Annotated in this window: 219 protein-coding genes, 2 tRNA genes and 4 pseudogenes; 121 read left to right on the plus strand and 104 right to left on the minus strand. The window is 66.8% G+C overall.

The window, feature by feature from the left end; all coding sequences use genetic code 11:
- Positions 1–221: 221 nt before the first annotated feature.
- Entirely contained in the window at positions 222–962 is a 741-nt protein-coding gene (locus AVE30378_RS11835; RefSeq protein WP_129241063.1) for an aldolase, read from the minus strand.
- Positions 963–1,006: 44 nt separating this feature from the next.
- On the minus strand, positions 1,007–1,723 hold the full coding sequence (locus AVE30378_RS11840; RefSeq protein WP_129241064.1) for a haloacid dehalogenase type II: 717 nt from the start codon (positions 1,721–1,723) through the stop codon (positions 1,007–1,009).
- A gap of 108 nt (positions 1,724–1,831) precedes the next feature.
- On the opposite strand from AVE30378_RS11840, the gene AVE30378_RS11845 reads away from it, so the two are divergent.
- Positions 1,832–2,704: a LysR substrate-binding domain-containing protein gene (locus AVE30378_RS11845; RefSeq protein WP_129241065.1), complete on the plus strand. Its 873-nt coding sequence runs from the start codon at positions 1,832–1,834 to the stop codon at positions 2,702–2,704.
- 10 nt (positions 2,705–2,714) lie between these two features.
- Here the strand turns inward: AVE30378_RS11845 and AVE30378_RS32745 are convergent, their stop codons facing one another.
- The 4 genes from AVE30378_RS32745 to AVE30378_RS11865 all read right to left on the minus strand — a co-directional run bounded on the left by AVE30378_RS32745 (position 2,715) and on the right by AVE30378_RS11865 (position 5,936).
- Positions 2,715–3,119 carry a YchJ family protein gene (locus AVE30378_RS32745; RefSeq protein ID WP_129241066.1) on the minus strand — a complete coding sequence of 135 codons (405 nt, stop codon included), beginning with the start codon at positions 3,117–3,119 and terminating at the stop codon, positions 2,715–2,717.
- A 19-nt stretch (positions 3,120–3,138) separates the two neighbouring features.
- Positions 3,139–3,411 (minus strand): GNAT family N-acetyltransferase, encoded by a 273-nt coding sequence (locus AVE30378_RS11855; protein WP_129241067.1) that lies wholly within the window; start codon positions 3,409–3,411, stop codon positions 3,139–3,141.
- Between the two features lie 80 nt (positions 3,412–3,491).
- Positions 3,492–4,439: a 3-hydroxyacyl-CoA dehydrogenase NAD-binding domain-containing protein gene (locus AVE30378_RS11860; protein ID WP_129241068.1), complete on the minus strand. Its 948-nt coding sequence runs from the start codon at positions 4,437–4,439 to the stop codon at positions 3,492–3,494.
- A gap of 99 nt (positions 4,440–4,538) precedes the next feature.
- A complete protein-coding gene (locus AVE30378_RS11865; protein WP_129241069.1) occupies positions 4,539–5,936 on the minus strand; it encodes an MFS transporter in 1,398 nt (465 codons plus the stop codon).
- A 109-nt stretch (positions 5,937–6,045) separates the two neighbouring features.
- Here AVE30378_RS11865 and AVE30378_RS11870 point away from each other — a divergent pair, with 109 nt between their 5' ends.
- Together AVE30378_RS11870 and AVE30378_RS11875 are read left to right on the plus strand one after the other, a co-directional pair.
- The gene (locus AVE30378_RS11870) at positions 6,046–6,915 is read left to right on the plus strand and encodes a LysR family transcriptional regulator (protein WP_129241070.1); all 870 of its coding nucleotides are present in this window, start codon (positions 6,046–6,048) and stop codon (positions 6,913–6,915) included.
- 107 nt (positions 6,916–7,022) lie between these two features.
- Positions 7,023–8,438 carry an amidase family protein gene (locus AVE30378_RS11875; RefSeq protein WP_129241071.1) on the plus strand — a complete coding sequence of 472 codons (1,416 nt, stop codon included), beginning with the start codon at positions 7,023–7,025 and terminating at the stop codon, positions 8,436–8,438.
- On the opposite strand, the gene AVE30378_RS11880 is transcribed toward AVE30378_RS11875, so the two are convergent.
- The 9 genes from AVE30378_RS11880 to AVE30378_RS11920 all read right to left on the minus strand — a co-directional run bounded on the left by AVE30378_RS11880 (position 8,435) and on the right by AVE30378_RS11920 (position 18,062).
- Positions 8,435–9,223: a 2-keto-4-pentenoate hydratase gene (locus AVE30378_RS11880; RefSeq protein ID WP_129241072.1), complete on the minus strand. Its 789-nt coding sequence runs from the start codon at positions 9,221–9,223 to the stop codon at positions 8,435–8,437. The genes AVE30378_RS11875 and AVE30378_RS11880 overlap by 4 nt on opposite strands.
- 4 nt (positions 9,224–9,227) lie before the next feature.
- Complete coding sequence (locus AVE30378_RS11885) at positions 9,228–9,608, minus strand: hypothetical protein (RefSeq protein ID WP_165360158.1); 381 nt, start codon at positions 9,606–9,608, stop codon at positions 9,228–9,230.
- A 127-nt stretch (positions 9,609–9,735) separates the two neighbouring features.
- Positions 9,736–11,016, minus strand: coding sequence for a glutamate-5-semialdehyde dehydrogenase (locus AVE30378_RS11890; RefSeq protein ID WP_129241073.1), 1,281 nt, complete (start codon positions 11,014–11,016; stop codon positions 9,736–9,738).
- A 117-nt stretch (positions 11,017–11,133) separates the two neighbouring features.
- The gene (gene holA, locus AVE30378_RS11895; RefSeq protein ID WP_129241074.1) at positions 11,134–12,189 is read right to left on the minus strand and encodes a DNA polymerase III subunit delta; all 1,056 of its coding nucleotides are present in this window, start codon (positions 12,187–12,189) and stop codon (positions 11,134–11,136) included.
- Positions 12,190–12,852, minus strand: coding sequence for an LPS-assembly lipoprotein LptE (locus tag AVE30378_RS11900; protein ID WP_129241075.1), 663 nt, complete (start codon positions 12,850–12,852; stop codon positions 12,190–12,192).
- Between the two features lie 11 nt (positions 12,853–12,863).
- On the minus strand, positions 12,864–15,521 hold the full coding sequence (gene leuS, locus AVE30378_RS11905; protein WP_129241076.1) for a leucine--tRNA ligase: 2,658 nt from the start codon (positions 15,519–15,521) through the stop codon (positions 12,864–12,866).
- 101 nt (positions 15,522–15,622) lie between these two features.
- On the minus strand, positions 15,623–16,843 hold the full coding sequence (locus AVE30378_RS11910; protein ID WP_129241077.1) for an MFS transporter: 1,221 nt from the start codon (positions 16,841–16,843) through the stop codon (positions 15,623–15,625).
- 74 nt (positions 16,844–16,917) lie between these two features.
- Positions 16,918–17,439 (minus strand): MarR family winged helix-turn-helix transcriptional regulator, encoded by a 522-nt coding sequence (locus AVE30378_RS11915; RefSeq protein ID WP_129241078.1) that lies wholly within the window; start codon positions 17,437–17,439, stop codon positions 16,918–16,920.
- A gap of 140 nt (positions 17,440–17,579) precedes the next feature.
- Positions 17,580–18,062, minus strand: coding sequence for an HU family DNA-binding protein (locus AVE30378_RS11920; RefSeq protein WP_129241265.1), 483 nt, complete (start codon positions 18,060–18,062; stop codon positions 17,580–17,582).
- A 349-nt stretch (positions 18,063–18,411) separates the two neighbouring features.
- Between AVE30378_RS11920 and AVE30378_RS11925 the strand changes: the two genes are divergently transcribed.
- From AVE30378_RS11925 to AVE30378_RS11940, 4 genes are all read left to right on the plus strand, one after another.
- Entirely contained in the window at positions 18,412–19,572 is a 1,161-nt protein-coding gene (locus tag AVE30378_RS11925) for a D-alanyl-D-alanine carboxypeptidase family protein (protein WP_129241079.1), read from the plus strand.
- A 12-nt stretch (positions 19,573–19,584) separates the two neighbouring features.
- Positions 19,585–20,133, plus strand: a complete 549-nt coding sequence (locus AVE30378_RS11930; protein WP_129241080.1) for a hemerythrin domain-containing protein — start codon at positions 19,585–19,587, stop codon at positions 20,131–20,133.
- Positions 20,134–20,197: 64 nt separating this feature from the next.
- The gene (locus AVE30378_RS11935; RefSeq protein WP_129241081.1) at positions 20,198–21,070 is read left to right on the plus strand and encodes a phosphonopyruvate hydrolase; all 873 of its coding nucleotides are present in this window, start codon (positions 20,198–20,200) and stop codon (positions 21,068–21,070) included.
- Positions 21,071–21,197: 127 nt separating this feature from the next.
- Complete coding sequence (locus AVE30378_RS11940) at positions 21,198–22,958, plus strand: SulP family inorganic anion transporter (protein WP_129241082.1); 1,761 nt, start codon at positions 21,198–21,200, stop codon at positions 22,956–22,958.
- A gap of 12 nt (positions 22,959–22,970) precedes the next feature.
- On the opposite strand, the gene AVE30378_RS11945 is transcribed toward AVE30378_RS11940, so the two are convergent.
- From AVE30378_RS11945 to AVE30378_RS11960, 4 genes are all read right to left on the minus strand, one after another.
- Positions 22,971–23,798 carry an ABC transporter ATP-binding protein gene (locus AVE30378_RS11945; RefSeq protein ID WP_425265781.1) on the minus strand — a complete coding sequence of 276 codons (828 nt, stop codon included), beginning with the start codon at positions 23,796–23,798 and terminating at the stop codon, positions 22,971–22,973.
- Positions 23,795–25,672, minus strand: a complete 1,878-nt coding sequence (locus AVE30378_RS11950; protein WP_129241083.1) for an ABC transporter permease — start codon at positions 25,670–25,672, stop codon at positions 23,795–23,797. The genes AVE30378_RS11945 and AVE30378_RS11950 overlap by 4 nt, the downstream gene beginning before the upstream one ends.
- Positions 25,672–26,895, minus strand: a complete 1,224-nt coding sequence (locus AVE30378_RS11955) for an ABC transporter substrate-binding protein (protein ID WP_129241084.1) — start codon at positions 26,893–26,895, stop codon at positions 25,672–25,674. The genes AVE30378_RS11950 and AVE30378_RS11955 overlap by 1 nt, the downstream gene beginning before the upstream one ends.
- Positions 26,896–27,049: 154 nt before the next feature.
- Positions 27,050–27,448, minus strand: coding sequence for a helix-turn-helix domain-containing protein (locus tag AVE30378_RS11960; protein WP_129241085.1), 399 nt, complete (start codon positions 27,446–27,448; stop codon positions 27,050–27,052).
- A 67-nt stretch (positions 27,449–27,515) separates the two neighbouring features.
- Here AVE30378_RS11960 and AVE30378_RS11965 point away from each other — a divergent pair, with 67 nt between their 5' ends.
- A complete protein-coding gene (locus AVE30378_RS11965; protein ID WP_165360160.1) occupies positions 27,516–28,925 on the plus strand; it encodes an MFS transporter in 1,410 nt (469 codons plus the stop codon).
- 81 nt (positions 28,926–29,006) lie between these two features.
- Here the strand turns inward: AVE30378_RS11965 and rpmG are convergent, their stop codons facing one another.
- From rpmG to AVE30378_RS11980, 3 genes are all read right to left on the minus strand, one after another.
- Positions 29,007–29,174: a 50S ribosomal protein L33 gene (rpmG, locus tag AVE30378_RS11970; protein ID WP_003810296.1), complete on the minus strand. Its 168-nt coding sequence runs from the start codon at positions 29,172–29,174 to the stop codon at positions 29,007–29,009.
- 37 nt (positions 29,175–29,211) lie between these two features.
- Positions 29,212–29,448 carry a 50S ribosomal protein L28 gene (rpmB, locus tag AVE30378_RS11975; RefSeq protein ID WP_006223506.1) on the minus strand — a complete coding sequence of 79 codons (237 nt, stop codon included), beginning with the start codon at positions 29,446–29,448 and terminating at the stop codon, positions 29,212–29,214.
- Positions 29,449–29,796: 348 nt separating this feature from the next.
- Positions 29,797–30,945, minus strand: coding sequence for a Bcr/CflA family multidrug efflux MFS transporter (locus tag AVE30378_RS11980; protein ID WP_129241268.1), 1,149 nt, complete (start codon positions 30,943–30,945; stop codon positions 29,797–29,799).
- 204 nt (positions 30,946–31,149) lie between these two features.
- On the opposite strand from AVE30378_RS11980, the gene AVE30378_RS11985 reads away from it, so the two are divergent.
- From AVE30378_RS11985 to AVE30378_RS12005, 5 genes are all read left to right on the plus strand, one after another.
- Complete coding sequence (locus AVE30378_RS11985) at positions 31,150–32,412, plus strand: class I SAM-dependent methyltransferase (protein WP_129241086.1); 1,263 nt, start codon at positions 31,150–31,152, stop codon at positions 32,410–32,412.
- 459 nt (positions 32,413–32,871) lie between these two features.
- On the plus strand, positions 32,872–33,873 hold the full coding sequence (locus AVE30378_RS11990; RefSeq protein ID WP_129241087.1) for an ABC transporter substrate-binding protein: 1,002 nt from the start codon (positions 32,872–32,874) through the stop codon (positions 33,871–33,873).
- A gap of 232 nt (positions 33,874–34,105) precedes the next feature.
- Complete coding sequence (locus AVE30378_RS11995) at positions 34,106–34,963, plus strand: ABC transporter permease (protein WP_129241088.1); 858 nt, start codon at positions 34,106–34,108, stop codon at positions 34,961–34,963.
- Complete coding sequence (locus AVE30378_RS12000; RefSeq protein WP_129241089.1) at positions 34,960–36,216, plus strand: quaternary amine ABC transporter ATP-binding protein; 1,257 nt, start codon at positions 34,960–34,962, stop codon at positions 36,214–36,216. Before AVE30378_RS11995 ends, AVE30378_RS12000 begins: the two co-directional genes overlap by 4 nt.
- 109 nt (positions 36,217–36,325) lie before the next feature.
- Positions 36,326–36,700, plus strand: coding sequence for a tautomerase family protein (locus AVE30378_RS12005; protein ID WP_129241090.1), 375 nt, complete (start codon positions 36,326–36,328; stop codon positions 36,698–36,700).
- Positions 36,701–37,150: 450 nt separating this feature from the next.
- On the opposite strand, the gene AVE30378_RS12010 is transcribed toward AVE30378_RS12005, so the two are convergent.
- The 3 genes from AVE30378_RS12010 to AVE30378_RS12020 form a co-directional block, all read right to left on the minus strand.
- On the minus strand, positions 37,151–38,116 hold the full coding sequence (locus AVE30378_RS12010; protein WP_129241091.1) for a Bug family tripartite tricarboxylate transporter substrate binding protein: 966 nt from the start codon (positions 38,114–38,116) through the stop codon (positions 37,151–37,153).
- 82 nt (positions 38,117–38,198) lie between these two features.
- Positions 38,199–38,678: a MaoC family dehydratase gene (locus tag AVE30378_RS12015; protein WP_129241092.1), complete on the minus strand. Its 480-nt coding sequence runs from the start codon at positions 38,676–38,678 to the stop codon at positions 38,199–38,201.
- Positions 38,675–39,922, minus strand: a complete 1,248-nt coding sequence (locus AVE30378_RS12020) for a CaiB/BaiF CoA transferase family protein (RefSeq protein WP_129241093.1) — start codon at positions 39,920–39,922, stop codon at positions 38,675–38,677. Before AVE30378_RS12020 ends, AVE30378_RS12015 begins: the two co-directional genes overlap by 4 nt.
- 71 nt (positions 39,923–39,993) lie before the next feature.
- Between AVE30378_RS12020 and AVE30378_RS12025 the strand changes: the two genes are divergently transcribed.
- On the plus strand, positions 39,994–40,890 hold the full coding sequence (locus AVE30378_RS12025) for a LysR family transcriptional regulator (RefSeq protein ID WP_244235024.1): 897 nt from the start codon (positions 39,994–39,996) through the stop codon (positions 40,888–40,890).
- 31 nt (positions 40,891–40,921) lie between these two features.
- On the opposite strand, the gene AVE30378_RS12030 is transcribed toward AVE30378_RS12025, so the two are convergent.
- From AVE30378_RS12030 to AVE30378_RS12110, 17 genes are all read right to left on the minus strand, one after another.
- A complete protein-coding gene (locus tag AVE30378_RS12030) occupies positions 40,922–41,857 on the minus strand; it encodes a dihydrodipicolinate synthase family protein (RefSeq protein WP_129241095.1) in 936 nt (311 codons plus the stop codon).
- A 47-nt stretch (positions 41,858–41,904) separates the two neighbouring features.
- Entirely contained in the window at positions 41,905–42,288 is a 384-nt protein-coding gene (locus tag AVE30378_RS12035; protein WP_129241096.1) for a RidA family protein, read from the minus strand.
- A 15-nt stretch (positions 42,289–42,303) separates the two neighbouring features.
- A complete protein-coding gene (locus AVE30378_RS12040) occupies positions 42,304–43,527 on the minus strand; it encodes a pyridoxal phosphate-dependent aminotransferase (protein WP_129241097.1) in 1,224 nt (407 codons plus the stop codon).
- A gap of 39 nt (positions 43,528–43,566) precedes the next feature.
- Positions 43,567–44,925 carry an acetyl-CoA carboxylase biotin carboxylase subunit gene (gene accC / locus AVE30378_RS12045; RefSeq protein WP_129241098.1) on the minus strand — a complete coding sequence of 453 codons (1,359 nt, stop codon included), beginning with the start codon at positions 44,923–44,925 and terminating at the stop codon, positions 43,567–43,569.
- Complete coding sequence (locus AVE30378_RS12050; RefSeq protein ID WP_129241099.1) at positions 44,915–45,376, minus strand: acetyl-CoA carboxylase biotin carboxyl carrier protein; 462 nt, start codon at positions 45,374–45,376, stop codon at positions 44,915–44,917. Before AVE30378_RS12050 ends, accC begins: the two co-directional genes overlap by 11 nt.
- A gap of 1 nt (position 45,377) precedes the next feature.
- Positions 45,378–45,779, minus strand: coding sequence for an acetyl-CoA carboxylase biotin carboxyl carrier protein subunit (locus AVE30378_RS12055; protein ID WP_165360161.1), 402 nt, complete (start codon positions 45,777–45,779; stop codon positions 45,378–45,380).
- A 13-nt stretch (positions 45,780–45,792) separates the two neighbouring features.
- Positions 45,793–46,596 (minus strand): N-formylglutamate deformylase, encoded by an 804-nt coding sequence (gene hutG, locus AVE30378_RS12060; protein WP_129241101.1) that lies wholly within the window; start codon positions 46,594–46,596, stop codon positions 45,793–45,795.
- Complete coding sequence (locus AVE30378_RS12065; protein WP_129241102.1) at positions 46,593–47,597, minus strand: hydroxyacid dehydrogenase; 1,005 nt, start codon at positions 47,595–47,597, stop codon at positions 46,593–46,595. The genes hutG and AVE30378_RS12065 overlap by 4 nt, the downstream gene beginning before the upstream one ends.
- 12 nt (positions 47,598–47,609) lie before the next feature.
- Positions 47,610–48,896 (minus strand): Zn-dependent hydrolase, encoded by a 1,287-nt coding sequence (locus AVE30378_RS12070; protein WP_129241103.1) that lies wholly within the window; start codon positions 48,894–48,896, stop codon positions 47,610–47,612.
- Entirely contained in the window at positions 48,893–50,587 is a 1,695-nt protein-coding gene (locus tag AVE30378_RS12075; RefSeq protein ID WP_129241104.1) for an ABC transporter ATP-binding protein, read from the minus strand. The genes AVE30378_RS12070 and AVE30378_RS12075 overlap by 4 nt, the downstream gene beginning before the upstream one ends.
- A 4-nt stretch (positions 50,588–50,591) precedes the next feature.
- Complete coding sequence (locus AVE30378_RS12080; protein ID WP_129241105.1) at positions 50,592–51,431, minus strand: ABC transporter permease; 840 nt, start codon at positions 51,429–51,431, stop codon at positions 50,592–50,594.
- 11 nt (positions 51,432–51,442) lie between these two features.
- Positions 51,443–52,429 carry an ABC transporter permease gene (locus AVE30378_RS12085; protein ID WP_129241106.1) on the minus strand — a complete coding sequence of 329 codons (987 nt, stop codon included), beginning with the start codon at positions 52,427–52,429 and terminating at the stop codon, positions 51,443–51,445.
- Between the two features lie 77 nt (positions 52,430–52,506).
- Positions 52,507–54,111: an ABC transporter substrate-binding protein gene (locus AVE30378_RS12090; RefSeq protein WP_129241107.1), complete on the minus strand. Its 1,605-nt coding sequence runs from the start codon at positions 54,109–54,111 to the stop codon at positions 52,507–52,509.
- 73 nt (positions 54,112–54,184) lie between these two features.
- Positions 54,185–54,937: a LamB/YcsF family protein gene (locus AVE30378_RS12095; RefSeq protein ID WP_129241108.1), complete on the minus strand. Its 753-nt coding sequence runs from the start codon at positions 54,935–54,937 to the stop codon at positions 54,185–54,187.
- A 43-nt stretch (positions 54,938–54,980) separates the two neighbouring features.
- Positions 54,981–55,982: a 5-oxoprolinase subunit C family protein gene (locus AVE30378_RS12100; RefSeq protein ID WP_129241109.1), complete on the minus strand. Its 1,002-nt coding sequence runs from the start codon at positions 55,980–55,982 to the stop codon at positions 54,981–54,983.
- Complete coding sequence (gene pxpB / locus AVE30378_RS12105) at positions 55,979–56,701, minus strand: 5-oxoprolinase subunit PxpB (protein WP_129241110.1); 723 nt, start codon at positions 56,699–56,701, stop codon at positions 55,979–55,981. Before pxpB ends, AVE30378_RS12100 begins: the two co-directional genes overlap by 4 nt.
- A gap of 29 nt (positions 56,702–56,730) precedes the next feature.
- Positions 56,731–57,957: a pyridoxal phosphate-dependent aminotransferase gene (locus AVE30378_RS12110; RefSeq protein ID WP_129241111.1), complete on the minus strand. Its 1,227-nt coding sequence runs from the start codon at positions 57,955–57,957 to the stop codon at positions 56,731–56,733.
- Positions 57,958–58,229: 272 nt separating this feature from the next.
- Between AVE30378_RS12110 and AVE30378_RS12115 the strand changes: the two genes are divergently transcribed.
- Positions 58,230–58,910 carry a GntR family transcriptional regulator gene (locus AVE30378_RS12115; RefSeq protein WP_129241112.1) on the plus strand — a complete coding sequence of 227 codons (681 nt, stop codon included), beginning with the start codon at positions 58,230–58,232 and terminating at the stop codon, positions 58,908–58,910.
- A gap of 20 nt (positions 58,911–58,930) precedes the next feature.
- On the opposite strand, the gene AVE30378_RS12120 is transcribed toward AVE30378_RS12115, so the two are convergent.
- On the minus strand, positions 58,931–59,698 hold the full coding sequence (locus tag AVE30378_RS12120; protein WP_129241113.1) for a slipin family protein: 768 nt from the start codon (positions 59,696–59,698) through the stop codon (positions 58,931–58,933).
- A 51-nt stretch (positions 59,699–59,749) separates the two neighbouring features.
- Positions 59,750–61,150: an NfeD family protein gene (locus AVE30378_RS12125; RefSeq protein WP_129241269.1), complete on the minus strand. Its 1,401-nt coding sequence runs from the start codon at positions 61,148–61,150 to the stop codon at positions 59,750–59,752.
- Positions 61,151–61,396: 246 nt separating this feature from the next.
- Here AVE30378_RS12125 and AVE30378_RS12130 point away from each other — a divergent pair, with 246 nt between their 5' ends.
- The 6 genes from AVE30378_RS12130 to AVE30378_RS12155 all read left to right on the plus strand — a co-directional run bounded on the left by AVE30378_RS12130 (position 61,397) and on the right by AVE30378_RS12155 (position 68,099).
- On the plus strand, positions 61,397–62,062 hold the full coding sequence (locus AVE30378_RS12130; RefSeq protein ID WP_129241114.1) for a pyridoxamine 5'-phosphate oxidase family protein: 666 nt from the start codon (positions 61,397–61,399) through the stop codon (positions 62,060–62,062).
- Positions 62,063–62,143: 81 nt separating this feature from the next.
- On the plus strand, positions 62,144–62,659 hold the full coding sequence (locus AVE30378_RS12135) for a sigma-70 family RNA polymerase sigma factor (protein WP_129241115.1): 516 nt from the start codon (positions 62,144–62,146) through the stop codon (positions 62,657–62,659).
- Positions 62,656–63,612: a FecR domain-containing protein gene (locus tag AVE30378_RS12140; RefSeq protein ID WP_129241116.1), complete on the plus strand. Its 957-nt coding sequence runs from the start codon at positions 62,656–62,658 to the stop codon at positions 63,610–63,612. Before AVE30378_RS12135 ends, AVE30378_RS12140 begins: the two co-directional genes overlap by 4 nt.
- Before the next feature lie 217 nt (positions 63,613–63,829).
- Positions 63,830–66,328 carry a TonB-dependent siderophore receptor gene (locus tag AVE30378_RS12145; protein WP_129241117.1) on the plus strand — a complete coding sequence of 833 codons (2,499 nt, stop codon included), beginning with the start codon at positions 63,830–63,832 and terminating at the stop codon, positions 66,326–66,328.
- Entirely contained in the window at positions 66,322–66,597 is a 276-nt protein-coding gene (locus AVE30378_RS12150; protein ID WP_129241118.1) for a hypothetical protein, read from the plus strand. The genes AVE30378_RS12145 and AVE30378_RS12150 overlap by 7 nt, the downstream gene beginning before the upstream one ends.
- A complete protein-coding gene (locus tag AVE30378_RS12155) occupies positions 66,594–68,099 on the plus strand; it encodes a PepSY-associated TM helix domain-containing protein (protein WP_129241119.1) in 1,506 nt (501 codons plus the stop codon). The genes AVE30378_RS12150 and AVE30378_RS12155 overlap by 4 nt, the downstream gene beginning before the upstream one ends.
- Here the strand turns inward: AVE30378_RS12155 and AVE30378_RS12160 are convergent.
- The 6 genes from AVE30378_RS12160 to AVE30378_RS12185 are packed head-to-tail and all read right to left on the minus strand — an operon-like array spanning position 68,089 to position 73,631.
- On the minus strand, positions 68,089–68,733 hold the full coding sequence (locus tag AVE30378_RS12160) for a GntR family transcriptional regulator (protein WP_129241120.1): 645 nt from the start codon (positions 68,731–68,733) through the stop codon (positions 68,089–68,091). The two genes, AVE30378_RS12155 and AVE30378_RS12160, sit on opposite strands and share 11 nt — an antisense overlap.
- Complete coding sequence (locus AVE30378_RS12165; protein WP_129241121.1) at positions 68,730–70,076, minus strand: LLM class flavin-dependent oxidoreductase; 1,347 nt, start codon at positions 70,074–70,076, stop codon at positions 68,730–68,732. Before AVE30378_RS12165 ends, AVE30378_RS12160 begins: the two co-directional genes overlap by 4 nt.
- Positions 70,077–70,104: 28 nt before the next feature.
- Positions 70,105–71,178, minus strand: coding sequence for an LLM class flavin-dependent oxidoreductase (locus AVE30378_RS12170; protein ID WP_165360162.1), 1,074 nt, complete (start codon positions 71,176–71,178; stop codon positions 70,105–70,107).
- A gap of 10 nt (positions 71,179–71,188) precedes the next feature.
- Positions 71,189–71,992: an ABC transporter permease gene (locus tag AVE30378_RS12175; RefSeq protein ID WP_129241123.1), complete on the minus strand. Its 804-nt coding sequence runs from the start codon at positions 71,990–71,992 to the stop codon at positions 71,189–71,191.
- A gap of 29 nt (positions 71,993–72,021) precedes the next feature.
- On the minus strand, positions 72,022–72,855 hold the full coding sequence (locus AVE30378_RS12180; RefSeq protein ID WP_129241124.1) for an ABC transporter ATP-binding protein: 834 nt from the start codon (positions 72,853–72,855) through the stop codon (positions 72,022–72,024).
- The gene (locus AVE30378_RS12185) at positions 72,852–73,631 is read right to left on the minus strand and encodes a class II aldolase/adducin family protein (RefSeq protein WP_129241125.1); all 780 of its coding nucleotides are present in this window, start codon (positions 73,629–73,631) and stop codon (positions 72,852–72,854) included. The genes AVE30378_RS12180 and AVE30378_RS12185 overlap by 4 nt, the downstream gene beginning before the upstream one ends.
- A gap of 257 nt (positions 73,632–73,888) precedes the next feature.
- Between AVE30378_RS12185 and AVE30378_RS12190 the strand changes: the two genes are divergently transcribed.
- Positions 73,889–74,902 (plus strand): ABC transporter substrate-binding protein, encoded by a 1,014-nt coding sequence (locus AVE30378_RS12190; RefSeq protein WP_129241126.1) that lies wholly within the window; start codon positions 73,889–73,891, stop codon positions 74,900–74,902.
- Here AVE30378_RS12190 and AVE30378_RS12195 read toward each other — a convergent pair.
- Both AVE30378_RS12195 and AVE30378_RS12205 read right to left on the minus strand, forming a co-directional pair.
- Positions 74,868–75,310 (minus strand): annotated as a pseudogene (locus AVE30378_RS12195) (fumarylacetoacetate hydrolase family protein). The gene AVE30378_RS12190 and the pseudogene AVE30378_RS12195 sit on opposite strands and share 35 nt — an antisense overlap.
- A gap of 142 nt (positions 75,311–75,452) precedes the next feature.
- Entirely contained in the window at positions 75,453–76,169 is a 717-nt protein-coding gene (locus AVE30378_RS12205; RefSeq protein WP_129241128.1) for a GntR family transcriptional regulator, read from the minus strand.
- 345 nt (positions 76,170–76,514) lie between these two features.
- On the opposite strand from AVE30378_RS12205, the gene AVE30378_RS12210 reads away from it, so the two are divergent.
- The 6 genes from AVE30378_RS12210 to AVE30378_RS12235 all read left to right on the plus strand — a co-directional run bounded on the left by AVE30378_RS12210 (position 76,515) and on the right by AVE30378_RS12235 (position 82,968).
- Entirely contained in the window at positions 76,515–76,925 is a 411-nt protein-coding gene (locus AVE30378_RS12210) for a RidA family protein (protein ID WP_129241129.1), read from the plus strand.
- Between the two features lie 83 nt (positions 76,926–77,008).
- Positions 77,009–77,830: an alpha/beta fold hydrolase gene (locus AVE30378_RS12215; RefSeq protein WP_129241130.1), complete on the plus strand. Its 822-nt coding sequence runs from the start codon at positions 77,009–77,011 to the stop codon at positions 77,828–77,830.
- Between the two features lie 16 nt (positions 77,831–77,846).
- Positions 77,847–79,208 (plus strand): metal-dependent hydrolase family protein, encoded by a 1,362-nt coding sequence (locus AVE30378_RS12220; RefSeq protein WP_129241131.1) that lies wholly within the window; start codon positions 77,847–77,849, stop codon positions 79,206–79,208.
- A gap of 31 nt (positions 79,209–79,239) precedes the next feature.
- On the plus strand, positions 79,240–80,316 hold the full coding sequence (locus AVE30378_RS12225) for a substrate-binding domain-containing protein (protein ID WP_129241132.1): 1,077 nt from the start codon (positions 79,240–79,242) through the stop codon (positions 80,314–80,316).
- Between the two features lie 42 nt (positions 80,317–80,358).
- The gene (locus AVE30378_RS12230; protein ID WP_129241133.1) at positions 80,359–81,918 is read left to right on the plus strand and encodes a sugar ABC transporter ATP-binding protein; all 1,560 of its coding nucleotides are present in this window, start codon (positions 80,359–80,361) and stop codon (positions 81,916–81,918) included.
- A 144-nt stretch (positions 81,919–82,062) separates the two neighbouring features.
- Positions 82,063–82,968 (plus strand): ABC transporter permease, encoded by a 906-nt coding sequence (locus AVE30378_RS12235; RefSeq protein WP_244235025.1) that lies wholly within the window; start codon positions 82,063–82,065, stop codon positions 82,966–82,968.
- A 6-nt stretch (positions 82,969–82,974) separates the two neighbouring features.
- Here the strand turns inward: AVE30378_RS12235 and AVE30378_RS12240 are convergent, their stop codons facing one another.
- From AVE30378_RS12240 to AVE30378_RS12260, 5 genes are all read right to left on the minus strand, one after another.
- Positions 82,975–83,559, minus strand: a complete 585-nt coding sequence (locus tag AVE30378_RS12240; protein ID WP_129241134.1) for a lipid-binding SYLF domain-containing protein — start codon at positions 83,557–83,559, stop codon at positions 82,975–82,977.
- A 212-nt stretch (positions 83,560–83,771) separates the two neighbouring features.
- Positions 83,772–84,752 (minus strand): helix-turn-helix transcriptional regulator, encoded by a 981-nt coding sequence (locus AVE30378_RS12245; protein ID WP_129241135.1) that lies wholly within the window; start codon positions 84,750–84,752, stop codon positions 83,772–83,774.
- Positions 84,753–84,811: 59 nt separating this feature from the next.
- The gene (locus AVE30378_RS12250) at positions 84,812–85,591 is read right to left on the minus strand and encodes a hypothetical protein (protein ID WP_129241136.1); all 780 of its coding nucleotides are present in this window, start codon (positions 85,589–85,591) and stop codon (positions 84,812–84,814) included.
- Between the two features lie 80 nt (positions 85,592–85,671).
- Complete coding sequence (locus tag AVE30378_RS12255) at positions 85,672–86,499, minus strand: acid phosphatase (protein WP_129241137.1); 828 nt, start codon at positions 86,497–86,499, stop codon at positions 85,672–85,674.
- A gap of 120 nt (positions 86,500–86,619) precedes the next feature.
- Complete coding sequence (locus AVE30378_RS12260) at positions 86,620–87,897, minus strand: putative bifunctional diguanylate cyclase/phosphodiesterase (protein WP_129241138.1); 1,278 nt, start codon at positions 87,895–87,897, stop codon at positions 86,620–86,622.
- Between the two features lie 305 nt (positions 87,898–88,202).
- On the opposite strand from AVE30378_RS12260, the gene AVE30378_RS12265 reads away from it, so the two are divergent.
- The 6 genes from AVE30378_RS12265 to pdxY all read left to right on the plus strand — a co-directional run bounded on the left by AVE30378_RS12265 (position 88,203) and on the right by pdxY (position 92,568).
- Positions 88,203–89,153: a Bug family tripartite tricarboxylate transporter substrate binding protein gene (locus AVE30378_RS12265; protein WP_425265783.1), complete on the plus strand. Its 951-nt coding sequence runs from the start codon at positions 88,203–88,205 to the stop codon at positions 89,151–89,153.
- Between the two features lie 2 nt (positions 89,154–89,155).
- Complete coding sequence (locus tag AVE30378_RS12270) at positions 89,156–89,797, plus strand: glutathione S-transferase family protein (RefSeq protein ID WP_129241140.1); 642 nt, start codon at positions 89,156–89,158, stop codon at positions 89,795–89,797.
- A 24-nt stretch (positions 89,798–89,821) separates the two neighbouring features.
- A complete protein-coding gene (locus AVE30378_RS12275; protein ID WP_129241272.1) occupies positions 89,822–90,604 on the plus strand; it encodes an aldolase in 783 nt (260 codons plus the stop codon).
- Between the two features lie 83 nt (positions 90,605–90,687).
- Positions 90,688–91,242 carry a helix-turn-helix domain-containing protein gene (locus tag AVE30378_RS12280; RefSeq protein WP_129241141.1) on the plus strand — a complete coding sequence of 185 codons (555 nt, stop codon included), beginning with the start codon at positions 90,688–90,690 and terminating at the stop codon, positions 91,240–91,242.
- 53 nt (positions 91,243–91,295) lie between these two features.
- Entirely contained in the window at positions 91,296–91,661 is a 366-nt protein-coding gene (locus AVE30378_RS12285; protein WP_129241142.1) for a cupin domain-containing protein, read from the plus strand.
- Between the two features lie 43 nt (positions 91,662–91,704).
- Positions 91,705–92,568, plus strand: a complete 864-nt coding sequence (pdxY, locus tag AVE30378_RS12290) for a pyridoxal kinase (RefSeq protein WP_129241143.1) — start codon at positions 91,705–91,707, stop codon at positions 92,566–92,568.
- Positions 92,569–92,573: 5 nt separating this feature from the next.
- Here pdxY and AVE30378_RS12295 read toward each other — a convergent pair whose 3' ends face one another.
- Both AVE30378_RS12295 and amaB read right to left on the minus strand, forming a co-directional pair.
- Positions 92,574–93,866, minus strand: a complete 1,293-nt coding sequence (locus AVE30378_RS12295) for a phospholipase A (RefSeq protein ID WP_129241144.1) — start codon at positions 93,864–93,866, stop codon at positions 92,574–92,576.
- A gap of 145 nt (positions 93,867–94,011) precedes the next feature.
- The gene (gene amaB / locus AVE30378_RS12300) at positions 94,012–95,514 is read right to left on the minus strand and encodes an L-piperidine-6-carboxylate dehydrogenase (protein WP_129241145.1); all 1,503 of its coding nucleotides are present in this window, start codon (positions 95,512–95,514) and stop codon (positions 94,012–94,014) included.
- Positions 95,515–95,696: 182 nt separating this feature from the next.
- Here amaB and AVE30378_RS12305 point away from each other — a divergent pair, with 182 nt between their 5' ends.
- The 8 genes from AVE30378_RS12305 to AVE30378_RS12340 all read left to right on the plus strand — a co-directional run bounded on the left by AVE30378_RS12305 (position 95,697) and on the right by AVE30378_RS12340 (position 104,559).
- Entirely contained in the window at positions 95,697–96,446 is a 750-nt protein-coding gene (locus tag AVE30378_RS12305) for an amino acid ABC transporter ATP-binding protein (protein ID WP_129241146.1), read from the plus strand.
- A gap of 148 nt (positions 96,447–96,594) precedes the next feature.
- Positions 96,595–97,386 carry an ABC transporter substrate-binding protein gene (locus AVE30378_RS12310; RefSeq protein WP_129241147.1) on the plus strand — a complete coding sequence of 264 codons (792 nt, stop codon included), beginning with the start codon at positions 96,595–96,597 and terminating at the stop codon, positions 97,384–97,386.
- A 4-nt stretch (positions 97,387–97,390) separates the two neighbouring features.
- Positions 97,391–98,083, plus strand: a complete 693-nt coding sequence (locus AVE30378_RS12315) for an amino acid ABC transporter permease (protein ID WP_129241148.1) — start codon at positions 97,391–97,393, stop codon at positions 98,081–98,083.
- Positions 98,084–98,085: 2 nt separating this feature from the next.
- Positions 98,086–98,775 (plus strand): amino acid ABC transporter permease, encoded by a 690-nt coding sequence (locus tag AVE30378_RS12320; protein WP_129241149.1) that lies wholly within the window; start codon positions 98,086–98,088, stop codon positions 98,773–98,775.
- An 11-nt stretch (positions 98,776–98,786) separates the two neighbouring features.
- Positions 98,787–100,079: an NAD(P)/FAD-dependent oxidoreductase gene (locus AVE30378_RS12325; RefSeq protein ID WP_129241150.1), complete on the plus strand. Its 1,293-nt coding sequence runs from the start codon at positions 98,787–98,789 to the stop codon at positions 100,077–100,079.
- Between the two features lie 12 nt (positions 100,080–100,091).
- Positions 100,092–100,676: a helix-turn-helix domain-containing protein gene (locus AVE30378_RS12330; RefSeq protein ID WP_129241151.1), complete on the plus strand. Its 585-nt coding sequence runs from the start codon at positions 100,092–100,094 to the stop codon at positions 100,674–100,676.
- A gap of 87 nt (positions 100,677–100,763) precedes the next feature.
- Positions 100,764–100,840: transfer RNA gene (locus tag AVE30378_RS12335), tRNA-Arg, on the plus strand.
- Between the two features lie 725 nt (positions 100,841–101,565).
- Positions 101,566–104,559 carry an autotransporter outer membrane beta-barrel domain-containing protein gene (locus tag AVE30378_RS12340; RefSeq protein WP_129241152.1) on the plus strand — a complete coding sequence of 998 codons (2,994 nt, stop codon included), beginning with the start codon at positions 101,566–101,568 and terminating at the stop codon, positions 104,557–104,559.
- A 464-nt stretch (positions 104,560–105,023) separates the two neighbouring features.
- On the opposite strand, the gene AVE30378_RS33050 is transcribed toward AVE30378_RS12340, so the two are convergent.
- On the minus strand, positions 105,024–105,248 hold the full coding sequence (locus tag AVE30378_RS33050; protein WP_129241153.1) for a CrpP-related protein: 225 nt from the start codon (positions 105,246–105,248) through the stop codon (positions 105,024–105,026).
- 702 nt (positions 105,249–105,950) lie between these two features.
- On the opposite strand from AVE30378_RS33050, the gene AVE30378_RS32585 reads away from it, so the two are divergent.
- Positions 105,951–106,106: a hypothetical protein gene (locus AVE30378_RS32585; RefSeq protein WP_165360163.1), complete on the plus strand. Its 156-nt coding sequence runs from the start codon at positions 105,951–105,953 to the stop codon at positions 106,104–106,106.
- Between the two features lie 78 nt (positions 106,107–106,184).
- Here the strand turns inward: AVE30378_RS32585 and AVE30378_RS12350 are convergent, their stop codons facing one another.
- Positions 106,185–106,535: a hypothetical protein gene (locus AVE30378_RS12350; RefSeq protein WP_129241154.1), complete on the minus strand. Its 351-nt coding sequence runs from the start codon at positions 106,533–106,535 to the stop codon at positions 106,185–106,187.
- 230 nt (positions 106,536–106,765) lie between these two features.
- Between AVE30378_RS12350 and AVE30378_RS12355 the strand changes: the two genes are divergently transcribed.
- The 14 genes from AVE30378_RS12355 to AVE30378_RS12420 all read left to right on the plus strand — a co-directional run bounded on the left by AVE30378_RS12355 (position 106,766) and on the right by AVE30378_RS12420 (position 122,066).
- Positions 106,766–107,548 carry a PIG-L family deacetylase gene (locus tag AVE30378_RS12355; protein ID WP_244235026.1) on the plus strand — a complete coding sequence of 261 codons (783 nt, stop codon included), beginning with the start codon at positions 106,766–106,768 and terminating at the stop codon, positions 107,546–107,548.
- The gene (locus AVE30378_RS12360; RefSeq protein WP_129241155.1) at positions 107,545–108,429 is read left to right on the plus strand and encodes a glycosyltransferase family 2 protein; all 885 of its coding nucleotides are present in this window, start codon (positions 107,545–107,547) and stop codon (positions 108,427–108,429) included. The genes AVE30378_RS12355 and AVE30378_RS12360 overlap by 4 nt, the downstream gene beginning before the upstream one ends.
- Before the next feature lie 70 nt (positions 108,430–108,499).
- Positions 108,500–108,970 carry a hypothetical protein gene (locus AVE30378_RS12365; RefSeq protein ID WP_129241156.1) on the plus strand — a complete coding sequence of 157 codons (471 nt, stop codon included), beginning with the start codon at positions 108,500–108,502 and terminating at the stop codon, positions 108,968–108,970.
- A gap of 102 nt (positions 108,971–109,072) precedes the next feature.
- The gene (locus AVE30378_RS12370; protein WP_129241157.1) at positions 109,073–111,805 is read left to right on the plus strand and encodes an ATP-binding cassette domain-containing protein; all 2,733 of its coding nucleotides are present in this window, start codon (positions 109,073–109,075) and stop codon (positions 111,803–111,805) included.
- A gap of 152 nt (positions 111,806–111,957) precedes the next feature.
- A complete protein-coding gene (locus AVE30378_RS12375) occupies positions 111,958–112,614 on the plus strand; it encodes a BON domain-containing protein (protein WP_129241158.1) in 657 nt (218 codons plus the stop codon).
- Complete coding sequence (locus AVE30378_RS12380; protein ID WP_129241159.1) at positions 112,611–113,882, plus strand: glycosyltransferase family 4 protein; 1,272 nt, start codon at positions 112,611–112,613, stop codon at positions 113,880–113,882. Before AVE30378_RS12375 ends, AVE30378_RS12380 begins: the two co-directional genes overlap by 4 nt.
- An 11-nt stretch (positions 113,883–113,893) precedes the next feature.
- Entirely contained in the window at positions 113,894–114,622 is a 729-nt protein-coding gene (locus AVE30378_RS12385) for an SDR family oxidoreductase (RefSeq protein ID WP_129241160.1), read from the plus strand.
- Positions 114,613–115,203, plus strand: a complete 591-nt coding sequence (locus AVE30378_RS12390; protein WP_129241161.1) for a D-glycero-alpha-D-manno-heptose-1,7-bisphosphate 7-phosphatase — start codon at positions 114,613–114,615, stop codon at positions 115,201–115,203. Before AVE30378_RS12385 ends, AVE30378_RS12390 begins: the two co-directional genes overlap by 10 nt.
- 1 nt (position 115,204) lies before the next feature.
- A complete protein-coding gene (locus AVE30378_RS12395) occupies positions 115,205–116,323 on the plus strand; it encodes a glycosyltransferase family 9 protein (RefSeq protein WP_129241162.1) in 1,119 nt (372 codons plus the stop codon).
- Positions 116,311–118,047, plus strand: a complete 1,737-nt coding sequence (locus tag AVE30378_RS12400; protein ID WP_129241163.1) for a carbamoyltransferase family protein — start codon at positions 116,311–116,313, stop codon at positions 118,045–118,047. Before AVE30378_RS12395 ends, AVE30378_RS12400 begins: the two co-directional genes overlap by 13 nt.
- Positions 118,044–119,033: a glycosyltransferase family 2 protein gene (locus AVE30378_RS12405; RefSeq protein ID WP_129241164.1), complete on the plus strand. Its 990-nt coding sequence runs from the start codon at positions 118,044–118,046 to the stop codon at positions 119,031–119,033. Before AVE30378_RS12400 ends, AVE30378_RS12405 begins: the two co-directional genes overlap by 4 nt.
- Positions 119,030–120,091, plus strand: a complete 1,062-nt coding sequence (locus tag AVE30378_RS12410) for a glycosyltransferase family 9 protein (RefSeq protein WP_129241165.1) — start codon at positions 119,030–119,032, stop codon at positions 120,089–120,091. The genes AVE30378_RS12405 and AVE30378_RS12410 overlap by 4 nt, the downstream gene beginning before the upstream one ends.
- On the plus strand, positions 120,088–121,062 hold the full coding sequence (locus AVE30378_RS12415) for a glycosyltransferase (RefSeq protein ID WP_129241166.1): 975 nt from the start codon (positions 120,088–120,090) through the stop codon (positions 121,060–121,062). Before AVE30378_RS12410 ends, AVE30378_RS12415 begins: the two co-directional genes overlap by 4 nt.
- Complete coding sequence (locus AVE30378_RS12420; protein ID WP_129241274.1) at positions 121,062–122,066, plus strand: UDP-glucuronic acid decarboxylase family protein; 1,005 nt, start codon at positions 121,062–121,064, stop codon at positions 122,064–122,066. The genes AVE30378_RS12415 and AVE30378_RS12420 overlap by 1 nt, the downstream gene beginning before the upstream one ends.
- A gap of 61 nt (positions 122,067–122,127) precedes the next feature.
- Here AVE30378_RS12420 and AVE30378_RS12425 read toward each other — a convergent pair whose 3' ends face one another.
- Entirely contained in the window at positions 122,128–122,661 is a 534-nt protein-coding gene (locus AVE30378_RS12425) for a DUF421 domain-containing protein (protein WP_129241167.1), read from the minus strand.
- A 107-nt stretch (positions 122,662–122,768) separates the two neighbouring features.
- Here AVE30378_RS12425 and AVE30378_RS12430 point away from each other — a divergent pair, with 107 nt between their 5' ends.
- Both AVE30378_RS12430 and AVE30378_RS12435 read left to right on the plus strand, forming a co-directional pair.
- On the plus strand, positions 122,769–122,948 hold the full coding sequence (locus tag AVE30378_RS12430) for a hypothetical protein (RefSeq protein ID WP_129241168.1): 180 nt from the start codon (positions 122,769–122,771) through the stop codon (positions 122,946–122,948).
- A 35-nt stretch (positions 122,949–122,983) separates the two neighbouring features.
- Entirely contained in the window at positions 122,984–123,832 is an 849-nt protein-coding gene (locus AVE30378_RS12435) for a symmetrical bis(5'-nucleosyl)-tetraphosphatase (RefSeq protein ID WP_244235028.1), read from the plus strand.
- Here the strand turns inward: AVE30378_RS12435 and AVE30378_RS12440 are convergent.
- Together AVE30378_RS12440 and AVE30378_RS12445 are read right to left on the minus strand one after the other, a co-directional pair.
- Positions 123,821–124,672 carry a c-type cytochrome gene (locus AVE30378_RS12440; RefSeq protein WP_129241169.1) on the minus strand — a complete coding sequence of 284 codons (852 nt, stop codon included), beginning with the start codon at positions 124,670–124,672 and terminating at the stop codon, positions 123,821–123,823. The genes AVE30378_RS12435 and AVE30378_RS12440 overlap by 12 nt on opposite strands.
- A 17-nt stretch (positions 124,673–124,689) precedes the next feature.
- A complete protein-coding gene (locus tag AVE30378_RS12445) occupies positions 124,690–125,100 on the minus strand; it encodes a c-type cytochrome (RefSeq protein ID WP_129241170.1) in 411 nt (136 codons plus the stop codon).
- A gap of 164 nt (positions 125,101–125,264) precedes the next feature.
- Between AVE30378_RS12445 and AVE30378_RS12450 the strand changes: the two genes are divergently transcribed.
- The 5 genes from AVE30378_RS12450 to AVE30378_RS12470 all read left to right on the plus strand — a co-directional run bounded on the left by AVE30378_RS12450 (position 125,265) and on the right by AVE30378_RS12470 (position 131,575).
- Positions 125,265–126,242, plus strand: a complete 978-nt coding sequence (locus tag AVE30378_RS12450) for a cytochrome c oxidase subunit II (protein WP_129241171.1) — start codon at positions 125,265–125,267, stop codon at positions 126,240–126,242.
- An 11-nt stretch (positions 126,243–126,253) separates the two neighbouring features.
- Positions 126,254–128,785, plus strand: a complete 2,532-nt coding sequence (locus AVE30378_RS12455; protein ID WP_129241172.1) for a cbb3-type cytochrome c oxidase subunit I — start codon at positions 126,254–126,256, stop codon at positions 128,783–128,785.
- A 4-nt stretch (positions 128,786–128,789) separates the two neighbouring features.
- Entirely contained in the window at positions 128,790–129,131 is a 342-nt protein-coding gene (locus AVE30378_RS12460; protein WP_129241173.1) for a hypothetical protein, read from the plus strand.
- Positions 129,132–129,229: 98 nt separating this feature from the next.
- Positions 129,230–129,628 (plus strand): PRC-barrel domain-containing protein, encoded by a 399-nt coding sequence (locus tag AVE30378_RS12465; RefSeq protein WP_129241174.1) that lies wholly within the window; start codon positions 129,230–129,232, stop codon positions 129,626–129,628.
- Positions 129,629–129,772: 144 nt separating this feature from the next.
- Positions 129,773–131,575, plus strand: a complete 1,803-nt coding sequence (locus tag AVE30378_RS12470; RefSeq protein WP_165360164.1) for a hypothetical protein — start codon at positions 129,773–129,775, stop codon at positions 131,573–131,575.
- On the opposite strand, the gene galU is transcribed toward AVE30378_RS12470, so the two are convergent.
- Both galU and AVE30378_RS12480 read right to left on the minus strand, forming a co-directional pair.
- Positions 131,572–132,417 carry a UTP--glucose-1-phosphate uridylyltransferase GalU gene (galU, locus tag AVE30378_RS12475; protein WP_129241176.1) on the minus strand — a complete coding sequence of 282 codons (846 nt, stop codon included), beginning with the start codon at positions 132,415–132,417 and terminating at the stop codon, positions 131,572–131,574. The two genes, AVE30378_RS12470 and galU, sit on opposite strands and share 4 nt — an antisense overlap.
- Positions 132,418–132,479: 62 nt before the next feature.
- Positions 132,480–133,559 (minus strand): mechanosensitive ion channel family protein, encoded by a 1,080-nt coding sequence (locus AVE30378_RS12480; RefSeq protein WP_129241177.1) that lies wholly within the window; start codon positions 133,557–133,559, stop codon positions 132,480–132,482.
- 140 nt (positions 133,560–133,699) lie between these two features.
- On the opposite strand from AVE30378_RS12480, the gene AVE30378_RS12485 reads away from it, so the two are divergent.
- The gene (locus AVE30378_RS12485; RefSeq protein ID WP_129241178.1) at positions 133,700–133,891 is read left to right on the plus strand and encodes a hypothetical protein; all 192 of its coding nucleotides are present in this window, start codon (positions 133,700–133,702) and stop codon (positions 133,889–133,891) included.
- A gap of 4 nt (positions 133,892–133,895) precedes the next feature.
- On the opposite strand, the gene AVE30378_RS12490 is transcribed toward AVE30378_RS12485, so the two are convergent.
- The 8 genes from AVE30378_RS12490 to AVE30378_RS12525 all read right to left on the minus strand — a co-directional run bounded on the left by AVE30378_RS12490 (position 133,896) and on the right by AVE30378_RS12525 (position 139,969).
- Entirely contained in the window at positions 133,896–134,102 is a 207-nt protein-coding gene (locus AVE30378_RS12490; protein WP_338879387.1) for a DNA-3-methyladenine glycosylase, read from the minus strand.
- Between the two features lie 119 nt (positions 134,103–134,221).
- Positions 134,222–134,782: a DUF4142 domain-containing protein gene (locus tag AVE30378_RS12495; RefSeq protein WP_129241180.1), complete on the minus strand. Its 561-nt coding sequence runs from the start codon at positions 134,780–134,782 to the stop codon at positions 134,222–134,224.
- An 86-nt stretch (positions 134,783–134,868) separates the two neighbouring features.
- On the minus strand, positions 134,869–135,378 hold the full coding sequence (locus tag AVE30378_RS12500; RefSeq protein ID WP_129241181.1) for a CinA family protein: 510 nt from the start codon (positions 135,376–135,378) through the stop codon (positions 134,869–134,871).
- A gap of 33 nt (positions 135,379–135,411) precedes the next feature.
- A complete protein-coding gene (locus AVE30378_RS12505) occupies positions 135,412–135,687 on the minus strand; it encodes a hypothetical protein (protein WP_129241182.1) in 276 nt (91 codons plus the stop codon).
- 73 nt (positions 135,688–135,760) lie between these two features.
- Positions 135,761–136,453, minus strand: coding sequence for a 2OG-Fe(II) oxygenase (locus AVE30378_RS12510; protein WP_129241276.1), 693 nt, complete (start codon positions 136,451–136,453; stop codon positions 135,761–135,763).
- Between the two features lie 64 nt (positions 136,454–136,517).
- Complete coding sequence (locus AVE30378_RS12515; protein ID WP_129241183.1) at positions 136,518–137,240, minus strand: 2OG-Fe(II) oxygenase; 723 nt, start codon at positions 137,238–137,240, stop codon at positions 136,518–136,520.
- A gap of 134 nt (positions 137,241–137,374) precedes the next feature.
- A complete protein-coding gene (locus AVE30378_RS12520) occupies positions 137,375–138,970 on the minus strand; it encodes a gamma-glutamyltransferase family protein (protein WP_129241184.1) in 1,596 nt (531 codons plus the stop codon).
- 24 nt (positions 138,971–138,994) lie between these two features.
- Positions 138,995–139,969 (minus strand): Bug family tripartite tricarboxylate transporter substrate binding protein, encoded by a 975-nt coding sequence (locus AVE30378_RS12525; protein WP_129241185.1) that lies wholly within the window; start codon positions 139,967–139,969, stop codon positions 138,995–138,997.
- A gap of 157 nt (positions 139,970–140,126) precedes the next feature.
- Between AVE30378_RS12525 and AVE30378_RS12530 the strand changes: the two genes are divergently transcribed.
- The gene (locus AVE30378_RS12530; RefSeq protein ID WP_129241186.1) at positions 140,127–140,783 is read left to right on the plus strand and encodes a GntR family transcriptional regulator; all 657 of its coding nucleotides are present in this window, start codon (positions 140,127–140,129) and stop codon (positions 140,781–140,783) included.
- Positions 140,784–140,835: 52 nt separating this feature from the next.
- Entirely contained in the window at positions 140,836–141,327 is a 492-nt protein-coding gene (locus tag AVE30378_RS12535; protein ID WP_129241187.1) for a cupin domain-containing protein, read from the plus strand.
- Here AVE30378_RS12535 and AVE30378_RS12540 read toward each other — a convergent pair.
- Entirely contained in the window at positions 141,324–142,220 is an 897-nt protein-coding gene (locus tag AVE30378_RS12540) for a DMT family transporter (RefSeq protein WP_129241277.1), read from the minus strand. The two genes, AVE30378_RS12535 and AVE30378_RS12540, sit on opposite strands and share 4 nt — an antisense overlap.
- 293 nt (positions 142,221–142,513) lie before the next feature.
- On the opposite strand from AVE30378_RS12540, the gene AVE30378_RS12545 reads away from it, so the two are divergent.
- Positions 142,514–143,785 (plus strand): MFS transporter, encoded by a 1,272-nt coding sequence (locus AVE30378_RS12545; RefSeq protein ID WP_129241188.1) that lies wholly within the window; start codon positions 142,514–142,516, stop codon positions 143,783–143,785.
- A 5-nt stretch (positions 143,786–143,790) separates the two neighbouring features.
- Here the strand turns inward: AVE30378_RS12545 and AVE30378_RS12550 are convergent, their stop codons facing one another.
- Positions 143,791–144,663 carry an NAD(P)-dependent oxidoreductase gene (locus AVE30378_RS12550; protein ID WP_129241189.1) on the minus strand — a complete coding sequence of 291 codons (873 nt, stop codon included), beginning with the start codon at positions 144,661–144,663 and terminating at the stop codon, positions 143,791–143,793.
- Positions 144,664–144,873: 210 nt separating this feature from the next.
- Between AVE30378_RS12550 and AVE30378_RS12555 the strand changes: the two genes are divergently transcribed.
- From AVE30378_RS12555 to AVE30378_RS12585, 8 genes and pseudogenes are all read left to right on the plus strand, one after another.
- The gene (locus AVE30378_RS12555) at positions 144,874–145,266 is read left to right on the plus strand and encodes a Zn-ribbon domain-containing OB-fold protein (protein ID WP_129241190.1); all 393 of its coding nucleotides are present in this window, start codon (positions 144,874–144,876) and stop codon (positions 145,264–145,266) included.
- Entirely contained in the window at positions 145,263–146,423 is a 1,161-nt protein-coding gene (locus AVE30378_RS12560; protein ID WP_129241191.1) for a thiolase, read from the plus strand. The genes AVE30378_RS12555 and AVE30378_RS12560 overlap by 4 nt, the downstream gene beginning before the upstream one ends.
- Before the next feature lie 8 nt (positions 146,424–146,431).
- A complete protein-coding gene (locus AVE30378_RS12565) occupies positions 146,432–147,121 on the plus strand; it encodes a 3-oxoacid CoA-transferase subunit A (protein ID WP_129241192.1) in 690 nt (229 codons plus the stop codon).
- Positions 147,118–147,780: a 3-oxoacid CoA-transferase subunit B gene (locus AVE30378_RS12570; RefSeq protein WP_129241193.1), complete on the plus strand. Its 663-nt coding sequence runs from the start codon at positions 147,118–147,120 to the stop codon at positions 147,778–147,780. Before AVE30378_RS12565 ends, AVE30378_RS12570 begins: the two co-directional genes overlap by 4 nt.
- A pseudogene (locus tag AVE30378_RS32830) lies at positions 147,770–148,957 on the plus strand (acyl-CoA dehydrogenase family protein); the annotation flags it as partial. The gene AVE30378_RS12570 and the pseudogene AVE30378_RS32830, both read left to right, overlap by 11 nt.
- A gap of 27 nt (positions 148,958–148,984) precedes the next feature.
- Positions 148,985–150,067, plus strand: a pseudogene (locus tag AVE30378_RS32835) (acyl-CoA dehydrogenase family protein); the annotation flags it as partial.
- A 25-nt stretch (positions 150,068–150,092) separates the two neighbouring features.
- A complete protein-coding gene (locus tag AVE30378_RS12580; RefSeq protein WP_129241195.1) occupies positions 150,093–152,195 on the plus strand; it encodes a 3-hydroxyacyl-CoA dehydrogenase NAD-binding domain-containing protein in 2,103 nt (700 codons plus the stop codon).
- A gap of 92 nt (positions 152,196–152,287) precedes the next feature.
- Positions 152,288–152,716 carry a PaaI family thioesterase gene (locus tag AVE30378_RS12585; protein WP_129241196.1) on the plus strand — a complete coding sequence of 143 codons (429 nt, stop codon included), beginning with the start codon at positions 152,288–152,290 and terminating at the stop codon, positions 152,714–152,716.
- Positions 152,717–152,754: 38 nt separating this feature from the next.
- On the opposite strand, the gene AVE30378_RS12590 is transcribed toward AVE30378_RS12585, so the two are convergent.
- Positions 152,755–153,729, minus strand: a complete 975-nt coding sequence (locus tag AVE30378_RS12590) for a Bug family tripartite tricarboxylate transporter substrate binding protein (protein ID WP_129241197.1) — start codon at positions 153,727–153,729, stop codon at positions 152,755–152,757.
- Positions 153,730–153,986: 257 nt separating this feature from the next.
- On the opposite strand from AVE30378_RS12590, the gene AVE30378_RS12595 reads away from it, so the two are divergent.
- The 6 genes from AVE30378_RS12595 (at position 153,987) to AVE30378_RS12620 (ending at position 159,989) form a co-directional block, all read left to right on the plus strand.
- The gene (locus AVE30378_RS12595; protein WP_129241198.1) at positions 153,987–155,168 is read left to right on the plus strand and encodes a CaiB/BaiF CoA transferase family protein; all 1,182 of its coding nucleotides are present in this window, start codon (positions 153,987–153,989) and stop codon (positions 155,166–155,168) included.
- Between the two features lie 19 nt (positions 155,169–155,187).
- Positions 155,188–156,159 carry a Bug family tripartite tricarboxylate transporter substrate binding protein gene (locus AVE30378_RS12600; protein WP_129241199.1) on the plus strand — a complete coding sequence of 324 codons (972 nt, stop codon included), beginning with the start codon at positions 155,188–155,190 and terminating at the stop codon, positions 156,157–156,159.
- Positions 156,160–156,171: 12 nt separating this feature from the next.
- Positions 156,172–156,957, plus strand: coding sequence for an enoyl-CoA hydratase (locus AVE30378_RS12605; RefSeq protein WP_129241200.1), 786 nt, complete (start codon positions 156,172–156,174; stop codon positions 156,955–156,957).
- Between the two features lie 138 nt (positions 156,958–157,095).
- Entirely contained in the window at positions 157,096–159,057 is a 1,962-nt protein-coding gene (locus AVE30378_RS12610; RefSeq protein ID WP_129241201.1) for a hypothetical protein, read from the plus strand.
- Positions 159,058–159,100: 43 nt separating this feature from the next.
- Complete coding sequence (locus AVE30378_RS12615) at positions 159,101–159,571, plus strand: type III secretion system chaperone (protein WP_129241202.1); 471 nt, start codon at positions 159,101–159,103, stop codon at positions 159,569–159,571.
- A gap of 31 nt (positions 159,572–159,602) precedes the next feature.
- On the plus strand, positions 159,603–159,989 hold the full coding sequence (locus AVE30378_RS12620) for a type III secretion system chaperone (RefSeq protein ID WP_165360165.1): 387 nt from the start codon (positions 159,603–159,605) through the stop codon (positions 159,987–159,989).
- Between the two features lie 25 nt (positions 159,990–160,014).
- On the opposite strand, the gene AVE30378_RS12625 is transcribed toward AVE30378_RS12620, so the two are convergent.
- Both AVE30378_RS12625 and cls read right to left on the minus strand, forming a co-directional pair.
- Positions 160,015–160,929 carry a LysR family transcriptional regulator gene (locus AVE30378_RS12625; protein ID WP_129241204.1) on the minus strand — a complete coding sequence of 305 codons (915 nt, stop codon included), beginning with the start codon at positions 160,927–160,929 and terminating at the stop codon, positions 160,015–160,017.
- Between the two features lie 32 nt (positions 160,930–160,961).
- Positions 160,962–162,419, minus strand: a complete 1,458-nt coding sequence (gene cls / locus AVE30378_RS12630) for a cardiolipin synthase (protein ID WP_129241205.1) — start codon at positions 162,417–162,419, stop codon at positions 160,962–160,964.
- A gap of 185 nt (positions 162,420–162,604) precedes the next feature.
- Between cls and AVE30378_RS12635 the strand changes: the two genes are divergently transcribed.
- A tRNA-His gene (locus AVE30378_RS12635) sits at positions 162,605–162,680 on the plus strand.
- Between the two features lie 93 nt (positions 162,681–162,773).
- Here the strand turns inward: AVE30378_RS12635 and AVE30378_RS12640 are convergent.
- The 23 genes and pseudogenes from AVE30378_RS12640 to AVE30378_RS12745 all read right to left on the minus strand — a co-directional run bounded on the left by AVE30378_RS12640 (position 162,774) and on the right by AVE30378_RS12745 (position 175,583).
- Positions 162,774–163,961: a site-specific integrase gene (locus AVE30378_RS12640; protein WP_165360166.1), complete on the minus strand. Its 1,188-nt coding sequence runs from the start codon at positions 163,959–163,961 to the stop codon at positions 162,774–162,776.
- Entirely contained in the window at positions 163,849–164,193 is a 345-nt protein-coding gene (locus AVE30378_RS33105) for a DUF4224 domain-containing protein (RefSeq protein ID WP_129241207.1), read from the minus strand. Before AVE30378_RS33105 ends, AVE30378_RS12640 begins: the two co-directional genes overlap by 113 nt.
- On the minus strand, positions 164,130–164,834 hold the full coding sequence (locus tag AVE30378_RS12650; RefSeq protein WP_129241208.1) for an ASCH domain-containing protein: 705 nt from the start codon (positions 164,832–164,834) through the stop codon (positions 164,130–164,132). Before AVE30378_RS12650 ends, AVE30378_RS33105 begins: the two co-directional genes overlap by 64 nt.
- Positions 164,831–165,124, minus strand: a complete 294-nt coding sequence (locus tag AVE30378_RS12655) for a hypothetical protein (protein ID WP_129241209.1) — start codon at positions 165,122–165,124, stop codon at positions 164,831–164,833. Before AVE30378_RS12655 ends, AVE30378_RS12650 begins: the two co-directional genes overlap by 4 nt.
- Entirely contained in the window at positions 165,117–165,503 is a 387-nt protein-coding gene (locus AVE30378_RS12660; protein WP_129241210.1) for a hypothetical protein, read from the minus strand. The genes AVE30378_RS12655 and AVE30378_RS12660 overlap by 8 nt, the downstream gene beginning before the upstream one ends.
- A complete protein-coding gene (locus AVE30378_RS12665; protein WP_129241211.1) occupies positions 165,493–166,362 on the minus strand; it encodes a hypothetical protein in 870 nt (289 codons plus the stop codon). Before AVE30378_RS12665 ends, AVE30378_RS12660 begins: the two co-directional genes overlap by 11 nt.
- The gene (locus AVE30378_RS12670; RefSeq protein ID WP_129241212.1) at positions 166,359–166,724 is read right to left on the minus strand and encodes a hypothetical protein; all 366 of its coding nucleotides are present in this window, start codon (positions 166,722–166,724) and stop codon (positions 166,359–166,361) included. Before AVE30378_RS12670 ends, AVE30378_RS12665 begins: the two co-directional genes overlap by 4 nt.
- A complete protein-coding gene (locus AVE30378_RS12675) occupies positions 166,721–168,502 on the minus strand; it encodes an AAA family ATPase (protein ID WP_129241213.1) in 1,782 nt (593 codons plus the stop codon). Before AVE30378_RS12675 ends, AVE30378_RS12670 begins: the two co-directional genes overlap by 4 nt.
- A 9-nt stretch (positions 168,503–168,511) precedes the next feature.
- Entirely contained in the window at positions 168,512–168,739 is a 228-nt protein-coding gene (locus AVE30378_RS32840; RefSeq protein WP_279636196.1) for a DNA translocase FtsK, read from the minus strand.
- A gap of 30 nt (positions 168,740–168,769) precedes the next feature.
- Positions 168,770–169,678 (minus strand): annotated as a pseudogene (locus tag AVE30378_RS12680) (recombination-associated protein RdgC); the annotation flags it as partial.
- 9 nt (positions 169,679–169,687) lie between these two features.
- A complete protein-coding gene (locus AVE30378_RS12685; RefSeq protein WP_129241215.1) occupies positions 169,688–170,932 on the minus strand; it encodes a hypothetical protein in 1,245 nt (414 codons plus the stop codon).
- A gap of 2 nt (positions 170,933–170,934) precedes the next feature.
- Entirely contained in the window at positions 170,935–171,153 is a 219-nt protein-coding gene (locus AVE30378_RS12690) for a hypothetical protein (RefSeq protein ID WP_129241216.1), read from the minus strand.
- Between the two features lie 3 nt (positions 171,154–171,156).
- The gene (locus AVE30378_RS12695) at positions 171,157–171,957 is read right to left on the minus strand and encodes a RecB family exonuclease (protein ID WP_129241217.1); all 801 of its coding nucleotides are present in this window, start codon (positions 171,955–171,957) and stop codon (positions 171,157–171,159) included.
- A 16-nt stretch (positions 171,958–171,973) separates the two neighbouring features.
- Positions 171,974–172,186 carry a hypothetical protein gene (locus AVE30378_RS12700; protein ID WP_129241218.1) on the minus strand — a complete coding sequence of 71 codons (213 nt, stop codon included), beginning with the start codon at positions 172,184–172,186 and terminating at the stop codon, positions 171,974–171,976.
- A complete protein-coding gene (locus tag AVE30378_RS12705; RefSeq protein WP_129241219.1) occupies positions 172,183–172,392 on the minus strand; it encodes a hypothetical protein in 210 nt (69 codons plus the stop codon). Before AVE30378_RS12705 ends, AVE30378_RS12700 begins: the two co-directional genes overlap by 4 nt.
- Positions 172,389–172,646 carry a hypothetical protein gene (locus tag AVE30378_RS12710; RefSeq protein WP_129241220.1) on the minus strand — a complete coding sequence of 86 codons (258 nt, stop codon included), beginning with the start codon at positions 172,644–172,646 and terminating at the stop codon, positions 172,389–172,391. The genes AVE30378_RS12705 and AVE30378_RS12710 overlap by 4 nt, the downstream gene beginning before the upstream one ends.
- Complete coding sequence (locus AVE30378_RS12715; RefSeq protein WP_129241221.1) at positions 172,643–172,927, minus strand: DUF3846 domain-containing protein; 285 nt, start codon at positions 172,925–172,927, stop codon at positions 172,643–172,645. Before AVE30378_RS12715 ends, AVE30378_RS12710 begins: the two co-directional genes overlap by 4 nt.
- A complete protein-coding gene (locus AVE30378_RS12720) occupies positions 172,924–173,283 on the minus strand; it encodes a hypothetical protein (RefSeq protein ID WP_129241222.1) in 360 nt (119 codons plus the stop codon). The genes AVE30378_RS12715 and AVE30378_RS12720 overlap by 4 nt, the downstream gene beginning before the upstream one ends.
- Positions 173,280–173,492, minus strand: coding sequence for a hypothetical protein (locus AVE30378_RS12725; RefSeq protein WP_129241223.1), 213 nt, complete (start codon positions 173,490–173,492; stop codon positions 173,280–173,282). Before AVE30378_RS12725 ends, AVE30378_RS12720 begins: the two co-directional genes overlap by 4 nt.
- The gene (locus tag AVE30378_RS12730; RefSeq protein ID WP_129241224.1) at positions 173,489–173,989 is read right to left on the minus strand and encodes a zinc-finger-containing protein; all 501 of its coding nucleotides are present in this window, start codon (positions 173,987–173,989) and stop codon (positions 173,489–173,491) included. Before AVE30378_RS12730 ends, AVE30378_RS12725 begins: the two co-directional genes overlap by 4 nt.
- 103 nt (positions 173,990–174,092) lie before the next feature.
- Entirely contained in the window at positions 174,093–174,473 is a 381-nt protein-coding gene (locus AVE30378_RS12735) for a hypothetical protein (RefSeq protein ID WP_129241225.1), read from the minus strand.
- Between the two features lie 172 nt (positions 174,474–174,645).
- The gene (locus tag AVE30378_RS12740) at positions 174,646–175,032 is read right to left on the minus strand and encodes a hypothetical protein (protein WP_129241226.1); all 387 of its coding nucleotides are present in this window, start codon (positions 175,030–175,032) and stop codon (positions 174,646–174,648) included.
- 104 nt (positions 175,033–175,136) lie between these two features.
- A complete protein-coding gene (locus AVE30378_RS12745) occupies positions 175,137–175,583 on the minus strand; it encodes a helix-turn-helix domain-containing protein (protein WP_129241227.1) in 447 nt (148 codons plus the stop codon).
- Positions 175,584–175,681: 98 nt separating this feature from the next.
- Here AVE30378_RS12745 and AVE30378_RS12750 point away from each other — a divergent pair, with 98 nt between their 5' ends.
- Positions 175,682–175,912 (plus strand): hypothetical protein, encoded by a 231-nt coding sequence (locus tag AVE30378_RS12750; RefSeq protein ID WP_129241228.1) that lies wholly within the window; start codon positions 175,682–175,684, stop codon positions 175,910–175,912.
- A gap of 408 nt (positions 175,913–176,320) precedes the next feature.
- Here the strand turns inward: AVE30378_RS12750 and AVE30378_RS12755 are convergent, their stop codons facing one another.
- Positions 176,321–176,476 (minus strand): hypothetical protein, encoded by a 156-nt coding sequence (locus AVE30378_RS12755; protein ID WP_244235029.1) that lies wholly within the window; start codon positions 176,474–176,476, stop codon positions 176,321–176,323.
- 99 nt (positions 176,477–176,575) lie between these two features.
- Here AVE30378_RS12755 and AVE30378_RS12760 point away from each other — a divergent pair, with 99 nt between their 5' ends.
- The 11 genes from AVE30378_RS12760 to AVE30378_RS12805 are packed head-to-tail and all read left to right on the plus strand — an operon-like array spanning position 176,576 to position 183,838.
- On the plus strand, positions 176,576–177,175 hold the full coding sequence (locus tag AVE30378_RS12760; protein ID WP_129241230.1) for a hypothetical protein: 600 nt from the start codon (positions 176,576–176,578) through the stop codon (positions 177,173–177,175).
- Positions 177,172–179,109: a DNA cytosine methyltransferase gene (locus AVE30378_RS12765; protein ID WP_165360168.1), complete on the plus strand. Its 1,938-nt coding sequence runs from the start codon at positions 177,172–177,174 to the stop codon at positions 179,107–179,109. Before AVE30378_RS12760 ends, AVE30378_RS12765 begins: the two co-directional genes overlap by 4 nt.
- Before the next feature lies 1 nt (position 179,110).
- Positions 179,111–179,461: a hypothetical protein gene (locus tag AVE30378_RS12770; RefSeq protein ID WP_129241231.1), complete on the plus strand. Its 351-nt coding sequence runs from the start codon at positions 179,111–179,113 to the stop codon at positions 179,459–179,461.
- Positions 179,458–179,871, plus strand: a complete 414-nt coding sequence (locus AVE30378_RS12775) for a hypothetical protein (RefSeq protein ID WP_129241232.1) — start codon at positions 179,458–179,460, stop codon at positions 179,869–179,871. The genes AVE30378_RS12770 and AVE30378_RS12775 overlap by 4 nt, the downstream gene beginning before the upstream one ends.
- Positions 179,868–180,470: a hypothetical protein gene (locus tag AVE30378_RS12780; RefSeq protein ID WP_129241233.1), complete on the plus strand. Its 603-nt coding sequence runs from the start codon at positions 179,868–179,870 to the stop codon at positions 180,468–180,470. The genes AVE30378_RS12775 and AVE30378_RS12780 overlap by 4 nt, the downstream gene beginning before the upstream one ends.
- Entirely contained in the window at positions 180,467–181,291 is an 825-nt protein-coding gene (locus AVE30378_RS12785; RefSeq protein WP_129241234.1) for a DNA adenine methylase, read from the plus strand. The genes AVE30378_RS12780 and AVE30378_RS12785 overlap by 4 nt, the downstream gene beginning before the upstream one ends.
- Positions 181,288–181,425: a hypothetical protein gene (locus tag AVE30378_RS32590; protein ID WP_165360169.1), complete on the plus strand. Its 138-nt coding sequence runs from the start codon at positions 181,288–181,290 to the stop codon at positions 181,423–181,425. Before AVE30378_RS12785 ends, AVE30378_RS32590 begins: the two co-directional genes overlap by 4 nt.
- Positions 181,422–182,504, plus strand: coding sequence for a DUF1376 domain-containing protein (locus tag AVE30378_RS12790; RefSeq protein WP_129241235.1), 1,083 nt, complete (start codon positions 181,422–181,424; stop codon positions 182,502–182,504). Before AVE30378_RS32590 ends, AVE30378_RS12790 begins: the two co-directional genes overlap by 4 nt.
- Entirely contained in the window at positions 182,501–182,725 is a 225-nt protein-coding gene (locus tag AVE30378_RS12795) for a hypothetical protein (RefSeq protein WP_129241236.1), read from the plus strand. The genes AVE30378_RS12790 and AVE30378_RS12795 overlap by 4 nt, the downstream gene beginning before the upstream one ends.
- On the plus strand, positions 182,725–183,219 hold the full coding sequence (locus AVE30378_RS12800) for a RusA family crossover junction endodeoxyribonuclease (protein ID WP_129241237.1): 495 nt from the start codon (positions 182,725–182,727) through the stop codon (positions 183,217–183,219). Before AVE30378_RS12795 ends, AVE30378_RS12800 begins: the two co-directional genes overlap by 1 nt.
- A complete protein-coding gene (locus tag AVE30378_RS12805) occupies positions 183,209–183,838 on the plus strand; it encodes a hypothetical protein (protein ID WP_129241238.1) in 630 nt (209 codons plus the stop codon). Before AVE30378_RS12800 ends, AVE30378_RS12805 begins: the two co-directional genes overlap by 11 nt.
- A 60-nt stretch (positions 183,839–183,898) precedes the next feature.
- On the opposite strand, the gene AVE30378_RS12810 is transcribed toward AVE30378_RS12805, so the two are convergent.
- Positions 183,899–184,258, minus strand: a complete 360-nt coding sequence (locus AVE30378_RS12810; RefSeq protein WP_129241239.1) for a hypothetical protein — start codon at positions 184,256–184,258, stop codon at positions 183,899–183,901.
- Positions 184,259–184,443: 185 nt separating this feature from the next.
- Here AVE30378_RS12810 and AVE30378_RS12815 point away from each other — a divergent pair, with 185 nt between their 5' ends.
- The 26 genes from AVE30378_RS12815 to AVE30378_RS12940 all read left to right on the plus strand — a co-directional run.
- Complete coding sequence (locus AVE30378_RS12815; protein WP_129241240.1) at positions 184,444–184,995, plus strand: putative metallopeptidase; 552 nt, start codon at positions 184,444–184,446, stop codon at positions 184,993–184,995.
- Positions 184,996–185,015: 20 nt separating this feature from the next.
- Positions 185,016–185,489, plus strand: a complete 474-nt coding sequence (locus tag AVE30378_RS12820) for a DUF2280 domain-containing protein (RefSeq protein ID WP_129241241.1) — start codon at positions 185,016–185,018, stop codon at positions 185,487–185,489.
- Entirely contained in the window at positions 185,440–187,023 is a 1,584-nt protein-coding gene (terL, locus tag AVE30378_RS12825) for a phage terminase large subunit (RefSeq protein ID WP_208742384.1), read from the plus strand. Before AVE30378_RS12820 ends, terL begins: the two co-directional genes overlap by 50 nt.
- The gene (locus AVE30378_RS12830; RefSeq protein WP_244235030.1) at positions 187,020–188,303 is read left to right on the plus strand and encodes a phage portal protein; all 1,284 of its coding nucleotides are present in this window, start codon (positions 187,020–187,022) and stop codon (positions 188,301–188,303) included. The genes terL and AVE30378_RS12830 overlap by 4 nt, the downstream gene beginning before the upstream one ends.
- Positions 188,245–189,084, plus strand: coding sequence for a phage head morphogenesis protein (locus tag AVE30378_RS12835; RefSeq protein ID WP_165360171.1), 840 nt, complete (start codon positions 188,245–188,247; stop codon positions 189,082–189,084). Before AVE30378_RS12830 ends, AVE30378_RS12835 begins: the two co-directional genes overlap by 59 nt.
- A gap of 2 nt (positions 189,085–189,086) precedes the next feature.
- Positions 189,087–189,581 (plus strand): HNH endonuclease signature motif containing protein, encoded by a 495-nt coding sequence (locus tag AVE30378_RS12840; protein ID WP_129241243.1) that lies wholly within the window; start codon positions 189,087–189,089, stop codon positions 189,579–189,581.
- A gap of 11 nt (positions 189,582–189,592) precedes the next feature.
- The gene (locus AVE30378_RS12845) at positions 189,593–190,678 is read left to right on the plus strand and encodes a DUF2213 domain-containing protein (protein ID WP_129241244.1); all 1,086 of its coding nucleotides are present in this window, start codon (positions 189,593–189,595) and stop codon (positions 190,676–190,678) included.
- Positions 190,678–191,142, plus strand: a complete 465-nt coding sequence (locus AVE30378_RS12850; protein ID WP_129241245.1) for a structural cement protein Gp24 — start codon at positions 190,678–190,680, stop codon at positions 191,140–191,142. Before AVE30378_RS12845 ends, AVE30378_RS12850 begins: the two co-directional genes overlap by 1 nt.
- Before the next feature lie 63 nt (positions 191,143–191,205).
- Positions 191,206–192,165 carry a DUF2184 domain-containing protein gene (locus tag AVE30378_RS12855; RefSeq protein ID WP_129241246.1) on the plus strand — a complete coding sequence of 320 codons (960 nt, stop codon included), beginning with the start codon at positions 191,206–191,208 and terminating at the stop codon, positions 192,163–192,165.
- Positions 192,165–192,548 carry a hypothetical protein gene (locus tag AVE30378_RS12860; protein WP_129241247.1) on the plus strand — a complete coding sequence of 128 codons (384 nt, stop codon included), beginning with the start codon at positions 192,165–192,167 and terminating at the stop codon, positions 192,546–192,548. The genes AVE30378_RS12855 and AVE30378_RS12860 overlap by 1 nt, the downstream gene beginning before the upstream one ends.
- Positions 192,549–192,550: 2 nt before the next feature.
- On the plus strand, positions 192,551–192,934 hold the full coding sequence (locus AVE30378_RS12865; protein WP_129241248.1) for a DUF4054 domain-containing protein: 384 nt from the start codon (positions 192,551–192,553) through the stop codon (positions 192,932–192,934).
- Positions 192,915–193,367 carry a hypothetical protein gene (locus AVE30378_RS12870; RefSeq protein ID WP_129241249.1) on the plus strand — a complete coding sequence of 151 codons (453 nt, stop codon included), beginning with the start codon at positions 192,915–192,917 and terminating at the stop codon, positions 193,365–193,367. Before AVE30378_RS12865 ends, AVE30378_RS12870 begins: the two co-directional genes overlap by 20 nt.
- A 3-nt stretch (positions 193,368–193,370) precedes the next feature.
- The gene (locus tag AVE30378_RS12875) at positions 193,371–193,736 is read left to right on the plus strand and encodes a hypothetical protein (RefSeq protein ID WP_129241250.1); all 366 of its coding nucleotides are present in this window, start codon (positions 193,371–193,373) and stop codon (positions 193,734–193,736) included.
- Between the two features lie 168 nt (positions 193,737–193,904).
- Complete coding sequence (locus AVE30378_RS12880) at positions 193,905–194,429, plus strand: phage neck terminator protein (RefSeq protein WP_129241251.1); 525 nt, start codon at positions 193,905–193,907, stop codon at positions 194,427–194,429.
- 57 nt (positions 194,430–194,486) lie between these two features.
- Positions 194,487–195,845: a DUF3383 family protein gene (locus tag AVE30378_RS12885; protein ID WP_129241252.1), complete on the plus strand. Its 1,359-nt coding sequence runs from the start codon at positions 194,487–194,489 to the stop codon at positions 195,843–195,845.
- Positions 195,846–195,855: 10 nt separating this feature from the next.
- A complete protein-coding gene (locus AVE30378_RS12890; RefSeq protein ID WP_129241253.1) occupies positions 195,856–196,284 on the plus strand; it encodes a phage structural protein in 429 nt (142 codons plus the stop codon).
- Entirely contained in the window at positions 196,284–196,769 is a 486-nt protein-coding gene (locus AVE30378_RS12895; protein ID WP_129241254.1) for a phage tail assembly chaperone, read from the plus strand. Before AVE30378_RS12890 ends, AVE30378_RS12895 begins: the two co-directional genes overlap by 1 nt.
- Positions 196,770–196,911: 142 nt before the next feature.
- Positions 196,912–199,053: a tape measure protein gene (locus AVE30378_RS12900; RefSeq protein ID WP_129241255.1), complete on the plus strand. Its 2,142-nt coding sequence runs from the start codon at positions 196,912–196,914 to the stop codon at positions 199,051–199,053.
- Positions 199,054–199,064: 11 nt separating this feature from the next.
- The gene (locus tag AVE30378_RS12905; protein ID WP_129241256.1) at positions 199,065–199,676 is read left to right on the plus strand and encodes a phage baseplate protein; all 612 of its coding nucleotides are present in this window, start codon (positions 199,065–199,067) and stop codon (positions 199,674–199,676) included.
- Positions 199,677–199,680: 4 nt separating this feature from the next.
- On the plus strand, positions 199,681–200,013 hold the full coding sequence (locus AVE30378_RS12910; protein WP_129241257.1) for a phage baseplate plug family protein: 333 nt from the start codon (positions 199,681–199,683) through the stop codon (positions 200,011–200,013).
- Positions 200,000–200,917 carry a phage protein gene (locus tag AVE30378_RS12915; protein WP_129241258.1) on the plus strand — a complete coding sequence of 306 codons (918 nt, stop codon included), beginning with the start codon at positions 200,000–200,002 and terminating at the stop codon, positions 200,915–200,917. Before AVE30378_RS12910 ends, AVE30378_RS12915 begins: the two co-directional genes overlap by 14 nt.
- A complete protein-coding gene (locus tag AVE30378_RS12920; RefSeq protein ID WP_129241259.1) occupies positions 200,914–201,612 on the plus strand; it encodes a Gp138 family membrane-puncturing spike protein in 699 nt (232 codons plus the stop codon). The genes AVE30378_RS12915 and AVE30378_RS12920 overlap by 4 nt, the downstream gene beginning before the upstream one ends.
- Entirely contained in the window at positions 201,612–201,971 is a 360-nt protein-coding gene (locus AVE30378_RS12925) for a contractile injection system sheath initiator (RefSeq protein WP_129241260.1), read from the plus strand. The genes AVE30378_RS12920 and AVE30378_RS12925 overlap by 1 nt, the downstream gene beginning before the upstream one ends.
- A 34-nt stretch (positions 201,972–202,005) precedes the next feature.
- Positions 202,006–203,457: a hypothetical protein gene (locus AVE30378_RS12930; RefSeq protein WP_129241261.1), complete on the plus strand. Its 1,452-nt coding sequence runs from the start codon at positions 202,006–202,008 to the stop codon at positions 203,455–203,457.
- A complete protein-coding gene (locus AVE30378_RS12935) occupies positions 203,457–204,119 on the plus strand; it encodes a baseplate wedge 1 family protein (protein ID WP_129241262.1) in 663 nt (220 codons plus the stop codon). Before AVE30378_RS12930 ends, AVE30378_RS12935 begins: the two co-directional genes overlap by 1 nt.
- A 3-nt stretch (positions 204,120–204,122) precedes the next feature.
- On the plus strand, positions 204,123–204,987 hold an 865-nt coding region (locus tag AVE30378_RS12940; protein ID WP_129241263.1), incomplete at its 3' end, for a hypothetical protein.

Here is a 204,987-nt window from a genome sequence, read left to right on the forward strand (position 1 = left end):
ACAGGACAGTGAAACGACTTTGCGCCGATGATAGTGGACGGACGTCTGTGAAAGTAGGTCATCGTCAGGCTTTTATTGCTCAAAACCCCCCAGGTTATACCTGTGGGGTTTTGTCTTTGGGGCGCCGCAATGCTTGCCGCGCCCGCCCGGACGCACAAACAAAAACCCCTCGCGGCCATAGCGCCGCGAGGGGTTTTGCCTTGGCAGGCTGGAAAGGGATCCTAACGTAGCTGCCGGCGCAGCGCGGCGAAGAACAGTTCGGATTGAAGGCGCTCGCCCTGGATCTGGGCGGCCACTTTGGCGGCAATTCCGGCATCGGCCGGAGCCAGGGGCCGTCCGGTGGACTGCGCCAACACCTGGGCCGTACAGGCGCGTTCCAGGAAGAAGAGATCGTCGTAGGCGTAATCCAGCCGGTCGCCGCAGACGACGACGCCATGATTCCCCAGGAAGACGATGTCCGCGCCCTGCATGGCGCGGGCGATGCGTTCGCCTTCGCTGACGTCCAGCGCCAGGCCGTTGTAGTGTTCGTCGATGGCCAGGCGCCCGTGAAAACGCATGGCGTTCTGGGAAAGCGTGGTGTCCAGCGCCCGATCGGAAATGAGCGTCAGCGCGGTGGCGTAGGGCATATGCGTGTGCAGGACACAGGCCTTGCCGGCGATGCGGTGGATGGCGGCGTGGATGAACATCGCCGTGGGCTCGACTTCATGGCGGCCGGCGAGCTTGTTGCCTTGGGCGTCGATCAGGACGATGTCGTCGGCCTGTACTTCCTGCCACATCAATCCGCGCGGATTGAGCAGGAAATGATCCGGGTCGCCAGGCAGGGCCACGCTGAAATGGTTGCAGACGCCTTCCCCCAATCCATGGGCCGCCGCCGCCCGCAGCGCGAGCGCCAGATCGGCGCGCAGCGCGGCGATGGGTTCGGCGTGAAAGAGCGCATCGGCGAAATGGGGTTCTTGGTTCATGGCTGCCTTTCGGAAGTGGAGATTTGAGGGAAGGCGCGCGCCCGTCATAGCCAGCCGGCGTCGCGGAACAGGTCGGGCACGCGGTCCAAAGTTGCTACGGTAGCGTCCGGCCGGTAGTCGGGCAAGGGTTTGCGGCCAGTGCCGCGGTCGATCCAGACGCAGCGAAAGCCGATATCGCGAGCGGCCGCAAGGTCCAGATGGGGGCTGGCGCAAATGTGCACGACCTCGTCGGGCGTGACGCCGAGGCCGTCGTGGGCGTGAGCGAATATCTGGCGCGACGGCTTGTAGGCGCCGGCTTGTTCGGCCGTGACGACGCGGTCGATGTGGCCGCCCAATTGCGCAACGTTGCCGGCGATGATGCCGTCGTCGGTGTTGGAGATGATGCACAGCCGGAAGCCGGCCTGCTTCAGTACCGCCAGCGTCTCCACCACTTCCGGGAAGGGAGGCATGGCGGATATGCCGCCGACCAGCATCTCCGCGTGCTCGGGCCGGTATTCGAGGCCCAGTTCCTGCATGGTCAGCCGCAGCGATTCGCGGCTGATGTCGGCGAAGCTGCGGTGCGGCCGCGCGTGCTCCAGCCGGTGTTCGTGGCCATCGTAGACGTGCAGGAACTGCGCGGGACTGGGCGCATGCCGCCCCGTATCGCTGTCGGTTGCCAGGATGCGGGCAACGGCGGCCTGCAGGCCTTCGTCCCACTGGATGAGGGTGCCGTAGCAATCGAAGGTGAGCCATTGGGGACGAGGCAATTGGGCCAGGGGCATGTCGGTTCCTTGAACGGATGGGGATGCTCCCAGCGTAGGGACGCGCAGATAAGTTGTAAAATTAATTATTGAACTCACCTCAGTTGATTATCAAATATCATCCCCGCCATGCTCGATCTGGAATTGCTCAGGACCTTGGTGTGCGTCGTGGACGAAGGCAGTTTCACGCGCGCGGCCAACCGGGTGCATCGCACGCAATCGACCGTCAGCCAGCAGGTGCGCAAGCTGGAGCAGAGCGTCGGCAAGACGCTGCTGTTGAGGGACCGCGCGGGCGGCAATGTGTCGGCGACGGAGGACGGCGAACTCATGGTGGCGTATGCGCGCCGCTTGCTGGCCATCGCCGGCGAGGCCGAGCACGTGCTGTCGGCGCCTCGCGCGGCCCGCGTGCTGCGGCTGGGCATACCGGAGGATTTCGACGTGTCCCGGCTGACCGTGCTGCTGGTCGGGTTTGCCGCGAGCCATGCCGACGTGCGCCTTGAAACCAGCAGCGGCATGAGCACGGACCTGCGCGGCGGGCTGGCCTCGGGCGAGCTGGACCTGGCGCTGGTCAAGCGCGAGCCGGGCGACGGGCCCTGCCTGGCGGCATGGCCGGAACGCCTGGTCTGGGTGGGCGGCAGGCAGCGGGTTCCCGATGGCGCCGCGGTGCCACTGGTCGTTTTCCCGCAAGGCTGCATTTATCGCAAGCGCGCGATCTACGCCTTGGAAAGCGCGGGCAGGCCGTGGCACATCGCCTACCACAGCCACAGTCTGGCCGGGGTGCAGGCTGCCGTCGCGGCCGGATTGGGCGTGAGCCTGTTGCCGGCGTTCGCGCGCCTGGACACGCATGAGGTGCTGGGCGAGGACGCGGGTTTTGCGCCGACGCCGCCGACGGAACTGGCGATCGTCGGGAATCAGCGCGCGCTGAACGCGGCCGAACAGCATCTGGTGATGGCGCTGAAACAGGCCATCGGACACGACAGCCTGGCCGTGCCCGCCGCCTGAAGCACCGGATTCAGCTCAGGTCGCCATCCACGTAATACCACCGCCCGCCTTCCCGGACGAAGCGGCTGACCTCGTGCAGGCGATGGCCCCGGCCGGCCTGGCGGCTGCGGGCGACGAATTCCACGGTGGCGTGGTCGGCATCCTGGACGAGCGCTTTCTTGACCGCCAGCCCCAGCCATTTCAGGTCGGCGGGATTGGGCTCCAGCGAGGCGGGGCGGGTGCTGGGATGCCAGGTGGCCAGCAGATACGGCAGCTTGTCCAGCACGAAGGCGCTGTAGCGCGAGCGCATGAGCGCTTCGGCGCTGGGCGCCTGCATGGCGAGCGGGCCTTCATGCCAGCGGCCGCAGCACTCGGGGTAGGCGCCGGGGCCGCCGCAGGGGCAGGCCGCGGCCGCGTTCTGTGAGGGTTTGGCCACGATGAGCGCGCCGTTGCCGTCAGGCGAGCAGATCGTTGTATTCAGGATGGCGGCGCATGTAGACCTCGGCGTACGAGCACAGGGGCCGCACCTTCCAGCCGTTGGCGCGCGCGGCATCCAGGGCGTGGCGCGTGAGCGCGGCGGCTATGCCGCGCCCGCCCACCTGGCTGGGCACGCCGGTGTGGGTGATCGTCAGGATGTTGTCCTGCAACTGGTAGTCGAGCACGCACAGCACGCCGTCGACGGTGGCGGTGTAGCGGGAACGTTCTGTGTCTTGCGTCACGGAAATCATGCGGAAGGATTCCTCGGGTTCGAGTGCGCCGGCGGCGCGCCGCCGGCGGGATTTGCGGATGGCGCGGCCTGCGCGCCGGGTCAGCGTTGCAGGGTTTTGAGCAGGGCGGTGAGTTGGGCGTCCCGGGCCTGGACCAGGTCCGCGATGCTGCGCTTGCCCGCTTCGGCGTCGACGCCTTCGATGAGGCGCTGCTGCAATTCGGGCGTAACGTCCGGGGCGCCCAGGTCGTCCCACCAGGTCTGCACCGGGCCGAGCAGGTGGTCCATGAAATGCGCCAGGCCGCCCGCGCCGCCGCCCAGGTTGAACGTCATGTGCGGGCCGAACAGCGCCCAGCGCAGGCCGGGCCCCTGCGAGACCGCGGCGTCGATATCGGCGACGCTGGCCACGTTTTCGGCCGCCAGGTGGATGGCTTCGCGCCAGAGCGCGGCCTGGAGGCGGTTGGCGATGTGGCCGGGCACTTCCTTGTTCAGCCGGATCGGGTATTTCCCCATGCTGCGGTAGAAGGCGATGCAGCGGTCGATCGTGTCCGCCGAGGTCTGGTCGCCGCCCACGACCTCGACCAGCGGGATCAGGTGCGGCGGATTGAACGGATGCCCGATGACGAAGCGGGACGCGTGCACGCAGCGCGACTGCAGGCGGCTCATGATGAGGCCGGACGAGCTCGAGGCGACGATGACGTGCGCGGGCAGGACCGCGTCGATGCGCGCGAACAGGCCGGTCTTGAAGTCTTCGCGTTCCGGCGCGTTTTCCTGCACGAAATCCGCGCCGGCCAGCGCGGCCTCCAGGTCGGGTTCGAACCGCAGGGCGTCGGGCGAGGCGCCGGGCGCAACGCGGCCCAGTTCGGCCAGCACCGGCCAGGCTTCCTGTACGCGGGTGCGCGTCTGGGATTCGGCGTCGGCGGCCGGGTCGCTGACGACCACTTCCAGGCCGCGGGCGAGGAACAGCGCGGCCCAACTGGCGCCGATGGTGCCGGCGCCTACGATGGCGACCCTGCGGATGGCGGGAAGGGGCGTGGCGGAACTGGACATGCAAGGCTCCTGGTCGGGTGAATAGGAGCATTGTGAAGCAAACGCCGGCCCCTTGCCATGCGCGCGGGCGCTGCCGCCGGCCGCGCCGCCCGCGGGCGTTCAGGCATTGCGGGCGCGGCGCAGATGCCGCCATCCCAGCGCGGAGGCCAGCAGGTAGCTTGCGGCGATGATGGCGTAGACGGCGGGCAGGGCATCGCGCCAATCGGACAGCAGATGCAGGATGGTCCCCATCAGGGCGACGCCGACCAGCGCGCCCGACTGGCGGTTGGCGTTCAGCGCCGCCGCGGCGCTGTTCGCGTGGCGCTTGCCCGATACCTGCATGACCACGCTGGTCATCGCGGGCACGGCGATGCCCACGCCCAGGTTGGCCAGCGCGATGATGATGGCGAAAGGCCAGTAGGCGGTCGCGGGGGTGACCGCGAAGATGGCGACCGCGCTCATGGCCGCGGCGAGCGATACGCCGCCGATCAGCGAGGCCGATACGTTCCAGCGCGCGGACATGCGGCCGGAGATCAGGTTGCCGATGGAAAACACCGCCAGCATCGGCACCAACTGGATGCCCGTCTGCAGGGCGTCCGCCCCGCGCGCCTGCTGCAGGAACAGGCTGAGCAGAAAGAGCTGGCCGTAGGCGGCCAGATTGATCAGAAAGCCGATGCCGTTGGCCGCCGCGAACTGCGCGGTCGCGAAGAGGTCGCGGGGAATGATGGGTTCGGCGTGGCCGCGTTCGCGGCGGACCAGCAGCGCCGCCGCGCCCAGGAACAGGGCGGCCGCGAACGCGATCGGGCTGGAGGACCAGCCGTAGGCGTTGCCCTGGATCAGCGCGAAGCACAGCGAAGACAGCGCGATGACTCCCAGCAGGTGGCTCAGCGGATTGAGCGCGCGCGGCCGGCGGGGCGCCGCCTGGATGCGGCGGCGGGCCAGCCACAGGCCCGCGATCCCCAGCGGGATATTGATGAGGAAGATGCCGCGCCAGCCGAATTGGTGGATCAGCATGCCGCCCATCAGCGGACCTGCCGCGCCGGAGACCGCCACGATCGCCGACCAGGCCGCCAGCATGCGGTTGCGCACCTGCTCGTCGTCGTAGGCGTGGGTGAGCAGGCTCAGCGAACTGGGCATGAACAGGGCCGCGCCCAGGCCTTGCAGCATGCGGGCCAGGATGAGGATGTCCGCGTCCGGCGCCAGCCCGCAAAGCAGGGACGCGAAGGTGAAGACGCCCAGGCCCGCCAGATAGATGGTCTTGGCGCCGTAGCGGTCGGCCAGCGCGCCGGCCACCAGCAGCAGGGCCGCGAACGTGAGCGTATAGCCGTCGACGATCCAGACCAGGTCCGTCAGCGGAACCGTGAATTGCAGCGCAATGCTGGGGAGGGCCACGTTGACGACGGTGACGTCCAGCATGGCCATGACGAAGCCGATCGCCAGCGTGACGAGCGGCAGCCATCCGGTGACGGCGGCGGGTTTGGCATCCAGGGCGGAAGCATGGGGGCAGGCGGAATTCATGGTGAGGGCTCAGCGGCTTTCGAGGGATGAAGCTTAGGAGTTCTGCGTGATGCAAAAAAGCCGAAGAACTGCTTTATAGTGATGCAAAAGTGCATCTATGGGATTCCGCATGGATTGGGACAACGCCAGGATTTTCCTGGCCATTTACCGGGTGGGCACGCTGCGCGGCGCGGCGGCCCTGCTACAGATCGACCAGGCCACGGCCGGCCGAAGGCTGGCGGCGCTGGAGTCGTCCCTGGATGCGCGGCTGTTCCTGCGCACTCCGGGCGGCTACGTGCCCACGGCCGCGGGCGAGCTGGCCTTCGCCGCGGCGGAGCGCATGGAGCAGGCGGCCGACCAGTTGCAGCGCCAGATGCAGGGGCTGGACCACCGGCTGTCCGGCGCGGTGCGGGTGGCGACGTCGGAAACCGTGGCCAAATACTTCATCATGGAGGCCATCCGGCGCGTGCACGCCCAGCATCCCGACATCCGCGTGACGCTGTCCACGGCGATCCAGATGAGCAACCTGACGCGCCGCGAGGCGGACCTGGCGATACGCAACCTCAGGCCGGACAACCCCGACCTGATCTGCCGGCACCTGGCGCGCAAGGAAGTGGGGCTGTATGCGTCCCGGGCATACCTGGCCGCGCACGGCGAGCCGCGTCCGGGAACGGCGTTCGCGGGGCACACGCTGGTGACCTACCAGCAATCGGTGCTGCCGGGCTGGTCCGACGCGTTCTGCGGAGAGCCCACGGGCAACGGCCGCCTCGGCGTGGAACTGAATTCGGGCCTGATGATCATCGAGGCCGTGGTGGCGGGCCTGGGCATCGGCGAGCTGCCCACGCACATGGCGCCCGACTACCCGGATCTGGTCCGTATCTGGCCGGCCCGCAGCGAATCCTACGACCTCTGGCTGGTGATGCACGGAGACCTGAACCGCACGGCCCGCGTGCGCGCCGTGGCGGACGCGATCGTCGAGGTGTTCGAAGAGGACAAGTAGCGGCGCGGCCGGGGCGGCTTGTGGGTGGCTTGTGGGTGGCTTGTGGGCGGCGGCGGCTGGCGCTAAGGTGGGCGAACCCTGCAAAAAACCTGACTCAGGAGTCGCGCGTGTCCGATCTTTGGCGTTTGTCCGCAGTTGAGCTTGCCGCCCGTATCCGCAAGCGTGAAGTCTCCGCCCGCGAAGCCGCGCAAAGCGCGCTGGAGCGCCTCGACGCCGTCAATCCCGCCATCAACGCGGTGGTGGACCATCGGCCCGAAACGGTGCTCGCGCAGGCGGCCGAGGTGGATGCGGCCCTGGCGCGAGGCGAAGAGGCCGGCCCGCTGGCGGGCGTGCCCGTCACGGTCAAGGTCAACGTGGACCAGGCCGGTTTCGCCACCACCAACGGCGTGGGCCTGCAGAAGGACCTGATCGCCGCCGAGAACAGCCCGGTCGTCGACAACCTGCGGCGGGCGGGCGCGGTCATCCTGGGCCGCACCAACACGCCGGCGTTTTCGCTGCGCTGGTTCACCGGCAACCTGCTGCACGGCGACACGCTGAATCCGCGCAACCCGGCGCTCACGCCGGGCGGCTCGTCGGGCGGCGCGGCCTCCGCGGTCGCGGCCGGCATCGGACACCTGGCGCACGGCACCGATATCGCCGGGTCCATCCGCTATCCGGCCTATGCCTGCGGCGTCCACGGGCTGCGTCCCTCGCTGGGGCGCGTGGCGGCCTACAACGCGGCGCTGCCTGAACGCGCCATCGGCGCGCAACTGACCGCGGTATCGGGGCCCCTGGGGCGCAGCATCGCCGATCTGCGGCTGGGCCTGGCGGCGCTGGCGGCGCCGGACCCGCGCGATCCCTGGTGGGTTCCGGCTCCGTTGACGGGGCCCGATGCGCCGCGCCGGGCCGCGCTATGCCTGAATCCCGACGGCATGGAAACCGAGCCCGCCGTGGTCAAGGCCTTGCAGGAGGCGGCGCGCCGGCTCAGCGAGGCCGGCTGGACGGTGGATACCCTGGATGCCGTGCCTCCGATGCAAGAGGCGGCGGACCTGCAGATCCGCATGTGGCTGGCGGACGGTTATGACGCCCTGGTCGCGGCCGCTGAAAAAGAAGGCGACCGCGGCGCGCTGGTCGCGTTGGCCGGCCAGCGCGGCAATGCGGCCGCTATCGACCTCGCCGGCTTTTCGGCGGTGCTGACGCGCCGCGCCACGCTCACGCGCCTGTGGGAGCGGTTCTTCGCGGAGTATCCGGTGTTGCTGTTGCCGGTGTCCGCGGAGCTGCCCTTTCCGGACAAGCTCGATCTGCAGGGCGACGAGGCCTATGCCCGGGTCTGGCGCGCGCAGATGACGCAGATCGGCGTGCCGTTCATGGGATTGCCGGGCTTGTCGGTCGCGATGGGTTCCGCCATGAGCGGCGCGGGCCCGAGTCCGGTCGGCGTGCAGGTGGTGGCGGGACGCTACCGCGAGGACCTGTGCCTGGCGGTCGGCGAAATCATCGAGGCGGCCGGCGAAGCCGTCGGCATCGCCGAACCCGCGGCCCGCTAGGGCTTGCTGAACCGCAGGCGCAGGACGCCGATGTCGCCGTAGGCAAGCTCCACGTCGCGATTGGCCGGCACGTCCAGGAAGCCGGCGTACGAGCCGGTGATGACATGCTGGCCGGCGCGCAGCCCCAGGCCTTGTCCGCGCAGGAAGTTGGCCAGCCAGTACAGCCCGGCCTTGGGGCGGTCGTTCGGGTGGATGCCCGCGTGCTGTTCGATCTCGGCGCCGTCCACGGACAGCGTGATGCTCATGCTGCCGGGCGCGGCATGGGGCGATGCGATGCGCGGGCCCAGCACCAGCCCCAGGTTGAACATGTGGTCGGCCAGAAGCTCGGGCAGGCTGGCGTGTTCCGGCGAGGCGTAGCGGCAGCCCAGGACTTCCAGCGCCAGGCGCGCGCCGCCGATCGCGGCGTCGATTTCGGCCTCGGTGTAAGGCTGGGCGCGGGCGGGCAGGTCCTGGGCGATCTCGAACGCGATCTCGGGTTCGATGCGCAGCACGTCGGTCCGCGCGGCGATCGGGCCGGCTTCGGCATAGGCGACGGTGGACGCATAGATGGGAGCGACGACGGTCTTCTCGGGCGAAGGCAGCGCGCTTTTCCAGGCGGCGATGCCGTCCTGGCGGTCTTCCAGCAGCAACTGCGCGGTGCGTTGCTGCACGGCGAAGGCCTGGCCCAGCGATTGCGGGCGGCAGCCGGCGGGCAGGCGGGGGCCGGCGACGCCGGATTCGCGCGCGGCGATCAGGTAGCGGGCGGCTTCCAGGCAGCCGGGATAGTCTTCGATTCTGATCTGCATGCGATCAAACTCCCAGATACAGCATGATCCAGAGGGCGATCATGGCGATCAAACCCAGCCAGCAAGACCCCCAGAAGCCGACGATCGGCCATTTCAGGGCCAGCGGCGTCTTCTTCGGATCGACGTGGCCCAGCAGGTCGTTGGCGTTGCCGATCAGCCAGAAGCGGGTGTCCGGGAACATCAGCCGGAAGAAATAATCCAGCATGATCGCCGCCTGGATCGACAGCGGATACTGGTTGAACGGACGATGCTGAAGGTAGGGGTGCTTCAGCGTCGCGTTGATCTGCTTGCTCTTGAGGAAGAACAGGACGATGCCGCTGATTGAGCAAGTGATGAAGCACAGCACGAAAAGGCTGAAGGCCATGGAAATGGCGGCTGAATGCATGGGGGGTCTCGGAGTTGCGCGGTAGGCCGCGTTCGGATGACAAGAAGCCGGCGGATTGCCTGGCCGTATTGTAGAAGGCTGGCCGCGGCCCCGTGTTCAGGGCCGCGTCAGTCTCAGCGCGGAGGACTCAGCCTCGCACCTGGCCTTCGCCGCTCAGCACCCACTTCAGCGTGGTCAGGCCTTCCAGGCCGACCGGGCCGCGCGCGTGCAGGCGGTTCGTGGAGATGCCGATTTCGGCGCCGAGGCCGTATTCGAAGCCGTCGGCGAAGCAGGTCGGCAGGTTGACGTAGACCGAGCTTGAGTCGACCTCGCGCTGGAAGCGCTGCGCGGCGGACAGGTCCTCGGTGACGATCGCGTCGGTGTGGCCGGAACCCCAGCGCGCGATGTGTTCGATGGCGTCGTCCAGCGAGTCGACGATGCGCACCGCCAGGATGGGCCCCAGGTATTCCGTCGCCCAGTCTTCCTCGGTGGCCGGCTTGGCATGCGGCAGCAGGGCCAGGGTGCGGGGGCATCCGCGCAGTTCGACGCCGTGCTCGGCGAAATCCGCGGCCAGGCCGGGAAGAAGCGAGACGGCGGCCACCGCGTCGACCAGCAGGGTCTCCATGGCGCCGCAGATGCCGTAGCGGTAGGTCTTGGCGTTGAAGGCGATGGCGTGCGCCTTGTCGGGATCCGCCGCCGCGTCGATATAGACGTGGCAATTGCCGTCCAGATGCTTGATCAGCGGCACGCGGGCTTCCTGGGACAGGCGGGCGATCAGGCCTTTGCCGCCGCGGGGCACGATGACGTCGATGTGCTCGGTCATGGTGATGAGCTTGCCGACCGCGGCTCGGTCCGCGGTGGCCACGACCTGCACCGCGTCTTGCGGCAGGCCGGCGGCGGCCAGGCCTTTCTGCACGATGCGGCCCAGCGCGATGTTGGAGTGCAGCGCTTCGCTGCCGCCGCGCAGGATGGCGGCGTTGCCGGACTTCAGGCACAGCGCGGCGGCGTCGATCGTCACGTTGGGGCGGGATTCGTAAATGATGCCGATCACGCCCAGCGGGACGCGCATCTGGGCGACGCGCATGCCGTTGGGCCGCACCGTGGTGGCGGTAATGCTGCCGATCGGGTCCGGCAGGGCGGCGATCTGGCGCAGGCCTTCGGCCATGTGCGCGAGCGTCTTGTCGGACAGGGTCAGGCGGTCCAGCAGCGCGGGCTCCAGCCCGTTGGCGCGGGCGGCGGCGACGTCTTTCTCGTTGGCCGCCTTGAGTTCGTCGTGGCTGGCGGCCAGGGCGTCGGCCATGGCCAGCAGCGCCTGGTTCTTGGCGGCGCCGGTGGCGCGCATCATGGCGCGCGAGGCGCGGCGGGCGTTTTCGCCCAGGGTGAGCATGGCTTGTTCGATGGAGGACGAGGACATGGCGGCGTCGATCATGAATGTGGGGCGGCATGGAAGCCGCCTGGAGAATCAGTGTATATCCGGCCGGACGGCCGGGCGAACCTCCGGTCGGGCGGCCGGAGGGGCGAGGCGGAGGCGGCGGCTATGCCGCCTTCACGGTCGTCCGCCAGCGGCGGCGACGCGCAGCGCGAGCCGGGTCATTTCTTCCCAGGGGTCGGACAGGCGGCCCGGCACGGACAGGCCTTTTATCAGGCGGTCGACTTCGTGCGCGTGCTGCACGGCGGCCGGCCAGACGCCCGGCTGGACCCGGCCCAGGGCCTGCAAGGCAAGGCGTTCGTGCGCGCCGAAAATGCGCAGGCGGCGCATCAGGCCGTTGACGTCCTGCCCCAGGGCGCGGGCCTCCGCGACGCGGGCCAGCAGGCGGATTTCTTCGCCCACCGCCCACAGCACCAGCGGCAGCGCCTCGCCTTCGGCGCGCAAGCCGTCGATCATGCGGATGGTGCGGCCCGTGTCGCCGGCGAGCATGGCGTCGCGCAGGCCGAAGACGTCATAGCGCGCCACGTTCAGCACCGCGCGTTCCACGTCTTCCGCCGCAAGTTGGCCTTCGGGATAGAGCAGGCCCAGTTTCTGGATTTCCTGGTGGGCGGCCAGCAGGTTGCCTTCCACTTTGTCGGCCATCCATTGGAGGGTGGCGTTGTCGGCGCGCTGGTTCTGGCGCGCGAGACGCATGCCGATCCACGCGGGCAGGCGGCCCCGCTCGATGCCGGCGATATCGACCATTATGCCGCCGCGGCTCAGCGCCTGCGCCCAGCGGCTATCGCGGGTGGCCTTGTCCAGGCGGGGCAGCGAAATCAGGATGAGCGTGTCCGGGTCGGTCTGCTTCTCGGCCTGTTCGGCCAGCCGGGCCAGGGTATCGGCGCCGGCCTTGCCGGGCTTGCCGGTGGGGATCTTGATTTCGAGGATGCGGCGGTCGCCGAACAGCGACACGCTTTGGGTGGCGGCGGTGACCGAGCTCCAGTCGCTGCGCGCATCCATCACCATGGACAGGCGGTCGGTATAGCCGGCGTTGCGGGCCGAGGCGCGCAGCACGTCGACGGCCTCGGTCACCAGCAGCGGTTCGTCGCCGGACACCGTGTACAGCGGCGCCAGCCGGTTGCCCGGCCTTTGCAGGTGCTCGGCCAGGCGGTCCGCGTCCAGGAGCTGTGCCATTTAGCGCAGGATGGCCGGGTCGGTGGTGGACGGCGTCTGCCAGGGCGCCGGCGTGCTTTGCGGTTCGGGCGCGTTCGGATCGTACAGCGGGATTTCGCCTTCTTCGCCGCGCCGCTCGGCGTTCTCGAAGGCGCTGCTCACGTCCGGAGCGGTCAGGCGGCGCAGCAGGCGGGACACCAGGTCGCGCTGCATGGCGCGGTACAGCGTCTCGATCTGGCCCTGCTTGGCCTGCACGACCTGGTCGTCGTAGGGCATTTCGCGGTAGATCGACAGCGTCGTGTCCGGAATCACGGCCCGGCCCTTGGCGTCGATGAGACGGAACGTGTAGTTGATCCCCAGTTCGTATTCCTCGACGCGGCCCTGCGCGTTCAGCGAGACCTCGCGCAAGGTCCGCGAATCGGAGACCTGCTGGAGGATGGCCTGGGCCTCTTTGGTGTCTTCGACCAGCCTGGTGTTCGGCGACGCCGCGCGCACCGAGCGGCGCACGTCGGCGCCGAACTGGGTGTTGTCGGGGATGCCGATGTACAGCGTTTCGAACGGCAGGGGAGTGACTCCCCGCAAGGCGAAGCCGCAGGCGGAGAGCAGCATGAACAGCGCCAGGCAGGCGCCGCGCAGCAGCCAGGGTTGGCGGGAGGAGTGCGTTTGTTGCCCGGCGAAGTGCATGCTTGACCTCATCAGCCTACGACGTTGACCAGTTTGCCCGGGACGACGATGACGCGCTTGGGCGGACGGCCTTCCAGGAAGCGGGCGACCTCTTCCTGCGCGGCCGCCAGCTTCTCGATGTCTTCCTTGGCTGCCTTGGCGGCCACGCGGATCGAGCCGCGCAGCTTGCCGTTGACCTGGAGCATCAGCTCGATTTCGTCGGCGACCAGCGCCGCTTCGTCCACGTGCGGCCACGGCGCGTCCAGCAGGTCGCCCAGTTCCTTGGCGTAACCGAGGTCTTGCCACAGGTGCCAGGTGATGTGCGGGACGACCGGGTACAGCACGCGCAGCAGCACGCCAAGGGTCTCGGCGCAGGCGGCGTCGGACGCGGCGTCTTCGGACAGCTTGGCGTCGTCGATGGCGTTCAGCATTTTCATGCAGGCGGACACGACGGTGTTGTACTGGATGCGCTGGTAATCGTAGTCGGCCTGCTTGAGCAGCGTGTAGACCTCGCGGCGCAGGTCCTTGACGGCGGCCTGGGCTTGCGACCAGTCGGCGCCATGGGCCAGGCCGCGCGCGATGGCGTCGCGGCGGGCGTAGCTGATCGACCAGAGGCGGCGCAGGAAGCGGTTCGAGCCTTCGACGCCGGAGTCGGACCATTCGAGGGTTTGCTCGGGCGGGCTGGCGAACATGACGAACAGGCGGGCCGTGTCGGCGCCCAGGGTGTCGATCAGCGATTGCGGATCGACGCCGTTGTTCTTGGACTTGGACATCGTGCCCACGCCGCCGTAGGTGATGGCCGAGCCGTCCGACTTCAGCTTGGCGCCGACGATGGCGCCGCGGTCGTCATAGACGTTTTCGACGTCTTCGGGCCAGAAGTACTCGATGCCGCCCTGGGGCGTCTTGCGCGAATAGATGTGGTTCAGCACCATGCCCTGGCACAGCAGCTTGGTGAAGGGCTCGTCGAAGTTGAGCAGGCCCATGTCGCGCATGACCTTGGTCCAGAAGCGGGCGTACAGCAGGTGCAGCACGGCGTGCTCGATGCCGCCGATGTACTGGTCCATCGGCATCCAGTAGTCATTGCGCGCGTCGACCATGGCGCGGTCGTTGCCCGGCGAGGTGTAGCGCATGAAGTACCAGGACGAATCCACGAACGTGTCCATCGTGTCCGTTTCGCGGCGCGCGGGCTTGCCGCAGTTGGGGCAGGCGCAGGACAGGAAGGCTTCGTTCTTGGCCAGCGGGTTGCCGCTGCCGTCGGGGATCAGGTCGTCGGGCAGGACGACGGGCAGGTCCTTTTCGGGGACCGGGACGGGGCCGCAATCCGCGCAATGGATGATGGGGATCGGGGTGCCCCAGTAGCGCTGGCGCGAAATGCCCCAGTCGCGCAGGCGCCAGGTGGTCTGCTTTTCGCCCAGGCCCAGCGCGCCCAGGTCGGCGGCGATGGCGTCGACCGCTTCCTTGTGCGAGAGGCCGTCGTACTTGCCGGAATTGATGGTGCGGCCGGCTTGCTTGTCGCCGTACCATTCCTGCCAGGCGTCGGTGGAGTAGGCCTTGCCGGCCACGTCCACGACCTGGACGATGGGCAGATCGTATTTCTTCGCGAAGGCGAAATCGCGTTCGTCATGCGCCGGCACGCCCATGACGGCGCCGTCGCCGTAGGTCATGAGCACATAGTTGCCGACCCAGACTTCGACCTCGGCGCCCGTGACGGGGTGCGTGACGAACAGGCCGGTGGGCATGCCTTCCTTTTCGCGCGTGGCCATTTCGGCCTCGGTCGTGCCGCCCAGCTTGCATTGCTCGATGAACGCCGCCAGTTGCGGGTTGGAGCGGGCCGCCTGCGTGGCCAGGGGGTGCTCCGGCGCCACCGCGCAGAAGGTCACGCCCATGATGGTGTCGGCGCGAGTCGTGAAGACGTACAGCTTGCCGTCCTGGATCGGCTGGCCGTCCGGGCCGGCGATCTTGTGCGGGAAGGCGAAGCGCAGGCCTTCGGACTTGCCGATCCAGTTTTCCTGCATCAGGCGCACGCGCTCGGGCCAGCCGGGCAGGTCGTTCTGGACGGCGCCCAGCAGTTCGTCGGCGTAATCGGTGATGCGAAGGTAGTAGCCCGGGATCTCGCGCTTTTCGACGAGCGCGCCCGAACGCCAGCCGCGGCCGTCGATGACCTGTTCGTTGGCCAGCACGGTCTGGTCCACCGGATCCCAGTTGACGACCTGGGTCTTGCGGTAGGCCACGCCCTTTTCCAGCATCTTGAGGAACAGCCACTGGTTCCACTTGTAGTACTGGGGATCGCAGGCGCACATTTCGCGCGACCAGTCGATCGCCAGCCCCATCGCCTTCATCTGCTTCTTCATGTAGGCGATGTTGTCGTAGGTCCACTTCGCCGGCGGCACCTTGGACTTGATGGCGGCGTTCTCCGCCGGCATGCCGAAGGCGTCCCAGCCCATGGGCATCAGCACGTTGTAGCCGCGCATGCGCAACTGGCGCGCCATCATGTCGTTGATGGTGTAGTTGCGCACGTGGCCCATGTGCAGCTTGCCGCTGGGGTAGGGCAGCATCGAGCAGGCGTAGAACTTCGGCTTTTCGGAGCCGTCGGCGTTCGTCGCGTGTTCGTGGACCAGGTAGACGTCGCGGGCCTGCCAGTCTTGGTGGGCGGCTGCTTCGACGAGATTGGGGAGGTAACGTTCCTGCATGGGCTCGTGCACGGTGGCAAAAAAGGGTGAGCCGCCCGGCCGCGCCGGGCGCGCGGGCGGCCGGATGCGGGAGCGGTCAAAACCCCTGATTATAGGAGGTGCTAGGCGCGGGCAGGGGGCGGGGCCGTTTCGGGGATGCGCGCGCTTGGCGCCAGGGTGCCGTACGCCAGCGTAATCCCTCCGAGAATGGCGCCCGCCGTGACCACGCCGGGCCAGCCAAAATGGGCGTACAGCCAGGACGATACCAGCGAACCGGATGCGCCGCCGATGAAGTAGCTGGTCATGTAGCCGGCCGTCAGGCGGCTGCGCGCCTCGGGGCGCATCCGGTAGAGGGCGCTGCTGTTGGTGACGTGCACGCCCTGGATCGCCAGGTCCTGCACCAGGATGCCCAGCAGCAGGGCGATCACGGATACCTGGCCGAACGCCATCAGCCCCCAGGAACCCAGCAGCAGGAGCAGCCCGACGCGGGTGGCCAGGTTGCCCAGGCCGCGGTCGGCCAGGCGCCCGAAGCGGTTGGCGGCGTAGGCGCCCGCGGCGCCGGCCAGCCCGAACAGGCCGATCGTCGTATTGCTGTATTGATAGGGAGGGCTGGCCAGCAGGAAGGTCAGGGGCGTCCACAGCATGCTGAAGGCGGCGAACAGCAGCCCGCCCAGGAGCGAGCGGGCGCGGAACAGCGGTTCTTCGACGAACATCCGGAGGATGGAGGCCAGCAAGCGGGGGTAGCTCAGGCCCGCGGGGCTCTGGTAGCGGGGCAGCACGCGCCACAGGGCGGCGGACATGATCAGCATCAGGATGGCCGCCACCCAGTACACCGTGCGCCAGCTTCCCACGTCGGCCAGCGCGCCCGCGACGGTGCGGGCCAGCAATATGCCCAGCAGCAGCCCGCTCATGACCGTGCCCACGGCCTTGCCGCGTTCGTGGGGGGCGGCCAGCGTGGCGGCGAAGGGCACCAGGATCTGCGCCACCACGGACAGCATGCCCGTCAGGGCGGTGCCCACGATCAGGACGGAGATATTGGGAGCGAAGGCGGAAATGAGCAGGCTGCCCGAGGACAGCAGGCTCATCAGTACGATCAGGCCGCGGCGCTCGAACATGTCGCCCAGCGGCACCAGCAGCATCAGGCCGACCGCGTAACTTAGCTGCGCGGTGGTGACGATGGCGCCGGCGGCGGCGGTGGACAGCGAGAATTGCTCGCCGATGGTGTGCAGCAGCGGCTGCGCATAGTAGTTGCTGGCGACGGCGAGGCCGGTGGCGACGGACATCAGCAGAATGATCGGCGCGGTCAGCGCTGGCGCCTGGGGGGAGCGGGAAGCGGAATTCATGGGTCTCGGGCGGGGAAAAACGGCGTTGCGCCCAGGGCGCGGGCGGCGGCGGGATGCATTCGGGGGCGGCGGGCTCAGGCCTCGATGCCGCCGGGCGTTTCCTGGTCCAGTCTGATCAGCATCTTCTTCAGCAGGCCGGCCAATTGCCTGCGCTCACTGGCCGACAGCGGCTCCAGCAATTCGTTCAGGTCCTTCATATAGTCCTTCAGCACCGCCTTGATGAGGCGCAGGCCTTCGGCGGTGAGCGAGACGATGACGCCGCGCCGGTCGTCCGGATTGGGGCTGCGGACAAGCAGGCCGGCCTGTTCCAGGCGGTCCAGCCGGTTGGTCATCGCGCCCGAGGTCAGGAGCAGGGCTTCGACCAGTTTCTGCGGATTGAGGGCATAGGGCGCGCCGCTGCGGTACAGCGTGGCCAGCACGTCGAATTCGCCCTGGTGCAGGGTGTGGCGCCGAAAGCCGCGGTTCACGTTGCGCGTGGCCAGCGCATTCAGGCGGAATACGCGGGTGACGACGGACATGGGCGAGAAGTCCTGACCGGGACATTCCTCGGTCCATTGCGAGATCACCAGATCGACGAGGTCGTTCGCGGGCGCCATTTATTTCCATATAAAGTATCTTTACGTGAAGATAAATTCTACCAGCGGCATGCCGGAACGCGCAATGCGCGCGATTAAAAAAGAAGGGCCCGCCTCTTGCGAGGCGGGCCCTTCCGGCTTGACCGGATACTCGCGCGGAATTACTGCGCGGCGTCCTTCAGCTTCTTGAGCGGGCGAACCTTCACCTTGACCGAAGCCGGCTTGGCGGGGAACCAGCGCTCTGCGCCCGTGAACGGATCCTTGCCGAAGCGCTTGGCCTTGGCGGGAACCTTCTGCACGGAGACCTTGAACAGGCCGGGCAGCGTGAATTCGCCGGCGCCCTTCTTGTCCACGGAACCCAGCACCGAGGTTTCCAGGCTGGCCAGGACGGCCTTGACGGCCTTGGCTTCGACGCCGGATTGCTCAACCAGGTAGGCGATGAGCTGGGTCTTGTTCAGAGCAGCCTTGATGGCCTTGGGGGCAGCGGCGACCTTCTTGGCGGCGACGACCTTCTTCGCTGCCGGCTTCACAGCGGGCTTTGCAGCAGGCTTCACAGCGGGTTTGGCGGCAGTTGCCTTCTTCGCGGGCGCCTTGGCGGCGGGCTTGGTGACTTTCTTGGCAGGAGCTTTTGCTTTCGTGGCCATGGTCAAAATCCGTATGTTGAGGACATGGAGCAGCGCGTGCCGGTTATCGGCATTTGACGCTACGCGCCCGATGATAGCGGAAGAGTGGCGGTAAATGCGGGTTTCCAGCGGCTTTTCAGTCGCTGTTTGTTGTTTTCGGCGCAGAAAGTGCTTTCTGCAAGGGTTCCTGCAAGATGTCGTGACATCCATCGCCCATTCTTTCACGCGCTGCCGCCAGTGAACCAACCGCGCCGCGCATGTTCCAATTGCGGGCGGCGCGGGAGCGCGCCAGGCGGCCGGAGGCTTGCCTGAAGGCGTTTGCGCCGGTTCCCGCGCGAGAGAAAACCATGCATGGAAGTGAAGCAGCTATATGTCGATGAAGAAGTTGGCGGCGAGCCTGATCGTCGCGGCCGCGTGTGTTTCGGGCGCCATGGCGCAGCCCATGCCCGCGCCGGCGTTGTCGGCGAAGGCCTGGCTTTTGCTGGACGAGACCAGCGGGCAGGTCATCGCCTCGCATGCCGCGGCGGCGCGGATCGAGCCCGCGTCCTTGACCAAGATCATGACCGCGTACGTCGTGTTCGAGGCCCTGAGCAAGAAGGAATTGTCGGCCGCCCAGATGGTCACCGTTTCGACGCGGGCCTGGAAAGTGCCGGCGGGCAGTTCGAAGATGTTCCTCGAGCCCGGCTCGAAGGTGTCGGTGGACGACCTCCTGCGCGGGCTGATGATCCAGTCGGGCAACGACGCGGCCATCGCCCTGGCCGAGGCGGTGTCGGGCAGCGTCGAGGCCTTCGTGGTCCGGATGAACGACACCGCCGCGAAACTGGGCCTGCACGCCACGCGCTTCGCCAGCCCGCACGGGCTGCCGGACCCGGGCACCTATTCCACCGCGAGCGACCTGTCGGTCCTGGCCGCGCGCTTCATCCGCGACTATCCCCGGCTTTACAAGACCTACGATTCCGCCAGGCAATTCACCTACAACAAGATCACGCAGCCGAACCGCAACAGGCTCCTGTGGCTGGATCCCAGCGTGGACGGCCTGAAAACGGGGCATACCGAATCGGCGGGCTATTGCATCGTGGCCAGCGCGAAACGGCCCAACGGCGCAGGCGAGCGCAGGTTGATCACGGTGGTCGTCGGAACGGCGTCCGACAAGCTGCGCACCCAGGAAAGCCGCGAGTTGCTGGAGTGGGGCTTTCAGGGGTTCAATACCATCAAGCTCTACGCCCGCGGCGAAGCGGTGGCGACGCCCGAGGTCTGGAAGGGCGAGGCCGACAGCCTGAAGGCCGGGTTCGTGCGCGACGCCTACGTGACGGTGCCCGCCGGCGCCAAGGTGGAGCCGGTCTGGACGCCGCAGGAGCCGCTGGTCGCGCCGATCGCGGCGCAGGCCACGGTGGGCGCCGTGCGCGTGCTGGTCGACGGCAAGCCCGCCATGCAGTTCCCGGTGGTGGCGCTGGAGCCGGTGGCCGAGGCGGGATTCGCGGGGCGCGCGTGGGATTCCATCCGCTTGTGGTGGCGCGGCCACGCGGGATAACGGAGGTGTGCGATGGCGGTGAGTTTTCCTGGAGGTCCGGCGCCGGCGCCGGGAGCGGACGATCCGCTGGCCCTGCTGTCGGCCTGTCACGGGCGCATCGCCCGCCAATGCGCCACGCTCGGGCGGCTGGCCGCGCACCTGCCCGCGCACGGCAGCGACGCGGCGGCCCGCACGGCCGCGGCCAGCGTCCTGCGCTACTTCGATACCGCGGCCGCGCACCATCACGAGGACGAGGAAGAGGACCTGTTCCCGGCCCTGATCGATTCCATGGCCGGCTCCGACGCGGTCTGCCTGCATGCGCTCGTGGACGGGCTGGTCGCCGAGCACCGGCAACTGGCGCGGCGCTGGGAGCCGCTGCGCCGGGCGCTTTCCGAGATCGCCGACGGGCGGCGCGCCGATCTGCCCGCGCATGAAATCAAGGATTTCACCGATGCCTACGCCGCGCATATCCGGCGCGAGGAAGACGAACTGCTGCCCATGGCGGCGCGGCTGATATCGGACGATGCGCTGGCCGCCATCGGCCAGGCCATGAAATCGCGGCGCGGGGGCGAGGCGGGCTGAGGCGGCGGCGCAAGCCTGATTGGCGCTACGATGCGGGGTGTTCCATCCCGCAGATACGCCCGCCATGAATCGCAACGCCCGCTTCCGCCAGAAATTGCAGGATTCCGTCCTGACGCACGCCATGTCGGCGCACAATCCCCTGTCCGCCAGGCTGGCGGCCGAGGCCGGGTTCGACGCCATATGGGGCAGCGGCTTCGAACTCTCGGCCAGCTACGCGGTGCCCGACGCCAACATCCTTTCGCACTCGCAGCACCTGGACATGATGCGGGCGATCGCGGCCGCGGTGGACGTTCCCGTCATCGCCGACATCGACACCGGCTTCGGCAACGCGGTCAACGTGTCCTATATCGTGCCGCAGTACGAAGCGGCCGGCTGTTCGGCCGTGGTGATGGAGGACAAGACCTTTCCCAAGGACACCAGCCTGCGCGCCGCCGGCAGGCAGGAACTGGTGCGGATCGAGGAATTCCAGGGCAAGGTCGAAGCCGCCTGCGGCGCGCGCCGCGACGCGGATTTCTGCGTGATCGCCCGGACGGAGGCGCTGATCGCGGGGGCGGGCGAACAGGAGGCGCTGGCCCGGGCGTCGGCGTACGAGGCCGCGGGCGCGGATGCGATCCTGATCCATTCCAGGCAGAGCGAGCCCGGCGAGATCCTGTCCTTCGTGGCGGCATGGCGGGGGCGGGTGCCGCTGGTGCTGGTGCCCACCGCCTATCCGCAATTGCGCGAGTCCGACATCCAGGCGCTGGGCAAGGTCGGGCTGGTGATCTACGGCAACCACGCCATCCGGGCCGCGGTGGGCGCGATGCGCGACGTCTTCGCCCGCATCCGGCGCGACGGCGGCATCCACGAGGTCGACGCCGGCCTGCCTTCGGTCAAGGAAATCATCGGGCTGCAAGGCGATGCGGGCATGCGGGAACTGGAGCGCCGCTATCTGAAGTAGGCGGGCGCGTTGCGCGCGCCGGGGCTAGCGATTACGCTAGACGGCCCTGCCTCCCGCCCGACCGGCCGGAGGCGGGGCCGATTCAAGAGCAGACGCCTGGGGACGAGAAGGAATGATGCAGGGGGGGATGAACGTTGCGCGCCGGTTGTTCGGCCCGTGGGTCGACGAGGTCAACGCGCCGACCTTGCGCGCCGATCTGGCCGCGGGCCTGCTGGGCGCATTGCTGGTGCTGCCGCAGGGCGTCGCATTCGCCATGCTGGCGGGCCTTCCGCCCGAGTACGGCCTGTATTCCGCCATCGTTCCCTGTATCGTCGCCGCGCTGTTCGGATCCAGCCGGCACGTCATGTCCGGCCCCACCAATGCCAATTCGCTGGCGCTCTATGCGGTGCTGACGCCCCTGGCGGCCGCCGGCAGCCCCGAGTACATCCAGTTGGCCCTGGCCGTGACGGTGCTGGTCGGGGCGATGCAGTGGCTGGTGGGCACCCTGAGGCTGGGATCGCTGGCGCATTTCATTTCGCCTTCGGCCCTGTTCGGCTTTACCAGCGGCGCGGCCCTGTTGATCGCCGTGCACGCCTTGAAGGATGCGCTGGGGCTGCCGGCGCCCGGCTCGCACGGCGCGGGCGCCTTGCTGGCGAGCCTGGGCGCGAACATCGGGCAGGCGCACTGGGGCGCGGTACTGGTGACGCTGGCGACGCTGGCGGTGGCCCTGCTGGTGCGCCGGCTGGACAAGCGCAAGCCGTACATGCTGGCGGGGCTGGCGGCGGGCGTGCTGGCGGCCGCGGCGTTCAATGCGCTGGCCGACGGCGAGCCGGTGTCGGTGCTGGGCGCCATCGCCCAGCCCTGGCCTCCCTTCCATGTGCCCAGCGTCGACTGGCGCGCCTTGCCCGACCTGCTGAGCCTGGCCTTCGCGCTGACCATCGTGGCCCTGGCGCAATCGATTTCGATCGCCAAGGCCGTGGCCACGCGCTCGGGCCAGCGCATCGACGCGAACCGCGAGTTCGTGGGGCAGGGGCTTTCCAATATCGTGGGCGGGTTCTTTTCCTGCTACCTGTCCTGCGGGTCGCTGAACCGGTCGGTTCCCAATTACGAGGCGGGCGCGAAGACGCCGCTTGCCTCCGTGTTTTCGGCGCTGCTGCTGATGGTGCTGGTGGCCCTGTCGGCGCCCCTGCTGGCCAGGATTCCCCATGCCGCCATCTCCGGGCTGCTGTTGCTGGTCGCCTGGACCTTGCTGGACATTCCCCGCTGGCGGCAACTGATCCGCACCCAGCCGAGCGAATGCGTCATCGCCGGCGCGACCCTGGCCGCCACCATCACCATCCGCATGGAGGTGGCGATCCTGCTGGGCACGGTGCTGTCGCTGATGGTCTACCTGCACCGCACTTCGCGCCCCGCGATGCGCACGATGGGATTCGATTCGCGCGGGCTGGAGCGGCGCTTCGTCGTGCTGGAGCACCAGCGGGACGCGTTGCCGGAATGTCCCCAGTTGAAGTTGCTGCGCATGGAAGGCTCCGTCTATTTCGGCGCCGCGGCGCACGTGGCGCAGCGCCTGCACGAACTGCGCGCCGCGCCGGGCGCGCCTCGCCATCTGCTGGTGATGGCCAAGAGCATGAATTTCATCGACCTGGCCGGCGCGCAGGTCTGGGAAGACGAACTGGCCGCGAGAAGGGCCATGGGCGGCGACCTGTATTTCCATCGGCCGCGGCCCGAGGTGCTGGAGATGTGGCGCCGCACGGGATTCCTGGGCCGCCTGGGCGAGGACCACGTGTTCCCCGACAAGGCGACGGCGCTGCATGCCATCTACGCCAGGCTGGACCGCGGCATCTGCGCGGGCTGCCAGGCCAGGATCTTCTGGGAATGCCAGCCGGACAGTCCGCAAAGCGGCGGCTGAGGCGGCCGGCGCTCAGGCCGGCTGCGGCGCGTCCGTGCCCAGGTAGGCGGCCTTGACCCGCTCATCGGCCGCGATCGCCGCGGGATCGCCCTCCGCCAGCAGGCTGCCGCGCACCAGCACGGCGATGCGGTCGGCATGCTTGAACACCACGTCCAGGCTGTGTTCCGTGAACAGCACCGCGATGCGCTGCGTGTCGGCCAACTGGCGGGTCAGCCGCATCAGCGCGTGGCGCTCGTTGGTGGCCATGCCCGCGGTGGGTTCGTCCATCAGCAGCAGGCGCGGCTGGTGCGCGAGCGCCATCGCCAGCTCGACCCGCTTGACGTCGCCGTAGGCCAGCGTGCCGCAAGGCTCGGCGGCCTTGTCCGCCATCCGCACCTGGGACAGCAGGGCCATCGCTTCGTCGACCGCGTGCCGGCCGGCCCGGCGCCAGGGGTTGAAGAGCAGCCGGTCGCGGGACAGCAGCGCCGTCTGCACGTTTTCCCGCACCGTCATGGAACGGAAGGTGGCGGCGGTCTGGAAGGTCCGGCCCACGCCCAGCCGGCAGATCCTGCCGGCGGACAGGCCCACCAGTTCGCGGCCGTCCATCCGGACCGAGCCGGCGTCGGGGCGCAATTGGCCCCCCAGCACGTTGAAGCAGGTGGATTTGCCGGCGCCGTTCGGCCCGATCAGCGCCAGCATCCGGCCGGCCTCCAGCGTGAACGACACGCCGGCCAGCGCGTCGATGCCGCCGAACGATTTCCGCAGGCCGCGGACTTGCAGCAAGGGATCGGCGGCGGTCACTGGGCTGCCTTCATGCCGCGCATTCCGGTATTCGCCCTCGGGGCGGCCCGGCGGGCTCATGCCGGCCTCCCGCGCAAGCGCGCGGCGGCGCCCGCCAGGCCTTCGGGAAAGGCCATGACCAGGGCCAGGATGGCCAGCCCCAGCACGGCGTGCCAGTACTCGGTGCTGCGCGCGGCGGCGTCCTGCAGCCAGGTGTAGGACGCCGCGCCCACGAGCGGGCCGGCCAGGGTCTGCAAGCCGCCCAGCAGCACCATGACCAGGCCGTCGACCGACCGGCTCACGGCCAGCACGTCGGGCGCGATGCTGCCCTTGGAGAACGCGTAGAGCGAGCCCGCCAGGCCCGCGGCGAAGGATGCCGCCACGAAGCCCGCCCACTGCACGCGCCGGGTGTCCATCCCCAGCGCCTCGGCGCGCAGGGAAGAATCGCGCACGCCGCGCAGCGCGTAGCCCAGCGGCGAGAACACCAGGCGGCGCAGCCACCAGATGCCGGCGGCGCACAGCGCCAGCGTGACGTAGTAGAACCACGGCCCGTGCGCGAGCCAGGCCGACGGCCACAGGCCGATCAGCCCGTTGCTGCCGCCCGTCACGTCGTCCCATTGATAGGCCAGCGCCCACAGGATCTGGGCCACGGCCAGGGTCAGCATCGCCAGGTACACGCCCGACAGGCGCACGCAGAACCAGCCGAACAGCAGGGCGCCCAGCGCCGCGGCGAAGGGGCCGAGCAACAGCGCCGCTTCCATCGGCACGGCCGCCAGTTTCAGCAGCAGCGCGGCGCCATAGGCGCCCAGGCCGAACCAGGCGGCGTGGCCGAACGACGTCATGCCGGCCAGTCCCGTCAGGAAGTGCAGGCTGGCGGCAAACAGCGCCGCGATCAGGATTTCGGTCAGCAGGATGCCCAGATAGGGCCATTGGATGGACGCCACCGGCGCGAGCGCCAGCAGGGCCAGCAGCAGGCCATAGGCCAGCCGCAGGCGCCGGCCCGCGGGCGCGATGGGGCGCTCGGGCGCGGCGGCGTGGGACGACGGCGCGGGCGGCTTGCCCAGCAGGCCCCAGGGCCGCGCCACCAGCACCACCGCCATGACGGCGAATTCCGCCAGCAGCGTGAGCTTGGACAGGTTGAAGACCCACGGGCCGAGCTGCACCTGTCCCAGGAATACGAACACGGCCTTGACCGAGCAGATGAGCAGGGCGGCCAGGAAGGCGCCGGGAATGGACCCCAGGCCGCCCACGACGACGACCACGAAGGCGCTGGCGATGATTTCCAGGTCCAGTCCGAGCGTGGCGGGCACGCGCGGCGCGGCCAGCGCGCCGCCCAGGCCGGCGAGGAAGGCGCCCAGCGTAAAGGCGGAGGTGAACAGCCAGGCCTGGTTGACGCCCAGCGCGGCCAGCATTGCGCGGTTTTCCGCGGCGGCGCGCAGCAGCCGGCCCCAGCGGGTGCGCATCAGCAACAGCCAGAGCAGGCCCAGCACCACCGGGCCGGCCGCGATCAGCAGCAGGTCGTACTGCGGATAGCGGCGGCCGAGGATCTGCACGGCGCCGGACAGCCCCGGCGCGCGGGCCGCGAAAAGGTCCTCGGGGCCCCAGACCGCCAGCGCGGCGTCGCCGATGATGAGCACCAGCGCGAACGTGGCCAGCAGTTGGAAGAGTTCGGGAGCCTGGTACAGGCGCTTGAGCACCAGCCATTCGGCGGCCGCGCCGATGGCGCCGGTCGTCAGCGCGGCCAGCAGCAGGCCCGCCCAGTAGCCCGCGCCGTCGCCGAACCAGCCGGTGAAGGTCCAGGCCAGGTAGATCCCCAGCATGTAGAACGAGCCATGCGCGAAGTTCACCACGCGGGTTACGCCGAAGATCAGCGACAGGCCGGCGGCCACCAGGAACAGCGCGCTGGCGTCCGCCAGGCCGTTGAGTAGCTGCAGCAGCAGTCCGGAAAAGCTCATCAGCGCGCCGGACGCATCTTGCGGACCTGTTCGTCGGGCGGTTGCAGGCGGGCGCCGTCGATATAGGCGAAGTCCTTCATGACGCCTTTGCCGTCCTCGAGCGCGGTCACGCCCACGTAGACGCCCATGGTCGATTGGTGGTCGATCTTGCGGTACTGGATCTGGCCGTAGGGCGTCTCCACCTTCAGGCCGGCGAACGCGTCGACGAGCTTTTCGGTGTCCACGGCGCCGGCCGCTTTCAGGCCTTCGGCGATGGACATGAGCGACGCATAGCCGACCACCGATCCTACCTTGGGCGTTTCGTTGTAGCGTTTTTTGTAGGCCTCGACGAAGGCGGTGTTGGCCGGCGTGTCGATGGCGTACCAGGGGTATCCGGTGACGATCCAGCCCGTGGGCGTGTCGGCGCCCAGGGGCTCGAGGTATTCGGGTTCGCCGGACAGCACCGAGACGACCGCCCGGTTTTCGAACAGGCCGCGCGTATTGCCTTCGCGCACGAAGCGCGTCAGGTCGGCGGCGAACAGCACGTTGAAGATCGCGTCGGGCTTGGCGTCGGCCAGGGCCTGCACGACAGCGCCGGCGTCCACCTTGCCCAGCGGCACGGCCTGCTCGGCCACGAATTCCACGTCGGACTGGAAGGCCGTCATCATGGCCTTGAACGTGGCCACGGCCGACTGCCCGTATTCATAGTTGGGATAGACGATGGCCCAGCGCTTCTTGCGCAGGGCCAGCGCCTTGGGGGCCAGGGCCGCCACGTGCATCCAGGTGGACGGGCGCAGCCGGTACGTATAGCGGTTGCCTTCCTGCCAGGTGATCTTGTCGGTGAGCGGTTCGGCCGCCAGGAAGAAGACCTGCTGCTGCTTGGCGAAATCCGTCAGCGCCAGCCCGGTGTTGGAAAGAAAGCCCCCGAACAGCAGGTCGACTTTCTCGCGGGCCAGCAATTCCTGGGCCGCGCGCACCGAATCGCCGGGATTGCCGTTGTCGTCGCGCGAGATGACTTCCAGTTTCCGGCCCAGCACGCCGCCTCCGGCGTTGACCTGTTCCTGCGCGAGCTGCCAGCCTTTCTTGTAGGGGCCCAGGAAGGCGGGGATCGCCTTGTAGCTGTTGATCTCGCCGATGCGGATCGGCGGCTCCTTGTCTTTGGCGGAGACGGCCGGAGTCAGCGCCAGGGCCAGGAGAGCCGGCGCGAGGGCGCGGCGCAGCAGGGTAAGGCAGGGACGGAGCATGGCAGGTATTCGCTTGGAGAGGGAATCGGGCGCCTCGGGGCGAGGGCGGCGGCCCAATTGAAGCATGTGTCTCTGCCGTGCCGCAATAACGCGCTGTCCGTTTTCAATATTCCCCACAACGGCGGCGCGGGAAAAACCCTGACAGCACAATAGCTTAGTCCAGCTCTCTTTGCGAGATGCGCAAGAGCTTCTGAAAATGCGGGCACTGCATGTGGCTGGGCGCCGGGCAATCGGCCACGTGCCGAAGCGTGTCCTTGAGGGCGGCCAATCGGCGGATCTGGCGCTCCAGCGCGTCCGCCCGCGCGTGCAGGACGGGACGAGGCAGGTTGGGGGCGCCGTCCTTGTCGAACATTTCCCCGATCTCTTGCAGGGAAAAGCCCGCTGTTTTCCCCAGGAAGATCAACATCAGTTGGGTCAGCGTTTCCTCTCCGTACTGACGCCTGAGGCCGCGCCTGGCGCGCGATTGGATCAGCCCGACTTCTTCGTAGTAGCGCAGCGTGGAGGCGGGCACGCCGCTGCGCCTGGACAGCACGCCGATATCGAGAAGACCCATGCTTGACCTCAAGTTGACTTGAAGTTGCATAGTAGTTGCCATCCCCTATCCCTGCAAGGAAACCCCTATGGCAACGCTATTTCACAGGAAGAAGACACCGCCCGCGCTGGCGGCGCTCGCGGGCGCGATGCTGCTCGCATCGCTGGGGGTCAGCATCGTCACCGTGGCGCTGCCGACCTTGGCGCAGGCATTCTCCGCATCGGTCTCGTCCGTGCAGTGGGTGGTGCTTGCCTATCTTATTTCGATCACCGTCATGATCGTGCTGGCCGGAAAACTGGGCGACCTCTACGGACACGGCCGCGTGCTGATGGCCGGCTTGATGGTGTTCGCGGCCGCCTCGCTGCTGTGCGCGGCAGCCCCGACCCTGGGCGCGCTGATCGCGGGCCGGGCGATCCAGGGCATCAGCGGCGCGATCCTCATGGCCTTGCCGCTCTCGATGGCGCGGGAAGTGGTCGCCAAGGAACGGATCGGCTCGGCGATGGGCCTGTTCGGCACGATGTCGGCCATAGGCACCGCGTTGGGGCCCTCCCTGGGCGGCGTGCTGATTACCGGTCTGGGGTGGCGGGCGGCGTTCATCCTGTTGGCCTGCCTGGGCGTCTGCGTCGGGATGCTTGCCGCGTGGGCGATCCCGGCCTCGGCCTCGCGCAAGCTTGCCCCGGCCCGATCCCTGGATTGGCCGGGCGCGGTCTTGCTGGTCATGGCGCTGGTGTTCTATGCGCTCGCCACCGTCGGAGGCAAGACCGGCGTAGCGCTGAACCCCGGCCTGCTGGCGGCGCTGGGTATCGCGGCGCTTGGGCTCTTCATTTTCGTCGAATCGCGGTCGGCTTTGCCCTTGGTGCCCATCGCGCACCTGCGCGACCGGATGACGGCTGCGTCGCTGGCGATGAATCTGCTGATGTCCACGGTCATGATGGCCGTGCTGGTCGTCGGGCCGTTCTTCCTGGCATTCGGTCTCGGTTTGAACGAAGTCCTGACCGGCCTCGTCATGGCGGTGGGGCCGCTGGTTGCCGCCGTCTCGGGGATTCCCGCGGGACGCATGACCGATCGCTTCGGCGCGCCCCGCACGCTGCTGCTCGGCCTGCTGCAGACCATCGTCGGCCTGGTTTGCCTGGCCTTTCTTCCCAGATTCCTGGGCGTCGCGGGCTATGCCGTGGCCCTGATGCTGCTTACGCCCGGATTCCAGCTTTTCCTCGCCGCAAACAATACGGCCGTCATGCTGGGCGCGGCCGACGCGCAGCGCGGCATGCTGTCGGGGTTGCTGGGGCTGTCGCGCAACCTGGGCTTCATGGCCGGCGCCTCCCTCATGCCCGGCGTGTTTGCCGCCGTCCTGGGGCCGCAGGGCATAGCGGGGGCGACGGCGGAGGGAGTCGCCAGGGCGTTCACCGCCACATTCCTGGCCGGCGCCGGACTGATTGTGTTTGCCGTCGTCGTGTCCATCGGCGGACGTTTCGGGCAAAGAGGCCATCAACCCCTGTGACGGAGCGGCCGCGCGCGACGATGAAAAAAAAAGGCCCTGCGATGCAGGGCCTTTTCCGGACTTTCCGGGATACCGGCTGAATTACTTCAGCTTGGTTTCCTTGTAGTCGACGTGCTTGCGAGCGACGGGATCGAACTTCTTGATCAGCATCTTCTCGGGCATGTTGCGCTTGTTCTTGGTGGTCGTGTAGAAATGACCCGTGCCGGCGGTCGACTCGAGCTTGATCTTTTCGCGGATACCTTTGGCCATGTCGTGCTCCTAGTATGTAGATTGGCGGGAGGGCCGATTAGGCGATTTCGCCGCGGGCACGCATGTCGGCCAGGACGGCGTCGATGCCATTCTTGTCGATCGTGCGGATGGCCTTGGCCGAAACACGCAGGCGGACCCAGCGGTTTTCGCTTTCAACCCAGAACCGGCGCGATTGCAGGTTGGGCAGGAAGCGACGCTTGGTCTTGTTGTTCGCGTGCGAAACATTGTTGCCCACCATCGGGCCTTTGCCGGTCACTTGGCATACGCGTGCCATGGATGCACCTCTTTGTGTCGTTCTTTACGCGCATCGCTTGGGGGGAGTAGACGGGGGTTCAGCCGCCGGGCTGTGGGCACCGCGAACCTGTCGCGATGCTGCTTTGCCGGCCACCCAGTCTTAGTGGATGGGGAAGACCATTCAGGCCCGCCCTGTGCTTATACCCGCTGCCTGCCACCCGCAAAAATTCCTGGATTCCCAAATTTCTCAAAATGGGCTGGAATTTCTTGACGCCTACGCGGTTGGGGTCAGAGTGCCGAACTACAAAGCATAGTAGTCCTGCACGGGAAACTTCATGTGAAGACGTAGATTCTAATACGAAAAACGTAAATAAATCAAGCGGCCCGGCTAGTGGCTGTGCAATTGCGCCACGCGGCCGGAGAACCAGGACAGGCAGGCGCAGACCGCGAGCGTGGTGGTCAGGGGCAGGGCGCTGTCCGCCTGCCAGGCGCTGACCGCGAAGCCGGCGAGCGCGCCGCAGGACAATTGAAGCGTCCCCAACAGCGCGGACGCCGCGCCCAGCCGCTTGCCCTGGTCCGCCAGCGCGAGCGCCGCGGAATTGGGATTCACGAAGCCCTGGCTGCCCATGTAGCCGACCAGGCACAGCATCAGCAGCGGCAGCGTCATCCAGCCGGCCAGCGTCAGCGCCACCGCCGCCAGGCTGGCGCAGGCCAGCGAGGTCAGCGCGCGGCGCTGCAACTGCCGCGGCGTGTGGCTGCGCAGCAGCCGGGCGCTGATCTGCGAGCACACGATGAGCGACAGCGCATTGGTGCCGAACAGCAGGCCGTAGTACTGGGGCGGCACGCCGTAGAGTTCGATGAAGACGCGCGGCGAACCGATGATGTAGGCGAACATGCCGGCCTGGCCGAAGCCGCCGGCCAGGCTGTGCGCCATGAAGCCGCGGTGCGCGAACAGATCGCGGTAGTTCCGCAGGATGGTGTTCCAGCGCAGCGGCACCGCGCGTTCGGGCGCCAGCGATTCCTTCATGATTTTCAGGACCGCCACCATCAGCATCGCCCCGCCCGCCAGCATGACCCAGAACAGGCTGCGCCAACTGGCGATGGCCAGCAACTGTCCGCCGATCAGCGGCGCGAGGATGGGGGCCAGGCCCATGATGAGCATCAGCAGCGACAGGGCGCGGGCGGCTTCATGGGTTTCATAGTGGTCGCGGATGACCGCGCGCGGGATGACGATGCCGGCGGCGCCGCCCATGGCCTGCACGACGCGCCAGCCGGTCAGCGTTTCGACCGATCCGGACAGCGCGCAACCCAGGGACGCCACCATGAACAGCGCCAGGCCCACCAGCAGCGGCGGCTTGCGCCCGTAGCGGTCGGCCATGGGGCCGTAGAAGACCTGCGCCATCGCCAGCCCGATCAGATAGGCCGCCAGGGTGCGCTCGACGTCGCCGCGGGACACGCCCAGGTTCGCCGCGATCGTGGGGAACGCGGGCAGGTACATGTCGATGGCGAACGGGCCGATGGCCGTCAGCGCGCCCATGAGAATGAGCCAGCCGGGCAGACCGCTGCGGAAAGAATGTGATGGGGGCATGTGGATCGCGGTAAAGCGCAGGACAGGGCGCCGATGCGGTTTGTTGCATGTTTTGGGCCAAGTCAGCGACTGTATCACGCATAACCTGACGTGCAGGTTTCGGCCGTTTTCCGATAAAGTCGTTGGCGTCCGTAAGCATCCAGGGGAGTAGCCGTGAATCCTTTGTTGTCTGTGGTGGAACGCAAGCTGCAGGCTTTGCCCGTGACCACCCAATTGGTGCTGCCCGACGGCACCGTGCTGGGGCCGCCCGATCCCCGCGTCCGTTTCGTGGCGCATGACAAGGCCGCGCTGGCGCACCTGGCCGAAGGCGCCGTCGGCGTCCTGGGGCAGGACTACGTCGAAGGCCGCGTCGATATCGAAGGCAATATGCGCGACGTCATGGCCGCGGCCTCGGCGCTGCTGCCGGGGTCGCCGGTGGACGCGGCCCGGGGCGGCTGGCTGACCGAGCTGGTCCGCAAGGTCATGTCGGTCTGGCGGCATTCGGTGGAGCGCGACGCGAAGCAGATCGAATTCCACTACGACCTGTCCGACGATTTCTACGGGCTCTGGCTGGACCCGCGCCGGGTTTATTCCTGCGCCTACTACCGCCGGCCCGACATGACGCTGGCGCAGGCCCAGGAGGCCAAGCTCGACCACATCTGCCGCAAGCTGCGGCTGCGCGAAGGAGAACGCTTCCTGGACGTGGGCGCGGGCTGGGGCGGGCTGCTGCTCTGGGCCGCCGAGAACTACGGCGTCGACGCCACGGGCATCACGCTGTCGCGCAACCAGCACGCGCACGTCAGCCGGCTGATCGAGGAAAAGGGCCTTGCCGGGCGCGTCCGCGTCGAACTGCTCGATTACCGGAAGCTGGACGAATCCGTTCCCTACGACAAGATCGCGTCGGTCGGCATGTTCGAGCACGTGGGGCGGGCGCAACTGGAGGGATATTTCGCCAAGCTGCGCCGCCTGCTCAAGCCGGGCGGGCTGATCATGAACCATGGCATCACCGCGGCCGGCGTCTACAACGCCGAGCTGGGCAACGGCATGGGCGAATTCATCGAAAAGTACATCTTTCCTGGCGGCGAGCTGACCCACATCAGCGTCGTGATGGAAGCCATGACCAACGGCGGCCTGGAAGAGGTGGACGTGGAAAACCTGCGGCCGCATTACGCGCGCACCTTGTGGGCATGGAGCGATGCGCTGGAGGCCCGCTTGCCCGAAGCCGCGCGGATCCTCGGCGGCGAGCAGGGGGAGCGCTCGCTGCGGGCGTACCGGCTCTATCTTGCCGGATGCGCCATGGGGTTCGAGCATGGCTGGATCGCGCTGCACCAGATACTGGCCCAGCCGCCGGCGACCGGGCGCCCCGACGAACTCGACAATCCGCCGGACCTGGCCTATCCGTGGCGGCGGGACTACATGTACGAAGCGGGCCGCTAGGGCGCGCTACGTCCATGCAAACCGCCGGAACGGGCATTTCCGGCGGTTTTGAAACCACCAGAATGTATTAATAAGAATATATTATTAACTAAATGTATCTTTAATTCCGAGTTGAAGTTCCGTAGGGGAAAACGTCGATTTCCCCGTGGTCGATCGGGGTTATCCCGGGTGTTTTTCCCCCGGAATGTATCCGTTTTGTTCAGGGCAGGGGTTGGGGTGAGCATCAATTTCGTTTAAGATGCTGGCTTCTTCGTTCAGTTTGTTCACTTTCTGTGGGTTTTCAAAAACCGCGTTTTTGAAACTCCTGTCTTGCAAGATCCCGCATCCTCGCGGACGGTCTTGTTGCTAGTGTCGGTTTGTATTGGCGGTTCTGCCCGTCTTCCGCACACCCCCCTTAGCTCCACGGCACCCTCGGGCCAAGCCCAGCGTGTGTCCCTGAACCTATGGAGGCAAAAGCCAATGCGTTTTACCCCTGTCAAGACCCTGGCCGCCGCGGCCGTGTTCCTTGCATTCGCCGGTTCGGCCCAGGCCGCCGACGCCGTCCAGTGCGAGCTCAAGCGGCCAGTCAATTTCGGCGCCATGAACTGGGAATCCAACCTGGTCCTGGTCGACGTCGAACGTTTCATCATGGAAAAGGGCTACGGTTGCAAAACCGAGACCCTGCCTACCGAAACCCTGCCCGCCCTGGCCGCTCTTGAGCGCGGCGACCTGGACATCAATACCGAGATCTGGCTGAACAGCGTCGCCGATCCCTGGGAGCGCGCCGAGAAGACTGGCAAGGTCAAGCGCATCGGCGATCTCTACATGGGCGCCGAAGGCTGGTACATCCCCCGCTACACGGCCGAGCGCCTGCCGGAACTGAAGTCCGCGGCCGACCTGCCGAAGTTCAAGGACAAGTTCAAGGATCCGGAAGAGCCCGGCAAGGGCCGCTTCTACGGCTGCCCGGCAGGCTGGGGCTGCGAAGTGACCAGCAACAACCTGTTCCATGCCCTGAAGCTGGACGACTCCTACACGCTGTATTCGCCCGGCACGGGCGCGGCGCAGAAGGCGGCCCTGATGTCGGCCTACAAGCGCAAGCAGAACGTCGTTTTCTACTACTGGTCGCCCACGCCGCTGGTCGGCTCGATGGACCTGGTCAAGCTGGACATGCCGCCCTACGACGCGGAAAAGCACAAGTGCCTGACCTCGGCCAAGTGCGCCAACCCCGAGCCCAGCGCCTATCCCGACAATCCCGTCTTCACCGCGGTAAACACCAAGTTCTCGGAGGAAGCTCCCAAGCTCACCGAATTCCTGTCCAAGGTGTCGGTGCCGCTGCCGGTGATCAACGAAACCCTGGCCCACATGGAAGAATCCGGCGACGAGGCCGGCGCCGTGGCCAAGTGGTTCCTGAAGAACAAGCCCGACGTCTGGACCAAGTGGGTCCCCGCCGACGTCGCCGGGCGCGTCCAGAGCGCGCTGTAATCGGCCATGTGCCTGGCTGCGCGCCGCAGCGGCGCGTACCGGCCCTCCCTCGGGCCGGACTGCTTTGCCGGGATGGCCGCCGGCCGGGCGCAAGCGCCCGGTCCGATGCGCCTGTGCCGCCGGCTGGGCGGGCCGCTTCCGCCCGGAAGCCCTTTGGTTTCATTGCCCTGCGCAATGCCGCGTCCCGCGGCGGCGGCACGGGCGGTGAGCGCGCCAGAATGGAGTAGAACGAATGTTTCCTGAAATTATTCCCGCCCGGCAGGTCCGGGGGGCGATCGACGGTTTCGTCGATCATTTGGTCACCAACTACGCGGACACGCTGGAAACCCTGTCCCAGCCCGTCCTGCATGCGCTGGTGTGGCTGGAGCAGTTGCTGCGCAACTCGCCGTGGTGGGCGGTGGTCGCGGCCACGATCGCGATCGCCTGGGGCGTGAGCCGCCGCATCGGCCTGAGCCTGGCGATGGGCGCGCTGCTGTGCGTGATCGGCGTGCTGGGCCTGTGGGACGCCGGCATGCAGACGCTGGCGCTGATGATCATGGCCGCCGGCTTGTCCGTGCTGATCGGCATCCCGCTGGGCGTGCTGATGGCGCGGATCAACTGGCTGCGTTCCGGCATGCTGCCCGTGCTGGACGTGATGCAGACCATGCCCAGCTTCGTGTACCTGATTCCTGTCGTCATGCTGTTCGGCCTGGGCAAGATCCCCGCGATCATCGCCACGGTCATCTACGCCGTGCCGCCGCTGATCCGCCTGACGGACCTGGGCATCCGCCTGGTCGACCGCGAAGTGCTGGAAGCGTCGCGCGCCTTCGGCGCCAATCCGCGGCAGCAGCTCTTCGGGGTGCAGTTGCCCCTGGCGCTGCCCAACATCATGGCCGGCATCAACCAGACCACCATGATGGCGCTGTCGATGGTGGTGATCGCGTCGATGATCGGCGCGCGCGGCCTGGGCTATGAAGTGCTGCTCGGGATCAATCGCCTGGAGGTGGGCCGCGGCTTGCTGGCCGGGCTGGGTATCGTGGTGTTGGCCGTGCTGTTCGACCGGATCACGCAATCGTATGGACAGCGCATGCGCATGGGAGGCCAGCGATGAGCAAGATCGAGGTCAAGAACATCTACAAGATCTTCGGGGCGCATCCGAAGAAATGGCTGCAAGCCGCCCAGGGCGGCATGAGCAAGGAACAACTGCTGGCCGAAAGCGGCCACACGCTGGGCCTGCGCGACATCAGCCTGTCGATAGAAGAAGGCAGCATCTACGTCATCATGGGCCTGTCGGGTTCCGGCAAGTCCACGCTGATCCGCCACTTCAACCGACTGATCGAACCCAGCGCCGGCCACATCCTGGTCGACGGCGTCGATGTGGTCAGCCTGAACAAGCGCGAACTGGAAATATTCCGCCAGAAGAAGATGAGCATGGTGTTCCAGCGCTTCGGGCTGTTCCCGCACCGCACCGTGCTGGACAACGCCGCCTACGGCCTGACCGTGCAGGGCGTGGGCCGGGCCGAGCGCGAGCGCCGCGCCCGCGACTGGCTGGAGCAGGTGGGCCTGTCGGGCTTCGAGAACCAGTATCCGCACCAGTTGTCCGGCGGCATGCAGCAGCGCGTGGGCCTGGCGCGGGCCCTGGCCACCGACGCCGAGATCCTGCTGATGGACGAAGCGTTCTCGGCGCTGGACCCGCTGATCCGCCGCGAAATGCAGGACCAGTTGCTGCAACTGCAGGCCAAGCTGAACAAGACCATCGTGTTCATCACGCATGACCTGGACGAGGCCCTGCGCCTGGGCAACCGAATTGCCATCCTCAAGGACGGCGAACTGGTGCAGGAAGGCACGCCGGAAGACATCCTGCTGAACCCGGCCAACGATTACGTGCAGTCGTTCCTGCAGGACGTGAACCGCACCAAGGTGCTCAACGCCACGCATGCCGTGAACCCGGCGCGCCTGACCTTGACCATGCGCTCGCGTCCCGCGCACGCCATGGACCGCATGCGCGCGCTGGACTACGAATATGCGCCCGTGCTGGACGGCAAGCGCCTGGCCGGCGTGCTGACCGCCAAGGCGGCCGAACAGGCCATCCAGGATGGAGTGCGCGACGTCTCCCGCTACGTCGAGGACCTGGCGTCCGTGCCGGCCACGGCGGGCCTGGGCGAAGTGCTGGCCCAATTGGTGCACAGCGACCAGCCCGTCGCCGTGACCGGCGAGGACGACGAGTTCATCGGCATGCTGTCGCGCAAGAAGGTGGTGGAGCTGGTCACGCCGGCCCTGGCCGACACGCCGGCGCCGGTGGACGAGACGCCTGCCGCGCAGGAATCCGAGCCGGAACTGGAGCACCACGACAAGGCGGCTTGACAGGGAAGACCCGTATCCGGACTGTGCCTGTGCATGGGCAAAGTCCGGATATGATGGTCGGCCGGCCGCCATGGCCGGTTCGTCCTTATTCGGAATATCGGAAGCCGTCATGCCCATTTTGAATGTCCAGATCATGCAAGGCCACTCGGCCGCCCAGAAAACGACCTTGCTGAACGCGGCGTCCAACGCCGTCGTCGAGAGCATCGCCGCGCCGCTGCCCAGCGTGCGCATCGTGCTGCAGGAAGTGCCCGCCGAGCACGTGATCGTGGGCGGCGAGATCGGCAAGCGCATGGCGCGCGTGGACGTGGCGCTGATCGAAGGCCGCGACGAAGCCAAGAAGGCGGCGCTGATCGCCGCGCTGAACCAGGCGGTCTGCGCCAGCATCGATATTGCGGGCGAAGACGTGCGCGTGCTGATCCGCGACGTGCCCAAGGTCGACATGGGCGTGGCCAACGGCATCAGCGCCAAGGCCGCCGGCCGCTGAAAAAAGAAGGCTTATGCAGGTGTCAGACACCCGTACGAGACACTCGTACGGGCCAAGGCCAGCGCTGCCGGGTGTCTGACACCCCGGCGCGGCTCAGCTAATGCAGGTGTCAGACACCCGTACGAGACGCCCGTACGGGCCGAGGCCAGCGCTGCCGGGTGTCTGACACCCCGGCGCGGCCCAGCTAATGCAGGTGTCAGACACCCATACGAGACACTCGTGCGGGCTGAGGCCAGCGCTGCCGGGTGTCTGACACCCAGCACGGCTCAGCTAATGCACAGGTGTCAGACACCCGTACGAGACGCCCGTGCGGGCCGAGGCCAGCGCTGCCGGGTGTCTGACACCCCGGCGCGGCTCAGCTAATGCAGGTGTCAGACACCCATACGAGATGCCCGTGCGGGCCGAGGCCAGCGCTGCCGGGTGTCTGACACCCCGGCGCGGCGAACGACCTCAATCCAGCTTCACATCCGCGGCCTTCACCACTTCGCCCCAGCGCTGGATCTCGCTCTTGATATAAGCCGCATACTCCTGCGGCGTCGATCCCAGCGCCTGGGCGCCTTGCGCCTTGAGCTGCTTCTGCATTTCCGGCGATTGCAGGGCGCGGCGGATTTCGGCGTTCAGCTTATCGACCACGGGCGCGGGCGTTCCGGCCGGCGCCACCACGCCCTGCCATGCGCCCATCCCGAACCCGGGAGCCACCGTTTCCGCCACCGTCGGCACATCGGGAAGCTGATCGCTGCGCTCGGGGCTGGTGACTGCCAGCGCGCGCAGCTTGCCTTCGCGGATGAAGCCCAGCGAGTCATTCAAGGTGTTGGTCATCAACTGCACCTGTCCGCCAACCAGATCCGTCATGGCGGGCGCGCTGCCGCGATACGGCACGTGCACCGCGTCGATCTGCAGCGAACGCAGCAGGAGCAGCGCGCCCAGGTGCGTGACGTTGCCGGCGCCCGCCGAGCCATACGACAGCTTGCCCGGATGCTGGCGCGCGTATTCGACGAACGCCTGCGCGTTTTGCGCCGGCACCGACGGATGGACCAGCAGCACCAGCGGGATGACCGCCGTGGTCGAGACCGGCGCGAAGTCCTTGACCGGGTCGAACGCCAGCGACCGGTAGAGGTTCGGGCTCAGCGCGATGGAAGACGTGTTGTACAGCACCGTATAGCCGTCGGGCTTGGCGGCCGCCGCGTACTGCATGCCGATGTTGCCGTTGGCGCCGCCCTTGTTTTCCACGACCACGGTCTGGCCCAGTTGATCGGTCAACTGCTTGGCCAGCACGCGCGCCACCAAGTCCGTCGGCCCCCCAGGCGGGAAGGGCACCACCATCGTGATGGGGCGCTCGGGCCAGGCCGCCTGGGCGCCTGCGGCGCTTCCCAGCGCCAGGACGGCCAGGCTGGCCGTCAGCAATGCTTTCTTCATGGTTTGTCTCCTTGTGTTTTTCGAGTAACGCGGATCGCGTCCAGGCGGCAGCGCCCTCTGCGAGGGGCGCTTTGCCGCAAGCTCAGGCCCCGGGCCTGCCCGCCAGCATGCGCGTGGCCGTGTAGGACATCACCGGCTTGCCATGCTGGTTGCGGACTTCGATGGCGGACGTGACGACCGCCCGGTTGTGCTGCGAGGTCGGGCGCACGCCCGTCACTTCGATCTCGGCCCAGATGGTGTCGCCCGCGACCACGGGCGCCAGCATTTTCTTGTGGACTTCCAGCAGCGCCAGCCCGGTGCCCTGCACCATGCCCTGCATGATCAGGCCTTCGATCAGGCCATAGGTCAGCGCGCCGGGGGCGGGGCGTCCCTGGATGGCGCCGTGCGCATAGGTGGCGTCGATGAAAATCGTCTCCAGCATGCCGGTGACGCTGATGAAATTCACGATGTCGGTCTCGGTGACCGTGCGTCGGAACGTGTGGAAGCGCTGGCCCACGGCCAGGTCCTGCCAGTAATAACCCTGGCCGAGCTGTGCGATGGCGGGGTTGCGGTCTGCGGTCATGCGGGGTCCTTGTCGTTGGCTATGGGGGCGGAATGCGCGGCGCGGGCGGCGCCCGTTTCCAGCAGCGTGGAGATGCGGGCCTCGTCCAGGCCCGCCTGGCGCAGCACCTCGAGCGTGTGCTCGCCCAGGCGCGGCGGCATCGTGGCCTGCACCTGCGAATGTTGCAGGCGCACGGGGTTGCGGGGAAAGCGGTAGCGGCTGCCCGACGCGCTTTCCAGCGGCACGAAGAAATCCACGCTTTGCAGGTGCGGATCGGTTTCCAGGTCCTGGATCCGGTTGATGGGCGCGGCGGGAATCTCCAGCCGTTCGCACAGGTCCAGCCAATAGGCGGTGTCGTGCGCGGCGACGATTTCGGCCTGCAGTTCGTAGAGCGCCTCGATGTGCCGCGTACGCGCGGAAATATCGGAGAAGCGCGCGTCCTCCGCCAGATCCGGGCGATCCGCCGCGATGAAGAAATCGCGCCAATGCGTGTCGGTATAGGGCATCAGGCAGACGTGGCCGTCGGCCGTCCGGCACGGCCGGCGCCAGGGCGTGAGCACGCGCGGATAACCGGCCTCGCCCGGTTCGTCGGACAGGTGCCTGCCGTAGTAATGCTCGACCAGCGCATACGAGGCCATGCTCTCGAACATGGGGACTTCCAGCCGCTGCCCGGCGCCGGTCCGCTCGCGCTGGAACAGCGCGGCCAGGATGGCGTGCGCGGCGATCAGGCCGCAGGTCTTGTCGGCGGCCACCGTGGGCAGGTAGCGCGGCGTGCCGGTCTGGCGGTCCACGAGATCGGCAAAGCCGGACAGCCCCTGGATGATGTCGTCGTACGCGGGCCGGCCGTCGTAGGCGCCGCCCGCGCCGAAGCCGTACAGACCGGCATACACCAGCCGCGGGTTGCGCGCGCACAGGGTGTCCGGATCCAGCCCGAGCGCGGCCATCTTGGCGGGACGCATGCTGTGCATCAGCACGTCGGCCTGGTCCACCATCGTCAACAGCGCCTGCCGCGCCGCGGCCTGCTTCAGGTCCAGCACGATGCTGCGCTTGTTGCGGTTCAGGCCCAGGAAGATGGCGGCCAGCCCCGGTTCCTGCGCAGGGCCGGTGCGGCGCGTGGAGTCGCCGGACGGCGCTTCGACCTTGACGACGTCGGCGCCGTAGTCGGCGAGTATCTGCGACGCATAGGGACCGAACACCACGGATGTCAGGTCCAGGATGCGCACGCCGCCCAGCGCGCCGGCTTGGGAGAGGGAAGAGGCTGTCATGGCGGAAATGCTATCGGCCTCACGCATACGCGTCTAATATGGCTTAGGTATTGGGTGATATGGAATTTGTTATGGCTATCGATTTACGGCAGCTTCGGCAGTTCGTGACCATTGCGGAACAGGGCAGCTACCGGCGCGCGGCCGACCTGCTGCACATCGCGCAGCCCGCGCTATCGGTCTCGATCCAGAAGCTGGAGCATGCGGTGGGCGTGCCGCTGCTGGTGCGCGGCGCCAAGGGCGTGACCCCGACGCCCGCGGGACAGGCGCTGATGGCCGATGCCCGCCGCGCGCTGTTTCATTCCGACCAGGCGCGCCAGGCGGCCCGTCGCGTGGCGCTGGGTGAATGGGGAACGCTGCGGCTGGGTTTTGTCGGGTCGGCCACGTACATGCTGCTGCCGCGCTGCCTGCCGGCATTCCGGGCCCAGTATCCGGATTTGCAGCTCGATCTGCGCGAGGACAGCACGGTCGGGCTGGTGGCGATGCTGCGCGCCAACGATATCGACGCCGGCCTGGTGCGGGGCCCTCTGGCGGAAGACGCGGCGCTGGATTCCTGGGTGGTGGAGCGCGACGACCTGATCCTGGCGGTCCCGGCGGGGCATCCCCTGGCCTCGGGCGGCCCGGTCCGCCTGGAACGGGCGCGCGCCGAGAACTTCGTGCTCTATTCGCCTCTCAAGGTGCCGGGCCTGTATGGCGTGGCGCTGGCGCTGTGCCGCCGGGCGGGCTTTTCCCCGCGCATCAGCCAGGAGGCGATCCAGGTGCAGACGCTGGTCAGCCTGGTGGCCAGCGGCATGGGCCTGGCGCTGGTGCCGGGCGTGACGCGCGCCTATTCCACGCCCCATGTGGCGTTCGTGCCCCTGGCCGACGCCGATGCGCGGGGCGCGCTGTCGCTGTCGCTGGTGACGCACCGCGATACCTCGTGCGCGTCGGTGCTGCGGCTGCGCGACAGCATGCTGTCGCGCGCCGCCTGACGACGCCTGGCGCGGCGTCAGCCCCGGCCCTTCAGGCCAGCGCGGCCTCCAGCCTGCCGATCAGGCGGCCCAATTCGGCATGGTCCGTGGCGTCCAGCACCGGACCGGGACGGCGGACATAGGCGGAACGGATCGCGCCGCGCCGGCGCAGCGTTTCCTTGCGCAGGGCCAGTCCGATGCCGTACTGGAACTCATGGCGCAGCAAGGGCAGATAGATGTTGAACAGATCCTCCGCCTGCTCCGGCTCGCCGGCATGGAACAGCCGGCAGACCTGCACCAGCATTTCCGGATACGCGAATCCGGTCATGGCGCCATCGGCGCCGCGCAGCATTTCCTGAGGCAGGAACAGGCCGCCGTTGCCCACCAGGATGCTGATACGCCGCCTGCCGGCGGCCGCGCTTTGTTCGCGGACCTGGCTCAGCTTGCGCATGCCGGGAAAATCCTCGTGCTTGAGCATGACGATCTGCGGGAAAGCATCGACCAGGCGATGTATCACCGACACGGAAGTGTGCACGCCCGTGGACTGGGGAAAATCCTGCAGGCAGATCGGAATATCCCTACCTAGCTGCGTGGCGACGTTGGCGTAGTACGCGTAGACCTGGTCGTCCGTCTTCAGGTTCGGCACCGGCGCGACCATGACGCCGGCAGCGCCCAGCGACATCGCCTCACGCGACAGGCGCTCGACGTTGCGGTCCGACGCGTCGCTGACGCCCACGACCACCGGCACGCCGCCGCCGACGCGCTTCAGCACGCGTTGCATCACCGTGGTGGTTTCGGCCTCGGTCAGTTTGGGCGCCTCGCCCATCATGCCCAGTATCGTGAGGCCGGTTACGCCTTTCTCCAGATAGAAGTCGGTCAGGCTGTCGACGCTTTCCAGGTCCAGTTCGCCGTTGTCGGCGAACGGAGTGGCGGCGATGACGTAGACGCCTTTGGTTGTCTCGTTGATGAGCCCGCTGGGTGCGCTCATGATTGGAAATTCCTCCTGGATTGGAATGTTCTGCCCGCGCCGTCCGGCTACGCCTGGCGGGCGAGCAGCACCGCGTCCACTTCGATGTCGAATCCCGCGAAATTGGACTGGGTCAGCGTCCGCGCGGGGGGCGGATCGCCGACGTAGCCGGCGTAGATCGCGTCGAATTCCTTGGCATCCGCCGGGTTCTTCAGGAATACGTTCACCTTGACCGCGTCGCGCAGCGACAGGCCCGCCGCTTCCGCCGCGGCCTGGAGGTTGTCCAGGGCCATCCGCGCCTGTTCTGCGAACGGTTTGTCGCCGTGGCGGACATTGTGGATGTCGCGCGGGGTCTGCCCCGAGAGGAAAACCAGGCCCTGGGCCTGGATGGCGACGCTATAGGTGCCGGCGGGCGGCGGAGTGCGGTCGCTGGAAAAAGCCTGGCGTGTCATGGAAGTCTCCTGGATTCAAGCGCGGTAGCGGCGGACGAGTTCGGCCGTCCGCTCGATGGCGTGCAGCGCGGCGGCCCGGTTCTGCGAAAAGTTGAGGCGGATGCTGTCGCCGGCGTCCGGGCTGAACTCCGTGCCCGGGGTCACTGTCACGCCGGCCTGGCGGCGCAGGATGCGCACGAAATCCTGGGGGGCCACGGTCAGCCTGGGCAGCCTCGGAAACAGGTAGCTTCCCGCTTCGGGCGTGCGCGCCGCCACGCCGTCGACGGCGCGCAGCACTTGCAGCAGGTCGTCGCGGATGGCCTGGTGCTGCCCGATCCGTTCCTGCATATAGCCTTCGGGCTCCTCGAACCAGGTGCGCAGCACGGCCTGGCAGTAGCCGGGCGCCCGCAGCGAGACGATGGCCTGCAGCTTTTCCATGCGGTCGAGCAGTTTCGGGGCGCCGAAAGCCACGCCCAGCCGGTAGCCGCTCAGCGATTCGGTCTTGGACGGCCCCATGATGGTGATTACGTTGCCGGGGTCGATGCCGGCTGCGCGCAGGTGCGTATATTCGACGCCCGGATAGCGCAGGCGCGAGTACAACTGGTCGACGATGACGGTCGCGCCGTAGCGGTTGGCCAGCGCGGCGATCTGCCCGATCTCGTCCTTCGAATAGACCACGCCGGCCGGATTGTTCGGATTGGAGAACAGGAAGGTCTTCACCCCTGCCTTGAAGGCCGCCTCGAGCTGGTCCAGGTCCAGGCCCGCCCGGTCGGCATGGTTCAGGTAGTCCATCTCGATGGGAACGATTTCGCCGCCGATGAACTCGACCAGCTTGCGGTTGGCGAAGTAGTCGGGCCGCACGATGGCCACCTTGTCGCCGGGCGCGACGGTCGAGGCGATCGACAGGAACAGGGCGCCCTGCGTGCCCGGGGTGATGATGAGTTCATCCGCGCCCGAGACCGGACTGCCCGTGAACCGGGCCAGGTGCTCCGCCACCTGCATGCGCAGATCGGCGCGTCCGCGATATTCCGTATAGGCCTGTTCGCCGCCGCTCTCCACGCCGGCGACGAAGGCTTCCAGGGAACCCGGCGTGGGCGCGAACGCGTTTTCGTTCACATCGCCGTGTGAAAAGTCCACCGGCGTGCCGGGCAGGACGTCGCCTTTCAGCAGGGCATCCAGCCCGTCTCCGCGCTGGCGGACTTCCTGGCCGGGCGCGTTGTCGGTGGCCAGTCGGGCGAATTTCTGTTCGATCAAGCTCATGGGATTTCCTTTCAGTAGAGTGGAAATGGCGTGCGGTGACTAATGCCGGGCGGCTTGCCGTGATGCTATCCAGGATTCCAGGTGATGGATACCCGCGCCGCCCAGGCAAAATACAGGATCCGCGAACAAGTCGCGGTGCAGCGGGAGATTGGTGTCGATGCCGTCCACGACAGTCTCGCGCAATGCGACGCGCATGCGGGCCAGGGCTTGCTCGCGCGTGTCGCCGAACGCGATGAACTTGCCGATCATCGAATCGTAGTGCGGCGGCACCGCATAGCCGGCGTAGGCATGGGAATCGACCCGCAAGCCGGGCCCGCCCGGCGGCCGCCAATGGGTGATGCGGCCCGGGCTGGGCAGGAACGAGGCAGGGTTTTCGGCATTGATCCGGCATTCGATAGCGTGGCCCTGGCGGCGGATCTGGTCCTGGCGCCAGGGCAGGGGCTCTCCGGCGGCGATGCGGATCTGCATCTGCACGATGTCGATGCCGGTGGTCAGTTCCGTGACGGGGTGTTCGACCTGCAGGCGCGTATTCATTTCAATGAAGTAGAACTCGCCGTCTTCATACAGGAACTCGAAGGTGCCCGCGCCCCGGTAGCCGATCGACCTGCAGGCGCTGGCGCAGCGCTCGCCGATCGTCTCGATCGCCTGGCGGTCGACCCCGGGGGCGGGAGACTCCTCCACGACCTTCTGGTGCCGCCGCTGCATGGAGCAGTCGCGCTCGCCCAGCCACACGGCCTGGCCGTGATGGTCGGCGAGGACCTGGATTTCGATGTGCCGGGGTTTCTGCAGGAACCGCTCCATATACAGGTCCGGGTTGCCGAAGGCCGCCAGGGCTTCGGCGCGCGTCGTTTCCACCGCCGCCTGCAGGGCGTCTGCGGATTCGACCACCCGCATGCCCCGGCCTCCGCCGCCGCCCGCCGCCTTGACGATCAGCGGGAAGCCGATGCGCTCGGCCTGCTGCGCGATGGCCGCGGCGTCGGTGGACAGCACGCCATCCGATCCGGGCACGCAGGGCACGCCCGACCGCAGCATGGCCTGCTTGGCCTGGACCTTGTCGCCCATCTTGCGGATCGCCGCCGGTGTCGGGCCGATGAAGGCCATGCCCGCGGCCTCGACGGCTTCGGCGAAGTCCCCGTTCTCGCTGAGGAACCCATAGCCGGGATGAATGGCCTGGGCGCCCGTCAGCCTGGCGGCGGCGAGGATGACGGACGCATTCAGATAGCTGTCCGCCGAGGGCGCGGGCCCGATGCACAGCGCCTCTCCAGCCAGCCGCACGTAAGACGCGTCGCGGTCCGCTTCGGAATGCACGACGACGGTCTGGATGCCCAGTTCGTGGCACGCCCGTTGTATGCGCAAGGCGATTTCGCCGCGATTGGCGATGAGGATCTTACGAAACATGCGGCACCTCTCCCGGTTCGACGATGAACAGCGCCTGGCCCTGTTCGACCATCTGTCCGTCCTCGCAGAGCACGCGCGCGACCGTGCCGTCTTGTCCGGCGGCAACCTCGGTCAACATCTTCATGGCTTCGATGACGCACAGGGGCGCGCCGGCCGCCACCCGGCTTCCCTCGCGCGCCAACGGTTCGCCGCCCGGGCTGGCAGCCCGGTAGAACGTGCCCGCCATCGGGGCGGCGACCGTATGCGGGGCCGGCGCCGCGTCGGCCGCGGGCATTTCCGGAATCGGGCCGCCGGCAAGGGGGGCGGCCTCCCGGGCTTGCGCGGAGCACGCGCCGTCCGCGCGCCGCCGGACGCGGACGCTGAAGGCCGGCTCGCTGACATAAAGCTCGGCGATGCGCTCTTCGGCGGCGAGGTCGATCATGTCGTGGATCAATTGGGTATTCTGGGTCATCTCAGCGTCGGGTGGGCTTGAGTTGGAACAGGGGCATGCCGTAATCCACGATCTGGCCATCGGCCGCGAGCACGGCGTCTATCGTCCCGCCCGCGGGCGCATGCACGGGGGCGAGGCTTTCGTCCAGCGCCACCAGCGCGAGCAATTGGCCTTCCGCCACCTCGTCGCCCGGTTCGATCCGGACGGGCAGCCTGTCGTCGTGGACGAGCCGCAGCAGGCCCAGCGTGGCGCTGCGCACGGCGATGGAGGAGGCGTCGGCGCTGGAGGCGGCCTCCGGCGCGCACGGCGCGCCGGTCTCGATCCGGATGCTGACCAGGCGGTCTCCCTCCTGGATCTCCACCGATTCGATGCCGCGCAGGTGCAGCCGGCGCGCGTACGCGCGGATGTCGGAAAGGGTCGTCATGGCAGCCGTCCGTTCATTGCAGGCCATCCAGCGCCCGCAAGGTGTTCCTGACCATGCTTTCCACGGTGGGCAGCACCGCGGCAGCCAGGTCCTCGCGATAGGCGTACGGCTCTGCTTCGTCCATGTAGAGGTGCCGCGACATTTCGAGTTGCACGGCATGCACGCCGGACCCGGGGCGGCCGTAGTTGCGCGTGATGTGGCCTCCCTTGAAGCGCGCGTCGGCCACCCAACTGAACGGGCTGGCGCCGGCCGCCGCGACCGCGGCTTCGCGCAGCGCGGGCGCGCATGCGGCGCCGCTGAATGTGCCGATGTTCAGATCGGGCAGCCGGCCTTCGAACAGTCGGGGCAGCACGTTGGCGATCGAGTGCGCTTCCCAGAGCAGGACGTGGGCATGCTTCTCCCGCAAGCGCGACAGTTCCTGCAGCAGCGCATCGTGGTAGGGCTGCCAATACTGTGCGACGCGCTGCGCGGTCTCTGCTTCATCCGGCAGATCGGCGCCGTCGCGGTACAGGGCCTCTCCGAGAAAGCTCTCGGTGGGGCACAGGCCGGTGGTGGTGGTGCCGGGGTAAAGGCTGGCGCCGTCGGCGGGCCGGTTGACGTCGATGATGTAGCGCGAATAGTTGGCCTGCAGCACCGAAGCGCCCATCGCCCGGGCGAAATCGTAGAGCCGGGCAAGATGCCAGTCGGTGTCCGCGATCTTGTGGGCGGCCGGGGTCATGCGGCGCTTGAACGGCTCGGGTAGGCACTCGCCGCCGTGGGGAATGGAAATGAGCAGGGGCAGATGGCCCTGGGTCAGGCTGACGATGGGGAGAGTCATGGCTGGCGCTCGGAAAGGAGGGAAGTGGCGGGGCGCCGGCGGCGGTCCCAGGCCTGCGGATGCACGAGGTGGGGCGGTTGGCGGCCGGCAAGCACGGAAAGAATCTGTTCGGCGCATTGGCTGGCGGTGGCCTCCAGGGCCTCCTGCGTGGAGCCGGCGACGTGGGGCGTGAGCACGACGTTGGGAAGCCCGGCCACCGCCGATCCCGCCGGCAGCGGTTCCGTTTCGAAGACGTCCAGGCCGGCGCCGAACAGGCGTCCGCCGCGTAGTGCGTCCGCCAGCGCGGATTCATCGATGAGCCCGCCCCGGGACGTATTGACGACGATGGCGCCGGGTTTCATCAGTTGCAGCGCGGCCGCGTCCAGCGTGTGCCGGGTGTCGTCGCGCAGCGGACGGTGCAGCGATACGACGTCCGACGCCCGCAGCAGTTCCTGCAGCGTTTCGACCCGCGTTGCGCCGGAGAGCTGCGAGCCGTCGGCGGGCAGGCTGGGCGACCAGACGATCACGCGCATGCCCAGCGCCTGCGCGGCCATGCCGCACAGCAGGCGGCCGGTGCGGCCCCAGCCCACGATGCCCAACGTCTTTCCGCAGAGCGAGAACATGGGTTGCTCGTACTTGAAGCGCCAATGGCCCGCGCGCGTGGCGGCATCGGCCTGCACGGCCTGGCGGGCGGTGGCGAGCATCAGCATCAGCGCATGCTCCGCGACGGAGCGCACGTTCGCCTCGGGAGTGAAAACGACGGGTATGCCCTTCGAAGCGGCGTGGGCGACATCTATCTTGTCCGTGCCCGTGCCGTGGTTGGCGATGACGCACAGGCGCGGCGCGGCATCCATGAGGGCCGCGGGCAGGCTGTCGCGGACGATGACCGCGTCGGCATCGGCGATGGCTTCGCGCAGGGAGTCCAGGCCGGGGCCGGGGGATAGCCGCGCCTCCACGCCCGCGTCGCGCAGGATCTGCGCGCCTATGGGATGGATGGGTTGCGCTATGACGCAAATCGGCATGATGAAAGATCCTCAGATGGGGGAGCGGTTGTGTGGTCCGGCCAGTCCGGCGCGCAGGGCGAGCACCCGGCCCAGGCTCCGGACGCCCGAGGCGAAGTCATCCATATCCATGGCCTCGTCCGGGTTGTGGCTGCCGTTGGCGTTGCGCACGAACAGCATGGCGGTGGGAATCCCCCGGTTGGAGAAGGTCGCGGCGTCATGCCCCGCTCCGCTGGGCAGCAGGCGGGGCTGCACGCCCGACGCGAGCGCGGCATCGCGCAGCGCCTGCTGCAGGGCTTCGTCCATGACCGCGGGCTGGCTGCCCGATACCGGTCCCCATTCGAAGCGCACGCCATGCGAAGCTTCCAGTTCGCCGGCCGTCTTCAGCAGCAGCGAATCCAGCAGCCGCAGGGTGTCGACGCTGCGGGAGCGCATGTCGACGCAAAAACTCACCTGCCCGGGCACTTTGCTGAAATCGGCCTGCCGGGCATCCGTATTCACCTGGCCGAAGGTCAAGGTCAGCTCATGGCCCGCGGCTTCCAGGTCGCGCCATTCGCGCTGGAGGCGTTCGATCAGGGCCGCCAGCGCGACGACGGCATCCTGGCGGTGGGTGCGCGGCGTGGCGCCGGAATGCGCATACCGGCCCTTTACCTGCGCCTGCCGGTAGCGGTGGCTGCCGCAGATGCCGGTCACCACGCCGAGGGCATGGCCGTCTCCTTCCAGGACCGGGCCCTGCTCGATGTGCAGTTCGACAAAGCAGTCGATGGCCTCCGGGCGCAGCGCGGCCTCGCCCCTGGCGATCGCCTCGGGCTGCCCGCCCAGTTCGCCGATGTGCTCCGACAGCGTGCGGCCGGTGTCGGCGCGGCGGCTGGACAGGGCTTGCGGGCTCAGCAGGCCGAACGCGGACGTGCTGCCGATGTAGGAAACCGGGAACCAGGCGCTTTCCTCGGCCCGGACGCCCATGACCGTGACGTCGCGGTCGGGCTGGGCGCCGTCCCTGATCCATCCGGCAAGGACCGCCAGGCCGGCGACGACGCCGGCGGCGCCGTCATAGTTCCCGCCCCTGGGAACGGAGTCCAGGTGGGAGCCCGTCATGACGACGGGCTTGTCCCGGTGCCGTCCCGGCAGCGTCAGGTACAGGTTGAGCGCCGCGTCGCGGCGGATTTCCAGGCCCAGGCGCTGCGCGGTGTCCGCCATCAGGGCGTGGGCGCGCTGTTCGCCGGCGCCGTAGGTGTCTCGGGTGATGCCTGTGCCGTCGAAGCTCAATGCGTGCAGTTGTTCGAACAGGCGCGCGGCCAGGGCCATGTCGGGTTCTATCATGGGAGTTGGGGGGCCAGGGCCGCGTCGTTCAGGGATTCGGAATTCAGGATGGCGGCGCCGGGATCCCAGCCGCGCCCGGGCATGGCCGCGATGAGCTGCCGCGTATAGGCGTCCTGGGGCGCGTCGAAAATCTGCGCCGGAGGGCCTTGCTCGACCACCCGGCCGCGGTGCATGACCAGCAGGTGGTCGCAGATCTGCGCTGCCACGCGCAGGTCGTGGGTAATGAAGATCAGCGCCAGTTGCAGCCGCTGCTGGACGTCGTGCAGCAGCTTGAGCACCTGCGCCTGCACCGAGACGTCCAGCGCGGAGACGGATTCGTCGGCCACGATCAGTTTCGGCTCCATCGCCAGGGCGCGCGCGATGCCCACGCGCTGGCGCTGGCCGCCGGAGAACTCCCCGGGATAGCGGTCGAATGCGGAAGGATCCAGTTCCACCAGTTGCAGCAGCTCGCGGGCCCGCTTTTCGGCCTGCTGGCGCGAAACGCCGCTGGCGAGAGGCCCGTCGCAGAGGATCCGGCCCACCGTTTGCCGCGGATTGAGCGAGGCGAACGGATCCTGGAAGATCATCTGGATGTTCCGCCGTTTTGGCCTGAACTGCGCCTCGGACAAGGGCGCGATGTCCTGGCCGTCGAAGAGCATCTGGCCGCCGTCGATGTCCAGGAGCTTGAGCAGGCATTTCCCGATGGTGGACTTGCCGGACCCGGATTCGCCGACGATGCCCAGGGTTTCGCCGCGCCGGACCGTGAAGCTCACGTCATTGACGGCGTGGACGACGCGGCCCTTGCGGAACAGACCGCCGCCCACGGCGTAGGTCTTGTGCAGGTTCTGGACCCGCAGGACGGAGCTGCCCGCCGGCGCGGCGCGCTCGGAGGGCGACGCGCGATGGCGGGGAACGGCGCCGATGAGCCTGCGGGTATAGGGGTGCTGCGGACGGTTCAGGACCTGTTCCGCCGTGCCTTGCTCGACGAGTATTCCCTTTTCCATGACGGCGACCCGGTCGGCGATCTCCGCGACGACCCCGAAGTCATGGGTGACGAACATCACGCCCATGCCCTTGTCGCGCTGGATGCGGGCGATCAGCGCAAGAATCTGCGCCTGCGTGGTCACGTCCAGCGCGGTGGTGGGTTCGTCGGCGATGAGCAGTTTGGGTTCGAGCGCCAGCGCCATCGCGATCATGACGCGTTGGCGCTGGCCTCCCGACAGCCGGAAGGGCCAGGCGTGGCGGATGGCGGCGGGATCGGGCAGGCCCACCAGTTCCAGCAATTCGAGCACGCGCTTTTCCCTGGCCTCGCCCGGGTAGGCGCCGTGGACGCGCATGACTTCCGCGATCTGTTCGCCGACGGTCAGCAGGGGATTCAGCGCGGACAGCGGTTCCTGGAAGATCATGGCCATGTCGCGTCCGCGCATGCCGCGCAGGACGTCCTCGTCCAGCGCCAGCAGGTCGCGGCCGCCCAGCAGGATCTGCCCGCCTTCGGGACGGAGATAGTGGGGAAGCAGGCCCATGATGGCATTGGCGCTCATGGACTTGCCGGAACCGGACTCTCCCACGATGCACAGGATTTCGCCCGCGTGGATGTCGTAGGAGATGTCCCGGACGGCATAGGGGCGGTCGCCGCCCGCGGGGAGGGCGATGCTCAGGTTCCTGATGGAGAGCAGCGGCGGATCGGAAGGGGGCAATGTTTGCTTGGTCACGGGGTCAGGCTCCACGCTTGCGGAGTTGCGGGTTGAGAGCGTCGTTCAGACCCTCGCCGATCAGGTTGATGGCCAGCACGGTCAGCATGATCGCGAGACCCGGCCACAGGCTCATCCACTGCGATTCGCGCAGCATGGTGCGCGCGGCGCCGATCATGTAGCCCCAGCTCATGAGATTGCGGTCGCCCAGGCCGAGGAACGACAGCGCCGATTCGGTCAGGATGGCGGTGGCGGTCATGAGCGATGCCGTCACGATGATGGGCGAGGCCGTGTTGGGCAGGATCTGGGTCAGGATGATGCGGCTGGGCCGCTGGCCGATCACGACGGCGGCCTGCACGAATTCGCGCGTCTTCAGCGTCATGAATTCGGCGCGGACCAGGCGGGCGACGGGCGGCCAGGAGACCATCGCGATCGCGCCGACGATGGAATACAGGGAGGGCTTGAATATCGCCACCAGCACCATGGCCATCGCCAACTGAGGCACCGTCTGGAAGAACTCGGTCGCGCGCATCAGGGCGTCGTCCACCCACTTTCCGTAGTACCCGGCGAGTGCGCCCACCAGAATGCCGACGAACACCGCCACCAGGGTCGAGATGACGCCGATCATGAGGGAGACGCGGGCGCCGTACGCCAGTCCCGCGGCGATGTCGCGGCCCAGCATGTCCGTTCCCAGGAGATAGGCGGGATCGGTGAAGGGCTTGATGAGGGGCTGGGCCACCATCATCCACGGCGATTCTTCATAGAGGACCGACGCCGACGCGCCGACCGCGATGACGATCAGCAGCAGGAGCGTGCCGGCGGCGGCGCCGCGGTTGGCAAGGAATCTGTTCAGGAATTTCTTCATGGCGGTGTCCTTCAGCTTTCCTGGGTGCGCGGATCGACGAAGCGATAGATCAGATCGGTGAGCAGGTTGAACACCACGACCATGGTCGACGTGATCAGGAAAACGCCCAGCAGGAGCTGGTAGTCGCGCTGCAGCAGGGCGTCGAACATCAGGCGTCCGATGCCGGGCCAGCCAAAAACGGTTTCGGTCAGCACGGCTCCGCCGGCCATCTGTCCCAACTGGATCCCGGCGAAGGTGACGACGGGCAGCAGGGCGTTGCGCAGCGCGTGGTGGCGGATGATCTGGTTCACGGGCACGCCTTTCGCGCGCGCCGTCTTGATGAAGTCCATGCCCAGGACCTCGAGCATCGAGGCGCGCGTCAGGCGCGCGTAGACCGCCATGAAGAAGCAGCCCAGCGAGACCGTGGGAAGGACGAGATGCGTGGCGATGTCCTTGACCCTGGCCCAGCCCGCCAGGCCGCTGCCTACCGTCTCCATGCCGAATGGCGGCAGCCAGCCCAGTTGCAGCGAGAAGAAGATGATCGCGAGCAGGGCCAGCCAGAACTGGGGCGTCGCGTAGATCAGCAGCGATGCCGTCATCAGCACGCTGTCGATCCAGGGATGCTTGCCCTGGTAGCGGCAGCGCGAGGCGACGATGCCGAACAGCACGCCGAACAGCAGCGCGAAGACGAATGCGCAGGCCATCAGCAGGAGGGTGGCGGGCAGCCTGTCCATGATCAGGTCGAAGACCGGCAGCCGTTCGCGGTACGAATAGCCGAGGTTGAACTGCGCCACGCCTTTCAGGTAGGTCGCGAGCTGGACGTAGACGGGCTTGTCCAGGCCGAATTGCTGGCGCAATTGCTCGACGTAGGCCGGATCCGAAGACCCCGATTCGCCGGCGAGCACGGCGGCCGGATCGCCGGGCGCCATGCGGATCAGCATGAAGTTGATGATCACCACGCCCAGGATGACGAATAGGGCTTTGCTCAGGCGCGAGACCAGGAAGGACAATTTCTGCATGCGTTCGATTCCACGGTGTTCTGACGTTCGGGGGCCCGCGCCCTGGGGTGGGCGCGGGACCGCGCGGCCGCCGGTTGTTACTTGTCCAGGTACACGTCCGCGAAGGTGTCGTGCAGGCCGATGGCGGACTTCACCAGGTTGTGGACCTTGCTGCTGTAGAGCGTGGGGTTCTCGATTTCGAACAGGTAGCCATTGGCCACGTCCGCGACCAGTTGGCGCTGGATCTCGTCGTAGAGCTTCTGGCGCTCTTCATTGGACGTGGTGGTCGCTGCCTTGTCCCACAGGGCGTCGACGGCCGGGTTCTTGTAGCCCTGGTTGTTGACGAAGGCGGATCCCTTGACGATGTTGCGCTCCAGATAAAGGCGCGAGACGCCCAGCGCCGGGTCGCCGTACTGCGACGTAAAGCTGAAGGTCAGATCGAAGTCGAAGTCGGAGACGCGCTTGGACCACGTGCCGGCGTCCGCGGGCTCGATCTCCACCTTGAAGCCGACCTGCTCCAGGCTCTGGCGGGTGTACTCGCCCAGCCGGTCCCATACCGCTCCGTAGGGATAGGAAAGAATCTTGATCGGCGTCTTCGAGAGATCCACGCCGGACTCCTTGATCAGCGCGCGGGCGGCTTTCAAGTCATATTGGTACGGCGGGACCTTGGCGTCGTAGAAGGGCGTGCCGGACGAAATCGGGCCCGTGGCGATCTTGCCCAGGCCGAAGAAGATGTTGTCGACCACGAACTTCCGGTTGACGGCCGCCATTACGGCGCGGCGCACCAGCACGTTGTCGAAGGGCGGCTTGCGCTGGTTCATCTGCATGTAGGCCTGGGGCGAGAACATCTCCCAGCCGCTGGTGGTGTACTGCACGTTCGGCAGGGCCTTCAGGCGGCGCACGTCGACGCTGTCGGCGTCGCCGCTGCGCAGCACCTGCACGTCGCCGCGCTCGAATGCCACCGCGCGCGAGGCGGCGTCGGGAATGACGTTGAACACGATCTCGTCCAGGTAGGGCTTTCCTTTTTGCCAGTAGTCGGGATTGCGCGCCAGGATGATGTACGAGCCCCGCTTCCATTCCTTCAGCTTGAAGGGGCCGGTGCCGATGGGCGTCTGGTTGGCGGGGTTGGTCTTGTAGTCCGTGCCGTCGTAGATGTGCTTGGGCACCATCGGCATGTTGTCGCTGACGAACGCCTTCAGGAACGGGGCGAAGGGCTGCTTGAGGCGGATCTCCACCTTTTCCGGGTTCACCGCGGTGACCGATTCGACGAACTGGGTGATGATGACGCGGGCGCGCGGGTGGACCTCGCGCAGGAACTTGTCGATGGAGAACACGACGTCGTCGGCGGTGAAGGGCTTGCCGTCGTGCCACTTGACGCCGGATTGCAGTTCGAAGACATAGACCTTGCCGTCGTCGGAGACCGACCACGATTTGGCGAGTCCCGGGGCGGGTTCCAGCGCCGGCGTCCAGGTCAGCAGGCTTTCGTAGATCTTGCCCGCGACGTATTGCGTCGGGATTTGCTGGTTGAGGCCCAGCATGAGCATGGGCGGTTCGGGCTGGACGATGGCGCGCAGAGTGCCGCCTTGGGTCTGCGCCTGCGCGCTGTTGCCGGCGAAGGCGAGGGCGGCCGCGAGCGCCAGCGCCAGGAGGGGGCGCTTGCCGCGGGAGGGGGCCAGGGATGAGGTAGCCAGGGCAGAGTACATGCGGGTCTTTCCTTGAGAGGGGACTGGGCTTTCGCCTTCAGGATGAGCGGAATGTGGCCGGTGCTGCGTTTCGTCAGATTGTCTTGACCGCGATGCCCTCGGCCTCCAGGGCGGTGCGGATCTGGCTTGCGAACTGCACGGCGCCGGGCTGGTCGCCATGTATGCATAGGGTGTCGGCTGCGATGGGGACGTCCTTGCCCGAGAGCGAGCGCACCACGCCTTCCTTCACCATGCGCCTGACCTGGGCGATGGCCTGCCCGACGTCCTCGATCATGGCGTTGGGCTGGGAACGGGGGGTGAGCGTGCCGTCGTCCTGATAGGTGCGGTCCGCGTAGACCTCGAAGACCGTGGGCAGGCCGAGATCGCGGGCGGCCCGCGCGATCGCGGCGTTGGCGACGTAGATCGGCAGCGTCGGATCCAGGTCGTGCACCGCGCGCGCCACCGCGTTCGCCAGCTCCGGATCGCGGGCGGTCATGTTGTAGAGGGCGCCATGCGTCTTCACATGGTGCAGGCGGCCGCCCTGGGAGCGGGCAAAGGCGTCCAGCGCGCCGACCTGGTAGACCACCAGGGCATAGACTTCGTCCGGCGTCATCGCCATGGCCCGGCGGCCGAAGCCCTGCAGGTCCGGCAGCCCCGGATGCGCGCCGATGGCGACGTTGGCCGCGATGGCCGCGCGGACGGTCTTGAGCATGACGTCGGGATCGCCGGCATGGAAGCCGCAGGCGATGTTGGCGGAAGTGACGTGCGAAAACAGTTCCAGGTCCTGGCCCATGACCCAAGGCCCGAAGCTTTCGCCCATGTCGCAGTTGATATCGATGGATGGCATAGTGGTTTCTCCTGGGATCGTCAGAGGCGCGGAAACGGGTGGGTCAGGATTCCAGCGCCCGCGCGGCGGCGTGGCGCAGGTGCTGCAAGCGTTCTTCGAAGTCCCGCCAGGCGTTTTCGGCGTCCGCCTGCGTGACGGTTTCGAAACGCAGGCCGTCGCCCGGCATGGCCTGGGCGAGCAGCGGCAGGTCGGCGCTGGCGACGTAGCCGATCTTCGGGTAGCCCCCCGCGCTTTGGCGGTCCGCCATCAGGACTATCGGCTGGCCGTCGGGAGGGACCTGCACGGTGCCGAAGGCCGTGGCTTCCGAAACCAGCTCCATCGGCTGTTCGAGCATCAGGGCCGGGCCTTGCAGGCGTATTCCCATGCGGTCGGATTGAGGCGTGACCTGGTATTGCCGGCTTTCGAAGTCCGCGCGGGCGGCCGCCGTGAACGCCTGCCAGTGCGGGCCGGGGATGACGCGCAGCAATCCTGCGGGCCTGGCCGGCGGCGACACGTCCACGGGCAGGGCCGACAGCATGGGCAGCCCGCTTTGCACCATCCGGCGTTCGATGGGCAGGGCGGGGGCGGTCCGGCGCTGGGCGCTCAGCGGCACGTGGTCGCCCTTGCGCAGCGGCCGGCCGTGGAAGCCGCCGAATCCGGCGCGCACGTTGGTGCTGCGGCTGCCCAGCACGGGTTCGGGCGCCAGGCCGCCCCGCACCGCCAGGTACAGGCGCGCGCCGGCGGTGCGCGCGCCGATGTCCAGGACCACCCCGCGGCGCAGCAGCACCGCCTGCCCATAGGGCACGGGCTGTCCGTCGGCGGTCACGTTCATGGGGGCGCCGCACAGGGCGATCAGCGTGTGTTCGGAAAAGGATAGACGCGGTCCGTTGAGGGTGCATTCGAGCACGGCCGCGTCCTCGGGATTGCCGACGAGCGCATTGGCCGCGCGATGCGACCATTCGTCCATCGGTCCGTTGACGGATACGCCGTACTGCTGGTGTCCCAGGCGCCCCGTGTCCTGCAGCGTGCTGAACATGCCGGGGCGTTCGACGAGCATGGTTCTCATGGACGCGGCTCCAGCAGATCCCGGAATTCGTCGGGAGTGATCGGCTTGAATCTCAACTGGTCTCCAAGGCGCAGGCGCGTCGGCGGATCCTGTCGCACGTCGAAGAGATTCCACGGGGTGCGCGCGATGACGTTCCAGCCGCCGGGCGATGCATCCTGGTAAATCGAGGACAGGCCGTTGGCGATGGCGACCGAACCGGCCTCGACGCGCGTGCGCGGCGAACTCCGGCGTCCGATCTTCAGGCGCGGGTCCAGCGGCCCGGCGAAGGGATTGCCGGGAGAGAAGAAAAAGGCGTAGAGCGTGAGCGGCGCGCCGCAATGCAGTTCGATCGTTTCGTCCACGGTCAGGCCGCAATGCCGCGCGACATCCTCCAGGTCGGGACCGAACTCGCCGCCATAGCAGGCCGGTATCTCGATGGCGCGGCCTTCGGTGGACAGCACCGGCAAGTCCTGCGCCAGCAGGGATTCGAGATGGCGCGTCAATTGCGCGGAAGGAAGCTCCGCGCCTTTCGGAAAGGCCGCCGGCTGGAAATGCACGGCGACGGTGGTGAACGCGGGCACCACGTCGATCACACCCGGCGGCTTGCTGGCGGCCAGCAGGGCGGCGACGGCGTGCACGGCCCGGCTGGTCTCGACGTCGGCCTGTTCGCCCAGGCGGATCAGCAGGCAACGGTCGCCGACCGGCTCGATCCGCGCATCGCGCAAGGCCGCGGGTTTCATGGAGGGGGCTGTGGGGAGCACGATGCTTGTCAGTCGCGGGTGAGCAGCGCGCACGCCGCGACGATCTGCTCGCAGGCGAGCTTGAGGCGTTCGTCGGACAGGGCGAACGCCAGCCGCAGGTAGGGCGCCAGCCCGAACGCCGTGCCCGGGACGACCGCCACGCCCGCCTCTTCGATCAGGTAGCGGGCAAGGTCGGCGTCGGTCGATATCCGGTCTCCCTTGGGCGTCCGGGCGCCGATGGCGCCGGCGCAATTGGCGAACAGGTAGAAGGCCGCCGGCGGACGAGCGACGGTCAACAGGGGAGCGGCCCCTTGCAGGATGGACAGGGCCATGTCCCGGCGGGCGCGGAGCCGGTCGCGCCAGCCGTCCAGGAATTCCTGCGGGCCGTCGAGGGCCGCGGCCGCGGCGACCTGGCTGACCGATGACGGGTTGCTGGTGCTTTGCGATTGCAGCAATTCCAGCCCCTTGATCAGCCAGGCCGGGCCGCCCGCGTAGCCCAGGCGCCAGCCGGTCATGGCGTAGGTCTTGGAGACCCCGTTCACCGTCAGGGTGCGTTCGCGCATGTCGGGCGCGGCCTGCACGAACGAGGTGAATTCGCCTTCGTACACGATCTTCTCGTAGATGTCGTCCGACAGGACCATGAGCCGCGGATGCCGGCGGACCACGTCCGCCAGGGCGCGCAGCTCGTCGCGCGTGTAGAGCGCGCCCGACGGGTTGCACGGGGCGTTGAGGATCAGCCAGCGCGTGCGCGGCGTAATGCGGGCGGCAAGCTCTTCGGGCGTGATCTTGAAGTTCCGGCCTTCGCCGGGCGTGACCACGACGGGCTCGCCGCCCGCGATCTTCACCATTTCGCTGTAGGAAACCCAGAACGGCGCCACGATGATGGCTTCGTCGCCGGGGTCGATGGTCGCCAGCATCGCGTTGAACAGGATCTGCTTGGCGCCGGTGGCCGCGATCACTTCCGATTCGGTGTAGTCGAGCCCGTTGTCGCGCGCGAACTTGCGCACGATCGCGGCCTTCAGGGCCGGGGAACCGCCCACGCCGGTATAGCGGGTATGGCCGTCCACGATTCCCTTGATCGCCGCGTGCTGGATATGCGCGGGTGTGTCGAAATCCAGTTCCCCTTCGCTCAGGCTGATGATGGAGCGGCCTTGGGCGGCCAGGCGGCGGGCCAGTTCGCTGACCGCGCCGGTCGCCGAGGGGCTGGCCGCGGAAAGACGGTCGGACAAACGCAAATCGAGGTGGGCAGTGGTCATGTGGAACCCGGGAACGGCGTGGATGGAAACCTGATCTTGCGTGGTATACAAGAACAAGTACATTCGGTATACCACCTATATACCTATATTTGATAACATTGGAGTTACTTTAAGGTTTTGCGCTGAAAACGGGGAGACATGGCTTTTCCCATCGCGCGCAGCGGCACCGGGCAGCCGACCGGCACAGGCTTTCCGGGACGGAGCGGGCTGGCGTTGCTTTTGACGAATATGTGCCAAACTGCATTTTTTGGAATCGGGCGCGAACAGGAGCCATGACTACGGGTCAACTCACAGAACAAGATGGCCAGGAGGCCGAAAGCAACGGCAAGGGATTGGCGAATCAGGCGTACGACGCCCTGGTCGACCTGATCCTGTCGCGTGAGCTGAAACAGGGCGAGCAAGTGCAGGAGCGCATGCTCGCGCAAAGGCTGGGCGTGTCGCGCACGCCGCTGCGCGAAGCCATGCACCGGCTCGAAGGCGAGCGGATGCTCGAACGCAAGTCCAATAACCGCCTGTTCGTGCGCCAGGTCACGCTGCAGGAGCTCATGGAGGGGCTCTATATACGCAGGATGCTGGAGTCGGACGCGGCGGCCCGGGCGGCCGGCAACGTGCCGGCGGACAAGCTGGCCGACCTGCGCAAGCGCATAGAGGCCTTGATGAACATGGATTCTCCGGCGGATCCGCTGCACCAGCAGTTGGACGCGGAGCTGCATGGGCTGATCGCCGAATACTGTGGCAACGAGCTGCTGGCCGGCATGATCGCCAATCTGCGGCAGAAGACGCGGATGTTCTCGCTCAAGCGGCTCGAAAAACGCATGGTGCCCGTCTGTGGCGAGCACATGGCGATGATCGACGCGCTGGCCAGAGGGGACGCCGAGGCCGCCTCCGCCGAAACGATGCGCCACATCGACAACATACGGCAGTCCATCATCGACAAGCTGGCCGGCATGTAGCGCGGCGGGCCGCGCCGCCCTTACGCCTCGCCCTTCGCGGCGAGGTTCCGCAATATCTGGCCGAGTTCGGTGGGGAAGGGGAAGACGATGGTCGAGTTGTTCTGCGTGCCGATCATGGCCAGCGTGCTCAGGTAGCGCAACTGCATCGCCTCAGGCTGCTGCGACAGCGTGCGCGCGGCGTTCAGCAGCATCTGCGCGGCCTGCTCTTCGCCCTCGGCATGGATGACCTTGGCGCGCCGCTCGCGTTCCGCCTCGGCCTGCCGGGCGATGACCCGCACCATGCCCTCGTTCAGGTCGATGTGCTTGATCTCCACGTTCGCCACCTTGATACCCCAGGCGTCGGTCTGCGAATCGAGGATTTCCTGTATATCGTTGTTCAGCTTGTCGCGTTCCGAGAGCATTTCGTCGAGATCGTGCTTGCCCAGCACGGAGCGCAGGGTCGTCTGCGCCAGTTCGCTGGTCGCCTGCCGGAAGTTCTCGACCTGGATCACGGCGCGTTCCGGGTCGATCACGCGGAAGTAGATGACGGCGTTCACCTTGACCGATACGTTGTCGCGCGAAATCACGTCCTGGCTGGGCACGTCGAACACGGCCATGCGCTGGTCCACGCGCACCATCTGCTGGACCACGGGAATCATCAGGATCAGCCCGGGACCCTTGACGCCGGTGAAGCGGCCCAGCGTGAAGATCACGCCGCGCTCGTATTCGCGCAGGATGCGGACCGCCAGCGCGAACAGCGCGAGGGCCAGCACGAGAATGGGGCCGTAGAAGGCAAGGTTCATCAACATGGCAGACTCCTGAAAAGTGAGGGTTCGGCGTCGCCGGACGGGGGCGGGGCGCTACGCGGGCTCCCGGGGCGGCGGCGGGCCGGCATCCGTCCGCACGTGCAATGTCAGTCCTTCGGCCGACGCGATCACCACTGTGTCGCCGGCCGCCAGCCCGGCCGGACCGACCGCGCGCCAGCGTTCTCCGGCGGCGGACACATAGCCTTGCGCGCCGGTCCAGCTCAGCACCCTGGCGGGCTGGCCGGCCAGCGCCTCGACGCCGCTGACGATCGGGGCCCGGCGGGAACGCAGCGCCAGCCGGCCGATCAGGAAGGTCATCCCCAGGCTCGCCACGGCGACGCCCGCCACCATCGGTAGCGAAACCTCGTACGCCGGCGTATCGGTGTCGATCAGCAGGAGCGCGCCCAGCACGAAGGAGATTGCGCCTCCTATGCCCAGGATGCCGAGGGAGGGGGTGAAGATTTCGGCCACCATCAGAGCCATGCCCAGCACCGCCAACGCGACGCCGGCATAAGTCAGGGGCAGCGCGGACAAGGCGTACAGACCGATCAGCAGGCAGATCGCGCCCAGGATGCCCGGAAACAGCGAGCCCGGGCTCATGAACTCGAAGATCAGTCCATACACCCCCACCATCAGCAGCATGAGCGCCAGGTTGGGGTTCGTGATGACGCCCAGCAGGCGCGTGCGCCAATCCGGCTCGCGCTCCTGGAGCGTGAGCCCCTTGGTATGCAGCGTCACCTCGTTGTTGCCCACCTTGACAGTGCGTCCGTCCGCCTTGTCCAGCAGGTCCGGCAGGTCGTCGGCGATCAGGTCGATCACATTCTGCGCGCGCGCTTCGCCGGCCGACAGGCTGGCCGCCGAGCGGACCGCCTGCTCCGCCCAGTCCGCGTTGCGCCCGCGCAGCGCGGCGAGCGACCGGATGTAGGCAACGGCGTCGTTGATCGCCTTGGACTCGCTCGCGTCCTTGGGCGGCGAGGGCGGCTGCTTTTTGTCGTCGTCCGTCGCGGGTTTCCCGCTGGCCGGGTCCGGCGGCCGGGCAGGATTGCCGCCCAGCGAAATGGGCGTGGCCGCTCCCAGATTCGTCGCGGGCGCCATGGCCGCGAGATGGCTCGCGTAAAGAATATAGGTGCCGGCGCTGGCCGCGCGCGAACCGTTGGGCGCCACGTAGGCGATCACGGGGACCGGGGAGGCGAGGATCGCGCGGATGATGTCGCGCATCGAGGCGTCCAGGCCGCCGGGGGTGTCGATGCGCAGCACCGCCACCGCCGCATTCTGCTGGCTCGCGGCGGCCAGTCCGCGGATCAGGTAATCCGCCGTGGCGGGGCCGACGATGCCGTCCAGGGACAGCACGACGGCAACCCTGGGGCCGTCGCCGGGGGGCTGGGCGTGCGCGCCGGCCGCAGCGATGGCGGCCGCCGCCAATAGCGCGGCAAGGCCGCAAAGCCTGCGCAGCATCGAACAGGTTCCGGACGTCAGGCTCTGGAATAGGGCAGCCATGAGCGGGTCTCCTCCGACGGGCAGCGCCGGCGGCGGAACCGCCGTCCCTGCCTGTCCAGGGTACACCCTTTACGCCCGGATTCAGAAAATCGTAAGAATTTCAGGGCTCCAGGGGTGTAATGGACAATAAACGATATTGGTTCTCATTTATAATTGACCGCGCCAACGGCGGATTCCCGCCTACGCCCACATCAGGAGCAGTCGATGAACGGATCGCCAATTGCCGGCCCCGAAGGGGCGACGACGCCTGACGCCGAGCACGATCTCGAATCGGAGGCCGCGCTGCGCGGCGTCTACGCCAAGCCGCCCGCGGCGGTGGTCAACAAAACGATCGACCGGCTTGACGAGCACGCCCGCAGCTTCATCGCGCTGTCGCCTTTCTTCTGCATCGGCAGCAGCCGGCCGGGGGCGCTGGCCGACGTGTCCCCGCGCGGCGGGGAACCCGGGTTCGCGCACGTGCTGGACGACCGGCACCTGGCATTTCCCGACCGGCCGGGCAATAACCGCCTGGACACCCTGACCAACCTGGTCCACGCGCCGGCGGTGGGGCTGCTGTTCTTCATTCCGGGCATCGACGAGATGCTGCGGGTCAATGGCGTGGCGCGGGTATCGGTCGAGGAGGGCCTGATGCGGCGCTTCGTGGTGCAGGACAAGCGGCCGCGTTCGGTGGTCGTGGTGCAGGCCCTGGAGGTCTACCTGCATTGCAGCAAGGCGCTGAAGCGGGCCGACCTCTGGAACCCGGACAAGCGCGTGCCGCGCTCGGCGCTGCCCTCGCTGGGGCAGATGTTCCGGGATCAGCTCAAGACCGTCTTTCCGGCGCGGCTGATCGACTTCGCGTTGAAGCAGGACGCGAAGCGCAACCTGTACTGAGGGCGCGGCATTGCCGGCATGCGGGTTTGTGGCGATAATTGCGATTAATTCCCATTACTGAAAATTGGACCGCGCCTTGCCATGCCTTTCCCCGAGCAGACTTCCGCCGTCGCCGTGCAGCGTCTCTACGACGCGCATCACGGCTGGCTGTTCGGCTGGCTGCGCCGGCGGCTGGGCAATAGCGCCGACGCCGCCGATCTGGCCCAGGATACGTTCGTCGGGCTGCTGAGCGCCTATCGGCGCCGCGCCATGCCGGAACTGCACGAGCCGCGGGCCTACCTCACCACCATCGCCAAGCGCCTCATGGTGGACCTGTACCGGCGCCATGCGCTGGAGCAAGCCTACCTGGAGGCGCTGGCCGCCATGCCGGCGCGGCACGCCCCGTCCGAAGAGCAGCGCCTGGCGGTACTGCAGACCCTGCGCGAAGTGGACGCCTTGCTGGCGGCCCTGCCGGACAAGGTCCGCGCCGCGTTCCTGCTCTCGCAACTGGACGGGCTGACGTACGAACAGATCGCCGTCGAGATGGGCGTCAGCGTGCGCACGGTCAAGCGCTACATGGCCGAGGCCTTCAAACATTGCATCCTGGCGGCGCCATGACGTCCGTGCCGGACACCATCGATCCCAAGATAGCGGGCGAAGCCGCCGATTGGCTGGTGCGGCTGCATTCGGGCCGGTTTTCCGAAGCCGACCGGCAGGCCTGTGAGCGCTGGCGCCAGCGCAGCGACGAGCACGACCGCGCCTGGACGCGGGCGCAAGCCGTGCTGGCCAAGCTCGGCGGCCTGCCGCCGGGCCTGGGGCGCGCCGCGCTGGGCGCGGGGGCGTCGCGCAGGGCGGGGATGCGCGTATTGACCGGCCTGATCGTCGCGCTGCCAGCCGGCTGGCTGGCATGGCGCGCGGCGCCCTGGCAGGCCTGGACGGCCGACTACGCCACGCGCAGCGGCGAGCGCCGGCGGATCGAGCTGCCCGACGGCAGCCTGCTGGTGCTCAACACGGCCAGCGCCGTGGACCTGGACTATTCGGACGCCCAGCGGCTGGTGTTGCTCAGGGAAGGGGAAATCCTGTTGCGCACCGCCCGCGCCTCGCCGCCCGATCCCCGGCCTTTGCTGGTGCGCACCGCCGAGGGCAGCGCGCAGGCGCTGGGCACCTACTTCAGCGTCCGGCAGTTGGATGCGCGCAGCCGGGTCGCCGTGATCGAAGGGCGGGTGCGCCTGCTGCCGCGCGCGGCGCCCGCCGACGTCGTCTTGACGGCCGGGCAGTACGCCGATTTTTCCGCCACGCAGGTGCAGCCGCCGCAGGCCAGCCAACATCCTCCGCAAGCCTGGCTCGACGGGGTGTTGTACGCCGACGGCATGCGGCTGGCGGATTTCCTGCAAGAACTGTCGCGCTACCGCCCCGGCCTGCTGCGCTGCGATCCCGAGGTCGCCGGCCTGCGCATTTCCGGCGGGTTCCAGGTGGACGACACCGACGCCGTGCTGCTGGCCGTATCCCGCAGCCTGCCGGTGCGGCTGGTCTTCCGCAGCCGGTACTGGGTGACCGTCGTTCCAGCCTGACGGCGAGCAGTTGCCCGGGGGCAGCAAGCGCGCATAGCGTGCGCGGCGTGAGGGCTTTTTTTTGCCGCCGGGCCGCCCCAAGGCAAAAAAGCGCCCCCTCGGGGGGCAGCAAGCACGCGTAGCGTGCGCAGCGTGGGGGTCTTTTTTTTTGTCACCTTTTTGCGTCTGGGCCGACAAGTCCATATAGCACCTTCGCTAGCACTCTGTCGGGATCAGCATGGTTTCAAGCAAGCACACAGTAGCCTGGCCGCCCAACTGGGCGAGCCGCCGGGCGGCCGCGGGCGCGTTATGCGCCGCATTGGGATGGGCGGTGGCCGCGCCCGCCGTCCTGGCGCAGCCCGCCGGCACCTCGTCGGGAGCCGCAGCATTGCCGCGATTCGATATTCCCGCCGGTCCGCTGGGGCCGGCGCTGGCCGCGTTCGCCGGCGCGGCGCGCATCAATCTTTCCTTCGATCCGGCGCTGGCCGAAGGCCGGCGCACGGCGGGGCTGCAAGGGGCCTGGACGGTGGACGCGGGGCTGGCCCGGCTGCTGGCCGGCACGCCGCTGGTGGCGCGGCGCGACGGCGCGAACGTCTACACCCTGCGGCTGCTGCCCCAGGAATCGGCGGCGCTGTTGCCGGCGGTGCGCGTGGAAGGCGCGGACGAGCCGGCCCGGGGCGAGGCCGATGGCATCGTCGCGCGGCGCAGCGCCGCCGGCACCAAGACCGATACGCCGATCCTGGAAATCCCGCAGACCGTGAACGTGGTGACGCGCGACGAGATCGCGATGCGCGGAGCCCGCAGCGTGGTCGAGGCGCTGGCCTATACGCCCGGCGTCTATGCGCCGGGCGGCAGCGCGGACCTGCGCTACGACAACATCTACCTGCGCGGCGGCTATGCGGCGCGGAACAATCTGGACGGCGCCCGGCTGCCCTACGGCGCCTACAGTTTCGGCATGCTGCAGATCGAGCCCTACGGGCTGGAGCGGATCGAGGTGCTGAAAGGGCCCTCGTCGGTGCTCTACGGCCAGAATACGCCGGGCGGCCTGATCAACATGGTGAGCAAGCTGCCGACGCAGACGCCGCGGCGCGAGATCGAATTGCAGACCGGCAGCTACGGCCGGGCGCAAGCCGCCCTCGATCTGGGCGGTCCGGTGGACGAGGCGGGGCAGTGGAGCTACCGCCTGGTCGCGCTTGAGCGCGACGCGGCCCAGTCCGCGCATTATTCCGAAGAGGACCGGACCTTCGTCGCCCCGGCGCTGACGTGGCGGCCCTCGGCGGCCACCTCGCTGACCCTGCTGGGCTTCTACCAGAAGGACCACCAGGTGCCGCTGTACGGCAACCTGCCGGCGGCGGGGACGCTCTATTCCAATCCCAACGGCCGTATCCCGCGCGACCGATTCGCGGGGGAACCGGGCTGGGATGCCTACGACCGGGAGCAATATTCGGCCGGCTACCTGTTCTCGCACCAGTTCAACGACACCTGGACCGTCAAGCAGCAATTGCGCTACAGCCACATGCGGGGCGAGGCGCGCACCACCGTGGGCTACCTGCTCGACCCCGCCGACATGCGGACCTGGTCGCGCACCATGGCGCGCGGCCAGGGCACCGGCACGACGCTGAGCGTCGATACCCAGGCGGTCGCGCGTTTCCGCACGGGCGCGGTCGGGCACGAGTTCCTGGCCGGGTTCGATTACCTGGACATGCGCGATACCTACAAATTCGCCAACGTCATCGCCGGGGTGCCGCCGCTGGATCTCTACGACCCGGTCTACGGCCGGCCGCGGCCGGGCGTGCGCGACCTGATTCCGCGCATCGACGCCGTCCAGCGCACCGAACAGTCCGGCGTCTACGCGCAGGACCAGATCTCGTACGGCAACTGGCTGTTGACGCTGGGAGGACGCTACGACATGGCGCGCAGCACCACCCGCAACCAGTTGACCTCCGGCAAGGTGGCGCAGAGCGATTCCGCCTTCACCGGCCGCGCGGGGCTGACCTATGTGCTGGAGAACGGCCTGGCGCCCTATGTGGCCTATTCCACCTCGTTCGCGCCCACCGGCGGCACCGACTACGAGAGCAATCCGTTCCAGCCGTCCAAGGGCCGGCAGATCGAGGCGGGGCTGAAGTACCAGCCGCCGGGCAGCGACAGCATGGTGACCTTGTCCGCGTACCAGTTGACGCAGACCAACGTGCTGACCAGCGATACCACGCCGGGCCGGCCGCCGGGCTTTCAGGCGCAGACCGGCGAGACCCGCGCCCGCGGCATCGAACTGGAAGGCAAGGCCGGCCTGGCTCGCGGCTGGGATCTCATCGCCTCTTATTCGTACGTCGATGCCGTCGTGACCAAGAGCGCCAACGTCGATGTCATCGATGGCGCGCCGCAATCGCGCGAAGGCAAGAAACAGTTCTACGCGCCGGCGCACCAGGCGGCGGCGTGGCTGGCCTATAAGGTGCAGGACGGGCCCTTGCAGGGATTGGGACTGGGCGCGGGCGTGCGCTACATCGGCGCCGATTGGGGCGACGCGGCGAACACGCTGCGCATCCCGTCGGTGACGCTGGTGGATGCCGCGCTGTCCTACGACCTGGGCCAGATGCGGCCCGAGCTGCGGGGGTTGAGCCTGGCGCTGAACGCCAGCAACCTGTTCGACCGGACCTACGTGGGCACTTGCGTGACGGCGACCGCCTGCACCTACGGCGCGGGGCGGCTGGTGCTGGCCACGCTGAAGTACGCATGGTGACGCGGCGCGGCGGCTGGCGCGGGACGCTGGCGCGCGCGCTTGCGGCCACGCTGGGCGCCTACGCGCTGGTGTCGGCCGCGGTCGCGGCGGCGGCGCTCCTGCCCTGGGCGCCGGCGGACGCCATTCTCTATCCGGCGCTGCTGGCGATTCCCGCGCACGTCGCCCTGGCGATAGGGTGCTTCGCGGCGGCGAGCCCGCGGCGCGTGTGGGTCGCCATCGCCGCCGGCTGCCTGGGCGCCCTGGGCTTGCGGTGGGGACTGGCGGCATGAGCCCTTTTCCCGAAGGAAGCCTGCGCCAGCGCATGGCCTGGCTGCACACCTGGGTCGGCCTGCTGTTCGGCTGGATCGCGTTCGCGGTATTCCTGACCGGCGCCCTGAGCGTCTATGCGCTGGAACTCAGCCGCTGGATGGCGCCCGAGAGCGCGGCGGCCGGCCCGGCCAGCCGCAGCCAGGCCCTGGCCACGGCGCAGGACTGGCTGGAACGCCATGCGCGCAACGCTGCGTCGTGGCGTGTCGAATTGCCGGACGCGCGCCACCCCTTGCTGGCGCTGTCGTGGCATGGCGAGGGAGGCGAGGGCGGCGCGATGCTGGACCCCGCCAGCGGCCGCGAGATAGTCCCGCGCGACACGGAAGGCGGCGAGTTCCTGGTGGAGTTCCACTACAGCCTGCATGCCGGGCAGGCCGGCATCTGGCTGGTGGGAGCCTGTAGCCTGGCGTTGCTGGTGACGCTGGTGTCCGGCGTGATCGTGCATCGGCGGCTGTTCGCGGATTTCTTCACGTTCCGGCCGCGCGCCTCGCCGGGCCGAGCCTGGCTGGACGCGCACAATGCGCTGTCGGTGCTGCCGCTGCCGTTTCACTGCATGATCGTCCTGACCGCGTTGAGCACGCTGCTGCTGGCCTATCTGCCGGCGGGCATGCACAGCCGCTACGGCGGGGACGTGGCGGCCATGGTGGCCGAGGTCTTTCCGCGTCCGCCGCCCCTGTCCGCGCCGGGCCCCGCGGCGGCCATGGTTCCATTGGCGTCGCTGGCGCAGCGGGCCGAGTCCGTATTGGGCGAAGGCAAGGTCGCCGCGATCGAGATCAGGCGGCCCGGCACGCAAGCGTCGATCGCCGACGCGTGGCGCGGCTTCGACGACCGCCTGCTGGCGTTTCCCGACCGCGTGTCGCTGCGCGCGAGCACGGCGGAAATCCTCGACGTCCGGACGGAGTATCCGGGATCCCTGCGGCTGATCCGGACGCTGGGCGGACTGCATTACGGCCACTACGCCGCGCCGCTGCTGCGCGCGCTGTATTTTCTCCTGGCGCTGTCCGGCGCCGCGATGATCGCCACGGGCCTGGTGCTGTATGTGGCCAGGCCGGCGGCGGCCGCGTCCCCGTTCGGGCGGGCGGCGCATCGCTTGAACGTGGCGATGGTCTGCGGCCCGGTATGCGCCTGCGCCGCGTATCTGCTGGCCAACCGCCTGGCTTGGCCGGCCTCTCCGGGACTGCACGAACGCGAGGTGGCGGCCTTCTTCCTGGCCTGGGGCGCCTGCGGGCTGCACGCGCTGATGCGCGGCGGGCGCAGGCTCTGGCCGGAACAGTGGCGCGCCGCGGCGCTGCTGTGGCTGGCGGTGATGCCCGCCGACCTGCTGGCGCTGGCGGGCGACGCCGAACTGCGGCCCGCGCTGGCCGCGCCGCTGCACTGGACGGTCTGGGCGGGGTGCGCGGCCGCGGCCCTGGCTTGCCGCTACGCCGCCAGGCGCTGCCGCCCCGCGCGGCTGCCTACAGGATGAAATTCCGGTAACGCTCCAGCCAGCGCAGGCCGCTGCGCATATTTTCCTTGCGCAGGACTTCGGCCGCCTCCGCATCCCCGCGGCAAAGCGCGTCCAGCACGGCGCGGTGCTCTTGCAGGGCCTGGGCCGCCCGGCCCGGAAGAATGATGATGCGGCGCGCCAGCACCATGATTTTCTCGCGCATGCCATCCAGCATGTCGGTCAGCAACTGATTGTCGGCGGCAACGATGATGTCTCGGCGGAACGCGTCGTAGCTCGACAGGAAGGACTCGAAGTCGCCGTCGCGGACATAGCCCTCCATCGGCTCGCCGAGCGCCGCGACGTGCCGGTCCCAGAATGCGCGCGGCGCCTTCTGCGCGGCCTGCCTCGCGCCCAGCCCTTCCAGCACTTCGCGCACGGCGAAGATCTCGACGATCTGTTCGTGGCCCAGCCGCTTTACGACCGCGCCCCGATTCGGAATGCGCTCGATCAAGCCGCGCTGCGCCAGGATGCCGAAGGCATCGCGCACGGCCGCGCGCGATACGCCGAAGCGCTCGGCCACCTCGCTTTCACGCAGTTTGGCGCCGGGAGGGATTTCCTGCGAGGCGATCCGGTCCCGCAATTGCTGGTCCAGCGCCACGATGGGCTTCTTCAAGCGACCTGCCTTTCCCCTGCCTGCGCGCGATCGGGGCGGGCCAGCCCCAAGTGCTCACGCAAGGTAGTGCCTTCGTAGTCATTGCGGTAGATGCCGGTCCGCTGAAGCAGCGGGACGACCTCGTCGACGAATTCGCGGATGCCGCCCGGCAGGTGCGAGTACTTGATGATGAAGCCGTCGGCCGCGCCCTGCTCGAACCAGGTCTGTATGGAAGCGGCGATCTTCCCGGGCGTGCCGGTGACGGCGAAATGCCCGCGGCTGCCGGCCAGGCGGCGGATGAGCTGGCGTATCGTCGGCTTGTCGCCCCAATGGCGCACCAGATGCTCGATGATGGCGAGGCGGCTCTTGATCCCTTCAAAGCCCGCCACGCTGCCCAGGTTTTCCGGCACGGGATCATCCAGGTCGAACCTGGAAAGATCGATCCCGAAAGAGCCCAGCAGATTCGCGTACACCGACGGCACCAGCAGATCGTCCAACTGATTGCGCAGGCGCCGCGCTTCTTCATCCGTGCTTCCGATCACCGTCAGCAGGCCCGGCACGACCTTCAGGCTGCCGGGGCTGCGTCCGGCCAGCGCCACGCGCCGCTGCATGTCCTGGTAAAAGGCCTGGCCGTAATCCAGCGTGGGCTGGGCCGTGAACACCATCTCGGCGTGAGCCGCGGCGAAGTTGCGGCCGTCTTCGGACGAGCCGGCCTGCACCAGCACCGGATGCCCTTGCGGCGGGCGCGGCAGATTCAAGGCGCCCGCGACACGATGCCGCCCGCTGTCGTAGTCCAGCGGCCGCACCCGGGCGGGGTCGGCATAGCGGCCATGGTCGCGGTCCGGCGCCAGCGCGGCATCGTCCCAGCTATCCCACAACTCGCGGATCAAGGCGGTATATTCGTGCGCATGGGCGTAGCGCTGATCGTGGGGCACGACCTGCGCATGGCCGAAGTCGCCCGCGGTCGCGGTTTCGCCGGTGGTGACGATGTTCCAGGCCGCCCGTCCGCCGCTCAGATGGTCCAGCGTGGCGAAGCTGCGCGCCAGGTTGTAGGGTTCGGTATAGAGCGTGGAGCCGGTCGCCACCAGGCCGATGCGCTCGGTTACCGCCGCGACGCCGGCCAGCAGGGTCAGGGGTTCCAGTTCCCACCGTATGCTTTGCCGGATGCGGGGCGTGTAGGCCAGGAAGTCGGCAAAGAACACAAAGTCCATCTTGCCGCGCTCGGCCAGCCGGGACAGCGATTGGTAATACGACAGGTCGGTTCCGCGCCACGGTTGGGCCGAGGGCATGCGCCAGCCGCCTTCGTGGTCGCCCGATTGATGGAATTCCGCGCCCAGGATGAGTTTCCGCTGAGAGAGAGCCATTGCATTAGCTTCCTGATGAATGCCCGGCTCAGGCCGGTGCCAGATCGAGATTGGCGGGCCGTTCCAGCCCGTAATGCCCGCGCAGGGTATTGGCCGCGTAATCGCGGTCCAGCCAGCCGCGCTGCCGCAGTTCCGGCAGCAGGTAGTCCACGATGTCGCCCAGGTCTTCGTCGACCACCGCCGGCACCAGGTTCAAGCCGTCCACGCCCAGGTCCTCGACCCAGGGCGCCAACTGGCTGGCGATCTCCGGCGGCGTGCCCGCCAGCACCGGCCAACCGGGCTGCCAGGCGCCGCCGTATCCGGCGCGCGCGCGCAGACGGCGCTCTACCTGGGCTTCGCTTGGCGAGGCGATCACACTGAAGGTCGCCAGCACCCGCGCGCCGGAGCGGCGCGCGGCCGGCAGCACGGCCCGCGCCGACGGCAGATCCGGGGCATTCAGGAACACGATGTCGGCGGAACCGGCAAGCGGGCCGTCATGCTGCGCCGCCAGCACCACGTGGCCTTGAGGCGGACGCGGAATGTCCAGGGGGCCGGTGACACGGAAATGCCGGCCGACGTGGTCGATGGCTCGTACCCGGCCGGTGTCGACATAGGTGCCTTGGGGCTTGTCGACCTGCCGGGCGTCGTCCGCCCAGCTATCCCACAGGGCGCGCAGCACCTGGTCGTACTCTTGCGGCAAGTCGTCGTCCGGTTCCGGCCGGCGGTCGAAGTTGAGCCGTTCCTCGTCCGTGACGGCACGCGGCAGCCAGCCCGCCCGGCCCTGGCTGGCATGGTCCAGGGTCGCCAACCGCCGCGCGATGTTGTAGGGCTGGCTGAGTTCAGGCGCGATGGCGGCGATGAGGCCGATGCGCTCGGTGCCGGCCGCCAGCGCGCCCAGCAGCGTCAGCGGTTCGGCGGCAAGTCCGGCCGGGCCATGGGCCAGCGTGGCGGGCGCCGCCAGGCTGTCCGGCAAATACAGGGAATGGAACTTGCCCCGCTCGGCCAGCCGCGCGATGCCTTGATACCAGGCGAGATCGGCCGGATGAAAACCCGCATGGCGCCAGGCGGCGGGATGCGCGCCGGGTCCCGGCAACGTCAGGTTCAGGTACAGCGATGCGCTCATGATGCTCATCTCATTGTTTCCAGGCCGAGAAGCGCCGCTCCAGCGCCACCAGCCCGTAGTTGATGACCAGACCCAGGGCCGATACCGTCAGAATTCCGGCGTACATGCGGTCGATCTGAAAATTGTTCTGGGCGTACGTGATGTAGTAGCCCAGCCCGGCGTTGGCGCCGACCATCTCGGCGGCGACCAGCACCAGGATCGAGGTCGCGCCCGCGAGGCGGATACCCGTGAAAATCGTCGGCACCGCCGAAGGCAGCACCACCTTCTGGAACAGCCGCAGCGGCGACAGCCCCATGGAGCGCGCGCACTTGATCAGCAGGGGATCGACATTGCGCACCCCGCTGATGGTATTCAACAGGATGGCCCAGGTGCAGGCATAGAACACGATGGCGATCTTGGAGGCTTCGCCGATGCCCAGCAGCAGAATGAAAACCGGCAACAGCGCCAGCGTCGCGGTGTTGCGGAACAGCTCGATGATGGGGTTGAGCAGCTCCGCCAGGCGCCGGTACCACCCGATCAGCAAACCCAGGGGAATGCCCACCAGCACCGCGAGCCCGAATCCGGAGATCGAACGCAGCAGGCTGGCCAGCAGGTTCTCGCCCGTGGTGCCGTCGTGCCACATATCCAGCCAGGCATGCGCCACCACCGAGATCGGCGGAAAGAAGGCCGCGTCCACCCAGCCGGCGCGCGGCGCGATCTCCCACAGCGCCAGCAAAAGGATCAAGAGCAGCAGGCGTCTCAGCACGCTGGCCAGCGCGGCGAACGGCAAGGCGATGCCGGCCGGCGCGGCGCGGTGCAAAACGGAATCGGTCATGGGTCGGTCTTTCGAGGATTGGATCGGGATCAGGCCAGCGCCTCATGGCGCTGGCTCTGTCGGACCTCGTCATGCAGCAAGGTCCAGATGGCGTGGCGCTGGCGCACGAATTCCGGGCTGGAACGCCAATCGCCGTCGGCATCGCGCCCCTCCCGCCCTTCGATGGCGAACACGTGCTTGATGCGTCCGGGGCGCGAGGTCATGACGGCCACCCGTTGGCCGAGGTACACCGCTTCGTCGATGCCATGCGTGATGAAAAGAATGGTGCGGCCCGTGGTCTCCCAGATGCGCAGCAACTCGTCCTGCAGCGTTTCGCGCGTCTGCGCGTCCAGCGCCGCGAACGGTTCATCCATCAGCAGCACCTTGGGCTCGAAGGCCAGGCTGCGCGCAATGGCGACGCGCTGCTTCATGCCGCCCGACAATTCATGCGGGTAGTGCTGTTCGAACCCCGCCAGGCCGACCAGTTCGAGGTAGTGCCGGGCTTTCTCCACGCGTTCGGCGCGCGACAGCCTGCCTTGCGCTTCCAGCCCGAAGCCCACGTTCTGCAAAGTCGTGCGCCAAGGCAGCAAAGCGTATTGCTGGAACACAATGCCGCGGTCCAGGCCGGAGCCGGTGACCACGCGGCCGTCCAGGCGCACCGCGCCCCGCGAGGGTCGCGTCAAGCCGCCGATCAGGTCCAGCAGCGTGGATTTGCCGCAGCCGCTGGGTCCCACCAGCGCCATGAATTCGCCCGGCGCAATGCTCAGGTTCACGTCCTGCAACACGGTCAGGCTGCTGGCGGCCTTGCCCTGGCCGCGCGTGAACGCCTGCTCGACGTGTTCGAGATCGATGCGCGATCCGCTGGTTTCCAAGTGATGTGTCATAGCCGGTAGGAAGAATCGATGGCGTCCAGCCGGCGCAACAGCGCCGGCCATTCCAGTTCGCCGAACGTGCGCCGCACGCCCGGCACGAACAGCTCCGCGACTTCGCGGCGGATACGCTCTTCCGGATAGACGAGCGCGGCGCCCGTGCCCATGGCGTCGACCTGGATCTGGCAGGCCTGTTCGGCGTTGTAGATGATGTTGAAGGCCTCGGCGATGCTGCGGCCGCAGCTCAGCAGGCCGTGATTGCGCAGAAGCAGCAGGTCATGGTCGCCCAGCGACCGCACCAGCCGCGGCTTCTCGCCGTCGTAGATGGTGACACCCTCGTACTCGTGGATGCCGTAGCGGCCATAGAAGCGCAAGGCCGTCACCGAAATCGGAAGAATGCCGCAATCCAGCGCCGCCACCGCCATGCCGGCACGCGTGTGCGTATGCACGATGCAGTTCACATCCGGCCGCGCCTCATGAATGGCGCTGTGGATGACGTAGCCCGCGCGGTTGATGCCGTAGTCGTTGCGCGGCTTGAGGATGACTTCGCCGTCGTGGTGAATCTTGTAGAGGCTGGAGGCCGTCACTTCGCCATACAGCTCGCCGTGCGAATTGATCAGGAAATGCTCGGGCTCGCCCGGCACCCGCATGGTGATGTGGTTGTTGATGATGTCCGACATCCCGTACAGGTCCACCAGGCGGTAGCAGGCCGCCAGATCCACGCGCGCGGCCCACTCCGCCTCGCTGACCTGTTCGCGGATCGTGGCGGGCTTGCTGAGCACTTGCGGCATGAGTCTCTCCTGGCGAGCGCGGCCAAATGCCGCGGCCAGGCAATCTTGAGGTCAGCGGAGAGCAAAGCGAAGAACGAATTTCGTATATCCAAAAAAACTGCGGCAATAAACGTCGCCATAAATGTCGACGTTCTTGTCGGCAATAGAACCGGCAGGGCTTTGGATATGAAAAAACAATCGAAGTTGGCGCGCGCGCCTTCCTATAACCTGCCTGTCTTCACGCCGCCTTGCCGGTTTTCGATCTGAAGGAGTCATTCATGAAATCAGTCATTCGCCGGATAGCCGCGTTGTCGGCGCTGGGCTGGGCCGCCCTCGTTCCGCCGTCGTCGGCCGCGGCGCCCGAGCAGACCGTCCTGCGCTACCAGGCCTCCAGCGTGGGCCAGATCGCCTACGCGGAGCTGGCCGACGCGCTGGGCTATCTCGCTCCCTTGAAACTCGAACGCGTCGGCGTGCAGGCGGGCGGCCCGGGCGGCCTGCAATTGACGGCCACCGGCCAGACGGAATTCGCCCAGTCATTCAACGGCAGCATCATCAACGCAGTCGCCGCCGGCGCCAGGCTCAAGGCGGTCGCGGCCTACATGTCCACCTCGAAAGAAAACGCCGTGGGCGCCTGGGTGCTCGAAAACAGCCAGGTGCGCGGCGCCCGCGATCTCATCGGAAAGAAGGTCGGCGTCAACACGCTGGGCGCGCTGTGGGATGCGTCGGTCGAGGAATACCTCAAGCGCGGCGGCCTGAACGAACAGGAGCGCAAGCAGGTCACGCTCATCGTGCTGCCCGCCGCCAACATCGAGCAGGCGTTGCGCCAGGGCCAGATCGACCTCGCCCTGCTATCGGCCGGCTTCCAGGTGCAGGCCGAGCAGCGTGGCGGTATCCGCAAGCTGTTCGACGACCATCAACTCTATGGCGACGTGAATCTTGCCAGCATCGTATTCAGCGCCGACTATGTGGAGAAGAACCCCGAGACCCTCAGGCACTTCGTCGGCGCGGTGGGCAAGGCCATCGAATGGCTGCGCGCCCACCCGCGCGACGAGGCGGTTGCCGTCTATAAGCAGTACCTGGAAACCCATGGCCAAGGTTCGGCCGTGAATGGCCTGCAATACTGGCAAGGGCAGTCCGTCGCCACGCCGGGCGGCGTAATCCTGAACGAAGACTTCGCGCGCTGGGAGGCCTGGCAGCAGGCGCGCGCAGGCGCCCGCGCCAAGCCGGTGGACATCAAGGCGATCTACACCAACGCCTTCAATCCTTATACCGGCAAGGTCGCGCAGAAGTAAACGACGCCGCCGGGCCCGGCGGCAGCTTCGTCCCGCGCGAGATCGTTTCGATGAGCATAGGCGCGTCGAAGATCAGATTGCGCCTATTGGAATCCTGGCGTAGTTCGCCATTGACCCAGCATCGGACGTCCTGGCCGGTCACGTCGACTTCGTCCGCCGTTCCGGTCCAGGGGCCCATGGGGCACGAGGTTTCGAAGGAATCTCCCGGGAACCACTGCTCGTGGCTGGCCTGAAGGCCGCGTTCTGTCAGGCCGTTGTGCCAGACACGCGGCCGGGCGCGTCGGCCCTGGAAATGCCCAGGCCGGGCTTTCCGATGATCACACCGGGTTCGGCCTCGTAATCGAGTTGGCCGCAGGCCTTGTCGGGATAGCCGATCCGGGTTCGTGACGCCACGACCGACTCCGGCATTTTCGTAAAGATAAGGGGCGCCTTGGGAATCGCATCGGCCGCCGAAGACGCGCCGCTGTCAAAACCGCCGCGCGCGATTCGCCGCGGCCTTCGTCCACCGAGGCCGGGACGGTCTAGTCTTCAACAGATCGTGTTGCGAGTTTCACGGCTGCTCCTGCTTTTCGTCGGTCGAATCGATTTCCGCTTGCGGCAAGCCGGCAAGCAGGCGGGCGCGGGTGTGCTCGGAGTGGTCCCGGGTGAGCTGGACGAATCGGTCGGCATCGCCCAGCACGAATGCCTGGGCGAGCTGGATGTGCTCTTGCTGCGCTTCCCGCAGATCGCCGGTGAGCCTGGTTTCGGTGCGTATGTAGCTTTCGATCAGGGTTCGCGAATGCTCCAGCGCGCGCAGGTGATGAGGGCTGTCCGCCGGACTCAGCATGGCTTTGTGGAAGCGCGTATTCAGGTCGAACCATTGCGCCCAGCTTTCGTCGTCGGTGTGCTCGGCAAGGCCGCCCATCTCCGAGGCGATCGCATAGACCGCGGCGATGTCGGCCTCCGTGCGCTTCACGATGGCGCGCCTGGCGAGTTCGGTCTCCAGCAGCCGGCGCAGGTCGAAGACCTCGTTGATCTGTTGCGGGTCCAGGGTTGCCACGGCATAGCCCCGGCGCGGATGGAGAACGACGATTCCGTCCGCCTCCAGGCGGGGCAGGGCTTCGCGCAGGGGGCTGCGGCTGACGCCGAGCCGATTGGCCACCTCGTCCTGCCGCAGCATCTGGCCGGGACGGAACACGCCGTTCAGGATGGCATCGCGCACCTTCTGGTAGACCATGCTCGGCAAAGTCTGATTGGAAGCCTGGGCTGAAAGTTGGTCGATAGACATGGGGCTGGGCCGGGTAACACGCTGGTTCTCAAAATTTTATACAAAATAGATTCTTGGAATCCGAGCGTAGTTTTGGAATCGTGCACAGGCGGATTCTAGCGCTGAAGCACCTGAAAATCCAGGAAAAAAGCCAAAATCCCACAGCCAGACAAGGGTATGTACTAATTCATACTTGTCGCCACGAGCTTAGACTTCAATCCTGTCAGCGACAAATTTTATACAATTTTTCCAGGCAGGGCGGACCGCTGGTCTGTGCCGTAGCGCAGGCCTTGCAACGCCCGCTCGATGCCGCGGTGCCCATTGCGCCGTGACGTCAACCTCCCATCCCTCGTTCCAGGAGCAGTCATGTCCAGCCAAGTGAAGTACGTCAACCCGAAAGGCTGCGCGCCCGCGCAAGGTCTGTATTCGCATATCGGAACGGCGGACGGAAAGTTGTTGTTCGTCGCGGGCCAGTTGTCGGTGGGCGCAGACGGCAATGTGGTTGGCAAGAACGATTTCAAGGCCCAGTTCGAGCAGATCTTCCGCAATCTCGGCGACGTGCTCCGCGGCATGGGGGGCGACTTCAACAACGTCGTCAAGTTCACGACGTACTTCGTGCATTCGCAGGACATCGACCTATTCATGAAGCTGCGTGCCGAATATTTTCCGAAGTGGTTCAAGGGGGCGGAACTGCCGCCCAACACCTTGCTGGTAGTGGACCGCCTGGTCAAGGAGGACTTCCTGCTTGAGGTGGAAGCCATCGTGCACGTCGCCTGACACGCCCGAGTCCGCCCGGGCGCGATGCCCGAAGCCGCGCTTCGCGCCGGGGGGCAGTTGTGTTTGACCGTAGGGGAAGTCCGTTGAGAACCGAATCGTTCAGCTTCGAAGGTACAGAGGTCCAATATCTGCGCGCCGGCCAGGGCCGGCCGCTGCTGTTGTTGCACGGCTCCGGGCCGGGGGCATCCAGTATCGGCAATTGGAAGGCCGTCATGGAGCCGTTGGCCAGCAAGTACGAGGTCTTCGCAATGGACCTGATCGGCTTTGGCGGCAGCGGCCGAAAGCCTGCCGCGCCGTTTTTCGACTACGAACTCTGGGTGCGGCAAGCCGTCGCGATGCTCGATCTCATCCCTGCCGAACGCGCGGGGGTGATCGGCCATTCGCTGTCCGCTTCGATCGCGCTCACGGTGGCCGCGCGGTCATCCAAGGTGGCGGCGGTGATGACCACGGGCGCAATGGGCGCCAGGTTCGATCTGAAGGACGGCACCGCGCGGACCTGGACCTGTCCGCGCAACCGGGAAGAACTCCGCAAGGCGATTGGCGGGCTGATCCACCATACGTCCGGAATTGGCGAGGCCTATTACGAGGCGCGTGAAAAGGTCATCTACGCCGAAGGCTACGCCGACTATTTCGATTCGATGTTCGGCGGCGACAAGCAGCAGTACATCGATGCCGCGGTCGTCGCGAAGCCGACACTGGAACGCATTGCGCAACCGGTGCTGATGCTCCACGGCAGGGACGACGAGGCCTTTCCCATGTCGTCGACGATCGAGCTGGCCGGCGGCCTGGCGACCGCGGATGTCGTGTTGTTGAGCGAATGCTCCCACTCCGTCGCCGTCGAGCGCACCGCTACGTTCCTGGCACTGGCGTCGGATTTTTTCCGCCGCCATCTGGACAACGAATGAAAGCAAAGGGGAATCCATGAACAAGAAAGGCTACTTGCTCAAGGGCAGGGTCATCGACGGGACGCTCGATGCGCCCATTGAACGCGGAATCGTCGTGACCGAAGGAGAGCACATTGCCTGGGTAGGCGAGTCCGGGGCATTGCCGGCCCACTTCGCGGCCCAGGACTATGAGGTGGTGGAATTGCCCGGCCGGTCGATCATGCCCGGCTTGATCGACGGCCATACGCATATTTCTTTCGGCGAGTCGCGCTCCGAAGAAGAGAATGCGCTGTACTCGCCGGTCGAGTTCCGTTCGATCAAGGCCATCTATAACGCCAAGAAGATACTTCAGGCGGGAGTGACCAGCGCATTCGACGCCGCCACCACCTACGCGGTGGCGCAGGCGGTGCGGGACGCCATCGAGAGCGGCATGTTTCCCGGGCCGCGCTACACGGTGTCCGGCCGGCAGATCACCAATCATCAAGGCCTGGAGGACGCGTTTCCCAGCGAGATGGCGTTCCCGCCGGGCCAGGCTGCCGTGCTGGTCAAGACCCGGGACGACCTGGTCGAGGCGGTACGGCTGCAAGTGAAGGACTGCGTCGATGCCATCAAGGTATCCGGATCCAACGACAACCTCATCACGCCCGATTCGGCGGACGTGTCCGCCTTCACGGTCGAAGAGCTGAAAATCATCGCCGACGAGACCCATCGGCTCGGCAAGATCTGTAGCATCCATGCGCGCTCCAGGATATCCGCGCGCGACGCCGCCCTGGCGGGTTTCGACAACCTGTTTCACGCGTCGTATATCGATGAAGCCGGCATCGAGGCATGCCTCAAGTCCGGCAGCGTCATCACGCCGACGCTGACGCTGCTGGTCAACCTCATCGAGGCCAACCAGGCCAGCGCCGGCGCTTCGGGGGCCGCGGCGTTCCAGCGCGAGGTCGACGCCGCCCGCAAGAACCTGCGCCAGGCCTATGACGCCGGCGTGCCGCTACTGGCCGGCAGCGAGAGCGGTTGGTCCCCCGTGCCTTACGGCCAATGGCACGCGCGCGAGATGGAAATATTCGTCAAGCTGCTGGGACTGACGCCGTTGCAGGCCATTCATTCAAACACCTTGGCCGTGACCCGGCTTCTCTCGCCGCGCTACCGCGACAAGGTCGGCAAGCTCGAAAAAGGGCGCTACGCGGACATCCTGGTCCTGCCTGGCGACCCGACCAAGGACATCACCCTGCTTCAGCGCCCCGGCGAATTCGACTACATCCTGCAAGGGGGAAAGCCGGTGGACAGAATCGCACCGAATCCGCGCCGCAGGATGTGGTACGAGCGCACCAAGACCTTCTTGTCCGGACTGTACGTCTACGACGAGGCGAACCGGCGCGGCAACTTTCTTCCCGAATAAAACCCGACAACTCTCCTCATCTGGAGGTCGTATGAAGATGTTTGGCTATGGTTTCAAGCGTTTTCCGGCGGTTCTGGGCGCCGTCCTGGCCGGAATGGCAATTCTGGGCGTAGGTATGAATGCCGCCACGGCGGCGGAAGCCGATCGGCTGAAGGGGCTGGTCGAGCCGCTGAAGGCCGACAAGCCGTTCACCTTGGGGGTGACGCTGGTTCACCTGCAGGACGATTTCTGGAAGGGCATCGCGTATGGCATTCAAGACGAAGCCAAGCGCAGCGGCGTCAATGTGCTGCAGGTTTCCGTCGCCGGCGCATACGGCAATGTGCGGGAACAGTTCGCCCAACTGGAAAGCCTGAAGGCGCGGGGCGCCGACTATGTCGTCGTCGGCGCCGCGAGCTTCGATGGCTATGACGCCATGTTCAAGAACCTGCGGGAGGGCGGGACGAAGGTGCTGGCCGCGGGCATCCCGGTAAACAGCCCCAATGTCGCCTTCGGCGTGGGCCAGGATGAGGGCGCGATCGGGATCGCGCTGGCCAAGGCGCTGTGCGCGGTAAAGCCGAACTCGACCACGCTGCCCATTCCGGGCCCGGCCGGCGCGGAATGGGCGCGGTTGCGGTTCGAGGCGTTTCAAGGCGAGGCCAAGAAGTGCCCGGGCATGACCGTCAAGCCGGGGGCGTTCGGCGGCTCGCTGGACCTTGCCTATGGCATGTCGCAGGCTTCCGACCTTCTGCTGCGGGACCCCGGCGCGGATTTCATCTACACCCCGGTGATCTCGCTGGGCATGGGCGCGGTGCAGGCGGTTCGCCAGCAGCGCAAGAACGTCAAGGTCGTGTCGAGCGCCATCGTCCGTGAAGCGATTCCTCTGGTCAAGGACGGGCGCATGCTGGCCGTGGCGTCGGAGCCTGGAATCCTGATGGGACGCCTTATCGTCCAATATGCGATCCGGGACCGCGAAGGCAAACCGATGCCGAACATGGTCAAGGACGGTTCGCTGAAGTATCCGCATCTGCTGACGCCTCCGGTCGTCATCACGCCCGAGAACGTCTCGAAATACGCGTTCGATGAATACGACATTCCGCCGAAGGGCTGGAACATCACGTCGTCGCAATGAGCTGCGTTCGATCAACCGGTCCGGATTAGGCAAGGGGCGCATATGCAAGGCGAACAACGCGAGGCGGCCGGGCCGGTGCCGGCAATCGATCATGCGCAAGCATTGGTGTCACTGAAAGGAGTCTCCAAGCGATTCGGCGCCACGCTGGCATTGAACCAGGTGTCGATCGACTTCCATCCCGGCGAGATCCACTGCGTGCTGGGGGAAAACGGGGCGGGCAAGTCGACCATCGGGAAGATAATCGGCGGCCTGTACCCGCCCGACGAGGGCACGCTGGAGGTCGGCGGGGGCGGCGTCGCGTTCAAAACCATCAAGGATTCGCGCGCGCGCGGGCTGGCCATGGTGTTCCAGGAGCTTTCGCTGGCGCCGGACCTGTCGGTCCGCGCGAATCTGCGCCTGGGCTCGCAGAAGGCGGGAGGGCCGTTCAGCCTGCTGCGCCATGCCGAGGAAACGGAGGAGGCCCGCGCCGTGCTCGTCAGCCTGGGCTGCGAACTGGATGTGGAGATCCCGGTCAGGGAGCTGTCCGTCGGTTCGCAGCAACTGGTGGAAATAGCCAAGGCGCTGCTTCAGGCGCCTACCCTGTTGATCCTGGACGAGCCCACGGCCATGCTGGGCGCCGCGGAAAAGGGAAACCTCTTCAAAGTGCTGCGCGGCCTGCGCGATGCGGGGAAATCCCTGGTGCTGGTCACGCACCACGTCGACGACGTCGTGGAACTGGCCGACAGAGTCAGCATCATGCGCAACGGCAGCCTGGTCGATTCGTTTCTCATGCATCCGGGCCTGGACGCCAACCATATTCTGGAAAGATTGACGGGCGGCAAGCTGCCCAAGGCGACGCCGACGGATGGCCGCCAGGAACACAGTGAAGAAGTGCTCCGGATTGACGGCCTGCGCAGGCGTTGCGGCGCCCCGGAGTCCATCGGGGTGCGGCGTGGAGAAATCATAGGACTATACGGGGTGGTCGGCTCCGGCGCCGAGCGGCTGATTCATGCGTTGTCGGGGGCTACGCGTTGCAGGGAGTTCCAATTCGAACTGGCGGGGCGGCGCTTCGATCCCCGGGATCCCGCGGATGCGGCAGCTTGCGGCGTTTCGTACTTGCCCGCCGGCCGGGCCAGCAACGGCATTTTTCCCTCGCTCTCGATTCGGGAGAACCTGTGCCTGTCCATGCTGGACAGGCTCGGCCGGTATGGCTTTGTCTCGAGCAATGCCGAGCGTGCGGAGACGTCGAGGACCTTGAGCCATTTCGGAGTCAAGTACGCCGACATGGACTTGCCGATCACGGGCCTGAGCGGAGGCAATCAGCAGAAGGTCCTGATGGCCAGAGCCATGGCGCGGGCGCGCCACGTCCTGGTGTTGGAGGAGCCTACCGCGGGCATCGACATCAGTGCAAAGCTCAGTCTGCACGATCGCATACGGGATCTGGCGCAATCCGGCGTCTGCGTCGTGTTGCTCTCCAGCGATCTCATGGAAACGATCCAGTTGTGCCACAGCGTGCTGACTTTCTACGAAGGCAGGGTGGCTCAACGGTATGAAAACCCGACGCTGGGCGACCAGGCGGAGATAGTCGCGGACGTGCTCGGCCAGAACTCGGCCGCGCACTGAGCAGGCGCGGCGCCGCCACGGCGCCGGGTGCGAGACCGGTGAACCCACTATATAGAGATATCCAGAATGCAAGGTCTAAGGATGGAATTCGGCAATGGCGGCAGGGCGGGAACCGGAAAGCCGAGGCAGATCGGCTCGAGCTTGATGTTGCCCATATTCATCGTAATCATGGCCGTGGGGACGTCGCTCGTGGAGCCGAAGTTCGCTTCGCTCGACAACCTGCGCAACCTCGCCACGCAGATGATGCCGCTGTTGATACTGGCGGTCGGCCAGGCCTTCGCGATCATCAGCGGCGGGCTGGACCTGTCGCTGGCGGCGGTCATGTCCCTGGCCGGCGTCGTCGGCGTATTGACGATGGAGCAATACGGCCCGGTCGCGGGTGTCGCGGTGATGTTGGGCACGGGTGTAGCCGTGGGCTCGCTCTCCGGGGCCATCATCGCCTGTTTCAGGGTCAGTCCGCTGGTGGTGACCCTGGGCATTCTTTCGGTCGCCCAGGCCACGGCCCTGATTCTCTCCAGCGGCGTTCCGATCTACAACATCAACCCCGCCTACGCGGACACCATCGGCTATGGGGCGTTGCTGGGCATTCCTTCCACGGTCTGGATCGGGGTGATCTGCGCGGCAACCGCCGGACTGGTCTTGCGCCACACCGTTTTCGGCCGCCACGTGTATGCCGTCGGTTCCAGCCTGTCGGCCGCGACCAAATCGGGCATCAACGTCAAGATGACCACGATCTTGACCTATGCGGCCAGCGGCTTGTGCGCCGCGATCGGCAGCGTGGTGTTGACCGCGTGGGTCGGGTCGGCGCAACCGGTGGCGGCGCCGAATCTGACGCTGGAGTCGCTGGCCGCCGTCGTGCTGGGCGGCGTGGCGCTGACCGGCGGCGCGGGCGGCATACGCCAGGTGGTATACGGTGTGGTGATACTGAGCATGCTGTCCAACATCATGAACATGGTCGGAGTGTCCGCCTATTATCAGACGCTGGTCATCGGCGTGGTCATCATCCTGGCGGTCATCCTGGACCGCCTGCGCACCGCCGCGGCGAGATAAGAGCGATCAGGGCGTGATGCGCGTGATCTTGGAGCCTTCCAGCCCCATGCCCGCCATCAGGCCCTGGGCGCCGAAAGGCACGGCGAAGACGTCCTGCGACAGCGTGGTCGTGGACACGCTGGACGCCGTGTATTTATCCCACAGAACCAGGCTGGGGCCGCTGCCGAGAGCCCAGCCGTCGCTCTGGTCCAGATACGCCAGCGACTTATGGTTCATGAAGAAAAGCGCGTAGCCGAAAGTCTGCGCGCCGGCCTGCAGGCCCAGCGAGACGGCGTCGATGGCGTAATGGCCGGTCGCCTCGCGGCCCTTGAATAGCGTGCCTTCTCCATGCTCGCCGCCAACGACGAAGCCGGCCTTGTAGATCTTTGGAAACACCAGTATCGCCACCGCCTTCTCGCCCAGTTCATGCGTGCTGGGTTCGGCCGCATAAAGATGCTGCAGAGCGCCCGCGGACGCCTCTCGGATCTGCGCCGCGCTGTCGGCGCGCGCGGCGCCCGCGCAGGCAAGAATACCGGCCAGCATCAACGCGATGGCGCCCAGGCTGCGGGCAAGGCGGGAAGAAGTCCTCGCAGGATTGTGTTGGCTTGCCATGGCATACATTAGTGAAAGCTCCTGATTCTTCGTTGGGCGCCCGAGTGTGTCAGCGCCGATGGAATATTGAGATCGAGGCCATGCTTGCCATCCCCAGGGCGCAAGCATCGCTGCAAAACGGTTTTCTGGCGTCCGCGCCCGCCAACTTCGAGGCGCCGCCCTGGATTTCGGGTTGTAAACCTCACTTTTTCTTGGCTGGTGTTTCGGAAATTTCAGGCCGCGTGCAGCGCGGAGCGGAAGCGGGATGGCGCGTTTCCGGTCCAGCGCTTGAATGCGCGGGTGAAATGCGCCGGGTCGCTATAGCCGACCATGTAGGCTATTTCGGTCGCCGTGTATTTACCCAGCCGAACCAGCCGAAGCGCCTCGCCGCGACGCGTCTCGTCCCGCAGCTCTTCGAAATCGACGCCGCTGGATTTGAGACGCCGCTGAAGCGTCCGGGGCGACATTCCGATTTCCCTTGCAACCGATTTGAGCTTGACGTCGCTTTGATCCGATATCCGCTCAATAAGCAGGCCCGCGGTATCAATCGTCGATTGCAGCGATTCAGTAATCCTCCAGGCGTCGTCCGTCAAATCTTGAAGGGGAACTTCCAGCAGCCCACGGTCGAATTCGACCATGTCATATTCAGCTCCTGTTTCGATATTCGGGCCCAGGCACTGTTCAAGCGCATCGTCGCCTCGCGCTCGCGACGCCTTCAGATGCACGCGTATGGCCGACGGCTCTCCAGCCATGAGAGGCACCTTTCGAAGCACGGCAAGGCTTCCGAGGATGAATTGCCGCGGATCCTCTTCGAGCCGCCCCGTGAAGCGATGAATAAGCTTCGTCTTACGGCCCTCCGTAACGATGTGGACCTCTCCCCCCTGATGCAGCAACGCCGCGTGGGTTGCTGCCATGGCACACGCCTGCGCCACATTCGCCGAGCCCAGGACCAGCTCACCCCATGCGCCGAGCGAACGCAGCTCCATCAAATGGCCCACATGGGCGCCGCCGAACGGGTCCTGCGCAACGGCCGCCATTTCGTTGGCAATGCGGAAGCAGTCAGCACGCGGCAGCCAGATGTCGGGGGTCTGGAAAATATTCGGGGAGATGCCGAGGCGCTTGAAGAATTCAAGGGAAGATACGCCTCGAGTTGCCAGGTAAGGGGCAATCTGCAAGAAACTTCTCAGTTTGATGGACGGCGTGGAATTCGACATGGGCTTAAGCGCTTGTTCACGCGCAGTATTATATTGACCGCCTGGCCATAATGAACCGGCTAGAACTTATACGTCAGGCCGATGATCGGTCCGCGCTGCACCATGTCGTAGATAAAGCCGCGATGGCTATAGTCGACGCCCATTGCCCGGTATCCGGCCGCCACGGAAAAATGGTCTCCAATCTTATAGCCGACCGCCCCGGTCAGATCCCAGTCCAGTTTGGCTCCGCCCCCGCCCGCGGTGGCCCAGCCCGTGACGTAAAACCTGTCGGTAATAAAGCGCGTTCCCCTGAAGCCCGCGACGGCATCTATCCAGGTGGCGCTATCGCGCCGTTTGGTTCCATTTAGCAGGCCGCCATCGAACGATAGGCGCGTGCTGACGGACCAGACCCGGGCGCCAGCGACGATATCCAGGTTGCCGTGCTCATTGGCCAACAGGCTATAGCCGCCGCCGATCAGGCCGGAGAATGTCTTCATGGTGACGTCGATGTCCTTTCTCAGATGGCCTTGCGGATTGCTGTCCGTATCCGACATCCGCGCGTAAAACAGGTCGCCAAAAACGGTATACCGGTCGCGCCTGCCCTCGAAGGCCCCCATGAAAGCGAAGTCCAGCTCGTGCCATATGTCTCCGAAACTCGACGTCATTCGGGCCGCGGGCAGATTGAACTGCCCCGCCTTGCCGCTTGCGCCTGTCGCCCAGACGTAGGGGCTGACCGAGAACTGCCATCCGGCCGATTCCGCGGTCGCGGCCTTGGGTTCGTCCGGCCGTGCGCCGTCGCTACCCGCATGGGCGCCTCCGCCGAAGAGCATGAACGTCGCTGCCGCCAAAAAAACACGCATATTCCACCTGGTTTATTCGATTCGGGATTCTGTTGACGATGCGGGCGGCTCCACGGAAGGGCTGCCCGATGTCGCGCTAGTCATTTCTTGGCCGAAAGCGCGATGGCCTCGGCGGAGCATTCGAGCTTCGCTGCCTGGCCGGCCGCCTTCGCGCGCGCAACCTCGTCGCGGGCCAGCTTTACGTCCTCGACAAATGCGGGATCGGAATGCAATCTCGCCACGGTCGCCGCACCCATGATGCGTCCCGCGTCGACGTCGCTTTGCCAGTGCGCGTTGCAAATGACACGGCTTTGCCCAAAAGCCAGTCCTCGGGCGAGCAGCTCGTTCTTGCGTTCGGGGTTGACCTCCGTCAGCACCAAGGCCCAGGCCCAGCCGGCCGCCGTGTGCCCGGAAGGATAGGATCCGTCGTTTCGAAGCAGAGGTTCCTGGTCCGGCCAGCAGGTGCCTTCATCGTGTACGACAAATGGCCGCGTCCGGTGCTGCGCGTTCTTGACGCCATAGGTGGAGAGGCCCGCATCCGTCAATATCCGTTGCATCAGCTTGTATACGTGGGGCGTCGCGTTCTCTTCGATAGGGACTCCCATCGCGCATGAAAAATTCTTCGCCGGCTGTGGAAAGTCGAGATCGGCATCCAGCCTCGCCAGTTCCCAGCGGGCGGTTTTCCGCAGTGGAATCGTGGCCTCCCGCGCTTCTTCATCACGAGCAAATCGCGCGCTTCCGGCGGGAGGCGGCGGTCCCAGCAGCAGGAGACTGTCCGGAAGCTCGGACTGCTTGATATATCCCGGGGCGAGTTGAAAATGGGGGTCGCTGACTTCGGGTTGCGGCGCTCCGTTATCCGCCGCATTGGCAGAGCATGCAAAACCAGCGCCCAAGGACAACAACAAAAAAACCCAACCGCGTGCGGACATGCGTTTACTCCTGATTTCGTTGAAACGATGCGCGGCGCCGGCCCGCAGTGCTTGCGCGGGACCGCCAATGGCTGGGCGGCAAGCGCTTTGGCGGGAGGGATCACGCGCGAGATGAATTCTTTATAAAAATTGCGCGATATCGCTCGGCCTTCCGAAGTAAAACCCTTGGAATGCGGAGCAGCCGACACTTTTCAGATACGTGAGCTGCTCAGCCGTTTCCACCCCTTCGGCCACGACACCCACCTCAAGCGCCCGGGCCAGCATGATGATGGCCTCTACGATCCCTTGGTCTTTCTTGCTCTTCACGACTTCGTCGATAAATATCTTGTCGATCTTTATTCGGGATACCGATAGATTCCGCAGATAGCCCATGGACGAAAATCCAGTGCCGAAGTCGTCCACGGCAATACCCACGCCGGCGTCACAGATTCGCTGGAAGCTGCCTTGAAGCCTGTTTCCCTCCGTATTCAGGAACACGCTCTCCGTCACTTCCAGGATGAGCCTGCCTGGCGCTATCCCATACTGTTCCACCAGGCGCACCAGCTCGCCGACGAAAGACCAGTGATTGAACTGGTGCGCGCTGACATTGACGCTCAATGTCCAGGCGGCGGATTTCGCGTTGCCGGCCCATTTCTCCAGTTGTTTACAGCTTTCTTCCAGGGCCCAGGCGCCCAGGCAAATGATCGCGCCGCTCCGCTCTGCCATAGGGATGAATTGCGCGGGAGGAATCTGTCCATACTCGGTCGAATTCCAACGCATCAATGCTTCCATGCCTATGACTTTCTGTGAACGGTCAACAATGGGCTGATACTGCAAAGACAATTCCCGGCGCGCCAGCGCATTGCTCAACGCATCCTGCAGCGAATGGACGGCCTGGAGGCCGGCGATTTGCTCCAGGACCGCGCGCTGGTCGCACAAGCCGGTTAACGCGGCGGAAACGATGCCGTGGGAAGCCGGGGCGGTTGCATCATCTGCGAATTCCCGTTCCAGCGGGGCGGCCTCAATGCCGGAACGGCTTTCTTTGAGAATGACGATCGCGCCGTCGATGACGTCGGAAACGAAAGCGGCGGGAATTATTGTTGCCATGCAAACAGCGCTGTCGGATGTGAATGCCGGGTCTTCGATGGGTTGCGATACCAATTCGCCGGCAAGTGCCTTGGAGAGAGATTCTTTCAACTGCCGATAATTCTGTATTCCAAGCGTTTCAACGAGGCGACGTCCCAGTAGCGGTCCGCGGCCCAGGCCTCTCGATTCAAGCCATTCGCAGTTGGTGTGGCGCAAAACGCAATTGCCATCGATCAAGCATGCGGGGAATCTCAAGCTCCTCAGTAATCGCTTCAGCCGAGCCAATTCAATACGTCGATCAGTTCCTGGTTTTTCAGTTTCAAGATCTTCCATCCCTTCCTCCCGCGCGCACTCAACAAAGCAGTCGAATGGAGCAGTATCAAGGCCTTGGATATCTTTGGCCTTGTCCAGCCAATGGCGGCATACATGCCAAAGATCAGTCCGAATGGTTGAGCTAGGTTAAGAGATCGCGCCGACGGAAACTTGCCATTTGGTGCCAAGTGCGGGCTGACTGCCCGCTTCACAGGGTTTCCCCTAAATCAAATTTCCTTGCGGAAAATCAATGTGCTATAGGACACTTTGTGTCATGGCGGAATCGATCCGCGACACACAGGGGAACGAAGATGAGGTTTCGGGGCATGGCGGGCGCATTGGCGCTGGCGGCGGGGATGGCGGGCGGCGGGGCCCAGGCGGCGTATCCGGAGCGGCCGATCCGGCTGGTGGTGCCGTTCGGCGCGGGCGGGATCACGGACATCGTCGCGCGCCAGGTGGGCAAGGGCATGGGCGACGTGCTGGGGCAGGGAATCGTGGTCGAGAATCGCCCGGGCGCGGGCGGGGTGATCGCGGCGCAGTTGGCCGCCACCGCGCCGGCGGACGGCTATACGATCTTCATGGGCACGGTGGGCACGCAGGTAGTGAACCCGTTGATCTACAGCAAGCTCGGCTACGACGCGGACAAGTTCGCGCCCGTGGGCATGGTGTCCGGTTCGCCGTACCTGCTGGCGGTGCGGGCGGGCGTGCCGGCGGCCACGTTCGGCGAATTCGTGGCCTACGCCAAGGCGCATCCCGCGAAGCTGAATTTCGGCTCGGCGGGCAACGCGAGTTCGCCGCATCTTGGGCTGGAACTGTTGAAGCTGACGGCGGGCGTGGACATCGTGCACGTGCCGTTCAAGAGCGGCAGCGAGGCGGTGAACGCCGCGATCGGCGACCAGGTGGACGTGGTGATGGACGCCAGCCCCGTGATCATGCCGCACGCGGCGTCGGGCAAGCTGCGCGCGCTGGCGGTGGCCGCAGACAAGCGCCTGCCGTCCGCGCCTGGAGTTCCGGCCGCGGGCGAGGTGGGCGATGCCGGCCTGCAGATCAGCTCCTGGAATGCGTTCTTCGCGCCGGCGGGCACGCCGCCCGCCGTGCTGGAAAAGCTGAGCGCCGCCTTGCAGAAGACCTTGTCCTCGGCGGAGCTGAAGGACCGGCTGGCCTCGCAGGGCACGCAACTCTACACGGGGACGCCCGGCGAGTACCAGCGCTTCATCGCCGGCGAGAAGGCCAAGTGGGCCGAGATCGTGAAGCGCGCCAACATCAGGATGGACTGACGATGGGCCGGACACCTCACCCCCTGGCGGGCAAGCCGCTGGAACTGGCCGATACGCTGCGTTCGGGCAACGCCTGGAAGATCCGGCTGGCCTGCGGCTATATGGGCCTGCCGATCGCGCGGCGCACGTTCGACATCGTCCAGGGCGACCTGGAGACGGAGGCGTTCGCGCGCATCAATCCCTGGCGGCAGGTCCCCGCCCTGCTGACCCCGGAAGGGGAATGGCTGGCGGAGTCGCAGGCCATCCTCTGGTATCTGGGGCAGGGCACGCCGTGGCTGCCCGCGGACCGCCTGGCGCAGGCGCGGGTCAGCAGTTGGCTGAGCTTCGAGCAGACGCAGCATATGCACGCCTTCGCGCAGCCGCGCCTGCTGATCCATTTGCGCCGGACGGCGCGGGCGGACGACCCGGCCATGCGGGCATGGCGCGAGACCGGCATGAAGGCGGCGGCATGGATGGATGCGCACCTGGCGGGCCGGACCTATCTGGTCGGGACGGCGCCCACCATCGCCGACATCGCGCTGTTCCCCTACACGAGCATGGCGGCGGAAGGCGGCTACGACCTGTCCGGCTTTGCCCATATCGACGCCTGGCTGGCGCGCATGCGCGCCTTGCCGGGCTTTACGCCGTTGATTGAAACGGCATGAGCGACTCAATCCGATGGAGAAATGATGGCCGATACGATGCACCTGGGAAAAGACGAACTGATCGCGCGGGCGAAGGCCGAGATGCAGCGCCAGTTCGAAACGCCCGACTGGAGCCTGCGCGAACGCCTGGCGCTGACCTGCCGCATCCTGTTCGACGGCGGGCACGATTCGGGCCTGGCCGGGCAGATCACGGCGCGCGCGCCGGAGCCGGACCGCTATTTCACGCAGCGGCTGGGCCTGGGCTTCGACGAGATCACCGCCAGCAACCTGCTGCTGGTGGACGAGGACCTGCGCGTGCAGGAAGGCGGGGGCATGCCCAATCCGGCCAACCGCTTCCATTCCTGGATCTATCGCGCGCGCCCGGACGTGAACTGCATCATCCACACGCATCCGCTGCATGCCGCGTCCCTCTCGATGCTGGAGGTGCCGCTGGAGATTTCGCACATGGACAATTGCCCGCTGTACGGCGACGTGGCCTTCCTGAAGGATTGGCCGGGCGTGCCGGTGGGCAACGAGGAAGGCGAGATCATTTCGGCGGCGCTGGGGGCCAAGCGCGCCATCCTGCTGTCGCACCACGGCATGCTGGTCGCCGCCGGGTCGGTGGAAGAGGCCTGCGTGCTGGCGCTGCAGTTCGAGCGCGCGGCCCGCATGCAGCTTCTGGCCATGGCCGCCGGCAAAATCCAGCCGATCCCGCCGGCGCTGGGCCGCGAGGCCCACGACTGGATCCTGACACCCAAGCGTTCGCAGGTGGGCTTCTCGTACTACGCGCGGCGGGCGTTGCGGGCGCATCCGGACGTTCTGTCCTAAGTCATGGAAGAGGCGGGAGCGGCTCGACGGCCGGGCCGGTTTAGGGCATTCTTAGCGGTTGTATTGTCGCAACCCCCTTCTCCATGATCGACCTGCCGCACCGCTTGCGCGCCCTGCGCCGCCAGCAAACCCTGTCCCTGGAACAGTTGGCGCAGCGCACCGGATTGACCAAGAGCTACCTCTCGAAGCTGGAGCGCGGCTTGAGCGAACCGTCCATTTCCACCGTGCTGAGGCTGGCCGAGGCCTATGGCCTGGGCGTGTCCCAGTTGGTGGGGTCGGACGACGCCGCGCAGGAAGAGGTCGTCAGCGTGGTCCGCGTCGCCGACCGCGAGGCGCTTCAGCGCCGGGGCCTGGGGAGCGAATACCATTACGAATCGCTGGCCGGGCGCCGCAAGGTCAAGGCGATGGAGCCCTTCGTGGTGCATCCGCCGCGCGAATTTCCCGATGCCGCCGCCGTGTTCCCGCATCCCGGCGAGGAATTCCTGCTGGTGCTCAAGGGCGCCATCGAGGTGCAGGTGGGCGAACGCCAGTTCCGCCTGGAAACCGGCGATTCGGTCTATTTCGATTCGGAACTGCCCCACCGCATGCGCACAGTCAGCCGCGCCATGGCCGAAGTGCTGGTGGTGGCGGCGCACTGAGCCCGCGCCGGCGCGCCGCATAATGCCCATACAGATACAGGAACTGTCTTCACATGAAAAATGACCAATCGCGGCTCGTCCGCATCGATGCCGGCCCCATGAAGAACCCGGTGCCCGGCAAGCCGCGGCGCCCGATTTCAGGCGACGCGGCGTTCCGCACCGTGACCGCCTTCGAGGGCAACGGCGGCAAGGCCGAGGCCGGCGTGTGGGAAAGCACCGCGGGCGTCTTCCAGTCCAACACCACCGGCTATATCGAGTTCGGCTACATCGTCGAAGGTTCGGCCCGCCTGGTCGACCCGGACGGCACCGTGCATGAACTGACCGTGGGCGAGGCTTTCGTCATGCCCGAAGGCTATACCGGCCGCTGGGAAGTGGACCAGTTCGTCAAGAAGATCTATTTCATCACCCGCATGGCGTAGAGCCTGGCGCGCGCGAAGGCGCCGCCTCCCAGGAGCAAGCGATATGACCGCAATTCCCGCTGCCCCCGCGCCGGGCGCGGCGCTGCCCGCCGTCACCGCGCAGGTGGACGTCATTTCCATCCAGTCCCAGGTCGTCTATGGCTACGTCGGCAACAACGCCGCCATGCCCGTCTTCCGCAAGGCGGGTGTGCGCGCGATCGCGGTGCCCACCGTCATCCTGAGCAATACGCCGCACTATCCGACCCTGCACGGAGGCGCGACGCCGCTGGACTGGTTCCAGGGGCTGCTGCAGGGGCTGGACGAGCGCGGCGTGACGCGGGTGGCGCGCGCGGTGGTCTGCGGCTACCTGGGCCAGCCCGGGCAGGCCGATCTTCTGGCCGGCTGGCTGCCCGCGCTGCGCGCCGCGCGGCCCGGCCTGAAGGTGCATATCGATCCCGTCATGGGCGACCGCAACGACGGCCTATACGTGGACGAAGGGCTGGTCGCGCAATACCGCGGCCTGCTGGTGCCGCTGGCCGACGGCATGACGCCCAATCATTTCGAACTGGAACTGCTGGTGGGTCGGGCCCTGTCGTCCATCGACGAGGTGGTGGCCGCCGCGCGCGAGCTGATCGCGCTCGGGCCCGATTGGGTCGTGGTGACCAGCGCCGCGCCCATGGCGGCCGCGCCGGGCACGCTGCAATTGGTGGTGGTGACGCGGGACGAGGCCACCGTGGTGACCCATCCCGAAATCGCCATCCCGCCGTCGGTGCATGGCACGGGCGACGTGTTCATGGCCAGCGTGACGGCCCGGCTGCTGAATGGCACGGACCTGGTCCAGGCCGCGCGCGAGGCGGCCGCCCAGGTCACCGTCGCGCTGGAGCGCACCCGCGAACTGGCCTGGGAAGAGCTGGCCGTCGACGAATAAGAGGTTTACGGCACCAGCGACAGGCCGATGCGGAACTGCGATTCGTTGCGCTGGTTGTAGCCCAGCAGCGTTTCGCCGTATCCGTTGAAGTACTGCAGGTGCAGGTAGCCGTTCATGTTCAGCCACGTGCGCCGCAGCGGCCAGGCGAAATCCAGTTGCGTGGTGCGGCGCTTCTGGTCGCCCTGGCGGTACAGGGCCGAGACGACGGCGCCGTTGTCCTGAGCCCAGCGCAACTGCCAGTCGACGTGGCCGGCATAGTCGGAGTAATCGCGGTTCTCGTCGGCCACGCTGAAATAGGCCTTGACCCTGGGCGCGAAGGTAAGCGTGCTGCCGCCGTCGAAACGGTAATGGAAGCGCGGCTCGATGTAGCCGTCGTTGAGCGAGCGAGAATCGTCGCCGTCCTTGCCGTTCGAGTTGTGCTCGACCCCAGTGTTCATGCCGAAGCGCCAGTTCTGGCTGGCGGACGACCAGATATTGTCGGACAGCCAGAAGGCGCTGGGGTTGAACGTCGTGTCGATGAAGGGCATGGAGTCGCCCTGCAAGTCCCACAGCGAGGTCTGGGTATAGGCCAGGTAGAAGTTCTCGTCCCAGGTCGGCGGCTGGCCGCCCGCGGGGCTGAAGAGGCGGTACTTGGCGCTGATCTGGAAGCGGGCGGTGGTCTGTCCGCGGGTGCCGATGTCGAAATACACCGGTTTGTATTCGGAAATGGAACTGCGGAAGCGGTCGAACGCGGTCTGCTGCTGCACGGTGGGCACGGCGCTGGCGTCGGGCGACGGGCCGCCTTCCGGCGACGCGCCGACCGCGGTGACGGCGGCCACGGGCACGGGTTCGCCGCTGCGCGCGTCCACCACGGGCCCCTGGGCGGGCGTGCTGGCCAGCGTGCCGCTGTCGCGTCCCGTGGCGTCCAGCGCCATCATCGCGGGCTGGCCTTCGATGGATACGGCTTGCAGGCCATGCGCCGTGGCCGGCACGATGGCCGTCCACGCCATGCGCGCGAAGTTGTTGACCGGCACGCTGAAGCTGGCGGGGCCGCCGCGCAGCTTGGCCAGGCTGCGCACGATCTGGCCGTCCTGGCCGCGCCATTGCAGCACCAGTTCGGGCGGCGCTTCCCAGTTGACGCGGGCGGTGTCTTCGTTGAAGTACACCGCCTCGATGGTGACGGTTTCGCCGGGGGCGGCCGAGGGGCGGTCCAGCCGGTACGACACGCCCGCGGCGGCGGTGCCCGCGACGCTCATGGCGAGGGCGGCGGCCAAGGCGCGCAAGGGCGGGACGGGGCGTGCGGGACGGCTTGTAGACATTGGGACGTAACCTGGTTTTGTGACGAGGAAATGTAGCACCGACCACGGAAACAATTTGTAAGGCAGGCTAATCGTATGTAGAAAGCGCAAGTCCCCGCGCACCGGGCGATGCGCGGGGACTTGCCGGCCGGGCCCCCGGAGGGGGCTATTCGCCGAACTTGATGCCCTGGGCCAGCGGTAGCTGGCGCGAATAGTTGATCGTGTTGGTCGCGCGGCGCATGTAGTTGCGCCAGGCGTCCGAACCCGATTCGCGGCCGCCGCCGGTTTCCTTTTCGCCGCCGAAGGCGCCGCCGATTTCGGCGCCCGAGGTGCCGATGTTCACGTTGGCGATGCCGCAGTCGGATCCCGCCGCCGACAGGAAGGTCTCGGCCTCGCGCAGATCGTTGGTGAAGATGGCCGACGACAGGCCCTGCGGCACGCCGTTCTGCATCGCCAGCGCCTGGCTGAAATCGGTGTAGCGCATCACGTAGAGGATGGGCGCGAAGGTTTCGTGGCAGACCACGTCCGTCTGGCCTGGCATCTCGGCGATGGCGGGACGCACGTACCAGGCGTCGGGGTATTCGCCGGCCAGCACGCGTTCGCCGCCGGTGACCGTGCCGCCTTGTTCGCGCGCCGCCTTCAGCGCGGCCTGCATGGCGTCGAACGAGCCGCGGTCGATCAACGGGCCGACCAGCGTGGCGCCGTCCAGCGGATTGCCGATGGGCGCGCTGGCGTAGGCCTTGTGCAGGCGCCGCACCAGGTCGTCGGCCACGCTTTCGTGCACGATCAGGCGGCGCGTGCTGGTGCAGCGCTGGCCGGCGGTGCCGATGGCGCCGAACACGATGCCGCGGGCGGCCATGTCCAGATCGGCGGTGGGGCCGACGATGATGGCGTTGTTGCCGCCCAGTTCAAGCAGGACGCGGCCGAAGCGCTGCGCCACGCGCGGGCCCACCTGGCGGCCCATGCGGGTCGACCCGGTGGCCGACACCAGCGCCACCGCGTGCGAATCCACCAGCGCCTCGCCGATGTCGCGGCCGCCGATCAGCACTTCGGACAGGCCGGCGGGCGCGTCGCCGAAGCGTTGCGCGGCCAGGGCGAAGAGGGCCTGGCAAGCCAACGCGGTCAGCGGCGTTTTCTCGGACGGCTTCCACACCACGGCATTGCCGCAGACCAGCGCCAGCGCGGTGTTCCAGGACCACACGGCGACGGGGAAGTTGAAGGCGCTGATCACGCCGACCACGCCCAGCGGGTGCCAGGTTTCCATCATGCGGTGGCCGGGGCGCTCGGACGCGATGGTCAGGCCGTACAACTGGCGCGACAGGCCGACGGCGAAATCGCAGATGTCGATCATCTCCTGCACTTCGCCTTCGCCTTCGGCGACGATCTTGCCCGCTTCCAGGCTGACCAGGCGGCCCAGTTCGCGCTTGTGCTGGCGCAGGATGTCGCCGAACAGGCGCACCAGTTCGCCGCGGCGCGGCGCCGGGACGTCGCGCCAGGCCAGGCTGGCCTGGCGCGCGCGCGTGATGGCCGAATGGGCCTGCGCGACCGTGTGTTCATGGACCCGCGCCAGTTCGGCGCCGTCGATCGGGCTGCGCGCGCTCAGCGTTCCGCCGGTCAGCGACTCCGGGTTGAGCCCGAGCGCGCGCAAGATGTCTTGGGGGGTATCCATGCCGGTTCCTTCGCTTAAGGGTTATGCCTAAGTGGCTAGTCTGGAAAAAAATTTACTATACGAAACTCCAGCCTGAAATGCGAAACCTTTTTGATCGCCCCTCTTGCGCACGAATGCGCGGAGGCAGCCAGTCGCCAGGCACGCGCCAGTGTCCGGCGCCCACACTAATCCAGGGTGAAACCGTGGCGGAACCGTTGTTGGTTGTCCAGGCAGTCACCAAGACCTATCAGCGCGACGGGCAGGCCCCGCACCGGGCGCTGGACGGCATCGATTGCCAGCTCGGCCGGGGCGAGGTCATGGTGGTGGTCGGGCCGTCCGGCTCCGGCAAGAGCACCTTGCTGCGCACCCTGAACGGGCTGGAAAGCATCGACAGCGGCGCCATCCGCGTGGACGGCGTGTCGCTCACCGACCCCGCCACCGACGTCAACCGCTGGCGCACCGAGGTCGGCATGGTGTTCCAGCATTTCAACCTGTTCCAACACCGTACCGCGCTGGACAACGTCGCGCTACCCCAGCGCGTGGTGCGGGGGCGGGGCCGGGCGGAGGCCGAACGCTATGCCCGCGAACTGCTGGGCCGCGTCGGCATGGCCGACTACGGCGACCGCTATCCCAGCCAATTGTCCGGCGGCCAGCAGCAGCGCGTGGCCATCGCCCGCGCGCTGGCCATGGATCCCAAACTGATGCTGTTCGACGAAGCGACCTCGGCGCTCGATCCGGAAACCGTGGGCGGCATCCTCGAACTGATGCGCGCCCTGGCGCGCGACGGCATGACCATGGCGGTGGTGACCCACGAAATGGGCTTCGCCCGGGACGTGGCCGACCGCGCGCTGTTCATGGACGCCGGCCGCATCGTGGAAACGGGCACGCCCGACGAGGTGTTCTGCCATCCCAAGGAAGCGCGCACTCGCGCCTTCCTGGAGAAGATTCTGTAGTCCCAGCAGCAAAGAAGCAACGAAACGGGCTGTCCGCGCGCTGCGCGGCTTCCCGGAGTAACCAGGCCGGTCCGGCTTATCCGGGCGCTGCCGGCGCGATGTGCTTTGCCCGGAATGACATGGGTCCATTCACCACAAGGGGTTAGACATGCTGAAAATCAAACAATGGCTGGGCGTAGCCGGCTTCGCCCTGGCGGCGGCGGCCGTTGCCGCGCCGGCGCAGGCGGACGAACTGTCGGACATTCTCAAGCGCGGCGAACTCCGGGTCGCCGTGCAGACTTCGGGGCCGCTGATGAGCTTCATGGACAAGACGGGCAAGCGCACCGGGCTGGCCGTGGAAGTGGCCAAGCGCATGGCCGACGACCTGGGCGTGAAGCTGGTGCTGCAGGACTACGAGTGGAAAGGCCTGATCCCGGCGCTGCTGTCCGGCAAGGCCGACATGGTGGCGGCCGACATGACGCCCACGCCGCAGCGCGCGGCCCAGGTGCTGTTTTCGGCGCCGATGTTCTACGCCGACACCGTGGCCGTCGTGCCCAAGGATTCGCCCTACAAGTCCTACGGCGAACTCGACAAGGAAGGCGTGACCGTGGGCGTGCTGGGCGCCAGCACCTATGCCGAAGTGGGCAAGAAGATGCTGCCCAAGGCCACCATGAAAGAGTTCTCGGGCGGCAGCGCGCCGGTGGGGCAGGCCCTGTCCAGCGGCCGCCTGGACGCCGGCATCATGTCGCTGTCCACCGCCAACCAGTTCCTGGTCGACTTCGGCAACCTGCGGGTGCTGGACGGCATCATGGTGCGCGAGCCCCTGGCCTTCGCCGTCGGCCCCAACGCCTTCCGCCTGAAGTTCTGGCTGGACAACTGGCAGACGCTGAAGACCGCCGACAACACGCTGCCCGAGCAGGTGAAGTACTGGTACTCCACCGACTGGAAGAAAGACCACTGAGCCCATGGACTGGCTGATCGATTTCTATAACTGGCGCATCGTCAGCCAGTACGCGGGGCAGTTCGCCACGGGCCTGGGCAATACGCTCATCGCGGCGGGAGCGAGCCTCGTCCTGTCGGTGGTCGCGGGCGTTCCGATCGCGCTGGCCCATATGTCGCCGCGGGGGGCCGTCTGGCGTCCCGTGGCGGCCTATGTGCAGTTCATCCGGTCCACGCCGCTGCTGGTGCAGATCTACCTGGTCTATTACGCGGTGCCCATGCTGGTCCCGGGCGCCAAGGGCTGGAGCGAGATGCTGCTGGGCATCGTCGCGATGACGCTGCACCACGCCGCCTACATGAGCGAGATCATCCGCGTGGGGATCGAATCCGTGCCTCGGGGCCAGATCGAGGGGGCGAAGGCCTGCGGCATGAACTACCGCCAGCGCCTGCGCTATGTCGTGCTGCCGCAGGCCTTCGCCAATACGCTGCCGCCCCTGCTGGGCCAGACCGCCGTGCTGATCAAGGACACCTCGCTGTTGTCCCTGATCACGGTGTTCGAACTGGTCGCCGCGGGCGTGCAGATGAACAGCGACCGCATCGTGCCCAACGAAAGCTTCCTGACCATCGCGGCAGGCTATCTGCTGATCTATGGCGTCATGCTGCTGTTGTCCCGGAGCGTGAGCCTGTGGCTGGCGGGGCCGGCCTGGAACGCGAGGTAAGCATGCTGGATTCCTATCTTTCCACCGCCGGCGTCGTGCTGCCGTTCCTGCTGAAGGGCTTCTGGGAAACCCTGAAGATCTCCTTCATGGCGATCATCGCCGGATCCCTGCTGGGTTTCGTCATCGGCGTGATCCGCAGCTATCGCATCCGCGGCGTGCACCAGCTCCTGGGGCTGTACATCCACATCCTGCGCGGCACGCCGTTCCTGGTGCAGCTCTATATCTTCTACTTCGTGCTGCCCAGTTCCGGCATCGAGATGCTGCATTGGGATTCCGGCACGGCGGCCTTCGTGTCGCTGTCGGTCTACACGTCCTGCTACGTGGCCGAGATCGTCATGGGCGCCATCCAGGCCGTGCCGCGCGGCCAGACGGAAGGCGCGATGACGCTGGGCCTGAAACCCTTCCAGATCCTGCGGCTGGTCGTCCTGCCGCAGGCCATGCGCCTGATCGTGCAGCCGATGAGCGGCGTCTACGTCATGCTGATCAAGAGCACCGCCATCCTGTCCGTAGTGGGCATCACCGAACTGACGCGGCAGGGCGAGGTGTTCATCATCACCTTCCCGGCCAAATCGCTGTTCATCTACGGCATGATCGCGGCCATCTATTTCATCTACTGCTACCCGCTGCTGCGCCTGGCCAACTGGCTCGAGAAACGGTTGACCGGCGGCCTGCAGGGCGCAAGCCTGCACTGACACGGAGCATCATGGCATCCGAGTACATCGACACCTATTACCGGCGCACGCTGGGCGATACCGCCACCTACTATCCGCCGCTGGCGGGCACGGACAGCGCCGACGTCTGCGTGGTGGGGGCAGGGCTGGCCGGCCTGTCGGCCGCGCTGGAACTGGCCAGGCGCGGCCGGGGAGTCACCTTGCTGGAGGGGCGGCGCATCGCCTGGGGCGCGTCGGGCCGCAACGGCGGCTCGGTATCGCCGGCTTTCTCCGCGGGCGCGGACGCCATCCGGCGGCACGTGGACGAGGACCACTACCGCCAGCTCTACCGGCTTTCCATGGAAGGCGTGGAAATCATCCGTGCCAACATCCGCGACCTGGCGATAGAAGACGCGCACAAGGTCGACGGCCGCTTGCGCGTCGTGCGCTATGAAGCGACCGACGCCTTGCGGCAATGGTGCGATGACCAGCAGCGCGACTTCGGCCGCGATGTGCGCTTTCTGACCCGCGCGCAGGTACGCGAGCGCCTGGTGTCCGATGTGTACTTCCAGGGCATAGAAGACCCGACGTCCTTCCACTTCCATCCCCTGAACTACGCCCGCGCGCTGGCCCGCGAATGCGCGCGGCTGGGCGTGCGCATCCACGAAGACTCCGCCGTCACGCACGCGGAGCTGGATGGCCCGGTCAAGCGCTTGAAGACCGGGCAGGGCCAGGTCGACGCCCGCAGCGTGGTGCTGGCCACCGGCGGCTATACCGACGGCGTGGTGCCGGCCCTGCGCCGGGCGGTGCTGCCGATCGCCACCTACATCATGCTGACCGAGCCCCTGGGCGACCGGGTGCTGGATGCCATCCGCAGCACCGCCGCCATCGGCGACGACCGCCGCGCCGGCAACTACTACCGGGTGCTCGATGGCGGCCGCATCGGCTGGGGCAGTAGAATCACCACCCGTGTCGATGACCCGCCCGACCTGGCCGAGTCGCTGCGCCGCGAACTGCTCTCGGTCTACCCTCAATTGAAGGGGCTGCGGGTGGAGACGGCGTGGTCGGGATGCATGGCCTACGCGCGGCACCTGATGCCGCAGATCGGCCTGTTGGCGCCGGACGTCTGGTATTGCACGGCGTTCGGCGGGCATGGCATGAACACGACCTCGATCGGCGGCCGCGTCGTCGCCGAAGGGATCACGGGCGATACCCAGCGCTACAAGCTATTCGCACCCTTCGGGCTTGCCTGGAACGGCGGCGGCTTCGGCACGGCGGCGGTTCAACTTACTTATTGGTCTTACCAGGCGCGCGACTGGTGGCGGGAGCGGCGGTCGCGGGCATGACAGGGTGCACAGATGGAAGGCAACAAACAGAGCGTATTGGCACGACGGCTGCGAGCCCTGCGCCAGGCGCGGACCTGGACCCTGAAGCAGGCGGCCGCGGCCACCGGCGTGTCCGCGTCCACGTTGTCCAAGATCGAAAACGGCCTGCTGTCGCCCACCTATGACAACCTGATCAAGATCGCCGCCGGCCTGGAACTGGACGTGGCCGAACTGTTCACCGCGCCCGACGCCCACATGGGCACGGGGCGCCGCAGCCTGAGCCGCCAGGGGGAAGGGCGCCAGTACGAAACGCCGTATTACGACCACCGCCTGCTGTGCACCGCCTTGTCCCACAAGCGGATGATGCCCTTCCATACCCGGGTCAAGGCCCGCGCCTTCGAGGAGTTCCACGACTGGAGCCGCCATCGCGGGGAAGAGTTCGTCTACGTCCTGGAAGGCGAAGTCCAGCTCTATACGGAATTCTACGAACCCGCCCGCCTGAAGGCCGGCGAGAGCTTCTACATCGACAGCCGCATGGGCCACCGGGTGATCAGCCTGAGCCAGGAAGACGCGGTGGTGCTGTGGGTGTCCACGCACGCCGACATCGGCGAAGAATAGGGCGCGGCGCCGGCCGGGGCCGCCCAAGCCGCCCGCAACAAGGTAAAATGCGGCGCCCGGATCGCTTCCGGGCCATCGCCAGACCGCGCGGCAGTAGCTCAGTTGGATAGAGCACGGGCCTTCTAAGCCCGGGGTCGGGGGTTCGATCCCCTCCTGCCGCGCCATAAACAATAATTAAATCAATGGGGTGCTTTCGGTGTTTGGGCGGCGAGCTTGCGCCTGAATAGTCCCGATTCTAGTCGGCGTCTCCCCCTCAGACTGCGCAATCGTGCCTTCCTGGGCGGGCAGGCCGGCAGGCCAGATTAAGTTCACTTCCACTTGGAAAGTCGCGTCTTGCGCCGGTGCCGAAACGACGCCGGCCCACTCTCCGAAGCTGCGGGCACGGCTGATGATGCTACTTGCTTGCGTCTCGGCCAAAGCTCGCTATGTCGATCAGCGCTTCCAGGCAGCGGATAAGGACGACGAACATGAAACGCATGCGATCGTTTCAATTGAATCGATAACTACTGCAAAATAATACGGCACGTCTCGGTTAATTAAAAGGGACGGAAGATTTCAAGAAAAATCTCACGGCTGGATGCCTAGGTCGTGAGCAGAATCTTGTCCGCGGCCTCACTCGGATCGCGTGGACAAGAACCGCACACTTGCGATCTATCTGCGGAGCACTAAGCGTGCGCACGTTCACATGTGCACCGGCTGGCCGCAGTAATACCTAGCATCGCAGGCTGAATTCGATCAGTTACGCGCCAACGGCGGGTTGTTCTCTCTAGGGAGCGATCCGCTGTCTTCTCTCAAAACGGCGCTTATGCGGTGCATACCCCCCTTTGTTGATGTGTCTTCTGTCTTCCACTGGTGGACGCAGCCGGCCTATAGATCTTGAAAGGACGCGATGACATTACGTCAGAATGCGATCTACTTCGCGCTTGTTTCTTCGCTTCTACCCGCCTATCCGTCTCACGGCGCCGAGACGGACATTCCTCCCCGCAAGAAATCGACCATCATCGACACCGTCATAGCTGACGGTATCGATGTTGTTATCGACAGAGCTACGATCCGGACCGCGAATGACGGTACGTCCGGCCTGCATGTGCTTAACGGCGGCTCCGTCGCGACTGGTGGAAGTCTGATATCGACTGCGGGCCGTGGTGCATACGGGGTATGGGTGGACGGCCGTGGTGAGGCCAATATCTACAATAGCTCTATAACGACCCACGGTGACTATAGCCACGGCATATACGCGTCGGGCTTCGGCGGCAACAGCAAGATCTTTGTTGGCGATTCCTTCATTGAGACCACGGGCGAGGGTGCGTCCGGCTTTCAGGCATCTGGTGGCTCGGTGGACTTAAAAAACGTCAGTATCTCGACGCGTGGGCAGTATGCCAACGCACTGGTTCTTCATCAGGTCGATCTGTCTGCCAGCGACACTCATTTATTTGCCGAGCGGGGCGTTGGGTTGGTCGCCACAGGAGACAGTCGACTCTCCTTCATTGGGGGCAGCATTCGCGCCGACAAGTCCGCCGTAGTCATCAATGATGGCGGCTCGCGCTCTGTGGTTAGTTTTCGAGACACCGAGATATCTTCCGGCGCCTTAGGTCTTGTTATTCATGGAAGTTCCGATGCATCTCTTGAGCGAGTGCGGATCTCAATCAATGCTCCGGAGGATGATCTATCGCTGAAGGCTGGCGTGTCTATGACGGGGCCCTCCAAGGTCTCCTTGATCGATTCCGACATTCGAACTACAGGAGAAAACGCGAACGGCATTTTCAACTTTGGAGGCGACCTTGCGATAGAAGGCGGCTTTATCGGCACCCAGGGTTACGCCAGCATGGGCGTTGCTATGAACGGCTTATATGACAATGTCTTCATTGCCGCGAGAAATGTGGGTATATACACGTCCGGCGATTATGGCGCTGGCGCGGCAGCTTTGTTCGGAGGCAATCTGGTCCTGGATGGCAGCGCCATCTACACGCAAGGAAAGAACGCGTATGGCATCTGGGGGGAGGGCGGTTCGGTATTGGCCGCCAACACCGCGGTGACGACCAGGGGCGAAGGTTCCCACGGGTTCGTTGGCACCGACATTGCGCCACAGATGGATGGTGTCGCGATTCACACGTACGGCGCAGGTGCCAATGGTGTTTGGCTTTTCAGCACGGATGAGGATAGCCATAGCAGCTTTAGCCTTCGCGGAGGAAGCCGGGTTGAAACCGAAATTGCCGCAGCCATCAGAGTTAGCGGTGGCAGTCAAGACATTGCGCTTTCGGACGCCACCGTTATCGGGCGTGGTGGCGAAGGGATCTTGCTTCGAGTTGAAGCCCTAAAGGATTTGACGCCGGTTGAAATCCTGACGGATCCCAGCGCGGCCAGAGATAACCCCGTAATGGTGGGCACGGTCGCCCTGCAGGCCCAACGCAGCCAACTGATGGGTGACGTGATCGTGGAAAGCGGATCTACCACCATCGCCTTGGGCGAAAATTCCGTATTGGTAGGGGCCCTTAAGGGGCACGGAGGCCATTCGGTGGACAGGTTATCCATTGACCGGACTAGCACTTGGTATGTGCGTGACAACTCCGACTTGGGAAGTCTGGATACGGCAGGAACGGTTTCGTTCATTACTCCGGACGACAGTTTCAAGGTGGTGCATCTGAGCGGCGATCTCACCGGCCATGGTTTATTTGCCTTCAGAACCAACCTGGGTGCTGGTCAAGGAGATCTACTGCGTGTAAGTGGAACTGTCGAGGGCCAACATGAGGTATTTGTGGCTAACAGCGGCTACGAGCCTTCGAAAGAATCCGGAACCTTGCGTATCATCGAGTCGGAGGGGGGCTCGGGAACATTTGGCCTTGCAAATCGGGACCAGGTTGTTGACCTTGGCACCTATCGGTATGCATTGATGACCGACGACAACATCGGCGGGCGCGTCACCGATTGGAGCCTCATGCCATCGCCAAATGCGGGAAAAAATCAACTGTCGACCACTGCCAACGCTGCGATTAACACGTCTTCGGCCAGTACTATGCAGGCGCTTTGGTATGCGGAAACGGGCTCGCTCATGCGGCGCATGGGTGAACTGCGGCATGGAAACGCCGGCGAAAACGTTTGGCTGCGCACTTTCGGCGAACGGCAGAAGTTAGACAACGGTGGCGCCCGGCCGTTTGATCAGAAAGTGCGGGGAATGCAGGGCGGGGCCGACACACGTTTCGAGGGTCGGGACGGTTTCTGGCACGTCGGCGGGTTTGCCGGATTGAGCTATGGCGATCGCCGCTTTGCCGACGAAGGGGATGGGCGCAGCAATAGCTATCATGCAGGCGCCTACGCCACCTATCTGGCTGACAGCGGTTGGTACCTGGACTCGGTACTCAAGGTCAATCGATTCGCCAATCGTTTTAACGTCACCACCACCGATGGCCGAGAGGTCAGCGCCAAAACAAGAACCGCTGCTGCCGGTCTTTCGCTGGAAGTCGGTCAGCGAGTTGTATTTGGGCAGCGGTGGTTTGCTGAGCCGCAGGGCCAGGTAGCCGTGGTACGAACGGGCAGTGATCGGTACACCGCGAGCAATGGTCTGATGGTCTCGGCCGAGGGCGGGACTTCGGTGCAAGTGCGGACCGGCGCGTTGTTCGGGAAGCGGTTCGAGTTGCAAGGCGACGGCTTCATCCAGCCATATGTCAAAGTGGGCTGGGTCCAGGAGTTGGCTGGCAAGAGCAGCGTGCGAACCAACGGTATCGCCACTCGCACGGACTTGTCTGGCGGGCGGGCGGAACTCGGGTTGGGAGTCACTGCTTCCTGGTCGAATGCCCACAGGATCTACGCCGACTATCAATATTCAGGCGGCCAGCGTCTGGATGTGCCGTCCGCGTTTTCGCTTGGATATAGGTACGTCTGGTGAACTGGTACAGCCGGAGATTGCGGATCGTCTGAATCCGGTAGCGACGACCTAGGAGGCGGAAGACCGCGGTCGATGCCGGATTGCGCCGCATTGACAGCCCCGATACGGATGCTCCGGTCGGGGCTTTCTTATGCCGAACGGTTTGGATGCAGGCCTGTCCGGCTGTCAGGGTTTGAGCACCACCTTGACGCAGCCGTCGGCCTTGTCCCGGAACGTCTTGTATAGATCGACCCCTGCTTCAAGCCTGCCGCCGCTGCCGACGGAAGCCCGGCAGGGGCCGACGCCGTCGATCTGCTTGCCTGCATGCTCGGCCGGTTTGCCGCCGAGCTGAAGAGCTTGCGGGAATTGCAGACTGTGCCCGCGTCGCCGGACTGACCTGCGAGCGGATCCATGATTCGCTTCGCTCGAATTGAGAGGGCGGCCAACGAAAAGCGCCCCATGTGGGGCGCCTTCTCGGGACCGTCTTACTCCCTGCTTTCGTAGACGGCCTCGGCCATCTTCTTTGGCGGCCTTCGGATCTTCATCTCGCTAGCCCAACCAGCCTCCCATGCCTCAATCCTGGCGCGCCATTCTGCCGTCGATTCCCCCGTGTGGCCCGGCATGGCATGCGCCCTGAGATATGGGCAATCCCATAGAGTCAATCCTTGGCGGGCGGCCAGCGCTCCCTGCTTTCGGATGTCATCATGCATTTCAGCACCCTCCAAAAGTAGACGATCGGAAGAACAGTATGAAATAGAGGGGGGGCGGAAGCAATAGTGCTGCGGCACTGGGCAAGCAAGTGCAATAGCAAGGGGAGCGAAAAAAAGCGCCCGTGGAGTAGGGCGCGAAAGGAGTGTGCGACGACCAGTCGCGTGGGCCGCAGCGTTCGGAGGGTGAGATTCCTAGAGGCCTCCATACGCGGCGTCGAATAGAGGTTAGCAAGTAGCGTGCCGAGCAGCCCCTTATGTCAGCGGCTGCGATTCGTTGATGGGAGCTTTCCGGCTTGCTCCTGCGTCTTGCGGTCTCGGCCGTAGGCATCTTTTCCTTTCGGAAGCTCGCCTCCTCCGGCGGGATAGCCGGAGTTCGTGTTCGGGTTCGCGTTCTTGCGTCCCGCTGGAGGGGTCTCGGCCGTTGGCTGCGCCTTGCGCCTCTCATTGTCGGATTCAGCATGGAAAGGTAGTTTTGACATAGCGCGGTTCCTTGAGACTAGGACGAATGGCTACTCTGGGTGCAGGACCAAGTGCTGGTGTTGTGGGCGATACACGACTTCATGCTGGCCGAGCTGCAAAAAAAAAGCTTATCGTGACGCAGTTGGGGGCGGGCATCCAATAGGGAGGTGGCTTATTACGGGGGCGGGAACGCGCTGTGCTGTGGCGAGCTTCTCTTCCCGCTTGCCCACCGGAGCATTCGCCATGACCATCCCCAATTCGCAAGATCCCCGGCGCCAGGCCGTGCCCGGTGTCCGCAAGGCCCGGACGCGGCGCGGCCCCTGGGGGATGCTGGCGCTGTGGCTGACCGTTATCGCGGTGCTGTTCCTCGTGGGCGTCCTGGCTCGTTGGTTGCAGTAGCACCGCCGGCCGCCTTTGCTGGGCGGCCGGGGCTTGCGGGGGATTGCGATCACGGTCCGTTGAGCGGCACGCAGGAGCCTACTTCGACCCGCCCGTGTTGGGATATCCGGGGGGCGGCGTGGCGCCTCCGCTCGGTGTGCTTGGCACATTGTCGTTGGCTTCGCGGTGGTGGCCGGACTTGCCGTCCGAATGTTTGCCGGATTTCATCTGGCCCTGGTTGCCCAGGTTGGGCGGGTTGGTCGGCGTGTTGGGCGTTGCATTCGGCGCAGGCGGCTTCTGTCCTGGCGGCACCGGCTGGTTGGGGGGGACGGCGGTGCTGTCGTTCGGCGTGTTGGAGGGCGAGGTGGGCGCCGCCGATTGGGCAAGCGCGGCCGCCGATGCCAGTCCGGCCGACAGGGCCAGCGCATAGGTGAGGGCTCGAATCTTCATGAGTACGCTCCTTTGTGGGAATAGCGGGTCTAGCCCCGCAAGCGCCATGCCTGGCCATTGCGCCTTGCCGCCCGGAGGATAGAGGGAAGCGGCGCAGGAATTTCTTACCGCCTCTGCAATCGCCGCCGCCGCCGCGCTGGCGCCATGTCCATCCGCGTTGCTCGCAAGCACGTTTGTGGCAGGCGACTTGTCCTTTTCCGGAAAGGGCGACCCAATTGCCGGACCTCGGCATGGAGATTGCTGCGGACGCGCCATCCGAGATGAACGCCGACGCTGCCGGAACCGACATGCCTGCCGAAAACCTTCTCCCCACGGCCTTGGACGCCGAAACGTCGCGCGACCCGAGTCCGTTCGTTGTCGTTTCCCCACACCTGGACGATGCCGTCTTCAGTTGCGCCGGTCTGTTGCGGGCCCACCCGGGCAGCGTCGTCGTCACCGTCCATACCGGCTTGCCGGAAGCGTTGGACATGTCTACCGACTGGGATCGCCGTTGCGGCTTTTCGAGTGCGGCCGAAGCGATGGAGCGGCGCCAGGCGGAGGAGCGCCTGGCGCTGAAACTCGTGGGATGCTCGGGGCGGGGGCTGGGTTTCGTTGATTCCCAATATAGGGAGGGCGCGGACGGCAATTCGATGCAGCTTGCGGATAGCCTGCTGCATGCGTTGGCCGGTCTGTCGGCGGGGCGGGTGGCGCTCCCCTTGGGGCTGTTTCATAGCGATCACGTGAGGGTCAGTGACGCGGGATTGCAGGTACGGAGAGCCTGTCCCGGCGTTTGCTGGTTCTTCTATGAGGACGTGCCCTACTGCTACCGGGCGGGCGCGGTGCGGGAACGCCTTGCACAACTGCGCGCCCGCGGCGTCGTTGCGACGCCCGCGCGCTTGAAAACGGACCTGACAGGCAAGGCCGAGGCGGTATCCGCCTACGCTTCGCAATTGAGGGCGCTGGGCAGCCTGCCCGATGCCAGCGAGCGGGCCGAGAGCTACTGGCGCCTGGCCGGCGGGCGGCCGCCGGCATGACCGGTCCGCCGCCTCCGCCACGCGCCTCCATCGTGGTGTTGACCCATAACCGGCGCGGCGAAGTCCTGCGGACCTTGCGGCGGCTCGCCGCGCTGCCTGGCGACCACCCCATTCTGGTCGTCGACAACGGCTGCACCGATGACACGGCGCTGCGCGTGCAGCGCGAATTCCCTGGCGTCTTGCTGATCCGCGCGGGAGCCAACCTGGGCGCGGCGGGGCGGAACCTGGGCGTGCAGAGAGTTGTGTCCCCGTATGTCGCATTCTGCGACGATGATACCTGGTGGGTTCCGGGCGCTCTCGAAAGGGCCGCGGATATCCTCGATGCCCATCCGGACATTGCGGTACTCAATGCCCGCATCAGCGTGGGCGGGGACGAACGGGCGGATCCCGCGTGCGAGGCCATGGCCCGCAGTCCGCTGCCCTTCATCGCCGGCGTGGGACCGGAATTGATGGGATTCATGGCCGGCGCCTGCATCATGCGCGTCGACGCCTTTCTGCGGGCGGGAGGCTACTGGAAACCATTTTTTATCGGCGGCGAGGAGGCGCTGCTGGCGCTGGATATCGTCGCGCAGGGTGGGCGGATCGCGTATGCGCCCGAACTTCGGCTCCATCATTGGCCGTCCTTGGCGCGCGACCGTTCGCTGCGCAGCCGGATGCTGGCGCGCAATGCCCTGTGGACGGCATGGCTGCGGCTGCCTGCCTGGATGGCGATCGGACACAGCCTGTCCACGTTGCGCCGTGTGCCGGGGTGTCGCGCCCGGGTGCGCGCCTGCCGCGACGCGTTGGCCGGATGGCGCCTCATCCGCGAGCATCGCCGGCCACTGGATTCGGCTCTCTGCGAAAAGCTCAGGATAGTATGGTCCGCTGCGGCCGACGGCTGATGCCGGGAACGGCATTTGCGCGGGGCATGCGGGACCGGGCCAGACCGCCCGGAAAAGGAGGACTTCCGTCATGCAACCCATTCCTTTGTCGGCCTATTGGGAGCGGGACGCGGCCGCCCTGGCCGTGCGGCTGGCGCTTCCGATGCTGGAAGCCGCGAGAGCCGATCCACACGTCGGAGAAAGCGGTTTTTTCCACGTCGTGGTCATGAATCCGCTGGCCCGCCCTGGCGCCTGCGACTTCGCGGCAGCCATCCTGTATGAAGAGAGCATCGGCGATCCAGAGCAGTGGGACGCTGACTACGGCGCTTATGCGCGCGGCAAGGCGCGCCTGAGCTGGCGCACGGGACAGTCCAGCCATGAAATCCTGACCTTGAGGCCCCACTTGCTGCATGCAAAGGACACGCGGGTATGGGGCAGCGTGTCGGTCGACGGCATTGTGGTTGCGGTCAGCGGGGCGAATCCCTGGTTCGACGAGGCGTTCGCCGCCGCGATCGCGCATTTGTTCAAGGCGGTGGTCCAGGGGCGGCAGGAGCAGGCCTGAGCCGCAAGCCGAACGGCCGCGCGACCGCTGCCCGACGCAGGAAGCGCCCTGGTGCGGAATGGCGTTTGCTGGCCCGGCGCTCATCGCCGAGGAGGCCGCACCATGAAGGAAATCGAGAACAATGGGGCCGATTTCGCCCGCAAAGAGGTCACCCGAAGCATTCTGCGGGCGCTGTGGAAGTACCGGCGCCGCACGGCCGCGGCGGTGGCGCTGCTGGTCGCCGCGAAGCTGCTCATGGTGCTGGTTCCCGTCGTCCTCAAGCTCATCGTGGATACGCTCAGCGCGCCTGGTGCGCTCGCGCTGCCCGTGTTCCTGCTGCTGGGATATGCGCTCATCCGGTTCGGCGGGAGCGTATTCACCGAATTGCGCGACGTGGTGTTCGTGCGGGTGGCGCAGCGCACCGTGGCCGACTTTACCGTCCGGGTCTTCGACCAGTTGCAACGGCTGGGCGCCCGGTTTCACGGCGCGAGGCAGACCGGCGGCCTGGCGCGCGACGTGGAGCGCGGCACCGCCGGCGTCGGTTTCCTGTTGGGAACGGGCCTGTTCACGCTATTGCCGACGCTAGTGGAAATCGTGTCCGTAGTGCTGATACTGGTGATGGGGTACAGCGCGTGGTTCGCGCTGATCGTCACGGCCACGTTCGCTGCGTACTCTGCCTATACGACGGTGCTGGTGCGCAAGCGGGTGGCCTATCAACGGTGGTTGAACGAGCTGGATTCCCGGGCCAGCGCCCGGATGGTGGACAGTCTGCTCAATTACGAGGCGGTGAAACTCAACGCCAATGAGGCGCTGGAATCCGAGCGGTTGACGCGGGTGCTGCGGGAATGGACGGACGTGGGCATACGAAACCAGCGTTCGCTATCGCGCCTGCACGTGGGCCAGAGCGGCATCATTGCTTGCGGCGTGGCGGCGGTAATGGTGCTGGCCGGCCAGCAGGTGGTGAACGCGCAGATGACCGTGGGCGACCTGGTGCTCGTCAATGCCTACATCATCCAGATTTGCCTGCCCCTGAACACGCTGGGCCTGATCTTCCGGCAAGCCAAGGAAGCCTTCGTGAACGCGGAACGCGTGTGCGAACTGCTGCGCTATCCGCGGGAGATCGGGGATGATGCCAGTCTGCCGCCGCTGGCAGCCGGCGCCGGGGACATCCGTTTCGAGGGCGTGGGCTTCGGCTACGAGCCGGGACGCCAGATCCTGTGGGACATCGACTTCGCGGTTCCCGCCGGCACCACGCTGGCGGTGGTGGGCGGCAGCGGCTCGGGCAAGTCCACGCTGGCGCGCCTGCTGTTCCGCTTCTATGACGCCGACACGGGCCGCATCCTGATCAATGGACAGGACCTGCGCACCGTCAACGCACGCAGTGTCCGGCGGACCCTGGGCATCGTGCCGCAAGATACGCTGCTCTTCAACGAGACGATCGCCTACAACATCGCCTATAGCCGGCCAGACGCCACCCGCGATCAGATCGTCCAGGCCGCGCGCGGGGCGCGCGTGCACGAGTTCATCGAAAGCCTGCCCGCCGGCTACGAGACCCCGGTGGGCGAACGCGGCGTCAAACTGTCCGGCGGCGAGCGCCAACGCATCGCCATCGCAAGGGCGATCCTCAAGAATCCCTCCATCCTGGTGTTCGACGAAGCGACCTCGGCGCTGGACACGCGCACCGAACGTGCGATCCAGGCCGAACTGGAACGCATATCCCGGGGACGCACGACGTTGATCATCGCCCACCGCCTGTCGACCATCGTGCACGCTCACACCATCCTGGTGCTGGATCGAGGCCGCGTGGTGGAGCAGGGACGCCACGAAGACTTGCTGGCGCAGGAAGGCATGTATGCGCAAATGTGGGCCTTGCAGCGCCAGCAGTCCGCGCTGGAGGAAGCGCGGGGCCGCGATACGCGGCAGCCGGTCAACCTGGTGGCCGTCGTGGCGGGAGTGCTGGACGCCTTGCGCGAGGTCGCGCATGAAAAGGGCGTCAACCTTTATACGCTGATCGGCAGCGAAGCGGCGCGCATCACGGGCGACCCCAGCACCTTGCAGCAAGTGGTGTGGGACCTGTGCCTGCACGCCATCGCCGTCACACCGCCGGAAGGGCGTATCGAGATCCGCCTGCATCGCGAGGGGCCGATGACGCGTCTCGCGGTGACGGACGGCCGCTCGGAACGGGTGTCGGACGATGCGCCGGTTGAAGCTGACGTACCGCTGAATCCCCCCGATGCCTTGCGCGCCGCGGCGGCGCTCGATCCCGCTCAGTTGGCCGCGCAAGTGCAGCGCCAGGGAGGCACCTTCCACAGCGCGTCCGCGGCTTCGGGAGGATTGACGTACTCGGTCGACTTCCCGGTGCGGGCCGTGGAGGCGATGGCGCTTCGGACCGATATGCAACTGCCGGATCTGCAAAATGCCTTCATCATGGTGGTGGACGATCAGCCGGAAGCGCGCGAAATGCTGGCCGAGGTTCTGCGGACGAATGGCGCGAGGGTGGCCGAGCACAAGGACGGCGAGCAGGCATTGGCGGCGTTCGCCGCCTTGCCGATCGACCAATGGCCCCAGATTCTGATCTGCGACCTGTCCCTGGGCGACATCGACGGTTATGAGGTCGTGGGACGCATACGCGCCATGGAAGCCGAGCGCGGCGCGGCCTTGGCCCACAGGCTGCCGGCCATCGCGCTGTCCGGCCATGTCAGTCAGGAGTCGCGGTTGCGCAGTCTGCTGGCCGGGTTCCAGGTCCATCTTTCCAAGCCCGTGGATCCCAATGAATTGTTGGCGACCGTCGGGTCATTGTTGCCGGGCACTGCGCGCCAACGGCCGGATTCGGGCACTTCTTACACGCATCAGTAAGAAGTGCCCGGCAGGACGCGGCGCGCGCCATGCGGAACGAAGCGCGTCCGGAGAGACGTTTCGGCACATCACTTGCTTATCCCGTGAACGTAGGCAGGCGAGCCGCGCAGCGGCTCGCGCGCCATCGCAGATCCCGCAACAGGAGAGAGGCCATGAAGCACGATCCAAGATACGCTCCACGGCGCAACGCCGACGATTTGGACAGGGACCCCGGCCAGGACGCCGGCCGGGGCGGCCCGTATCGGCAGCCGCCGCAAGCTCCGGGTTCGCGCACGACCGGCGGCGGCGTGCGCAGCCGCAGCGCGGATCCCGGCCAGAGCAGCTATGGAGGCTTCAGCCATGAAGACCCGTCCTATCAGCGCCAGCAGGTATATGGTTCGCGCAATCCATCCTATTCCGGTCCCGCATCCTATGGCGACGAGGAGGGCGGCTATTACGGCGATAGGCCCGTCTGGGAGGACGAGCCGGAATTCTCGTTCGAAACCGCCGAACGCGGCGGCTACAACCGCGGGCCGCAGCCCTGGCGCGATCGCGGGCGGCGCCGCATCGATCCCAAGGGTTATGTGCGCCCGGACGAGCGCGTGCGGGAAATCGTGTGCGAGTACTTGGCGCACAGCGGCCTGGACGTCAGCGACGTTTCGGTGAGCGTCGCCGAAGGATGCGTGACATTGGAGGGATCTGTGCCCGACCGCCGCACCAAGCATCGTGTCGAGGACAGCGTGGATGCATGCGCCGGCGTCCAGGACATAGACAACCGCATTCGAATCGCCGGCGCCGCGACCGGCCGCGACGACGGAGCCGTATCATGAAGAAGATAGCCATAATCAGCGAGCATGCCTCGCCGCTGGCGGTCGCCGGCAGCGTGGACAGCGGCGGACAGAACGTCTATGTCGCGCACGTGGCGCGCGAGCTCGCCAGGGCGGGAGTGCTGGTCGACGTATTCACCCGCAAGGACAACCCGGCGCTCGAGCCGGAACTCGACTGGATGCGCGGCGTGCGCGTGATCCACGTGCCCGCCGGTCCCGAAGCCTATCTGCCCAAGGAGCGGATGCTCCCGTACATGGACGAGTTTGCGGCCTATCTGCTGCGCTACTTCGGCAGGCAGGGGCAGGGTTATGACGTTATTCATGCCAATTTCTTCATGTCGGCGATGGCTTCGCTGCCCGTTTCCCAGCGCCATGGGATTCCGCTGGCGGTGACGTTCCACGCCTTGGGAAAAGTGCGCCGCCAGCATCAGCAGGAGGCGGATCTCTTTCCGGACAGCCGCTTCGATATCGAGGACGACATCATCCGCCGCGCGGACCGCATCATTGCCGAATGCCCGCAGGACCGCCGCGACCTGATGGGGCTGTATGGCGCGGATCCTCGACGGATCGAGATCGTGCCCTGCGGCTACGACTCCGCCGAGATGGCGCCGCAGGCCTGCGCCAGCGCGCGCGCCGCGCTCGGATGGGACGACCGCGCCTTTACGCTATTGCAACTGGGCCGGATGGTTCCGCGCAAAGGCGTGGACAACGTCATCCGGGCGCTTGGCCGGCTGCGGCACCGGCACGGCGTGGATGCCCGGCTATGCGTCGTGGGAGGCAACACCGACGCCGCGGACGAGGCCGCCACTCCTGAAATCGGGCGCCTGCGGCGCATTGCCGAGGAGGAGCGCGTGATCCCCTGGGTGGAGTTCACGGGCCGCAGGCATCGCGACGAACTGGCCACGTACTACAGCGCAAGCGACGTCTTCGTGACTACGCCCTGGTACGAACCGTTCGGCATTACGCCGGTGGAAGCAATGGCCTGCGGGCGCGCCGTGGTCGGCTCGGACACGGGCGGCATCCGCAGTACGGTCGTGCACGGCAAGACGGGCTTTCTGGTGCCGCCGCGCGACCCCGACAGCCTGGCCGAGCGGCTGGCGCAACTCGCAGCGGATTCGGGCCTGCGGGCGCGCATGGGCGAAGCCGGGCGCCTGCGCGCGCGCCGCCTGTACACCTGGAAGCGCGTCGGCCAGGACCTCCTGTCCATCTACTGCCACATGGCGGCGGACGCGACGCTTCCCCAACGCCACGCCGCGCGTATCGCGGCCTAGAGGAGCGGAACATGCATGAATACGAAAGCCTGAGCGGAAGGGTCGTGCTGGTGACGGGCGGCGGCAGCGGATTGGGCGCCGCCCTGTGTGAGATGCTGGCCCTGGAAGGCGCCCGCGTGGCCGTAGCGGACATCGACGAGCAGCGCGCCCACGCGCTGGCCGAACGTCTACGGAGCGAGGGCGCGGACGTCATGGCGTGCATTATGGACGTAGGAGTGGTGGCGGACGTCCGCAACGGCCTGGACGCCGCTGTGCGCCAGTTCGGCAAGCTCGACGCCATCGTCAACAGCGCGGGGGTGGATGTGACAGCGCCCATCGACCAACTGGATGCCGACGTCTGGGAACGGGTACTGCGCACCAACCTGACGGGGCCCTTCCTGATGGCCAAGCTGGGCAAGGACCGGCTCACGCCGGGCGGACACATCGTGAACGTCGCTTCGACGGCCGCGCGGCGCGCATGGCCCAACGCCAGCGCTTACCACGCCAGCAAGTGGGGGCTTATGGGACTGTCGCACGCCCTGCACGCGGAATTGCGCGGGGCCGGCCTGAAAGTCAGCGCGGTGATCGCCGGCGGGATGCGCACGCCCTTCCTGCTGGATCGGTTCCCGGACATCGATACCGGCACGTTGCAGGATCCGGCCAACGTGGCGCGGGCCGTGCGATTCGTGCTGACTCAGCCGGGCGAGACAGTGGTGCCCGAAATCATGGTGCTGCCGATGAAGGAAACGTCATGGCCCTGAGGCCGGCGGTTTTCCTGGACAAGGACGGCACGGTCCTCGCGGACGAGCCCTATAACGTCGACCCCGGCCGCATGGCGTATGCGCCGCAGGCGTTTGCAGGGCTGACGCGCCTGGGAGCGGCGGGGGCCGTCCTGGTCGTGGTCAGCAACCAGCCTGGCGTGGCGAAGGGCCTGTTTCCGGCGTCCGCGCTGGAACGGGTGCATGTGAAGCTGGCGGCCATGTTCCGGGCGGCGGGCGCGCACCTGGACGGGTTCTATTGGTGCCCGCACCATCCGCACGGCGTGGTCGAGGGCTATGCGATCGAATGCGATTGCCGCAAGCCCCGGCCCGGCCTGCTGTTGCGCGCGGCGGCGGAAATGGCGCTGGACCTGCCGGCATCCTGGTTCATCGGCGACATTCTCGACGACGTCGAAGCAGGGAACCTGGCGGGGTGCCGGAGCATTCTGTTGGATGTGGGACATGAAACGGAATGGCGTCCAGGTCCGGATCGCCTGCCTTTCGGACGCGCGCCAGACCTGGACGCCGCCGCGCGGATCGTGTTGTCGGAACAGATTCCCGGCGGCGCGGAAAGGAAGGCATGACATGGCTTGGGATTGGCGCGAATGCTCCCACGTGCTGTGCGTGCGCCTGGACAATATGGGCGACGTGCTGATGTGCAGCCCGGCCTTCCGGGCATTGAAGCAGTCCGGCGCGCGCCGCCTGTCATTGCTGACTTCCGAGTCGGGGGGCCGGCTGGCGCCCTATGTGCCGGAGGTGGATACCGTGCTGGCCTATGACGCGGCCTGGATCAAGAACGGAGCGCGGGGCAGCGAACAGGACGTGGGCGCGATCGCGCGCCTGCGCGCCCTGCGGCCCGATGCGGCGGTGATATTCACGGCCTATAGCCAGAGCGCGCTGCCCGCCGCGCTGCTTTGCCACCTGGCAGGCGTGCCGCGCGTGCTGGCCCACAGCCGCGAGAATCCGTACCGTCTGATCACGGAGTGGGTTCGGGAGACCGAGCCCCAGGCAGGCATCCGCCATGAAGTGCGGCGCCAGTTGGACCTGGTGGCCAGTGTCGGCGCGCGGTGCGAGGACCTGCGCCTGTCGTTTCGCGTGCGCGAAGCGGACCGGATCTCCTTGCGGCGAAAACTGCATCATGAGGGCGTTACGGAACGAGGCGGGTGGATCTGCGCTCACGCGGGGGCCACCGCGCCGTCGCGGCGCTACCCCGCCAGGATGATGATGCAGGCGCTGATCGGCTTGCGGGGCGACGGCCGCCGCATTCTGTTGCTGGGCGGCCATGAAGACCCGGCGCTGGCCGGCGCCCTGGCGGATGCCCGCCGCCTCCTGCCCGGGTTGATCGACCTGTCGGACCGGTTGACGCTGGGCGAGCTGGGCGCGGCGCTCGAGGCTGCCGCGCTGATGATCTGCAACAACAGCGGGCCCGCGCATGTCGCGGCGGCGCTTGGCGTGCCGGTCGTGGACCTTTATGCCTTGACGAATCCGCAGCATACGCCGTGGCAGACGCCCGCGCGGGTGCTGAACCGCGACGTGCCGTGCAAGTACTGCTATCGCAGCGTTTGTCCCGAAGGGCATCAGGCTTGCCTGGCAGGCGTCGATCCGGGATGTGTCGCCGAGGCGGCGCACGAATTGTTGGCCCAGGCGCGCGGGGTTCAAGCAGGACCGCGCGCCGCCAAGGAGGAGTTCCCATGTTTACTTTAGGCATCAATGCGGCGTATCACGATTGCTCCGCCGCCCTGGTTCGCGATGGCGTAGTGCTCGCGGCGGCCGAGGAGGAGCGCTTCACCCGGGTCAAGCATGGAAAGCGCCCGGTTCCGTTCACGACCTGGCAGTTGCCGTATTACGCCATCGACTACTGCCTTTCGGTAGCGGACATCCGCCTGCGTGACGTGGACCACATCGTCTATTCGTACGATCCGGCGCTGCTTGCCGACGGGCGGGCGCCTTCCGCGGAGATCGCCCTGCCGCTGGAGCCGTCGCGCGCCGGCGCGCGCGAGGAGGGCCAGTCCCCTTGGGATCCACTTTTCCTGTCGTACCTCGTGAACGCACCGCGCCAGTTACTCGACGGCGCGCCTCATCACCTGAAGTCCCCGCGTTTCGATGACCTGACGCTGGAACGCATCATGGACCGCTGGGTCTATCTGGACCACCACCTGTCGCACGAGGCCAGCGCGTTCCTGGCGGCGCCGTGCGCGGAGTCCGCCGTGCTGACCATGGATGGCCGGGGAGAGCGCACCACCACCAGCTACGGCAACTTCGCCTCTGGCGAGTATGCGCGGCTGAAGCAGATCGACCTACCGCATTCGCTGGGCCTGCTGTACGAGGAGGTCACGCGCTATCTCGGGTTCCTGCATTCGTCCGACGAGTACAAGGTAATGGCGCTGGCCTCCTACGGCGACCCCGCGTTCCGCAACGAGTTCCGGGACATCCTGCGACTGGAGGAGGATGGCGGTTATTCCTTGCGTCCCGCCCGCCTCGCGGAACGCTTCGGTCCGCCGCGGCGGCGCGGCGCGCCCTTCGACGATCGGCACAAGAATATCGCCAGCTCCCTGCAGTACGTGCTGGAGGAAACGGCGCTGCACATGGCGCAATGGCTACACGACAAGACCGGCGCCTCCCATCTCAGCATGGCGGGCGGGGTGGCGCTCAATTGCGTCATGAACGCCCGGATCGCCCGCGACGGCCCGTTCGACGGCGTCTGGGTGCAGCCCGCGGCGGGCGACGCGGGAACGGCGCTGGGCGCGGCCCTGTATGTGGACTATCACCGGCGCGGCGGCAAGCGCGAATGGGCGATGGACCACGCCTACCTGGGACCTTCCTATCCCGATGACGAGATTGAGCGCTTCCTCTACGGTTCGCGGCAAGACTTCCGGCGGTTGGACGACGTGGCCGGAGAAGCCGCCGCCCTGCTCGCCCAGGAAAAAATCCTGGGTTGGTTCCAGGGGCGGATGGAATTCGGGCCGCGTGCGCTAGGCGCGCGCTCCATTCTGGCGTCGCCGCTGGACAGCGCCATGCAGGCGCGGCTGAACGGACTGAAGGACCGCGAAGACTTCCGGCCCGTCGCCCCCGTGGTGATGGAAGAGCGCGCGGCGGAGTGGTTCGACGGCCGGGGCGGTTCGATCTGCGCGCCGTTCATGCTATTCGTTTATGACGTACTGGCGCATCGGGCGCAGCAGATCCCCGCCGTCAGGCACATAGACGGAACTGCCCGCGTGCAGACGGTGCGCCGCGACCAGAATCCGCGCTACTACGATCTCCTGGCCGCCTTCGAGCGCTTGACCGGGGTGCCGGTGCTCGTGAATACCTCGTTCAACACCCGGGGCGAACCCGTTGTCTGTTCGCCGCGCGATGCCCTCGAGTGTTTCTGGACTTCGCCGCTGGATGCGCTGGTCATCGGCCCCTACCTGATCGAGAAACCCAGATGAACAGTATTCATGCGCCCATCAAGGTGTCCGTGGTGGTGCCGACCTTCAGGCGTCCGGAATTGCTGGCGCGTTGCCTCGAAGCGCTGGGGCGCCAGCGGTTTCCGCGCGACGACTACGAGGTGCTGGTGTGCGACGATGCGGTGAGCGGCGCCACGCAGAGCCTGGTCGGGGCGTGGCGGGACAGATGGGGCAACCGGCCGGCCCTGCGCTACCTGCCCGTTGCCGGCACGCGCGGCCCGGCGGGCGCGCGCAACCTGGGTTGGCGCAGCGCGAAAGGGGAGATCATCGCGTTTACCGACGACGACGCCATCCCCGAATCCGATTGGCTGGGGCAGGGCGTGCGCGCGCTGGCGCCGGATGTGGCGGCCGTGAGCGGTATTACCGAGATGCTTATTCCGGATCCGCCCAACGATTACGAACGGGATGCGGCCGGCCTGACCCGCTCGGAGTTCATCACCGCGAACTGCTTCGTGCGGCGTTCGGCGCTGCAGGCGGTCGGCGGCTTCGATCCGCGCTACACCATGGCCTGGCGCGAGGACTCCGATCTGCATTTCGCGCTGCTGGACGGCGGCCTGGTGGTGAAACGGGAGCCGCTGGCGCGCGTATCGCACCCGATGCGCGGGCTGCGGTTCGCGGCTGGACTCGGCATGCAGAAGAAAGCGATGTTCGACATGCTGCTACGAAGCAAGTATCCCGCCCTGTACCGCCGCCGCATCCACTCCACCGCCTGGCGCTACTACCTGGGCGTGACCGCGGCGTTCGCGGCGGCCCTCGTGCTGGCCGCTCTGGGGTATACGCCCGCGGCGCTGGCGGCCGGGGGCGTATGGCTGGCACTGACCGTGAACTTCTTTCTTCGGCGTCTGCGTGGGACACGCCGTTGCGTGTGCGACGTGGCCGATCTCGCCGTCACCTCGGCCTGCATCCCGCTGTTGTCGATCTGGTGGCGGTTCGTGGGCTGGATCCGTTTCGGAAGGCTCCGCTCATGACGCCCCTGTTCGACCGATCCCGTCCGCCCGCCCGGATCGCTGTATTTCGCGCATTGCAACTGGGGGACTTGCTGTGCGCGGTGCCGGCGCTGCGCGCACTGCGGCTGGCCTTTCCGCGGGCGCATATCGCGCTGATCGGCCTGGCCGGCGCGAGCGAATTCCGCAACCGCTTTGACGCCTATGTCGACGAACTGATCGAATTCCCCGGCGCCGCGGGGTTCCCGGAGCAGGCGGCCCGGCCGCAAGAGTTGCCCGCATTTTTCCGGCGCATGCGCCTTCGCCGATTCGACGCGGCATTGCAGATGCACGGAAGCGGCGGCCTGTCCAACCTCCTTGTCGAACAACTGGGCGCGCGCGGTTGGGGAGGCTTCGTGCCGAATGTCGGCGCGGAGATTCCAGGCCTGCGCCTGGCTTGGCCGGAAAGCCTGCCCGAACCGCGTCGTTATCTGGCGCTGTTGCACCATCTCGGCGTGAAGACCGGCGACGACAGGCTGGAATTCCCCTGCACGCAGGCGGATCGGCGCGACGCCGAGCGCCTGCTGCGGGAGCACTCGCTGGACCCCGCCAGATTGGTGCTGATGCATGCGGGTGCACGCCTGCCGTCGCGTCGTTGGCCGCTGGAACGCTACGCGGAAGTGGCGCACGCGCTGTCGCGCCAGGGCTGGCAAGTCGCATTGACGGGCACCGGCGTCGAACGTTCCATGACGGCGGAATTGCGGCGGCTGTCGCGCCTGCCGCTCGCGGACCTTTGCGGCGCGACCACCCTGGGAAGCCTGGCAGCGCTGGTGCGCGAATGCCGGCTACTGGTGTGCAACGACACCGGCATATCGCACGTGGCCGCCGCAGTGGGCGCCAGCAGCGTGGTCGTCGCCTGCGGTAGCGACGCCGCGCGTTGGGCGCCGCTGGACCGGCGCCGCCATATCGTGCTGGCGGCCGACGCGCCATGCCGGCCCTGCGCATTCGAAACCTGTCCCATCGGACATCCCTGCGCGCTTGCCGTGACCGTGCCGCAAGTGTTGGCCCAGGCGCAAGGGCAACTGGGGAGGGCGGCTCCATGACGCCACCGAACGCTGTTCCGCCGCCCCGGCGGCGCCTGCGCATACTGACTTGGCACGTGCATGGCAATTACCTCTACGCGCTGAGCCATGTGCCTCACGACTTCATCGTGCCGGGTCTGCCCGGCGGACCGCCCGGCTATGGGGCATTGGGCCGGCGCATTCCGTGGACCGGCAATGTGGCGCAAGTGCCGGCGGAGGACCTGCGCTCGCTGCGGTTCGACTGTGTGCTGTATCAGTCTCGCCAGAATCTGGACGACGCCCGGCTGCTGCTCGGCGAAGAACAGCGGGCGCTGCCGTGCGCGTACCTGGAACACAATCCGCCCGAACCGCATCCGACGGATACTTTGCATCCGTTCCGGCACGAGCGCGGCCTGATCGTGCACGTCACGCCGTTCAACGCGGCAATGTGGGATTCCGGCCCCATGCCGGTGCGCGTCGTCGAGCATGGAGTGCCGCCGCCTGCCGCCGCCTACGATGGGTCCCTCGAATGCGGCATTGTCGTCATCAATCACCTGGCGCGGCGGGGACGGCGGATCGGACGCGACATATTCGAGAGCGTGCGCGCCCGGACTCCTCTCGATCTGATCGGCATGGGATCCGAGGCATTGGGCGGACAGGGAGAAGTGCCCAACATGGAGGTCGGCGCCTGCCTGGCGCGGTACCGCTATTTCTTCAGCCCGATCAGGTATGCCAGCCTGGGTCTGTCGCTGGTGGAGGCCATGCTTTGCGGCGTTCCGGTGGTGGGCTTCGCCGCGACGGAACTGCCTACTGTCATCAGGAGCGGCGAGAACGGCTATGTGGATACCCGGCCTGGCCGCTTGGTGGAAGTGGCGCGCGAACTGCTGGCCCAGCCGGAGCTGGCGCGGGCCTGGGGCGCGGCGGGCCGGGAAACCGCGCGGCGGCGCTTCGGCATGGAGCGCTTCGTTTCCGATTGGATGGACGTCTTCGATACGATCCTGGAGGCAGCATGATGGACGATACTGTACGAACAGGCCGCGCGCTGGTCGCCGGCGGGGCCGGTTTCCTGGGCTCCAACCTCTGCGCCCGTCTCCTGGCCGATGGCTGGGAGGTCGTATGCGCGGACAACTTCCAGACCGGACGGGCGCGCAACCTCGCCGGGCTGGCCGGCCATCCGCGCTTTTCGGTCCTGCGGCACGACGTGATCGAGCCGTTGGCGGGCATCGAGGTGGACCGCATCTACAACCTGGCCTGCCCGGCGTCGCCCATCCATTACCAGGCCGATCCGTTAAAGACGTTGCGGACCTGCGTGCTGGGGGCCATGCAACTGCTGGAACTGGCACGGCGCTGCGGCGCGCGCGTGCTGCAGGCGTCCACGAGCGAGGTGTATGGCGATCCGCTGGAGCACCCTCAACGGGAGGGTTACTGGGGACACGTCAACCCGATAGGGCCGCGTTCCTGCTATGACGAAGGCAAGCGCTGCGCCGAGACCATTTTCATGGAGTACGCGAGGCATGAAGGTGTCGCCGTCAGGATCGCCCGCATCTTCAACACCTATGGCCCTCGCATGGCGCCGGACGATGGCCGCGTGGTGTCCAATTTCATCGTGCAGGCGCTGGCCGGGCAGCCGTTGACCATCTACGGCGATGGCACGCAGACACGCTCGTTTTGCTACGTGGACGACCTGATAGACGGCTTGGTGCGGTTGATGGAAAGCTCCAGCGAAGTCGGCCGGCCGGTCAATTTGGGTAATCCGGCCGAACTCACGATGCTGGAAATGGCCGAATTGGTGCGCCTGCTGACGGGCGCGCAGGTACCGCTAGTGCATCGCAGTCTGCCCGAGGACGATCCGACGCAGCGCTGCCCCGACATTTCCCTGGCTCGGCGCTGCCTGGGGTGGTGGCCGCGCGTGGACCCCGAGGAGGGCATCGCCCGGACGGTGGCCTACTTCAATTCGGAGCGGGACCGGGCCGGCCGCGGCCGCCCGCGGCGGGAAGCGCTGACCAATGCCGTCTAGCCCGTTAAGCTCATCGGAAAAATCTACCGATAGGTGGAATATCTGCGCGGGGCGCCGGACGCTAGTCGGATTGCCCTTCCTCTTCCAGCGTGGACGCACCTTCGCCGGTATTGCCCGGCGTCCGAATCACGCTGAATTCGCCAGTGGCCTCCAGATAGGCTCTGTCCACCTCCGCCAGGTTGGCGACGCCCTTGAGCCGAAGCTGTTCCATCAGTTCGCTGCGCGTGATGTGTTCGCGCTTGAGGCCGCTGGCCAGAACGCGGCCGGATTTGATCAGGCAGACGCGCTGCGGCTCGAGCAAGCGGCGCAAGAAGGGAACGTAGTAACTCAATCTGTCCAGCAGATAGCTCCACCCGACGATGGTGGCGACGACGATGATGCCGTCGCCCATGGAATAGGAGTCTCCGGACATGGCGTTGCCGGCGGCGTCCGCCACCAGCACCAGCACCAGCATGTCGGCCATGCCCAGGGACCCCATGTCGCGTCGGCCAGAAATCCGCAACAAGGCGTACAGCACCCAGTACATGGTCGTGCCGCGGATGATCATTTCGGCGAACCCCGCTTGCAGCGCGAAGATCTCGATGAATTTGTCCATGAACGCCGTGAAGCAAGCGCCGTGCCGAGGCCCGGGCCGTCCGGATCGATGCCACCGGGCATGCCGCTTGCGGGGAAAGGAGTCCGGCTTATCCGAGGAGGCCCGCCATGAAACCCAAAGAGAACAAGCCCAATCCTTCCAACGATGACACCGCGCGCGAAACCCAGGCCAGCCACCGTGACGTGCAGAACCGGACCAAGAAGGAGGGGCATGTCAGCCAGATCGGCTCCGGACAGGACCAGCAGAGCCAGCGCAACCGCGGCGGCGGCGCGCGCAGCAAAGGCTGACCGCCTCCAGGCGCGGCGCTGAGGGTCGTCCCGGCATGATGTCGGAAGCTTCCACGGACGCGCCCGCGGTGTGGGCGATCGGCGATGTGCACGGTTGTTGCCCATCACTGGAGGCGCTGCTGGCGCGCCCGGAAATCGCGCAGGATCCCGGCTGCCGATTCTGGTTCGTCGGCGACCTGGTGAACCGCGGAAGCGCGTCGGCACAGACGTTGCGCTGCGTCATGGACCTGGGCGAGCGCGCGACGGTGGTGCTGGGCAATCATGACTTGCGCGCCTTGGCCATCGCGGCGGGTTGCCAGCGGCCAGGGCAGGGAGACACCCTGGACGATCTCTTCCGCGCGCCCGATGCCGGCATGCTGCTGGATTGGCTCCGGAACCGGCCCTTGCTGCATGCGGAGCAGGGGCACGTGCTGGTGCATGCGGGCGTGTTTCCCGGCTGGGACCTCGCGACCGCGCAGGCATTGGCGCGGGAAGTCGAGGCCCTGCTGCGCCAGGACCGGTGGCGCGAGCATATGCGCGCCCTGTGCGGACGTGCGCCTTCGGCCTGGGACGCGGCATTGGAGGGACGGCGCCGGTTGCGGTTCATCGTCGCCGCGCTGACCCGGATGAAGCTCTGCTCGCGCCAGGGCGCGATGGCGCCCGGCGCCAAGGCGGCCCCGGGTTGCTGGCCGCGCGGAACGCTGCCCTGGTTCGACCTGCCCGGAAGGATGGGCGCAACGCACACCGTCGTCTTCGGCCATTGGGCCGCGCTGGGCCTCATGGTGCGCAAGGATGCGGTCTGCGTGGATACGGGCTGCGTCGGTGGCGGCGCCTTGACGGCCTATCGGCTGTCCGACAGGAAGCTCCTGCAAGTGAGCCGCGAGGCGGCGCCGCTAGTCCGCTGACGGCAAGGTGTAGAGAAAGGCGGCGATATCGCGCGCGTCCTGTCCGGTCAGGCCCAGGTCCGGCATCGCCGTCCAGGGCTTGACCCTGGCCGGCTGGCGTAGCCAGCGCTGCATATTGGTTGGAGTGTTGGGCAGCGTGCCGGCGATATAGGGCCGGCTGGCGATGCCTGCCAGCGGCGGGCCGACGTGATGGCGCGCACCTGCCACGCCGGGGATGACGTGGCAGGTCGCGCAGAGATACTGCGAGAGCGCGTCGCGCCCGGCCGCCGCGTCGCCCACCCGCATATCCGGCGCGGGCTTCGCCTGCTCCTCGGGGCGCGAAGGCTTCGCGCCGCCTGCCCGCTCCTGGTAAGCCTCCGGGGACAGGGACGGAAGGACGCGCATGAACGCCACCACGTTCCAGATCTCGGTGTCCGTCAACCGATATCGCCAAGCCGGCATGCCCGTCATCTTGACGCCTTGCCGAACGATCCAGAAGATATCGGCTGCCGGCCGGTCCCGCGCGGTTGCAACGAGGGCGGCGGGCGCCGGGTTCAGGCCCAGCGCAAAAGGCTCGGGAGCAATGCCGGGAGCGCCGTGGCATTGGACGCAATGCGTCCGGAAGAGTCCGAAGCCATTCTGGACGCGGCCGGGCGCGTCCAGGTCGGGGACCACCAGGTCCGTCGAGCGCCGCTGGACGGAACGCGTCTGTGCCGTATCCAGCAGTTCGTAGACAGGTATGGTGTGCGAGCCGGTTGCGCTGACGTCATACCAACCCCAATAGACCGCCGCGCTTCCCAGCGCCACGGCGCCGGCGGCGCAGGCCAGGATGGTCACACCGGCTACCTTCCAGTTTGTCATGGCGGAGGTCCATGGTTTCATGGGCGGGCAAGAAGAAACGCCGCGATATCCGCCGCCTCCGCGGGTGCCAGGCCCGTATTGGGCATGGCCGTGCGAGGGTTGACCGCGGGCGGGTCCAGCAGCCAGCGCACCAGGTTGGCGGGCGAGTTGGGCAGCGTGCCGCCCAGATAGGCGCGCCGCGCCAAGCCGTCCAGGGGCGGTCCCACGTTGGACGCCGGGCCGCGCACGCCGGGCATCGTGTGGCAGGCGATGCATCCATGCGCCGAGACCAGACGCCGGCCGCGCGCCGCGTCGGCGTCCGCCAGTTCCGCGCTCCGTTCGTCCCGGCCGGCAGATGCAAGCGGCGGCCGCTCCTCGCCGCACGTGCACAACAGTGTCACGGCAGCGGCGCCGAAGAGCGCCGCGGAGGGGCGGGCGAATCCGTGCAAGAGCTGGTCTCCTTGATTCCGACCGTCCAGCAATTTCCGTTCCTGCACCCGCGCCGCGGGCTTCTCCCAGCCCCCCGGGCACGCGGCGTGCTGAAGACGCCCACCGCGGCCCGCCGTCTCCCAGGCTGCGCCGTTCCGCCGGACGTTTCGCTTCCACTCCTTCTATGGCGCCGTTCATCCCATCCGTACTTGCCGCCACGCCGCCCATCGCATCCTGGGCGCAGACGCACTCCGCCCTGCATCCGCGAGGCGAGGACGCGGGCCGGATCGCCGACATCGGGTGGGTGCTTTACCTCGGGGCCGCGACCATCTTCGTGGCGGTGGCGATCTTGGTGGGAATGGCGATGTACGGGCCCGCGCGGGTGCGGCGCCTGCTGGGCCGGCCCGGCCTGGTAGTGGCCGCGGGCGTCGCGTTTCCCGTGGCGGTCCTGACGGCGCTGCTCGCCTATGCCTTGCAGGCCGCGGCCTCCATGGCGCGCGGTCCTGAACCGGCATTGCGCATCGAGGTCGCGGGCGAGCTCTGGTGGTGGCGGGTGCGCTACCGGGATCCGTCCGGCGGCCTGCTGTTCGAGACGGCGAACGATATCCGCGTGCCGGCCGGCGTGACGGTGGAGATCCTGCTGACTTCCGGCAACGTCATCCACAGCTTCTGGGTGCCCAGCCTCGCGGGCAAACTCGATCTGATACCCGGGCGTGTCAACCGGCTGCGCGTGCTGGCGCACGAACCCGGCGTGTTCCGTGGCTTGTGCGCGGAGTACTGCGGCGCGCAGCACGCCAACATGATGTTCGAACTGCACGCCCTGGCGGCACCGCGTTTCGCGGAATGGATGGAGGCGCAGCGCCGCCCCGCCGCGCTGGCGCAAGCGTCCTTGCGCCAAGGCGAGCACATCTTCCTGCGGGACTGCGCTCAATGCCATACCGTCAGGGGAACGGCGGCGGCCGGCACGGCGGGGCCGGATCTGACGCACGTCGGTAGCCGTCCCACGCTGGGAGCGAGCGTATTGTCCAACAACATGGGGGCGCTAGCCGGCTGGATCGCCGGCAGCCAGCACATCAAGCCGGGAAACCGCATGCCCGCCTTCGGCCATCTGTCGGGGGAAGAGTTGCGCGCGGTGGCCGCTTACCTGGACGGCCTGAAGTGATGCCGGAGCCAATGCCGTCCGGGGAGTCCCCGAGCCTTCCGAACCCGCTGCCGCGCCCGCAGGGGGAGCTGGAGCGCCTGCAGCGCGCCTGGCGGCGCCCCACCGGCTTGCGGGCGCTGACGGTCGTCAACAACACCTCCATCGGCCTGTTGTACATCGGCACCGCATTGTTGTTCTTCCTGCTCGCCGGCGTACTGGCCCTGCTGATGCGTACGCAACTGGCCGTGCCGGACAATCCTCTGATCGGGCATGCGCTGTACAACCAGCTTTTCACCATGCACGGCACGGTGATGATGTTCCTGTTCGCGGTGCCGGCGGTCGAGGCGGTGGCGGTGCTGCTGCTGCCGAACATGCTGGGCGCGCGCGATCTGCCCTTTCCACGGCTGTCGGCCTATGCGTACTGGGCCTACGCGATCGGCGGCATCGTTTTTTTCTGCAGCATTTTCTTGGGCCTGGCTCCGGACGGCGGCTGGTTCATGTATCCGCCCCTGACCAGCACGGCGTACTCGCCGGCGCTGAACGCGGATCTGTGGCTGCTGGGCATCGGGTTCATCGAGATATCGGCGATCGCGGGCGCGATCGAGCTGGCGATTGGCATCCTGCGCATGCGCGCGCCCGGCATGACGCTGGAAAAGATGCCGATATTCGCCTGGGTGATGCTGGTGTTCTGCGGCATGGTGATCGTCGCGTTTCCGGCGGTTATCGTCGCCACCGCGCTACTGGAGCTGGAACGCGCGTTCGACATGCCATTTTTCATTGTGGAGCGGGGCGGAGCGCCGCTGTTGTGGCAGCACCTGTTCTGGTTCTTCGGACACCCCGAGGTCTACATTATTTTTCTGCCGGCCGCCGGCATGGTGTCGATGATCGTTCCCGCCATGACGGGGACGCGCCTGGTCGGCTATCCGCTGGTCGTGGCGGCCGTGGTGGGGACCGGGTTTCTCAGTTTCGGCCTGTGGGTGCACCATATGTTCGCCACCGGCATTCCTGCGCTCTCCCTCAGTTTCGCCTCGGCCGCCAGCATGGCGGTGTCGGTGCCGACCGCCATACAGGTATTCGCCTGGGTGGCCACGATCGCCGCCGCCGTGCGTCTGCGGCCTCTGAAAACGCCCATGCTCTTCATTCTGGGGTTTTTCTTCACGTTCGTGCTGGGCGGGCTTACAGGCGTCATGGTGGCTGTCATTCCTTTCGATCTGCAGGTGCACGACACGTACTTCGTCGTCGCTCATCTTCACTACGTGCTGTTCGGCGGAATGGTGTTTCCGCTTTTTGCCGCGTTCTACTACTGGATGCCCTTCGTCAGCGCGCGGCCCCTTTCGGAGCGGCTGGGGCGGTGGGCGTTCTGGCTGATGTTCGTGGGCTTCAACCTGGGTTTCTTTCCCATGCACTTCACGGGACTGGCCGGCATGCCGCGGCGCGTCTATACGTATGCGGAGAGCCAAGGATGGGCGCCGCTGAACTTGGCGTCCACCGTTGGAGCCTACCTCATCGCGGCGGGCGTACTGGTGTTTCTCGCGGACCTAGCGCGCAACTTCCGGCCCGCCGTGGGCTCGGGCGCCGGCAATGTCTGGGGGGCGGGCACCCTGGAATGGCTGCCCAGCGGAACCTATGGCTTGCGCAGCGTTCCTCTCGTGACAAGCCGGGAACCGCTATGGGATCAGCCCGGCCTTGCGGCGGAGGTGGAAGCCGGACGCCATTTCCTGCCTGATGCGCCAGCGGGGTTGCGCTCGACCCTGGTCACCAGCGCCCTGGACGCGCGGCCCGACTATGTGCTGCCGTTGCCGGGGCCGGCGTGGTCGCCGCTCCTGGCGGCGCTCGGTACGGCGGGCTTCTTTCTTCTGCTGACGTTCAAGCTCCCCGTATTGGCGGCGGCCTTCGGCTTTCTCGCCGTCGCCGCCTTCTGGCGGTGGCTGTGGGATGCGGATACTGGCCCGGACCTGCCGGAGGTGCGCATCGGGGCGGGCCTGCGGCTGCCTATGGCCTGTCCGGGGAGCGGCTCCCATTCCTGGTGGGCCACGGTCATGCTCGCCATGGTTTGCGCCAGTATCTTCGGAGCGCTGATCTTCGCCTATCTGTTCCTCTGGACGGTCTCGCCAGGGAAGTGGATGCCGGCAGACGGGTTGCCCGAACCCTTCTGGGCCTGGCTATCCGGCGGCCTGCTACTGGGATCTGGCGCGATCGTGGCCCAGGCCGGGCGCCGCCTGGGCCGGGGCGGACAGCGGCTGCTGAGCTGGGGGCTGCCGTTGGCGGCCGCATTGTTGGCCGCTTCGGTCGGGTTGGAGATGTATGCGCATTGGCGCACAGGCTTGCGCCCGCAGGCATCGGCCTACGCGGCGTCGGTGTACGCGGTGCTCGGGCTGCAGTCCCTGTCCGTGGCCGTTTCCATCCTGATGGGCGTGTTTTCATTGGCCCGCTCGTTGGCCGGCAGGCTGACAGCCACGCGGCGCGCCTGCCTCGACAACATGGCCATCCTGTGGCAATACGCCGTGGCCCAGGGCGTTTTGGGCCTGGGCCTGCTCCATGTCTTTCCGCGGCTGGCGGGCTAGCGCCATGCAAAGACGGTTCTGGATCGAACTGCTGCTTATGGTCGCGGGACCGGTGATCTGGCTGGCGCACTTTCTCTTCATCTATATGGTCAACGCCGTTGCATGCGCCCATTTCCCTTCCGGCGGCGTGTGGATGGCGCTGCCCGTCTCGTCGTGGATCATCCTGGCCGCCAGCGCGTTGGCGCTGGCCGGCATGGCAGCGGTCAGCCTGTATCAGCGTAGGCGGGTCCGGACTCGCCGTTTGCCGAGATTCCATGGTTGGCTGACCGGCTCGCTGTGTCTGCTGTCGGCGGTGGCGGTCCTGTGGGAAACCTTGCCGGTACTGACAGCGGCCGCCTGCGGATAGCCGCCAGGCACGGGGTTTGCTGAATGTGCCGTCGCGAATCGGCGGTATCGCCGAAACCGAAGTTCAACGCGGGGACTGGCCCCGCACAGGAGACCAGCATGGAGCATCAAACCAATATCGTTGGCGGACCCAAGGGCTCGCCCACCGGCCCGGGCCCCGAGATCATGGCGGCCGACACCCTGGAAGGCAATGACGTCTACAACGCCGGGGGAGAGGAGCTGGGGTCCATCAAGGACATCATGATCGACGTGCCCCGGGGCCGCGTCGCCTACGCGGTCCTGTCGCGCGGCGGCATCCTGGGCATGGGGGACAAGCTGTTCGCCATTCCCTGGGCCGCCTTGACGCTGGACACGGACCGCAAGTGCTTCGTCCTGAACATCGACAAGGAAGTCCTGAAGAACGCGCCGGGCTTCGACAAGGACGACTGGCCCAGGATGGCGGACGAGACCTGGGCCCTGAGCCTGCACAAGTATTACAACCAGGATCCCTACTGGTAGGCGGCGGGTCCGGCGGGGCCGCGGCCATGTCCGCCTTGCTCTCGCCGGGTTCCGCCTGTCTGCGCGGAACCCGGCGTGTTCACTCCGCCGGAACTTCGTTTCCCCTGCACCCCTCGTCCCATGCCGGTCGGCCGGCCTTCCGCCATGCACGGTCATCTTCAATTCAATTCCTATTCCGCGGCGCGCGCCCGCAATCCCGTTGGGAAAAGCGTTGCCGCGCGCCCCGCGCGGCGGGATCCGCCGCTGAACGGCTTTTCCTTCGACGTGCCGCCGCCGTTGGCTCGCCGGGTCCGCCTGCGGCTGGCGCAGGCGGAAAGCGAAGCGTGGATGGCGCGCCTGTGGGAGCGCGACGCGACGCTGTGGACGGGCTCGGACGAAGGACAATGGCTGGGCTGGCTGAGGCCCGGAACGGCGCCCCGGGAACTCGGCCACCTGACCGCCGTGTGCCGCCGGCTGTGCGTCGCCGGATTTACGGATGCGGTGTTGCTGGGCATGGGCGGCGCCAGCCTGGGCGCCGACGTGCTGGCCCATACGCTGGGCGTCGGTGGCGGAGGGCTGCGGCTGCACGTGCTGGATTCCACCGACGCGGCGCAAGTGTTGGCGTTGCAGTCCGCCGTGGACCTGACGCGATGCCTGTTCATCGTGGCGAGCAAGTCCGGTTCGACGCTGGAATCGTGCATGCTGGCCTCCTACTTCCATGAGCAGTTGGCGCGGAAGCTCGGACGGCAGGAGGCGGGCAGGCGGTTCGTCGCCATTACCGATCCCGGGTCGGCCATGCACGCCCGCGCGCGGGAGGAAGGCTATGCCGCGGTGTTCGATGGAGAGCCGTCGGTGGGCGGGCGCAATTCCGTGTTGTCGCCCTTCGGTCTGGTTGCGCTGGCGCTTCTGGGCCACGATCCGGCCGCGTTTCTGCGCGGTGCCCGGCCCATGCTGCGCGCCTGCGCGGCGGGAACTCCGGAGCGCGCCAATCCGGGCCTGCTGCTGGGTGCGCTGCTGGGCGAGGCAGCGATAGGCGGGCGCGACAAGCTCACCATCCTGGCCAATCCCGAACTGGAAAGCCTGGGCTGCTGGCTGGAACAATTGCTGGCCGAGTCCACCGGCAAGGACGGGCGGGGCATCGTCCCGGTGGACCATGAGCCCGTCGGATGTCCGTCCGACTATGGGCGCGACCGCCTGTTCGTTCATCTTGCGAAAAGCGATGCGCCGTGCGCGGAACTGGACGCCCATGGGCGGAGCCTGGCGGCCGCGGGCTTTCCGGTGTTGCGCTGCGACCTGCCGTCGGCCCGCCTGCTGGGCCAGGAATTCTTCCGCTGGGAGATGGCCACCGCCGTCGCCGCCGCCGTCTTGCGCGTGAATCCGTTCGACCAGCCAGACGTGGAGGCGAGCAAGGTCCGCACTCGCGCCCTGGCGTCGCGCCATCAGACCGGCATCGGCGCCGCGGACGGGAAGCCGCTGCTGGTCGAGGGCGCGCTCGCTTTCCATGGCGAGTTCGAGGGCGCCGCATCGGCGGCCCAACTGCTGGCATCCTGCTTCGGCGGCCTGGGCGCCGGTGGCTACGCCGCGCTGCTCGCCTATGTCGCGCGGGACGCCGGGCACGAGACGTGGCTCGCGTCGATGCGGGGCCGGCTGAGACAGGCCACCGGGGCCGCGACGATGGGCGGCTTCGGCCCCCGCTATCTGCATTCCTGCGGGCAGTTGCACAAGGGAGGACCCGCGGGCGGACGGTTCCTGTTCATTACGGCGGATGCGCCGGCCGAACTGGAGGCGCCCGGCCAGGCATTGGGATTTTCCGCTACGCAGCGCGCGCAGGCGCTGGGCGACATGGAGGAACTGGCCGCGCGGGGCCGGCCGTGCCTGCGCGTCCACATCTCCGGGCCGCTCGAGGCGGGCCTGGCGCAACTGGCCGGCCTGCTGGAGCGGGCATTGCCGCCGGAGCCGGTCCGCTAGGCGTTCCGCTCGCCCAGCCCGTGGTATTTCCTGCCGATTTCCATGGTGGCCTGATAAAAGCCCGCCTTGCTGCCGCAGTCATACCGGGTGCCTTCGTACTCGTATCCGAAGACCGCGTTCCCGCGCAGCAGCGCGGCGATGGCATCCGTCAACTGGATTTCCCCGCCCACGCCCGGCTGCGTCCGGCGCAGGCAGTCGAAAATGCGCGGATCCAGGATGTACCGCCCGACCACCGCCATGTCCGAGGGCGCGTCGGCAGGGTCCGGTTTTTCCACCATGCCGTTCAGCTTCAGGACGCCGCGGGCCAGCGGCGATCCCGACACGATGCCGTATTGGCGCGTGCTGGATGGGGGGATTTTCTGGAGCGCGAGGACGCTGCCGCCGAACTCCCGCGCCACCTTCGCCATTTCCCCGATGACGGGGGCGGGCGCGTCGATCATATCGTCGGCCAGCAATACCGCGAAAGGCTCGTCGCCCACGATAGGCGCCGCGCACAGCACGGCATGGCCAAGACCCAGCGCGGTGGGCTGGCGGGTATAGACGCAGTTGACGTGCGACGGAAGGACATTGCGGACGGAATCGAGCAGCGCGACCTTGTTCTTTGCTTCAAGGTCCAGTTCGAGTTCCGGGACCCGGTCGAAATGGTCTTCTATCGCGCGCTTGTTCCGGCCGGTGACGAACACGAGTTCCGTGAAGCCGGCGGCGACGGCCTCTTCCACGGCATACTGGATGAGCGGCTTGTCGACCACCGGCAGCATTTCCTTGGGCATGGCCTTGGTGGCGGGGAGAAAGCGGGTTCCCAGGCCCGCCACCGGGAAAACGGCAATACGGATGCGCTTCATTTGAGCCCCTCGGTCTATGTGGTGCCGGGGTATAGCAAACGCCGTGCCCAGGACGGCGGGCGTCAGGCGGGGGCTTCATCGGACGGCGCGGCGGGCGGCAGGTGCACGATGCGTTCGGGCAGCGCCAGCGCGATTCCCGCGGCGTCCAGGTCGCGCATGATGCCCAGGTTGATGTTCTGCTGGATATCCATGTAGCGGTTGTAGTCGGCCGTCATTACGTAGTACACGGCCTCGTATTCCAGGGCGTTTTCACCGAAGCGGGCCAGATGCGCGCGGTCGAAGCGCGTGTCGGGCTGGCGTTCGATCTGCCCGCGGATCAGCGCCGGCACGGCGGCGGCGCGGTCGACATCGGTCATGTAGGTGATGCGGACGGTGAAAATAATGCGCCGCTGCTGCATGCGCTTGTAGTTCTGGATCGTCTGCTTGAGCAGCTCCGTGTTGGAGCAGACGATCTGTTCGCCGCCCAGGCTGCGGATGCGCGTCGTCTTCAGGCCGACGTGTTCGATGCTGCCGGCCACCTGGCCGAACACAATGAAGTCGCCCGCCTCGAAGGGCTTGTCGAGCCCGATCGAAATCGACGCGAAAAGATCGCTCAGGATGGTCTGCACGGCCAGCGCGACAGCGACCCCGCCTATGCCCAGGCTGGCGACCAGCGCGGTGATGTTCACCCCCAGGTTGTCCAGCATGGCGAGGAGGGCGATGACCGACACCAAGGTGCGCAGCAGGAACCGGAACAGGGTGGCCGTGACCGTGCTCACCTGCCCGCGCGAGGCGAGCGCGTGATCCAGCCCCACGTCCACCGCCCGGTCCAGCCACAGCGCGATCTGCAGCGTCAGCAGGACGAACCAGAGATGCTGGGCGTTCCTGCCGCTCCAGGGCAGGGGCGCGCCGACGATCGCGGCGCCGATCAGCATCGACAGGATCAGCAGCACGACGCTGTTCGTGCGGCGCAATACTTCGGACAGCGACCTCGCGAGCGGGTGACCGGGCGTCTCGGCGCGCTGTTGCAGGCGGGACCGCAGGATCCGCAATGCGGCGCCCATCGCGAAGAACAGGGCAGCGCCCGCCGTGAGCGCGAACGCCCACAGCATGATGGGATGATCCGGAAGCGCGGGGATGCCGGAAAGCCAGTCTGCGTGCATGCCGTCTCCAGGGCGGAAATCGGCGGTGCAGCAAGCGGCGTGCCGGCCGGCGCCCCGCGCCGGGACTTCCGGCGGCGGCGGGCACGGCGTTTGCTGATCCGGTCGGCTGCTGCATTCCCCAGCCTTTTCGGAGAGTCGTCATGGACAAGTTCGAGCGCAGTGCGATGGTGGAGCCTTCCGGTGAATTGAGCGAGGGAGAACTCAGGGCGCAACGCACGCTTGAGGCCGCCCGGCGCCTGATGGACCCCCAGTCGGTGGCGCCGGTCTTGTCGGTCGAGGCGGAGCTGAAGCGGTATGTGAAGCAGGCATACCGCCGGCATTCCTACGATTGAGGCGCTAGGGAGGAGGCTCGTCCCACACGGAAGCGCGCCGGTACTGTTCGGCGCGCGCCAGCGTGCGGTAGAAGTCCGCACCCGCCTGGATCAGCCTGTCCATTTCCTCGCGGCGGAGCCTGGGCTGGATCGCAGCCAGGCATTCCGCGTAATTGGCCAGTACTTCGGGCCAATCCTGAAAGCTTCGATCGGCCGCCGGGGTGGCGATCATTTGTGCCAATAGTTCCTCTCGATCCATATGCGTGTCCCGCAGCTACCCTATCGTTCTCTACACGCCTGCAGTGCGCGTGTCAGTCCCTCTTCCTGCTTTCTGCCGCCTTGGCCGGGCGCTCACTGCTTCGCCGCGTTGGCCCGTTGTTGAAGGGCCTGCGCCATCTCCAGGTGCTGCTGGAGGACGGGCAGGGTCTGTGTGGCGAATTGCTTGACGTCCGGGTCCTTGACCTCGTTCGAGGCCTCTTCGAAGAGCTTGACCGCGTCCTGGTGCGCGGATACGCCGATTTCGTCGATGTACGCCTTGTCGAAGCTGTCGTCGCGCAGGCCCAGCGCTTTCAGCTTCGCCTGCTGCACCAGGGACGGCTCGGTTGGCGCTTCGTAGCCCTTGCTTTGCGCGAGCGACGCAAGCTGCTGGCCGGCCTTGCCATGTTCTTCGATCATTTTCTGCGCAAAGGCTTTTACGTCCGGATCCCGGGCCTTTTCCAGGGCGAGCTTGCTGCCCGCGACCTCCATATTGCCGGCTTGCGCCGCGTTTTCCAGGAAGTCGCGATCGGCGCTGTCCAGTTTCGCTTCCGACGCCATGGGAGCCGCCGGCGGCGCCGTCTGGGCCTGAGCCGCGGGAGCGGCGGCCAGCGTCATCGTGGCGAGGAGGGTAGCGGTCAGGTAACGGGTTTTCATGGAAACCTCCAAGTTGGGCGCGAGGCGCCGTTGAGAGCCGGTGTTCAACCTCCGCCAGCAATCGTCGTTCCCGGCGAAGGGCCCGCTCACCCGGGGTTCGGGCCGCCGCCCAGTCCGGCGTAGTACTCGGCCAGGCGGACCAGCGCGTAGCGGGCGCTGGCCTGGCGTATGCCGTTCCGGCTGCCGGAGAATCGCCGGGTTTCGGAATAGACGGCAGGCGCCGCGTCGGCGCGGCCCGTCTTGAAGACCCAGGCGAAGCATTGCGTGCCCGCCGGAATGTCGCTGTCTATGGAGTCCGTGACGCCTGTGTTCGAAATGGCGACCAGCGCCGGGCTTTTCCGCGAGGCGCCTTGCGCCATTTCCCGCGCCACCGCTTCGCTGGTGAGGTTGTGCCGCGCGAGGGTCCGCGCCGAAACGCCTAGGCAGCGCGCCTTCGCTTCGGGCGAATAGACCACGAAAGCGCAGTCGAGCAGCGAGCCGGCGCCGGGCACGTCGGCCAGCGTGGCGGCGATCAGGCCCGCCGTGCACGACTCCGCGGTGACCAGGGTCAAGCCGTGTTCATGCATAAAGGCTGCGACCCGTTCAATGGCGTTCATGGCGAATGGCGCGGACCGCCCGGTGTCCGCGGCCTAGCCGCCGTTGCGCACCGGGTCGGGCCGCCTGCGCGAGACTCCGGCGTGCTCCGCGTCGGTGACGTGGTCGGCGCCGATGTCGGCGCCCTCATGGTCGCGGTCGCGCGGATTGGCGCTCTCGCGGTCGCCGGTGCCTTGCGAGTCGCTGTCGGTATGGACCAGGTCCGGCGGCAGGTCGCTGGCCGAATCAGAGGAATCGCTCGGCCCGAGGTCGGGGCGGGTCGACTCTTCGGACTCGAGGTCGGGGCGGAAGGGGGAGGGCGAGCGGGGCATGACGGTTCTCCGAATGGCTGAGCCAGCCAGGGATGGCCCAGGCTGTGCAGCAAGCGGCGTGCCGGCCCCGCATTCAGGGCGCGTCGTGGAAGAACAGTTCCAGCCCGACGCGCTCGCCGCCGCGCACGCGGCTGATGGCGTGCTTCAGGTTGACCCGGTAATCGCCGTGGGTTCCGCGGGCGGGGCGGTGCGCGGTGGCGATGAGGGCGGCGTCGCCCAGCCGCAAGGGCAGCACCATGGGCCGCGACTGCATGCGCGGCCGCTGTTCCGTCATCACGAATTCGCCGCCGGTGAAATCCAGGCCGGGTTCGGACAGCAGGGCGACGCACTGCAAGGGAAACACGTGCGCGCCTTCGCCGCGCTGGTGCAGCGCCACGTAGCCGTCTTCGCGCAGCAGGCTGAGGTGCGACAGCGCATGGGCCTGGCCCGCCTGCCGGCCGCGCCGCAGGAAGTCCGCCAGTTCGCCGGGATAGCGATAAGCGGAATCCAGCCGCTCGCTCCAGCGGTTGGCGATGGGAGCGAGATGGCGGTAAAGGGCTTCGCGCCACCCGGCCAAGGGCGCGGGCAGCCCGGCCGGGAAACGGCAGAGGTCGCCCTGGCCCAGTCCGCCGTGCGCCAGCGGCGCGCGCCGGAGGCCGGCGGCCTGGCGGCCCAGCGCGCGCGCCTGTTCCGGCGCCAGCCATCGCGGCAGGAACGCGTAGCCTTCCGCGTCGAGTTGCGCGGCGATGCCGGTCCAGTCCAGGCCGTCGATGACGGGCGCGTCCATGTCCAGGGGGATCGGGCTGTCCACGTCGGGGGGCGGCCCCAGGGGCAGTTCCGCCTGCATGGCCTCAGCTCGCGTCATGGAAGATCACCCCCAGCGTGTGCCGCCGCCCGCCCAGGAGCCGGCTGACCCCATGCCGCATGGCGGCCTTGCGCAAGCCGGTCCGCTTGCCGGCGACGGGGCGCCGGTTCACGGTGAATACCAGGGCGTCTCCCTGGCGCAAAGGGACCACCTCGGCCACCTGCCCGCCGGAGGAGGTTTCCGTCATGACGAATTCGCCGCCGGTAAAGTCCTTTCCGGGTTCGGACAGCAATATCGCGGTCTGCAAGGGAAACACGTGTTCGCCGTACAGGTCCTGGTGCAGGCAGTTGTAGTCGCCTTCGCGGTATTCGAGGATCAGGGGCGTCGGCCGATGCTGCCCGGCGCGGTGGCACCGCGCCAGGAAGTCGTCCAGCGCGCCGGGGTACTGCACGTCCAGGCCCAGTAGGCGGTTCCAGCGGTTGGCGATCGGCGCGAGCCGGGCATACAGCGCATGGCGCAGGGCATCGACGAGCGGCGGGAGAGGGTAGGAAAAATACTTGTATTCGCCGCGGCCGAACCCGTGGCGCGCCATGACGATCCGGGAGCGGTAGCCGTCCTCGCGCGGGTACAGCGCCGCCAGCATCCGGCATTGGGCGGGGCTGAGAAATCCGGGCAGCACGGCGTTGCCGTGGTGGTCGAGCGACCGGCCGATGGCTTCCCAATCCCGCCCCTCGACAGCGTCCAGGCCAGGAGAAATACTGGATTCCATGGTCTTTCACCGGATGTTCGTGGGCAACGCGTCCAGTGTAGATCGCGGGCGCGGGCCCGGGGCTCCGTTTCTTGCCATGGGACCGCCTGGGCAGGCCCCAAGGCGCGAGGCCGCGCCCTGGGGCCTGTCCGGGATCAGAACCCTACGGCCTGACCGTCGCGCCGCGAATCCGAGGCGGCCACGTATCCGCCCTGCGGCAGGCGGCAGATCAATTGCGCCGAACCGAACTCCAGGCTGTCGGCGGCCGCCACCGCGACGTTGTGGCCGCGGGCGCGCAGCGCGTCGACCACGTCCGCGGGCAAGTGCGATTCCACGTTCACCACGGGGCCCTTCTCCACGCGGAAGCGCGGCGCGTCGCTCATGGCCTGCGGATTCTGGCCGAACGCGGCCAGGCGCGTGACCATCTGCAAATGCCCTTGTGCCTGCATCGACCCGCCCATGACGCCGAACGACATCGCGGGCTGGCCGCCGCGCGTGACGAACGCGGGGATGATGGTGTGCATCGGCTTTTTGCGCGGCGCGACCTGGTTGGCGTGGCCGGGCGTGAGCACGAAGTTCAGGCCGCGGTTGTGCAGGCTGATGCCGGTGTCCGGCACGACGACGCCGGAGCCGAAGCCGTGGTAGTTGGACTGGATGAAGGACACCATGGTGCCGCCGGCATCGGCCGCGGTCAGGTACACCGTGCCGCCGGTGGCCGGCGTGCCCGCCACCGGCACGCTGGCGCGGTCCATGGAGATCAGGCGCGCGCGCTCGGCCAGGTAGGAACGGTCCAGCAGGGCGTTGGCGTCGGTGCGCATGTGGCGCGGATCGGCGACGTGCTGATGCAGGTCCGCGAAGGCCAGTTTCATGGCCTCGATGCTGACGTGATAGTAATCCGCGCTGTCGCGGCCCATGCTTTCCAGGTCGAACTGTTCCAGCATGCCCAGCGCCATCAGCGCCGAAATGCCCTGGCCGTTGGGCGGGATCTCGTGCAGTTCGTAGCCGCGGAACGACTGCGAAATGGGCGCGACCCATTCGGGGCGGTGTTCCGCCAGGTCCACCGCGCTGAGCGCGCCGTCGGTCTGGCTGGCGAAGTCGGCGATCTTGCGGGCGAGTTCTCCCCGGTAGAAGCTCTCGCCGCCGGTCTCGGCGATCTCGCGCAGCGTCTTGCCCTGCGCCGGAAAGCGCCACCATTCGCCGGCCTGGGGCGCGCGGCCCTGGGGCAGGAAGGCGGCGGCAAAGCCCGGTTCCTGCGCCAGCCTGGGCGCCTGCGCCGCCCACTGGCGGGCGATGGTGGGCGATACCGCGAACCCTTCTTCGGCATAGGCGATGGCCGGTTCGAACAGCCTGGCGAAAGGCAGCTTGCCGAAGCGGTCGGACAGCGCCTTCCAGCCGGCCACCTGGCCCGGCACGGTGACCGTGCCCCAGCCCGTGCCGGGCATGGCGTCGCGGCCGCTGAAATATTCCGGCGTCCAGGCGGCTGGCGCGCAGCCGCTGGAGTTCAGGCCATGCAGGCGGCCGTCGTGCCAGACCAGCGCGAACATATCGCCGCCGATGCCGTTCATGACCGGCTCGAGCACAGTCAGCGCGATCGCGGTGGCGATGGCGCTGTCGACCGCGTTGCCGCCGGCCAGCAGCATGCGCAGGCCGGCCTGCGCCGCCAGGGGCTGGCTGGTCGCGACCGCGTTGGCGGCCAGTACAGGCATTTTGCGGGAGGCGTACGGAAAGGACCAATCGAAGGGTGAGGACATGGGTACTGGAGCTCGTCGTGGAAATTACTGCGGGGTGATGCCGGCCTGGTCGATCAACTGCTTGGTGCGCGGGATTTCGGCCTTGATGAAGGCGGCGAATTCCTCGCGCGAGCCGCCGCGGGGTTCGGCGCCGGCTTCCGCCAGCTTACCGCGCAGCGCGGGATCGGCAAGCACTTTGTTGACGGCGCGGTTGAGCTTGTCGAGCACCGGGGCCGGCGTGCCTTCGGGGGCGACCAGGCCGTACCACGGCGCGATGTCGTAGCCGGCGTAGCCTTGTTCCGCGATGGTGGGGATGTCCGGCGCCAGCGCCGAACGCTTGGAATTGGACATGCCCAGCGCCAGCAGCGCGCCGCTCTTGGCCTGCGGCAGCCCCGTCATGATGGTGTCGAAGTACATCGACACCTGGCCGCTCAGCAGCGCGGGGATGGCTTCGCCCGCGCCCTTGTAGGGCACGTGCAGGATGTCGATGCCGGCCACCGACTTGAGCATTTCGCCGGCCATGTGCGAGGTCGTGCCGGTGCCGAAGGAGGCATAGGTCAGCTTGCCGGGGTTGGCGCGGGCATAGGCGACCATTTCGGGCAGGGTCTTGAAAGGCTGCGAGGGATTGGCCAGCAGGATGTTGGGCGTATAGGCCACCATCGACACCAGCTCGAAGGCGTCGGGATCGTAGGCCAGGCGCTTTTGCAGATAGCGGTTGGTCACGATGGCGGCCGGGCCGCCCATCAGCAGCGTGTAGCCGTCCGGCGCGGCGCGCGCGACCGAGGCACTGCCGATGGCGGCGGCGGCGCCGGGACGCGCTTCGACGACGAAGGGCTGGCCCAGTTCCGTCGACAGCGCCGCGCCCAGTTGGCGCGAGATCAGGTCGGTGGCCGAGCCCGCCTGGAACGGCACGACGATGCGCACGGGATGCTGCGGCCAATCGGTGGCCTGGGCGCCGGCCTGGGCCGCGAAGGCCATGGCCGCGGCGCCTGCCAGCGCCCGGATGAGACGAAACTTCATGGATACCCCTTGATCGCGTTATGGAAAGCGTGGAGGGGATTAGACGGGAATGGACCGGACGCCATCTATTGGTGTTTGCATCCATGGATCATTGGATCCAATTTGTGTTATTTTTGCGTTTATCTATCATGGCGGCTTTCCGAGCCGTGGGACGACGATGCTGCAATTCCAGAAGACAGCGATCAGCGCCGAAGACGAGGCGTACCTGCACCTGCAGCGCGAGATCCGGCTTGGGCGCTACGCGCCCGGCCAGCGCCTGGTGCCCGAGGTCGTGGCCGCCGAGATCGGCACCAGCCGCATGCCGGTGCGCGGCGCCCTGCGCCGGCTGGCATCCGAGGGCCTGGTCGAAATCCGCGCCAACCGCGGCGCGGTGGTGCGGGGCCTGAACCAGCAGGAAATGCTGGAAGTATTCGAAATGCGTTCCGTGCTGGAAGGCCTGGCGATGCGCAACGCGGTGCTGCACATGAATGCCGAGCATCTGCGCCGCCTGTCGAATTCACTGGAACTGCTGGAGCAGGGGCCGGGCGAGGACCTGGACTGGACAACCGCCCACCGCGAATTCCACGAGTACCTGTGCAGTTTCTGCCAGCAGCCGCGCCTGCTGCGCCAGATATCCGAACTGCATTCCGTCGTCGAACCCTATATGCGCCTGTGGGCGGCCCAGCCCGGGCGCGTCCTGCGCGTGCGCGAATCGCACCAGGAACTGATCGACGCCTTGCGCACGCGCGATCCGGCGCGCTGCGAGGCGGCGATGCGGCAACACGTGCTGAACACCGTGCCCGCCTTGCAGGCGTTCCTGGAACAGGCTGCCTGAAGGGCCGGGCCTGGCTTAGACTGGGGCCATCCGCAACGCGATGAGCCCTGCCATGACCGACTCCGCCGCCACCCTGATCCGCCGCCTGGACCTGCTGCCACACCCTGAAGGCGGCCACTACCGCGAAACCTACCGCGCCGCCGATTCCGTGACGCGCGCCGACGGCGCGCGCCGCGCGGCCAGCACCGCCATCTATTACCTCTTGTGCGACGGCGCGTGGTCCACCTGGCACCGCATCCGCGCCGACGAACTCTGGCATTTCCATGCCGGCGCGCCGCTGCATATCCATGTGCTGGCGCCGGACGGCGGTTACCGGCGCCTGCGGCTGGGCAACACGCTGGAGGACGCCGGGGCCGAGTTCCAGGCGGTCGTCCCGGCCGGTAGCTGGTTCGCTGCCGAATTGGCCGAACCCGGCGGCTACGCGCTGACCGGCTGCACCGTCGCGCCCGGCTTCGAATTCAGCGAGTTCGAACTGGCCGACGCCGCCGAACTGCGCCGCCAGTATCCGGCCCAGGGCGACCTGATTGCGCGCCTGGCGCGCTAGCTGGTCCGCGCCTTCGGCGCCGCGGCTGGCGGCTTTTTCCGGCGCGGAAGCTTGGCCTCGCTGGCGAGCACTCCCGCGACGATGAGGCCCGCGCCCACCAGCGCCAGCGCCGGCAGGCGGTCGCCGGCCAGGCGTCCGACGATGCCGCCCCAGACGGGCTCGCCCGCATAGATGACGGTGGCGCGGGTGGGCGACACGGATTTCTGCGCCCAGTTCATGGTCAGTTGGATGATGGCGCTGGCCAGCCCCAGGCCGATGGCCGCGCCGGCCCACAGCCAGGAGAACGCGGGCACCGATTCCCCCATGGCCGGCATCAGGGCGAACGAGACCAGGCCCGCCGTCAGTAGCTGCACGGCTGTCACGCGGCGGCTGTCCACCGACTTCGCGAACAGCCCGATCAGGATGATTTCGGCGGCGATGGCCGCGGCCCCGGCCAGCGTCGCGGCTTCGCCGGCGCTGAAATTCAGGGCGCCCGCCTGCGGGCCGGCCAGCAGGACCAGGCCGGCGAAGGCCAGCGCCACGCCGACCCAGCTCATCGGGCCGGGCGGCTTCTTCAGCACGGCCCATTGCAGCAGCGGCACGATGGGAACGTACAGCGCGGTGATGAAGGCCGATTGGCTGCTGGTGATGGTCTGCAATCCGTAAGTCTGCAGGAAGTAGCCCAGGAACAGGGCGCTGCCGATGGCGATGCCGGCGCCGATCTCGCGGCGGGTGATCGCGGCCATGTGCTTGCGGAACAGCAGCAGCGCCATGGCCCCGGCGATCGTGAAGCGGACGCCTACGAAGAACAGCGGCCCGCTGTGCTGCATGGCGATGTGGATGACGAGGAAGGTGCTTCCCCACAGCATGGTGACCAGCACCAGGGCGATTTCCTGGCGGGACAGGGCGAACATCGATGTCTTGGACGTCACGGCTTACTTTGAGTGCTACGAGTGGGGGCAAATATACTGCGCCGCGCCGGCCGCGGTGCCCGTTCACCGAACAGGTTCTGGGGGCTTCCGCCTGTTCGGCATATAGCCAGGAGTAATATGACGCGTCCGGCGGCCCTCGGTTGCCGGATCACAAGCCGATTCGCGCCTCGTCCTTCCCGCCTTGCCGTCAGCCCCGTCTTCCGCGCGCGCTTCCGGCGGCGTCTACGAACCTGGGCGCGCAAGCGGCCACAAGAAGACATCGAGGAGAAGCATACGTGGACAAGCAAGAGTCGGGCGGCTGGTATTTCGGCTGGAATATCGTAGGCGCCGCTACGGCACTCACCCTGTTGACCGTCGGCCTGCGCATGGGCATCGGGCCGTTTTTCCTGCCCATGGCGGAAAGCCTGGGCTTCACGCGCAGCACGCTGTCGGGCATCGTGGCGATCGGCATGCTCTGCTATGGCCTGGGCATGCCGCTGGCGGGTTATCTGGTCAGCACGCAGGGCACGCGCTTCGTGCTGCTGACGGGCGCGGCCATCGTCGTCGCTTCGTCGATCTGGACGGTGTTCGCCAGCGGGCCCATCGAATTCCTGCTGTCTTTCGGCGTGGCCCTGTCGATCGGCCTGGCCTTCACCAGCCCCGTGGCGCTGACGCCGGTGATCAGCCGCTGGTTCACGCGCCAGCGCGGCATGGCGCTGTTTTTCCTGTCCACCGGCTCGATGGCCGGCATCGCGCTGATGACGCCCACCCTGACCTTCGCGATCTCGGCCGTGGGATGGAAGGAAACGCTGCTGGGGTTCGCGGTCCTGTTCGCCCTGCTGACGGTGCCGGTGGCGCTCTTCGTCATGCGTGACGAAGCGCCCGAACACACGGACCTGCTGCCCCACCAGATCGTCGATAAACCCGGGGCCGCCAAGCCCGCGGCCAAGCGGCCCGCTCCCAATGTGCGCGACGCCTTGCGCACCTTGCCTTTCTGGCAGGTGGCGCTGGGCCTGTTCGCCTGTGGCTTCAGCATGAACCTGCTGGGCACGCACGGCGTGCCCATGCTGATGGACCATGGCTTCGACGCCACCACCAGTTCGCTGGGCATCGGCCTGATCGGCCTGGTGGCGATCTTCAGCACGCTGGTCCTGGGCCGGCTGTCGGACCAGGTCGAGCGGCGCAACATCCTCGCCGCGATCTACCTGGTGCGCGGGCTGGGATTCTTCGCGCTGGTCATGGTGGGCGCGCATTGGGAACTGTACGCCGCGGCCACCATCGGCGGCATCGTGTGGGCCGGCAGCGTCGCCTTGTCGTCGGCGATCCTGGCCGACGTCTACGGGATCCGCCTGGTGGGCGTGCTGTACGGCCTGGCCTACCTGGGCCACCAGGTGGGCGGCATGATCAGTTCATGGCTGGGCGGCTGGGCCTTCGAAGCCTTCGGCACGCATTGGGTCGCCTTCGGCTCGGCCGGGGCGCTGCTGCTGGCGGCGGCGCTGATCTCCCTGCGCCTGCCGGTGCGCGGCCTGCTGCGCGGGCAGGCGGCAGCCGCCGCCGGCGGACGCTGAGCCGGCTAGCGGTCTTTCAGCAGGGACACCAGTTCGGGCACGTAGCGGTCGCCGCCGCCCTGCGTCACGGCCTGGTCGTAGGTGTGCAGCACGGCCGCGCCGATTTCCCGCACGGCGCCCGTTTCGGCGGCCATGGTGTTGTAGTAGGACAGGTCCTTCTGCGCGTTCGACATGAAGAACCGCAGCGAGGACGGGTCCTGTTCCAGCAGGTACGGCTTGATGCGCTCCAGCGCCACGCCGCCTCCGCCGCCCTTGGCCAGCACGTCGGCGAACACGGCGGGATCGATATCCGCGCGCAGCGCGCAGGCCGCCGCTTCCGACAACAGGGCGATCACGCCCAGCGACACGTAGTTGTGCAGCAGCTTCATGCGGTGGCCGGCGCCCACGGGGCCGGCGTGCGTGATGTTCTCGGCAAAGCAGGCCAGCAAGGGCTTGCATTCCTCGAACAGCGCCGCCTCGCCGCCCACCAGCAGGTTGAGCCGGCCTTCGGCGGCTTCCTTGGGGGTGCGCGTCATCGGCGCATCCAGGAAGCGGCCGCCGGCTTGCGCCACGGCCTGCGCCACCTTTTCGGTGGAGGAGGGGATGGCGGTGGAGCAGTCGATGATGACCGTGCCGGGCCGCAGGCCTTCCAGCACGCCTCCCGCCGACAGCAGCACGGCTTCGACCTGCGGGCTGCCGGTGACGCACAGGATGATCACGTCGGACTGCGCCGCCAGCGAGGCGCCATCGGCGACGCTGGCCGCCCCGGCGGCCTTCAGCGCGTCCAGCGGCTGGTTGCCGGGGTGTTCGAGCACCGTCAGCGCGTGACCGTGCTTGACCAGATTGCTTGCGATGCCATGGCCCATGAGGCCGATTCCAACCATGCCGACTTTCGCCATCTTCCAGTGCTCCTGCCATGTAAGGGTGTTTGTTATCGCGTAAATCTTACTCCGACTCGCGGCGCTTCGAATATGCCGAAAGAAGCCTTCGAATCTTTCGGATGGTAAGCGGCGGGAGCCATTCCTAAAATCGTTCCACTGCCGCGGGCCATGCCTGGCGCGGATCGAAATACAACGGAGACAGCCGCCCGCCGGGCGGAACACATCAGCATGCCGCAAACCGAAAACGAGCCGGCCCCCAGCGCCGAACGACACTATTTCGAGCAGCTCGCGCAGGGCCGCTTCGTCATCCCGCGATGCCAGGCCTGCGCCCGGCACCATTTCTATCCCAGAGTGGTCTGCCCGCATTGCGGGTCCGACTCGCTTCGGTGGGTCGAGCCCAGCGGCCGGGGCGAGGTCTATTCCTCGACCGTCGTGCGCGGCAAGGGCGGCGATTACACCGTCTGCCTGGTGGACCTGGACGAGGGCCCGCGCCTGATGAGCCGCGTGGTGGACATGCCCGTGGAGGCCGTGGCCATCGGCCTGCGGGTCCGCGCAAGGATCGACGCCGTGGACGGCGCGCCGCTGCTGGTATTCGTGGCGCAGACGGAGGAACGGGCATGAGCCGAAGCCATCGCGGCGCGATCGCCGTCCTGGGAACCGGCATGGCCGGACTGGGCGATTGCCAAGGCCGTACCGAACAGGAAATCATCGCGCAGGCGTCCCACCGCGCCGTGGCCGCCAGCGGCCTGAAGATGCAGGATATCGACGGCATCATCACTTCCAGTCTGACCTCGCCATGGTGGGTGATGCGGATGGCGGAGTACCTGGGGATCCGGCCTCGCTTCTCCGACAGCACCATGTTCGGCGGATCGTCGTTCATCGCCGACCTGAAGATCGCGGCGATGGCCATCGAGGCCGGCCAGTGCGACCACGTGCTGGTCTGCTACGGAGCCAATCCGCGCAGCGCGCCCAGCAGCACGCAGATCAACCAGATGCGGGCGGCGCTGGATCCGCAGCCCTACGAGCACCCCTACAAGCCGTTCAACCCGGTATCCAGCTACGCGCTGGCGGCCGCGCGCCACATGCACCAGTACGGCACCACCCGGCGGCAACTGGCCGAGGTCGCGGTGGCGGCGCGCAAATGGGCGCAGTTGAATCCCGACGCCTTCCTGCGCACGCCGCTCACGATCGACGAGGTGCTGGGCGCGAAGATGATCTCGGACCCCCTGACCGTGCGCGATTGCTGCCTGGTGACCGACGGCGCGGGCGCCTTCGTGGTCGCGCGCGCCGACCGGGCCCGCGATCTGCATCCGCGTCCCATCTACGTGCTGGGCACCGGCCATGCGCACTGGCACCGCCAGATATCGTGCATGCCCGACGTTACCGTCACCCCGGCGGTGGACTCCGGCCGGACCGCGTTCGCCGAGGCGGGGCTGACGCCCGCCGATATCGACCTGGTCGAACTCTACGACGCCTTCACCATCAACCCCATCCTTTTCCTGGAAGACCTGGGCTTCTGCGCCAAGGGAGAGGGCGGCGCTTTCATCGGCGGCGGGCGCATCGAGCCGGGCGGCGACCTGCCGATGAACACCAACGGCGGCGGGCTGTCGTTCACCCATCCCGGCATGTACAGCATTTTCCTGGTGATCGAGGCCGTGGCGCAACTGCGCCGCGAGGCGGGCGAGCGCCAGGTGCCCAAGGCCGATGTCGCGCTGGTGCACGGCAACGGCGGGGTGCTGTCCAGCCAGGCCACCGCCATTCTTTCCCATTCCCTGTGATGCACGCCATGATGAACAAGACAGTCGATTCCGCCGCGCAGGCCGTGGCGGATATTCCGGACGGCGCCACCGTCCTGGTCAGCGGGTTCGGCCTGTCCGGACAACCCGTCGAATTGCTCGACGCGCTGGTGGAGCATGGCGCGCGCGGCTTGACCGTGGTGTGCAACAACAGCGGCGCCTGCGACAGCGGCCTGGCCCGCCTGATCCGGCTGGGCCGCGTGCGCAAGCTGATCGCCTCGTATCCGCGCGGCGCGGAGTCGCAGGCCTTCGAGTCGGCCTACGCCGACGGACTGATCGACTACGAATGCGTGCCGCAGGGCACGCTGGCCGAGCGCCTGCGGGCGGCCGGGTCGGGCCTGGGCGGCTTCTTCACGCCCACCGGCTACGGCACCTTGCTGGCCGAAGGCAAGGAGACGCGGATCATCAAGGGCGTGGGCCACGTGTTCGAGGAGCCCCTGCATGCCGACTACGCGCTCGTGAAGGCCTACTGCGCGGATCCCATGGGCAATCTCGTCTACCGCAAGGCGGGACGCAACTTCGGCCCGCTCATGTGCATGGCGGCGGCCACCGCCGTCGTCCAGGTCCATGCGCTGGCGGAGGTCGGCGGCCTGGATCCCGAGCACATCGTCACGCCCGGCATCTTCGTGCAGCGCGTGCTGCGCATTCCCGACGCCCAATTGACCGGAGCCCTGCAATGACCCAACGATATTCCCGCGAGGACATCGCGCGCCGCGCCGCGGCCGACATCCCTGCCGGTTCCTACGTCAACCTGGGCATCGGCCTGCCCGTCAGGGCGCTGGACTACTGGACGCCGGCGCATGGCGTCATCGTCCACAGCGAGAACGGCATCCTCGGCATGCGGGCGCGCTCGGACGCCGATCCGGTCGATCCGGACCTGACCAACGCGGCCAAGCAGAACGTCGCCATGGCCGCGGGCGGCAGCTTCTTCAACCACGCGGACTCTTTCGCCATGATGCGCGGCGGCCACCTGGACTATTGCATCCTGGGCGCCTACCAGGTCTCGGAGACCGGCGACCTGGCCAATTGGTCGCTGGGACAGCCTGGCGTCGCCGCGGCGGTCGGCGGCGCCATGGACCTGGCCGTGGGGGCCAAGCGGGTCCACGTGCTGATGGAACACCTGACCCGCGAAGGCGTGCCGCGCCTGCGCCGGGTATGCGACCTGCCGCTGACGGGCGCGGCGTGCGTGGACCGGGTCTATACCGACCTCGCCACGCTCGACGTCACGCCCGAGGGTTTCGTGGTGCGCGACATGGCCCCGGGCCTGACGCGCGCCGCGCTGCAGGCCGCGACCGACGCGCCGCTGCGTTTCGCGGAGGATCTGCGCGATGCCGAATGACGTTTCGCTGGAGGATTTCCGCGGCGAGGTCCGCGCGTTCCTGCGCGAGCGCCTGCCCGCCGACCTGCGGCGCAAGGTGCTGGACCACCAGCGGCTGGACAAGCAGGATTTCCTGCGCTGGCACCGCATCCTGCATGAAAAGGGCTGGGTCGCGCCGAACTGGCCGGCCGAGCACGGGGGCGCGGACTGGAGCATAGGCCAGCGCAACGCATTCGACGAAGAATGCGCGCTGGCGGGCGCGCCCGAAACCGTGCCCTTCGGGCTGCGCATGGTCGCGCCCGTCATCATGGCCTACGGCTCGGACTGGCAGAAAAGCCACTTCCTGCCGCGCATCCTGAGCGGGGAGGACTGGTGGTGCCAGGGGTATTCCGAGCCGGGCGCCGGCTCCGACCTCGCGTCGCTGGCCACCCGCGCCCGCCGCGAAGGCGACGTCTTCGTGGTGAACGGCCAGAAAACCTGGACGACCTACGCCCAATACGCCGACATGATGTTCTGCCTGGCGCGGACCAATCCCGACGCCAAGGCGCAGGAGGGCATTTCCTTCCTGCTCATCGACATGCGCAGTCCCGGCGTGTCGCTGCGGCCGATCCGGACGCTGGACGGCGGCGAAGAGATCAACGAAGTCTTCCTCGACGACGTGAGGGTGCCCGCGTCGCACCTGGTCGGCGAAGTGGACCGGGGCTGGACCTATGCCAAGTACCTGTTGTCGCACGAACGCTTCGGCGCGGCGCGGGTGGGGCGCGCCAAACGGGAACTGGGCCACCTGCAGCGGCTGGCGGCCAAGCGCAAGGCGGACGGCCGGCCGCTGGCCGAAGACCCCGTGTTCGCCCAGCGGCTGGCGCAACTGGAGATCGACACCCTGGCGCTGGAGCAGACCAATCTGCGGCTGATCGCGCGCGACCAGCGCGGCGCCGGACACGGCGCGGAAGCCTCGATACTGAAGTACCTGGGGTCCACGCTGGCGCAGCGCATCAGCGAGGCGCTGGTCGACACCGCCGGCACGCACGCGCTCGCCTATCGCTCCGACGCGCTGGAGCGCGATTATGCGCAAGGCGGCCCGACCCTGGAAGAAGAACTGGAAGCCATGCCCGGCTTCTACCTGAATCTGCGCAAGATCTCGATCTACGGCGGAACGGACGAGGTCCAGAAGAACATCATCGCCAAGCTCGCGCTGGGCGAGGCCGACGACTATACCGACGACCAGCGCGCGCTCGACGACGCCGTCGGACGATATCTGCAAGGGGAATACCCGCCGCCGGCGGCCCGGGCGGCGCTGCCGGCCGACGCGGACCCCGAGGCCTCGCCGCACTGGCGCGCCTTTGCCGACATGGGGCTGCTCGGGCTGGGGCTGCCGGCGTCGGCCGGCGGGATGGGGGGCGGGCTTGGCGACCTGTGCGTGCTGATGCAGCGTTTCGGCCGTCATCGGGTGACCGAACCGTACGACGCCAGCGCGCTGCTTTGCGGCCAGATGCTGTCGCGCCTGCCCGAGAGCGGGCGGGCGCAAGCCCTGCTGGCCGGTATCGCGCAGGGATCGGCGCCGCTGCTGGCCCATGCGGAGCCGGATTCGGATTGGCCGCTGGACGCGCCCTGCGCGACGGCGGAGCGCGATGGCGGCGGCTGGGTGCTGAACGGCGTCAAACGGCGCGTTCCCTACGGAGCGGGCGCCCGGCAGTTGCTGGTCACGGCGCGCGATGCCGAGGGGATGGCCGTATTCCTGGTCGAGGCCGGCGCGGCGGGGCTGGAGCGCCACGGCGCGCCCGGACTGGACGGCCGCCCCTACGCGGACATCGTGCTGAAGGGTTGCCGCGTCGATGCCGATGCCCGCCTGGGCCTGGCGGGCGAAGCCCTGGAACGGGCGGCCGACGCCACGCGGGTGGCCCTGTGCGCGGAAGCGCTGGGCGCCATGCAGGCGCTGCTGGACGCCACCCGCGATCACGTGGCCGCTCGCCGCCAGTTCGGCCAGCCGCTGGGCCGCTTCCAGGCGGTGCAGCACAGGCTGGTGGACATGCTGCTGGCGCTGGAGCAGGCGCGCTCGCTGACCTGGCTGGCGGCCGGCGCGGACCAGGCCGATGCGCGGCATTGGGCCCGTCTGGTGTCGGCAGCCAAGGCCAGTTGCGGCGCGGCCGCGCGCTACATCGGCCAGCAGAGCATCCAACTGCATGGCGGCATGGGCATGACGGACGAGCTGCCCGTGGGCCATTACGTCAAACGCCTGCTGGCCATCGAACACACGCTGGGCGACGCCCGCCACCATCTCAACCGCTATCAGCGGCTGGCGACGGCCTGAGCCGCGCCGCCGAAAGGGTATACCCATGAGCTTGACCGCCACCTCGCCGTCCCGCGATCTTTCCGACACCGTCCGCTACGCCCTGCATGGGCGCGCGGCCGTCATCTTCCTCGATAACCCGCCCGTCAATGGCCTGGGCGATACCGTGCGCCGCGGGGTCCATGAAGGCCTGGCCCTGGCGCGAGCGGATGCCGGCGTCGACGCCATCGTTATCGCCGGCGCCGGCAAGGCCTTCTGCGGCGGCGCCGACATCCGTCAGTTCAATACGCCGGCGGCGACCGCCAGGCCCATGTTGCGCGACGTGATCGCGGCCATCGAGGCGTCCGGCAAGCCGGTGGTGGCCGCCATCCACGGTTTCGCCTTGGGCGGCGGGCTGGAGCTGGCCCTGGGATGCCATTACCGCGTGGCGCAGGCGGGCGCCCGGCTGGGGCTGCCGGAAGTGAACCTTGGCCTAGTGCCGGGCGGCGGCGGCACGCAGCGCCTGCCGCGGCTGATCGGCGTGTTGCCCGCGCTGGAAATGATCCAGTCCGGCAAACCGCTGGATGCCGCGGCCGCCCTGGCCGCGGGGCTGGTGGATGCGGTCGCCGAAGGCGATCTGCTGGATGCCGCGCTGTCCTACGCCCTCGAGCGCGCGCACCTGGCATCGCATCCGGTCGCTTCGCGCCGCGCCTTGAGCGCGGACGGCGTGGATTTTTCAGCGGCGCGTGCCCGCGTCAATCCCAAGGCCCGCAACGCGATCGCGCAACGCGCGGCGGTCGACTGCGTCGAGGCCGCGACGCGCCTGCCGATCGAGGCGGGTCTGGACGAGGAACGCCGGTTGTTCGACGCGCTGGTCGAAGGCGACGCCTCCAAGGCGCTGCGCCGCCTGTTCTTCGCCGAGAAGGAAGCGCCGCGCGTTTCCGGCGGCGGCCGTGCGGGCGAGGTCGGACGCGTGGGCATCCTGGGCGCCGGCACCATGGGCGGGGGGATCGCCATGGCGTTTTCCAACGCCGGCTATTCCGTGACGCTGTACGAACGCGATCAGGCGGCGCTGGACCGGGGCATGGCGCTGATCCGCAAGAACTACGAGATCACCGCCGCCAAGGGCAAGCTCGACGCCGCCGGCGTCGAGGCCCGGCTGGCGCGCATCGCGCCCAGCCTGGACCTCCAGGACCTGGCGCCAGCCGATCTCGTCATCGAGGCCGTGTTCGAGGACATGGCGGTCAAGCAGGCCGTGTTCCGGCAACTGGACGCCGTGTGCAAGCCGGGCGCGATTCTGGCCACCAACACGTCGCGCCTGAACATCGACGAGATCGCGGCCTGCACGGCGCGTCCGGAGGCGGTGATCGGACTGCACTTCTTCAGCCCGGCCAACGTCATGAAGCTGCTGGAGGTGGTGCGCGGCGCGCGCACCGGCGCCGACGTCATCGCCACCTGCATGGCCGTGGCGCAGAAAATCGGCAAGATTCCCGTACTGGTCGGGGTGTGCGAAGGTTTCGTCGGCAACCGCATGCTGACGGGCTACTGGCGAGAGGCCGGCTTCCTGCTGGAAGAGGGCGCCAGCCCGCAGCAGATCGACGGCGCGCTGACGCGCTTCGGCATGGCCATGGGGCCATTGGCCATGGCCGACCTGGCGGGCATGGACATCAATTGGGCCACGCGCAAGCGCCTGGCCCCCACGCGGCCCGCGCACCTGCGCTATTCCAAGGTGGCGGACCGCATTTGCGAACTCGGCCGTTTCGGCCAGAAGACCCAGGCGGGCTACTACCGCTACGAGCCGGGCAGCCGGCAGCCGCTGCCCGATCCCGTGGTGGACGGCATCATCGAGGAATGCGCGCGCGAGGCCGGCATCGTCCGCCGGCCGGTGAGCGACGAGGAAATCGTCGAACGCTGCATGCTGGCGCTGGTCAATGAGGGCGCGCGGATCATCGAGGAGGGCATCGCGCAGCGTGCCTCGGACGTGGACGTGGTCTATGTCCATGGCTACGGTTTTCCGGGCGCGCGCGGCGGCCCGATGTTCTATGCCCAGACGCTGGGGCTGGCGGCGACGCTGGAGAAAATCCGGGCCTTGCAGCGCGTCCATGGCGGGCATTGGGCCCCCGCAGCCCTGCTCGAGCATCGGGTGGAAGAGGGCGCGACGGTTTTCTGACGCGTCCGCGCCATGGCCAGGGCCGCGCCCGGCGTCCAGCCGGCCGCGGCCTTCTTTGCGATACTGTCGTTTCCTAGACCTTGGCCCCAGCCATGACAGACTCCATTCCTTCCGGTTTCGCGCCCTGGCGCCCGAGCAGTCCCTTCATGGCGCACCTGGCTGAGCTCGGCGCGCTGTACAAGCGCGACGCCGACAGCGTGCTCGCCCTGCGCGTGGAGCACGCGCACACGAATATGCACTCCATCGCCCATGGCGGGCTGCTGGCGACCCTGGCCGACAGCGCCCTGGGGCACACTATCGCGCACCAGGCGCAGGTCTCGGTCGTGACCGTGCAGATGTCGGTGGAGTTCTTGAATCCGGTCAAGCCCGGCGATTGGCTCGAGGCGCACGTCCGGATCGACAAACAGGGCCGGCGCCTGATCTACGCCACCTGCCTGCTGCAGGTGGAGGGCCGCGTCATGCTCAAGGCCAACGCGGTGTTCGCCGTGCGCGCGGCGCACACGCCGGCGTCGGACGGCTAGGGCGGGCCGCGGGAGCGGCCCGCCCTAGCCCATCCCGTTTACTCCACCTTGACGCCGGTGGTCTGGACCACGTTGCGCCATTTGGCCGTTTCGTCCGCGACGAAGCCCGCTACCTGCTTCGGCGTCATGGGGCCGAGCGGTTCGCTGTTCTGCCCGGCCAGCCGCTGGACCATCTCGGGCGAGTTCATGATCTGGTTGGTGGCTTCGTTCAGCTTGGCCACGATCGCCGGGTCCGTGCCCGCCGGCGCGTAGAAGCCCAGCCAGGTGTAGACGTCCAGGCCCGGCGCTCCCGATTCGGCGAACGTGGGCAGGTCCGGGAAGAGCTTGCTGCGTTCGGCGCTGGCGACGCCGATGGGACGCAGTTGGCCCGATTTGATGAAGGGCGCCACGCTCATCGCGTCCTGCACCGCGACCTTCAGCTCGCCCGACACGACCGCGTTGGTGGCCGGGGACGCGCCCTTGTAGGGCACGTGTTCCATCGGCACGCCCGTGATCTTCTTCAGCCATTCGCCGCCCAGATGGGTGGAGCCGCCGAAGCCCGCCGAACCGTAGGGCACGCCGGGCTGCGACTTGCCCCAGCTAAGGAATTCCGGGATGGTCTTGACGGGCAGGCCCGCGTTGACCACCACCAGGTTCGGGGCGCGCGCAAGAATCGCGATGGGCTCGAAATCCTTTACCGGGTCATAGCGGACCTTGTCGTTGACCGCCGGGCCGATCACGTGGCCGGTGGCGCTGACCAGCAGCGTATAGCCATCGTTTTTCTGGCGCGAAACCAGTTCGGTGCCGACCTGCCCGGCGGCGCCGGGCTTGTTCTCGACCACGAAGGTCTGGTTGAAGCGCTTGCCCAGTTCGGCCGACAGCAGGCGGGCGACGATGTCGGTCATGCCGCCGGGGGCGAAGGCCACGACGACGGTGACGGGGTGGTCGGGATAGTCGGCGCGGGCGGCGCCCGCGGCCAGGCTGCTCACGAGCAGCGCGCCGAGCGCGCCGCGTCGCAGGATGTTGCGGATCATGGTTGTCTCCAGGAGTCTTATCGTGAGGGGGGCGCGACTGCCAATGCGCCTCCGCGAGGGCAGTATGGCGGCGCCTCGCGCAATACTCCATCCGAAATATTCGAACTCAACGTTCGCGGCTTTCTAACGCGGCGCGGCGGCCCGGCTGGGGCGCTCGCCGCTTGAACGCCGACGAACACAGCGTTCGAAACATTCGACTCCTCGCCGCGCAACGCGGCCGGCATAATTTTCCGGATCGCCTGAATCACGGAGACACTATGCTTCACAATGCCTTGCGCGGCGTCAAAGTCGTGGACTTGTCGCGCATCCTCGCGGGCCCCTGGTGCACGCAGAACCTGTCGGACCTCGGCGCGCAGGTCATCAAGGTCGAACATCCCGGACGCGGCGACGATACGCGCGGCTGGGGGCCGCCAGACCTGCGGTCGGCCGACGGCGGCGCGTCGATGTCGGCGTACTTCATGGCCTGCAACCGAGGCAAGCAATCCGTCGCCATCGATTTCTCCACGGAAGCGGGCGCCGCCCGCGTGCGGGAGCTGGTCGCCGACGCCGACGTCCTGGTCGAGAACTACAAGGCCGGCGGCCTGCGCAAGTACGGGCTCGACTACGCCTCGCTCGCGAGCCTCAATCCGCGCCTGATCTATCTGTCCATCACCGGCTATGGCCAGTCCGGCCCCATGGCCGGCAAGCCGGGGTACGACTATGTGTTCCAAGGCATGGGCGGCCTGATGAGCTACACCGGCCAGCCCGATGGAACGCCGGGCGCGGGGCCGCTGCGCACCGGCGTGGCGGTGGTGGACCTGATGACCGGCATGTACGCCACTTCGGCCGTGCTGGCCGCGTTGCGGCAGCGCGACCAGACCGGGCGAGGCATGCCGCTGGATATCTGCCTGCTCGACGTCGCGGTGGCGCTGAACGCGAACCAGGGCGCCAACTACCTGGTGTCCGGCGAGGCGCCCAAACGCAGCGGCAACGCCCACCCGAACTGCGCGCCGTACGAGGTTTTCGCCTGCGCCGACGGCCACCTCATCCTGGCCATCGGCAACGACGGCCAGTTCGCGCGTTTCTGCGGCGTGGCGGGGCGCCCGGAATGGGCGGCCGATGCGCGCTACGCCACCAACAGCGCGCGCCTGGCGCACATGGACAGCCTGCGGCCGCTGATAGCCGAAACGCTGGCGGCCGCCGCGCGCAAGCGCTGGACGGACGCCTTCGACGCCGCTGGCGTGCCCTGGGGGCCCATCCACACGCTGGACGAGGTGTTCGCGCATCCGCAGGTGCTGCACCGCGGGCTGTTGCAGACCGCCACGCATCCCGTGCTGGGCGAATTGCGCCTGGTGCGCAACCCGCTGCTGGCGGGGACTCCGCCAGCAGCGATGGGCGCCGCGCCGCCGCTGCTGGGCGAGCACACGGATATCGTGCTGCCGAGTCCCGCCACTTTGTGATTCATCCGAGGAGACAACAATGAAATCCATACGATTCCCTCTGGCGGCGGCATGCGCCTGCCTGGTATTGCCGGCAATGGCCGCCGCCGAGTATCCCGACCGGCCCATCCGCCTGGTCGTTCCCTATGCCGTCGGAGGCACGACGGACATCATCGCCCGCGTGGTCGGCAACAAGCTTGGCGAGCGGCTTGGCCAATCCGTCGTCGTCGAGAACCGGCCCGGCGCCGGCGGCAGCATCGGTTCGGCCTATGCCGCCAAGCAGCCCGCCGACGGCTATACCCTGGTGATGGCGGTCGAAAGCTCCCACGCCGTCAATCCGAACGTCTACGCAAGAAGCGCCTACGACCCCGTCAAGGATTTCGCGCCCATCAGCAATCTGGCCGACGTTCCCAACGTGCTGGTGGTGAACCCGGCGCTGCCCGCGCCGGACCTCGCGGCATTCCTGCGGCTGCTGAAGGCGGAACCGGACAAGTACGCCTTCGGTTCTTCCGGCAACGGCGGCTTGAGCCACATGAATGGCGAGCTGTTCCTGAAGACGACCGGCACCCGCATGCTGCATGTCCCCTACAAAGGCCTGGGGCCGGCGCTCAACGATCTGGTGGCGGGGCAGGTACAGGTCGTGTTCGACAATATCCCGTCGTCCAATCCCCTGATCCAGGCGCAGCGTATCCGCCCGCTCGCCGTGGCGGCGAAGCAGCGGCTGAAAGTCCTGCCCGACGTGCCGACCTACGCCGAAGCGGGCCTGCCGGCGATGAACCATCCTTCATGGTTCGGGCTGGCCGCGCCCGCCGGAACGCCGGCCGCCGTGCTGGACAAGCTGAACGCGGCGGTGCGCGAGGCGCTGGCCGATCCCGCCACCGCCGACGCCATCGAGAAGCAGGGCGCCATGCCCAGTCCGATGTCGCGCGACGAGTTCGGCGCGCTGATCGCGCAATCCTACGGCCACTGGAAGACCGTGGTCGAGGACATCAAATTCGAGAAAATGCAGTAACCAGGAACCCTCATGAGCACCAGATCCTTTACCGTTCCCCATGCCCGCGCCGAGATCGAGGCGTCCGGCATCGCCACCCTGACCATGCAGGACGCCGGCGTGCTGAATATCCTGAGCACGCCGGTGATCGATGGCCTTCGAGAAGCGCTCGCGCAACTGCGCGACGACGATGCGGTGCGCGTGCTGGTCCTGCGAGGCGCCAGCGACCGCGCCTTCGTGGCCGGCGCCGACATCGCGGAAATGGCCGCGCTCGACGAGCAGAAGGCGCGGACCTTCATTTCGAACCTGCGCGACCTCTGCAATGCGGTCCGCCACTTCCCGGTGCCCGTCATCGCGCGCATTCCGGGCTGGTGCCTGGGCGGCGGCCTGGAGTTCGCCCTGGCCTGCGACCTGCGCATCAGCGCCGACGACGCGCAGTTCGGCATGCCCGAGGTGAAGGTGGGCATTCCCTCGGTGATACACGCCGCGCTCATGCCGCCGTTGATCGGCGCCGCCAACAGCGCCTGGATGCTGCTCACGGGCGATCTGATCGACGCCAGGCGCGCGCGGGACTGGGGCCTGGTGAACGCCGCGGTGCCCCGGGCCGACCTGGACGCCGCCGTGCGCAAGCTGGCCGAGGGCTTCGCCGCGCTCGGCCCGGCGGCGCTGCGCCAGCAGAAGAAGCTGTTGCGCCGCTGGGAGACGATGTCGGTGGACCAGGCGATCGAGGACAGCGTCGCGGAATTCGGGGCCGCTTTCAATACCGGCGAACCCCAGAAGTTCATGAATGAATTCCTGGAAAGCAAGCGCCGCCGGTAGACCTGGCCCCCACGTTGAATACGTCCCCGGGGCGCCGGACCGCCGTTGGAACTTTCCCGCGCGCCCCGTTACTCAGACCATGAGCCTGGCGGGCAGTCCATGTCCGTCGCCCTTCGGACATCGATTCACGGGAAAGCCATGGTTACGCAAGTGCAGGGAGCCTCGGGCCAACTTCAAACGAATTTGCTCGCCCGCATCGGGAATCAGTTCCAGAATTTCGCCGCGGCGATCGGGCAGGGGCTGAGCCGCGTCCTGGCGCGCGCGCAGGACGATCCCGCGCCCCAGTTCGGCCGCCGCTACGCCCCGGTCAACGGAAACGCCTTCCAGGGCAGCGTGGCGGGCTACCGGGTCATGGGCGACAAGGCGAAGGGCGTCGAACCGGGTTTCATCGCCAAGCGCGACTGGACGCCGGGCGACTCCGTCAAACTGCAGAATCCGCAGCACAAGTTCCACCAGGACGCCCTGCGGATGACAGAGGAGTGGCTGGGCCAGCAACCCCCGCAGGGCGCGCCCGGCGACCAGGCCCTGCAGGCCATGCTGAACCAGGTGCTGACGTCCCTCTCCGAGTCCGATTCGCCGCATGCGGAAAATGCCCGAGAACTCTTGCAGTCCGTTAAGGACGGCGATGCGCCGGACGTGCTGGCAAGCCTGCGGGCCGACCAGGACCGGGATCCCGGCTTCACGAACGCATTGGTTTCGGGCCTGGTGCAGGAGGCCTTCGCCGGAAGCGCGCAGACCGCCGACGGGACGCGCGCCGGGCACGCCAACGAAATGATGGACAGCCTGCGCCACGGCATCATGGAAACGCAGCCGAAGTTCAACAAGAACCACTACATCAAGCTCGATTATTACGAGGCCGACAAATCCGGGGACCGCTACCAGATTCCCAGCGACAAGGCGAAGAACGCGCTGCATCGCTGGTTCACGGGCGCCACCGCCAAGGACCGCAACGAGGGCGCGGTGCGCGAGGCGCTGGCCAACGACCTGATGCGCAGCCTGGGCATCCAGAGCCAGAAGCTCAAGATCGTGGAGGGCGAATATGCCGACGGGACGCCCAAGCTCATGCTGGACGGCACGCACGTGGACGGCACGGACGAGCACTCGTTCAGCGACTTCGACGGCAAGCCCCTGCGAGGCGAACGCTATCTGAAGGATGGCGTGCTGGTGCGCAACACGAAGGCGCAGGGCGATGCGAACGGCGTATACAGCGGGCCGCCCACGCTCGATTCCAGCATGAAGGAACTGGGTCGCAACAAGATCCTGCTGCTGCTGATGGCCGACCGCGACGCGCTCGGCTCCAAGGGCGGAAACAAGGGTTACGTGGGCGACACCTTTGTCGGCATCGATCCCGGCCATGCGCTGGAGGGCGGCCTGCTGGGCCGGCGCGGCGACATCAATTCGGATTTCTCGTTCAAGCAGCCCAGTATCCTCCCGGGCCAGGGCTACAAGAATTTCTCCATGTTCGACCAGAGCCCGCTTTCCGAAAAAATGGAGGGAGTGCGGCAGATCGCCAGGCTGAAAGAATCCGGCGCCGACTCCCAACTGTTCGACCTGTATGCCCAGCAGTTCGGCGACCAACGGCCCGATTCCGCCAATTTTGGCCAGCACATCCAGGGCATCAAGGCTCAGTACGAGGGGCGCCGCGACGACATCCTGCAGATATTCCAGGAGCGGCTTGCGGTGGACGATTTCGATTTCGGCGTCCCGAACACCGGCATCGACCATACGAACCTGCGCGACATTTCCCTCAACCTGCTCGACGGCCTGGAGAAGCTGACCTCCCCGACGACCGCGAAGACCGACAGCGGCATTCCGTTGCGGCATCCGCAGATCTCCGATCCATCGAAGCGCAAGGAATGGCATATCCGCCAGGAAGCAGGCACCAATGACCTGCTGTTCACGTGTTCGGGCTCGAAGAGCGACGTCGCCAAGATGAACAAAGCGCTTCAGAGCTACCTCGGGCCGCTCATGGGCCAGGGGGGGACGGCTCTTACGACGTCCCCCAACGGCAAGGAGGTCTCGCTGCGCGTGCCCGTCGGCATGGTGCCGCATATCGGCGCGATGCTCACCTCCACCTCCATCCTCAACCACAAGCATTGAGCCGTCCCGGCTCCATCCTTTCCGCCTCCAAAGGAAATCCGCAATGTCCATTTCTCTGCCCGCCAAACTGGCGGCCTTGGCGAAGGCCCTGGGCCAGGACGCCACGCTTTTCGACGAGCAGGGCGCGGGCGCGCTGCGGGTCGGCGGCGTTACCCTGCTGTTGCAGTATTTCGTCGAAGGCGAAGTCCAGGCCCTGGTGCTGGCCGCCGACCTGGGCCCCGTGGCGCCGGACGCGCGCGCCCGCGTTTATCCCATGATGCTGGCGGCGAATACCTCGTGGCGCTCGGTCGCCGGCGGCGCGCTGGCCCTGGACGATACGCGCCATCACGCAATGCTGATGCTGCGGCTGGACCTTGCCGAGCTGGACGCCGAAGCCCTGGCGGGCAGGTTCCATGCCTTCAGCGATGCCGCCCTCAACTGGGGCGCCCGGCTGGGCCAGCCGGGCGACGACAATCCGGCCGAGCTTGCCGTTGCGCCCGAACAGCCGATTTTCACGCCGGCCAATTTCGCCTGATTCCGGACTTTCCAGCCGAACGTATCGCCACATGAACATCGACACTTTCCTCGCCCTGGTCAATGCCTATTGCACGCGGGCCGGCCTGCCCCCCGCCGTGCTCGAGAACGAACATTGCGTGCTCCTGCCGCAGCCCGGGCAGGCGGTCGTGCTGGCATGGGACGCCGCGGAAGAAGAGCTGCTGCTGCTGGCCCCCGTGGGCGCCGAGCCGATCGAGCTGGACGGGGAGGCCGCCGTCGAACTGCTGGGCGACGCCTACCTGGGGCAGAACCTGGCCGGCGCCGCCGCCGGCATCGACCCGCAGACGGGCGGGCTGGTCCTGTGGCGCCGCCTGCCCGGTTATGGCCTGACGGCCGACAGGCTGGAGCGCAGCATTCAGCGCACAGTCGCCGCGGCGCAGGCCTGCCTGGGCAGTTGAGCGCTCCCGCGTCCCGCGAGGACGCTCAATCCTGTTCGCGCGTGGCCGCCACGATAGGATCGTCGAGCAGGTATTCGGCCACCTGTTCGACGAAGGGCGAGGGCGGCACGCCGGCCTGGGTGACGAGCGTCAGTTCGCGCAGGGCCCAGGGTTCGCGCAGGGCCACGGCCGCGATCCGCTCTTCGCGCAGCGCGCTGGCGGCAACGCTGCGCGGCACCAGGGACACGCCTACGCCAGCCTCCACCATGGACAGCACGGCGTCGAAGGTATGCACGTGGATGCGCACCTTGGGCGCCTTCCCGGCCAGCTTGGCCATGTCGCGCAGGAAGACGTAATTGCTGCTGGTGCGGCTCATGCAGACGAAATCCAGGTCCAGCACCGCCGGGAAGCGCACCGGCGAGCTTTCCACCACGGGGTGGTTCAAGGGCGCCGCGATGATCAGTTCGTCGACCGCATAGCGCGTTGCGTTGACCCCGGCGGATTCCGCCCGGCCCGCGAAGATGCCGATGTCCGCTTCCTGGCCGGCGATGGCGGCCTCGATGGTATTGCTGGAACGCTCTTCGAGCAGGATATTGACGTTGGGGTTGGCCGACAGGAAGCGGCTCAGGCTGGGGACGATGAAGCCGTTGAGCGAACTGCTGTTGGCGAACAGCTTGACGCTGCCCTTCAGGCCGCTGGCGAAGCCGCTGACCTCCCCGTGCATGCGTTCGACGCCTGCCAGCAGCGAGCGCACGTGTTTCAGCACGAAAGCGCCTTCCACCGTGAGTTCCATGCCGCGGGCCTCGCGCTTGAACAGCGGCACGCCCATCGCGAACTCCAGGTTCTTCAGGCGATAGCTGGCCGAGGACGCGGTCAAGTGCACCGCGTTGGCTCCGCCGGACAGGCTTTTCGCCTCGGCGATCGCGAGAAACAGGCGGAGATCGGTAAGTTCATAGCGCATCGCGCAAGATTACCGTAGTTGCGGCGGCGGCGTCACAAATAGGGCGTTGCCAGCCAGATCACCTTGTTGCGCAGGCGCTTGGCGAAAGGCGCCTGCTGCAGGGTTTCCAGCGTCTCGCGCCGGGCCTGGCCGATCAGTTCGTCGACCCGCGCGGCGATCCAGCGCGCCACGCCGGCGTCGTAGATTTCGGTGTCCAGTTCGAAGTTCAGCCGCAGGCTGCGCGGATCCAGATTGGACGACCCAACATAGGCCCAGGCGTCGTCCACGGTCATCAGCTTGGAATGGTCGAACGCGCCGCGCGAGCGCCAGACCCGGCAGCCGGTGCGGATCACCTGGTCCAGTTGCGCCGTCATCGCGTAGTCGACCAGCCGCAGATTGTTCTTGCCGGGGATGACGATGTCCACCGCCACCCCTCGGCGCGCGGCCGTCGCCAGCGCGCCGATCAGCGTCTGGTCGGGCAGGAAGTAGGGCGACTGGATGCGGACATGGCGCTGCGCCACCGCGAGCGCGCCCAGCAGCATATTGTGTGAACTGCCCAGCGCGCGGTCGGGGCCGGACGGCACGCAGCGCATCGGCACGCAACCGGTGAGCGGTATGGCGCTGGGGTCGAACCAGGGCTTGGCGGGCAGCGATTCGTGCGTGGTGAAGTTCCAGTCGTGCGCGAACACCGACATCAACTGCGTCACGATCGGGCCTTCCACGCGGAAGTGCGTGTCGCGGTTGGTGGCGGGACCGGCCAGCGCGCTGACAAAGGCCGCGCGCACATTCATGCCGCCGGTGAAGCCCACCCGTCCGTCGATGACCAGCACCTTCCGGTGGCTGCGCAGATTGGCGTAGGGCATGCGCAGCACGCCCAGCGGATTGGTCATGAAGCGCGCCACCGGCACGCCGCCGCGGGCCAGCATGCGGACGATGGGAGGGCGGGAGTACTTGGAGCCTATCGCATCGATCAGCACCCGGACTTCGACGCCGCGCGCCCGCGCTTCGATCAAGGCCTGCGCCATTTCGCGCCCGATCGGATCGTTGTCGAAGATGTAGCTCTGCATCGCCACGGCGTGGCGCGCGTCGCGGATCGCCCGCAGCATGGCCGGATAGGCCTCGTCGCCGCCGGCCAGGGGCTGCACCGCGTTGCCGCCCAGAAGGCGGAACCGGCTGACCCGGTCGCCCAGCACCTTCAGCGAGGCGAACTGCGGGCCGGAGATCGGCACCACGTCCACGGGCGCCGTCTCGACCTGTTCCGCGTCCACCACCATTGCTTCGTCGCGCTGCTGCGACAGCCGCGTCTTGCGGATGCGGTTGATGCCGGCCACGAAGTAGAACAGCGCCCCGAACAGCGGCGAAAACAGCGCCACCCCCACCCAGCCGATGGCCGCCCGCACGTCCTGTTTGGTCATCGCGGCATGCACCGCCGCGCCCGTCCCGGCCACGACGCTGATGGCAAATACCAGGTGGGGCCAGTAATCGATCAAGATAGCGTGTATGCGGTCCATGGCGATGGCGAAAGAGACAGCCTCCAGAGGGGATCAATGCGCAAGGATATCAACACGGCGGGGCCTGGCAAGTAGGCAGGCCCCGCCCGCTTCCACACCGTTCAAAAAAACGTGCTAGAATTCGGCCTCTTCGTTGATGAGCGTCTCTTTTCAGAGACAGCGCGGCGAAGAAAGCAGTACCAGAGGTGGCTGTAGCTCAGTTGGTAGAGTCCCGGATTGTGATTCCGGTTGTCGTGGGTTCGAGCCCCATCAGCCACCCCAAGAATTTAATGAAATCAGGCACTTACGCGAAAGCGAAGTGCCTTTTTTCATTCCATATTCCGAAAATTAGAACGAAAATCCAAATTTTAGAATCTACTCGGTCGCGTCGGCGCGCTTGACGGTGCGCCTGTCATAGTGGCGATGGGTGGTTTCAGGGTTTGCATGGGCCGCGAAGTCATATGCATCCGGCGCCCTTTGCGCAAGCTTTCTGGTGATCGCTGCGGGCCGGATATCCTGAAGGGCAAAATAAAGCGCATGATCGGTCACTAGGTCGCCCTCCTTGACCTTCGTGTCCCGAGTCCGGATCCATGCGTTCATGGCGTCCTGCCAGGATGATCCCCAGCCGGAGCGCGAGTAGCATGCTGACCGCGCGCGCGACGGTGCAAATAGGTAGGGCGAGAGGCGACCCGGGTCGGTTCGATCCAGCGCGCGCGCCACGACACAGCGCAGCTTGCGCGACCAGTTGCGCACCTTTTCGACGGGCTTTTGCCCCTTTTTTCTTTTGGCCGACAGCACCACCGCGCCGTCCGGCCGCAGGCCGGACTTTTGAAACGGTCGCACTTCGGAGGCGCGATAGCCTGTCAGATAGGTGAACATCGCTGCGCAGCCCAGCGTGCGATAGTTCTGACGCTGTCGGAGGGACCACAGGTAGAAGCGTAGAACTTGGCGGCGCGAGACGCTGCGCTGCGGCTTGCCGTCGTCCCCGTGGTCCGCGGAAGTCGAATACCGCATGTCGGTAAATGGGTTCCGTTCCATAAGGTCGTCGCGTACAAAGTAATGGCAGATGGTCGTCATCATGGCCATTTCCTTTTTGCCACGCTCTGGGGCTCCTGCATCCGCGCGTGCTGTCAGGTATTGATATCCGTGCGTTTGTCGCAGCGCCCTGGGGTTCATGGCTCCGAAAAACGAGGTCAGCGCCTTGAATTGCGCCTTCCGATCGTCCTTGCCGTTCTTGCTTTGGTCGATGAAATGTTTGGGCGCATACACAAGTTCGAATCGTTCGATGCCCTCGGCGACCGATCCCGCAGTGACCTTGCCCTCCAGCAGCGCCGCTGCTTTGACACGGGCTAGACGCCATGCCTCGTTTATAGCCGCACGGTCGCCCAGCGCCGCTGAAGCCAACGTTTCACTGGTGTTCAGATGCTTATAGATGAACGAAACGCGGCGGCTACCGACCCGTTTGTAGACGCGATCGAGCCCGGTCCTTTCCCACGCACGCGAAGGCGTCGAGGTTCGGCTCGTTCTTGAGCCTGCTACCTTGCGCGGCCGCTGCTTTTCCATCGCTGATTCCCATCCTTTTATCGTGATATGCACGCGCTACGCGCGGCAAGCCATTCCTTCCCCGTTCCCACTTCCAGGCGTTCGTATCCAGCCATCGCGCCATGATGCTTCGTTGGTTGGCTTGACAGCCGACCAGCTCGGCCAACTCTGATGCAGAAAGGTATCCGCTCATCGGACGGTCTCCCGCTCGGCTACAGGTGCCTGGACGCGGAACTCCACCACCCATACCCATGGGTTCGTGTCCCAGGCGCCAGCGCCGTTAATTTGCTCCCACAGTGCGCGGAACATCGCGCGCGGCATCGATTCGCCCGCTGGCGTGGTCATGGCCAGGTCGGCGGCGGACGGGTTCAGGCCGACACCTTCGGCGAGGGCATCCATGTGGTTGATGGCCTGGAGCCGTTCCACGCGCACGCGCGTGACCTCCAGCATCAGGCGGCACGCCCAGCGCGGCATGTGTATGGGAGGCGCGGTCGCGCCCCGCTTCCCCCGGTACCGGTGCAGGTCGAGCCACGCGTCCGCCGCCGCACTGGCGTTTTCGATCGGCAGGAAGGCGTTGTCGGCGAGGTAGCGGACGCCATCGAGGCCGCCAGGCTGTTCTTCCGCGCGGACAGTTTCCCGTATCCACAGGCGGTCGCCGGGCTGGCCGTAGGGGCAGAGGATAGCGTCGCCGGTTCGGGTGTGCCAGATCGCGGCCTGGGAGGGGGCGGGCGTGCCGTCAGAGAAGCGCACTCCAGGGCCGCCGACCGTGGTGGGTTCCCATTGGCCGAGCGGGTTGTGGTGCGGAAGCTTTACGGCGCGCCGCGTCTGCGTCTTGTCGCCGGCCAGCACGGCGCGCACCATGGCAGCGTTGAACAGGATAGGGCGTTCTTTCAAGGTTCCACCTCCCTGAACTCTTCGGGGATGACGGGGTAGTCGGCCTCTTCCCCTTTCAGCTCGACGACGACGGGCCCGTGGCGCATGTCGCCGGTCATCCGGCCATCCAGGCTCGCGCGTTCGTGCGGGCGCAGATTGCTCCATTTGGCAATGACGTAGGGGCCAACCGCCAGCCCGCGCGGCTGGGCTCGCTCCATTGCGCCGACCGAGATGTCGCGCTCGCGGCACCATTGCTCGGCCTCGCGGCAAGCTTCGAAGTTGCCGCCCAGGGTGTCGAATACTTTACGCATTTGCGCCTCCGTCCTTGTGGTCCGAGTGGGCCTGGGCGCCGATCTCGGCCGCGCCTCGGACGATGGCCCGATTTGGGTCAAAGTCCGTGGCCAAGGTGACCTCCTCGCCATGGTCCCAGGTGATGCAGCCCCAGCCGCCGCCCTCCAGCGGCACCAGGCCCAGGCCCAGCTTGACCTGTAGGCGGCGGTTGTCGCCGTCGTCGGTGAGCGGGTTCCAAACGAACTCGCGGTCGTGTCCGTTGTGGTCCTGGTTGTCCGCGTGCAGGTACAGGATGCCGTCGTTGATCTCGCAGTACCGCAAGGAGATTTCATCGTCGGCCACCTCTTGCGCCCAGTTCGCTCGCGCCGCCAGCTCCAGCAATTCGCGATCAGTTCGCATCGATCCCTCCTTGCTTCTGCGCTGCACCAAACCGCGCCAGCGTCTGCCGGGCAAAGCGCATTACCGTTTCCTTGGATTCACAGATGTCACCCGACGGCCAGAAGGCTTCCGCCCATAAGCCAAGAAGGGCCTCATCTGTTGGCGGACGGTCCTGGCGAGGCTGACTTCCCTCCGGCATTGCCTGGACCATGGCTGCCCAGCAAACCCGTGCGGATTCCGCGGATTGGCGGCAGCCCGATAGCGCCTTGTAGGTTTCCGTGTCTTGAAAGCAGGAGACGGCCTCGAATCCTGCCACAACCATGGATTCGGTCGGCAGCGGTTCTTGCTTCTGCGCTCCCGGTTGCACGACCAGCGCAGCGCGTGCCTCCGACTCGATGCAGTAGAGCTGCAGGATTTCGTCGACCACGGCGGTGTCGCCGGCATACCAGCGCTGGCCCAGCTCTTTCAGATGGCCGGTGAGCTGGCGCAGCATTTCCGCCAGGTCGGGCCTCGTCCCGCCCCGTTTGAGCGTGCCGATCGACTGTCCAAGCAGGCCGGTGTAGTCCACGCGGGTGCTGCTGTGGTCAGTGGTGAGCAGGCGGATGTGCGCCATCCCGTCCCCGGCGCGCTGCTGGCGGTCATGCTCGAATGTGCTGTCGTTGTGGTGGGCGGCATACCAGGCATCGAAGGTCGGCAAGCCGGCCGATTCGCACTGGGTGATGACGCCGGCCTGCCGAACGTCGGCGTCCAGCCGGTCAATGAGGTGGAGGGCGCTGCGCAGGTCCTCCCGGCGGACCTGGCAGATGTTCGGGTTGTCGCCCGCGGCCGGCGCGGCGAACGACGCCTCGCGCAGGCGCGCAATGGTGGTGTGAAAGCTCATGCTGCGAGTTCCCTCCAGGTGACAACGTTGCTGGCGGCATGCGTCATGTGCGGTTGGTCGGCCGCGGCTCGGGCCGCGATCGTGCGCATGGTCAAGTCGTAGCGCATTGGCTTTCGCGCAAAGGGCCGGTAGGGCGCCGGCGTGACGGCGGAGCGGCTCACGTCCAAGAATCGCAGCAGGAAGGGATACAGGGCATCGGGCGTGGTTTCCGGTGCCATCCAGCCCATGCGCTCCGCGATTAGTTCGGCCAACTGCGCGTTGCTGGTCGCCGGCTTCACCCGTACGCCCAGCAGGCGCAACTGCTCGGCCGTCATGCGTCGGGCCGTCTGCATTTCCGTGGAGTGGTGGCGGATGGTTGTCATGCCGCCTCCTTGAGCTTGGCCGGGCCGGCGTGGCCCTGTTCGAGCCAGTGGACGGTGAAGGCGTCGGAGGGCGCCGGCGGCGCTGCTTTGAGCGTGCCCAGCACCAGGATGGTGTCCATGCGGCCGTCGGCGGACAGCGCGTCGACCAGGCCCAGGGCGTCGCCGCGGCCCGGCAGGTCCAGCACATCGAAGCGGTCCAGGATCAAGCAGCGCAGGCCGGAGATCTCGGCAAGCGCCGCGCCGATCAGGGCGTCCACGCGCCAGCGTTCCGACTCCGACAGCAGGCGATAGGACCGGCCACCCCAGGTGATCCCCATGTCGGCAGCGATAGCGGGCGTCAACCAGCCCGCGAGCTCGGCCAGGTCGGCCAGCTTGGCGTTGAAGGGCTGCAGAGCCTCTGCCAGGATCTCGCCCGGGATGCCATCGGGCGAGAGTGCATCGCCGATTGCCAGCCAGGCCAGGACATCGGCGTGATACCGGGTGGCATTGGCGGTGCGCTCCGCAGCGCTGGTGGCGGCCTGTTTGGCGTTTAGCAGAGCCTGCACGCGATCGTCGACCGCCTTGCGCTCGGCGCGCAGCGCGGTCACCTTGGCGCGGGCCGCTTCGACGTCGGCGGGCCGGATCTCCTCCGGCGCGGTCTCGTCCTGAAGCTGCACCGCCGCTACTTCCGCCGCGCTGATGTCGCGGAGGTCGTTTTCGACGCTGCGCGCCATCAAGTCGCGGGCTTCGATGGCCTTGGGCAGTGCCGCGGACGCCTCGGCATCGCCGACCGCACCAATCTTGCCGAATTGGCGTTCATACTCGGTCAGGGCGACCAGCGACCTGCCGTGCAGATCCACCGAGAAATGCTCGTCGGCCAGGGTGTCGAAAGCCTCCGCCAAGCTATCGGCCAGCGCGTGCACCAGACCAACCCGCGGGCCGGTCCCCGCCTTCGCCTCCAGCGCGCTGACGCGCTCGGCCAGATTGGCGTGTTCGGCCCGGTCGAACTCCAACTTTTGGCGCAGGGCCGGCAGCTTTGCGGCCTGGGTCTGGCGTGCGGCCACCAGGTCGCGCGCGGCGGCATAGGCGGACGCCTTCTGTTCGAGCGCGCCCTGGGCCTTGACGTTCTGCTCCAGCTTGGCATCCACGCCGGCCAACGTCGCGCGCTCGCCCACCAGCGCCGCCTGGTCGAACGGCGGGATTTCCGCGGCCCAGCCTTCGGCCTTCTGGCTACCCCATTGCTCGCCAGCAACGGCCTTCCATGCGCCCTTGGCCTCGGTCGCCTGCTGTTTTGCGTACTCGGCGCCGGCGGCGAAGCCGCTGCGTAGGATGGGCTTGATCGACGGAACCAGGAGAGGGCTGCATCCGCGGTCCAGCAGCCGACGCTCGATCTCGTCGGCCTTCACGTTCGTGCCGCTCAGGGCGAACAGGAGGGTGCGGCGCTCATCCGGCTTGGCCGCGGCGAAGCGCTCGGGTGCCAGGACGTAGGGCAGGGCTGGCGACTGCGGCACCAGCACCTCGCCCGATTGCGTGCCCTTCGGCAGGCCGATGCCGACCGTGCCGTCGTCCAGATCCAGCGCGACGGCGCCGACCTTCGCGCCCTCCGTGACCAGCGCGCCGAATTCCTTCTTCAGGCCGACCCGCTCGGGCGTGCCCAGCAGTGCCAGGCGCACGGCCTCGGCGATGCTGGACTTGCCGGCACCGTTCGCGCCGGCGATAAGCGCGGCAGGCGTGCGCAGGTCCAGGTCCACGGCGCGTGCGCCCTGGAAGTTCTCGATGGTGATGCGGTTGATTCGCATGGCGGCTCCTTAGGCGCGCAGCTCGCGGCTGCCGTTGGACTGCATGGCCGTCACCAGGCCCGCCATCTCCATGGATTCCAGGAGGCGGGCGGCGCGGTTGTAGCCGATGCGCAGATGGCGTTGAATGAGGGAAATGGAGGGGCGGCCGTGCTTACGGACCAGGGTGACGGCCTCCATGTACAGTGGGTCGATGGCGTCGTTAGCGTCGTCGCCGTCGCCGTCGCCTTCGAGCGGCATCTGGCCCGCCGTCGGCGCCGCATTGGTGGCGGCGGATTCCTGGATTTGCTTCTCACCGCCCAGGGCATAGACCAGCTCGGCCAGCAGCTTGGCGATTTCCCCGGCCATCAACAGGAATTCCGCGTCGAAGACCTCGGCATCCGTGTCGTTGGCCGGGTGGTTCTCTTTCAGCACGTCCAGCGGCCGGATCTTTCGGATATCCAGATCCTCGGTCAGTTCGAACGAGATCTTGTCCGCCCAGGTCATGGCGAGGCGCGTGCACTGCTTGCCGGATTGGATGTGGCGGCGCACGTCGTCGGCGTCGATCGAGTGCTTGACGTAGCGGATGGCGGCACCGCTGGTGCCCGAAGCACGCAGCTCGGCGTCCTGGTCGATGCTGAAGTTGGCCGGCGCCTCGTTTTCGGCCAGCCAGCCGGTCATGGCGGACGCCGGCGACATGGCGACATACAGGTTTTCGAGCGGGAACGGCTCGATGGATTTCGCCAGGAGTCCGATGACCATGTCCGCCTTCGCGGGCGTGCTGGTGTCGATGATCAGCCAGCGCTCGATGGGGTCGATCCAAAGGCGAATATCGTCGTACTGCGTCAGGGCCGTGGGCAGCTTCTCGTCGATGATCTTTTCCCGGATCTCCTTCATCAGCTTCCGGCCGGGCTTGAACCCCTCGCGTTCCTCGAACTCGCGGGCGCGCGCGGCCGTGGCCTGGTTGATGGCCTTGCCGGGCAGCAGCTTGGATTGGACGCGCAGCGTCAGGATGATCTTGCCGCTGACGGCGTGGGCCAGGTCGGCGCCCTCGCGCGGCGGCACCCAGCCGAGCGTCTGGAGTTCCAGTTGGCCGCCGGGCACGAAGGCATGAGCGGCCAGCTTGTCGTTCAGCTCGTCCAGGTTCCAGAAGGGCGCGGCGGACGTGAGGCGGTAAATCTTGGCGTTCTTGAACATGATGGCGTCCTCTTATTCCGGCGCGGCCATACGGGGGCGGCGGGAGGCGCCGGCCGGGCGCTGTTGCTGTTGCTGCTGCTGAGCCTGCGCTTGCTGCTGGGCGTGCTGCTCGGACTGCTTGACCATGGCGGCGCGGCGCTCCTGATAAATCTGATGCAGGCGCGCGCGAATTCCGAGGTCGTCGACACCGTCGATGGAGTCGCTGGCCAGGTCCAGCACGTCCAGGGTCTTGGCGCTGACGATCTGGTGTTCGACCGCGGCCGGGTCCAGGCCAGGATCCGCGTCAGCGCCGGGCAGATTGCCCTGTTGCCCGTCGGCCGGCGCCGCCTGAGCGGCAGGGGCGGCCGCTGCCGCGCCCTGCGCCGGGTTACCGGCCTCGGCTTGCGCCTTCGCGCGGGCGGTGTTGGTGTTTGCGACGGGGTCGCGGGCCTCCAGGTCTGTCGCATCGGCCTGCGCCGCCGCCGGCTGGCGCTGGGCCGGCTGGGCGGATTGGCGCAGCTCATCCACGTTGACGCTGATGGTGCCGTCGGGGGCAGTGGTGGCCTCGATAATGTCCTGGGCTTCTTCAACCGTCTGCAGGCCCATCAGCAACTCGGGCGCGTAGAGCTTGCCGAAGAAGCTGGCGGTGCGGTACCGAAGCATGACCTCGTCCATGGTCTGCCACTTGCTGCCGTTCTTCGTGTACCAGCCTTCGAGCACGGCCATCTCGATCGACACGGGCGGCGACTCGATCACCTCGCCGGTCTCCTTCTCGATCGCCCAGGCCACGCACACCTTGTCGTCGATCTTGACCTTCTCGACCTTGGTGTGCCGCTGGTTGTTCTCCCAATAGCTCGACTTGTATTCGACCTCGCGCTCACCGCGGCTCTCGATGCGAAAGCGCAGGGGCGAAAAGCGGCCGCAGCCGTTGATTGCCGCAATGATCCACTGCGACGACCAGGACGGCCGGCCCTCGACGATGTAGAGATTCTGCATCACCATCAGCGGGTCGGCGCCCATGCGCTGCGCCATATTCAGCGCGACAACCGAATTCGCAAGGGCGTTCGGATTTTCGCGGCTTTCCTTGACATTGCCGTAGCGGTCCAGCTTCTCGATCGTCTGACGGTAGGCCACGGGCACAAGGGTGCTGCTGGAAAGCAGGCGGGCGGCCCGCTGCATCAGTTCGAAGCCTTGCAGGCTGCTGAAGCCGGGGGCGACCGCGGGCAGATTGGCTTCGGCCGGTGTGCGCAGGCCCTGGACGGTGTTGGTCTGAGTCATGATCAGTTTCCTTTCTGCTGGTTGCGGTAGGCTTGGTATTCGGCGGCCGTGGCCATGGCAACGGACTGGCGCTCTTCGGGTTTGGCCTTGGTGTCGTACTGCTGGACCTGGCTGACCAGGAAAGCGGCCGGATCCCAGGCCAGGTGCTGGGTGACGACCGTTTTGCCGGCCTGGTCGGTGCGCCGGACGTACACGTCGCGGCTGACCGGGTGGATAGACATGGCTCAGCCTTTAAATTTGCAGGTGGGGTGACGCGGGCAGTACTTTCCCGAGCAGAGGACGGACTTGGGATTGCCGTAGAAGCTGCCGCTGTGCACCAGGCGGGACGCGTGCTGGAGCAGGCCGGGGCTGTCGACGTCGCCGACGAGCGCGTTGCGCGCGCCAGCGATCTCGCCAGTGCCCACGCGCTGCGCAGTTGCCGTCTTGCCGGTTTGCAGGCCGATGATCTGCGCGGGCGCGGTGATCTGTTCGCCGATGGCGTGCTGGGCGAGGATCTCGTACACGCCCATCTGTGGGCCGTGGCCGGCGGTCGTGACCGTGCCGTCCGACCCGACGGCGCGGGCGCCGCTCTTGAGGTCGGTAATGCCAAGCTCGCCGCTGTCGGTGCGCCGGACGCGGTCGGTCGTGCCCGTGAGCGCGATTCCCAGGTCGGAGATCTCCATGCGATCGCACGTAAGTTCCACCGCAACGTAATCCTGGTGCGGCGCAATCTGCGCGCAGTAGCGCGTGTGCAGCGCCAGGCCGATGCGCTCGGCGTCGCGCGGCTGCGCATCGTCCCAATCGACTTCCTCCTCGGTGTCGTAAAGGGCCTTGATCAGTTCGCCGGCGGCGTCGTCGGGCGTGATGGGGCTGCCGTCCAGCTTCGCCTGGTCGAATGCGGCGGTGCCGGCGTGGATTGCTGTGCCGAGGCGCGCGGCGCCAGAAGACGGCATGCGCATGCCCAGCAGGTTCTTGGCTTCCCAGCGGGCAGGGCAGTCGAATAGCTCGGCCAGGCTGGACGCACGGATCGGAATGATTCGTTGCATTGTCGGGACTCCGGGATCAGTAGGGGGCGTGCGCCGCGGAGGCGGCGTTCGCGGAATGGGTGGTGGTGGCCACCGCCTGGGGAGCGGCGTCGAGCGTCGGGCCCAGCACGCCGGTCATGGCGACCAGGAACGCCGTGGCGCCGACGATCCCGGCGACATAGGCGACCAGGTCGAGGTCGCGGCCGGTGCGGCGCGCGCGGCGCCAAGTGATGCGAAGGCGGCGGATCATTGGACGTCCCCCTCGGCCGGCGATGGGAAGCAACCTTCGTCGTCGCGGCGCTCCTGATAGGCGCGGTACTGGCCGGTGCGGGCTTCCTGCTTGCGGGCCTTGCAGGACTTCGAGCAGAAGCGGGCCCAGCCGCGGGCGCGGTCCGCCGTCCTGGCGGTGAACGTGCCGCCGCATGCCTGGCACTGGTATTGGGCGGTGGAGGTCATTGCTGCTCCCCCTTGGCCTTGGCGATGGCGGCGCACCCGACAGCTACAGCAGCTTCCACGCGGGGCCCGCGTTGATAGGCCACGTCCATACCAAGCAGCGCTTCCAACGCCTCCAGCAGCTCCGGCGCGGCGACGGCCCGGAGCGCGGCCGCCGCGATGGCGTGGCTGGAACCATTGCCGTGGGCGTACTGCTGGCAAGCGGCCTGGAACTGGGCGTCCAGCGCGGCGCGTTCGATCATGGCGGCGGCGCTCATGCTTCCCTCGCGTAGTCGGAGTCCGGCACGATCACGACGTCGCCGCGGATCTGGTGGGGAACGCCGCGGGCGTCCTGATACAGGCGCGTGGCCGCCGGGTTGACGGGCAAGTTCTTCCGGATGCCGCCGTCATCGACCAGCATCACGTGCACGCGGTCGGCGAGGCTGACGGTGTCCAGGGCGTCGGCGCCGATCATCTGGCGGACGTCCTGCAGGGCATGCGGCCCGTGCAGCTCGGTTTCGGCGCCGTCGGCGCGGATCAGCTTGCGGATGGGCTTCATGCGCCGGCCTCCTGCTCAGCGTCGAGCGCGGCCTGGGCGATCTGCGCCAGCTCGAAGTCGCGATCGAGGATGCCGGTGGAGCCGCCGGCGATCTGTGCCAGCGCCGTGCGCAGGCGGGCATTGGCGATGCGCAGCGCCAGGTTCTTCCTCTGGAGAGCAACAGAATCGGTGACCATCTTCGGCTGGGCATGCTCGGCCGCGATGTACGGGCGGCCCTGCAGCGCGGTCTCGGCGCGGCTGGCGATCCAGCGCAGGCGGCGCGTCTGCGTCGAGCTGGCGCGCGCCGTGCGCCTGATGTGGTCCAGGGCGTCCTGGTAGATTTCGGCCGTGGACGGCAACGGGATAGGGGCGTTCATAACGGGCGGTTCTCCAAGGTGGGTGCCGCGCTAGCGCGGATCTGCCGGCTGGGCATGCAGTCGAAGGTGACGCGGGTGGTGGGCGGGAAGACGGCCAGGACGTCCAGGCATTCGGCCTGGGTGGCGAAGCGCTCGATCACCATGACGGGCGGACGGTCGGGGGTAGCGGGCAGGAAGGCCAGCAGGACCCAAAGCGTGGCGGCGGTCATGCGCGGCTCCCGAGCTGGGCGCGGCATACGTCGGCGGCGCGGTCGGCCTGGTCGTGGCCGAACATGCCGAAGTGGCAGATCGACGGCGCAATCCCCAGGGCCTTCGCCAGCCAGGCGTACGCGGCGGTGCGGTTGTTCGCGAAGCGCTCCTTCGTCAGGCGCTGGAACAGGAATTTCGCGTCCTTGCGCGCCTTGATGGTCTCCTTCGAGGCCATGACGCCCAGCGGCAGATCGGTATCGGGGTGCAGGCCCACGTAGGCGCCGCAGTGCGCGCAGCGGTAGACGAAGGGCCAGTCGCCGTACTCGCGACCGTAGATTGTCGCGTTGGATTGCAGGTACACGTCCCTGCCATCGCAGCAATGGCAGGCCGTGGGCGGCGCGATGCGATCGCGCACGCGCGCCAGGGCGCGGCGCGACACATGGGGGAGGGGGGCGGGCGCCGCCAGCTTTTGCTTGCTCCGGCTGCGCGGGTCCACGCCAAGAACGGTGATGCTCATGGTTGTGCACTCCAGGGGTCGGTGCGGCGGCGATACGCGGCATAGATGTCGATGCCGCGTGCCATCGCGTAGGCGACGGGGAAGAGAAGGAGGGCGGCGGCGATCACAGGACCACCTCGCCGGTGTCGCGCATGGAACGCTCGATCAACATGCGGGCTCGCTTGACCAGCTCGGCGCGCAGCGCCTGCACACCGCGGGCGCCGATGCGCCGGTGGTCCGGGTGTTGGCTGATTACCGTCAGGACAACGCCGGCGGCATCGCGCGGCGCCAGGTCGCATTGCAGCGTTTCAACCCACCAGTCCAGCTTTTCGCCGAAGGCGAGGCGAGTGCGACCGGCGAAGAGGTCGCGAAGGGCGCCGATGATCTGGCCATCCGAGATTTCTGACACGCGAGTTTTGCGTTCGCGGTGGTAGTAGCCGTGGTCGGCGGTGCGGGTGGGGTCGTCGGGCCGGGTGGCGTCTGACGGGGGGATGTGGACTTGCATGGCTTCTCCCGTATTGGCTACCTGTTGGGGTCAGGTCGGCAGCACCAGAGATTCCTAGCACTGTAATGCTAGATTCTAAGCATTAAATGGCTAGTGTCAAGCATTTTGATGCTAGATAGGCACAACAAAAAAGCCGCACTGGGCGGCTGTCGTGTGACGGGGAGGTGGGGCGCTACCGGTCTTCGATAGAAAAAAGGCTTTCACCCGAAGGAAGGAATTTGCAAAGCGCCCGTTGCGGCAGGACATTTCCAAAACCATTCTTGGCCTCAAAGTCCAAGCGAACCAGCACGGCGCCGTCGTTCAACGTCTGTACAGCGGCACCAAACACGCTGAAATTTACGGATGAGGGGAACTTTGCTGCCGCACGCGTCCTGGCCTGACAGGAGGCCATCGCATCATTTTCACTTATCACCGGTTTGACTTCGGGTGTGGCGTTGTCCGTTGATTGCTTCCCAGGGATGCTGGCCAGAATGCCGGATATGACTAGGAGGCCGAGAAACCCCACTATCTTCATGCGGCCTTGGCGGCGCAGGTCTGCGAGCGATGTAGGTTTTTTCATGTGTCCCAAACAAAATGATAATGCTAGACACGGATGGTAATTAACATGGCAAATTTTTTTGGCCCCAGCCGTTCACCCAAAGCACATTGCCGTCGACGTGCCACCTAGGCGGCTCCGCGCTTACTTTTAATATCTGGTCCATCCTGCGTGGCGGAATAAGCTGCGCTGTAGCCGCGAGCATTGAGCATCAGGTAGGTACGCTCAGGCTCGTTCAAGATACGAAAAATCGATAGCAGCTCTTGCTCATCGCTACGAAGATCTGTGACCGGCGGCTGGGCGGTACCGACAGATGATGAACTGGACGAGGTGTCCAATGCGGGCGGTTTGAGCGGATCGAATCCCGAGACCAACAGTTGCCACGCCTCGAACTTGAAAAACCTCGCGATCTGCTGGACCGTCTCGACGTTCGGGTTGCCAGAGCCGTACTTGATGCGCCCCAGCGTGCCGTCAGCGACGCCCATGAGTTTCGACAGGTTCAGGCGTGAGATGTCCTGTCGCGTTTCCAGCAACTTGGTGACGCTCTGAGCGAGGATTTCTTTCACATCTGGCATTGGATTGCTAGTTTATAGATCTGGCGTAGCCTTTTGGTGCTTGATGATCTAGCCACATAATGCTAGATTGGCGGCATACTTACTTATGAGTGACCGCCATGTCCATGATCACCACCGTTCGTTCGCAGTTGCTGGCGCGTAAGGGTAGCTGGCCCGCCATCTGTGACCGAGCAGGCGTCTCCTATTCGTGGCTGACCAAGTATGCCCAAGGCAAGATCACCAATCCCGGCTCGCGCCAGTTGGAGGCCGTAGCTCGCTGTCTGGAAAGCAGCAATGAACAAGCGGCTGCCGTTGCGCCGGTCGAGCATCGTGAGGGCGGCCATGCGTAAGACGGCGCTGGCTACCGCGTTGCGTGAGGTGTTCCTCAGGTTCCTGGAGATCCTGATGGCTGAACAAAGCCGATCGGACGACTCTCCCCGGGTTGCACCTGCATCACTGCCACAACTGATTGGTGCGGCACCCACGCTTCGTAATCCCTTGAAGGATGCAATTGCGTGGGAGACAGCCGCAGGCCGAGATAGTGCGTATTGGTCCAGTCGACGCGCGAACACTCCACTGCAGGATGACCCTCGAAATCTGTCGTCTGCTGCCTCGCAAGTACCTCTGCCGCGCCCGATTCTCGGTGCAGCACAACATGCCAATTTCCAGCCATGGTCAGTTCCTTCTCCGAAGTAGGGTTGTGTGAGAGCGCCCATTCTAAGGAGCTGGAACTGGCCGCCCATTCGAGCCGCCGTGCCCTAATGAAGCGTGGCCGGCGCCGAGCGCGCCGGTTCGGCGTCGGCGCGGTCGTCCGTTTCCATGCACAGCCGCTCGAACACCGCCCGCACCGTGGCTTGGTCAGCGTCGCCGACGACACCGTCGGCAATCTCCTTTGCCAATTTCAGCAGCGCCATCGTGGCCTGCGCCGCACCACCTTTTTCTCGCACATCCATTTTCGCTACCCCCGTTTCGACTGGCGTGCGGGAAATGTAACTGCCCGGAGTACCTGACGCATGCGACATGAATCGCACAAAACCCTGATCGCCATCCTGCGCGAGCACACCTCGGCGTGGCGCAAGTCCCAGGACTGGTCTCGCGAGACGATGGCGGAATACATCGTCGCCGCGCACGAAACTCTGAACGGCCCGGCCAGCACCGGCATCCGGTTCGAACCCCATACCCAGGACACGTTCGGGCGCCTCAAGGTGAACGCCGACCGCGTCTTCCGCTGGCTGGACGACGAATCCAAGGATACGAACCTGCTGCCGGCCAACTTCATCCCGTCGATCCTGGCGGCGATGCCGCACGACCGGCGCCGGCATTGCGTCGATGACATGCTGCGCCCGCTGGGTCTGGCCGTGCGCACGCTTGCGCTGGAGGCCGGAGACGCCCTCGCTCAGGGGCAGGTCACCAATCTCATGCGTGAGCAGACCGAAGCAGCCGCTGCCGCGGTGGCACTGCTCGACGCGAACGCCACGCCGGCTCAACTGGTGAGCGCCCACCGCGAGCTGTCGGAATCGATCGTCGCGGCCCGCGGCGTGCGCGCGGCGATCGAAGGCCAGATGTCGCGGGCCGGCATCGACGTCCCGGCGAAGGAGGCGGATCCGTCATGATCTCCGACATCAACCATTTCCATCTGTTTTCGGGCGCCGGTGTCGGCGCGGCAGGCATGCAAGACGCCCGGCCGGAAATCCCGGGCCTGACCGGCCGCATGGTTTGCCTTGGTGGCATCGACGTGGACCCAGCCGGCGCGGCCGACTTCTTCGGCTTCACCGGCGTGCGCTGCACTGTGCGCGACCTGTTCAGTCGCCAGCAGTACGTCGCCTTCCACGGGCGTGAGCCGCCCGGCGGCTGGACCGAGGCCATGCCCGCCGATATACGGGCGGCTGCTGGCGGTTGCCGGCCGCACATCCTATTCCTTTCGGCGCCGTGCAAGGGCTTTTCCGGCCTGTTGTCGCATTCGCGCAGTCTGACCGCCAAGTACCAGGCGCTGAACGAACTGACGCTGCGCGGAATGTGGCTGGCGATGGAGGCCTGGAAGGATGATCCGGTCGAGGTGATCCTGTTCGAGAACGTGCCGCGCATCGCCTCGCGCGGGCGCCACTTCCTGAACCAGATCGTCCAGTTGCTGCGCCACTACGGCTATATCGCGCGCGAAACCGCCCACGACTGCGGCGAGCTGGGCGGGCTGGCGCAGAGCCGCAAGCGCTTCCTGATGATCGCGCGCCACGCCGAAAAGGTGCCGGCCTTCATCTATGAGCCGCCCCAGCGTCCGCTGCGCGCCGTGGGCGAGGTCCTGGGCCGCATGCACCTGCCGGGCGACCTGCGCGCGGGTCCGATGCACCGCATCCCGAACCTGAGCTGGAAAACGTGGGTACGGCTGGCCTTTGTAGAAGCGGGCAGCGACTGGCGCAGCTTGAACCGCCTGGCGGTGCAGGACGGCTATCTGCAGGATTACATCCTGGTGCCGGAAATGCGCCGCGGTGCCCTGGGGGTGCACAGCATGCAGGACAACGCCGGCGTCATCGCCGCGCGCAACTACCCGCTGAACGGCGCTTTCTCCGTGGCAGATCCGCGTTTCGATCCGTCGGCGGCGTGGAAGGATGGCCAGGCCTACGGCGTGCGCCGCTGGGATGCCTCGACCGGCACCGTCGCCGGCCAGCAGGGCCCGGGCCAGGGCGCATACAGCGTCGCCGATCCGCGTCACCACGGCCCGGCCAAGCACAGCAATGAATTTCGCATCGTTCGCTACGAAGCCGCCGCGCGCGCCGTCACCGGCGCCCATGGCACGGGGCAGTGTGTCGCAGACCCGCGCACTGGTTGGCCCAAAACCGCCCATGGCAACAAGTTGGCCGTCACGGCCTACGAAGATCCTGCGAAGACCATCACCGGCGCGCGGTTCGGCAGTGGTGGGCTGTGCGTAGCAGACCCCCGCGGTGGCCCGGACGCCAGCAAGCTGCACGGGAAGTACCACACGGCGCGCTGGCACGAGCATGCCCACGCCGTTATCGCCGGCAACGCTAATGGCGCGTTTTCCGTGGCGGATCCTCGTCCGGGCCTGGCGCGCACGCGCGGCGACCACTATCTGACGGCCGGGCACTACGGTGTCGCGGCCTGGGACCAACACGTCGGCGCCGTCTCGGCTTCGGCATGCCACGACAACGGTGCGTGGTCGGTGGCCGATCCGCGCGTGCTGCCGGGGGCCAACGACAAGCTGGTCTGCCGCATCATCGCCGAGGACGGCACCTGGCACCGGCCGTTCACCACGTTGGAGCTGGCCGCCCTGCAGAGCCTGTACGACCCCGACGACTACGCCGAGGCCGAGGAGCAGGGCGCCCACTTCCAGATGCATGGCAATTCTGACAGCGCCCACCGCGAGCGCATCGGCAACGCCGTGCCGAAGAAAGCAGCCCGCGCCATGGCCGAAGAAATCGGCCGCGCCATCCTGCTGTCGCGCGCCGGCGAATCCTTCCAGCTTTCGTCCACGCCGATCTGGGTGCGGCCGATCGCCACGGCGCTGGCCGTGCGCGGCGGGGAGGGGGCCTGACATGCATCCCAAGGAGCAATGTCGCCTTTCCATGGAAGGGCAGTCGAGGCCGGATGTGGTGGCGCGCCGTCGCGCCCGGCGGGCGCTCGATCCTCTGTCGTATAGGGCTGGGTGCGCCGAGTTGTGGAAGTCCGGCCCGTGGCCCTTCGACGGCGTGTCGGCCTGGGTATTTTTCCGCAATCGAAGTTTTCGCCGGTACCTGATGCCCGGCATCCAGTCCTACCTGAACGAGCGCGCCGCGGCACGGCGGGCGCGGCACTCGGCTGACATGGCCGAAAGCGAGCGCCGGTGGAAGCTTGCCAAGGCGCTGAAGAAGGCGCAGCCGCTGCCCCTATTCGAGGACACGCCATGAGCACAGTCATCAGCTTTAGCGACGCGAAGGTCTCGCGCGATCGCCGCAACTACCGTCCCGGGGCCTGCCGACACTTGCACCTGTCGTTGGACGACGAGGGCGAGATTGTCCGCTGTTCGGATTGCCAGGTGCAGGTGGGCGCCTATTGGGCCCTGACGATGCTGATCGAGCGATTTCAGCGCGAGCGCGCGTCGCTTGACGCCCGGGATGCTGGCCTGAAGGAGTTGGCCGGCCGGACGCTGCACCTCAAGGCCGCGCGCGTGATTGAAAGCATCTGGCGCGGCCGCAAGATGGCGCCGTTGTGCCCGCACTGCAGCGAGGCGATCCTGCCCGAGGATGGGATGGGTTCGTCCATGGCCAGCCTGGATATGGTGACGCGGCTGCGGGCCGCGCGCAGGGGGAAATCATGAGCTGGTCCGAGAATTCCATCGCCCGCGCGCTGGCGCGCCAGACATTCAACCGCAAATACCTGGTGGTGGTGCCGAACTGCAACTGGACCGGCCACGAATGCGACCTCCTGGTCGTGACGGAGAACTTGCGCATCATCGACGTCGAGATAAAAATCAGCCGCGCGGACCTGAAGGCCGACGCCAAGAAGGAAAAATGGTGGCGCCGCGAGCACATCGGCTCCTGGCCGTCCGTGCCTGTGTTGCGGCACAGCGCCTGGTCGAACGACCTGCGGGTCGAGAGTATTGCCCGGCGCGCCCGTTACAAAAGCACGCCGAACGACTGGCCGACAAAGGTCTGGAAGCACTATTACGCGCTGCCCAAGGAGATCTGGCACCCGGATCTGCTCGCGGCGCTTCCGAGCAGTCAGAGCGGCATCCTATTGTTGGACCGCGACGGCTGCCCGGTCGGCCAAGCCATGCGCGTGGACTGCGTGCGCCGCGCCACGCCAAACCGCGACGCGAAGCCCATCAGCCCAGCGGCGGCCGTAGACATTGCGCGCCTGGCCAGCCTGCGCATGTGGGACGCCTACGCCCGGCTCGAGAAACGGGAGGCAGCATGACTCCTAAGCGTCCCTTGGTCCGCTACCACGGCGGCAAATGGCGCTTGGCGCCCTGGATCATCCAACATCTGCCGCCGCACCGCTGTTATGTCGAGCCCTTCGGCGGCGGCGCGAGCGTGTTGCTCCGAAAGCCGCGGGCTTACGCCGAGGTCTACAACGACCTAGACGGCGAGATCGTGAACCTGTTCCGGGTCGCGCGCGACGATGGCGAGCGGCTGGCCCGGGCCTGCGAGCTTACGCCATTCGCGCGGGCCGAGTTCGACACTGCGTACGATTCGGCCGACGATCCCGTGGAGCAGGCCCGGCGAACGGTGTTCCGAAGCTTCTCCGGCTTCGGTTCGGCAGCCGTGACGGGCCAGTCCAGCGGCTTCAGGGCCAACAGTAACCGGTCCGGCACCACGCCGGCGCACGACTGGATGAACTATCCGGACTGTCTGCGTCAGCTCGTGCAGCGTCTGCGCGGCGTGGTGATCGAGAACCGGGATGCGGTCGAATGCATGGCACGACATGATGGTCCCGAAACCCTGCATTACGTCGACCCGCCTTATGTGCACTCGACGCGCTCGTTCCGTGCGCGATCACATTGCTATCGCCATGAGATGAACGACGACCAGCACGAAGCGCTGGCCAGCGCCTTGCACAAACTGCAAGGCATGGTCGTCCTCAGTGGCTACCGTTGCGACCTCTACGACCGCCTCTACTCCGGCTGGACCCGGATTGACGGTCGCGCGCATGCCGATGGCGCCCGACCGCGCGTCGAGTCGCTGTGGTTGTCGCCATCCGTTCCCAGCGCTTCGTTATTTCCATCGGAGGGCACATGATCGAGCTGAAAATGCCCGCGCCCCTGACGCCGCCGGATTGCGACCTGCGGGTGGCGCTGCGCGTGGTGGAACGGGCCCTGCAGGACGCCCTGCAGGCACCGAACATCGCACAGGGGGCAAGGGAGGCTGCATGACAAATCCCGCGCCCTATCCGGCGGACACGCGCGCCAAGGGCTGGCGGTTCGAGCTTGACCACGAACGGATCCGCCAGTCCGATACCTGGGCCCTCGCGGCGCCAGAGATCCGGCCATGGCTGCTGATGCTGTGGATGACTGCCTGGGAGCAGACGCCTTGCGGTAGCCTGCCACAGGATGACGAACTGATCGCCGCACGCATCGGCATGCCTCTGGACCAATTCCAGGCCGCCAAGGCCCGCCTGCTGCGCGGCTGGTGGCTGGCCGATGACGGCCGCCTGTATCACGACACGCTCGCCGAGCGCGTGCTGGAGATGATCGAACGCCGCGACGGCGAGCGCAACCGCAAGGCCGAATACCGCGAACGGAAGAAGGCGGAACGAGCCGCAAACCAGGCGGATAAACGTCCCAATCCGTCCCATGGTGGTCCTGATTTGTCCCATGGGACAGGCGCGGGACTCCCAGGGGACTCCGGCGGGAGTGACGCCACCGGAACCGGAACCGGAACCAGTAATACAAAAGAAATAGCAGCGGCGGCGATACATCCTCCCGCACGCGACCCTGTGGACAACTCGCCGCCGCCGTCGGAAGCCCAATGGCTTGCCGCTCAGGAAGAATGCGCCGCTGGCTACGCCAAGCTGCTGAACAGCCTGGAGCAGGTGCGTGGCAAGCGGTCGAAATTCGTCAGTACCGACACCCGGCTGGTCGCCTGGGAACGGCTGGGCTTGACCCGCGAAAAGCTGGTCGAGGCGTACCACCTGGCCGTGGCCGAACGAGAGGCGGCGGAAGACCCTAGCCCGGTCAACGCGGGGTTCCTGGACGTCTTCGTCGCCAAGGTGCTGAATCCGCCCGAAGGCGAAAGCGTCGCCGGCGCCAGGCCCGCCACCGGTGCGGGTGCTGCGGATCCACTCGCCTGGGCGACCACGGCATCGGGTATCGCCGCAAAGGGCGCTGAGCTGGGCATCGTGCAGGACGAGGGCGAGCCGTTCCCGGCGTTCAAGCTCCGCGTCCACGCCGCGGCGAACCTCTCCGAGCAGGATAGGGCCCGCCTTCGCGCCGACTTCGGGGTGCACGCATGACCGCCACCGTCCAGTGCGTCGCATGCCTGCGCTTCACCCTGCGCGAATCCCCGAAGTACGCCGAGCTGGGCCTGGGCCGGTGCTCCGGCATGGCCGACCGTCCCGGCACCTTCGTCAGTCCGTTCTATCCCCGGCAATGCCCGGAACACCAACCTGCGCCGGCGGAAAAGACCGCGGCGCGTATCGAATGGCTGCGCGATCTGCGCAGCGAGGGAGTTTGATGTCGAACCAGATCACGTTCCACGTACCCGGCCTGCCCAGGGGGAAGGGGCGCGCGAAGTCCAGCTCGCGCATCGGCCGGGATCCCCGGACCGGCGCGGCACGCGTCTTCACGCGTCACTACACGCCCGAGGCCACGGCCGCCTACGAAAGCCTGGTGAAGCTGGCCGCCGCCCAGGTCATGGCGGGGCGCGAGCCCTATACCGGGGCGATACAGATGCATTTGCATATCGTGCTGCCGATCCCGCAATCCTGGTCCGGCGTGCGCCAGCGCCGCGCCGCGGCCGGCCTGATCGTGCCCACGGTGAAGCCGGACAGCGACAACGTCGAGAAGGCCGTCAAGGACGGCTGCAACGGCGTGGTCTACCGGGACGACGTCCAGGTTGTGCTGGACAGCAAGGCCAAGATCTACGGCCTGGTCCCTGGTGTCACGGCGACCATCACCTTCCGCGACGACCTGGAGCCCGCCCAAGGAGTACGAAAAAATGCGCCGTGAAGCCGGAACTTTCTCATGCCCCGAACACGCGATCGCCGTTGCGTTCCTGATGCTGGCGTACCCGATCGAGCCCAAGAATCCCACGCAGATCATCTGCGAGGCCCTGCAGGAGCGTTTCGACGTGAGCTACGAGCGCAAGGCGCTATCGGGCCTGACGCCGCACGATTGGCACGCGCAGGCGGTCTTCACCGTCAAGGTGCTGGAGCGCACCCTGGGCGATGCCATCGGCTTCCACATCCTGCAGGCGCAGTACGGCACGGGCGAGGAAGGCGCCGCCAGCGCGCGGCGGGTGTCGGAATGGTTGAACCCGGAGGCGCCGGCAGACAGCCGGGAGCGGGAAGTCACAGACATGCTGACGGCGCACATCCTGCGCGGGCGGCCGCGGCTGCGTGACCTTTGCGATCGCTTCGACCTGCCGTACTCGGCGCTGCAGCGTCCGGCCAGCGCGTACCGCGTGCTGGTCGAGGGCGCGCGCCGCGCGGCCCTGCAGCGCCTGGACATTCGGATGCGGGACGCCGACATCGTGGTGGACCTGGAAGGGGACGTGAAGCCCACCGCACTTGACAACGTGAATCAAGATCCGCAAAATTCGCCCAGACTCGTAGCAAGTACGACCTAATGAAACGCCCCGGCCAAAAGCCGGGGCGTTTTGTTTGCCATTTGCGCTTTAAGCGCGGCGCTATTCGTTGAAGTCGGGCGCGCCGGTGCTGTCGCTGATCTCGTCCTGAAGCTCGGTGTAGTTCAGTTCATCACCATTTCGCAGTTGCGGGAGGATGTCCTCCATGTAACGCTTCGCCGTTGCGGCTTTGGCTCCCTCCAGGCTTTTGCTCGAGACCAGGGCGTAGCCGCCTACGTCCAACTCGACCATATACAGACCATAGTCGGCCAACGCATCGGTCACGGCGACGACGAAAGCCGCACGCAGTCGCTCGCGGTAGGACACGAACTTGAGTGTAGTTTGGCTGATGCGGACGCGGCTCTGCCCGGAGCGGTGGAAGAGGGCTGCCAGAACAATAGCCGTTTGGTTTGCAGTACGCACATTTATCTCCGTGAGTGCGGGTTGGTGTTTGTATTTAATCCTAAAACAGGATTAATTATTCCTGATATAGGATTTTTTGGCAAGGGTGAAGATCGCCCCACTCGATTTTTTTTCTTGGACCGGCTATGACGTCGAATCTGCGCACGACACGGCCCAGACCACCTGACCAGGCTGATCGCGCTTTTATGCCGGCGCCCGAGCTGGCGCACTGGGTCGACCAGGCCATCCTGGCCAAGGGCGGAGAGCTGCACAATCCGGAACACGCCCACCTGGTGGATGCCGACATGGCATTCCTGTGGGCGCCGGCGGCGTTTGGCAAGGCCGGGCGCACGGTGCTAGGCCAGGCCGAGCAGGTCATGTTCCGGGCCGGCGGCTGGCAGAAGGCCCGCCAGGAACAGCAAATGATCGAATGGTTCGGCTGTGTCCCGGAGTTCCTCATCACGCTGGCGGCGGACTACTGCGCCACCTGCAGCGATGCGGAATTCTGCGCCTTGGTCGAGCACGAGCTGTACCACGTGGGGCAGCGTACCGACGAATTCGGCGCGCCGGCCTTCGACAAGCTGGGCCGCCCCAAGCTGCGCATCGTCGGCCACGACGTGGAAGAGTTCGTCGGCGTGGTGGCTCGTTACGGGCCGTCGGTTGATGTCCAGCGCCTCGTCGCGGCGGCTGGCGCCGCCCCGGCCGTACCGCGGCTGAATATCGCCCGGGCCTGCGGGTGCTGCCTGAAGGTGGCATAGCGCCGGGCAGGATCTGCAACATGGCAAAGCTCACAGAGGCCCACAAGCGCTTCATCGTCCAGGCCCTGGCCTGCTGGGACACCCCCAGCCAGGTCGCGGAAGCCATCAAGGAAGAATTCGGCCTGGACGTGCCCCGGATGCAGGTGGCGCAGTACGACCCTACCAAGGTGGCCGGGAAGGGTCTGGCCAAGAAGTGGCGGGAGCTGTTCGAAGCCACGCGCAAGCGCTTTCGGGAGGAAGTGGCCGAGATCCCGATCGCTGACCAGGCATTCCGCCTTCGGGCTCTGGGCAAGATCTACGAACGGCATTTCAACCGGGGAAACGTCGTCGGCGCCGCGGCAGTCCTTGAGCAGGCAGCCAAGGAGGTCGGCGGCGCCTTTACGAACAGACGGGAGCACACGGGCCTCGATGGCGGGCCGATAGAACAGAAAACGGTGGTGGTCGATGGGAAAGAAATCGCCGCCGCCGTCGCCGAGCTCAACCGCGACTATTGACCCCGCCGTCCTGCGCGCCACGGCCAAGGCCATGTGCGAGCAGGATCACCTGTTCTTCAGCCGGTACTTTTTCAAGCATCGCCAGGCCATCAAGTTCCGGGTCAACTGGCACCACGAACTGATCGCCGAGAAGGTGCAGGCCGTCATCGACGGCCGCATAAAGAACCTGGTCATCAACGTGCCCCCGGGGTCGTCGAAGACCGAGCTGGTGGCCATCAACTTGATGGCCCGCGGCCTGGCGCTGAACCCGCGCGCCCGGTTCCTGCACATCAGCTATTCGGACGACCTGGCGCTGCTGAATTCGCAGACGGCGAAGGAGCTGGTCCAGTCCGAAGAGTTCCAGGAACTGTGGCCGCTGAAGGTCGCTGCGGACGCGAAGAGCAAGAAGCGCTGGAACATCGAGGTCAACGGCCGGAAGGCCGGGGGCGTCTACGCGGTGTCCCTCGGCGGCCAGATCACGGGCTTTCGCGCGGGCCACATGGCGGAAGGGTGGCAGGGCGCCATCATCATCGACGACCCGCTCAAGGTCGGCGACGCCTACAGCAAGCCGCGCCGCGCCAAGGCAAACCGCGACCTGATCGCCACGGTGAAAAGCCGTCGGGCCAACCCCGACACGCCGATCATCGTGATCATGCAGCGCCTGGCGCAGGAGGATGTCACCGGCTTCATCGAGGCCGGCAACCTCGGCCCGGACTGGGAACAGGTCGTCATCCCGGCGCTGATCGACGACGCGTACGTGGCCGGCTTGCCGGCGGAGCTGCAGGCGAAGGTCGACAGCAGCGTCCGCGACGAGAAGGGGCGGTTCAGCTATTGGCCCTACAAGGAGCCGCTGGCGGAGCTGCTCGCCATGGAGGCGGGCGCGGGCACGGACAAGGAAGGCGGGCGCATCAGTCGCTACGTTTTCTCGGCGCAGTACCAGCAGCGTCCGGCGCCGCTGGGCGGCGATCTGATCCAGGGCGCCTGGTTCGGGCGCTACGTCGTTCCGCCGCGGATCGTCTCGCGCAAGGTATTCGCGGACACCGCGCAGAAGACCGCCGAGCGCAACGACTACAGCGTTTTCGAATGCTGGGGCCTGGGCGACGACGGCAAGATCTACCTGCTAGACCTGCTGCGCGGGAAATGGCAGGCGCCCGAGCTCAAGCGGCGCGCCGTGGACTTCTGGGCCAAGAACAAACCGTTCAATCCGAAGCTGTCCGCGCCGTTGAGGCAGCTCCTCATCGAGGACAAATCCAGTGGTACCGGCCTGATCCAGGAGATTGGCGCCGACGGCAAGATCCCTGTCAAGGGCGTGGAACGTGACCGGGACAGGTTCACTCGGCTCATGGACGTGCAGAGCTACCTCGAGGCCGGCCTGGTCTGCATTCCAGAAGAGGCTCCCTGGGTGGCCGATTTCGTGGTCGAGTGCGAGGCCATCACGGCGGATGACACGCACGCCCACGACGACCAGGTCGATCCGATGGTCGACGCCATCAACGACATGCTCGCCACGGCGGGCAGCAACCTAGGGCGCTTTCAGGCGCTGGCAAGCACATGATGAACCAAGATGGCTATCTCAGCGCGGTGCTGGGACCTGCGATGCACGACTTGGCCGCGGCTGGCTTCGGCGCCCTGGACGACCTGGCAATGTATGCGGAGGGGGGACTGCCGGCGCGCGTGGTGGACGTGATCCCGGACGTCGCGGTGTCGCGAGGCGTGGAGATCACGGGCGACGATCGCGTGGGCGCCGAGCTGGACCGGCTCAAGGTGCTGCCGGCGCTGGCTGATGCCTGGCGCTGGGCGCGCCTGACAGGCGGCGGCGCGATCGTCGTCATCGCAAAGGACGGGCGCGCGCTGCGCGACCCACTGAACCTGGAGAGCCTGGACCGACTGGAAGAGCTGAAGGTATTCACGCTGGACGACGTATCTGCCACGGAAAAACGCTATTCGGATCCGAACGAGGCCAATTTCGGCATGCCAGAGGTCTACCGCGTGCGGACGCAGACGCCCGGCGCGGTTGCGGCCGAGTTCTTCGTGCATGAAAGCCGGCTGATCGAGGTCCCCGGGGACCCGCTGCCGGCCAAGCTCAACCGCAAGGGCATTCCGTGGGCGGGGCGGCCGGCGGTGACCAGGGCTTTCCGCGCCATCCGGCGCTATGGCGAGGGCCTGCACTGGGCGTTGCGCTTGCTGGAGAAGAAGCAGCAGGCCGTTCACAAGATGAAGGGCCTGGCCGAAGCGATCGAGACCCAACTGGAGCATGTTGTCCGGAAACGGGTGGAGATGGTCGACGCGGTCCGCAACGCGCTCAACGGCGTGGCGGTGGATTCTGAGGACGATTATCAGATCCTCAGTTCCGACATGGGGGGCGTCAAGGACACCCTTGCCGAGTTCCAGATTGCTGTCGCGGCGGAAACCGGGATCCCCGTGCCTCAGATTTTCGGCCGGTCCGCTTCCGGCTTGAACGCCACGGGCGACGGTGATCTCGAAGGCTTTTACAACACCGTCGCCATGGGCCGCGAAGTGAAGATCAACCCCGCCCTGGAGCGTCTGGTGTCGCTGATCCGCGCGCAGCGCGGCCTGGCCACCGCTGGTGATGGGCAGGGCGAGGCCTGGTCCATCACCTGGCCTGCGCTCAAGCCGGCCACTGCGAAGGAAGGGGCAGAAGTCCGCAAAACCCTGGCCGAAGCGCAGGCCCGGGAAATGGACGCGCTCAGCGGCGCCGTGGACAACGGACTGAGCCAGGACCAGGCGTTCCGGTACATGAAACAGGAAGGGCTCTATGGCCTCATCCCCGACGCCGACGGCCAGTCGGCGAAGTCGTACGCCGCGGCCACCTAAGCAATGGCGCTATCCGCTGGGTGACGAGCAGGATTACCTGCGCGCGCTGCGCACGCAGGCGGAAGCCGCCATTCTGGCGGTCGAGCGGTATGTGCTGCCCGAGCTGCCCCGCGTGTTGCGCCAGGACGACCTCCGGAACACCCCGGAGGGCCCCGAGAGCTGGTTCGAATCGCTGCGCCGGGCGTTCATGGAGGCCCTGGGCGCGGCCATGGTGGATGACGGCAAGGCCCAGGGCCTGGCCGCGATGATTGCCCAGCGGGTGGAGAAGTACAACAAGGAGCAGTACCACCGGCTCCTGCGCCGGGCATACGGCGTCGACGTGTTCAAGGCCGAGCCCCGGCTGGCCGGGATCCTGCGCCCCTGGGAGGCCGAGAACATCGGCCTGATCAAGTCCATCCCGGAGCAGTATCTGGATACCCTGCACGGGCGCGTCGTCGCCGCGGTGCGCAGGGGCACTTCGCTACGCGACCTGACCCGCCAGATCCGCGAAACGTACGACCTGCCGCGCAGCCGGGTCGAGCTGATCGCCCGCGACCAGATCGGCAAGCTGAACGGGGACCTGACCGAATATCGGCAGACCAACATCGGCGTCAAGAAGTACCGGTGGCGCGGCGTCATGGACGAGCGCGAGCGCGATGAGCACGTCGAGCGGGAAGGGCAGGAGTTCGAATGGGACAAGCCGCCGCCTGACGGCCACCCTGGCAAGCCGATCCGCTGCCGGTGCTGGGCCGAGGCGGTCCTGCCGGCGCTTGATGACCTGGACGCCTTGATTATTCATTGACCATGACAAATTTATCGCTTGCCGAAAGGCTCCGAACGGTACTTTCCTACGATCCCAACACGGGAATTTTCACGAATCGAACAGATCGACCTCTTGCGAAAGCCGGGTGTCCAGCGGGCAGCCCGGATAAGTACGGCTATCTTCAGATCTTCTTCGAGGGAAAGAACTGCAAGGCGCATCGCCTAGCTTGGCTGTACATGGCCGGCGATTGGCCGGCGGGCAACATTGACCACGTAAACGGCTCGCGCAGCGACAACCGCTGGTCAAACCTGCGTGTCGGGTCTCAAGCGCTCAATGCGCAAAATCTGCGAGGGCCGCGGCGGGACAACATGATTGGGCTGCTTGGCGTATCACTCGATAAACGTCGGGGAACCTACCGCGCACAGATCATGGTGGACGGGAAAAGCCGCCACCTTGGCACATTTGGCGATCCTCAATCAGCCCACCAGGCCTACCTGAAAGCGAAGCGCACCCTACATCCGGGCTGCACCATCTAGGGAGAGGGATCATGGTTATGCGATATGACCGGGCGCCATTGAAGGCCACCCGGACGGATGAGGGCTACCTTGTCGACACGCCGGTGCTGACCCGGACCGGCGTTTTCGAGTACCGAGACGGCGGGGGAAACATCCGACGCGAGTTCCGGCCCCCTGAAGAGGTATTCAACGCCGACTCCATGGCAAGCCTGCGCGGCAAGCCCATCACCGACGGCCACCCCGGGAAGGTGACGGCCAAGAACGTGCGCCAGCACATGGTTGGCACGGCTTTGTCCGGCGGGCGCCAAGATGGCGAGAACATGGTCGGGGATATTCACATCTTCGACACCGGGCCAGTAGATGCGGGCAACAAGGAATTGTCGCTGGGCTACGAACTGGAGCTGGACGAGACTCCGGGGGTATCGCCGCAGGGCGAGCGCTACGACGCCGTCCAGCGAAACATCCGATACAACCACCTGGCGGTGGTGAAACGCGGCCGCGCCGGCAACGCGCGGCTCAACCTTGACGCGGCAGACGCCGTAACGAAAACCGAAGAGGAAGATGACATGAGCATGGTCAAAATCCGCCTCGATTCCGGCCTGTCGTATGACGCGGCTCCGGAAGTGGCGAACGAGCTGGAGCGCCTGCGCGCCGAGGTGAAGACCGCCACGACCAAGGCGGACACCGAAGCGGCTCGGGCCGACACCGAGAAGGCGCGCGCGGACAATGCCGAGGCCGGGATCGCCAAGGCCCGCGAGGACGCCCAGGGCGCCGCCCTGGCGCGCGTGAAGCTGGAAGCCGCCGCCACCCAGCACAAGGTGGATTTCAAGGCCGACACTGCCGATCGCGCGCTGCGCGAGGGCATCATCAAGGCCATCCGCGGCGATTCCTTCGACCTGACGGGCAAATCCGACGGTTACGTCGAGGCGGCGTTCGACCTGGCCGTCAGCGATGCCCAGGCCCGCCAGGACGCTCTCGCGGCGCAGCGTCGCGAGATGGGCGGTAGCCAGAAGCCGGGGACCGCCGGCAAGGAACGCGCCGACGGCGCTGAGCCGCCGGTGTCGGCGCGCTCGGCCCGCCAAGCCTATCTCTCGAACCTGACGAAAGGAGGCGAATAATGCCCCCCATCTATGACGACCGCATGGACGCTGCCTACGCCGGCATGAAGGCGGACCTGGGTTACGACGACGTCGAAACCTGCGCGGCCGCCGGCAACATCGCGCCGGGCGTGATCGTGGGCGACACCACGAACGACCGTATCGTCGCCGGGCCTGGCTCCCGCATTCGCGGCCTGGCCCTGCACACGCACACCATCCCCCGCGAGGGCGGCTACCGCGAATTCGACGCCGTCAGCGTGCTGCGCGTTCGCCGCGGCTGGGCGAGGGTCACCAGCGGTGGCGCTGTCACCAAGGACGGTCCGGTGAAGTGCGCCGCCGACGGCACGGTTTCTGATGCCGGCGCCACCGCCGTGCCGAATGCGGTTTTCCGCTCTGCGGCGGTGGACGTTGCCGGCGGCAAGATCGTCCTGGTCGAGCTTCACGCGCCGTTCGCGGTAGCTCCCGAGGCTCCCGAAGCTCCCTGACGCCCGGCACCCCCTCAAGAACAACCCAAGGCCCCGAAAGGGGCCTTTTTCATTGGGAACACCATGGAAAAGCACGAGCATTACGACGAGGCCGACCTGCCGGCCGTCAAAACCATCGTCGTGGCGCTGGCCGGCATGCGCGAGGACGAAGGCCTCTTCACCGCCCGCCAGTTGGACTACGTCAAGACCCGCACCTATGACAAGAAGCTGGCGCCCATGATTGGCCTGCAGCTTGTGCCGATCTCCACCGAGGTGCCGGAGTGGGCCGAAACCTTCACGTACTTCATGTACGACGAGGTGGGCATGGCGAAGATCGTGGCGAACTATGCCGACGATCTGCCCCGCGCCGACGTCAAGGGCGAAGAGAAGGTCGCCCAGGTCAAGAACATCGGCGACTCGTACGGCTACAGCGTCATGGAACTGCGCGCGGCCGCGGCCAACCGTACCGACCTGCCCACGCGCAAGTCGATGGCGGCTCGCAAGGCGGTCGAGATCAAGCTGAACCAGATGGCGCTCATTGGCGACACCAAGTTCGGCCTCTTCGGCCTGACGAACCACCCGAACGTGCCGCTGGTGGTGGGCCTGCACGGCGACTGGCTGAATCCGACCACGACCGCCGATCAGATCCTGGCTGACCTGGACATGATCTACGACGCGGTGCCCAACCAGTCGAAGGACGTGCACACGCCGACGCGCATTGTCATGCCGACCGAACACCGCAGCCGGATTTTTTCGCTGCGTGTTCCCGATACGAACGGCAAGACGGTGGGGCAGTTCTTCCAGGACAAGCACCCCGGCCTGCAGATCATGGGCGCGTCCGAATTCAAGGGCGCCGGCACCGGCGGCAAGGATCTGATCCTGGCCTACGAGTACAGCGAGGAAAACCTCGCCATGGAGCTGCCCATGCCGTTCAACCAACTGGCCGCACAGGCGCGTGGCCTGGAGCTGGTGGTGCCCTGCCTGGCGCGTGCCGGTGGGGTGGTCGTGTACTACCCGCTGTCGATGGCGAAGGGGGAAATCTGATGAAGTACTGCGTCAATACCACCAAGGCAGTCATCAACATCGGCGGCCACACGGTCATCGCGCCGACGAAAGCGGCCTGGGTCGACCCGGAGATCCGTGGCGTGCAGGATCTGATCGACCGCGGGCTGCTGGCCGAGAGCGAACCGCCGGCGGGGGGCGAGGCGCCGAAGAAGGGCGCCGAGGCCGGCCAAACGGGGGCGCCGGGTGCCAAAGAGCCGTCCACTATCAAGGAGCTGAAAGCCTGGCTCGATGAGCAGGGAGCTCAGTACTCGCCGTCGGCTTCCAAGCCGGAGCTGCAGGGTCTGTATGAAGCTCTGAAGGCCACAGCTTCGGGCGAGGGCGACGGGGACACGTCGGCTGGTGCCGGTTCGCAAGGAGCGTAAGCATGGCCGCCACCGTCGATGATCTGGATTTCCTGGCGCCGGCGGTGGCCGGCATGCCGCGCGACGAGAAGGAGCGGGCTCTGGCCTTCGCCGCAGACTACCGCCCGGCCTGCCTTCCCGAAAAGAAGCAGGACGAGGCGCAGCTCTGGTACGCGGCCTGGTTGTTGTATGGGATCAAACAGCAGCGAGCCGCGGAGAATGACGGCGTGCTGGCCAGGCCTGGTGTCGTCAGCGAAAAGGAAGGCGACCTGCAGCACACATACGGCAAGGTGGAAGGCGCGGACGATCCGGCCGGCTTCTATGGGCAGTACGAGCGGCTGGCGCGGCTGTGCCGTGTCGGCGCCGCTACGGTCAGGAGCAGGCCCTATGTCCACAAAATCGACTGATAAGGGATTCGACCAGTTCGTCCGGCTCACGCGCGCGATCAACGGTCGTGGCGTGAAGTTCGGAATCCAGGCAGACGCCGGCAAGGATCCGGAGACGGGCGCCGATCTGCTTGATATCGCCATCTTCAATGAATATGGGACAGAGACCATCCCCGCGCGGCCGTTCATGCGGGACTTTGCCGAGAAAAACGGCAAGGCCCTTGGCCAGGCCATGGAGCGCGTGGCCGGCGCCGTGCAGGACGGGCAGTTGGGCGTCGATGCGGCCCTGGATCAACTGGGCGCCTTCGCCGAGAAGCACCAGAGGGCGCATGTGCAGCAGTCCAAGAAGTGGGCCAAGCCGAACGCGCCGTCGACGGTGCAGAAGAAGGGAAGCGATGTGCCCCTGATTGATCAAGGCCTGATGGTGGGCGCCATTCGCTACGAAAAGGTGTAGGCCATGAGCTTTCGCAAACCGCATGTCATCCGCACGCGCGCGGTGGGCCAGTATGTCCGCGGTCGGTGGGAAGAAGGCGCGCCGGGGTCGGACCTGACCATTCAAGCATCGGTCCAGCCCGCCAAAACGGGCGATTACGACCTCCTGCAGGCGCACCCGGAAGGGCGGCGCGTTCATTCGGCGGTGCGCATCTACACCAGCGCGCAACTGAACGTCGCCGGGCAGGACTGGCGCAACGGCGATCGCCTGGTATGGGGGGCCGGTCCACTGGCTGGCGAGTACCTCCTGGTCGGCGTGGCGCCTTGGCAGTCGGGCGTCATCCCGCATTTTCGCTACCTGGCCGTCCTTCTGGCGGCCGCAGAACAGTAACAAGCCCAGGAGTTCCCCGGCAGTCTGGATCGGGGCCGGACGGGGCTAAACGTCCGGAAGGACTCACCAGACCCGGCTGGGCATTCCAGACAACCGGGGAGGGTAGTGCCGAGTCGGCGCGTACGCGCGGCGGTAGACCCATCGGCACGTAATTTTCGAGGTATGGGCATGGATCCACAGGACGCGATCTTCGAATTGATCGAAGCGGCCGCGGGCGGCGTGCCGGTCATATTCGCTGATGAAGACGGGCCGCGCCCGGGTGCCCCCTACGTGACTCTGGCAGTCCGTTGGGCCCAGGCAAGCAACGCCGAGGCTGTGCGCATGGGCAACGATGGCATTCAGAGCGTACGGCAGCACGATGACGCCACTGTGGAGCTGCAGGCCTTCGGGTCCGCCGCCTATGACAGGCTGGACGAATTGGGGCTGCGGTTGCGGCACGCGCTGTACCAGGAACGTGCCGAGGCCCTGGGCCTGGCCCTCTTCGAGGTCGGCCGCCTGCAGAACATCCCGGTGCTGAGGGATGCGACGCGCTTCGAAAAGCGCGGCGTCCTGGAGCTCGGCATCCGGTACGCGCGCAGCTTCGCCGCGCCAGTCGGCATGATCGAGGCCGTGGAGGGCACCTTCGCGGTGACCGGCGGCACGACCGAATTTCCGGAAGCCCCTTTTTCCATTCCAGATGAGGCCTCGCCGTAGCGCATCTGCATTTCGCCATCCGGCCGCCTTCAGGCGGCTTTTTCTTTGGAGCCGCAAATGGCAAATCTCGACCGGATCGTCAACGTGGCGATCTCTCTGAACACCACTGCCATCAAGGAGCAGAACTTTTCCGATGTCCTGGTGCTGGGTGCTCACGTCCTGGCCGTCAATCGGGTCCTGGTGGTTACCGAGGCCGCCGAGCTGTTGGGCCTGGGCATCAACCAGAACGACCCGCTCTATATCGCTGTCCGGGACGCGTTCAAGCAGATCCCGACCGTGCAGCGCGTTTTCGTGGGCCGGCGCCAGGTGGAAACCTCCCGCGTCACGGTGACCCGCGCGAGCGTGACGGTCTACAAGATCACCATGCAATGGCGCGCGGCCGACGGCAGCGTCCAGTCCGCCGATGCGACCTTCACGGGTCTGGCCGACAGCACCCCGACGACGATCGCCGCCGGCCTGATCGCGGCCATCACGGCATCGGCCGCGCCGGTCACCGCGACGGCGGTGGGGGCCGAGATCTCCATTACGGCGGACGACGAGGGCACGGCCGTGGCGGTCAGCGTGAAAGGCAACCTCTCGGTCGCCATTCCGACCAGCGCCGAGACGCCTACGGCGGCGCTCACGGCGTGCCGTCAAGAGAATGCCGACTGGTACGGGGTGGCCCTGGCCAGCCGTGACGAAGCGGACATCCTGGACGCTGCGGAATGGGTCGAGTCCAACGGTTGCCTCTTCGGCGTCTCCAGCAGCCAGGCGGGCATCATCGACGCGGCCATCGACACCGACTTGGCGTCGAAGTGCCAGCAGAAGCAGTACTTCCGCACGCACGTCTGGTACCACGGCAAGGCGGCCAGCGAAGCGCTGGAGGCCGCGGTGATGGCGAACCGCTTCACCTTCTACCCGGGGGGCGAGACCTGGGCGAACGTGCGCTTGGCGGGCGTCACCTACGACAACCTGGCCGAAGGCAAGGCCTTGGCCGCCCACGCCAAGAACGCCAACACGTTCGAGCAGATGCGCAACTTCGCCATCACGCAGAAGGGCAAGGTGGCGGCGGGCGAATGGATTGACGTCATCCGCGGGCGCGACTGGCTGGCGGAGCAGGTCAAGATCGAAGTCGCGACCCAGCTTATCAACGCCAACGGGAAGGTGCCGTTCACGGATGGCGGTATCCAGATCCTGGCCAACGGCCTGCGCAAGGCGCTGCTGCTGGGCCAGTCGCGCGGGCTCATCGCGCCTGATGAGATCGACGGCGCCGGCAACAAGATCCCGGGCTTCGTGCTCTCGATCCCGCGGTCGATGGACGTTTCGACCAACGACAAGGCAAACCGCATCCTGCGCGACCTGAAGTTCAGCGCGCGCCTGGCCGGCGCGATCCACGTTGCCGAGATCAAGGGCAACCTCACCTATCAACAAATCTAACGGGGCGACTATGTCCGTAAATACTTACGATCCCGGCCAGGTCAAGGTCATCATGGGCGCGATCGACCTGAGTGGCTTTGCCGAAGACACCTTTGTCAACGTCACCGAAATCGGGGAGGGCATTTCCTCGGTTTCCGGCGCGGACGGCGAAGTTGCGCGCTCGATGTCGCGAGATTCGCGCCTGCGCATCGTCGTGACGCTGTTGCAGACCAGCGCCAGCAATGCGTTGCTGACCGCTCTGCACCAAGCCGACAAGGCGACGGACGGCCAGGGCGTCGTGCCCGTGGCGGTCACGGACCTGCGCGGCAAGTCGCTGCATGCTGCCGATTCCGCCTGGGTCGTCAAGACGGCCGACGCAGGCTATGCCGCGAAGGTGGGAAGCCGGGAGTGGACGATCGAGACCGGCCCGTCCATCAACGTCGTGGGAGGTAACGCCTGATGAGCCGCACTATCTCGGTGCCGATCGGCGCCACCACCTTCCACATCTCCAAGTTCGACGCCTTCCGCCAGTTGGAGCTGCTGGGGGACCTGCAAAAGGAAGTGCTGCCGGCCGCCGGCGGGCTGCTGTCGGCTGTGTTCAGCGAAGGTGGGCCCGAACAAGCCCGCGACGATCTGGCCATGGCGCAGGCGCTGCGCGATCTGTCTGTCCGGCTCGGTGGCGGGGAGCTCAAGAAGTGGGCCAACCTGCTTATTGATCCCGAACTGGTCAGCTTCGAACTGTCCGGCCGGGACCCCCAGAAGCTCACCGAACCCCGTCGCGGCCTCGCGTTCGAGGACTTCTCCCAGATCCTTGAACTGATGTTCCACATTCTGATGCACAACTTCTCGGGCCCTTTCGCGCAATGGGCCGGCCGCTTTGGTCCGGCCCGCGCGAAGCTGGGGACGCTGTCGGCCAGTTTGAAGCCGCCTTCGAGCGAGAGCTAGTCATCTGGCGGCCCGTGCTTGCCGGGCACATCGGCGTGGACGCGGTCCGCCGCGGTGAGGTCGACCTGCTCGACATCATGAAGCTGAACGCGCTCATGGACGCGCAGGAAGCCGCCCAGGCACATGCACGTAGGAAAGCACAATGACAATCGCGCGCGAACTCATCACCCTCCTGCGGTACCAGGTGGACGAATCTGGCCTGAAAAGGTACCAGGACGCTTACCAGGCCACGCAGGAGAAACTGAGCAAGACCGGCAGCCAGGGCTTGCGGGCGATGCGCCAGGTGGTTACTGGATCGGGCCTGTCCGGCCTGGCCGCGCGCGCGCGAGCAGGCTTCGGCGCGGTGCGCGAGGTCGGTGCGGGCGTCTGGGAGGGCGCTCGCCTCGGGATTCAGGACGCGCGCCAAGCGCAGGAGCGGCTCACCCGCGCCCAATGGAATGGCACGCGAGCCGTCAAGGAGCAGGTCAGCGCGTACGAAGGCTTGCGCAAGATCGTCGGCGCCTACCTGGGCTTCTCGTTGCTGAAGCGGATATCGAATGGTATCGACGCCTGGGGGCAGATGGCGGCACGCATGCGCCAGGCGACTGCCTCGGCGCAGGAATACGGGGAGGTGGACAAGGAGCTCGCCCGGATCTCTCGCCTGACGTATAAGGCATACGACGACAACGCCGAGCTTTTCGTGCGGACGCGTCGCACGATGGCGGATCTGGGAAAGACGACGCAGGACACCGTCGACGTGACGGAGGGCCTGTCGCTGGGGATGGCGCTGTCTAGCACCAAGGCCCAGGACCAGGAGTCTGTCATTTCGGCCCTGACTGCCGCCATCATGCAGGGCAAGCTGGGGATGGAACAGTACGCCACCCTTATGCGGGCGGCGCCGCGCCTGCAGGTAGCCTTGGCTGACGGCCTGGGCATCACCACCGACAAGCTGCTCGAGCAAGTCAAGGCGGGCAAGGTCACCACCAACCAGTTCCTGCCGGCGCTGCAGGGCCAACTGGCAAAAATGCGGGTCGAGGCCGAGGCCATGCCGGTCACCGTGGCCGACGCGCTGACGGTATGGAACAACGCCTTCCAGCGGTTTTTCGGGCAACTGCAGCTCGGACGCGCGGCAGTCGGCGGCGTGACGGCCACCATCGAGGTGCTGGCCGACAACATCAGTACGGTGATCAAGCTGCTGGCCCTGGCCGGCGGCGCGTGGGGGCTTGTGAAGCTGCGCGACTGGCTGCGTCTGGCGACGTTCCAATCCGGCGGATTGATCCGTTCACTGGTGGGCGCCACGCGTGGCGCGCTGAAGTTGGACAGTGCCATGGCCATGCGCCGCGGGCCGGCCGGCGCGCTGCGCATGCTGGCGCTCTGGAATCGGTCACTGGCGCCGCTGTTGCGCATGGCGGCGATCCTGTATTCCATTTACCTGCTGGTAGATGACATTGGCGTGTGGTTCCGGGGCGGCGATTCGGTCTTTGGAGACCTCATCGGCCCGGTGGAGGAATGGAAAGGCGAGATCGAAGCGGTCAAGAATTTCGTCATCCAGATCAAGGACCTTCTTGGCGGGGCGGGGCAGGCCTTGGGCCCCTGGATCTCCAAGTGGGGAACCGTCACCGTATTGGCCTATGGCCTCTGGAGGATTCTGTCGCCGATCCGAGGTTTGCTCGTGTTCTTGGCCACGCGCGTCGTGCCATTGTTGTGGGCGGCGTTCGCCGCGCATCCGATCGGGCGCATCATCAGCTTGGTGCTGGGCGGACTGCTGCTGATCTGGCAGAACTGGGATCGCATCAGCAAGTTCTTCGGTGAAACCTGGGATGAGTTCAAGGCGAAAGGCATAGAGGCGCTGGACGGGCTTTTGGGCTTCTTCAACGACCTCGGCGGGCGGATGATCGCCAAGATTCAAGAGATAGGCAACGCCATCCAGACCTGGATTACCGACAAGGTCGAGGCCGCGACCAGGTGGCTAAAGGAGCTGTTGCCCGGGCAGATGCTGACAGACGACCAACGGGCGCTGATGACGAGCCCGCGGGGGGCGCTGGGCGCTCAGCCCCAGTGGCAAGCGTTCGCGTCCGGCGCCGGCGTTCCCACGGTGTCGGCCGGCGCGGCTGTGCGCGCGGGGGGCGTCGCTGGTCCCGCGCAGGTGGACATCCACAACGAGGTCACGGTCAACGCTTCTGGGGCCGACCCCAACGCCGTCGCCGGTGCGACTCGGCGCGGGTTGGAAAGCACTCAGCGCCGCAGCATTGACCGGATGTCGCGCGTTCTTGGCGCCCCTATGGGGGTTGAGGTTGCACCGTGAAGGGGTAGACGATGAGCTTTGTTTCTTTGGTTTTTGGGTGGGGGGGCGGTAGCAGCATCGGCGTCATCCCCCTTGATGCGCTCATCAGCGAAGCGACGGAATTGGAAAGCGAAGCCACCAGCTACGCCGTGGAGGATGGGCCGCCCGTGACGGATCACATCGCGCAGGATTCCGAGCGCCTGGCATTGGATGGCTGGGTGACCGCTGCAGAAGCGACTCTGCTGGGCGGATTGGGCAGGGACCTGGCCGGCGCGCCCAATTCACTGGGCACTGGGCGCCAGAAGCTGATCAGCGCCAAGGCGGCGCTGCGCAAGATCCATGCGGACCGCCTGCCCATCACCATTACCACGGGGCTGGACGTCTATGCGGACTTTGCCATGACTCGGTGTTCAATCGGGCGCACCAACGACGGCGGCGACAAGATCTCCATCACGGCCGAGCTTCGGAAGATTCGCAAGGTCACACTGCGCCAGGCCGACATTCCCCCCGAAAAGACCAGCGGCTCGGCCTCGGGAAAGGCCGGTGGCACGAAGACCAACGCCGGCAAGGCCAACGGCGCGGAGCCGACTCCGCGTGAGCAGTCGGAGCTGAAAGGCAAGGTCGGCACGATATTCGGGGGGTAGGCCAGTGCAGAAAATTCCCGTCATAGACGCCAATGACAGCTTGACCGAGGTGGAGCTCGAGGGCGTTACCTACTTCCTGCAACTTTCCTGGAACAGCGAGGCCGAGCAGTGGACGCTCTCGATCGAGAATGCCTACAGCGAAGTCATCATCGCAGGCATTGCCGTTGTGCCAGACAGGCCGCTGCTGACCTGGTACCGGCATCTAGCCGTGCCACCTGGCGAACTGGTCGCGCTGGCGCCGGACCGCCGGAACACCATCAGCCGCGAGGCGCTGCCGGCCGGTCAGGTGGCGCTGATCTATGTCGAGTCCTCGGAGGTTGCAAATGGCGCGGTTTGATCGAGTCTACCGGCTGCTGGTGGGCAAGCCCAAACAGAAGGGCATCGAGATCGTCCAGCCCATGCGCATCACGTTCGATGTCACCAAGGACGCCGCAGAGGAGCCGAACGAGCATGTCATCCGTATTTACAACCTGGCTGAATCCACGCGCCGCGCCCTCGAGGAGCCAGGGCTCATGTGTGTGCTGTACGCCGGGTACGCGGAAGAGGACGGCCCGCTGCTGATGGCTGCGGGCAGCGTCGTCTTCGCCTATACAAAGTTCGAGCAGCCCGACGTGGTCACCGAACTTATCGTGATGGATGGCTACGCCGAGGTGCGGGACACGGCGGTCTCCATCGGGCTTGGCCCGGGCGCGCAGGCGTCGTCGATCATCCGCGACATAGCGCGGCAGATGGGCCTGCCGCTGGTCATGGCCGACGACGTACCGGACCGGCGCTGGCAGCAGGGTTTTTCATTCTACGGAGCCGCGCGTACGGCGCTGCACAAGGTTACGCAAGGGACCGGCCTGGAATGGTCGATCCAGAACCAGCAGCTTCAGGTTGTGGCGCGCAAGGGCACGACGCGCCGGCAGGCCGTGGTGCTGGCGGCGGACACTGGCCTGCTGGGATACCCGGAACGGACGCGCGAGGCGGCGCGGGAGAAGGCCAAGGTAAAGGACAAGACCACGGGCGACAACGTAAACCTCGTCAGCGCTCGCCAGCAGCGCGATGGATGGCGCGTCACGTCCCTGCTATTGCCCACGCTGAATCCGGGCGATCCGGTGAAGCTGGAAAGCCGGACCGTGGACGCATTTCTACGCATAGAAACACTGCGCAGCACAGGCGATAGCGCCGGCGGCGACTGGCAAACCGGGCTCGAACTGGTCGACAGGCACGCGCCGCCAAAGAAGAAGGCAAAGTCATGAATCAAAATCTGGTCTCCGTGCTTCGCGCGCTAATCGCCAGCGAGCTGGCCGAGGTGTACACGACGTTGCCAGGCGTGGTTGTGGCGTACGACGGCGAGTTCGTCACTGCCCGGCCGGCGCTGGCGAAACGTCTGGCGAACGGCGAAGTGCTGCGGGCGCCCCAGATTGTTCGCGTGCCGGTCTGCTGGCCCGCGGGCGACATCAACGGCGCGCAGGCGCTTATCTCGGTACCTCTCAAGAAGGGTGATCCGATCAAGCTGTCCTTTTCCGCCCGCGCCCTGGAAAACTGGTTGGCGGGCAGTGATGGTCCGCCGGACGATCCGCGGCAGTTCGATCTTTCCGACGCCTTCGCGACGTCAGTGGTGCGGCCAGGCTCCGTATCGGCCGACACGGAGAACGTCTGCATCCGGTACGGGCCCGGAACGCTGAAGCTGACGCCGGAAGGGAACCTGATCATGCACGTCAATACGTGGACCGTCGACATGGCGGAGGGCGTATTCAATGGGCCGCTGACCGTGAACGGGCTGCTGACCTACACCCGGGGTTTGAGCGGCTCGGGAGGCGATGGCGGTGCCAAGACCAGCATCGATGGCAACGTGAACTTCCGCAACGGCACGCTGACTCACAACGACACTGACGTGGGCGCTCACCACAAGCATCCCTATGCCGGTGGCATCACAGAGGAGCCCGTCTGATGAGCCTAGATATTGCACTTTCCGACGATGGCGACCTGGCCCTGGACTTGATGGGCGCCACGCGGCTGATCGTCGGCGCAGACCGCGTTCGCCAGCAGATCAAGATCTCCCTGCAGGCATTCCTGGGCGAATGGTTCCTCGATACCTCCTTCGGGGTGCCTTACTTCGAGAGCATTCTGGTCAAGAACCCCGACAGGGCCTCCATCGAGGCCGTGCTGCGCGCACGCATCGTCGACGTCCCAAGCGTGACTGCCGTCCGGCGGCTCGGCCTGGAAATTGACCGCACCGCGCGCGAGCTGCGGGTGACGTTTGTGGCCGATACCACGGAAGGGCTGGTAGACGACATCGTGACGCTGTAGGCGTCTCAAACACAGAAAATTCAAGAGGTTACCTATGGCCTACGGTGTAACGCCGGACGGGTTCGTGCGCATGCGCCTGCCCGAAATTCGCCAGGAGATTGTTGCGGACCTTCGCGCGAAGCTGCTTGCGGCGGGCGTGGCTGAAAATGTGGAAACCCGGCCCGATAGCATCACCGGGCTATTGATCGACACGTTCGCGGAGCGCGAGGCGGCTTTGTGGGAACAGGCGGAAGGCGTCTACCTGGCCATGTACCCCGGATCCGCCAAGGGAGTATCTCTTGATCGCGCTGTGTCGTTCACGGGCGTCAAGCGCGGGGGGGATGAGCAATCCCGCGCCTACGTCGTGCTGTATGGAGTGAGCGGCACAAGGGTCCAAGAAGGTGCCCAGATTCGCCACCGCGTCAGCCAAAACCTGTGGCGACTCGATGGCGACGTGCAGATATTGCCCGGCGCGGCGGCCGACGTGACGCTGCAGCCGACAGTGCAGCCCAATGCGTTGTACTCGGTCACCATCGACGGGCAGGCCTATTCCTACACCTCCGCGGCCGTGGCGAATCTGCCATCCATCCTTGTTGGTCTCGTCGCGGCGCTTTCCTCCAGCAATCTCGATGTTTCCAGCGATGGCGCGGCCGTTCGAGTGCATACGGGCGGTCGGACAGCGGCCGCGTTTTCCTGGTCTGCGAACTTGGCGTTGGCGCGACTGGGCTCGCCGGGGCTGGCCTTGTCTGAGGATGCCTCCGAAGAGATCGCCGCGGTGGGCGACCTGAACGCCATTGTGACGGCCGTGGACGGCTGGGACGCGGTCGATAACCTGCAGGCGGGCACCGCCGGCCGGCTGGCCGAGAACGATGCGGAACTGAGCGCCCGCTATCCGTCCGGATTGTTTCGGCTCGGCGCGGGCACGCGACCGAGTATCGCGCCCAATGTCCGGGACCGAGCCCCTGGTGTGCGCGCTATCAAGGTGTTCGAAAACGATGCGGACGAGCCGGACGCAGCGGGCCGCGTGCCGCACTCCATTCACGTCGTCGTCGACGGCGGCCTGGACGAGGAACTGGCCGATGTGATCTTTCGGACGAAAGGGGGCGGAATTGACACCAACGGCGCCGTCGAGGTGATCGTCTTAGACGAAGAGGGGGCGCAGCAGCCCATCCGTTTCGACCGCCCGCAGCGGGTTTACGTGTGGGTGTCGGCCGAGTTGACGCTACTGCCGTCATCCGAACAAGTTTTTCCGCCTACGGGGCTCGACGACGTCGCGGACGATCTGGCCGCGGCCGGGGACAGCTTCTCGATTGGCGACGACGTCATCCGCCAGCGGCTGTTCGGCGCGATCTACAAGACGGCCGGCATCAAATCGGTGGTGCTTGCTCTGGCCTCCTCGACGGACCCAGCCTTTGTGCCGGGGCCCGACGACTTCGCGGAGGAGAACGTCGAGATTCTGGATGCTCAGGTGGCGGTGTTCGATCGCTCACGCATCAAGGTGACCTGATGGACCTTCAACAGAACCACGCCGCGGTCGCGTGGGGCCACTGGCTGGGCCAGTTCCAGTCGAAGCCGCGCTTGCAGGCCCTAGTCACGGCGCTACTCAAACCGGCAGACGGCCTGCAAGGCGCGCTGCGCGATATGTACGAAAAGCGCTGGCTGGACTCGGCCGAGGGCAAGCAGCTTGACGGCATCGGCGAGATCGTGGGCCTGCCGCGCACGATCGACGACACGGTCTACGTTCGGTTCTTCGGCTTCGATGGACAGCCGAATGTGGGCGGCTTCGGTGAGGCGCGGCTGCGCCGGGCCTACGAGCGCGCTGTTGGCGGCTCCACCACTCTCCTGGATCCCGAGTACCGAAAGCTCCTGTATTGGAAGATCGCGCTCAACAACGGACGCGGCACCACACCAGAAATTTCGGCGGCATTGAAGCCCATTTTCGATGTGTCGCGTGTCCTGGTCCAGGACGCGGGGAACGCCAAGATCCGGATCTGGATCGACCGGATTCCCGGACCGAACGATCCCCTCATGACCAACCCCTACAAGTGGGTCCCGAAGCTCGCCGGCGTGGGCGTGCAGTTTATCTCCGGCTCGACAGATAAGCCCTTTGGCTTCCGCGGGCAGGGTTTCTATGGTTTCGGCGTCGGCGTGCTGGCGCGAAGGATTTGATACATGGCCGCTCCTACCTTTTTTGAGCTGTTCGACGCCCTGTGGGCCGAAGCCGGCACTGTCGGCGACGTCACTTTGCCGCAGTACCGATCTGGCTGGGCCTTCATCGGTTCGCTGCCACCCACGGTCGAGCAATTTAACCTGGTGCAGCAACTGACCGATCAGAAGCTGGCGTGGCTGTTCCAGCAGGTGAAGGCGGTTGCCGACGCCACCGACCAGGAAATGGATGCATCTACCCTGGGCGTCCTGCTCCATGCGTTCCAGAACTTGAACATGGACAAGGCCACGGCGGGCACTCTGGAGGTGGCGCGCGGGGGTACCGGCCTGGCCTCCATCGGGGAGAACCAGCTTTTGGTGGGCACCGAGGACGGGAAATTTGCGCGGGTGTCGCCGGAAGAGGTCCGCATTTTGCTGGGCGCCCCTCGGGTGGTGTCCATTATGGAACTGCCGACGCAGGACGTAGGGCCGGTGCTGGTCGCCGAGTGCGGCGAGGTTTGGATCTGGTCCGAATCGCCCTACTTCACCGGCTACCGTTCGCCGCTGTGTGGTCGGCCTATTGACGGCCACACCGTGACGCCCCTGGCGAGCGAGATTGACGCGGTAGGTGGAGTGCTGCCAAAAGCGGCCTACGCACGGCTGTGGGGATACGCCCAGGAGAATGGTCTGGTGGTCACCCAGACGTTCTGGGATGCAAACAAGGGCGGTCATTACTTCGTCAACATCGACGCCAATACGTTCCGTGTACCGGATCTGCGCGATATGTTCCGTCGTTTCACCGGAACTGACGCTGACACTGCAAATGCAAGAGCTATGGGTAGCGGGCAAGCGGATGCGCTGCAAGGGTTCCGCGTGCGCTTTCGTTGGGGCC

Source organism: Achromobacter veterisilvae, from assembly GCF_900496975.1.
GTDB lineage: Bacteria > Pseudomonadota > Gammaproteobacteria > Burkholderiales > Burkholderiaceae_B > Achromobacter > Achromobacter veterisilvae.

Excerpts from the sequence above, each read along its gene's own strand:
- AVE30378_RS12265 (WP_425265783.1), top strand. The coding sequence starts at position 88,203 with ATGGCGGGCGCATTGGCGCTGGCGGCGGGGATGGCGGGCGGCGGGGCC.
- AVE30378_RS12450 (WP_129241171.1), top strand. The coding sequence starts at position 125,265 with ATGGCGCCGTTCATCCCATCCGTACTTGCCGCCACGCCGCCCATCGCA.
- AVE30378_RS12100 (WP_129241109.1), bottom strand. The coding sequence starts at position 55,982 with ATGAGAACCATGCTCGTCGAACGCCCCGGCATGTTCAGCACGCTGCAG.
- AVE30378_RS12560 (WP_129241191.1), top strand. The coding sequence starts at position 145,263 with ATGAGCCGAAGCCATCGCGGCGCGATCGCCGTCCTGGGAACCGGCATG.
- AVE30378_RS12380 (WP_129241159.1), top strand. The coding sequence starts at position 112,611 with ATGAAGAAGATAGCCATAATCAGCGAGCATGCCTCGCCGCTGGCGGTC.
- AVE30378_RS12920 (WP_129241259.1), top strand. The coding sequence starts at position 200,914 with ATGAATCAAAATCTGGTCTCCGTGCTTCGCGCGCTAATCGCCAGCGAG.
- AVE30378_RS12485 (WP_129241178.1), top strand. The coding sequence starts at position 133,700 with ATGGACAAGTTCGAGCGCAGTGCGATGGTGGAGCCTTCCGGTGAATTG.
- AVE30378_RS12875 (WP_129241250.1), top strand. The coding sequence starts at position 193,371 with ATGAGCTTTCGCAAACCGCATGTCATCCGCACGCGCGCGGTGGGCCAG.
- AVE30378_RS12395 (WP_129241162.1), top strand. The coding sequence starts at position 115,205 with ATGGCTTGGGATTGGCGCGAATGCTCCCACGTGCTGTGCGTGCGCCTG.
- AVE30378_RS12530 (WP_129241186.1), top strand. The coding sequence starts at position 140,127 with ATGCTGCAATTCCAGAAGACAGCGATCAGCGCCGAAGACGAGGCGTAC.
- AVE30378_RS12150 (WP_129241118.1), top strand. The coding sequence starts at position 66,322 with ATGGTGACGCGGCGCGGCGGCTGGCGCGGGACGCTGGCGCGCGCGCTT.
- AVE30378_RS33050 (WP_129241153.1), bottom strand. The coding sequence starts at position 105,248 with ATGCATGATGACATCCGAAAGCAGGGAGCGCTGGCCGCCCGCCAAGGA.
- AVE30378_RS12040 (WP_129241097.1), bottom strand. The coding sequence starts at position 43,527 with ATGAGCTTGATCGAACAGAAATTCGCCCGACTGGCCACCGACAACGCG.
- AVE30378_RS12410 (WP_129241165.1), top strand. The coding sequence starts at position 119,030 with ATGACGCCCCTGTTCGACCGATCCCGTCCGCCCGCCCGGATCGCTGTA.
- AVE30378_RS12185 (WP_129241125.1), bottom strand. The coding sequence starts at position 73,631 with ATGCCGCAAGTGCTCAGCAAGCCCGCCACGATCCGCGAACAGGTCAGC.
- rpmB (WP_006223506.1), bottom strand. The coding sequence starts at position 29,448 with ATGGCACGCGTATGCCAAGTGACCGGCAAAGGCCCGATGGTGGGCAAC.
- AVE30378_RS12455 (WP_129241172.1), top strand. The coding sequence starts at position 126,254 with ATGCCGTCCGGGGAGTCCCCGAGCCTTCCGAACCCGCTGCCGCGCCCG.
- AVE30378_RS11855 (WP_129241067.1), bottom strand. The coding sequence starts at position 3,411 with ATGATTTCCGTGACGCAAGACACAGAACGTTCCCGCTACACCGCCACC.
- AVE30378_RS12315 (WP_129241148.1), top strand. The coding sequence starts at position 97,391 with ATGGACTGGCTGATCGATTTCTATAACTGGCGCATCGTCAGCCAGTAC.
- AVE30378_RS12375 (WP_129241158.1), top strand. The coding sequence starts at position 111,958 with ATGAAGCACGATCCAAGATACGCTCCACGGCGCAACGCCGACGATTTG.
- AVE30378_RS12900 (WP_129241255.1), top strand. The coding sequence starts at position 196,912 with ATGACAATCGCGCGCGAACTCATCACCCTCCTGCGGTACCAGGTGGAC.
- AVE30378_RS12690 (WP_129241216.1), bottom strand. The coding sequence starts at position 171,153 with ATGTCTATCCACCCGGTCAGCCGCGACGTGTACGTCCGGCGCACCGAC.
- AVE30378_RS12590 (WP_129241197.1), bottom strand. The coding sequence starts at position 153,729 with ATGATCCGCAACATCCTGCGACGCGGCGCGCTCGGCGCGCTGCTCGTG.
- AVE30378_RS11860 (WP_129241068.1), bottom strand. The coding sequence starts at position 4,439 with ATGTCCAGTTCCGCCACGCCCCTTCCCGCCATCCGCAGGGTCGCCATC.
- AVE30378_RS12115 (WP_129241112.1), top strand. The coding sequence starts at position 58,230 with ATGACTACGGGTCAACTCACAGAACAAGATGGCCAGGAGGCCGAAAGC.
- AVE30378_RS32585 (WP_165360163.1), top strand. The coding sequence starts at position 105,951 with ATGACCATCCCCAATTCGCAAGATCCCCGGCGCCAGGCCGTGCCCGGT.
- AVE30378_RS12505 (WP_129241182.1), bottom strand. The coding sequence starts at position 135,687 with ATGCCCCGCTCGCCCTCCCCCTTCCGCCCCGACCTCGAGTCCGAAGAG.
- AVE30378_RS12550 (WP_129241189.1), bottom strand. The coding sequence starts at position 144,663 with ATGGCGAAAGTCGGCATGGTTGGAATCGGCCTCATGGGCCATGGCATC.
- AVE30378_RS11960 (WP_129241085.1), bottom strand. The coding sequence starts at position 27,448 with ATGGGTCTTCTCGATATCGGCGTGCTGTCCAGGCGCAGCGGCGTGCCC.
- AVE30378_RS12930 (WP_129241261.1), top strand. The coding sequence starts at position 202,006 with ATGGCCTACGGTGTAACGCCGGACGGGTTCGTGCGCATGCGCCTGCCC.
- leuS (WP_129241076.1), bottom strand. The coding sequence starts at position 15,521 with ATGCAGGAACGTTACCTCCCCAATCTCGTCGAAGCAGCCGCCCACCAA.
- AVE30378_RS12925 (WP_129241260.1), top strand. The coding sequence starts at position 201,612 with ATGAGCCTAGATATTGCACTTTCCGACGATGGCGACCTGGCCCTGGAC.
- AVE30378_RS12230 (WP_129241133.1), top strand. The coding sequence starts at position 80,359 with ATGCAAGGCGAACAACGCGAGGCGGCCGGGCCGGTGCCGGCAATCGAT.
- AVE30378_RS12705 (WP_129241219.1), bottom strand. The coding sequence starts at position 172,392 with ATGACCTCCACCGCCCAATACCAGTGCCAGGCATGCGGCGGCACGTTC.
- AVE30378_RS12065 (WP_129241102.1), bottom strand. The coding sequence starts at position 47,597 with ATGCCGATTTGCGTCATAGCGCAACCCATCCATCCCATAGGCGCGCAG.
- AVE30378_RS12035 (WP_129241096.1), bottom strand. The coding sequence starts at position 42,288 with ATGACACGCCAGGCTTTTTCCAGCGACCGCACTCCGCCGCCCGCCGGC.
- AVE30378_RS12025 (WP_244235024.1), top strand. The coding sequence starts at position 39,994 with ATGGCTATCGATTTACGGCAGCTTCGGCAGTTCGTGACCATTGCGGAA.
- AVE30378_RS12095 (WP_129241108.1), bottom strand. The coding sequence starts at position 54,937 with ATGCCATCCATCGATATCAACTGCGACATGGGCGAAAGCTTCGGGCCT.
- AVE30378_RS12225 (WP_129241132.1), top strand. The coding sequence starts at position 79,240 with ATGAAGATGTTTGGCTATGGTTTCAAGCGTTTTCCGGCGGTTCTGGGC.
- amaB (WP_129241145.1), bottom strand. The coding sequence starts at position 95,514 with ATGGATACCCCCCAAGACATCTTGCGCGCGCTCGGGCTCAACCCGGAG.
- AVE30378_RS12235 (WP_244235025.1), top strand. The coding sequence starts at position 82,063 with ATGTTGCCCATATTCATCGTAATCATGGCCGTGGGGACGTCGCTCGTG.
- AVE30378_RS12580 (WP_129241195.1), top strand. The coding sequence starts at position 150,093 with ATGAGCTTGACCGCCACCTCGCCGTCCCGCGATCTTTCCGACACCGTC.
- AVE30378_RS12175 (WP_129241123.1), bottom strand. The coding sequence starts at position 71,992 with ATGACCGATTCCGTTTTGCACCGCGCCGCGCCGGCCGGCATCGCCTTG.
- AVE30378_RS12070 (WP_129241103.1), bottom strand. The coding sequence starts at position 48,896 with ATGATAGAACCCGACATGGCCCTGGCCGCGCGCCTGTTCGAACAACTG.
- AVE30378_RS12055 (WP_165360161.1), bottom strand. The coding sequence starts at position 45,779 with ATGACGACCCTTTCCGACATCCGCGCGTACGCGCGCCGGCTGCACCTG.
- AVE30378_RS12535 (WP_129241187.1), top strand. The coding sequence starts at position 140,836 with ATGACCGACTCCGCCGCCACCCTGATCCGCCGCCTGGACCTGCTGCCA.
- AVE30378_RS11900 (WP_129241075.1), bottom strand. The coding sequence starts at position 12,852 with ATGCACTTCGCCGGGCAACAAACGCACTCCTCCCGCCAACCCTGGCTG.
- AVE30378_RS12655 (WP_129241209.1), bottom strand. The coding sequence starts at position 165,124 with ATGCGTAAAGTATTCGACACCCTGGGCGGCAACTTCGAAGCTTGCCGC.
- pxpB (WP_129241110.1), bottom strand. The coding sequence starts at position 56,701 with ATGAAACCCGCGGCCTTGCGCGATGCGCGGATCGAGCCGGTCGGCGAC.
- AVE30378_RS11840 (WP_129241064.1), bottom strand. The coding sequence starts at position 1,723 with ATGCCCCTGGCCCAATTGCCTCGTCCCCAATGGCTCACCTTCGATTGC.
- AVE30378_RS12285 (WP_129241142.1), top strand. The coding sequence starts at position 91,296 with ATGAAAAATGACCAATCGCGGCTCGTCCGCATCGATGCCGGCCCCATG.
- AVE30378_RS12090 (WP_129241107.1), bottom strand. The coding sequence starts at position 54,111 with ATGTACTCTGCCCTGGCTACCTCATCCCTGGCCCCCTCCCGCGGCAAG.
- AVE30378_RS11880 (WP_129241072.1), bottom strand. The coding sequence starts at position 9,223 with ATGCAGATCAGAATCGAAGACTATCCCGGCTGCCTGGAAGCCGCCCGC.
- AVE30378_RS12770 (WP_129241231.1), top strand. The coding sequence starts at position 179,111 with ATGCATCCCAAGGAGCAATGTCGCCTTTCCATGGAAGGGCAGTCGAGG.
- AVE30378_RS12870 (WP_129241249.1), top strand. The coding sequence starts at position 192,915 with ATGTCCACAAAATCGACTGATAAGGGATTCGACCAGTTCGTCCGGCTC.
- AVE30378_RS12480 (WP_129241177.1), bottom strand. The coding sequence starts at position 133,559 with ATGCACGCAGACTGGCTTTCCGGCATCCCCGCGCTTCCGGATCATCCC.
- AVE30378_RS12750 (WP_129241228.1), top strand. The coding sequence starts at position 175,682 with ATGTCCATGATCACCACCGTTCGTTCGCAGTTGCTGGCGCGTAAGGGT.
- AVE30378_RS12425 (WP_129241167.1), bottom strand. The coding sequence starts at position 122,661 with ATGGACAAATTCATCGAGATCTTCGCGCTGCAAGCGGGGTTCGCCGAA.
- AVE30378_RS12845 (WP_129241244.1), top strand. The coding sequence starts at position 189,593 with ATGGTTATGCGATATGACCGGGCGCCATTGAAGGCCACCCGGACGGAT.
- AVE30378_RS12500 (WP_129241181.1), bottom strand. The coding sequence starts at position 135,378 with ATGAACGCCATTGAACGGGTCGCAGCCTTTATGCATGAACACGGCTTG.
- AVE30378_RS12320 (WP_129241149.1), top strand. The coding sequence starts at position 98,086 with ATGCTGGATTCCTATCTTTCCACCGCCGGCGTCGTGCTGCCGTTCCTG.
- AVE30378_RS12555 (WP_129241190.1), top strand. The coding sequence starts at position 144,874 with ATGCCGCAAACCGAAAACGAGCCGGCCCCCAGCGCCGAACGACACTAT.
- AVE30378_RS12000 (WP_129241089.1), top strand. The coding sequence starts at position 34,960 with ATGAGCAAGATCGAGGTCAAGAACATCTACAAGATCTTCGGGGCGCAT.
- AVE30378_RS12370 (WP_129241157.1), top strand. The coding sequence starts at position 109,073 with ATGAAGGAAATCGAGAACAATGGGGCCGATTTCGCCCGCAAAGAGGTC.
- AVE30378_RS12660 (WP_129241210.1), bottom strand. The coding sequence starts at position 165,503 with ATGCGAACTGATCGCGAATTGCTGGAGCTGGCGGCGCGAGCGAACTGG.
- AVE30378_RS11925 (WP_129241079.1), top strand. The coding sequence starts at position 18,412 with ATGTCGATGAAGAAGTTGGCGGCGAGCCTGATCGTCGCGGCCGCGTGT.
- AVE30378_RS12890 (WP_129241253.1), top strand. The coding sequence starts at position 195,856 with ATGTCCGTAAATACTTACGATCCCGGCCAGGTCAAGGTCATCATGGGC.
- AVE30378_RS12755 (WP_244235029.1), bottom strand. The coding sequence starts at position 176,476 with ATGGCGCTGCTGAAATTGGCAAAGGAGATTGCCGACGGTGTCGTCGGC.
- AVE30378_RS12830 (WP_244235030.1), top strand. The coding sequence starts at position 187,020 with ATGATGAACCAAGATGGCTATCTCAGCGCGGTGCTGGGACCTGCGATG.
- AVE30378_RS12340 (WP_129241152.1), top strand. The coding sequence starts at position 101,566 with ATGACATTACGTCAGAATGCGATCTACTTCGCGCTTGTTTCTTCGCTT.
- AVE30378_RS11865 (WP_129241069.1), bottom strand. The coding sequence starts at position 5,936 with ATGAATTCCGCCTGCCCCCATGCTTCCGCCCTGGATGCCAAACCCGCC.
- AVE30378_RS12205 (WP_129241128.1), bottom strand. The coding sequence starts at position 76,169 with ATGTCTATCGACCAACTTTCAGCCCAGGCTTCCAATCAGACTTTGCCG.
- AVE30378_RS11935 (WP_129241081.1), top strand. The coding sequence starts at position 20,198 with ATGAATCGCAACGCCCGCTTCCGCCAGAAATTGCAGGATTCCGTCCTG.
- AVE30378_RS11950 (WP_129241083.1), bottom strand. The coding sequence starts at position 25,672 with ATGAGCTTTTCCGGACTGCTGCTGCAGCTACTCAACGGCCTGGCGGAC.
- AVE30378_RS12610 (WP_129241201.1), top strand. The coding sequence starts at position 157,096 with ATGGTTACGCAAGTGCAGGGAGCCTCGGGCCAACTTCAAACGAATTTG.
- AVE30378_RS12880 (WP_129241251.1), top strand. The coding sequence starts at position 193,905 with ATGGATCCACAGGACGCGATCTTCGAATTGATCGAAGCGGCCGCGGGC.
- AVE30378_RS12695 (WP_129241217.1), bottom strand. The coding sequence starts at position 171,957 with ATGCAACGAATCATTCCGATCCGTGCGTCCAGCCTGGCCGAGCTATTC.
- AVE30378_RS11835 (WP_129241063.1), bottom strand. The coding sequence starts at position 962 with ATGAACCAAGAACCCCATTTCGCCGATGCGCTCTTTCACGCCGAACCC.
- AVE30378_RS12670 (WP_129241212.1), bottom strand. The coding sequence starts at position 166,724 with ATGACAACCATCCGCCACCACTCCACGGAAATGCAGACGGCCCGACGC.
- AVE30378_RS12120 (WP_129241113.1), bottom strand. The coding sequence starts at position 59,698 with ATGTTGATGAACCTTGCCTTCTACGGCCCCATTCTCGTGCTGGCCCTC.
- AVE30378_RS12240 (WP_129241134.1), bottom strand. The coding sequence starts at position 83,559 with ATGGCAAGCCAACACAATCCTGCGAGGACTTCTTCCCGCCTTGCCCGC.
- galU (WP_129241176.1), bottom strand. The coding sequence starts at position 132,417 with ATGAAGCGCATCCGTATTGCCGTTTTCCCGGTGGCGGGCCTGGGAACC.
- cls (WP_129241205.1), bottom strand. The coding sequence starts at position 162,419 with ATGGACCGCATACACGCTATCTTGATCGATTACTGGCCCCACCTGGTA.
- AVE30378_RS12490 (WP_338879387.1), bottom strand. The coding sequence starts at position 134,102 with ATGATCGCCACCCCGGCGGCCGATCGAAGCTTTCAGGATTGGCCCGAA.
- AVE30378_RS12030 (WP_129241095.1), bottom strand. The coding sequence starts at position 41,857 with ATGAGCGCACCCAGCGGGCTCATCAACGAGACAACCAAAGGCGTCTAC.
- AVE30378_RS12895 (WP_129241254.1), top strand. The coding sequence starts at position 196,284 with ATGAGCCGCACTATCTCGGTGCCGATCGGCGCCACCACCTTCCACATC.
- AVE30378_RS32590 (WP_165360169.1), top strand. The coding sequence starts at position 181,288 with ATGATCGAGCTGAAAATGCCCGCGCCCCTGACGCCGCCGGATTGCGAC.
- AVE30378_RS12510 (WP_129241276.1), bottom strand. The coding sequence starts at position 136,453 with ATGGACGCGCCCGTCATCGACGGCCTGGACTGGACCGGCATCGCCGCG.
- AVE30378_RS12600 (WP_129241199.1), top strand. The coding sequence starts at position 155,188 with ATGAAATCCATACGATTCCCTCTGGCGGCGGCATGCGCCTGCCTGGTA.
- holA (WP_129241074.1), bottom strand. The coding sequence starts at position 12,189 with ATGGCACAGCTCCTGGACGCGGACCGCCTGGCCGAGCACCTGCAAAGG.
- AVE30378_RS12800 (WP_129241237.1), top strand. The coding sequence starts at position 182,725 with ATGTCGAACCAGATCACGTTCCACGTACCCGGCCTGCCCAGGGGGAAG.
- AVE30378_RS12435 (WP_244235028.1), top strand. The coding sequence starts at position 122,984 with ATGATGTCGGAAGCTTCCACGGACGCGCCCGCGGTGTGGGCGATCGGC.
- AVE30378_RS12620 (WP_165360165.1), top strand. The coding sequence starts at position 159,603 with ATGAACATCGACACTTTCCTCGCCCTGGTCAATGCCTATTGCACGCGG.
- AVE30378_RS12325 (WP_129241150.1), top strand. The coding sequence starts at position 98,787 with ATGGCATCCGAGTACATCGACACCTATTACCGGCGCACGCTGGGCGAT.
- AVE30378_RS12740 (WP_129241226.1), bottom strand. The coding sequence starts at position 175,032 with ATGAAAAAACCTACATCGCTCGCAGACCTGCGCCGCCAAGGCCGCATG.
- AVE30378_RS11940 (WP_129241082.1), top strand. The coding sequence starts at position 21,198 with ATGAACGTTGCGCGCCGGTTGTTCGGCCCGTGGGTCGACGAGGTCAAC.
- AVE30378_RS12625 (WP_129241204.1), bottom strand. The coding sequence starts at position 160,929 with ATGCGCTATGAACTTACCGATCTCCGCCTGTTTCTCGCGATCGCCGAG.
- AVE30378_RS11885 (WP_165360158.1), bottom strand. The coding sequence starts at position 9,608 with ATGCATTCAGCCGCCATTTCCATGGCCTTCAGCCTTTTCGTGCTGTGC.
- AVE30378_RS12165 (WP_129241121.1), bottom strand. The coding sequence starts at position 70,076 with ATGGCTCTCTCTCAGCGGAAACTCATCCTGGGCGCGGAATTCCATCAA.
- AVE30378_RS12520 (WP_129241184.1), bottom strand. The coding sequence starts at position 138,970 with ATGTCCTCACCCTTCGATTGGTCCTTTCCGTACGCCTCCCGCAAAATG.
- AVE30378_RS12605 (WP_129241200.1), top strand. The coding sequence starts at position 156,172 with ATGAGCACCAGATCCTTTACCGTTCCCCATGCCCGCGCCGAGATCGAG.
- AVE30378_RS12720 (WP_129241222.1), bottom strand. The coding sequence starts at position 173,283 with ATGAACGCCCCTATCCCGTTGCCGTCCACGGCCGAAATCTACCAGGAC.
- AVE30378_RS12935 (WP_129241262.1), top strand. The coding sequence starts at position 203,457 with ATGGACCTTCAACAGAACCACGCCGCGGTCGCGTGGGGCCACTGGCTG.
- AVE30378_RS11995 (WP_129241088.1), top strand. The coding sequence starts at position 34,106 with ATGTTTCCTGAAATTATTCCCGCCCGGCAGGTCCGGGGGGCGATCGAC.
- AVE30378_RS12760 (WP_129241230.1), top strand. The coding sequence starts at position 176,576 with ATGCGACATGAATCGCACAAAACCCTGATCGCCATCCTGCGCGAGCAC.
- AVE30378_RS12735 (WP_129241225.1), bottom strand. The coding sequence starts at position 174,473 with ATGCAAGTCCACATCCCCCCGTCAGACGCCACCCGGCCCGACGACCCC.
- AVE30378_RS12860 (WP_129241247.1), top strand. The coding sequence starts at position 192,165 with ATGAAGTACTGCGTCAATACCACCAAGGCAGTCATCAACATCGGCGGC.
- AVE30378_RS11915 (WP_129241078.1), bottom strand. The coding sequence starts at position 17,439 with ATGGCGCCCGCGAACGACCTCGTCGATCTGGTGATCTCGCAATGGACC.
- AVE30378_RS12725 (WP_129241223.1), bottom strand. The coding sequence starts at position 173,492 with ATGACCGCCGCCACGCTTTGGGTCCTGCTGGCCTTCCTGCCCGCTACC.
- AVE30378_RS12145 (WP_129241117.1), top strand. The coding sequence starts at position 63,830 with ATGGTTTCAAGCAAGCACACAGTAGCCTGGCCGCCCAACTGGGCGAGC.
- AVE30378_RS11965 (WP_165360160.1), top strand. The coding sequence starts at position 27,516 with ATGGCAACGCTATTTCACAGGAAGAAGACACCGCCCGCGCTGGCGGCG.
- AVE30378_RS12140 (WP_129241116.1), top strand. The coding sequence starts at position 62,656 with ATGACGTCCGTGCCGGACACCATCGATCCCAAGATAGCGGGCGAAGCC.
- AVE30378_RS11845 (WP_129241065.1), top strand. The coding sequence starts at position 1,832 with ATGCTCGATCTGGAATTGCTCAGGACCTTGGTGTGCGTCGTGGACGAA.
- AVE30378_RS12665 (WP_129241211.1), bottom strand. The coding sequence starts at position 166,362 with ATGAGCTTTCACACCACCATTGCGCGCCTGCGCGAGGCGTCGTTCGCC.
- AVE30378_RS12840 (WP_129241243.1), top strand. The coding sequence starts at position 189,087 with ATGACAAATTTATCGCTTGCCGAAAGGCTCCGAACGGTACTTTCCTAC.
- AVE30378_RS12015 (WP_129241092.1), bottom strand. The coding sequence starts at position 38,678 with ATGACCGCAGACCGCAACCCCGCCATCGCACAGCTCGGCCAGGGTTAT.
- AVE30378_RS12385 (WP_129241160.1), top strand. The coding sequence starts at position 113,894 with ATGCATGAATACGAAAGCCTGAGCGGAAGGGTCGTGCTGGTGACGGGC.
- AVE30378_RS11870 (WP_129241070.1), top strand. The coding sequence starts at position 6,046 with ATGGATTGGGACAACGCCAGGATTTTCCTGGCCATTTACCGGGTGGGC.
- AVE30378_RS12815 (WP_129241240.1), top strand. The coding sequence starts at position 184,444 with ATGCCGGCGCCCGAGCTGGCGCACTGGGTCGACCAGGCCATCCTGGCC.
- AVE30378_RS12820 (WP_129241241.1), top strand. The coding sequence starts at position 185,016 with ATGGCAAAGCTCACAGAGGCCCACAAGCGCTTCATCGTCCAGGCCCTG.
- AVE30378_RS12835 (WP_165360171.1), top strand. The coding sequence starts at position 188,245 with ATGGCCTCATCCCCGACGCCGACGGCCAGTCGGCGAAGTCGTACGCCG.
- AVE30378_RS12080 (WP_129241105.1), bottom strand. The coding sequence starts at position 51,431 with ATGAAGAAATTCCTGAACAGATTCCTTGCCAACCGCGGCGCCGCCGCC.
- AVE30378_RS12525 (WP_129241185.1), bottom strand. The coding sequence starts at position 139,969 with ATGAAGTTTCGTCTCATCCGGGCGCTGGCAGGCGCCGCGGCCATGGCC.
- AVE30378_RS12050 (WP_129241099.1), bottom strand. The coding sequence starts at position 45,376 with ATGACCCAGAATACCCAATTGATCCACGACATGATCGACCTCGCCGCC.
- AVE30378_RS12700 (WP_129241218.1), bottom strand. The coding sequence starts at position 172,186 with ATGATCCGCCGCCTTCGCATCACTTGGCGCCGCGCGCGCCGCACCGGC.
- rpmG (WP_003810296.1), bottom strand. The coding sequence starts at position 29,174 with ATGGCCAAAGGTATCCGCGAAAAGATCAAGCTCGAGTCGACCGCCGGC.
- AVE30378_RS11980 (WP_129241268.1), bottom strand. The coding sequence starts at position 30,945 with ATGGGCGCGCTGACGGCCATCGGCCCGTTCGCCATCGACATGTACCTG.
- AVE30378_RS12400 (WP_129241163.1), top strand. The coding sequence starts at position 116,311 with ATGTTTACTTTAGGCATCAATGCGGCGTATCACGATTGCTCCGCCGCC.
- AVE30378_RS12310 (WP_129241147.1), top strand. The coding sequence starts at position 96,595 with ATGCTGAAAATCAAACAATGGCTGGGCGTAGCCGGCTTCGCCCTGGCG.
- AVE30378_RS12180 (WP_129241124.1), bottom strand. The coding sequence starts at position 72,855 with ATGACACATCACTTGGAAACCAGCGGATCGCGCATCGATCTCGAACAC.
- AVE30378_RS12855 (WP_129241246.1), top strand. The coding sequence starts at position 191,206 with ATGGAAAAGCACGAGCATTACGACGAGGCCGACCTGCCGGCCGTCAAA.
- accC (WP_129241098.1), bottom strand. The coding sequence starts at position 44,925 with ATGTTTCGTAAGATCCTCATCGCCAATCGCGGCGAAATCGCCTTGCGC.
- AVE30378_RS12865 (WP_129241248.1), top strand. The coding sequence starts at position 192,551 with ATGGCCGCCACCGTCGATGATCTGGATTTCCTGGCGCCGGCGGTGGCC.
- AVE30378_RS12570 (WP_129241193.1), top strand. The coding sequence starts at position 147,118 with ATGACCCAACGATATTCCCGCGAGGACATCGCGCGCCGCGCCGCGGCC.
- AVE30378_RS12710 (WP_129241220.1), bottom strand. The coding sequence starts at position 172,646 with ATGAGCGCCGCCGCCATGATCGAACGCGCCGCGCTGGACGCCCAGTTC.
- AVE30378_RS12885 (WP_129241252.1), top strand. The coding sequence starts at position 194,487 with ATGGCAAATCTCGACCGGATCGTCAACGTGGCGATCTCTCTGAACACC.
- AVE30378_RS12730 (WP_129241224.1), bottom strand. The coding sequence starts at position 173,989 with ATGAGCATCACCGTTCTTGGCGTGGACCCGCGCAGCCGGAGCAAGCAA.
- AVE30378_RS12795 (WP_129241236.1), top strand. The coding sequence starts at position 182,501 with ATGACCGCCACCGTCCAGTGCGTCGCATGCCTGCGCTTCACCCTGCGC.
- hutG (WP_129241101.1), bottom strand. The coding sequence starts at position 46,596 with ATGACTCTCCCCATCGTCAGCCTGACCCAGGGCCATCTGCCCCTGCTC.
- AVE30378_RS11920 (WP_129241265.1), bottom strand. The coding sequence starts at position 18,062 with ATGGCCACGAAAGCAAAAGCTCCTGCCAAGAAAGTCACCAAGCCCGCC.
- AVE30378_RS12255 (WP_129241137.1), bottom strand. The coding sequence starts at position 86,499 with ATGTCCGCACGCGGTTGGGTTTTTTTGTTGTTGTCCTTGGGCGCTGGT.
- AVE30378_RS12790 (WP_129241235.1), top strand. The coding sequence starts at position 181,422 with ATGACAAATCCCGCGCCCTATCCGGCGGACACGCGCGCCAAGGGCTGG.
- AVE30378_RS32840 (WP_279636196.1), bottom strand. The coding sequence starts at position 168,739 with ATGCCGCTCGAAGGCGACGGCGACGGCGACGACGCTAACGACGCCATC.
- AVE30378_RS12110 (WP_129241111.1), bottom strand. The coding sequence starts at position 57,957 with ATGACCACTGCCCACCTCGATTTGCGTTTGTCCGACCGTCTTTCCGCG.
- AVE30378_RS12420 (WP_129241274.1), top strand. The coding sequence starts at position 121,062 with ATGGACGATACTGTACGAACAGGCCGCGCGCTGGTCGCCGGCGGGGCC.
- AVE30378_RS12365 (WP_129241156.1), top strand. The coding sequence starts at position 108,500 with ATGCAACCCATTCCTTTGTCGGCCTATTGGGAGCGGGACGCGGCCGCC.
- AVE30378_RS12850 (WP_129241245.1), top strand. The coding sequence starts at position 190,678 with ATGCCCCCCATCTATGACGACCGCATGGACGCTGCCTACGCCGGCATG.
- AVE30378_RS12280 (WP_129241141.1), top strand. The coding sequence starts at position 90,688 with ATGATCGACCTGCCGCACCGCTTGCGCGCCCTGCGCCGCCAGCAAACC.
- AVE30378_RS12210 (WP_129241129.1), top strand. The coding sequence starts at position 76,515 with ATGTCCAGCCAAGTGAAGTACGTCAACCCGAAAGGCTGCGCGCCCGCG.
- AVE30378_RS12470 (WP_165360164.1), top strand. The coding sequence starts at position 129,773 with ATGCACGGTCATCTTCAATTCAATTCCTATTCCGCGGCGCGCGCCCGC.
- AVE30378_RS12085 (WP_129241106.1), bottom strand. The coding sequence starts at position 52,429 with ATGCAGAAATTGTCCTTCCTGGTCTCGCGCCTGAGCAAAGCCCTATTC.
- AVE30378_RS33105 (WP_129241207.1), bottom strand. The coding sequence starts at position 164,193 with ATGGGTATGGGTGGTGGAGTTCCGCGTCCAGGCACCTGTAGCCGAGCG.
- AVE30378_RS12515 (WP_129241183.1), bottom strand. The coding sequence starts at position 137,240 with ATGGAATCCAGTATTTCTCCTGGCCTGGACGCTGTCGAGGGGCGGGAT.
- AVE30378_RS12250 (WP_129241136.1), bottom strand. The coding sequence starts at position 85,591 with ATGCGTGTTTTTTTGGCGGCAGCGACGTTCATGCTCTTCGGCGGAGGC.
- AVE30378_RS12595 (WP_129241198.1), top strand. The coding sequence starts at position 153,987 with ATGCTTCACAATGCCTTGCGCGGCGTCAAAGTCGTGGACTTGTCGCGC.
- AVE30378_RS11955 (WP_129241084.1), bottom strand. The coding sequence starts at position 26,895 with ATGCTCCGTCCCTGCCTTACCCTGCTGCGCCGCGCCCTCGCGCCGGCT.
- AVE30378_RS12010 (WP_129241091.1), bottom strand. The coding sequence starts at position 38,116 with ATGAAGAAAGCATTGCTGACGGCCAGCCTGGCCGTCCTGGCGCTGGGA.
- AVE30378_RS11945 (WP_425265781.1), bottom strand. The coding sequence starts at position 23,798 with ATGAGCCCGCCGGGCCGCCCCGAGGGCGAATACCGGAATGCGCGGCAT.
- AVE30378_RS12190 (WP_129241126.1), top strand. The coding sequence starts at position 73,889 with ATGAAATCAGTCATTCGCCGGATAGCCGCGTTGTCGGCGCTGGGCTGG.
- AVE30378_RS12295 (WP_129241144.1), bottom strand. The coding sequence starts at position 93,866 with ATGTCTACAAGCCGTCCCGCACGCCCCGTCCCGCCCTTGCGCGCCTTG.
- AVE30378_RS12460 (WP_129241173.1), top strand. The coding sequence starts at position 128,790 with ATGCAAAGACGGTTCTGGATCGAACTGCTGCTTATGGTCGCGGGACCG.
- AVE30378_RS12640 (WP_165360166.1), bottom strand. The coding sequence starts at position 163,961 with ATGGAAAAGCAGCGGCCGCGCAAGGTAGCAGGCTCAAGAACGAGCCGA.
- AVE30378_RS12685 (WP_129241215.1), bottom strand. The coding sequence starts at position 170,932 with ATGACTCAGACCAACACCGTCCAGGGCCTGCGCACACCGGCCGAAGCC.
- AVE30378_RS12170 (WP_165360162.1), bottom strand. The coding sequence starts at position 71,178 with ATGAGCGCATCGCTGTACCTGAACCTGACGTTGCCGGGACCCGGCGCG.
- AVE30378_RS12780 (WP_129241233.1), top strand. The coding sequence starts at position 179,868 with ATGAGCTGGTCCGAGAATTCCATCGCCCGCGCGCTGGCGCGCCAGACA.
- AVE30378_RS12805 (WP_129241238.1), top strand. The coding sequence starts at position 183,209 with ATGCGCCGTGAAGCCGGAACTTTCTCATGCCCCGAACACGCGATCGCC.
- terL (WP_208742384.1), top strand. The coding sequence starts at position 185,440 with ATGGGAAAGAAATCGCCGCCGCCGTCGCCGAGCTCAACCGCGACTATT.
- AVE30378_RS12125 (WP_129241269.1), bottom strand. The coding sequence starts at position 61,150 with ATGCTGCGCAGGCTTTGCGGCCTTGCCGCGCTATTGGCGGCGGCCGCC.
- AVE30378_RS12915 (WP_129241258.1), top strand. The coding sequence starts at position 200,000 with ATGGCGCGGTTTGATCGAGTCTACCGGCTGCTGGTGGGCAAGCCCAAA.
- AVE30378_RS12155 (WP_129241119.1), top strand. The coding sequence starts at position 66,594 with ATGAGCCCTTTTCCCGAAGGAAGCCTGCGCCAGCGCATGGCCTGGCTG.
- AVE30378_RS12765 (WP_165360168.1), top strand. The coding sequence starts at position 177,172 with ATGATCTCCGACATCAACCATTTCCATCTGTTTTCGGGCGCCGGTGTC.
- AVE30378_RS12360 (WP_129241155.1), top strand. The coding sequence starts at position 107,545 with ATGACCGGTCCGCCGCCTCCGCCACGCGCCTCCATCGTGGTGTTGACC.
- AVE30378_RS12405 (WP_129241164.1), top strand. The coding sequence starts at position 118,044 with ATGAACAGTATTCATGCGCCCATCAAGGTGTCCGTGGTGGTGCCGACC.
- AVE30378_RS11930 (WP_129241080.1), top strand. The coding sequence starts at position 19,585 with ATGGCGGTGAGTTTTCCTGGAGGTCCGGCGCCGGCGCCGGGAGCGGAC.
- AVE30378_RS11990 (WP_129241087.1), top strand. The coding sequence starts at position 32,872 with ATGCGTTTTACCCCTGTCAAGACCCTGGCCGCCGCGGCCGTGTTCCTT.
- AVE30378_RS12130 (WP_129241114.1), top strand. The coding sequence starts at position 61,397 with ATGAACGGATCGCCAATTGCCGGCCCCGAAGGGGCGACGACGCCTGAC.
- AVE30378_RS12005 (WP_129241090.1), top strand. The coding sequence starts at position 36,326 with ATGCCCATTTTGAATGTCCAGATCATGCAAGGCCACTCGGCCGCCCAG.
- AVE30378_RS12540 (WP_129241277.1), bottom strand. The coding sequence starts at position 142,220 with ATGTTCGCCCTGTCCCGCCAGGAAATCGCCCTGGTGCTGGTCACCATG.
- AVE30378_RS12495 (WP_129241180.1), bottom strand. The coding sequence starts at position 134,782 with ATGAAAACCCGTTACCTGACCGCTACCCTCCTCGCCACGATGACGCTG.
- AVE30378_RS12350 (WP_129241154.1), bottom strand. The coding sequence starts at position 106,535 with ATGAAGATTCGAGCCCTCACCTATGCGCTGGCCCTGTCGGCCGGACTG.
- AVE30378_RS12615 (WP_129241202.1), top strand. The coding sequence starts at position 159,101 with ATGTCCATTTCTCTGCCCGCCAAACTGGCGGCCTTGGCGAAGGCCCTG.
- AVE30378_RS12905 (WP_129241256.1), top strand. The coding sequence starts at position 199,065 with ATGAGCTTTGTTTCTTTGGTTTTTGGGTGGGGGGGCGGTAGCAGCATC.
- AVE30378_RS12715 (WP_129241221.1), bottom strand. The coding sequence starts at position 172,927 with ATGAAGCCCATCCGCAAGCTGATCCGCGCCGACGGCGCCGAAACCGAG.
- AVE30378_RS12465 (WP_129241174.1), top strand. The coding sequence starts at position 129,230 with ATGGAGCATCAAACCAATATCGTTGGCGGACCCAAGGGCTCGCCCACC.
- AVE30378_RS12440 (WP_129241169.1), bottom strand. The coding sequence starts at position 124,672 with ATGACAAACTGGAAGGTAGCCGGTGTGACCATCCTGGCCTGCGCCGCC.
- AVE30378_RS12785 (WP_129241234.1), top strand. The coding sequence starts at position 180,467 with ATGACTCCTAAGCGTCCCTTGGTCCGCTACCACGGCGGCAAATGGCGC.
- AVE30378_RS12020 (WP_129241093.1), bottom strand. The coding sequence starts at position 39,922 with ATGACAGCCTCTTCCCTCTCCCAAGCCGGCGCGCTGGGCGGCGTGCGC.
- AVE30378_RS12135 (WP_129241115.1), top strand. The coding sequence starts at position 62,144 with ATGCCTTTCCCCGAGCAGACTTCCGCCGTCGCCGTGCAGCGTCTCTAC.
- pdxY (WP_129241143.1), top strand. The coding sequence starts at position 91,705 with ATGACCGCAATTCCCGCTGCCCCCGCGCCGGGCGCGGCGCTGCCCGCC.
- AVE30378_RS11890 (WP_129241073.1), bottom strand. The coding sequence starts at position 11,016 with ATGATCGACGCCGCCATGTCCTCGTCCTCCATCGAACAAGCCATGCTC.
- AVE30378_RS12355 (WP_244235026.1), top strand. The coding sequence starts at position 106,766 with ATGGAGATTGCTGCGGACGCGCCATCCGAGATGAACGCCGACGCTGCC.
- AVE30378_RS11910 (WP_129241077.1), bottom strand. The coding sequence starts at position 16,843 with ATGAATTCCGCTTCCCGCTCCCCCCAGGCGCCAGCGCTGACCGCGCCG.
- AVE30378_RS12565 (WP_129241192.1), top strand. The coding sequence starts at position 146,432 with ATGATGAACAAGACAGTCGATTCCGCCGCGCAGGCCGTGGCGGATATT.
- AVE30378_RS12260 (WP_129241138.1), bottom strand. The coding sequence starts at position 87,897 with ATGGAAGATCTTGAAACTGAAAAACCAGGAACTGATCGACGTATTGAA.
- AVE30378_RS12245 (WP_129241135.1), bottom strand. The coding sequence starts at position 84,752 with ATGTCGAATTCCACGCCGTCCATCAAACTGAGAAGTTTCTTGCAGATT.
- AVE30378_RS12390 (WP_129241161.1), top strand. The coding sequence starts at position 114,613 with ATGGCCCTGAGGCCGGCGGTTTTCCTGGACAAGGACGGCACGGTCCTC.
- AVE30378_RS12585 (WP_129241196.1), top strand. The coding sequence starts at position 152,288 with ATGACAGACTCCATTCCTTCCGGTTTCGCGCCCTGGCGCCCGAGCAGT.
- AVE30378_RS12745 (WP_129241227.1), bottom strand. The coding sequence starts at position 175,583 with ATGCCAGATGTGAAAGAAATCCTCGCTCAGAGCGTCACCAAGTTGCTG.
- AVE30378_RS12330 (WP_129241151.1), top strand. The coding sequence starts at position 100,092 with ATGGAAGGCAACAAACAGAGCGTATTGGCACGACGGCTGCGAGCCCTG.
- AVE30378_RS12430 (WP_129241168.1), top strand. The coding sequence starts at position 122,769 with ATGAAACCCAAAGAGAACAAGCCCAATCCTTCCAACGATGACACCGCG.
- AVE30378_RS12270 (WP_129241140.1), top strand. The coding sequence starts at position 89,156 with ATGGGCCGGACACCTCACCCCCTGGCGGGCAAGCCGCTGGAACTGGCC.
- AVE30378_RS12275 (WP_129241272.1), top strand. The coding sequence starts at position 89,822 with ATGGCCGATACGATGCACCTGGGAAAAGACGAACTGATCGCGCGGGCG.
- AVE30378_RS12775 (WP_129241232.1), top strand. The coding sequence starts at position 179,458 with ATGAGCACAGTCATCAGCTTTAGCGACGCGAAGGTCTCGCGCGATCGC.
- AVE30378_RS12675 (WP_129241213.1), bottom strand. The coding sequence starts at position 168,502 with ATGCGAATCAACCGCATCACCATCGAGAACTTCCAGGGCGCACGCGCC.
- AVE30378_RS12220 (WP_129241131.1), top strand. The coding sequence starts at position 77,847 with ATGAACAAGAAAGGCTACTTGCTCAAGGGCAGGGTCATCGACGGGACG.
- AVE30378_RS12415 (WP_129241166.1), top strand. The coding sequence starts at position 120,088 with ATGACGCCACCGAACGCTGTTCCGCCGCCCCGGCGGCGCCTGCGCATA.